Consider the following 228,384-nt stretch of genomic DNA (forward strand, 5'->3'; position numbering starts at 1 on the left):
GTGGAGGAACTCGAGGTCGACGAGCTTCAGCCCCTCTCGCGCGTCGAGCACGAAGTTGTCGGGTTTGGCGTCGACGACGTCGTAGCCGGCCTCGTGCAGCTCACGCAGGACTGCGACCATCTCCCGCACGACGGGCAGCGGCAGCGGCCTGCGGTCGCGGGGTAGACGGTCGTCGTACAGAGGGCTCTCGACCCATGTCGCTCCGCTGTCGAGCAGCGGCGGGATCGCACCGATCCGTCGGGACAGGTCGCGGCGCGCGAACACCTCGCGCTCGAGGAACCGGTCGAAGGCAGGAACGAAGGTCTTCCGGACGACTGGTCCCTGGCGGCCGTCGACGACGTCCACCCGTGCGCGCCTGCCCACGGAGAGGTTGCGGATCAGGCCGGGCGGGGGAGCGAGCGCCGCGGCACGCGCGTGCGCCTCGTCGTGCAGCTCGGGCACGCGCTCGGGGAGCACCACCCGCAGGTACTGCCACGCCTCATGGGTGCTGTCGGCGGAGTGGACGGGGTTGAACCGCTCGTCGGGCGGCACCAGCGACTCGATCCGGCGCCGGAGCGCGTCCTTGAGCTCCCACGTCTCGGCGTTCGTGAGGTGAGGGTAACGATGCTGGAGCCACTCGTACGGGGGTATCGGGGCGTGGTGCACGGCGACCGCGAGGACCGCGGGTTCGCCTCCGCTGACGGGGAACGGGCCCTGTCCCCAGTTGCCCCCTCGTAGCTGACGCGCGGCCCGGCTCGCGGCGTCCCCCGTGAGAGGCTCGACCAGCAGAGCGTCGAACCCGAAGTGGTCGAGCAGCCTGGAGAAGTCGTCGACACCGAGGATGTCGAGCGCCCTCTCCCGGAGCAGGAAGACGGCGAGCTCGGCTCGCTCGGGCAACGTCTCGTCCGGATCGTCCTGGATGAGAGCACGCACCCAGTCGTTGTGCGTGGCGAGACGGCGTAACGTGTCCTCGGGAGGGCGCCAGCCGACGGAGGCGAGATAGGTGTCCAGACCCTCCAGCGTCGGGACGAGATCGACGCCGTTGGCGGCTGCGAGCCGCTCCAGATGCGCGGCATAGTCGTGGTCCGCTGCTCCTGCCGGAGGGTGCTGCCCGGCGCTCGGCAGACCGGATGCGGCCCCCTTGTGGTACACGGCGTGATAGGCCAGCGACCGCAGGTGCTCCACCGACGCCGGGACGCTGAAGCCGCTCTCGTGCACGATCGCTGTGGCGAGGATCTGCTCAGCGAGGTGAGGCGGGTAGTACGCGGCGTCGTTGAAGTCGGAGTACGGCAGACCGGACGCGCTGTAGAGGTCGATCGGTTCGGTGCCTGGTTCCGACTCGACCAGCGCGCGGGTGCGCTCCAGGTCCTCGTCGGCCACGAGGATGTCGAGGTCCTCGCCCTCGTCGACGTGCGGGAGCGTCTCGAACCACCGCAGAACGACGTAACGGATACCGGCGTCGGCCAACCGCTCGGCAAGGCCGGTGGCGCCCCAGGCTGGGGAGTAGTAGATCCGCGGTGCGCGCGGGCGCGGGTTGGTGATCTCGAGCACCTCGAACGAGGTGCCAGCCACAGACATGCGCCCCACCGGACGGGAGCGGCCCGCCAGCCGCCCCGTGAGCCGCACCAGCATCGTCTCGACGCTGTTGCCCGCCGATCCACCCCGTTCGACGGCGATGTACCGAGCCCCGATGTCACCGTGCAGACCCCAGACGGCACGCAGGGCGCTCGAACGCACGACGAGCAGGTCGGTGCTGCACCGTGTGGGGTCGAACGCTGCCGGCAACGGCTGCACTCGCTCGGCAGCCGGCCCGGACGCGCGCACCGAGGACAACCGGGACGGGTCCACCAACGAGAGGTGGTGCGCATAGCCGCGCAGCTCCAGAGCCGATGGCAACGACTGGTCCTGCGCACCCAGCTCGAGCACTCGGCCTGAGACGGGGAGAAGCTGCTCAAGCTGCACCTGCCGATGGTAGCGAGACAGTGCGCGTTCGAGCCGTCCGAACCACGTTGCTACGATCCCGGACATCGACGCTCGCATGGGAGGCGCTGCCTGTGAGGATGACGGTGCCGGCCCTGTCCGTCGTGATCCCGGCGTTCGACGCCGAGGCGACCCTGGGTGAGCAGCTCGACGCCTTCGCCCGCCAGCGAACAACGGTCCCCTTCGAGGTCCTCGTCTGCGACAACGGCTCGCGCGACGGCACGCGAGCGCTGGTCCGTGCTCGAGAGGTGGGGGCCCCGTGGTTGCGGCTGCTGGATGCCTCGGCGCGGCGCGGTCCCGCGGCCGCGCGCAACGTCGGCGCGCGGCACGCGCAGGCGCCGCTGCTGGCGTTCGCCGATGCGGACGACGTCGTGGCGGACGACTGGGTGGAGACCATGCACGCGGCGCTCGAGGTCGACGAGCTCGTCACCGGTTCCTTGGAGGGCGAGCTGCTCAACGCTGCCCACCGCGCGTCGGTGAGCTGGACCAGCGAGGCGGTGTACGCGATGCCGTTCATGCCGCGGCTGCGGGGTGCCAGCACCAACAACCTCGGGGTCCGGCGTGCGGTGTTCGAGAAGGTCGGAGGCTTCCACGAGGACCTGCGGACCAGCGAGGACACCGACCTCTGCTGGCGGATCCAGCTCGCCGGTCACCGCCTCGTGGAGCACCCCGAGATCGTGCTGCACGTGCGCAAGCGAGATGGTGTGCGAGCCGCGTTCTGGCAGGGCTACCACTACGGGGTCGGGGACGAGCTGTTGCGCGCTCGGTATCTGCTCGTCGCTGCAGCGCTCTGCGAGCAGGACGAGAGCCCTCGTGGAGACGCCGCGGCTCCGCCGTCGAGCGCGTCGGACCGGTTGCGGCAGCTGGCCGAGCGGGTGGGCCGGTTCCGAGGTCGGGTCAGGTGGGCCGACCATGCGTTCCGCGCAGGTCATCGGTGGGGGTCGATGCGTGGTCGACGCGCGGCGCGTGAGGTCGTGCCGTTACCTGTGCCGGTCGTGCTCCCTCGACCTGACGGCGCCTGATCACGACCGCCTGCCCTTGGGTCGGCCGTCACGCCGGCCGGGGCGGCGAAGCTCCGCGGCCGTGGGCTGAACGATGCCGTCGAGATCTGCGGTGCGCCACCCCAGGCGCCACCCGATCCGCCAGGCGAGGTTCGCGATCGTCTCGGGTCTGAGCAGTCGTGCGAGCCGCCGTCGCGTCTGCCCCGGATCGGTCGTCGTCGCCGGGGCCGCGGACGGCGGCTCGTCGACCGCGGCCAGCTCGGCCGCGACCCGCGCGTACTTGTGGGCAAGCCGGTGCGCGCCGGCGCCTGCCGTGACGGCGTGACGGAAGACCTGTCGGAGACCGCTGCGTCGCCGGACGTGCAGCACCATACGAGGCTCGTAGTGGAGGCGGTGCCCCAGCAGCTGGGCCCGCAGGCACAGGTCGTCGTCCTCGGCGGTGCGGAGCGTCTCGTCGAACCCACCCACCGCGTCGAAGATCTCGCGACGCATGGCCATGTTGCCCGCACCCGCCGTCACCAGACCCGGCATCCACTCGAGGTGTGTCAGGCCGTCGAGCTGAGGAGACCAGGACACGGTGACGCGGCTACGGGGGTGGAGCCGCTCGATGTCGAACCGGCCGGCGACGAACGCGTGCTCGGTGAGCGCCCGCTCGACGGCGTCGGCCCATCCGTCGCCGACGACGTCGTCGGCGTCCACGAAGGCGATCACGTCACCCCGAGCGGCCTCGACACCGATGTTGCGCGCTGCTGCGGGGCCGCGCCGCGCCCCTGCATCGACCAGGCGGACCTGCGGATGCTGCGCCGCCCATTCCTGGACAAGCCTCCGGGTGCCGTCGCGTGAGCCATTGTCGCACACGAGGATCTCCCAGGGCCGGCCGGCGGCCTGAGCAACGAGGGGTGCGAGCTGGTTCGGAAGGGTCGAGGCCGCATCGTGAGCGGCGATCACGACGCTCAGCCAGGGAGTGTTGACCGTGGTCATGACCGGCTGCGCTCGCGCGCGTACGTCCGTACGCGTGGGTAGGCGCGAAGCATGGCGCCCATGGTCATCGACAGGTAGCCCTCGTCGGCGAGCCGGCCGAGGAGCCGATCCAGCACGCGCGCCTTGTCGAAGGCAGGCAGCTGCTCGCCCGGACCCAAGCGTTCGGGGTCCGCACGGTCGTCGTGCAGCAGGAGCACAGCTCCCGGGTGCACCGAGCGCCATGCTGCCTCGACGACATCCTCCTCCGGCGCGTCCACCCAGTCCCTGGCGTCACCCGACCAGATCGCCAGCTCCAACCCGTCACGCGCCAGGATGCGCGACTGCGCAGGTGTGTGCCGACCGTACGGGGGCCGGTACAGCGCAACCGGTCGACCTGCCACGGCCTCGACCGCCGCCCGAGAGTCCCTGACCCGCCGGAGCGCGACACTCGTCGGCTGCTCCAGCAAAGAGGTGTGGTCGGGCCCGTGCAGGCCGATCTCGTGCCCCTCGTCGACGATCCGACGCACGATGTCGGGGTGGCGGCGAGCCGGCCCCTCGAGCACGAAGAACGTGGCGCCGGCACCGTGCTGCGCCAGAACGTCGAGCAGAGCCGGTGTGTGCTCGGGATGAGGTCCGTCGTCGTAGGTCAGCGCGAGCACCCGATCGCCGGTCCGCACGGCGAACGTCCCGAACGAGTCCCAGACCACGGGCGGCAGAACGGCTCGCGGGACTCCGCGGAGGCGCCAGGGCTCGAGTGGCGGCGCCTCGAGGGCGCGGCGACGCACGATCAGCCCAGTCCTCACGGAGCGTTCCCGTTCGTCGCCCGGCCCGTGGTCGCGTCGGGTCGCTCCCGCATGGCCGCACCACTCGCTCGCGTCTGCTCGGCCATCGACTACCTCGACCCTCCCTGGCGATCGGACCGCGTCGCACGGATGGCCGCAGGCACCCCTGCGAGCAGACCTGCCAGCTCGGCGAGCGAGCGCGTCAGCACGACCGGCGCGAGCAGTCGCTTCGACACGCGGCGAGGCCTGCCGTCGGAGTGGCGCGGACCGAGACGTCGGACGAACACGCGCAGGTACTCGCTCTGGTCGCGCAGGGTCGTCAGGGCGTAGCGACGGACCAAGGGATCGCGCCACCCGAACACTCGCACCAGGAGCATCAGGTGGTTGCGGCGCGCGTAGTACAGGTATCGCCGGTCGAACCGCTTGCCACCGGAGGTGTAGGGCGCGGCGACGTGGCGGACGATCGCGCGCGGCTGGAAGACGAGGCGCCCGCCCGCCTTCCCGAGTCGCAGCGAGATGTCGGACTCCTCGCACAGGCAGGTGCCGGGGTAGTTGCCGCGGATGCCGCCGATCGCGTCGAGTGCGCTGCGGCGGAACGACATGTTCGCCCCGAGGAGGTGGTCGACCTCGATGACGCGGCCGGGATCGGCGGCGAAGTTGCCGGTCAGGCGGCCGTCGGGCAGCAGCCGCCCGATCTCCCCGAGACCCGAGGTCTCTTCCCCCTCGATACCATTGAGCGCTCGTCCGCCGACCGCCACCACCGAGGGGTCCTCGTACGGCGCCAGCAGCTGGTCGAGCCAGTCCGGGTCGACGAAGGCGTCGTCGTCGATGAACGCGATGACGTCGCCGTCGGTCGCCGCGTAACCGAGCTGCCGCGACTCCGGCATCGTGCCAGGACCGAGCTCGTTGCGCACGAGCCGGACGTCGGGGAACTCCTCGGCGACAAGGGTGATCGTGCGGTCGTCGGGGGAGGCGTCGACGACGACGATCTCTCGCGGGGCCGTGGACAGCCGGCCGAGGTGCTCCAGGCAGGTCCGCACGTAGTCGGGCCGGGCGTAGGTGATGATGACGACCGAGGCGGTGAGGCTCATGGGGCTCCGTTCACTCCGGCACCGTGACCATCCGGTACCAGTCCCGGCGCCGCAGCGGGTTGGTGAGCACCGTGCGCCACGGATGGCGCTGTCGACGTGCCCAGCGTTGGTACACGATCGGACGAGAGTAGTCCGCGGCGTGGCCCGACCAGCCGAACTTGCGCCGGATGGTGTCGTGGTCGCGCACCCACGAGTAGTGCAGCACCGCCTCGCGCGGCCGGACGACCTCGTGCACGATCGTCTCGTGGTGGTGGGCCGGGTCGGTGTTCCACGGTCGGAGGTCGACGCGGTAGGTCGGGACATCGGTCTGCCGGGCGTGCACGAGCTGCGTGCCCGCCCTGACCGCGAGCGGGCCGGGGTAGGACGCTGCAGGCCGCCAGAACCGCGTGCTCGCCTCCAGGTATCGCCCGCCCGCGACGCGCGTGTACAACCAGCGGGAGGGGTAGGCGAGCGCCGCGGCGCCCGCCGCGTCGGCATGCCGTAGCGACTGGAAGAACCGGCCGGCGTCGAGCATCACCTCGTCGGTGTCGAGCTGCAGCACCCAGTCCGCTTCCTCGGAGGCGAGGTCGAGCGCCGTCTGGCGCTGGAACGTGTCGTTGTCCAGCGGCTCCTCGTCGAGGCGCGCGAAGTGTCCGGGTGCGTGCACGCACTTGCCGGCGGTGTCGAGGGAGTCGATGATCTCGAGGCACTCGTCGACAGGCAGCGGTGTCCCCGTCCACGAGGTCGACGTCTCGTCGTAGGACAGCACGATGCGCTCGACGTGGTCGTAGTAGGACCGCAAGCTCTGCGCGAGGAAGTTGGGGTCTGCCACCAGGACGTACGCCGTGACGCGCATCAGATGTAGTCCGCGAACTCGCGCTCGTTCTTCTGGAAGACGAGAGTGCCGAGGAAGAACACCAACGGGCCGGCGACCGCGATGGCGACGAGCTGCCACACCGGCGGCATCGCGGTGCCCAGCGTCGACCAGCGGAAGGCCTCCAGGAACCAGGTGACGGGATTGATCTCGAACAGCCAGCGCAGGTTCTGCGGCACGGCTGAGAGCGCGTAGGCGAGGGGGCTCGCGTACATCAGCAGCTGCATGAACCACGGCAGTACGTAACCGACGTCGCGGTACTTGACCAGGTAGGCCGCAGCCGCCAGCCCGAACCCGACACCGAGCAGCATCGTCAGCACGATCCAGACCGGCAGGAGCAGGATCTGCCACCCGGGCGCGATGCCGAAGATGATCATGAGGACGACCAGCAGCGAGAACCCGACGAGGAAGTCGAGCACGATGGAGGCCAGGCTCGAGATCGGCACCAGCAGCCGTGGGAAGAAGACCTTCTGCACGAGCGACTGGTTGCTCACCATCGACGACGACGACCGGCCGAGTGCGCCGTTGAACAGGTTCCACGCGAGCATGCCGGCGAGCGTGAACACGAAGGTCGGCACGCCCTCGGTCGAGAGGTCGGCGATGACGCCGAAGACGATCGTGAAGATGCCCGCGCCCGCCAGGGGCTGCAGAACCACCCAGGCGATCCCGAAGATCGTCTGCCGGTACCGGACGATGATGTCGCGCTGGGCGAGTCGGATGGCGACCTCGCGAGCGCGCCAGATCTCCCGCCACGGCGGCAGGTTGAGGCGGCCGGGCGGCGTGATGACGATGCGGTCGGGGTTGTCCACCTCAGCGCCCCTCGTAGTCGAAGTTCACGAAGACGAGACCCTTCTCGGTGCTGGAGGACTCCGAGAACTCGGGGTACGGCAGGTCGGGAAGCACCTCGAACCTCCAGGCGCCCTCCCAGGCGTCCAGCACGCCGGCCTGGCACACGTAGACGTCGACGGTGTACTGGCCGGGCTTCAGCCACAGGTCGCGGACGACGAGTCGCCCCGACTGCGGCTCGCTCGGGTCGAACCACTTGCCGACGAGCCGCGAGTCGCACTGCGCGATCACGGCGCCCTGGTCGTTGTTGATGTGCGCGGAGACGAAGTAGGTGCCGATGAGCTTCTTCGAGCGTGGCACCGTGAAGTCGATGACGATGTCGTCGCCCGACTTCACGAACTCGTCGCTCATCGACACGGACTCGAGCCTGACCTTGCCGTTGCCCGGCCGGCTCTTCGGGTCGCTCTGCGCGAGCGCGAAGCTCTCGAAGCTGTCGCGGTAGGCCTCGAGCGTGCCGTCGACGGTGCCGGAGTAGACCAGGTGGCCGCGGTCGAGCAGCATCGCCGAGGTGCACAGCGCCTGCACGGTCTGCAGCTGGTGGCTCACGTAGAGCACCGTGCGGCCGCCGGTGGCGGCCTCGCGCATCTTGGCGATCGAGCGGCGCTGGAACTCCGCGTCGCCGACGGCGAGCACCTCGTCGATCGCGAGGATCTCGGTGTCGAGGTGCGCGGCGACCGAGAACGCCAGCCGCACGTACATGCCGGAGGAGTAGCGCTTGACCGGGGTGGCGAGGAACTTCTCGATGCCGGAGAACTCGACGATCTCGTCGTAGCGGCGCAGGATCTCCTTGCGGGTCATCCCCAGGATCGCACCGTTGAGGAAGATGTTCTCCTTGCCCGTGAGCTCCGGGTGGAAGCCCGTGCCGACCTCGAGCAGCGACCCGACGCGGCCGTTGAGCTCGATCCTGCCGCGCGTCGGTGCCGTCACACGGGTGAGCAGCTTCAGCAGCGTGGACTTGCCGGCCCCGTTGCGGCCGACGATGCCGACGGCCTCGCCCCGCGGGATCTCGAACGAGACGTCGTCGAGGGCGTCGAAGAGCGTGTACTTCATCTTGCCGGTCGAGCGCAGCCACTGGATGGCCGCCTGCACCGACGTCGAGGGCCGTTCCCCGAAGGCGCCGAGTCGGTACGTCTTGCCCAACCCCGAGACGACGATTGCGGGGTCCGCCGTGCTGGTCACGGGAGAAAACTACCCGGTACTACCGGCGACGTGAGCCGCGGCTCACGCGCGCCCGCGCGTCAGACCAGACCGAGCGCCGATCGCCACAGCTCCGCGTGCTGCTGCGCGCTGCGGTCCCAGGTGAACGACTGCGCCCGTGCACGCCCTCTCGCGCGCATCGTCGCGACCTCCGAGTCCTCCGACGTGGCGAAGATCAGACCCTCCGCGATCGCGGGCCCGTCGGGCTCGACCAGCAGGCCCCCGTCGCCCACCACCTCCACCAGCGAGCTGGTGCGTGCGGCGACCACCGGGACGCCAACCGCCATCCCCTCCAGGGCCGGCAGCCCGAACCCCTCGTACAGCGAGGGCACGACGACGGCAGCTGCACCGGCGAGCAGGCCGGGCACGACGTCGTCGGCCACCCGACCGAGCAGCCGCGTGCGGGGCAGCGACCCGAACAGAGCGGTGCGGCGCGGGTGGGGCGGGCCGCTGAGCGCGAGGGTGAGGTCGGGCCGGGCCCGCGCGACCAGCGGCCACGCCTCGGCGAGACCCTCGAGGTTCTTGCGTGCCGAGGCGCCTCCGGCGTGCAGCACGTAGGGCTCCTCCAGCCCGAGCCGTGCACGCGCCTCGGGGTCGAGCGGCCGCGCGTCGAAGAACCGCTCGTCGACGCCGTTGTGGATCGCGTGCACGTTCTCGATGCCGAGGTGCTCGGCGACGTCGTCGGCGGAGAACTGGGAGGGAGCGACGACCGCGACCGCCCGCCGGAGGTCGGCGGACGCGAACGGTTCCGGCGTCGACTCGTCGGGGAAGCGCCACGCGACGGTGTCGTGGATGGTGATGATCTCCGGCACCCGGGCCGGTGGCATCCCCAGACCCATCCGGTGCACGACGTCGGCACCCCGGTACATGGCCGCCCCGGCGACGGCGCGCACCGGCCGAGGGGCCGAGCGCAGCACCCAGGTGGGCAGCCGGGCGGTGCCGGGCAGCTCCGAGCGGACCGACCGGACGATCTCGCGCCGCACCTCGACGGCGTCGCCCAGCACACCCGGGGCGCGCCGGATGATCTCTTCCTCGTAGACCTGCTGCCCCATGGGCGCCGCGGTGGCTATGGTCGCGAACGTGATGCGAATGACGGCCTCCGGAGCGGGGTCGACGCCGTGCGGCGGGGCGGCTGAGGATCCGAGCGTAGCGACCCGGGCCTCGCGTGGCTGACGTCGCGCTCGTCGCGAGCTCGTTCGCGCCCCGGGTCGGCGGCGTCGAGGAGCACGTGCGCAACGCCGCCGCGCGGCTGCGGGAGCAAGGCGTGGACGTGGTCGTCTGGACGGTCGACCAGGGCGATGCGGTGCCGGCGGAGGTCGACGGCGTGCCCGTCCGCGTGCTGCCCTGCCCGCTGCCGGCCCGCACGCCCAGGTCGCTGCTGTCCTTCGTGTGGCGCGGACCGTGGGCGGCGCTGCGGTGGGCGGGCGCGCTGCGGCGGGACCGTCCGCGCGTGCTCCATGTGCAGTGCTTCGGTCCGAACGGGGTGTGGGCGCTCGCGGCGAGCCTGCTGACGCGGAGGCGTCTCCTCGTCACGAGCCACGGTGAGACCTTCGGTGACGCCGACGACGCCTTCGGAGGGTCGGCGCTGCTGCGCCGGGGTCTGCGCGCGGCACTGGGCCGAGCGGCCGTCGTCACCGGCTGCGCCGCACGCGTCGTCGACGACCTCGAGCGGCGCTTCGGGTTGGCACCCGGGCGCGGCGTCGTCGTCGCCAACGGTGTCGACCTCGACGAGCAGGCGGGTGACGTGCCTCCCGGGACCCCGGCTCGCTACGTGCTCGCGCTCGGTCGCCTCGTGGAGAACAAGGGGTTCGACCTGCTGGTGCGCGCGTTCGCCGCCGCGCGGCTGCCCGACGACGTCCACCTGGTGGTCGGCGGTGACGGCCCCGAGGACGCCCGCCTGCGGCGGCTGGCGGCCGAGCTCGGGGTCGCGGGACGGACCCACCTGCCGGGGCGGCTCGCACGTGGCCAGGTGGTGGCGCTCGCGAGCGGCGCGGAGGTGCTCGCCGTGCCGAGCCGCGCCGAGGCGTTCGGGATCGTCGTGCTCGAGGGGTGGCGCGCGGGGGTGCCGGTGGTCGCCACCACGCGCGGCGGGCCCGCGGATCTCGTGCGCGACGGCGAGGACGGCTGGCTCGCGGACCCGGAGGACACCGAGGCGTTCGCGGCGGCGCTGCGAGCCGCGGTGCTCGACCGCGACGCGGCGGCCAGGATCGGACGCGCCGGCCGTGCGCGCGTCCAGGAGTTCACGTGGGAGCGGATCGCGGGGGAGTACCTGGACCTCTACCGTTCGATCGGCGTCGCCGGCCCCCGCGTGGCGGGCTCGCGGCCGTGACGGCGTCGGTAGCATGCGCGAGGTGACCCCTCGCCCGTCCCTGGTCAGCGTGGTCGTCGCCACGAACCGGGCCAGGCCCTTCCTCGCCGAGGCGTTGGCCTCGGTGCGGGCACAGACGTACGCCGCCGTCGAGCTCGTCGTCGTCGACGACGGCTCGCCGGAGCCCGCCGACGTCGCCGCAGCGGTGGCATCGTTCCCTGGCGCCGTGCTGGTGCGGCAGCCGCCGTCCGGTGTGGGCGTTGCCCGCAACGTCGGCGCCGCCCGTGCGACCGGCGAGCTCCTCGCCTTCCTGGACGACGACGACCGGTGGCACCCGGAGCGCCTCGCGGCACAGGTCGCCATGCTGCAGGCGAGCGCGGACGCGGTCGCCTGCTACTGCGGCATGCGGACGATCGACACCGACGGTGCGGTGCTGGTCGAGGCGGACCAGGTGGCGATCGCCGACCGGACGGATGTCGCCCGGCGGGTGACGGGGATCATCCTGCCCAACCTTCTCGTCCGGACGGCCGCGTTCCACGCCGTCGGCGGTTTCCACGCGGGTATCAGGCTGGCCGAGGACCTCGACCTCGTGCTGCGGCTGGCGGAGAGGGGTCGGTTCGTCTTCGAGCCGCGAGCACTCGTCGACTACCGGGCGCACGGTCAGAACACGACGGCGCGGCATCGCGAGCTGACACGCAGCATCGACCAGGTGCTTCGGCTGCACGCGTGGTCGGCGCGCGAGCGGGGCGACCACGCGCTCGAGGCGGCGCTGCGCGAGAGCCTGCGCAAGAACGACAGGTTCGCATGGTGGAGCGCCGGCCGTGCGGCCCGCGCCGCGGCACGGGAGCGCCGGCCGGCTGCCGCGCTCGGGGAGATCGGTTGGGCGCTGCGGACGGCCCCGGGCGGGCTGCTCGACGGCGTCGCGCGCCGGTTGCGGACGAGGTCCGACGAGCCAGGAGGTCGGTCATGAGGGTGATGCGGGTCGCGCACCACGCGGTCGTCTCCGCCTGGCGCGAGCGTGAGCGGCGGCTGCGCGACCTCGGTGTCGACGTCCGGCTGCTGTCCGCCCGGCGCTGGGACGAGGGCGGCCGCCCGGTGCCCCTCGACGTCGAGGACGACAGGTTCGTCGCCGGCGCCGCCACGCTCGGTCGCCACCCGAACGTCTTCCTCTACGACCCCCGTCCGCTGTGGCGCGCGCTCGGCCGCGCGCCCGACCTCCTCGACCTGCACGAGGAGCCGGTCGCGCTTGCGACGGCCGAGGTGCTGCTGCTGCGCCGGCTGCGAGGCGTGCGCGCACCGTACGTGCTCTACTCCGCCCAGAACATCGAGAAGCGCTACCCGGTGCCGTTCCGCTGGTTCGAGCGGTGGGCGCTGCGTGGTGCCGCGGCGGCCTACGTGTGCAACAGCGAGGCGGGCGAGATCCTGCGCCGGAAGGGCCTGCGCGGCCCGGCCCGGCTGATCCCGCTCGGGGTCGACACGGCCACCTTCGTGCCGGCGGAGCGCAGCGGGCCGGCCGCCGAGCCGGTGATCGGCTACGTGGGCCGGCTCGAGCCCTACAAGGGTGTGGCGACGTTGCTGCAGGCACTGGTCGGTCGTCCGGCGTGGCGGCTGGAGATCACCGGCGACGGGCCGCAGCGCGACGAGCTCGCGAGCCTCGCGCGCGAGCTGGGCGTCGCCGACCGGGTCTCGTTCCTCGGCTTCGCACAGGGCGACGACCTCGCTGCGCGGTACCGTCGCGTCGACGTCGTCGCGGTGCCGTCGATCCCGTGGCCGGGCTGGCTCGAGCAGTTCTGCCGCGTCGCCGTCGAGGCGATGGCCTCGGGCGTACCGGTGGTGGCCAGCCGGTCCGGCGCGATCCCGGACGTCGTCGGCGACTGCGGTGTGCTCGTCGAGCCACGGGACCCCGACGCGCTGCGCGCGGGTCTCGACGAGGCGCTGACGCCCGAGCGATGGCGCGAGCTCCACGAGCGCGGACCGGAACACGCGCAGCAGTTCACCTGGGAGCGCGTGGCCGAGCAGCACGAGGCCCTCTACCGCGAGGTGCTCCAGCCGCGTCCCAACGAGCGGGGCGCAGACCGGCCGCTGCCGCAGGTCGTGGCGATCGCCTACGGCGACCCGGACCTGCTCGACGGTGCTCTGGGTGCACTCGAGGGCGAGCTCGACATCACGATCGTGGACAACTCCTCGGCGCCCGAGACGCGCGCGATGGCGCAGCGCCACGGTGCGCACTACATCGACCCGGGGCGCAACCTCGGGTTCGGCGCCGGCGTCAACGTGGCGCTCCGCTCGCTCGCCGAGCGCGGGCTGGCCGACCGCGACGTGCTGCTGCTCAACCCCGACGCGCGGATCTCCACCGCCGGCATCCGGACCATGCACGAGCTGCTGCGCTCTGCGGACGACATCGCGGCGGTCGGCGCCACCCAGACGGTGCCCGACACCGGCGAGCAGGCGAGGGTCTGGTGGCCGTTCCCCTCGCCCGCCCGCGCCTGGATCGACGCGCTCGGGCTGGGCCGGTTCGACCGCGCCCAGGGGTTCGCCATCGGGTCGGTGCTGCTGCTGCGCGCCGAGGCCGTGGCGGCGATCGGTGAGCTCGACGAACGGTTCTTCCTCTACGCCGAGGAGGTCGACTGGCAGAAGCGGGCGCGCGACGCCGGCTGGCGGATCGCGGTCGCCCCCGTCGAGGCGACGCACATCGGCGCGGGCACCACGAGCGACAGCACGCGTCGCGAGGCGCTGTTCTTCGCGAGCAACGAGCTGTACCAGCGCAAGCACTTCGGGGCGCTGGGCTGGCAGGTGTTCCGCGCGGGGGTGGTCACCGGCGCACTGGTGCGCGAGGCGGTGGGCCGCGGTGAGCGGCGGGAGGAGGCCCGACGCCGGCGACGCATCTTCCTCGAGGGGCCGGTCGCCTACAGCAGGCGGGTCAGCTGAGCACCCCCTCGCGCCGCTTCTCCTCGACGACCTCCTCGTAGACGTCGAGGGTGCGTCGCGTCACGGCGTCCCACGACGTGTAGGCGCCTGCGTCGCGCCGTGCCCGCTCACCCATCCGCCGCCGGAGGTCGCGGTCGGCCACGAGCGGTGCCAGCGCGGCGGCCACCGAGGCGCCGTCGCGCTCGATGATCGAGCCGTTGCGGCCCTCCTCGACCAGCTCCTCGGCCACCCCGAGCGCCGTCGAGAGCACCGGCATGCCCGCCGCGGCCGCCTCGAGCAGGACGAGTCCGAACGCCTCGTACATCGTCGGGAAGACGAACACATCACCTGCTTGGAACTCCTCGTGGACGGCGGGGGAGTGGCCGGCGAACACCACCCGGTCGGCGACGCCCGCTGCCCGAGCCTGCGCCTGGAACGGGCGCGGGTCGTCACCGCCCACGACGAGCAGGCGCACGGTGCTCGGCAGGCGCGGCAGCGCGTCGACCACGGCGACCAGCCCCTTGCGCCGGAACTCCTTGCCGACGAACAGCAGCACCACGTCGTCGTCGGTGAACCCGTGCCGCCGGCGCACTTGAGCGCGCAGCTCGGCGGCGTCCGCGGGCTGGAACCTGCTGACGTCGACCGCGTTGGGGATGACACGGACACGCTCGGGGTCGACCCCGTAGAAGCGCGTGAGCTCGCGGCCCACGCTCGGTGAGACGGCGATCGCGCGGCGGTACCGCCCGGGACGGTAGTTACGGGTCTCGACCGCCAGCACGGCGTGGTGGAAGGGGTTGGCGAGTGCGCGCACCACCTCGCCGCTGCGCAGCTTCATGTCCCACCACGCCTTGTGGCAGCTGTGCGCGGTGATGACGTCCTGCTCGCGCAGCGCGCAGCCGCCCTGGTTGTGGAGGACGTCGAACCGCTCGTCGCGCAGGCTCCGCGTCGCGGCCGCCGAGTAGGTCACGGGAACGACGAACGACGGCGAGCTCAGCGCGTCGACGCGGTGCCAGCGCAGCGGTGGGCTCGGCTCGGGCTGCACATCGGTCGCGACGAGGGTCAGGTCGACATGCTCCGCGAGCCTGTCGGCGAGCTCGTAGGAGACGCGTTCGATGCCGCCCTCGTGGTTGAAACGGAAGGACGACATCGCGACGCGCACGGGCTCAGCGTAGTGACGCTGGGGCCGTGCGCGTCGCGTCCTCAGTCACGCGCCACCCGCCTGCGGAGGAAGATCAGCGCGGCGCCCGCCACCAGCAGAGCCGCGCCAGCGGTGACCAACCATCCGACACCTGCGCCCGTCACGGCCATGCCGACGCCGGAGGACTCGGTCGTACCAGGCCCCGGCGGGGGCCCGAAGGTCGCCGTCCCCACGTTGGGCGGGTTGGTGAGGCAGGCCGGTGACGAGGGCGGGTAGGCGACAGTGACCGTCGCCTGCGGGTTGACCGAGATCGTCACCTGGACCTCCGGCCGGACCCAGTCCCACTCGTCGCCCTCGACCCACTCGCCGTTCTCGAGGCGCCAGCCCGGCCAGTCGCTCGGGTTCCCCTGGTCGTCGACCGCAGCGCCGGGCCACATCACGCGACCGGACAGCGGTACGCCGGCCTGCACGTGGTTCTGGCTCGGGTCGGTGGGGTGCTCCCACGTGATCGTCGCCGTCTCGCCCGAGCCGTTGATGACGTTCACGGCGTACTCCAGGTAGGGCACGTCGCCGTCGCACAGCGGCTGGAGGACGGACACCTCCAGCGTCGGCTCCTCGGGCGGCCCGTACTGCGCCGCGGCCGGAAGTGCCGGTAGGACCATCGCGCCGACCAGTGCCGCAGCCCCGACCCAGCGCGCCTGTCGTCGCGCGTTCCATTCCATAGCCAGACGTCCCCTCGTTCCGGATCGGCCATCCCCCCGCAGTATGTGTGCGCGCGCGGAGGCCGGCTGGGGTGGTCCGGGTGGGATTCGGGCGGCTGGAGGGGGTCGCAGAGGGTTAGGCGGCGTGAGGACCGGACAGAGGCATCCCTGGTCTCACGTGCGGCGCAGCGCCCGCACTCGGCGCAGACCGGCCCAGAGCGCTCCGGAGGCGACGACCGACAGCGCGATCCACGAGTACCGCCAGGGGCCGCCCGCTCCGCGTCGCGCGTCCGTCGCGCCGACGCCGGGCGACCGGTCCGGGGCATGTGCGTGCGACGGCTCGCCGGCGGTCCCTGACCCCTCGGCGCGATCGTCCGGCCGTAGCTGGGGCGTCGGTGCGGTCGTGGCCGGCGTCGTCGTTGCCGTGCGGCTGGTTGTGGGTGCGGCGCTCGTCGGGGTCCTCGACGGCTCGGGTGCACGCGTCGCCGGCCCGCTCGTGGTCCCGCTCGCTGCAGCGGTGGCGGGGGGATGGGCATGGGAGGTCGCCGGCGAGCTCGCCGGTTCGGAGGATGGCGGAGCCGGCCGAGGTGGGTCGGCGCTCAGCTGGGCGTCGACCTGGGCCGGATCGACCGATCCGTGCGGGATGGCCGGGTAGCCGAGCGGGTTGCAGTCGACCGCCACGTTGATGCACTGGTTGACGAGGTTCGCCGCCGCCGTCGTGTCCCACGCCACGAGGACGTCGCCGTGGAAGGTGTACGCGCTGCCGCTCGACCAGCTGAACGTCCCCGCGTCGCCGTTGACGCCGAAGTACCACGCCTCGAAGGTGATCTGCGGCAGCTTGACGGGGTGACTGCTCGGGCACGCGCCGCGCGCACCTTGCGAGTACGCCATGTGGGACTTGTGGTCCGCCGAGTCCAGGTTCCTGCCGTCCCAGCAGTCGGGGAAGACCAGCTTGGCGATCAGCACCTCGTCGGAGGCGCAGGAGACGAACGTGTGGTCGCCGCCGTGCTGGCGACCGGTGTCCGTCTCGTGGGCGCACGCGTAGGTCACGTGGTTCTGCGGCGTCGTCGCGTGCATGTCGCCGGCGATCATCGCGAGACCCCGCGGCATCGCCTGCGCGACGGGCAACCCGTCGGGCCCGCCGGCGCGCCGGTAGTAGATCGTCAGCTGGTGCGCGCCCGAGTCGGTGTAGACCGGCACGCCGTCCTGGTGCAGCGTCGGGATCCAGTAGGCGGAGAGGTCGACCGCGTCGTAGTGGTTGCCGCACTGAGAGGTCGGCTGCGCGAGCAGCGACGCCGTCGTGGTGCGCTCGTCCACGTTCTTCGCGCCGAAGAACGTGTGCCGGTGCGACCGCCCCGCCTGCCCGGGGAACACGATCGGGTCGTTCGGCGCCATCCCGGTCGGGTAGCACACGACCCGGAACGACGGGTGCGGCGCGGCGGTCGCGCTCTGCGGCGCGGCGAGCGCGCCCGCGAGACCGAGCAGGACGGCGACGCCGAGCAGGCACACCAGCCTGGTGAGGGTCGTGGGGGACATGGTCACGGCGCATCCTCGGGGTCGACGGCGGCGCACGTCCCCGCATGTGCACGCACGGCTTCAGTTCGTGACGGCTGCAGACTAGCGGAGGACTCCTGCCGCGGTCGGTGAGATGGACGTCTCGCCCTGCGGGCGATCAGTCGTCGGCGGAGCAGTCCGGCACGTCGTGCTGCACGAGGCCCGAGGCATGCGTGGTCGGCGTCGCCCACAGCGTCGCCGTTCCCGCGTCGGAGGGCTCTGCTGCGACCAGGTCGAACCGGATGGTCACCGACTCGCTCGGGGCGAGGTCCTGCGTGAAGACGGTGACCTCGCGGCCGTGCGCGTCGTAGCGCTGACCACCGATGACGACGCCGTCGCGCTCGATGTCCACGACCGCGCCGCCGACGGGGCTGTGCAGGGCCACGTTGGTGCGGATCGTGCCGAGCAGGTCCTCCGGCAGGTCGACGCCGGTGACGTAGCTCGGCAGCGACGGCACGAGGTCCGCGGGCACGGTCGACGTCAGCCGCAGCTCGACGGTGTCGGCCCGGCCGGCATCGGTGCACTCCGACGCGACGATCGTCACCTCCGTGTCGAGGTAGTAGCTCATCTTGCTGCGGGTGCCGTCGTTGAGGAACACCCCGCCGGAGCCGGTGGCCGCGTCGAAGTCGCCCCCGAGGCCGTCGGCGAGCAGCTCCTGCTCGTCGGCGTGCGCGGACCACACGAGCAGCCGCCGCTCGTCGCCCGCGCGCATCATCACCTCGAGCAGGCCGGCGCCCTCGGGCGACCGCAGCACGTGGTCGACGACGGCCGAGGCGACCGCGGCGAACACGTCGTCGGCGTCGTCCGGGTCGGGGTACTCGAGGTAGATGCGGTTGAGGAGGATCTCGACGACGTTCCCCGGGTCGAGCGTCCAGCCGATCACGTCCACGGGGCCGACCGCCTCGAGGAGGTACGACAGCGTCACCGGGTCGACCGCGACGACGCCGTCGACCTCCTCGCCCTGCGACTGCCGCCACATCTCGGCGGCGACGGGGCCGGAGACCGGGAACTGCGGGATCATCGTGACGTCCTGCACGAACCGGGCCGGGGCCTCGCCGTACATCGCGAGGTCGTCGGGCCGCAGCTCGGCGACGGGCGCCGGGAACGGCCCGACGTCGGAGCTCGACGCCGTGCGATCGAGGGCCACGGCGCCGTCGTCGGCGGTGACGAGCAGCATCGCGCCGGGGACACCACCGTTGGTGCGCAGCTCCGCGTTGCTCTGCGCGAGCACGAGGTACTGACGTGGCCCGTCGCCGCCCAGCATCGGCGGCAGCAGCACGCTCAGGTCGTGCCCGGTCGTCACGGCCGACCGTAGGTCGGCCAGCTGCTCGGTCGCGTGCCCGAGAGGCCGACGGATCTCGTCGACGAGGCCGGTCGCGTCGAACGCCTGCAACCGGTCGTCGGCATCGACGACCGTGTCGCGCGCAGTCGCGAGCGGGAGGGCGGCGGCACGGATCGGGTCGAGGTCGATGCGGCCGTCGGTCAGTCGCAGCCCGCCGTCGGCGAGGACGCCGCTCGCAGCGCCGAGGTGCGGCAGCACGTCGACGGCGACGTCGTCGACCACCTCCCCGACGAGCGTCAGTGCGGCGGCGTTCGGGCCGATCCCCGGCACCCGTGCCGCCAGCCACCAGAGCGGACCGTCGGTGCTGGCGCGTGCGGTGGCGGTCTCCGACTGCAGGTCGGTGACGAGCCGGTCGTAGGCGTCGAGGTCTCCCGCGATCAGCGCGTCCTGCGCTGCCGGGAGGTCACGGACGACCGCGGCGAAGCTGCTGCGGGCCTCGAGCGCGTCGCGCACGAGCAGCACGGCTGCCACGACCAGGAGGACCGCGACCGTCAGCACGCTCCAGCCGACGATGCGACCGACCCTGCGGCGGCGCGGTCGCTCGCCCTTGGCCGACCCACCGCTCATGCGGGGAAGGTAGCACCGCGCGCCGCGGATGGAGCGCCCGGTCCTGCGCGCGGCTGGCTAGACTGCGGCCGATGAGCCGGCGGTCCGGCTGCCGCCGGGCGGGCGTCCTGCTCGCGGGCAGCGACGAGCGGGGAGCATGACGTGCACGTGGTCCAGCTCGTGTGCTCCGACGGCTTCGCCGGGGTGGAGCGGTACCTCGTCAACCTCGCCACCGGGTTGGCGGCCCAGGGCGTCGACGTCACGGTGATCGGCGGCGCGCCGGGATCGATGAGGGAGGCGCTCGCAGGCGCGCAGGTCGCGTGGCGACCGGGCGGCAGCATGCTGCAGGCGCTGCGCGAGCTACGGTCGCTGCGCGACGTCGACCTCGTCAACTCGCACATGTCCCAGGCGGACCTCGTGACCGCGCTGGGCCGGACGGGTCGCGACTTCCGGCACGTCAGCACCCGGCACTTCGGCGCGCCGCGCGGCAGCTCCCGCCCGGCCGCGGCGGTGTTCGCAGCGGTCGCGCGGCGGGTGGACGCCCAGCTCGCGATCTCGCGCTTCGTCGCCGACAACGTCGACGGCGTGAGCGAGGTCGTGCACTCGGGCGTCGCGACCCGGCCACTCTCCGCCGACCGCGTCGACGAGGTGCTGCTGGTGCAGCGGCTCGAGCCCGAGAAGGACACCGCCACGGGTCTGCGGGCCTGGGCGGTGTCGTCCGCCCGCTCGCGGGGCTGGCGGCTGCGCGTCGTCGGTGACGGCTCGCAGCGGCGCGAGCTCGAGGAGCTGGCCGGTGCTCTCGGCGTCGCCGACTCGGTCGAGTTCCTGGGCTTCCGGACCGACGTCGACGCGCTGCTGGCTCGGGCCGGCGCTCTGCTCGCCCCGACGCCGCGCGAGGGCCTGGGCATCGCGGTGCTCGAGGCGATGGCGCACGGGACCCCCGTCGTCGCCTCGGCGGGCGGAGGTCACCTCGAGACCGTGGGCGCCGTGGCGCCCGAGGTGCTGTTCCCGCCCGGTGATGCCGACGCGGCGGCGCGAGCGCTCGACGCCCTGGTGGCCGATCCAGCTCGCCGCGCCGCGCTCGGGGCCGCGCTCCGCGAGCGGCAGCAGGAGTCGTTCACGCTGGCGAGCCAGGTCTCCGGCACGCGCCGGCTCTACGAACGGGTGCTCGCCCGATGAGCCGCGACCTCGTGGTGCTCTCGCTCGAGCGCTGGGACGACGTGTGGCGGCGCAACCAGTACCTCGTGCACGGGCTGCTCGAGGCCGACCCGCAGCTGCGGGTGCTCTTCGTGGTGCCGAGCCACGACGTCCTCCACGCCGCGCTGCACGGCCGCGGTCTCGGGCGTGGCTCGGGGCTGCAGCAGGTGACCGGGTACCACGGCCGCCTCTGGCAGCTCGAGCCGACCAAGGTGCTGCCGCGGGCGGTGGGTGGGCTCGCCGACGCGCTGCTCGTGCGCTCGGTGCGGCGAGCGCTGCGCCGGCTGCGGATCGATGCTCCCGTGCTCTGGGTGAACGACCCTTCGTGGGCGAGCCTCGTGCGCGCCGAGCCCCACTGGCCGGCGCTCTACGACGTCACCGACGACTGGCTCGCCGCCGAGCGGCCCGAGCGCGAGCTGGAGCGGCTGCGCAGCAACGAGGCCGTGCTGCTCGAGCGCGCCCGCGCCGTCGTGGTCTGCTCCGCGGCGCTCGCGGTGTCCAAGGGTGCCGACCGTGAGGTCGTGCACGTGCCCAACGCCGTCGACGTCGCACGTTACCGGCGGCCGCTCGCACGGCCCGACGACCTGCCGGCGGGCGGTACCGCCGTCTACGTCGGGACGCTCCACCAGGACCGGCTCGACGTCGAGGTGACCGGTCGCACCGCCGAGCGGCTGCGAGCCGACGGTGCCACGCTCGTGCTGGTCGGACCGAACCTGCTGGCCGGCGAGCACACCTCCGCCCTGGAACGGCGCGGCGCCGTGATCCTCGGGGGGCGGTCGTTCGACCGTGTCCCCGCCTACCTGCAGCACGCGACCGCGCTCGTGGTGCCACACCTGGTCACACCGTTCACCGACAGCCTCGACCCGATCAAGCTGTACGAGTACCTGGCGGTCGGCCGGCCGGTGGTCAGCACACCGGTCGCGGGGTTCCGAGAGCTGAGCATCCCTGGCGTCCACGTCGTGCCGCCCACGGACTTCGCCGAGGCGGTGGCACACGCCGTCTCCGAGGACCCGGCCACCGTCGAGCACAGCGGAGTTCCGGACTGGTCCGCGCGCGTCGAGCAGATGGCGTCCGTGCTGGCGCGTCTGCGCTGATCAGCGGCTCGTCCGTGCCCGCTCGGGCCCAGCAGTCTCCGTGCCCGTCGCTGCGCCGACACCCGGCGGATCCGATGGTGCGCGGACGGTTGTCCCTACCACTATGATGCGGAGGTTAACGTCGGGCCGTCAGGTGCCGGCGGGACAGGACCCGGGGGTGGGGATGTGACGATCAGCCCCGTCGCAGACACGGGCGCCGCATCTCACGAGCGGGCGCAGCGCAGCCGCACGCCCGTGGTCGTCCCCGAGCGGGTGCTGGACGCGCTGCGCGCGCGCCGCCCGTTGACCGTCCTGCGTGGCCCGCGAGGGTACGGCAAGACCTCCGCGATACGGCAGTGGCTCAGCGAGGAGCAGGTGCAGCCGCCGCCGATCTACCTCTCCCTCACCGAGACCAGCAACGAGCTGCCCGGGTTCTGGCAGGAGCTGCGCGAGGGCCTCGAGCAGCACGGCGTCGAGGTCGGCGACCGCGGCGACGACCGGTGGTCGGTCGTCAGCACCCTGGTCGAGCACCAGCGTCGGCTGCTCATCATCCTCGACGACTTCCACGAGGCCGGCCTGGGCGACGGCGCCGCGAGCATCGACGACGACCTCGTCGACATCGTGCGCCAGAACGACCTCATCGACCTCGTCATCGGCACCCGGACCTACCGCACCCTGGAGACCACCGGGATGCTCTCGGTCGACGGCGTGGTGCTCGGCCCCGACGACCTGCGCCTCACCGGTCGCCTCGTGCACCGTCTCGCGACGACCCTCGGCGTCGAGATGACCCTCGACCAGGCCGAGGAGATCGCGGTCGACACCGGCGGCTGGCCGTCGGCGATCCGCGCCGGCCTCGTGCGCACCGCCTCGGGCCAGGGCGTGTTCGACGCCTCGCTCGTGGACGACTACATGGTCAACCTGGTCTCCGACCTGCGGTTCCCCTCGGTGCGCGCGTTCGTGCTGCGCACCGCGATCCCCGAGCGCTTCACGCCGGACATGGCTCGCCTGATCGCGCCCTCGCAGGTCGACCCGCTGCGCATCCTCCGCAACCTGCGCTTCTCGGGCCTGCTCTCCGAGCACAACACGGTCGAGGGCAAGATGTACTCGTACGCGCCCACGATGCGCGCCGCGCTGCTGCGGCTGGGTGCGTCGATGGAGCCCGAGATGGTGCGCGAGGTCCACCGCACCCTCATGGAGCTCGCGGCCGCCGCACGCGACCCCGCCCGGGTGCTCATCCACGCCGTCGAGGCGCAGGAGTACGACACCGCGCTGCAGGTCATCGAGCGCGAGTGGGCCACGCTGCTCGCCTCCTCGCCGCTCGTGCTGCTGCAGGTCGCGCGGCGGTTCCCGCCCGAGATCGTCGCCAAGGAGCCGCGCCTGCGGATCGCGCTGCACGACCTGGAGTCCGCGCCGACCGCCACCTCCTCGCCGTTCACGATCGACCCGGGCAGCTTCGCCGCCGAGCTCTCCGAGCACCTGAGCACCCCGGTGGGCGCCAACGCCGAGGAGTCGCTCGCGCTGCTGCACTGGGGCATCACCTGCCTGCTCGTCGGCAACCTCGACGCCGCCAGCTACGCGTTCAACCGCGCCCGCACGCTGGGTCTCGTCGGCGGCGGCCCGGAGGAGACGGTCGAGCTCGCCGCGGTCGGGCTGGCGGTCAGCCACGCCTTGGAGGGCGAGCCCGACCTCACGATGCGCTGGCTGGAGGACCCGAGCGTGCGCAACCGGCTCACCGAGCTGCACGAGGTCGACGGTCGCGACATCGTCGTCGTCGGGGCACAGCTCGCACGAGCGATCGCGCTCACCGACGCCTGCGACCCGGCGGCGACCGACGCCGTGGACGCGATGGGGGAGCCCGGCCACCGCGACGACCTGTGGGCCGCCACGGTGTTCGCCCGCGCGCACCACGCCGTCATCAGCGGCGACGCCGACCGCGTCACGCGCCTCTCGAACGAGGTGCGTGCCGCGATGCGGCACGTCGCGCGCGGCTCGCTCATCGAGGTGGTGCTCGGCAGCACGCTGGTCGAGCTGCTGATCGCCGACGACGCCGTCGACGTCGCGACCCAGGTCGCCAACCGGTTCGCCGACTCCGCGATCTCCTGGGCCGCCGAGGCCAAGTGCGCGCTCGCGTCGCGCCGTTACGACGACGCGCTCGTCCTGGCGAACAAGGCGATCGGCGTCGCGCAGCGCTCGTGGCGCACCACGATCGAGTGCCAGGTGGTGCTCGCGAGCGCCTACCACGCGCTCGGTGACGACGCCGCCGCTCACGAGGCGTTCCGGCACGCGGCCCGGATGGCGCAGGGCACGGGCCAGCGCCGCCCGTTCATGCTCATGCCGCGGTTCCTCTTCGACAGCCTCGCCGCCGACGACCCGAAGGTGCAGGCGCTGTGGCCGCGCCCGGTCGCGGTCGCCCAGCCCGGCCGCTCGGTCGTCGGCGAGGAGGAGCTGCCCACGCTCACCGCGCGCGAGATCCAGATCCTGCGCGCGCTCGAGGTGCACCCCGGCCCGGTCGGCATCGGCAAGGCGCTCGGGCTCTCCGCCAACACCGTCAAGACACACCTGCGAGCGATCTACCGCAAGCTGGGCGTCAGCAACCGCGCCGACGCCCTCGCGGCGATGGGTGGCCTGCGGAGGGGTACGTGAGCCAGCCGCTGACCAGCAGCCGGCAGCCCGGCCGCGTCGTCCCCGTGACGGCCGACATGCGCCCCCGCCGCGGTCTCCCGCGACTGCCCGTCGGGTACGTGCCGCCGCGCGCCGTCGAGCGGCTGATCCGCGGCCCGCTCCCGGCGGTCGTCACGCTGCAGGCACCGCGTGCGTTCGGCAAGACGGCCGCGGTGTCGTGGCTGCTGCGCAACGACGAGGACCAGCGGCACGACCACGTCTGGGTGAGCGTCCCGCAGCGGGGTGTCGACGCCGAGGGGATGTGGGACACCCTCCAGCGGCGGCTGCGCGACATCGGGCTCGACGACCTCGACTGGCCCGCGCTCAACCGCTCCCTCGCGCGGCGGCGCCGCCGGCTCGTGCTCGTGGTCGACAACCTCGACCGCGCCGACATCGGCGTCGACGAGGACCTCGCGACCCTCGCGGGCGAGCACGAGCAGGTCGACGTCGTCGCCATGATGCGCCAGCCGCGGCCGATCCAGCTCTACGCGACGCAGCTCGATGGGGTGAACCTGCACTCGGACGACCTGCGGATCGGCCCGCTCGACACCCAGCGGATGGCGCGCCAGGTCGGGCAGCCGCTCGACGAGGCCGACGCCGCCGAGCTCAACCGGCAGCTGCGGGGCTGGCCGGCGCTCATGCGGATCGTGCTCGGTGAGCGGATCCTGCACGTCAACGGCGAGCTCGTCGTCGACCAGGGCCTCGTCGACCGATTCGTGCGGCTGATGATCAACGAGATCCCGCACCCCGGCACCCGCCGTGCGGTGCAGGTCCTCGCGGTCCCGGAGATCCTCCCGCACGAGCTCGTCCTCGCGCTCGTGGGGCAGGAGAGCTGGGACCGCATGTCGGCGTTCCTCGCCGACCTCGGGCTCTCCCCCCACGAGGTGAGCGGGCGCTCGCCGGGCCCCGACCCGATCCGCGCCGCGGCCGCACGGATGCTGGCCGACGACGACATCGAGGCCTACCGGGACGTGAGCGGGCGCTCGGCGCGCTGGTTCCGCGCCCGCGGCGCGGTCGCGCCCGCGCTCCGGCACGCGCTCGCGGCCGCCGACTGGGAGCTGGTCGCGGCGATCCTGCGCGAGGAGTGGTCGATGCTGCTCGCCGACCACCCCGCGCTGGTGCGGCAGGCGGTCGACAACCTGCCGAAGGAGCTGGCCGACGCCGACGCCCGCCTGGTCGTCGCACGCGACTACATCCTCAACATCGCCACCGACGACCGCGCACGCGAGGCGTTCGTGGCGCAGCTGCTGCTGCCCGACGCCTCCGCACGCTCCCGCAGCCGCCGCCGGCTGTCGTTGCGCCAGGTGCTGCGACTGAGCTCGACCGGTCTGTACGACGTCGCGCAGAACCTCGTCGAGAACCGCGACCTCTCCGCCGCGATCGCGGAGAGCGGCTGGAGCGACGAGGTCGTGCGCACGGTGCCGCGGCTGCTGCAGGAGTGGGCCGTCGCGAGCCTCGTCGACACCCCGGGTCTCACCTCGGTCTACGCCTTCTGCGAGGCCGCCGAGTGGGCCGAGCACCTCGGCGACCAGGCGGTGCTGCTGGACGCCGCGGCCGGGGCCGCGCTCGCGCACGTCGCGATCGGCAACCCGCGCGGGGGCCAGGCGTGGCTGGACAAGCTCGCGTCGCTGCCGGACCCGGAGCCGGGCACGTTCGCCGCGGTGACGGCGGGGCTGACCCGCGGGGTGATGGCGCGCCAGGTCAGCGCCGACGTCGTCGGTCTCGACGAGGACTACGACATCCCGGAGGAGCTCGGCGACCTCCAGGTGCTGCCGGTCGTGCTGCGCGCGGACCGGCTGCTGAAGGAGGACCGCGCGCGGGAGGGCATCCGGCTGCTGGAGACCTACCGCGTGCGACCGCTCGACACCACGGTGCCCAGCCTTGCCGAGCAGTTCCTCATCAGCACCCTCACCGAGGCCTACCTGGCCACCAACCAGGTGGAGCGCGCCCGCAAGATGCTGCTCGAGGTCGACGCCAACGGCGTGCACCACCGCGCCTCGTGGGCGATGGTGTCGTTCCAGTCCGGCGAGTACGAGCAGGTGCTGGCCTCGGAGGTGAGCGACGACCTGGTGCCGCGGCAGACGCTCAAGATCGCGCTGCTGCGCGCGTGCGCGGCGCTGCGGCTGCAGCAGCGTGCCGCAGCCCTCGACGCGTTCCAGACCGCGGTCACGACGGCGGCGCAGACCGGCATGCTGCGCCCCTTCCTGCTGATCCCGCAGGCCGACCTGCGCGAGCTCGCGGGCGACGACGGCGAGGTCGCGGAGATGCTCGCGGGCTTCGACAACCACGGCGGGCTGCTGCCCGAGCCCCAGGACGGCAGCCGGCTCTCGCCGCGCGAGCTGCAGGTGCTCGACGTCGTCTCGACCGGTGCCTCGTTCGCCGCGGTCGCCAGCCGGCTCTACGTCTCGCCCAACACCGTCAAGTCCCAGATGCGCGACATCTACCGCAAGCTCGGGGTGCGCGGCCGGGAGGCCGCCGTCGAGCGTGCCCGCGAGCTCGGCGTGCTGCGTCGTGTGCCGGACCTCAACGGCCCCGGGCGCTGACGGGAGGCACGCGGCGCCGACCTCCCACGGGTGCGCGGGCGAGCAGCGGGAGTAGCCTGGGTCACCGCGGCTGGAAGCAGCCCTGGTGATGCCGTATGATTGCCCGTTGGGTGTGGGCCGGTCTGCACACGCAGACGTCTCGCGTTGCTCGCCCTGCAGATCCTGGCACGTCCACGACGGGCCCGGGAAGCAGGTGGCGGCGCGAGCCCGTCCGGATCGTCGAGGTGGCGACCGCTCGTCATGAGCGGGCTGAGGCACGTCGTCGGCCGGGTGGTCCGCCGCCGCAATCTACTCAGGACAAGCGAGGACATGGCCAAGAAGGACGGCGTCATCGAGATCGAGGGCAGCGTTGTCGAAGCGCTGCCCAACGCGATGTTCCGAGTGGAGCTGAGCAACGGGCACAAGGTGCTGGCGCACATCTCCGGAAAGATGCGCCAGAACTACATCCGGATCCTCCCCGAGGACCGGGTCGTGGTGGAGCTGAGCCCGTACGACCTCACGCGCGGCCGCATCGTCTACCGCTACAAGTAGCACCCCGGGGCCACGGCCCCGGACCCGAACCAGCACATGTAGGCCCCTAGCCGGGGCTCGCCCCCGGACAACGAGGACAGCGTCATGAAGGTCAAGCCCAGCGTCAAGAAGATCTGCGACAAGTGCAAGGTGATCCGTCGCAACGGCAGCGTCCGTGTGATCTGCGACAACCCGCGCCACAAGCAGCGTCAGGGCTGAGCGAGCTCACCCCCGACGGGTCGGCACCGCCGCGGCGCGCGGCACCGACCGGCAGCACCCCCAGCGCCGTGCAGCACCACAACATCGTTCCGTCAGCGTCACCCGCACCCCGTGCGCGGAGGCGCCACCCCCGGTCGGAGGCCGGGGCCCGGTCAACGGACCGGGGCGGCGGAGCGGAGGACCTCCGAACTCACCAGGAGTGAAGTTGGCACGACTCGTCGGCGTCGACCTCCCCCGCGAGAAGCGGCTCGAGGTTGCGCTCACCTACATCTACGGCGTCGGGCGCACACGCGCCAAGGAGACGCTCGCCGCGACCGGCATCTCCGGGGACGTCCGCGTGAAGGACCTCGGTGACAACGAGGTCGTCGCGCTCCGTGACTACCTCGAGGCGAACTACAAGCTCGAGGGCGACCTGCGGCGCGAGGTCGCCGCGGACATCCGTCGCAAGGTCGAGATCGGCTGCTACCAGGGCCTGCGCCACCGTCGTGGCCTCCCGGTCCGCGGTCAGCGCACCAAGACGAACGCGCGTACGCGCAAGGGCCCGAAGCGCACCGTGGCCGGCAAGAAGAAGGCCCGCTGAGCGGCGCCCCCGACGGAGAAAGACAGAGCTGACACATGCCTCCCAAGACTCGCCAGGCCGCGGGCGCTCGCAAGCCCCGCCGCAAGGAGAAGAAGAACGTCGTCCAGGGCAACGCCTACATCAAGTCGACGTTCAACAACACCATCGTCTCGATCACGGACCCGTCCGGCGCCGTCATCTCGTGGGCGTCCTCGGGCCAGGTCGGCTTCAAGGGCTCGCGCAAGTCGACGCCGTTCGCCGCCCAGCTCGCCGCCGAGGCTGCTGCCCGCAAGGCGCAGGAGCACGGCATGAAGAAGGTCGACGTGTTCGTCAAGGGCCCGGGCTCGGGCCGCGAGACCGCGATCCGCTCGCTCACGGCCGCCGGCCTCGAGGTCGGCTCGATCTCCGACGTGACGCCGCAGGCGCACAACGGGTGCCGGCCGCCGAAGCGTCGCCGCGTCTGATCGTCCGGGTCCACGGACCCATCCCTGAGGTACCCCTCGTCCGGACCGATGGGCGAGGGCGTGCAGGCGTCATATAGCGGATGCCCTGCTGAAAGGAAATCACCGTGCTCATCGCACAGCGCCCCACTCTGACCGAGGAGTCGGTCGACGAGTTCCGTTCCCGTTTCGTCATCGAGCCGCTCGAGCCGGGCTTCGGCTACACGCTCGGCAACTCGCTGCGCCGGACCCTGCTGTCCTCGATCCCGGGTGCCGCCGTCACCTCGATCCGGATCGACGGCGTCCTGCACGAGTTCTCGACGATCGCCGGTGTGAAGGAAGACGTCACCGAGATCATCCTCAACATCAAGAACATCGTCGTCTCCTCGGAGAACGACGAGCCGGTCGTGATGTACCTGCGCAAGGCCGGCCCCGGCACCGTGACCGCGGGTGACATCACCCCGCCGGCCGGCGTCGAGATCCACAACCCGGACCTGCACATCGCCACGATCAACGCCAAGGGCAAGCTCGAGATCGAGCTGACCGTCGAGCGTGGCCGCGGCTATGTCTCCGCGACGCAGAACAAGAGCTCGGACGCCGAGATCGGGCGCATCCCGGTCGACTCGATCTACTCGCCGGTGCTCAAGGTCACCTACAAGGTCGAGGCCACCCGTGTCGAGCAGCGCACCGACTTCGACAAGCTGATCGTCGACGTCGAGACCAAGCGCTCGATGACCCCGCGCGACGCGCTCGCCTCCGCGGGCAAGACGCTGGTGGAGCTGTTCGGTCTCGCGCGCGAGCTGAACACCGAGGCCGAGGGCATCGAGATCGGCCCGTCGCCGACCGACGCCGCGCTGGCCGAGGACCTGGCGATGCCGATCGAGCAGCTCGACCTCACGATCCGCTCCTACAACTGCCTCAAGCGCGAGGGCATCCACACCGTGGGCGAGCTCGTCGCACGCAGCGAGGCCGACCTCCTCGACATCCGCAACTTCGGTGCGAAGTCGATCACCGAGGTCAAGGAGAAGCTGGTCGGCCTCGGCCTGTCGCTCAAGGACAGCCCGGCTGACTTCGACCCCGCGCTGGTCGTCGGTGCCTACGACGACGGCGACGACTACGACGACTACAACTGAGCTCAGCCGAGCTGACGAACTGGAGCAAGCATGCCTACCCCCACCAAGGGTCCCCGTCTCGGCGGTGGCCCGGCTCACGAGCGGCTGATCCTCGGGAACCTCGCGCAGTCGCTGTTCGAGCACGGCAGCATCCGCACCACGGAGGCCAAGGCCAAGCGCCTGCGCCCCCTCGCGGAGCGCCTGATCACCAAGGCCAAGCGCGGTGACCTGTCGGCCCGCCGGCAGGTGCTCTCGGTGATCTCGCGCAAGGACGTCGTCCACACGCTGTTCGCCGAGATCGCCCCCGCGATGGCCGAGCGCCCGGGTGGCTACACCCGCATCACCAAGGTCGGTCCCCGCAAGGGCGACAACGCCCCCATGGCCGTCATCGAGCTGGTGCTGGAGAGCTACAGCCCGAAGCAGGCCACGGTGAAGGAGGCGGAGGCCGCCACCAAGCGGGCCGCCAAGGACGACGCCGCGAAGGACGAGGCCGTCGCCGAGGAGTCGACCACCGAGGAGGCCACCGCGGCCGACGACGCCACCGAGGAGGCCCCGGCCTCCTACGAGGGCGCGGTGCGCACCGACGAGGCGTCGACCGACGCCCCGGACGACGAGCACCAGATCAAGGGCAACGAGGACTCGATGAAGTACCACGTGCCCGGCTCGCAGTGGTACGACGCGACGCAGGCCGAGGTCTGGTTCGCGACCGCCGAGGACGCCGAGGCGGCGGGCTTCGAGCCCGCCGGCGGCGCCGACGCGCAGCAGGTCTCCGAGGAGGACTAGTCCTCCCCGGTACGAGGCGCTGACTCACCGACGTCACGACCTCAGCGACGGGCCCGCCCCGGGACGACCTCCCGGTGGCGGGCCCGTCGGCGTCCCGGCCCAGGTTCTCCTAGAGTGCCGACGTGGCCTCGGTGGTGCTCGTGCACGGCATCCGCACGTCCGCCTCGATGTGGCGGACGCACGAGCGCCTGCTGGCCGAGGCGGGCGTGCCGCACCTCGCGGTGGACCTTCCCGGGCACGGCGCCCGGCGCGAGGAGACGTTCACGCTCGAGCGGTGCCGCGCGGTGCTGGACGAGGCGGTGGCGTCGGTGCCGCCGCCGCACGTCGTCGCCGGACTCTCGCTGGGCTCCTATGTCGCCGCCGACTGGGCCGCGACCACGACGGGCCCGGAGGCGCTGCTGCTCGCCTCGTGCGGGACGCGGCCGCGCGGCGTCGGCCTGACGGGCTACCTGGCGCTCGCCTCGCTCATCGGTCGGCTGCCCGACCGCGGGCTCGGGCTGCACACCTGGTCGGCCCGCCGCGTGCTGGGCCCCGAGGTCGCCGCCGACCTGCTCGAGGGCGGTGTCGCGCTCGACGCGATGGTCCCCACGCTGCGGGCGCTGTCCGGGTTCGACCTGCTCGGTGCCCTCGCGCGCGTCGACGCCCCGGTGTGGTTCGTCAACGGGGCGTGGGACCACTTCCGGGTCGAGGAGCGCCGCGTCGTCGAGGCCGCGCGGGCCGCGACCCTCGTCGTCGTGCCGGGCGCGGGGCACCTGGTCGCCCTCGACCGGCCGGAGGCGTTCGTGCGGGTGCTGGTCGACGTCGCCCGTCAGGCCGACGTCACGTGGCGGGCGCGGAGCAGGGCGCGCAGCGGACGCCGATGACCCGTCAGCCGGGCGAGCGCGGCAGCGACCACACCCGCACGCCGCCGACGATCCCGGCGGAGTTCGGCACGACGACGACGTCGTCGCCCAGCTTGCTCAGCACCTGCGGCACGATCCGGCGGGAGTTGCCGCCACCGAGGTAGAGGCGGTCCCAGACGTACATCGGGCGCAGCGCGTCGACGACCCGTCGGACGCGTCGCGACCACATCGCGTCGCCGAGGCGCAGCCGCTCGTGCTCCCCGATGTACTCGTCGTAGGTGAGGCCCCAGCGCACCGGCGCCTGGCTGAGCTCGAGGTGCGGGGCCAGCACGCCGCCGTCGAAGAGGGCGTTGCCCAGCCCGGTGCCGAACGTGAGCATCAGCTCGGTCCCGGTGCCCGCGATCGCGCCGGCGCCGTGCACCTGGGCGTCGTTGAGCACGCGGGCCGGCAGCCGTAGCCGCTCCTCGACCGCGCGGCGCATGTCGAAGCCCGACCAGGCCCGCACCAGCTCGGGCAGCACGCGCGTGCGCGGCCCGGACCGCGTCACGTAGTGCGGGGTCACGACGACGACGCCGTGGCGGATCATCCCGGGCATCCCGACGGTCACCCGACCCGCGCGCGGCAGCTGCTCGGCCAGCTCGGCGATCACCTCGACGAGCTTCTCGGGCGGCAGCGGGTAGGTCGTCGCGGTCCGCACCGGGTGCGCGAGCATCGTCCCGGCGGCGTCGAGCACCGAGGCCTTGATGCCGCCGCCGCCGCAGTCGACGGCGAGCGTCGGCGGTGCCGTCTGCTCGTCCACGCCGCCAGCGTAGGCGCCGCCCCGGCGCGGTGACGCCCGCAGCGCCGGGCGCGCCGCGCCTAGGCTGGATCCCGTGCCCGAGCCCACGTCAGGTCCGCCCGCCGCGAGCGCACCGGCGGGCGAGGCCGCCGCGACCGTGCGGCTGCGCCTCGACCTCGGCTACGACGGCAGCGGCTTCGTCGGCTGGGCGGCCCAGCCCGGGCTGCGGAGCGTGCAGGGCGAGCTCGAACGGGCGCTGGCCACCGTGCTGCGGCTCCCGGCGGTGTCGGTGACGGTGGCGGGGCGCACCGACAGCGGCGTGCACGCGCGCGGCCAGGTCGCGCACGTCGACGTGCCGCGCGCGGCGTACGAGGCGACCCCTGGCCGCAGCGACTGGCCGCCCGCCGAGGCGCTGCGGCGCCGTCTCGACGGGGTGCTGCCCGACGACGTCGCGATCCACGAGGTCCGGGAGGCCCTCGAGGGCTTCGACGCGCGCTTCTCGGCGGTCTGGCGCCGCTACCGCTACACGGTCGTCGACGCCGCGGGTCGCCGCGACCCGCTGCTGCGCGGGTGGCAGCTGTGGCACCCGCGGCCGCTCGACGTCGAGGCGATGGACGCCGCGGCACGCGGTCTGCTCGGCGAGCACGACTTCCTCGCCTACTGCAAGCCGCGCGAGGGTGCGACGACGATCCGGACGCTGCTCGACTTCGGCTGGCGCCGCGTCGACGGCGCACTGGTCGCCGAGGTCCGCGCCGACGCGTTCTGCCACTCGATGGTGCGCTCGCTCGTCGGGGCCTCGCTCGCGGTCGGGGAGGGGCGCTGGGAGGTCACTCGGCCACGCGAGCTGCTCGACGCCGTCCGGCGCGACAGCAGCGTCACCGTCGCCCCGCCGCACGGGCTCGTGCTCGAGGAGGTCGGCTACCCGCCCGACGGCGAGCTGGCCGCGCGCGCGGCCGTGGCCCGGTCGATGCGCCGGCCGGTCAGGTGAGCGCGCGGACCGGCGGCGGCAGAGGCAGCGCTGCGGCTGGGCCGCTCAGACGTCCTCGACGTCGGGCTCGGTGAACACGTCGACCGCGTCGCCGTCGGGCTGCAGGTGCACCGCGGCCTCCTCGGCGCTGGCCGCGCCGCCGGCCACGCCCGCGTCGGTCGCGAACCGGTCGGTGTCGCGACCGGCGTCGTGGACCTCCTCGAGCCGGCCGGCACGGTCGGGCTGACGCTCGCCGGAGGCCTGCTGCTCCTGCTCCCAGACCTCGGGCTCCTCGGCCTCGAGCTGCTGCGCCGTCGGGTCGTCGGGCTCGATGCCGCCCATCTGGCGGATCGGGTCGCGCTCGGGCGGGGAGTAGCCCTCGTCGAGCAGGTCGTCGACACCCCGCTCGACGAGCGTGTCCTCGCGGGGGAGCTGGTCGCTGTCGCCCTCGGAGCCGAGGGCGTTGTCGGTGGAGGTCGCCGGGGTGTTCTCGCTCATGCCCCCAGTGTGGGCACCCCGGGCGCACCGTGTCCAAGCAACGCCGACCCTCCGGCGCAACCCGTGGGCCGGGTGCGCCCGTGGGTGCGCGGGATCGCGCCGTCGGGGTAGTCGGCGTCACTTTGACCCGCTGCCAGGCGGCAGGTACTCTTGGACGTCGTTGTGCGTGCTCACGCGTGCAGGCGCCTCCCACTCGCCCGCCACGCGCGTTCATCGCCCGCGAAGACCACAGCACCTGCTCGTCGGTCCGCGCGCGCCGCAGCTCCGATCTACTCGCCGCAGATCGTGAGAGAGGCGCGAGCGTGCTGAGGAGGAGGACCACACGAGAACGAAGGTTCACACCCGTGCGTACGTACACCCCCAAGGCCGGTGAGGCCGAGCGCAACTGGTACGTCATCGACGCTACCGACGTCGTCCTCGGTCGTCTTGCGAGCCAGGCCGCCACGCTGCTGCGGGGCAAGCACAAGCCCACCTTCGCGCCCCACGTCGACGGCGGCGACTTCGTCATCGTCATCAACGCCGAGAAGGTCGCCCTGACCGGCAGCAAGCGCGAGGACAAGATCGCCTACACCCACTCGGGCTACCCGGGTGGGCTCAAGGCCAAGAGCTACGCCGAGCTGCTCGCGACCCGCCCCGAGCGCGTCGTCGAGAAGGCCGTGCGCGGCATGCTGCCCAAGACCTCGCTCGGTCGGGCCCAGCTCCGCAAGCTCAAGGTCTACACCGGCCCGGAGCACCCGCACGGCGCCCAGAAGCCCGAGACGTTCGAGATCACCCAGGTCGCGCAGTAAGCGCCCCTGACACCAAGGAGTCAAAGCAGTGGCGCAGACCACCATCGACGTGACCGAGGACGAGACCCCGTCCTCGTACACCAGCGAGAGCGCGGCCCCCGAGGGCCGCGGCCAGTCGCTCACCGCCCCCGGTGCGGCCCTCGGCCGCCGCAAGGAGGCCGTGGCGCGAGTCCGGCTCGTCCCGGGCACCGGCGAGTGGAAGATCAACGGGCGCACGCTCGAGGACTACTTCCCGAACAAGCTGCACCAGCAGCTGGTGAGCGCGCCGTTCACCGTGCTGGAGCTCCAGGGCCGTTTCGACGTCATCGCCCGCATCAACGGCGGCGGCGTGTCCGGCCAGGCCGGCGCGCTGCGCCTCGCGATCGCGCGGGCGCTCAACGCCATCGACACCGAGTCGAACCGCGCGACCCTCAAGAAGGCCGGCTTCCTCACGCGTGACGCCCGCGTCATCGAGCGGAAGAAGGCGGGTCTCAAGAAGGCCCGCAAGGCCCCGCAGTACTCCAAGCGCTGATCCTCAGCGCGACCAGCACGTCGCAGCTCGCCGCTCCGGTCGCGATCTGCCGCCAGGCCCCGGCGCTACCATGCGCCGGGGCCTGCGTGCGTCTGGGCACGGCTGGGCTCCCGCACACGAAAGGCGACCATGTCTCGACTCTTCGGTACCGACGGCGTCCGAGGTCTCGCGAACCGCGAGGTCACCGCTGAGCTCGCGCTCTCGCTCGGGGCAGCCGCGGCCCGGGTGCTCGTCCAGCGCGGCGAGTTCGCCGGCCGCCGGCCGCGCGCGATCGTCGGGCGCGACCCCCGCGTGTCGGGGCAGTTCCTCTCGGCCGCGATCATCGCAGGGCTGGCCTCGGCCGGCGTCGACACCGAGGACCTCGGCGTGCTCCCCACGCCGGCGGTCGCGTACCTGACCAACGCCGAGAACGCCGACGTCGCCGTCATGATCTCCGCGTCGCACAACCCGATGCAGGACAACGGCATCAAGTTCTTTGCGCGCGGCGGCGTCAAGCTCGACGACGCCGTCGAGGACGCGATCGAGGCCGCGCTCGGCGAGCAGTGGGAGCGCCCCACCCACGGTGACGTCGGCGCGATCACCCTCAGCCGCGGCGAGGCGGGCGACGCCTACGTGCAGCACCTGCTCGGCACGATCGGGCACGACCTCAGCGGGCTGCGGATCGCGGTCGACTGCGCCAACGGTGCCGCCAGCGAGGTCGGCCCCGCGGCGCTGCGCGCGGCCGGCGCCGACGTCGTCGTCATCAACGCCTCGCCCGACGGCCGCAACATCAACGAGAAGTGCGGGTCCACGCACCCCGAGCAGCTGCAGGCGGTCACCGTCGCCTCCGAGGCGCACATGGGCGTGGCGTTCGACGGCGACGCCGACCGGTGCCTCGCGGTCGACCACACCGGCGCCCTCGTCGATGGCGACCAGATCATGGGCGTGCTCGCGAGCGCGCTCAAGGAGCGGGGTGCGCTCGCGCACGACACGCTCGTGGTGACCGTGATGAGCAACCTCGGGCTGCTGCTCGCGATGCGTGCCGCCGGCATCGAGACCGTGCAGACCGGCGTCGGCGACCGTTACGTCCTCGAGGCGATGCGCGAGGGCGGCTTCAACCTCGGCGGCGAGCAGTCCGGCCACCTCATCCTGTCCGACCACGCCACGACCGGGGACGGCGTGCTCACCGCGCTGCACCTCGCGTCGCGGGTCGCCGCGACCGGGCGCACCCTCGCCGACCTGGCCGCGATCGTCGAGCGTCTGCCGCAGGTGCTGGTCAACGTCCCCGGCGTCGACAAGAGCCGCGCCGGCACCGACGAGCCGCTCGCCGCGGCGATCGCCGCCGCCGAGGCGCGGCTGGGCGAGACCGGGCGGGTGCTGCTGCGTCCCTCGGGCACCGAGCCGCTGGTGCGCGTCATGGTCGAGGCCCAGACCTCCGAGCAGGCCGAGCGGGAGGCGCACGGCCTCGCCGCTGTCGTCGCCGAGCGGCTCGCGCTGTCCTGAGCCAGGCTCGCCCGCCGGGTGCGCCTGCCCTCTCGTCGGCGGGCGACGGTCCGACTCCTACCAGGGGATGACGCCCGCGCTCCGACGACGGGACCTCCGGGGGAGGCGTACGGGGGACAACCCCCGCGAGGATGGGGACGACATCCCGCTGGCGGCTGCGGCTCCGACGCACCTACCGTGGGATGCGTACCGACCGGACACACCGACCGACCCGACGACATGAACCCCATGGGCGTGCGGGTCGGGACGAGGGACCGGACGGCGCGCACGGACAGAGCGGATCGTCGGAAGGCAGCACATGCTCGAGACCCTGGGCCAGGCGGCGGACGCCGTCGCGAGCTGGCTCGCGGGCCTGAGCGACGTCGTGGTGGCGATCGCCGGCACGCCGTGGAGCCTGCTGCTCATGGCGGTCTTCACCGCGATCGACGGGTTCTTCCCGCCGATCCCCAGCGAGAGCATCGTGATCGCGCTCGCCAGCCTGTCGATGTCCGGCGAGGGGCCGCCGCTGTGGGCGATCCTGCCGGTGGCGGCCGTCGGCGCCTTCGTGGGCGACGTCATCGCCTACACGATCGGCACCCGGGTGCCGCTGCGCAGCTTCCGCTGGTTCCGCACCGAGCGAGGCGCGCGCACCCTGGCGTGGGCCGAGCGCACGCTGCACCAGCGCGGCGGCGCGTTCATCCTCGCAGCGCGCTACATCCCGATCGGGCGCGTCGCGGTCAACATGAGCGCCGGCGCCCTCGGCTTCGGCCGCAAGCGGTTCATGGGCTTCGCGGCCATCGCGGCGGTGTCGTGGGCGGTCTACTCCACGCTCCTGGGCATCGGCGCGGGCGCGGTCATCAAGGACCAGCCGATGCTCGCGGTCGTGGTGGGCGTGGTGCTCGGCATCGTGCTCGGCACGGTCATCGACGCGGTCATGCGCAAGGTGCTGGGCACGCCGTCCGCGCTCCCCGCACCTGACGACGGCGAGCGGCTGGAGCCCCGAGGCGACGCCGTCGACCCTGAGCGGCCGGCCGGGGACGAAGAGGAGTGCGCTCCGGTCGGCGACCGAGCCTGAGCCTCCCGGCCACCGCACGACCGTCTCAGACGGGCTCGACGACCTGCAGCGCGAGCCGCTCGAACCGGTAGGGGTCGCGACCGACCCAGCTCGGCACGTCGTAGACCTTCGCGACCGGCGCCTCCGGCGCGTAGGTGGGCCAGCCCGCCTCGCCGGTGCGGACGAACCGGGCGACGTCGCCGGACATCTCGCGCGCGAGCGCCGCGGGCGGGTCCTCGCCCGCGATCCGCTCGACCCGCTCGGCGCCCAGCACGTCCCACGCGAACGGCAGGTCGATGCAGTGCCGCGCGATGCCGTCCTGGGGGTGCCAGCGGAAGTCCCAGAGGGCGGCCGGGGTGCCGGACTGCGCGCGGGCCTCCGCGACCAGCAGCGCCGGCATCCTGAACGCGCGGTCGGTGAGGGCCTGGCCGAGCAGCCAGGCCGCCGACCGGTCGGGGTGCGCGCGGGGGTAGGCGCGCGCCAGCGCGGCGGGCAGCCCGACGGCGCCGAGCACCGGGCGCGGCGTGGCGCGGCCGAGGGGCCGCTCGAGCTCCGCCGTCGCGAGGTTGAACTCCGACGCGGTGGTGCCGAGCAGCACGGGCCGGTCGTCCGGCCGGGCGAGCGCGTCGAGGACGTCGGGGACGACGTCGGTGCCGACGACCGGGCCGAACCTGGTGAGCGGACCGGACCACGTGAGGGCGCGGCGCAGCTCCGAGAGGTTCGACCACAGGCTGCCGGCCTCGAGACGTCGCTCGGCGGCCACCACCTCCTCGCGGGTCAGCGAGCGCCAGCCGTCGAGGTCGTGCGCGACGCCCAGCTGCGACGCCAGCCGGGCGGTCACCCGCTCGGCGTCCGCGGGCGTGATGTCGGGCAGCGGCGCCGAGTGGACGACCGCCGACCGGAACAGCCCACGCGCCGCCGGTGCGGCGAGCAGCGCCAGCACCAGCCCGCCGCCGGCGCTCTGCCCGCCGATCGTGACCCGCGCCGGGTCGCCGCCGACGGCGCCGATCGTCTCGCGCACCCACCGCAGCGCGGCGACGCAGTCGAGCACGGCCCGGTTGTCGGGGGCGCCGGGGATGTGCCCGAAGCCGTCGACGCCGAGCCGGTAGGAGATCGTGACGACCACGACGCCCGAGCGCGCGAGGGTCGCGCCGTCGAACCACGGGCTGTTGGGTGAGCCGCTGACGTAGCCGCCGCCGTGGACCCACACGTACACCGGCAGCGGCTCCGCCGGCGCGGCGGGTGCGGTGATGCTGACGTTGAGGATCTCGTCCCCGGGCGTGGGCGGCTCCGGGATCGAGGAGGTCTCCGACATCGGCGGCAGCAGCGGGGTGGGGCCGGGCTCGACGGCGTCCCGCACACCGGACCAGCCCGGGTGCGGCGCGGGCGCGGCGAACCGCAGGTCACCGGTCGGGGCGGCCGCGTAGGGGACGCCGCGGAAGCGCACCAGGCCGTCGACGACCGTGCCGCGCGCACGACCGGCCGGTGTCACCAGCTCCACGTCGCCGCGCGGCACGTCAGATCCTGCGGAGCCGGACGCGGCTGAGGCGGTGCTCGGCGTCCTTGGTCAGCACGAGCGTCGCGCGGCCGCGGGTGGGCGCGACGTTCTCGACGAGGTTCGGCTCGTTGATCGAGGACCAGATCTCCAGCGCGCGGGTCCTGGCCTCGTCGTCGGTGAGGCTCGCGTACCGGTGGAAGTAGGAGCGCGGGTCGGCGAAGGCCGTGCTGCGCAGGTCGAGGAAGCGCTCGACGTACCAGCGCCGGATGTCGGCGACCTCGGCGTCGATGTAGATCGAGAAGTCGAAGAAGTCGCTGACCGCGAGCGACGCCTCACCGGCGGCGGTGATCCGTGCGGGCGCCAGCACGTTGAGGCCCTCGACGATCAGCACGTCGGGGTTGCGGACCGTGATCCGCCGGTCGGGGACGATGTCGTAGGTGAGGTGGCTGTAGACCGGGGCGCTGACCTCGGGCGCTCCTGCCTTGACGTGCTCGAGGAAGCGCAGCAGCGCACGCCGGTCGTAGGACTCCGGGAAGCCCTTGCGCTCCATGAGGCCGCGACGCTCGAGCTCGGCGTTGGGGTAGAGGAAGCCGTCGGTGGTCACGAGCTCCACGCGGGGCGTCTGCGGCCAGCGGCGCAGCATCTCGCGCAGCAGCCGGGACGCCGTCGACTTGCCGACCGCGACCGAGCCCGCGACACCGATGACGAACGGGGTCGCGTGCGTCCACTCGCCCAGGAAGGTCGAGGTGGCGGTGCGCAGCTGCTGCGACGCCTCGACGTAGAGCGTCAGCAGCCGCGACAGCGGCCGGTAGGAGGTGTCGACCTCGTGCAGGTCGATCGGGTCGCCGAGCCCGCGGAGGTTGTCGATGTCGGCCTCGGTGAGCGGCAGCGGCGTCGACGCCGCCAGTCGGCTCCACTCCTCGCGGTCGAACTCCACGAACGGTGCGTCCTCGCCCGCGTCGGGCAGGTGCGCCACCCCGGTCGCCTCGGTCACGGGACCACACTCTTCCACTGCTGGCGCCCGCCGTGCACATCGACGGCGTGTGGCGGCTCCGGCCGCACGCCGCCGAGCGGGCGTGACACCGGACACCCGCGGGTCCCGTCGGCCCGGCTGCGCGTGCTCGCGCCGTTACCCTGAGGCCCATGTGCGGAATCGTCGGATACGTCGGCCCGGGCGCGCCCAGCGACCGCCCCCTGGAGGTCGTCCTGGAAGGGCTGCGCCGGCTGGAGTACCGCGGCTACGACTCGGCGGGCGTCGCCGTCGTGACGCCGGAGGGGCTGGTCAGCGCGAAGAAGGCGGGCAAGCTGACCAACCTGGTCTCCGAGCTCGACGCCCGGCGGATCCCGCCGGGCACGTCCGCGATCGGGCACACCCGGTGGGCGACGCACGGCGGTCCGACCGACGCCAACGCGCACCCGCACCTGTCGGGCGGCGGCAAGATCGCGCTCATCCACAACGGGATCATCGAGAACTTCCACGCGCTCAAGCGCGAGCTCACCGAGGCGGGCGTGACGTTCCTGTCCGAGACCGACACCGAGGTGGTCGCGCACCTGCTGGCCGGCGCCTACGACGAGCACGGCGACCTCACCGCCGCGATGCGGGCCACCGTGGCGCGCCTCGAGGGCGCGTTCACGCTGCTGGCGGTGCACGCCGACCAGCCCGGCACGGTCGTGGGCGCGCGGCGCAACTCCCCGCTGGTCATCGGGCTCGGCGACGGCGAGAACTTCCTCGGCTCCGACGTCTCGGCGTTCATCGCCTCCACGCGCGAGGCGATGGAGATGGGCCAGGACCAGGTCGTGACCATCACCGCCGACGAGATCGTGGTCACCGACGTCGACGGCAACCCGGTCGAGCCGAAGCGGTTCACGGTCGACTGGGACGCCAACGCCGCCGTCAAGGGCGGCTTCAGCTCCTTCATGGAGAAGGAGATCCACGACCAGCCGCAGGCCGTCGCCGACACGCTGCTCGGGCGCGCCGCCGAGGACGGCAAGCTCGCGCTCGACGAGATGCGTATCCCGGAGTCGGTGCTGCGCAGCGTCGACAAGATCGTCGTCATCGCGTGCGGGACCGCGGCCTACGCCGGTCACGTCGCCAAGTACGCGATCGAGCACTGGTGCCGCATCCCGACCGAGGTCGAGCTCGCGCACGAGTTCCGGTACCGGGACCCGGTGGTCGACGAGCGCACCCTCGTCGTCGCGATCAGCCAGTCCGGCGAGACGATGGACACGATCATGGCGGTGCGGCACGCCCGCGAGCAGGGCGCGAAGGTGCTCGCGATCGTCAACACGCACGGCTCGACGATCCCGCGCGAGTCCGACGCGGTGCTCTACACCCACGCGGGCCCGGAGGTCGCCGTCGCCTCGACCAAGGCGTTCCTCGCGCAGATCACCGCCTGCTACCTGCTCGGCCTCTACCTCGCGCAGCTGCGCGGCAACAAGTTCCCCGACGAGATCCGCGAGGACCTCGCCCAGCTGCGCGCGATGCCCGAGAAGGTGCAGCGCATGGTCGACGCGGGCGAGCAGGTCCGCGAGGTCGCGCGCTCGATGAAGGACGTGCCGACCGTGCTGTTCCTGGGCCGGCACGTCGGCTACCCGGTGGCGATGGAGGGCGCGCTCAAGCTCAAGGAGCTCGCCTACATCCACGCCGAGGGCTTCGCGGCCGGCGAGCTCAAGCACGGCCCGATCGCGCTGGTCGAGGAGGGGCAGCCGGTCTTCGTCATCGTGCCGTCGCCGCGCGGCCGCGACGTGCTGCACGGCAAGGTGATCTCCAACATCCAGGAGATCCGCGCCCGCGGCGCGCGCACCCTGGTGATCGCCGAGGACGGAGACGACGGCGTCGAGCCGTTCGCCGATGTCGTGTTCCGGGTGCCGCAGACCCCGACGCTGCTGGCGCCGCTGGTCACCGTGGTGCCGCTGCAGATCTTCGCCGCCGAGCTCGCCCGCGCGAAGGGGCTCGACGTCGACCAGCCGCGCAACCTCGCGAAGTCCGTCACCGTCGAGTGAGGTAGGGCATGGCTGACGACGGCGAGCGCCTCGCCCCCCGCGGGCTGTCCTCGGCCGTGGTCGGGGTGGGGATCGACGTCGTCGACATCACCCGGTTCATGCTCACGCTCGACCGGGCGCCGCGGCTGCGGGAGCGGCTCTTCACGGCGGCCGAGCGCGACCTGCCGCCGAGCTCGCTCGCGGCGCGCTTCGCCGCGAAGGAGGCGATCGCGAAGGCGCTCGGGTCGCCCGGCGGGATGCGCTGGCACGACTGCACGGTGCACCGCGTCGTCGGTGGCGCGCCGCGCGTGGAGATCGTCGGCACGGTCGCCGAGGTGGCCGAGCGGCTGGGCGTGACCCACTGGCACCTGTCGCTGTCGCACGACGCGGGCATCGCCTCGGCGATCGCCATCGCGAGCCGGGAGGCGTGATGATCCGAGGCTGGTCGGCCGAGTCGATCCGGGCCGCGGAGGCACCGGCGCTCGCAGCGGGGGAGCCGCTGATGCTGCGCGCGGCGGCGGCGGTCGCGGACGCGGTCCGGGAGCGGCTCGTGGGACTGGACGACCCCGCGGTGCTCGTGCTGGTCGGCGGCGGCAACAACGGCGGGGACGGGCTGCACGCTGCCGCGGCGCTCGCCGACGACGCCGACGTCACGGTCGTGCTGACCCGGCCCGACGTCCACGCCGAGGGTCTGGAGGCCGCGCGCGCGGCGGCGGTCGACGTCGTCGAGCTCGCGACCCCGGACGAGGACGGCTGGCGGGTGCTCGCCGAAGTCGCCGACCGGGCGGACGTGTGGGTGGACGCGCTCGCGGGCATCGGCGTGCGGGGTGCGCTGCGCGGGGTCGCCGGCGAGGCGGCCGAGCGGCTGACGGCGCTCGCCGAGCAGGCGCCGCTGCGGCCGGTGGTCGTCGCGGTCGACCTGCCCAGCGGCGTCGACGCCGACACCGGTGCGGTGGCCGGCCCGGTGCTGCCCGCCGACCTGACGGTGACCTTCGGCGGCGCGAAGGCCGGTCTGCTGCTGCCTCCGGGCGACCGGCTCGCGGGCGAGCTGCGGGTGGTGCCGCTCGGGCTGGAGGAGGCGCTCGCGGTGCAGCCGCCGCTGGTGTCCCGGCTGGTCGACGCCGACGTCGCGGACCTGTGGCCGGTGCCCGAGGCGGACGCGCACAAGTACACGCGGGGCGTCGTCGGGGTCGTCGCCGGCTCGGACCGGTACCCGGGAGCCGCGGTGCTCACGACCGGAGCGGCGATCCGCACGGGCTGCGGCATGGTCCGCTACCTCGGCCCCGAGCGCGCCGAGCAGCTGGTGCTGGCCCGCTGGCCGGAGGCGGTTCCCGGACCGGGTCGGGTGCAGTCCTGGGTGGTCGGGCCGGGCGTCGCGAACGACGACGACGCCCGGCGCGGCGAGCTGCGCGAGGCGATCGAGCGGGCGGTGCGCGACGGCGTCGGGCTCGTGGTCGACGCCGGTGCGCTCGACCTGCTGCCGCCGCGCGAGGAGCTGGCCGGTGCGCGCGTGGTGCTGACGCCGCACGCGGGGGAGCTGGCGACCCTGCTGAGCGGTCGCGGCGAGGACGTGGACCGCGCCGCCGTCGAGCACGAGACGCACCGGTGGGCCGCCCGTGCGGCGGAGCTGACCGGCGCTACCGTGCTCGCGAAGGGCCCGACGACCGTCGTCGTCGCGCCCGACGGCGAGACCTTCGCCCAGGCCGACGGCACCGGCTGGCTCGCCACCGCCGGCGCGGGCGACGTGCTCGCGGGCGTGCTCGGCGCCCTGCTCGCCGCGCTGGCCGAGGTGCCGGTCGCGCGCGTGGCCGCCCTCGCGGCCCTCGTCCACGGCCGTGCCGGCCGCCGCGCCGCCGACGGCGCCCCGATCGCCGCCTCCGACGTCGTCGACGCCCTCCCCGCCACCCTCCGCCCCCTCCTCTAGCTAGCTTTCAACCCACTTCTGCCCCCGGGCGTGGTTTCAACCCACTTCTGCCCCCGGGCGTGGTTTCAACCCACTTCTGCCCCCGGGCGTGGTTTCAACCCACTTCTGCCCCCGCGTGGTTCCAACCCACTTCTGCCCCCGGCCGGGTTATCAACCCAGCCCTGTCCACAACCGCGCTGTTGCGTCCCTGTCCACAGCACCCTGGCACACCGTCGGCGGCGAGTCGACGGCTCGTGGCGTAGTGCGGCGATGCACACCTCCGAGCTCGCCAGGATCTTCGCCTCGACCGACGGGGTCTTCACACCCGCCATGGCCGCTCAGCTCGGTTACTCGGCGCGCACGGTCCGGCGTTGGGTCGAGCGCGGAGTCGCGGTGAGGCTCGCAGGCCGTGCCCTGGTGCCGGCGGGCACGACAGTGACCGTGCGGCACCGCGTGCTGGCCGCGCACCTGACATGGCCGGACGCGATCGTCTGCTACGTCACGGCAGCGGTGCTCCACGGTCTTCCGATCGACGACGACGGCGAGACGCACGTTCTCGTGCCTGACACGCGCCACGCGCTGCGCGGCTTCACGGTCCACCGGTGGTCGGTGAGGCCGACGGCCGTCGTGCGGATCGGTGGTGTGCCGGTCACCGACTGGCACACCACGCTCGCCGACAGCCTCGGGCGGCTGCCCGGTGACGACGCGTGGGGACTGCTGGCGTGGATGTGGACGCACGACCAGGTCAGCGAGCGCGACCTCGCGCTCCAGATCGACGACCGCTACCACCTGTACGGGATCGTGCGGCTGCGGCTCATGCTGAAGGCGGTACGTCAACGCGCACTGAGCGTCGGCGAGATGCGGCTGCACGACTTCCTGAACGAGCACGGCTTTGTCGGGTGGAGCGCTGACTTCCGGATCGTCGACCAGGGCCGAGTGATCGCGCGAGCCGACGTGGCGTTCCCGGGGCAGAGGCTCGTGATCGAGTTCGACGGCGCCGTGGCGCACAACAACCGTACCCGGGCGCGCGACAGAGCCCGTGACGACCGGATCGAGGCCTGTGGGTACGACGTCGTCCACGTCACCTGGGCGACGCTCCACGAGCGGCGTCACCTGCTGGCTCGTGCACTCAGGGCGATGCTCGTGCTCCCGCCGAAGTCGCTCGGTCGGGCCGCACTGGCCGACGCAGTCGCCCGCGGCGGCGACATCCGCCGTCTGCTCGGCGAGCTCGGCATGGCGCGTCCCGCAGCGTGAATCGCGCAACCACGACCTCGAGCTAGCAGTGGGTTGAGACCCTCGTCCGGGGGGCAGGAGTGGGTTGAAACTTGTTCTGGGGGCAGAAGTGGGTTGAAACCTGGTCCGGGGGCAGGAGTGGGTTGAGAGCGGATGGGGGAGGGCGCTGGCAGGATGGCGACGTGAGCTACTACCCGGCGCGCGCGGTCGTCGACCTCGCGGCGATCCGCGCGAACGTCGCGCGGCTGCGGGAGTACGCGGCGACCGCGCAGGTGATGGCGGTCGTCAAGGCCGACGCCTACGGGCACGGGCTCGTGCCGGTCGCGCGGGCCGCGCGGGAGGCGGGTGCGGCGTGGCTCGGCGTCGCGCAGCTGTCGGAGGCGCTGGCGCTGCGCGCGGCCGGTGACACCGGGCGCGTGCTCGCCTGGCTCTACGGCCCCGGTGCCCCGCTCGCCGAGTGCGTCGCGGCCGAGATCGACCTGTCGGTGCCGGCGCCGTGGGCGCTCGCCGAGGTGCGGGAGGCGGCAGCGGCCGTGGGGCGGCCGGCGCGGGTCCACCTCAAGATCGACACCGGGATGGGGCGCAGCGGCCAGCTGCTGCCGGCGTGGACCGACATGCTCCACGAGGCGGTCGAGGCGCAGCGCGACGGGCTCGTGCGGGTCGTCGGGGTGTTCTCGCACCTCGCGCGCGCCGACGAGGTCGACCACCCCAGCGTGCGCACCCAGTTCGACGTCTTCGCCGAGGCCGTGCGACGCGCGGAGGAGGCGGGCGCCGACCTCGAGGTGCGGCACCTCGCCAACTCGGCCGCGACGCTCACCGAGCCCGCGGTCCACTACGACCTCGTCCGGCCCGGCCTCGCGACCTACGGGCTGTCGCCGCTGCCGGGGCGCGAGCCCGCCCAGCTCGGGCTGCGGCCGGCGATGCGCGTGGAGTCCCAGCTGGTGGTCGTCAAGGACGTGCCCGCCGGCCAGGGCGTCTCCTACGGCCACACGTACACGACCCGGTCGGACACCCGGCTCGCGGTCGTGCCGCTGGGCTACGGCGACGGTGTGCCCCGCCACGCGAGCAACGCCGCGGAGGTGCAGGTGGGCGGGCACCGGTTCCGCATCGCGGGCCGGGTCTGCATGGACCAGCTGGTGCTCGACGTCGGCGGCACGAGCGCCGCCGAGGGCGACCGGGTGGTGCTGTTCGGTCCCGGCGACGACGGCGAGCCGACCGCGCAGGACTGGGCCGACGCCGTCGGGACCATCAACTACGAGATCGTCACCCGGCTCGGTGCCCGGGTGCCGCGGGAGTACGTCGGATGAGGATCGAGCTGCCGGACGCCGACGCGACCCGAGCGCTGGGGGAGCGGCTCGCTGCGAGCCTGCGCGCCGGCGACCTCGTCGTCCTCGTCGGCGACCTCGGCGCCGGCAAGACCACCCTCACGCAGGGCATCGGTGCCGGTCTCGGCGTCCGCGGCCAGATCGCCTCGCCGACGTTCATCATCGCGCGCGCCCACCCCTCGCTCGGCGACGGGCCCGACCTCGTGCACGTCGACGCCTACCGGATCGGCTCCCTCGTCGAGGTCGACGCGCTCGACCTCGACGCCAGCCTCGAGGACTCCGTGACCGTGGTCGAGTGGGGCGAGGGGCTCGTCGAGCAGCTGAGCGAGAGCTGGCTGGAGGTGCGGCTGGAGCGGCCGCGCGGCAGCGAGGGCGGCGACGACAGCCGCGTCGCGCACGTGATCGGACACGGACCGCGCTGGGAGGGCGTCCAGCCGTGAGGTCCGGCCGGCGCGGGGGTGCCCGCGCGGGCTCCTAGAGTGGTCCCCATGCGCTGGCTGGCGATCGACACCTCGGGCGGTTCCACCGTGGGCGTCGTCGAGGTGCCCGACGGCGCGGCGGCCGTCGAGCTGTCGCGCGCGGTCAGCCCCGACCCCCGCGGGCACGTCGAGGCGCTGGCCCCGATGATCAAGGCGTGCCTGGAGGAGGCGGGGATCGAGGCGCGCCACCTGGAGGGGATCGTCGTCGGCACCGGGCCGGCGCCGTTCACCGGACTGCGGGTGGGGATCTCGACCGCGGCCGCGCTCGGCCGCGCGGTCGGGTGCGAGGTGCGCGGCGTGAGCTCGCTCGACGCGATCGCCTGGCACAGCTCCGCGCAGGTGGTCGTCACGACCGACGCCCGCCGCCGCGAGGTCTACTGGGCCGCCTACGCCGAGGGCCTCGGGCCCGCCGACCCGGGGTGGCGGCTGCACGGGCCCGAGGTCGGACCGCCGTCCGGCGTGCTGGAGTGGGTCGCGGCGCACCGCGGCGACGTCATCGGGCCGGCGCTGGCGGTCCACCCCGAGCTGGCGGAGGCCGAGGTCGCCGACCCCGAGGCGGAGTCGGCCGTGACGCCGGTCGCGCTCGTCGAGGTCGCCGAGGCCTTCCTGCGCGTCGGCGCGCCCACGCCGCTGACGCCGCTGTACCTGCGCCGTCCCGACGTCCACGTCGCGGGCGCCCGCAAGCGCGCGACGTGACCGAGCAGGCGACCGCGGCGGGCGAGCCGCTGCTGCGGCCGCTGCGGCAGGACGACCTCGACCGGGTGCTGCAGCTGGAGCTGGAGCTGTTCGGGTCCGGGGCGTGGACCCACGGCATGTTCGTCGAGGAGCTGCGGGCGCCGCACCGGTGCTACCTGGCGGTCGAGGTCGACGGCGAGCTGGTGGGCTACGCGGGCGCCAACCTCGGCGAGGAGAGCCACGTCATGACGATCGGGGTGGCGCCGCACGCACGGCGGCGCGGGTACGCGAGCCGGCTGCTCAGCGCGCTCATGACGGAGGCCCGCCGCCACGGCGCGACCTCGATGGTGCTCGAGGTGCGCGCCGACGACGACGGGCCTCAGCAGCTGTACCGGAGGTTCGGCTTCGAGCCGATCGGGATCCGGCGCAACTACTACCAGCTGGAGGGCGTGGACGCCCTGGTGATGCGTGCGGAGCTGGCGCCGCTCGGGTGAGCCGTCAGGCGCGGCCGGCGTTCTCGCCGCGCAGCGTGCGGACCACGCCTGCGATCGATTCCCAGACCGTCACGATGACGACGCCGGCCGCGACGATCATCGTCCCGGTGCCGGTCCAGTCCTCCCAGCCCTGCATCTGGACGAAGGCGGGGTTGAGGAGCCGGTCCTGCAGCAGCACCGGGAGCACGACGACCGCGAACGCGACCGAGAGGGCGACGTTGGTCAGCGCGGTGGGCCACGTCCAGCCGGCGCGGTAGACCCAGAACGCGTGCACGGCCTCCAGCACCAGCAGGCCCACGACCAGCCACAGCTCCGGCACCCACAGGGCGGGGTCGAGGATCGGGACCCGGGCGCCGTCGACCAGGAACGGCGAGCCGAGGTGCTGCCAGGCGAGCAGCGCGCCGAAGATCACCAGGCAGACGATCGAGGCGATCAGGTCGGCACGGCCGCGACCGCCGCCGCTCGGCAGCTGCGGCAGCAGGTCCGGCGTCCACGCGTCGGCGGAGTCGGGGGCGACACGCTCGACGACCGCGAACACGAGCGTCACCCAGAACGCCACGTGGATGGCGACGGCGATCGCGTTGCCGAACCCGCCGACGATCACCTGGCCGACCGTCTCACCGGCGGAGACCGCCACGAGGACGTTGATGGCGAGGACGATCGGGGCGGTCACGCTGACCGCGATGACGAGGATCCGCAGCCACATGTAGAAGAACCGCGGACCGATGAGGTGCAGCGGGCGCTGCCGGTACTCGGCGGTGACGCGGAGCGGGTCGCCGAGGTCGGTGAGGGCCTGCCGCTCGGCGCTCTCGCGGTCGAGCCCACCGGCCTCCAGCGCGGAGATCGTGTCCTCGATGCGCTCGCGCAGCTCGAGCTGCAGCTCCTTGCGCTCGTCCTCGGACTGGACGAGCCGGGTGGCGGCGTAGACGTAGCGGTCGGTGAGCGTGCTCATGCGGGTGTCCTTGCGGTCGGTCGGACGGGACGGCGAGGGGGCGGGGGAGGTCATGGCATCTCCGCGGTCAGGTGGCGCAGGCTGGCGTCCAGCCGCCGCCAGTCGGTCATGAGGGCCTCGGCGAGCTCGGCGCCGGCCGGGCTGGTTCGGTAGAACTTCCGCGGCCGGGCCTCGTCGGTGTTCCACTCGCTGACGAGCAGGCCCTGCTTCTCGAGGCGCCGCAGCAGCGGGTAGAGGGTGTTCGCGTCGACGGCGATGCCGTGCCCGGTCAGCTGCTCGAGCAGCGCGTAGCCGTAGCCGGGCTCGCGCAGCACCGCCAGCGCCGCCAGCACGACGGTGCCCCGGCGCAGCTCCTGGAGGTGCGCGGCGAGGAGGCCGTCGTCGGGGGTGGGTTCGGTGGTCATGGCGGACACGATAGTGTGCGTCACACAGTAATGCAAGAGACACATCGATGTGACCCGGCAGCGCCCACGAGATCGAGGTTCTGCGTCGAGATCGAGGCGATGAATCCTCGATCTCGACGCAGAACCTCGATCTCGCGGGGGGTGGGGTGCCGCTGGGTGCCCCTGGGTGCCGGCGGCCGCCGGCCGGGTGGGCGCGGGCCGCGAGGTCTGCAAGCATGGGACCCGACCCCGAGCACTGGAGCCCGAATGCACCGTCATGAGCCGATCGACGTCGAGCGTGTGCGCCGCCACCTGGCGGAGCGCATCGCGCCCGCGGCGACCACCGTCGTGCTGCCGCTGGAGGTGGAGGTCTGGGAACCCGTCGCGGCGTCCGGCGTCGTCGGGCAGGCCGAGCCGGTCCCGGTGGCGGAGGCGCTCGCGGCGACGTACCAGCCGTTCGATCTCGGCGCCTCGTGGGGCCCGCCGTGGGGCACGACCTGGTTCCACCTGACCGGCACGGTGCCCGAGGCGGAGCGCACCGGTGACCTCGAGGCCGTCGTCGAGCTGGGCTGGTCCGACGGCTGGCCGGGCTTCCAGTGCGAGGGCACCGTGTACCGGCGCGACGGCTCGATCGTCAAGGGGATCCACCCGCGCAACACCTGGATCCCGGTCGAGCTGGACGGCGACGGCCGCTTCGAGGTCTACCTCGAGGCCGCCTCCAACCCGGTCCTCAACAGCTTCTCCGCGACCGAGCGCGGCGACGTCCTCACCAGCGACGCCGAGCGGCAGTACAAGCTCTGGCGGGCCGACGTCGTGCGCGTCCACCACGAGGTGCGCGAGCTCGTCGCCGACGTCACGGCGCTCGAGGGTCTCGCGGAGGTGCTGCCCGCGGACTCGCACCGGCGCGCGGAGCTGCGCGTCGCGCTCGACCGCGCCATGGACGCCCTCGACCTGCAGGACGTGCCGGGCACCGCCGTCGCGGCCCGCGAGCGGCTCCGCGAGGTGCTCGCCCGGCCCGCCGAGGGCAGCGCGCACCGCGCCGTCGCGACCGGCCACGCCCACATCGACTCCGCCTGGCTGTGGCCGGTCCGCGAGACCCGCCGCAAGGTCGCGCGGACGATCGCGAACGTGCTGCGCCTCGTCGACGACGGCGAGCCGGTCGTGTTCGCGTTCCCGGCCGCGCAGCACTCGGCCTGGCTCGAGGAGGACCACCCGGACCTGTTCGCGCGGCTGCAGGCCGCCGTCGCCTCCGGGCACGTGGTGCCGGTCGGCGGCATGTGGGTGGAGTCCGACGCCAACCTGCCCGGCGGCGAGGCGATGGTGCGCCAGCTCGTCGAGGGCGCGGCATACTTCGAGCGCGCCTACGGGCACCGGTGCGAGGAGGTCTGGCTGCCGGACTCCTTCGGCTACTCCGCCGGGCTGCCGCAGCTCGCGAGGCTGGCGGGCGCGCGCTGGTTCCTCACCCAGAAGATCTCGTGGAACCAGGTCGACGACTTCCCGCACCACAGCTTCCACTGGGAGGGCATCGACGGCACCCGGATCTTCACGCACTTCCCGCCGGTCGACACCTACAACTCCGACCTCTCGGCGCGCGAGCTCCACCACGCCGCGACCAACTTCCGCGACAAGGGCGTGGCCGGCACCTCGCTCGTGCCCTTCGGGTACGGCGACGGCGGCGGCGGCCCCACGCGCGAGATGCTCGCGCAGGCGCGCCGCACCGCCGACCTCGAGGGCTCGCCGCGCGTGACGGTCGCGCCCCCGCGCGACTACTTCGAGGCCGCCGAGGCCGAGTACGCGGAGCCGCCGGTCTGGGTGGGCGAGCTGTACCTGGAGATGCACCGGGCGACCTACACGACGCAGGCGCGCATCAAGCGGGCCAACCGCGAGAGCGAGCACCTGCTGCGGGAGGCCGAGCTGTGGGCCGCCACCGCCGCGGTCCGCGCCGGGCACCCGTACCCCGCCGAGGAGCTGCAGCAGCTGTGGCGCACCGTGCTGCTCGGGCAGTTCCACGACATCCTGCCGGGCAGCTCGATCTCGTGGGTGTACCGCGACATGCTCGCCGAGCACGCCCGCGTGCAGGAGCGGCTGCGCGCGATCGTCGCCGAGAGCCAGCAGCTGCTGGCGGGCGACGGCGACCAGCCGATCACCTTCAACGCGGGACCGCTCGCGCGGCGCGGCGTGCCGGCGCTGGGCGGTGCGGTCGCCGAGCAGGCGGGCGCCGCCGTCCAGGTCGCCGAGACGGGCGACGGCGTCGTGCTCGAGCACGACGCGCTGCGGGTCGTCGTCGACCGCGACGGCCTGGTGACGAGCATCTGGGACAAGGAGGCCGGGCGCGAGGTCGTGCCGCCGGGGCAGCGCGGCAACCTGCTGCAGCTGCACCAGGACTTCCCGAACCAGTACGACGCCTGGGACGTCGACCCCTTCTACCGCAACAGCGTCGTCGACATCACGGCGGCGGACCGGGTCGAGACGTCGTCGGACGCTACGTCGGCGACCGTCGCGGTGCACCGCACCCTCGAGGGCAAGCCGGTCGTGCAGACGCTCACGCTGCGCGCCGACGCGCCCGGTCTGCACGTCGGGGTCGAGGTCGAGTGGGCCGCGCGCGACCGGTTCCTCAAGCTCGCGTTCCCGGTCGACGTGCACACCGACCACGCCCGCTTCGAGGTGCAGATGGGGCACCTCACCCGGCCGACGCACACCAACACGAGCTGGGACTTCTACCGCTTCGAGGTGTGGGCGCACCGCTGGTTGCACGTCGCCGAGCCGGGGTACGGCGTCGCGCTCGCGAACGAGGCGACCTACGGCTACGACCTCACCCGGCACCCGCGCGAGGGCGGCGGCACGTTCCACCTCGTGCGCGCCTCGCTGCTGCGCGGCCCCGGCTACCCCGACCCGCGCACCGACCACGGCAGCCACCGCTTCGGGTTCGTGCTGCTGCCCGGCGCCGGCGTCGAGGACGCCGTCGCGGCCGGGTACGCGACCAACCTGCCGCTGCGGCAGGTCACGGGTGCCCCGGTCGACCCGCTGGTCACGCTCGACGGCGGCGCGCTCGTCGAGGCCGTCAAGCTCGCGCACGACGGCAGCGGCGACGTCGTCGTCCGGCTCTACGAGCCGTACGGGCGGCGCTCGACGGCGCAGCTCACCGCCTCCTTCGACCTCGCCGGTGCGGTCGAGACCGACCTGCACGAGCGGCCGTTGGGCGAGGACACGGTCGTGGCGCCGTCGGCGGTCACCGGCGTCGAGGGCAGCACGGTCGGGCTGCGGCTGCGGCCGTTCCAGGTCGTGACGCTGCGGCTGACCCGCTGAGGTCGCGCGCCCGCCGGGACCGCACCTGTCGGTCCCGGCGGGCGCTCGCTACCCTGGTGGCGTGCAGGGTCGACGTTTTGCGTGCCCCCGGCCGAGAGGCCGCGGGGCTCTCGTCGTGCGTCCGTGACGCCCGGGCTCCGCAGGCGCGGCCGGGGGAGGTGCTCCTTCCGTCCCGCCCACCTGGAGACCCACGCATGCCGCTCACCGACCGCTCGACCCGCTCGACCCATCCCGTCCCGGCCCACACCTCCGACCACCTGACGCCGGAGCAGCTCGCCCGCGCGCTCGCGGTGCGCGACCTCACCGATCCCGCGCAGGGCCCGCACGCGCTGCAGATGCTCCTCGACGCCGTCGTCGCCGCCCTGCGACGGCGGTGGGGCTGCACCGTCCGCGTGCTGCGCCGGCCACCGCTGGTGGCGGTGCGCGAGAACTACGACCGCCTCGGCTACGACCCGAGCGACGTCACGCGCGCCCGCCGTTACACCCGCTACGTCAGCCCCACGGTCATGCTCCGCAGCCACACCAGCGCCGAGCTGCCGACCGCGCTGGAGGAGTACGCGGGCCGCGACGACGTCGACGAGCTGCTCGTCGTCCCCGGCCTCGTCTACCGGCGCGACGTCGTCGACCGCACGCACGTGGGCGAGCCGCACCAGGTGGACCTGTGGCGCGTGCGCACCGGCGCGGCCACCACCGACGCCGACCTGCGCGAGATGGTCGGCGTGCTCGTCGATGCCGTGCTGCCCGGCGCCCGCTGGACCGTGACCGAGGTCGAGCACCCGTACACGGTCGGCGGGCTGCAGGTCGACGTGCTCCACGACGGCCGGTGGCTCGAGCTCGCCGAGTGCGGCCGCACCCACCCCGACGTGCTGCGGGGCTCGGGCCTGGACCCGCAGCGCTGGTCCGGCCTCGCGCTCGGCATGGGCCTGGAACGGGCGCTGATGCTGCGCAAGGGCATCCCCGACATCCGGTACCTGCGGGCACGGGACCCGCGGGTGGCGGCCCAGATGCTCACGCTCGAGCCGTGGCGGCACGTGTCCCCGCTGCCCGCGACCCGGCGCGACCTGTCGGTCGTCGTCGCCGCCGAGGAGGACGCCGAGACGCTGGGCGACCGGGTGCGCTCGGCGCTCGCCGACGACGCGGACACCGTCGAGTCCGTCGAGGTGCTGGCCCGTACCCCGCACGAGGAGCTGCCGGAGCGCGTGCGGCAGCGGCTCGGCACCGCGCCCGGCCAGGCGAACGTGCTGCTGCGGGTGGTGCTGCGACCGGTCGACCGCACGCTCACCTCGGAGCAGGCCAACGCGATCCGCAACGCGATCTACCGCGCGGTGCACGAGGGGCCGGTCATGGAGCTCGTCTGAGCCCGCCCGGCGCCGGCGGCTACACGCAGTCGCCGGTGCCGGAGACCCCGCGCGCGCACAGCTGTGTGGCGGTGACGCGGGTGACCGTGAAGCCGTCGTCGTCCCGCGCGGCGACGACGAACAGCCGCGCGCCGACGACCGAGTCGTCGGTCGCCGGCACGTCGACGCGCACCTGCAGGTCGTCGTCGATCACGACCGGGCCGAACACGACGACCTCGTCGTCGCCGCTGCCCGGCTGCCACCGCTCGACGACGAGGTCGACGAGGTCGCCCGGCCGGTCCGCCGACGGCGGCGGGTCGAAGTGGTCGGTGACGTCGCGGCTCGCGCCCGGCTCGGCGACGTAGCGGGCGAACACCCACCCGACGTCCTCGCCCGCGCGCACCTGGTACCAGAGCCCGGCGCCGCCGGTGTCCCGGTTGCGGCCTGTCGCCACGAGACGGGTGTCCGGCGTGAGGCGGGCGACGGAGGCGAACTCGATGCCGGGGCCGATGCGCAGGTTGAGGACCTCCTGCGCGGGCACCCCGGTGATGACGAGGCTCGTCCCGACCTCCGGGAAGCCCTCGACCGGCTCGCCGGGCATCTCGGCCTCCGACGGCGGCGTCGGCGACGCGGGCTCCTCGGGCTCGGTCTCGGTCTCGGCCGGCTCGGGCTCGCTCGACCCGCTCGGCCCGTCGAGCCCGGTCGGCCCGGTCGGCTCGGTCGGGCTCGGGGTGGTGGACGCCGTCGTCGTCGGCTCGGGGCTCGGGTCGGTGACGTAGTCGCACGCCGTCAGGGCCGTCAGGGCCGCCGCGGCCAGCAGCGCCACCGCCACGGGCCACCGGCTGCGCTGCATGGCGTCAACCTACGGCGCCACCCGGCCTTGCGAGGCGACCGCCGGCGGCGAGCCGCTCGCGGGCGAGACGGCCCGCGGCGCCGCGACCCCTCGGCCTACCATGGGCGGTCGGAGATCGCCTGTCGGGAGGGATCGCATGACGGAGGAGAGCCTGCGGCGCGCCGTGCTCGTGGAGGCCGAGGAGCTGCGGACGCTGCTCGCCACCGACACGCGTCTGGTGCTGCTCGACGTGCGGTGGTCGCTGGCCGACCCCGACGGCCACCGCGCCTACAGCCTCGGCCACCTGCCCGGTGCGCTGTTCGTCGACCTCGAGCGCGACCTGTCGGCGTCCCCCAGCCCCGAGGCCGGGCGGCACCCGCTGCCCGACATCGAGCAGCTGCAGGCCGCGGCACGCCGCTGGGGCATCGACGACGGCGACCCGGTGGTCGTCTACGACGACTCGGGCGGCACCTCGGCGGCGCGTGCCTGGTGGTTGCTGCGCTGGGGCGGTGTCGCCGACGTGCGGATCCTCGACGGCGGTCTGCAGGCGTGGCTGGCCGCGGGCGGCATCCTCGAGGACGGCGACGTCCAGGTCGCGCCGGGCGACGTCGTGCTGAGCCCGGGGCACATGCCGGTGACCGACGCCGACGGCGTCGCGGACCTCCCCGGTCACGGCGTGCTCCTCGACGCGCGCGCCGAGGAGCGCTACCGCGGCGACGAGGAGCCGATCGACCGCCGAGCGGGCCACGTGCCGGGCGCCGTCAACGTCCCGACCGTGCGCAACCTGCGCGAGGACAGCAGGTTCAAGTCCGAGACCGAGCTCGCGCAGCAGTACGCCGACGCAGGCGTCGACGCGCGCACCGACGTCGCGGTCTACTGCGGCTCGGGCGTGACCGCGGCGCACGAGATCGCCGCGCTGGAGACGATCGGCGTGCACGCCGCGCTCTACCCGGGCTCCTGGTCGCAGTGGTCCGCCGACGACGACCGCCCGGTCGCGACCGGCATCGAGCGCCCGACCTCCTGACCGTCGCCGCGCGGCCGACCCGCCACCGGGCGGCGTAGGGTGCTGGGGTGTCCTCCTCGGAGTCCAGCGCCCCCCTCGTCCTGGGGATCGAGAGCACCTGCGACGAGACCGGTGTCGCCCTGGTCCGCGGGCTCGACCTGCTCGCCGACGTCACCGCGTCCTCGATGGACGACCACGCCCGCTTCGGCGGCATCGTCCCCGAGGTCGCCTCGCGCGCGCACCTGGAGGCGTTCGGGCCCACGCTCGACGCCGCGCTCGCGCAGGCCGAGGTCGAGCTGTCCGACGTCGACGCGGTCGCCGTCGCCGCCGGTCCCGGCCTGAGCGGCTCGCTGGCGGTCGGCGTCGCCGCCGCGAAGGCGCTCGCGCTCGGTCTCGACGTCCCGTTCTACGGCGTCAACCACGTCATCGGCCACGTCGCCGTCGACTCGCTGGTGCACGGGCCGTTCCCCGAGTCCTTCCTCGGGCTGGTCGTCTCCGGCGGGCACTCGTCGCTGCTGCACGTGCGCGACATCGCCACCGACGTCACCGAGCTCGGTCAGACCTTCGACGACGCCGCCGGTGAGGCGTTCGACAAGGTCGGCCGGCTGCTCGGGCTGCCGTACCCGGGCGGCCCGCACGTCGACCGCGCGGCGACCGGCGGCGACCCGGCGGCGTTCGCGTTCCCGCGTGGGCTCTCCCGCGCCAAGGACCTGCAGCGACACCCCTACGACTTCTCGTTCTCCGGGCTCAAGACGGCCGTCGCACGCGTCGTCGAGGGCTTCGAGGACCGCGGCGAGGAGGTCCCGGTGGCCGACGTCGCCGCCTCGTTCTCCGAGGCGGTGGCCGACGTGCTGGTCACCAAGACCCTGCGCGCGTGCGAGATCCACGGCGTCGGCACCGTGGTCGTCGGTGGCGGGTTCTCCGCGAACTCGCGGCTGCGGTCGCTCGCCGCGGAGCGGTTCGAGGCGGCAGGCGTCGAGCTGCGGATCCCGCCGATCCGCTACTGCACCGACAACGGGGCGATGATCGCGGCGCTCGGCTCGGCCGTCGTGGCCGCCGGGGCGACGCCGTCGCCCTACGACATCACGATCGACTCCCAGATGCCGCTCACCCAGGTCGTCATGGGCGAGGTGACGGTGGCGGAGGTCGCGTGAGGCGGCGCACCGGCCTCGCCGCGCTCGGGGTGGCGGCCGTGCTCGCCCTGGTCGGGTGCACGGCGCCCGACGGCGGGGGCGACCCGACCTCCGCACCCGAGCCGACGACGCCGGAGCCCACCTCGGCGAGCCCGTCGCCCACCGAGGAGCCGCGGCTGGCCTGGGGGCCGACCGAGGCCGATCTCGAGGCGGCGATCGCCGACGCCGCCGCGCTGAGCGACGCCGAGGCCGCCGGGCAGGTGCTGATCGCGCGCTACGGCGGCACCGACCCCGCCGCCGCGGGCGAGCTGGTGGAGTCCCTCGGGCTCGCCGGCGTGATCCTGTTCGCGGAGAACGTCGGCTCGCTCGAGCAGGTCCAGGCCACCGGGGCAGCGGTCCAGGAGGCGGTGGCGGTCAGCCGTGACTGGCCCGGCATCGTCTCGGTGGACAACGAGGGCGGGCTCGTGCAGCGGCTCTCCGGCGCCTCGGGCCCCTGGACCACGTTCCCGCCGTTCCAGGCCGCGGGCGCGGCCTCCGACGACCCCCAGGCGGTCTCCGGTGCGTACGAGGCGATGGGGCGCGAGCTGCTCGGCAGCGGCGTGACGATGACCTTCGCGCCCGTCGCCGACGTCACGGTCGGCCCCGCGGACGTGACGATCGGCGACCGGTCGGCCGGCTCCGACCCCGACCGTGTGGCGGGCACGGTCGTCGCCGCGCTCGAGGGGTTCGCCGCGGGCGGCGTGCTCACGAGCCTCAAGCACTTCCCGGGCCACGGCAGCCTCGCCGTCGACTCCCACGAGGGGTTGCCGGTGCTCGACCGCCCGACGGCGGACCTCGAGGAGACCGACCTCGTGCCGTTCGCGGCCGGCGTCGAGGCGGGTGCGCCGACCGTCATGGTCGGCCACATCGCGGTGACCGACTGGGACCCGGGCGTGCCGGCGTCGTTGTCGCCCGCGGCCTACGACTACCTGCGCTCGGAGCTGGGTTTCACGGGCGTGGCGGTGACCGACGGGCTCGACATGGGCGCCCTGACGGCGACGCGCGGGCCCGGCGAGATCGCCGCCGAGGCGATCGCGGCCGGGGCGGACCTGCTGCTGAGCCCCACCGACGTGACCGCGGCGCGCGACGGGATCCTCGACGCGCTCGAGGACGGCTCGCTCGACCGGGACCGGCTCACCGAGGCCGCCGGGCGGGTGATCGCGCTCGCGCGCTGGCAGGCCGAGCTCGCCGAACGGGCGGGCGGCGCCTCGACCGCGGACGTCGGGGCGGCCGGGCCCGCGCTGGAGGCGCTCGCCGCGGCCGCGGTCACGGTCGTGGCGGGGGAGTGCGACGGCGCGCTGGCCGGGCCGCGCATCCACGTGCGCGGCGGCACCGAGGAGACCTGGGACGCGTTCGTCGCCGCCGCCGAGGAGGCAGGCCTCGACGTCGTGCCGCTCGAGCAGCCGGCGGACACCGAGGTCCGGCTGCTGGTGCAGGGGTCCGAGGCGTCCGCGCCCGCGGACGTCGCGATCGCGCTCGACGCGCCCACCCTGCTCGCCGGCTCCCCGGCGCCGGCGCTGCTCGCCGGCTACGGCCGCACGCCGGAGATCATGACCGCGCTCGCCCGGGTGCTCGCGGGCGAGGCGAGCGCGCCGGGTCGGCTCCCGGTCGCCGTCGGCGACCTGCCCGACTCCGCCTGCTGACGGCGCTCACGGGCGGCCGGCGGGTGACGGCCGTCACCCGCCGCTGCGGCCGCCGGTGACGAGCCGCCAGGAGGCGGAGGCGAGCAGGAAGCCGAGCACGGTTGCGATCGAGAGGGCCCACGACCAGCCCGAGACCTCCCACCCGAGGCCGTTCTCCGAGGCCTCGGTGACCACGCGCAGCCCGAGGAAGCCGCCGGTCGCGGTGCCGCCGCCGGTGGCGAGCAGCGTGTCGGCCATGCCGGCCGCGTAGGCCATCAGCGCGAGCAGCGCGACGGCCAGCACCGCGCCGGCGCCGAGCACCCCGAGCGACCACGACGGGCGGCGCCGCGGCTCGGTGTCCAGGTAGGACCGGGCGAGGGCGCGCGGCTTGCCCAGGTCCTCGATCGCCCGCGCCATGCCGACGTCCTGCGCGGCGTCGGCGAGGTTGGTGCGCAGCTCGCGCAGCACCTCGCGCCGCCGCCGCCCGGGCATCGGGTCGAGCCAGAGCTCGACGTCCTGGAGGTAGCGCCAGCGGCGGATCCGGTCTGCGAGCGGGAGCGTCATCGGTCGTCCTCTCGTCGGGTGGCGACCGCGCCCACGACGGCGCCGAGCTCGTCCCACGCGGCCAGCGCGCTCGCGTAGTAGGCCTCGCCCGCGGGCGTCGGTCGGTAGTACTTGCGTGCAGGCCCCGACGGCGACGGCACGAGCCGCGAGGTCAGGCGCCCCTCGCGCTCGAGCCGTGTGAGCGTGGGGTAGACGGTGCCGGGCGCGATGCCGTCCAGGCCCGCGGTCCGCAACCGGGTCACCAGCTCGTAGCCGTAGGACTCGGCCGCCCCCAGCAGGCCGATGACGAGCATCGGCAGCACGCCCTTGAGCAGCTGGGGGTCTCTGGCGTCGGACACACGGGCACGTTATGCCGAGTAGTAGGCGATGTCAACTAGTAGATGACGCCAAGGACAGCGTGAACGACCCCGGCCGCGCACCCGGTCACCGGATCTCCAGCACCGCGGCGTCCACCCGCGGCGGCGGTCGGAACGCGGACCGCGGCACCCGCATCCCCAGCGCGACCCGCCGCCCCCGACGGCGCCGGCCCGGCCGCTCCACCCAGCCGCGCGCGGCGCCGCGCTGCAGCAGCAGGTCGGCGCTCAGCAGGTGGTCGCTGGTCAGCACGGCGCGCACGAGGCCCGACGTCATGGCGAAGGGCGGGTTCGCGACGACGCGGAACGGTCGCGACGGCAGCCGCAGGTCCGTGAGGTCGATCTCGAGCACGCGCACGTCGGCCTCGGCGAAGCGCTCCCGCAGCCGCGCCGCGCGCCCGCGGTGCAGCTCGACCGCGAGCACGCGCGCGCCGCGCTCGACGAGCGGAGCGGTCAGCGCGCCGTCACCGGCACCCAGGTCGAGCACGAGGTCGCCGGGGCGGACGGGCGTGGCGTCCACGACCCGTCGGGCCCAGTCAGGCCGGAGCGGGTGCCAGCCCCAGCCGCGTCGCGACCCGGACCGCTGCCCGGACACGACGCACCATCACGGTGAGGATCGCCATGCGTGCGACGGTAGGCGGGCACCCCGCGCGGACGCACCCGAATATCGACGGCATCCGCGTGCCGCCGGTGCCGGGAGGGCGCGAGGTGCCGACCACCGGCCGCGGCCCCGTAGGCTTGCGGGGCCGAGCGGGCGAGGAGAACGCGCCCGTGGGTGGATCGTGCTCGAAGGAGACCAGTGAACGCCTCGGAACGTCGCGCCGGCTATATCGACGACCTCGGACGGCTGCTGCAGGAGATGACGCCCGTCGAGCGGATCGGCGTGGTCGATCGCGTGCGCGAGCGCATCGACAAGGCCGTCGCCCGGCTGGGCCACGACCCCAGCGACGCCGAGATGGCGGGCATCCTCGCCGGCATCGGCGACGTCGAGGACGTCGCGGCCGAGGCACTCGCCGCGCGCACCGACGCTGGCGCGGTGAGCGCACCCGCCCCCGCGAGCACGTCCGCCCCGGCGAGCACGCCGACCTCGCACGACAGCGCGCCCGCCGCGTCGGCCACCTCCGCGGCGTCCTCGACGTCGCCCTCGCCGTCCTCGCCGTCCTCGACCTCCTCGACGTCCTCGACGCCGGCGACCTCGACCGCCGCGCCCGCCGGCGGCCCGCGCTACGACCTGTCCTCGATCCCGGCGATGGAGTGGCCGGAGGACGCAGCGCCGCGGCCCGGCCTGACCAAGCGCTGGGTGATGGTGGTCGTGCTGCCGCTCATCGGCCTCGGCGCGTTCTTCGCGCTGTTCCTGCTCCCGGTGCTGGCGCTCATCGTGGGCGTCGCGGTGCTGTGGATGTCGCCGCTGTGGACCCGGCAGGAGCGCGTGGTCGGCACCGTCGTGCCCGCGGTCGGTCTCGGCGCGTTCCTGCCGCTGCTGGCCATCGGTTCGGGCGCGGAAGGCTCGCCGATGATGCTGCTGCTCGCGCTCGTGCTGGCGGTGGCCGGCGTGGGCGCGCTGGTGTGGCTCGCGATCCGCGGCTCGCGCGCCGCGCGTCGCGTCGACGAGGAGATGGCCGCGGCCGCCGCGCAGACCGCCTCCCGCCGCTGACGTATCCACCGATCGGTTGATGCCGCGGCCGCCGGCCGCGCGATGTGCCGACGGCGCGGGCTGCCGATGCTGGAGGCATGACAGACGCCCCCAGCGCGCCCGCCGTCCTCGTCGAGGGCCTGCGCAAGACCTACGGCGCCACCGTGGCGGTCGACGACGTCAGCCTCGCCGTCGAGCACGGCGAGGTGCTCGGGATCCTCGGCCCCAACGGCGCAGGCAAGACCACGACCGTCGAGTCGATCGCCGGTCTGCGCACCGGCGACGCCGGTCGCATCCGGGTGCACGGGCTCGACCCCTGGACGCAGCGCGACGCCCTCGTGCGCGTGCTCGGCGTGCAGCTGCAGTCGAGCGCGCTGCAGCCGAAGATCACCGTCCGCGAGGCGCTCGAGCTGTGGACCGCCTTCTACGACGACCCGGTGCCCTGGGGCGACCTCACCGACGCCCTCGGGCTCACCGAGCACCTCGACAGGCGCTTCCTCGACCTCAGCGGCGGGCAGCAGCAGCGGCTCTCCATCGCGCTCGCGCTCGTCGGCAGGCCCCGCGTCGCGATCCTCGACGAGCTCAGCACCGGCCTCGACCCGCGCGCCCGCCGCGACGTGTGGCGACTCGTGCGCGACCTCCGCGACCGCGGCGTCACCGTGCTCCTCGTGACGCACTCGATGGAGGAGGCCCAGGAGCTCTGCGACCGCATCGCGATCATCGACGCCGGGCGCGTGCGCGCCCTCGGCACCCCGGACGAGCTCGTGCGGACCAGCACGGCCGCGACGATCGTCTCGTTCGAGGTGCCGGGGCGCGCCGACCTCGACGTGCTCCGCGGGCTCGACGGCGTCACGACCGTCCGTGTCGACGACCGCCGCGTCGTCGTCGAGGGCGCCGAGGACGTCGTGCTGGCCGTGCTGGCCGCGCTCGACGCCCAGCGGGTCGTCCCGCAGCGCCTGCGCGTCGCGGCCGGGTCCCTGGACACCGCCTACCTCGACCTCACCACGACCCTCACGGAGGAGACGGCATGAGCACCCTCGTCAGCCCTGGCACCGTCGCGGTGCTCCGCACCGAGGCCCGCCTGTTCGGCCGTGAGGTCGGGTCGCTGTTCTGGATCGTCGCGTTCCCGGTGGTGCTGCTGTGCGTCATGGGGTTCATCCCCGGCTACCGCGAGCCCGACCCCGAGCTCGGCGGTCTGCGGGTGGTCGACCTCTATGTGCCGGTCACGGTGCTGCTCTCGATGATCATGGCGGCGATCCTGGCGATGCCGCCCGTGGTGTTCGCCTACCGCGAGGCAGGCGTGCTGCGGCGGCTGCGGACGACGCCCGTGCGGCCGCTCACGCTGCTCGCCGCGCAGGTGGGGCTGCACGGCGCCGCGGTCGCTGCCTCGACCGTGCTGCTCCTGCTGGTCGGCAGCCTGGCCTTCGGCACCCCGGTGCCGGCGTCGCCCGGGTGGTACCTGCTGGCCTACGTGCTGGCCCTGGTCGTCTCGTTCGGGCTCGGCGCGATCGTCACCGCGATCGCACCCAACGCCCGGATCGGCATGGCGGTGGGCATGGTGCTGTTCTTCCCCTCGATGTTCACCGCCGGGGTGTGGTTCCCCGTCCAGGCGATGGGCGGGCTGCTGCAGCGGGTTGTCGAGCTCACCCCGCTCGGCGCGGCGTCGCAGGCGTTGCACCAGGCGATGGCGGGCCAGGCGCCGGACCTGCAGCACCTCGGCGTGATGGCGCTGTGGACGGTCGTCTGCTTCGGCATCGCCTCCCGCACCTTCCGGTGGGAGTGAGAGCCTGGAAGGCTACGGACCCGTGGACCTGACGTCGCGTACCGAGCAGTGGGAGAGGTGGCTGACCTACGTCCCCTTCGCCGCGCTCGCCGTCGCGACCGTGATCGCGCTCGTCAGCGGGCCGGCGACCGGTGCGACGAGCCCGCCGTCACGGCTCGCCGCCCAGCTCGCGCTGGTGGCCGCGTCGGCCGGCTGGCTGTGGTGGTGCTCGCTCCGCCAGCCCGAGCGCCGTGACGACGTCCGGTGGCTGCGGCTGGCCTACGTGGTGCGGACCGCGCTGGCGCTGGCGCTGACGCTGCTGAACCCGCTGTTCTGCATCTACGCCTGGGTCGGCTACAACGACGCCCACGAGACGTTCCGTCGCACGGGGCGGTGGGTCGCGATCGGCGTGACCGCGCTCATCATGGCGATCGGCCAGAGCGGGGGCCTGCCGCTGGAGTGGTCGGGGTGGACCGTGCTCTTCGGTGCGCTGTTCGTCGTCAACCTCGGGCTTGGTGGTGTCTTCAGCCACTACGGCCACTCGATCTGGGAGTCGAACCAGCAGCGCGCGGCGGTCATCGCCGAGCTCGAGGAGGTCAACGCCGACCTCGAGCGCACGATGGCGGAGAACGCGCGGCTGCACTCGACCGTCGTCGCGCAGGCCCGCGAGGCGGGCGTCCAGCAGGAGCGGCAGCGGCTCGCGCAGGAGATCCACGACACGATCGCGCAGTCGCTCGCGGGGGTGCTCGCCCAGCTGCAGGCCGCCGACGGCGAGCGGGACCTCGAGGCGGTACGACGCCGGGTCGCGCGTGCGTCGTCGCTCGCCCGCGAGGCGCTGGGGGAGGCGCGGCGCTCGGTCATGGACCTCGCGCCCGAGCCCCTGAGCGTCGGCACCCTGGCCGACGCCGTGACCGACCTCGTGCGGTCGTGGGGGCAGGAGCGCGGCGTGCGTGCGGACGTGGTGGTCGCGGGCGAGCCGCGGCCGCTGCACCGCGAGGTCGAGGCCACCGTGCTGCGGATCGCCCAGGAGGCGCTGGCGAACGTCGCCAAGCACGCCGGGGCCACCCGGGTCGGGGTCACGCTGACCTACGACGACGACGAGGTCGTGCTCGACGTCCGCGACGACGGCCGCGGCTTCGACGACGCGGCGCCGCGGCCCGCCACCTCGTTCGGGCTGCGCGGGATGCGTCAGCGGGCCGACCGGCTGGCGGGCGAGCTGGCGATCGAGACCGAGCCCGGCGGCGGCACGGCCGTGTCGGTGCGGCTCCCGGCGCTGGAGAGGACCGCCGCGTGATCCGGATCGTCGTCGTCGACGACCACCCCGTCGTGCGCGACGGCGTCGCCGCCACGCTCGCCGCCGCGGACGACCTCGAGGTGGTCGGGCAGGCCGCCAGCGGGCCCGAGGCGGTCGCCCTGGTCGAGCGGCGGCGTCCCGACGTCGTCGTCATGGACCTGCGGATGCCGGGCGGCGACGGCGTCGAGGCGGTGCGCGAGCTGCAGCGACGCGGCGCGACCACCCGGGTGCTGGTGCTCACGACCTACGACACCGACTCCGACACGGTCGCCGCGATCGAGGCCGGCGCGACGGGCTACCTGCTCAAGGACGCACCCGCCGCGACGCTCGTGGCGGCGGTCCGCTCGACGGCGGCGGGCGAGGCCGTGCTGTCGCCCGCCGTGGCGACCCGGCTCGCCTCGCACGTGCGCAGCCCGGCCACCAGTACCGCGCTCACCGCGCGCGAGCGCGAGGTGCTGGCGCTCGTCGCGCAGGGCACGCCCAACCGGGCGATCGCGCGCGAGCTGTTCGTCAGCGAGGCGACCGTCAAGACGCACCTCGTGCACATCTACGCCAAGCTCGGCGTCGCCGACCGGGCCGCGGCGGTCGCGACCGCCTACCGGCAGGGGATCCTCGACTGACGCCGGGACGTCAGGCCGGCGGCAGCGGCCGCCCGGCCCGGAGCTCGGCGACCAGGTGCGCGACCACGTGGTCGAGCCCGCACTCGTGGAGCGCGGCGACCGCGCGCTGGCGCTGGTAGGAGGCGCCGGTCGCGGCGACCTCGAGCACGCTCTCGAGCTCGCTCGCGCAGCCGAGGTCGGCAGCGACCGGTCGGAGCTGCTCGACCAGGCGTGCCAGGGAGTCGGTGACGAGCTCCTCGTGGCCGTCCTCGTCGAGGATGACGATCGCGTCCATGCCGTAGCGCGCCGCGCGCCACTTGTTCTCCGCGAGGAACCACGGCGGGATCGCGGGCAGCCGCTCACCGGCGTCGAGGCGCCGCGAGAACCACTCGACCAGGCACTGCGCGAGCGCGGCCAGCGCTGCGAGCTCGGTGCGGTTCGTGACGCCGTCGAAGACACGCAGCTCGATCGTGCCGAACGTGGGGGAGGGCCGGATGTCCCACCGGATCTCGTCGAACGCGTCGATGACCCCCGTGCGCAGCATGTCGTCGACGTAGCGCTCCAGCCGCGGCCAGTCGGTGATCTCGGTGTAGGGCAGCCCGGCGGTGGGCAGCTGCTGGAACAGCAGGGCGCGGTTGGACGCGTAGGAGGTGTCGCGCCCGGCCCAGTAGGGCGAGGAGCACGACAGCGCGAGCAGGTGCGGGTAGAACGTCAGCAGCGCACCCAGGATCGGCAGCACCTTGTCGCGGTCCTCGACACCGACGTGCACGTGCACGCCGTAGATGAGCATCTGCCGACCCCACCACTGGGTGCGGTCGATCAGCGTCGCGTACCGGGCCTTGTTCGTGACCTTCTGGTTCGACCAGTGCCCGAACGGGTGGGTGCCGGCGCACATCAGCTCCACCCGCAGCGGGTCGGTGACCTCGCGCACGAGCGCGACGCTGCGGTCGAGGTCGGCCATCGCCTCCGGCACCGTGCGGCACACGCCGGTGACGAGCTCGACGGTGTTGAGCAGCAGCTCCTGGCGGATCGTGGGGTGCTGCGAGCCGTCGGCGGGGGCGACCGCGTCGAGCACGGTCTGCGCCACCTGCCGCAGGTCCCCGGTGTCGGTGTCGACGAGCGCGAGCTCCCACTCCACGCCGAGGGTCGAGCGCTCCGAGCGCGCGAAGTCGAGGGTCACGGGGACATCCTCACGCGCGCGGCGCCGCTGCGTCCCCGCCTTGCGTGGTCTCTCGCTCCTCGAACGCCGGCAGGCCGTCGATGCTCACGGCGTTCCTCTCCGCGCGGTAGGCGCGCACGCCGTCGGGCCCGCGCCGCTCCATCGTCGGGATCAGCATGTCGCGCTCGCGCGGCTCGTCCATCAGCGGCAGGCCGTAGCCGCAGGAGTCGGAGACCCGCTCGACGTCGACGACGACGACCGCGCGCGCCGCGATGGTCTCGGGAAAGGGCGGCCGCCAGGTCGCGAACTCGTGGTCGTCCACGCCGACGACGCGACCGCGTCCGTGCAGCCTGCGGATCTTCGGCTGGCGGGAGAACGAGCAGAACATCACCGTGATCCGCCCGTTCTCCCGCAGATGGGCGATCGTCTCCGCGCCGCTCGCGGTGATGTCCAGGTAGGCCACCGTGCGCTCGTCGACGACCGCGAACGTGCCCCCGATGCCCTTGGGGGAGACGTTGACGTGCCCGTCGGGGCTCAGCGGCGCGGTCGCCACGAAGAACACAGGCATCGCCTCGATGAACGCCCGCAGCCGGGGTGTGATCGCGTCGTAGAGCTGCCCCATCGCCCCAGCCTGGGACGCCCGGGCGGTTCAGCCCGCGAGGGGCTCCACGACGAGGACGCTCTGCTTGCCCGCGAGCCGGGTCAGCACGATCGTCGCCTCGGCCGAGCCCTTGAGGTGCAGCTGCTGGCGCAGCTGGTCCGGGACGACGGCGGTGCCGCGCTTCTTGATCGTGAGCCGCCCGACGTCGCGCGTGCGCAGGTAGGCGCGCAGGCGCTTGAGCCCGAAGTCGAAGGAGTCGAGCACCCGGTAGCCGGTGGCGAAGGGGGTGCTGCGCTCCGCCGTCGTGGTCACGTACGCGATCGACGGGTCGACGAGCGTGCCGTCGAGCTCCTCGGCGACGCGGGCGACCAGCCCGGCGCGGATCACCGCGCCGTCCGGCTCGTACAGGTAGCCCTTGAGCGGCCCGCTCGGGGCTCGCGCGGCGGCGGCGTCGGCGTCGCCGGCGACGCTCAGCACGTCGGCGCGGTCGCCGCGCATCACCAGCGCGCTGCGCCCGGAGCCCTCGGGTGCGAGCGGACCGAACCACAGACCGGCCTCCACGACCGCGCCGTCGACGCTGACCCACTGCGCGTGGGTCTCGCTCGGCAGCGCCCGGTACGGGATGCCGGGGCCGACCTTGAGCCCGAGCGCGGGGACGGTCTCGCGCAGCGCGAGCAGCGTGTCGAGGTCGGGGGAGTAGGCCCGCGGGTCGAACACCCGGGTGCCCGCCCGGGTGCGGCGCGCGGGGTCGGCGAAGACGGCGTCGACGCCCTCGGCGACCAGGTCCACCTCGAGCGCGTCGCCGTGCCGGACGGTGGCGTCGAAGGCGCGCAGGTTCACCGCCGCGACCGCCGCGGTCACCTCGTCCTTCTCGACGCCGAGCACGCGCAGCCCGAGCCCGGCCATCGCCATCGCGTCGCTGCCGATGCCGCAGCCGAGGTCGGCGACGAGCCGTGCGCCGGCGGAGGCGTAGCGCTGCGCGTGCCGCGCCGCGACCGGCAGCCGCGTCGCCTGCTCCAGCCCCTCGGGGGTGAACAGCATCTCGTCGGCGAACGCCCCGAACTTGGCGCGCGCGCGGGTGCGCAAGCGGCTCTGCGTCATCACCGCGGCCACGAGGTCGGGGTCGACGCCGCGCTCGCGCAGCCCGGTCGCGAGCTGCAGCGAGGCGTCCTCGTCGTAGGGCGGCATCCGCGACAGCAGGGTCCAGCCCTCGGGGGTCAGCAGCCGCTCGACGGCGCTCATGTCCACGGACGTCGATCCTGCCAGGCCGCGTGCCCGGTGACGTCCAGCGCCGGCCGGCGCAGGGCATGCGTTACGAGTGGGTAACACTGCTGCGGGCCGGCCTCGCGGCGACAGGCTGGGTGTTAGGTTTCGGGCCACACCAAACCGCTCGGGAGCCTCGGGTCCCGACTCACCTCCCGTGGAGGACAACGAATGTCTCGATCCACCACCCTCTGGCGCACCGCGGCTCTGCTCGCGGCGTCGGGGATCGCACTCGCGGCCTGCGGCACCACCGGCGGCGGCGACGACCCCACCGGCAACGGTGACGGCGGGGGCGGCAACGACGCCGGCGGCGACTGCTCGGCGGTCTTCGCCTACGTCGGTCCCCTCACGGGCCCGGCCGCGAACCTCGGCATCAACATCGTCAACGGCTCCACCCTCGCGCTCGAGCAGTTCCTCGAGGCGAACCCCGACTGCGAGGTGACCCTGGAGCGGTTCGACACCCAGGGCGACCCGGCGCAGGCCACCTCGCTGGTGGGCGAGATCGTGGGCAACGACGACATCATCGGCGTCGTCGGCCCGACGTTCTCCGGCGAGACCGCGGCCACCGGCGAGGTGTTCGCGCAGGCCGGCCTGGTGACCGTGTCGCCGTCGGCGACCAACCCGGCGCTGACCACCAACGGCTGGGACACCTTCCACCGCATCATCGGCAACGACGACACCCAGGCGCCCGCGGTGGCGACCTACCTGGAGAACATCGGCGCCGAGGGCGTGTTCGTCATCGACGACGCGTCCGAGTACGGCGCGGGCCTGGGCGGCGGCGTCGTCGACGCGCTCGGCGACCTCGTCGTCGGCACCGAGACCATCCAGGTCGGCGACACCGACTTCGGCCCGGCCGTGACCGCCGTCAACGCCTCCGGTGCGGACGCCGTCTACTTCGCGGGCTACTACGCCGAGGCGGGCGCCCTGGTCAGCCAGCTCCGCTCGGGCGGCTACGACGGTCTGTTCATGTCGGGCGACGGCGCGCTGGACCCCGGCTTCGTCGAGGCCGCGGGCGCGGCCGCCGACGGCGCCGTGCTCACCTGCCCGTGCGCACCGGCGGACGAGGAGTTCACCGCCGCGTACCAGGAGTCGGCCGGCCAGGAGCCCGGCACGTACTCCACGGAGGGCTTCGACGCGCTGAACATCCTCCTGCAGGGTCTGCTCGAGGGGAACACCGACCGGGCCTCGATGCTGGAGTGGGTGAACGGCTACGACGCCGAGGGCATCACCAAGCACATCAAGTTCGACGAGTCCGGCGAGGTCGCCGAGGTCGTCGTGTACGCCTACCCGGTCGCGGACGGCGCGATCCAGCTCGGGGAGCCGATCGAGTAAGGCACCACGCGGGGCCGGGCCCAGCCCGGCCCCGCGTCGTGTCCCCGTCAGTCGGTCGGAGGACGGCGTGGTCCTCCGGTCGCCCCCTCACGTCTGAGGAGCTCCGCCGGTGGCATTCCAGTACGTCCTCGACCAGTTCGTGAGCCTCTTCGTCGGAGGCCTCGTGTTCGGCTCCGTCTACGCGCTCATCGCGCTGGGCTACACGATGGTCTACGGCGTCCTCCAGCTCATCAACTTCGCCCACTCCGAGGTGTTCATGTTCGGCACCTTCGCGACCGTGTGGGCGCTGTGGCTCGTCGGAGCCGACGCGACGACGGCGGGCGTCGCCCTCGTGGCCTCGCTCGCGGTCGCGATGCTCATCGCGATGATCACCTCCGGTGGCGTCGCGCTGCTGCTGGAGCGCGTCGCCTACCGGCCGCTGCTCAACCGCGGCGCGCCACGGCTGATCGCGCTGATCTCGGCGATCGGCGCGTCCTTCGTGCTGTCCGAGCTCATGGGTCTGCGCGGCGCGCTGGCCTCGGCGCTGGGCGTCGACGACGTCCTCGGCCGCTACGTGGCCCGCTCCCGGGAGAACCTCGGGCTCCCGACCGACCGCACCTTCACGGTGCAGTTCGAGGTGCTCGGCTACGGCGTCACGAACAAGGACATCATCATCGTGCTGGCCGCGCTGCTCATGATGATCGCGGCCGACCAGTTCATCCGCCGCACCCGGCTCGGCCGCGGCATCCGCGCGGTGGCGCAGGACCCGGAGTCGGCCTCGCTCATGGGTGTCAACAGCACCCGCGTCATCCAGCTGACGTTCCTCATCGGCGGCCTGCTCGCGGGCGCGGCCGCCACCCTCTACATGCTGCAGGTCGGCCTCACCCGCTACAACGCCGGCTTCCTCCTCGGCGTCAAGGCGTTCACGGCGGCCGTGCTCGGCGGCATCGGCAACCTGCGCGGCGCGCTGGTCGGCGGTCTCGTGCTCGGCGTCGCCGAGAGCCTCGGCTCCGGGCTGTTCGGCAGCGAGTGGCGCCACGTCGTCGCGTTCGTGCTGCTCGTGGTCATCCTGCTGTTCAGACCGACCGGCCTGCTGGGCGAGTCGCTCGGGAAGGCACGCGCATGAGCCAGACGACGTCCGCACCGCCGCGCCGCTCCCGGCGCGACCTGCTCGGCGGCCTGCGCCGGCGGCTGTCGGGGATGCCCCGGTGGGCGCAGTTCCTGCTCATGGTCGCGATCGCGCTGCTGTGCTACGTGCTGCCGCTGCTGGAGCCCCCGATCATCTCGACGCCGGGCACCGACTTCGGCGGCGTGCTGTTCACGGTCTCGGTCTACGTGCTCGTGGCCGTCGGCCTCAACATCGTGGTCGGCTACGCCGGTCTGCTCGACCTCGGCTACGTCGGCTTCTACGCGATCGGGGCCTACACGGTCGGCGTGCTCACCGCCCAGCACGCCACGTGGCCCTGGCTGCTGAGCCTGCCGGTCGCGCTCGTGGTCACGATGGTCTCGGGCGTGCTGCTCGGCTGGCCCACGCTGCGGGTGCGCGGCGACTACCTGGCGATCGTCACGCTCGGGTTCGGTGAGATCGTGCGGCTCACGCTGATCAACAGCGAGTGGCTCGGCGCCGCGCGCGGCATCCGGCCGATCCCGTCGCCGCCGAGCCTGCCGCTGTTCGAGGTGCCGCACCTCGACTGGAGCACCGGCGTGCCGCTCGTCGACTTCTCCGACACGACGACGTTCATCGAGTTCGGGGTCACCGACCCGATCCCGTTCTACTGGCTGGCGCTCACGCTCATCATCCTCGTGCTGCTGGCCGACAAGCGGATCAAGGACTCGCGCGTCGGCCGCGCCTGGGAGGCGACCCGGGAGGACGAGGACGCCGCCGAGCTCATGGGCGTGCCGACGTTCCGGTTCAAGCTGCTCGCGTTCGCGATCGGCGCGTTCGTCGGCGGCATCGCGGGCTCGCTGTTCGCCACCCGGCAGACGTTCATCAACCCCGAGTCGTTCACGCTGCTGATCTCGATCCTGTTCCTCTCGGCGGTCGTCGTCGGCGGCCAGGGCAACCGCTGGGGCGCCGTCATCGGCGCCGTCGTGGTCGCCTACCTGCCGGAGCGGTTCCGCGGGTTCGAGCAGTGGCGGGTGCTCGTGTTCGGGCTCGCGCTCATGCTGCTGGCGATCTACCGGCCGCAGGGTCTGCTGCCGCCGCGCCGCACCGTCCGCGCGCAGCGGATGGAGGCGGAGACCGAGGCGCTGGAGGTCGGCGAGGAGCCGGAGGACGCCGTCATCGCCGCGGGCGGTCCGACGCCCGACGACGCAGCACCGACCGATGAGGGGAGCAGCCGTGGCTGAGACCGTCCAGCAGCCCACGCCGGTGACCACGGGCGACACCCTGCTCTCGCTCGACGACGTCACGCTCAAGTTCGGCGGCGTGACCGCCCTCAACGGGGTCAGCTTCCACATCGACCGCGGCGAGATCCTCGGGCTGATCGGCCCGAACGGCGCGGGCAAGACGACCGCGTTCAACGTCGTCACCGGCATCTACCGCCCCACCTCCGGCGGCGTCACGTTCGACGGCGAGCAGATCACCGGGCTGAAGCGCTACCGGATCGCCAAGCGCGGCATCGCGCGGACCTTCCAGAACATCCGCCTGTTCCGCGCGATGACCGCGCTCGAGAACGTCATGGTCGGGGCCGACGCCCGGCACACGACCGGCCCGATCTCGGCGCTCCTCGGGCTGCCGCGGCACCGGCGCGAGGAGGCCGCGGGCCGCGAGCTCGCGCTCGAGCTGCTCGACTTCGTCGGGGTCGGCGGCCGCGCCGACGAGCTGGCGGGCAACCTCTCCTACGGCGACCAGCGCCGGCTGGAGATCGCGCGCGCGATGGCGACCCAGCCGAAGCTGCTCTGCCTGGACGAGCCCGCCGCGGGCTTCAACCCGTCGGAGAAGCAGGCGCTCATGGAGCTGATCCGCAAGATCCGCGACCGCGGGCTGACGGTGCTGCTCATCGAGCACGACATGCGGCTGGTGATGGGCGTCGTCGACCGGGTGGTCGTGCTCGAGTTCGGGACCAAGATCGCCGACGCCAGCCCGACCGAGGTGCAGAACGACCCGGCGGTGATCGCCGCCTACCTGGGCGTCGCGGAGGACGAGGTGGTGACCGATGAGTGACGTGCTGCTCGAGATCCGCGACCTGTCGGTCAACTACGGCCACATCGAGGCGATCCGCGACATCACCTTCGAGGTGCCCCAGGGCTCGATCGTCACGCTGATCGGCGCCAACGGCGCCGGCAAGTCCACGACGCTCAAGACGATCTCGGGGCTCCGCAAGGTGCGCGCCGGCTCGATCGTCTACGACGGCCAGGACCTGGCGAAGGTCTCGCCCGACAAGCGCGTGCAGATCGGCATCAGCCAGGCGCCCGAGGGCCGGGGCATCTTCCCCGGCATGACCGTGCGCGAGAACCTCGAGATGGGCGCCTACGTGCGCCGCGACCGCAGCGCGTCGGCGCTCGCGCCGGACTTCGAGCGGGTGCTGACGCTGTTCCCACGGCTCGACGAGCGCATCAAGCAGGTCGCCGGCACCCTCTCGGGCGGCGAGCAGCAGATGCTGGCGATCGGTCGGGCGCTGATGGCGCGACCGCGGCTGCTGCTGCTCGACGAGCCGTCGATGGGGCTGGCGCCGATGCTCATCAAGCAGATCTTCACGATCATCGAGGAGATCAACGAGCAGGGGACGACCGTGCTGCTCGTCGAGCAGAACGCGGCGCAGGCGCTCAAGCTGGCCCACTACGCCTATCTGCTCGAGACCGGTGAGATCGTGCGGTCGGGCACCGGGGCCGAGCTGGCGAACGACCCCTCGGTGCGGGCCGCCTACCTCGGCGGCGACATCTAGCCGGTCGCGACGGCCCGGGCCGGCGGCGCGCACCGGTCCCGGGCCGGGCCGTGCGGGTCAGCGGCGCAGCCGCCGCGGGAAGGTGAGGGCGACCAGGAGCCCCGCGACCAGCACGACGCCGACGCACCACACCAGCGCGAGCGGCCCCGCGGTGCCGATCTCGGTGCCGGTGAGCAGCCCGCGGATCGTCTCGATGACCGGCGTGATCGGCTGGTGCTCGGAGAACCCGCGCAGCCACGACGGCATCGTCTCCACCGGCACGAACGCGCTCGAGGCGTAGGGCAGGAACAGCAGCAGGAACCCGTAGCCGTTCGCGCTCTCGGGGCTGCCGGCGACCAGGCCGATGAAGGCGAACAGCGCGGTGATCGCCAGGATGTAGAGACCGACGACGCCCACCGCGCCGACCCACTCCAGCGGCGTGGCGTCCGGGCGGAAGCCGAGCGCCACCCCGACCCCGATGACGAGGCCGGTCGCCACGAGGTTGCGCAGCAGGCTCGCGACCACGTGCCCGACGAGCACGGTGGCGCCCGCGATCGGCATCGTGCGGAACCGGTTGATCGCACCGGTCGTCACGTCCCGGTTGACCGACACCGCCACGCCCGAGGCGCCGAAGCCCGCGCAGGTGAGGATGATGCCGGGCACCACGTAGCTGAGGTAGGCGCCGGTCGGGTCGATCGCGCCGCCGAAGACGTAGGTGAACACGAGCATGAGCAGCACCGGCAGCAGCACGGCCATGAGCAGCGCCTCGCCGTCGCGCAGGTTCTGGCGCAGGCTGCGCTCGACGAACACGCCGGCGGCACGCAGGGCGCCCGCGCCGCGGCGGGCCGGGGGAGCGGTGAGCGTGGTCATGCGGCGACCTCCTTCTCGGTCGAGGTGGTGCGGTGCTGGGTGAGGGCGGTGAAGGCGTCCTCGAGGGTGGGCCTGCGCAGCTGCACGTGCAGGGCCGCGGTGTCGGGCTCGAGCCGGTCGAGGGCCGCGGCGAGCCCGGCGACCGTGCCGTCGGTCGTCAGCGTGCGGACCTCGGTCCCGTCGGCCTCGGTCAGCACGACCTCCTCGCCGCCGACGACGGCGGTCAGCTCGGCGGCCGTGCCCTCGGCGACGATCCGACCGCCTGCGAGCACGCCGATCCGGTCGGCCAGCGCCTCGGCCTCCTCGAGGTACTGGGTGGTGAGCAGGACGGTGGTGCCGGCTGTCGCCAGCTCGCGGACGTCGGCCCACAGCCGCCGCCGGCTCGCGGGGTCGAGGCCGGTCGTCGGCTCGTCGAGGAACAGCACGGCCGGCCGCTGGACGAGGCTCATCGCGAGGTCGACCCGGCGTGCGGTGCCGCCGGAGAGGGTGCGCACCAGCGTGTGCGCGACCGCACCGAGGTCGAAGGCCTCGACCAGCTCGGCCGCCCGGGACCGTGCGCGGGCGGCGTCGAGACCCAGCAGGCGTGCGACCACGACGAGGTTCTCGGTGACGGTGAGCAGCTCGTCCACCGCGGCGAACTGGCCGGTGACGCTGATGAGCCGGCGCACCGTGCGGCGCTGCGACAGCGGGACGCCGCAGATCCGGGCGGTGCCTCCGTCGGGTCGCAGCAGCGTCGTGAGGACGTTGACGAACGTCGTCTTCCCGGCGCCGTTCGGACCCAGCAGCGCGTAGACGCCGCTCGGGACGGTGAGGGACACGCCGTCGAGCACGACGGCGGATGCGTAGCTCTTGCGGATCGAGTCCACCTCGATGGCGGGGGTCATGCCGGCTCCGTTCTGTGTACAGGACTATCTGTTTATGGCACACACTGAGTATGGCATACACAGCGTGCGCTGTATACAGTGATTGGGTGACCGAGGACGGGATGCCGCGGACCGTCGCCGTGGCCTGGGGTGTGGCCGAGTTCCCGCAGCGCGGCCCGAAGCGCGAGCTGAGCCACGAGGGCATCGTCGACGCGGCGATCGAGATCGCCGACGCCGAGGGCCTCGACGCCGTGACGATGCAGCGCGTCGCCGCCTCGTTCGGCTTCACGACGATGGCGCTGTACCGCTACATCGCCAGCAAGGACGAGCTGCACCGGCTGATGCTCGACGCGGCGCTGCGCACCGAGGACGTCGGGGGAGTGCCCGACGACGACTGGCGCGCGGGCCTGCTCGCCTGGGCCGGCCTGCTGGCGGGCTGCTACCGCCGCCACCCGTGGGTGCTCGAGCTGCCGGTCGACTCCGACCTGCTGATCATGCCCAACAACATGCGGGTCGTCGACGCGGGGCTGCGGGCGCTGCGCACGCTCCCGACGTCGCCGGAGGAGAAGCTGGGCGTCATCGTCGGCTGCACGGTGCTCGTGCGCGGCTTCGCGGGCGTGATGGACGAGATCACCGGCTACTCCAGCGCCACGGTCGCGGCGATCCGAGAGGTCGCCACCGCGGCGCGCTTCCCGCACCTGGCCCCGCTCGTCGCCTCCGGCGCCTACTTCGGCGCACCGCAGGAGGCGGCGCCCGACGACGACCTCGGCCCCGACCTGCGCTTCGCGCTCGAGACGTTCCTCGACGGCGTCGCGGCTCGTGCCGCGGCCGGCCCGCCGCCGGTGGCCGTGGACGCCGCGCCGGCCTCGCCGCGCGAGGCCTACGAGCGGGCCGAGGGCGCCTGGCGCGACGCCGTCGCGACCCGCAAGGCGACCGAGCAGCGGGTCAAGGAGCTCCACCGGCGCGAGGCGGAGGCGCAGCGTGCGCGCGACGCCGCCAAGGAGCTGATGAGGGCGGCCGAGAAGCTGGAGCGGCAGCGCGCCCGCGAGCAGGGCGGCTGAGCGCCACCGGGTAGTCGTCCCCCTGCCTGCCGCTCACCCGGGCCGCTACCGTGCTCCGGTGACGTCACCCGAGCCCGCGCCGCAGCCTGCGCGCTACGCTGCCCCGTCGGGGGCGCCCCAGCCCGGCCCTGCGCCCGCCCCGACGCCGGCCCAGCCCGGCTACGGCGCACCCCAGCCCGGGTACGCCGCGCAGCCCGGCTACGGAGCGCAGCCCGCGCAGCCCGGCTACGGAGCGCAGCCCGGGTACGCCGCGCAGCCCGGCTACGGAGCGCAGCCCGCGCAGCCCGGCTACGGAGCGCAGCCCGGGTACACCGCGCAGCCCGGCTACGGTGCCCAGCCCGCCTACGCCGCCCAGCCGCCGCACCCGGTCGCGCCGAGCCCGGCCATGGCGCCGCCGGGCGCGGTCCCGTGGGCGACCCAGCGCAAGCGGCCGATCGTCCTCGAGATCGTGCTCGTGGTCCTCGGCGGCCTGCTCGCCTCGGCGTTCGTCGTCCTGATGGCGCTGGTGACGAGCGGGACCACCGTCGGGGTCGCCGTCGTGCTCGCGCTCGTGCCGCTGGTCACGATCGGCGCGCTCATCATGTGGGTCGACCGGTGGGAGCCCGAGCCGCGGTTCCTGCTCGTCGGGGCGTTCCTGTGGGGCGGCGGTGTCGCCGTCGCGGTCGCGAGCCTGCTCAACTCCGTCGTCGGGCCGGCGCTCGCCGGTGCGCTCGGCACCGGTCTCGACCCGGGCACCGCCTCGGCCGTGCTCGGCGCCCCGATCGTCGAGGAGGCGATGAAGGGCCTCGGGATCCTGCTGATCTTCCTCGTGCGGCGGCGCGAGTTCAACGGACCGCTCGACGGCGCCGTCTACGGCGCGGTGGTGGCGCTCGGCTTCTCGGTCGTCGAGGACGTGCAGTACTTCGCGCTCAACGCCGAGGACATGGGCATGATCTTCGTGATGCGGGCGCTGCTCAGCCCGTTCGGCCACCTCGTCTACTCGGTGCCGATGGGCATCGCGCTCGGCATCGCCTCGCGTCGGCGGTCCAAGGCCGCCTGGCTCTGGCTGTTCCCGCTCGGCTACCTCGCGGCGGTCGCGCTGCACATGGGCTGGAACGGCAGCCTCAGCTTCGCGTCCTCGTTCACCGACCTCGTCGCGATCTTCGTGCTGCTCAACTGGCTCCCGCTCGCGCTGCTCGCGGGCATCGCGATCTGGCTGCGCCAGCGCGAGCAGCACGTCGTGGGGCGCCGGCTGCGCGACTACGTACCGAGCGGCTGGCTCAGCGAGGCCGAGGTGCAGGCGCTGTCGTCGATGCAGGCCTGCCGCGCCGCGCGCCGGTGGGCGGCGGGCGTGGGCGCCAAGCCCGCGATGCGCGCCTACCAGCGCACCGCCGCACGGCTCGCCTACGCGCGCCAGGACCTCTACACCGGTCACGTCGCACGGCGCGCGCGGCAGGACGAGGCGCACCTGCTCGAGGAGCTGGCCCGCGCACGCGCCGAGGTGATGGCGCGCGCCACCCCGCGGCACGGCTACTGAGCACGCTCCTCGCGAAACTCTTAGCACTCGCCTTGACCGAGTGCTAACGCGAGCCTAGATTGTGACCCGAGGCTCCTACCCAGGAGCGTTCGACCGTGCCTCGGCACGGGATGTCGACCCCCGCGACGGCGACGACCCGTGCTGCCCCGGTGCGGTCCCATTGTCCTGAACAGTTGCTACGCGAAAGGGGAGGTCCGCAGTGTCGGTCTCCATCAAGCCGCTCGAGGACCGGATCGTCGTCAAGGCGAGCGACGGCGAGCAGACCACGGCCTCTGGCCTCGTCATCCCGGACACCGCGAAGGAGAAGCCCCAGGAGGGCGAGGTCCTCGCCGTCGGGCCCGGTCGGGTCGACGACAACGGGAACCGGGTGCCGGTCGACGTCGCTGTCGGCGACGTGGTCATCTACAGCAAGTACGGCGGCACCGAGGTGAAGTACGCCGGTGAGGAGTACCTCATCCTCTCCGCGCGCGACGTCCTCGCCGTCGTCGAGAAGTGAGCTGACGCCCCGCGCGTCCGCTCCGCGCAGGCCCCGGTGACCCACGGTCGCCGGGGCCTTCGCACGTCCGGGGCAGCCCGGCGCCGACGCCGCGGCGGCCGCGGGTGAGGGACGTCACGGATCGGCTGCCGGACCGGGGGTCGAGACGCCGTCGAGCACCTGCCTAGACTGGCGGCGTGACGCAGCCGCCGACCGATCCCTTCGGTTTCATCGGACTCACCTACGACGACGTGCTCCTGCTGCCCGGGGAGACCGACGTCGTCCCCAGCGAGGCGGACACCTCGACCCGCCTGACGCGGGAGATCTCCATGCGGATCCCGCTGGTCTCGGCGGCCATGGACACCGTCACCGAGGGCAGGATGGCCATCGCGATGGCCCGCCAGGGCGGTGTCGGGATCCTCCACCGGAACCTGCCGATCGCCGACCAGGCCGCGCAGGTCGACCTGGTCAAGCGGTCGGAGTCCGGCATGGTGACCGACCCGCTGACGATCGGGCCGGACGCCACGCTCGCCGAGCTCGACGCGCTGTGCGCGAAGTTCCGCGTCTCCGGGCTGCCGGTGGTCGACGCCGACGACGTGCTGCTCGGCATCATCACCAACCGCGACCTGCGGTTCGTGCCGCCCGCGACGTTCCAGACGACGACCGTCCGTGAGGCGATGACGCCGATGCCGCTCGTCACCGGTCGGGTGGGGATCTCGCGCGAGGACGCCTCCGCGCTGCTGGCCAAGCACAAGGTCGAGAAGCTGCCGCTCGTCGACGAGGACGGCAGGCTGCGCGGCCTCATCACCGTCAAGGACTTCGTCAAGTCCGAGCAGTACCCGCTCGCGACCAAGGACGGCGAGGGCCGGCTGGTCGTCGGTGCCGCCGTCGGGTTCTTCGGCGACGCGTGGGAGCGTGCGACCGCGCTGGTCGAGGCCGGCGTCGACGTGCTCGTCGTCGACACCGCCAACGGGCACGCCCGGCTCATGCTCGACATGGTGCGCCGGCTCAAGAGCGACCCCGCCACCAGGGGCGTGCAGGTGATCGGCGGCAACATCGCCACCCGCGAGGGTGCGCAGGCGCTCGTCGACGCCGGCTGCGACGCCGTCAAGGTCGGCGTGGGCCCGGGCTCGATCTGCACCACCCGCGTGGTCGCGGGCGTCGGCGTGCCGCAGGTGACGGCGATCTACGAGGCGTCGCTCGCCGCGCGCCCGGCCGGTGTCCCGGTGATCGGCGACGGCGGCCTGCAGTACTCGGGCGACATCGCGAAGGCGATCGTGGCGGGCGCGGAGTCGGTCATGCTCGGCTCGCTGTTCGCCGGCACCGACGAGGCACCGGGCGACCTGATCTTCTCGGGCGGCAAGCAGTACAAGCTCTACCGCGGCATGGCCTCGCTCGGCGCGATGCAGTCGCGCGGCGACCGCCGCTCCTACTCCAAGGACCGCTACTTCCAGGGCGACGTCTCCGACGACGACGTCATCACCGAGGGCATCGAGGGTCGCGTCGCGTACAAGGGGTCGGCCGCGCAGGTCGCGCACCAGCTCGTCGGCGGGCTGCACCAGTCGATGTTCTACGTGGGCGCCCGCACGATCCCCGAGCTGCAGCAGCGCGGCCGGTTCGTGCGGATCACCGCCGCGGGCCTCAAGGAGTCGCACCCGCACGACGTGCAGATGGTCAGCGAGGCCCCGAACTACTCCTTCCGCGGCTGACGCTTCCAACCCACGTCCGCCCCCGGGCAGGGTTTCAACCCACTTCTGCCCCTGGCGTCCCCGGACACCGGCGGGTGCGTGCTCCACGGTGGAACCGGGTGGGGTGCGGGCCGGTAGCCTTGCCGGGTGACCTACGAGATCGAGATCGGCCGCGGCAAGCGGGGGCGCCGCGCGTACTCCTTCGACGACATCGCGGTCGTGCCGTCGCGCCGCACGCGTGACCCCGAGGACGTCTCGGTGACGTGGCAGATCGACGCCTACCACGTGGAGCTGCCGGTCCTCGCGGCACCGATGGACTCGGTCATGAGCCCGGCCACCGCCGTGCGGCTCGGCCAGCTCGGCGGCATCGGAGTGCTCGACCTCGAGGGCCTGTGGACCCGGTACTCCGACCCGGAGCCGCTGCTCGCTGAGATCGCCGAGCTCCCCGAGGACCGCGCGACCGCACGCATGCAGGAGATCTACTCGGCGCCGATCATCCCCGAGCTCATCACCGAGCGGCTCGGCGAGATCCGCAAGGCCGGCGTCACCGTCGCCGGCGCGCTCTCGCCGCAGCGCACGCAGGAGCACTGGCGCACCGTCGTCGGCGCGGGCGTCGACCTGTTCGTCATCCGCGGCACCACGGTCTCGGCCGAGCACGTCTCCTCCAACGCGGAGCCGCTCAACCTCAAGCGGTTCATCTACGAGCTCGACGTGCCGGTCATCGTCGGCGGCGCCTCGACCTACACCGCGGCTCTGCACCTCATGCGCACCGGTGCGGCCGGCGTGCTCGTCGGGTTCGGCGGCGGCGCGGCGCACACCACGCGCACGACGCTCGGCATCCACGCCCCGATGGCCTCCGCCGTCGCCGACGTGGCCGCGGCCCGCCGCGACTACCTCGACGAGTCCGGCGGCCGGTACGTCCACATCATCGCCGACGGCGGGGTCGGGCTCTCGGGCGACCTCGTCAAGGCCGTCGCGTGCGGCGCCGACGCCGTCATGCTGGGCGCCGCGCTCGCGCGCGCTCAGGAGGCGCCGGGCCGCGGCTGGCACTGGGGTCCGGAGGCGCACCACCCGCAGCTGCCGCGCGGCGAGCGGGTGCGCGTCGGCACCGTCGGCACGCTCCAGCAGATCCTGCTCGGCCCGGGCAGCCAGGCCGACGGCACGCTCAACCTCATCGGCGCGCTGCGCCGCGCGATGGCGACCACGGGCTACTCCGACCTCAAGGAGTTCCAGCGCGTCGAGGTCGTCGTCTCGCCGTACCGCCCCCGCTGACGATCGACCTGCTCGGCCGGAGGTTCAGCGGTCGACGGCGTCGAGCAGCACGTACTCCTGCTCGCCGTGCCGGTCGCGCACGAACGCACCGGCCTCACCGAGCTCCAGGCGCAGCGCACGAGCCCGGGCGTCGTCGCCCGCGGCCAGTGCCGCGGCTCGCTCGGTCAGCAGGTCCGTGACCGGCGCACCCGGGTCGTCGCGTCCCTCGACGAACACGCGGAACGCGCTCTCGCGAGGGTGGCCGGTGCCCGACCAGGGGTAGCCCGCGGACGTGAACGCGCGTCCAAGCCGTCGCACGCCGACGCCGGCGACGGCACCGACGGCGAGCGGGCGGCCGCGCGGGTCGGCGAGCACGAGCTCCTCGCCGTCGACGAACACCTGTGCCACCGCGCTGCGCGGCACCCAGCCCGAGCGCTTGTGGAGGCGGGTGCGGACGCCCTCCGGGTCGAGCGTGCACACGAGGGTCTCCTCCTTCCACCGACCGGCGAACCACAGGCCGACGAGGAGGCCCGCGGCGGCGAGCACGGCGACAGCGACACCGGTCGGCAGCGCGGCTGCGACCCGCACGGGGGCGGGCGCGCTGTCGAACGTGCCCTCGAACCACGCCAGCAGCGCGTCGGAGCCGATCCCGAGCCCGGCCCCGAGCGCGAAGCCCGCCGCGCACACCCCGGCGGTTACGGCGGGGTGCAGCCCGATCGTCGTCCCGTCACGTCGGTCGGTCATCGTCCTCCTCGGTCATGTCCGGCGAGCGGAGATAGGCGGCGACGGCGCGACGCAGCGCCGGCCGCAGGTCGTGCTCGGGGTCGGCGCCCAGGTAGAGGCCGTCGACCATCGCGAGGACCAGCCCGGCCGCGGTGGGCGGGTCGAGCGTCGGGTCGAACCGCCCTGTCCGGACGCCCCGCTCGATCGTCTCGGCGAGTGCCCCACGCGTGATCCTGTCCGTCTCGGCGACGACGCGGGCCAGCTCGGGGTCGACGCCGACGCGGCGGACCAGCTCCGCCGCGAGGACCGGTGCGCCGGGTACGAGCACGTCCGCGGCCAGCCCGTCCACGAGGTGCAGGGCGGCGTTCACAGGGTCGTCCAGACGTCGTGCCTCCTCCGCCAGCCCGCGTGCGCGGGGGAGGTCGTCGGCGAACACCTCGCGAAACAGGGTCGCCTTGTCGCCGAAGTGGTAGAAGACCGTGCCCGACGCCACGCCGGCCCGACGGGCCACGTCGGCGGCCCGGGTGGCGTCGTACCCGCGCACGGCGAACTCCAGCGCCGCCGCCTCGAGGATCGCGGCGCGGCGGTCGGCCCGGCGTGCGAGATCGGAGGGTGGCGTCACGTCCCGAGACTAGGGCTGACTGATCGGTCAGTCAAACTTGACCCGCCGCCCCCGTCGACGGCGACGTCACGGGGCGGGGTGTGGTGGGACGCGGGCGCGCCGCGGCCTCCCGTGCGCCCGGGTGGTCGCGGACGCCGGGCGGCGCGGTGTGCCCGCTGCCGCCCGGGGGCGTTCGCGTCAGAGCGCGGCGAGCACGTCCTGGGACGTCACCGGTGTCGAGAACATCGGGTAGTCGAACCGCAGCGCGTTGTCGTGCTCCTCCTGCGAGGTGGCGGCGGTGCAGTCGGTCAGCGTGATGACGCGGAACCCGTTCTCGTAGCCGGTGCGCATCGTCGACTCGACGCAGCAGTTCGTCAGGAACCCGCCGAGGACGATCGTGTCGATCCCCTTGCTGCGCAGGATGAAGTCGAGGTTCGTGCTCGCGAACGTGTCCAGCCCGCGCTTGCCCTCGATGACGATGTCGCCCTCGCTCGGCGCCAGGTCGTCGACGATCTCCGCGCCCCAGGTGCCCTTGACGAAGGCGTTGCCGTCGACCACGCCCTTGAGGATCCCGTAGGGGTGGCGGGTGAGCTCGCCGTAGCCGGGGGCGAACGTGATCGGCGCATGCATGATCGTCACCCCGGCCGCCCGTGCCTTCTCGACGAGCTCGACGGTGTTGTCGAGCATGCGGGTCGACTCCATCACCGGCGCGACGGCGTCGTGCAGCACCCCGCCGGGGGAGGTGAACTCGTTCTGGTACTCGATGAGCACGAGCGCGGTGCGGGCGGGGTCGATGGTCAGCTCTGACATGGGTCCTCCTGTGGTCGGCGTCGCGCGGCGCGACAGCTGCATGATGCCGCCGGAGGTGCCCCGCCGTCCGGCGATCGGCGTCCGCGAACGGCGCGGCTGCGCCGTCGGGGCGCCCGAGGGCGACGTCGCTGTCCGGTGGGCCCCCGACGCGGTCCTCGCGGTGGCCGCCAACGCGTGACGAGGCCAGCATCTCGGAGGGCGGACACTGCGTTTGACGCGCGTTCAACACGTGTCACACTGCCGGTCAACACGGGTTGAACAATGGAGTGAACATGCGCGTGATCCTCGACACCGACATGGGTATGGGTGTCCCCGGGACCGAGATCGACGACGGCTTCGCGCTCGCGCTGCTGCTGTCGGAGAGCGACACGATGACGACCGAGCTCGTCACGTCGGTCAACGGCAACATCGACGTGGAGAGCGGGACGTACCTGAGCCTGGAGCTGCTGCAGCGGCTGGGCCGGCCCGAGATCCCGGTCGTGCGCGGTGCGGCAGCGCCGCTCGTGGAGCCGGAGAAGGTCCGGGGCGCCCCGGAGGCCGTGCGCCGCGAGTTCGGGCACCACACGCCCGCGCCGGGCTACGCCGCCGCCGAGATCGCGCGCCGCGTCGTCGAGTCGCCGGGCGAGATCACGATCATCGCGATCGGCCCCCTGACCAACGTCGCCGCCGCCATCGCGCTCGACGAGCGGGTGGCGAGCAGCGTCAAGGAGATCGTCGTCATGGGCGGCGTCTTCCTCGGCCGGCCGCCGTCGCTGGCGATGCCGGGCGAGTTCAACTGGTGGGTCGACCCGCACGCCGCACGCGCCGTCGTCCGCAGCGGCGCGCCGCTGCGCCTCGTCGGGCTCGACGTCACGCTGCAGGTCCGCCTCACCCGCGAGCACGCGGCCGCGATGGCCGCCGGCACCGGCGCATTCGGCCCGTTCGCGGGCGAGTGCACGATCGCCTGGCTCGACAAGCTCGGGCGCGAGAACCCGGGCGACCCCGAGGCCGGCGAGGCCTGCGCGATGCACGACTCGCTCGCCGTCGCCGCGCTGTCGCGCCCCGACCTGCTGACCTGGGCGCCCGCCCACGTCGACGTCGTCACCGACGAGGTCGGTCGCGGTGTCGCGATCACGGACCTGCTCACCCGCAGCGACGCGCCCGCGCCGAACGCCCAGATCGCCGTCGACGTCGACGTCGAGGGCTTCACGTCCTACTTCCTCGAGCGCATCACCGCGCTCTGAGACCGATCGGGGCCGCAGGAGGCCCAGCGGCACCGCCGCCGCACGCACCACATCGAGAGGAAATCATGAACAGACGACACGTCCTCGCCGCAGCATCGGGCATCGCCGCACTCGCCCTCGTCGGCGCGTGCTCCTCCGGGGGCTCGGGCGACAGCGGCGACTCCGGCGACGCCGACTGGTCGATCCCGGACACCGACCCGACCGCGACGATCCAGGTCCTCGGCCACCAGGACGCCGACGGCATCCAGGAGGTCATCGACGCCTTCAACGAGGACCACCCGACGATCACCGTCGAGTACGAGTCGGTGCCCTTCGACCAGCTCAACTCGGTCCTCGACGCGCGCATCGGCAACCAGGACGGCAACCCGGACGTGTTCTGGGCCGACCAGCCCCGCATCCCGGCGCTCGCCGCGCGCGGCTACATGACCGACATCACCGACCAGTTCGCCGCCGACACCGGCGTGTGGGACCCGGCGCCGCTGGCGTCCGGCCAGTACGACGGGCGCATGTGGGCGGTCCCGATCGCGAACTCCACCCAGCTGCTCTACTACAACGTCGAGCTCGTCGAGGCCGCGGGCGACCCGCTGCCGTCGGCTGCCATCGAGGACCGCATGACCTGGGAGGAGGTCACCGAGCGGGCGGCCAACGCCGTCGAGGCCGGTGCCACCAACGGGCTGCTGTTCGGCCAGGTGAACCGCTACTACCAGCTGCAGCCGCTGCCGATGTCGCTCGGCGGCTCCGCGGGCGGCACGGGCGACGACCTGCTGACGCCGGACGTCACCAGCGAGCCCTGGGTGCAGGCGATGGAGTGGTACGGCGAGCTCTTCGCCGAGGGCCTCTCACCGCTGGGCGTGACGCCGGAGCAGTCCGACGCCGAGTTCCTCACCGGCAACACCGCCTACATGGTGCAGGGGCCGTGGCTGCTGCCGAAGCTCACCGACGCCGAGTTCGAGTGGGGCGTCGCGCCGCACCCGTACTTCGAGGGCGGTGAGGTCGTGACGCCGACCGGCTCCTGGTCGCTCGCGATGAGCGCGTTCTCCGACGAGCGGGAGGCCGCCGCGATCTTCATGCGCTGGATGTCGGTCGAGCACGGCGGCGGCTACGCGGCCAACTACGCCTCGCCCGAGCTGCCCGCCAGCCCCGAGGGCAAGGAGCAGTACTTCCAGCGCGACGTGTTCGACTCCGACGCAGGCCGGCTCGCCGCCGAGATCATCGACTTCGAGACCTCCAACACCGCCGTCCCGCGTCTGCAGACGGTCGGCTTCGTGGAGTTCGAGGAGATCATCGGCCGCGCCTTCTCCGACGTCGCCAACGGTGCCGACCCGGCAGCCGCGCTCGAGTCCGCGTCGTCGGAGCTCGAGACGGCCTGGGCCCAGTACCGCTGACGCCTGACGCCACCGCACTGATGAGTCGTTCGTCGTCCGCCGTCAGCGCGGCTCCCTCCGGGGCGCAGCGGCGCCTGGGTGCCTCACCGGCACCCAGGCGCCAGCTCCGCCGCCGCAAGGAGCTGTTCTGGGCCGTCGTGTTCCTCGCGCCGGCTCTCGTCGCCATCGGGTCGCTCCGGATCGCCCCGACCATCAGTGCGGTGGTGTCCAGCCTGTACTCCGGGTTCCCGGGCGGCGTCCGCCCGCCGGTGTTCAGCGGGTTCGACAACTACCTGGACCTCTGGGGGAACGAGGCCTTCCGCGAGACGGTGCTGCGCACCGTCGTGTTCAACGTGATCATCAACCCGCTGCAGGTCGCCATCGCGCTGCTCGTGGCGGTGCTGATGACGCGCAGGATCGCCGCGCCCGGGCTGTGGCGCACGCTGGTGTTCATCCCGGCTGTCGTCCCGATCGTCGGTTCGAGCATCGTGTGGTCGATCGCGCTGCGGCCCGACGGGCCGGTCAACGCGATCATCACCGCGCTCGGCGGGCGGCCCCAGCCGTTCCTCACCTCGCCCGACCAGGCGCTCGCCTCGATCATGCTGATCGCCTCGTGGATCGGCATCGGCTACTGGATGATCTTCCTGATCTCCGGGCTGCGCGCGATCCCGAGCGAGTACTACGAGGCCGCGAAGCTCGACCGCGCCGGTCCGATCCGCACGTTCTTCCAGATCACGATCCCGCTGCTGAAGCGGCCGCTGCTGTTCGTGCTGGTCGCGGACACCGTCGCCAACTTCGTGCTGTTCGTGCCGATCCAGATGCTCACCAACGGCGGCCCCCAGAACAGCACCACGATGCAGATGTTCAACGCCTACCGCACGACCTACACGTACTCGAGCAAGAACCTCGGGGCGGCGGAGGTCGTCATCCTCACGATCATCATGCTCGTCTTCGTCGCGCTGCAGTTCCGGCTGCTCCGCGACGACGACCGGGCGGCGAAGGGGACGTCATGACGGCGGTGCGTCGGCGCACGCGCTCGGAGCGTCGCTCGATCCTGCTGACCGCGCTCGCGGTCGTGGTCGCGGCCCTGTTCATCCTCCCGGCGCTGTGGCTGCTGTCGGGTTCGCTGCGGCCCAGCAACGAGATCTTCGGGACGCTGTCGCCGGTCACGTGGCGCACCCTGGTGCCCAGCGAGGTCAGCCTCGGCAACTACCTGGCGCTGCTCTCGGGGCCGTTCGGGCGGTCGATCCTCATCTCGTTCGCGGTCTGCTTCCTCACCGTGGCGATCGGGCTGGTGGTCTCGGCGCTGGCCGCCTACGCGCTGTCGGTGCTGCGGTTCCGCGGCCGCGGCGCGGTGTTCGCGTTCGTCGTCATCAGCTTCATGGTGCCGTTCGAGGCGATCGCGATCCCGCTGTCGCAGCTGTTCAGCGGGTGGGGGCTCACCAACACCCTCCTCGGGCTGGTGCTGCCGGGCATCGGCAACGGGCTGGCGATCTTCAACCTGCGCCAGCACTTCCTGTCGATCCCCACCTCCTACCGGGAGGCGGCCACGGTCGACGGCGCGGCCGAGCCGCGCGTGCTGTGGTCGGTCTACCTGCCGCTCGGTGGTGCGGCGCTGGCCAACTCGGCGCTGCTGATCTTCCTCGGCCAGTGGTCGGCCTACCTGTGGCCGCTGCTCGTCGTGTCCGACTCCAGCCTCCAGGTCGCCCCGGTGGCCCTCGCGCGTACCTTCGGGGAGTACACCTTCGACTTCGGCCAGAACTTCGCCGGTGCGATCGTGCTGTCGGTCGTGCCCGCCCTGATGATGTTCGTCCTGCAGCGCTTCTTCGGAGGCCTCGAGATCGCGAGTGGAGAGAAGTGAGCGGGTCGAGCAGCGCGCCCATCGTCGTCGTCGGGTCCGCCAACCAGGACTACCTGGTGCGGGTGCCGGCCGTGCCCACGGCGGGCGAGACGACGCTGGCGCACACGATGCGCCGCAGCCCCGGCGGCAAGGGCGCGAACCAGGCGGTGGCCGCCGCGCGCCTGGGTGCCGAGGTGCGGTTCGTCGGGTGCGTCGGCGACGACGACGACGGCGCGCTGCTGCTGCGCGAGCTACGGGCCGAGGGGGTCACCACCACCGACGTCGAGATCATCGGGCGCGAGCCCACCGGCATCGCGCTGGTGCTCGTCGACGACTCCGGCGAGAACTCGATCGTCGTCGTCCCGGGTGCGAACTTCGCGCTCTCCGAGTCGCGCGTGCGGCGCGTCCTCGGCCGGCAGCCGGAGGGCGCCGTCGTCGTCACGCAGGGGGAGGTGCGCTCGGAGATCGTCGCCGCCACAGCCCAGGGCGCCCACGACGCGGGCGTGCGTCTCGTGCTCAACCTGGCGCCGTACGTCCCGCTGCCCGACGAGGTGCTCGCACCGTGCGACCCGCTGGTCGTCAACGAGTCGGAGGCGGCGGCGCTGACCGGCCGCGAGGTCTCGGCGACGAGCGAGGCCCTGGAGACGGCGCGCGACCTGCTCGGCAGGTGCCGCTCGGTGGTCATCACGCTGGGTGCCCGCGGTGCGGTCTGGGCCGACGAGACCGGGTCGGGCCACGTCGCCGCGCCCGCCGTCGCGGACATCGTCGACACCACCGGCGCCGGCGACGCCTTCACGGGCGCGCTCGCGGTCCGGCTCGCCGCGGGCGCCACGCTGCCCGAGGCCGTGGAGCTGGGCGTGCGCGCGGGCTCGTTCGCGGTGACCGGGTCCGGTGCGCAGACCTCCTACCCCCGTGACACCGATCTCGAGGCCGCGCACCGGCGATGAGCCGCCGACGATGAGCACGGCCCGCGTGGGCCGGTCTTGCTACGGTCGGCACGTGGTGGTCGCCGCCACGGCACGAGCGGCGTTGTCTGGAGGTGCGACGTGGCGGTGACGAGGGCGGACGTGGCGCGCCGCGCCGGCGTCTCGCCCGCGCTCGTCTCCTACGTCATCAACGGCGGCCCGCGGCCGGTCTCCGAGCAGGCACGACGCCGGATCGAGGCGGCGATCGAGGCGCTCGGGTACCGCCCGAACGCGATCGCCTCGGCGCTGCGCGGCGGCATGACCCGCACGATCGGGCTGCTCATCCCCAGCCCCGCGAACCCGTTCTTCGCCGAGATGGCCGAGGGGTTCGTCGTCGAGCTCTCCCGCCGGGGCAACACGCTCTCGATCGGCATCACCGACGACAACCCCGACCGCGAGGCGCTGTACGTGCGGTCGTTCATCGACCGCCGGGTGGACGGCCTCGTCACCGCGTCGTCGCGGGTGGCCCGTACCGTCGAGCGCACCGCGACCGACACGCTGCCGATGGTCGTCGTCGACCGCGTGGAGGAGCGGCTCACCGAGCGGCTGTCGAGCGTGCACATGGACAACCCGCGGATGGCGATGCTCGCCGTCGAGCACCTGCAGGCGCACGGCCACACGCGGATCGGGTGCATCGCCGGGCCGTGGCCGCTCGTGGTCTCCGACGACCGTGTCGCGGGCTGGCGGGCGCAGCAGCAGCAGGTGGGCGCCGATGCCGGCGACGCCTGGGTCGAGCACGCCGAGTTCACCGCGGCCGGCGGCCGCGACGCCGCCTACGCGATGCTCGGTCCGCGGGCGCGCCGGGGCCGGCAGCGCCCGACGGCGCTGCTCGTCACCTCCGACGTGCAGGCGATCGGCGTCCTGACGGCGTGCGCCGAGCTGGGGCTGCGCGTCCCCGACGACGTCGCGATCGTCGCCGTCGACGGCACCGCCGCGGCCCGCTACACGCAGCCGCCGCTCACGACGATCCGGCAGCCGCTGACCGAGATGGTGCGGACCGCCGTCGGGCACCTGCTCGACACGATCGCCGACCCGAGCAGCGAGCCCGCGCACACCGTGCTCGAGGGCAACCTCGTGATCGGGTCCTCGTGCGGGTGCGCGGTGGGCGGCGGTCAGCCCAGCAGCTCGCGGTAGCAGGCGAGGGTCGCCTCGGCGACGTCGGCCCACCGGTGCCGTAGCGCGTGCGCGCGGCCGCCCTCGCCGAGCCGTGCCACGAGGTCGGGGTCGGCGAGCAGACCGGCCACCGCGTCCACCCAGGTGGCGGTCTCCCAGTCGGGCAGCAGCAGCCCGGTGACGTCGTCGACCACCGACTCCTCGAGCCCGCCCGCCCGGGTGGCGACGACCGGGACACCGCTCGCGGCGGCCTCGAGCGCGACGAGCCCGTAGGTCTCCGAGTGCGACGGCACCAGCACCAGCGTGGCCGACCGCATCAGCGCCGCGAGCTGCTCGCGCCCCTGCGGGCCGAGGAACGTCACGTCGCACGCGACGCCGAGGTCGGCCGCGAGCGCGGCCAGCTCGCGCGGGTAGGACTCGTCGCTGGTCGCACCGCCCGCGACCACCAGCCTCGGCCGGGGCTCGCCGTCCCGCTCGACGACGCCCGCGAGGGTCCGGATCGCCAGGTCGATCGCCTTCAGGGGCTCCAGCCGGGCGGCCGCCAGCAGCGTCGGGCGCGCCGAGCCCTCGCCGGGGTGGAACATCTCGCTGTCGACGCCGGGGTGCACGACCCGCACGGCCTCGGGCGCCGCGCCGAGGCGGTCGACGACCGTGCGCGCCTCCGCCGCCGAGACCGCGACCACGAGGTCGGTGCGGCGCGCGAGCAGCGTCTCGCCGTCCAGCCGGGCGGGGGACTCCGGTGGCTCGCCCGCCGTCAACGGCTGGTCCGGCGGGGCGGCGACGCTGTGGAAGGACTGCACGTGCGGGACGCCGCGCTCGCGCGCGACCTCCAGCGCCGCCATCCCGGAGAACCAGTGGTGGGAGTGCAGCAGGTCGACCGGCGGCTCCTCGCGCAGGAGCCTCCCGAACGGCTCGACGAGGTCGTCGTGGGCGGACTTGAGCAGCGTCGTGGCGGGGCCGGCGGGCAGCCGGCGCAGCAGCACGCCGTCGATCGTCTCGGTCGTCGGTGCCGTCGCGCTGGCGAGCCGCGTCCACACCGTCACCTCGTGCCCCGCCGCCGCCATCGCGACGGCGGTGCTGCGCACGACGACGTTCATGCCCCCGACGTCGCCCGAGCCCGGAGGGGCGAAGGGATCGGTGTGCAGGCACACCACGCCGATGCGCAGCGGGCGGGTCATGGTGGCATTCTCCCGCGCCGCGGACGTCGGTGTGGACGCGGGTCGAGGGTCGGGCGAGCGGCGCCCGGCTCAGGCGGTGCCGAACAGCGCCACGAACGCCGCGCCGGCGATCGCGACACCGACCCAGGGGCCGACGACCCCGAGCAGCACGGCGCCGATGCCCTGCGGCCGACCCCGGCCCTGCGCGATCGCGACGCCGCCCTGGATGATCGCCCACAGGCCGAACCCGAACCACAGCAGCAGGCCGTTGGCGAGACCCAGGGACATGAGCATCGCGACGTTCCCGCTGTCCGGGCCGTCGAACGCGGCCGGCGTGAGCAGCGAGGCGATGACGAGCCCGTTGACGAGCGACCCGACGAGAGCCACGATCCCGGCGACGAGCGCGACCCAGCCCAGCGTCGGGGTCGTCGGGCGCGGTGGCGGCGCGTAGCCGCCGTAGGCGCCCGGCGCGGCGTACGCGACAGGCTGCCCGCCGGCGTACGGGCCGGCGGCGTCGTCCACCTGGCCGTAGGCGGTCTGCGGGGCCGGCGGGGGCGCCGGGTCGCCCCACGGTGCGGATGGCGGCTGCGTCACGTGACCATCGTCGCAGACGGCGCCGCCGTCGTCCCGCTCCGGCGGCCGGCAGAGGTCCCCGTCGGTGGGATACTCGCAGACGGCAGAGACGACCCCGACGGAGCGGATGATGACCGACACGAGCGGCGACGCGCAGGACTACCGGATCGAGCACGACACGATGGGGGAGGTCCGCGTCCCCAGGGCGGCGAAGTACCGCGCGCAGACGCAGCGCGCCGTCGAGAACTTCGCGATCTCCGGCGTCGGGCTCTCGCGGCACCACATCGCCGCGCTCGCGCAGATCAAGCGCGCCGCGGCCATCGCCAACGCCGAGCTCGGGGTCATCGACCAGGCCAAGGCCGAGGCGATCGTCGCCGCCGCGGACCGCGTGATCGTCGGCGAGCTGGACGACCACTTCCCGGTCGACGTGTTCCAGACCGGCTCCGGCACGTCGTCGAACATGAACACCAACGAGGTGATCGCGACGCTGGCGACCGAGGCCGGCACCGAGGTGCACCCCAACGACCACGTCAACGCCAGCCAGTCGAGCAACGACGTGTTCCCGGCGTCGATCCACATCGCGGCGACCGAGGCGGTCATCCGCGAGCTGCTGCCCGGCCTGGAGACGCTCGCGGCGTCGCTGGAGGCGAAGCGGGACGAGTTCGCCGACGTCGTCAAGGCCGGCCGCACCCACCTCATGGACGCCACGCCCGTCACCCTGGGCCAGGAGTTCGGCGGCTACGCCCAGCAGGTCCGCAACGGCATCGCGCGCGTGCAGGCGGCGCTGCCGCGCCTCGCGGAGCTGCCGCTGGGCGGCACCGCGGTCGGCACCGGGATCAACACCCCGCCGGGGTTCCCGCAGCGGGTGATCGCGCTGGTCGCGGAGAACACCGGGCTGCCGGTGACCGAGGCGCCGAACCACTTCGAGGCGCAGGGTGCGCAGGACTCGCTGGTCGAGGCCAGCGGCGCGCTGCGCACCGTCGCGGTGTCGCTGGTGAAGATCTGCAACGACCTGCGCTGGATGGGCTCGGGCCCGCGCACGGGCCTCGGCGAGATCGCGCTCCCCGACCTGCAGCCCGGCTCCTCGATCATGCCGGGCAAGGTCAACCCGGTCATGCCCGAGGCCACGCTGATGGTGTGCGCCCAGGTGATCGGCAACGACGCGACGATCGCGTTCGCGGGTGCCTCCGGCTCGTTCGAGCTCAACGTCATGCTGCCGGTGATGGCCCGGAACCTGCTGGAGTCGATCACCCTGATCGCCAACGCCTCCCGCGCGCTCGCGGGCAGGTGCGTCGACGGCATCACCGCCAACGTCGAGCGCGCCCGCCAGCTGGCGGAGTCCTCGCCGTCGATCGTCACCCCGCTCAACCGCGTGATCGGGTACGAGGCGGCCGCGAAGATCGCCAAGCACTCGGTCGCGAAGAACATCACGATCCGCGAGGCGGTGCTCGACCTCGGCTACGTCGAGCGCGGCGAGATCACGACCGAGCAGCTGGACGCGGCGCTCGACGTGATGTCGATGACGCACCCGTAGGGGCGGCGCCTCAGGGCGTCGGCGTCGAGCGCAGCGACGACCCGCGCACGCGCAGCTCGAAGTCGGCCACGAGCAGGCGGGGCGGCTGGTCGTCGCCGCCGATCCGTTCGACCAGCATGCGCACGGCCTCGCGCGCGATCTGGGCCGTGCCCGGTGCGATCGAGGACAGCGCGGGCTCGTGGAACCGCGCGTCCTCGACGTCGTCGAACCCGACGACCGCGACCTCCGACGGCACGGCGATCCTGCGGATGTACAGCTCGTGCAGGGCGCCGAAGGCCAGCGAGTCGTTCATCGCGAAGACGCCGTCGAAGTCCACGCCCGCGTCCAGCAGCTGGGCGATCCCGTCCTCGCCCTTCTGGCGCGACCACGGGTTCTCCTCGACCACGAGGCCCGGGTCGAAGGGGATCCCGGCCTCCTCGAGGCCCTCGGTGTACCCCTGGAGCCGCAGCGTCGGCGAGCCCATGCCCTCGTCGAGCCGTGCGCCGAGCGCCACGATCCGGCGGCACCCCTGCTCGGCGAGGTGGACCGTCGCGGCGCGCGCACCCTCCACGTTCGCCATCGTCACGTGGTCCACGGGCGCGCCGAAGATCCGCTCCCCGAGGAGCACCAGCGGGTAGTCGACGGCGAGCAGGTCGCCCTCGTCCGGCTCGAGACCCAGCGGGAAGAAGAGCAGCCCGTCGGTGATGCGGCGCTGGAGGCTGTCGAGCGACGTCAGCGCGCCCTCGCGGGTCGCGCCCGTGCGCTCGATCAGGACACGCAGGCCGACCTTCTCCGCCTCGGAGACGATGACGTCGGCGAACTCGGCGAAGTACGGGTGCGCCAGCTCCGGGACGGCGAGCCCGATCATCCCCGTCCGCCCCTTGCGCAGGTGGCTGGCGGAGACGTTCAACCGGTAGCCGAGCTCGGCGATCGCGGCCTCGACGCGCTCGCGCGTCTCCGGGCGCAGGTAGCGGTAGCCGTTGAGCACGTTCGAGACGGTCTTGACCGACACACCTGCTCGGTCGGCGACGTCGCGCATGGTGACCGCCACGAGCACATCCTTCCTTACGCGTGGGACCGCGTCGGGCCGGGACCGCGGGATCGCGGTCCCGGCCCTGCCCGCCGGCGCCGGCGGCCGCGGTGCGACTACCTCTCGAAGTCCCGCTCGGCCTGCGCCTGCGCCTCCGCGAGGGCCGTGGCCGAGCGGCGCGACGCAGCGCCGGGGCGGCCGCAGGGTGAACACCGCCTCGAAGGGCACCATGAGGCCGCCGATCGCTGTGGTGTCGTCGCGCTCGCGGCGGTGCTGGGCTTCCACCCGGGCCCGGACGGGATCTGGTACGACCGGCTGTTCTGGGAGTCGCTGACCCACACGCTCCAGTTCACCCTCATGTCGACGCCGCTCATCATCGGGCTCGGGCTGGCGATGGCGCTCGCCGTCAACAACCCGCGGCACCGCGGCGGGAAGATCTACCAGGTCGCCTTCTTCGTCCCCTACGTGCTGCCGATCTCGGTCGCCACGCTCATCTGGACGAACGTGCTCAGCCCGGGTCGCGGCATCCTCGCCGAGATGCTCGTGCGGTTCGGGGTCGAGCCGATCTCGTGGCTGGGCGACCAGCGGTACGCGATGATCGCGATCGTCGTGATGACGGCGTGGTGGACCGTCGGCTTCAACCTCGTGATGTTCTCGGCGGGGCTGCAGGACATCGACCCCACGCTCTACGAGGCGGCGATGCTGGACGGTGCCGGTGCGCGGCAGCGCTTCCTGCACGTGACGCTCCCAGGTCTGCGGCACGTCATGGCCCTGGTCCTGGTCATGCAGGTGATCGCCGGCTTCACCGTCTTCGGCCAGGTCAACATCATGACGAGCGGCGGCCCCGGCAACGCCACCCGCACGCTCGCGCAGCGCGCGGTAGGCGACGAGGGCGGAGACCACGACGACGGCCGCGCGCAGCTGCCACAGGTGGTCGAGCCCCCACTCCATGTCCGTGCCCCACAGCATCCGGACGTAGTTCTCGATCCCGACCCACTCGGGGGCGAGACCCAGCAGGTCCCAGTCGTGGAGGCTCATCCACACGGCCTGGACGAGGGGGTAGAGCAGGAAGAGGGCGTACACCGCGAGGAAGGGGGCGACGAACGACATGCTGATGCCCGGTCCCGCGCGACCGACGGGGCGGGTACGCCGCATTGCGCCCTCCAACAGTTCATCGATGTACTACTGGAATGGCGGGAAAGTATCCCTCCCGGACGGCGGTGTCAATCGTCCGGGGCGGACGGCGCCCGGACCGTCACCGGTCCCCGGCGGGGACATCCGTCGGGCTGATGACCAGCGATGTCGCCCGGGTGGCGCGGTGCGCGTGGTCGCGCCGTCGAGCAGGCGTCGTCGCCACCACCGGCCGCGCCCGTGCGCAGACGCGTGCGGTGGCTCGTGCCCGTGCGCTCGCGACAGCCTGCGAGCCGGCGACGAAGGACCCCGGCCGGGGCGACGCTGGCCCGACCCGGGTCGTCAGGCGCGGGTCAGCAGGTCGCCGAAGCCCAGCTCGGTCAGGTGGCGGTAGGAGAGGGCGACGGCGTCGAACTCGTCGCGCTCGTACGTCGCGTCCTGCTCGACGAAGCAGTGCGCGGCGCCGATCTCGACGGCGGTGCGCACGACGTCGGCCATCGCGAGCGAGCCCTCGCCGACCTCGGCGAACTGCGGGGTGAACAGCGCCTCGCGCACCGGACCGGGGTCACCCGCGCGGAGCTTCTCGTAGGCCTGCGCCGACGGCAGCGCGACCCGGTAGTCCTTGAGGTGCACGAGCGCGACGCGGTCGCCGTAGTGGCGCAGCGTCGTCACCGGGTCTAGCCCGCCGCGGAAGATCCAGTGCACGTCGAGCTCCAGCCGCAGCGAGGGCGCGGTCTCGAGGATGAGGTCGAGCACACGGGTGCCGTCGACGCGCGCGAACTCGATCGCGTGGTTGTGGAAGCACAGCGTGACGCCGCGGTCGGCCAGCACCGGCGCAGCCGCCTCGGCGCGCCGCGCCGCCTCTCGCAGGGTGTCGGCGTTCTCGTACGCCTCCGGCCCGAACATCCCGATCCGCACGAACTCCGCGCCCAGCGTGACGGCCGCCTGCGCCACGCCCTCGGGGTCCTGCGTGAGCGCGTGGCCGTCCGGTGCGGTGAGACCGGCGGTGGTCGCGTCCACCGCGACCCCGTGCTCGGCCGACGCGGCCGCGATCTCGGCGACGTTCTCCGCCGTCATCGGCACCGCGGAGATCTCGATCGAGCGGTAGCCGATCGCGGCCACCCGCCGGAACGTCTCGGTGATGCCGAGCTCCGCGAAGCGGTTGCGCAGCGTGTAGCCCTGGACCCCGATGCTCGTCATGTCCGGCACGCTACGGCCGGTCGGCCGGCGGTGCACGTGCTTGCCTCCGGTTGCAGGGCTTGCCGGACCCGCTGGGCTCAGTGCCTGCTCGCGGGCTCGTCGGCGCCGCCCGCGGCGCGCCGCGCCAGCACGAACAGCAGGTCGGAGAGCCGGTTGAGGTAGCGCCGCACGTCGTCGCTCACGAACGCGCCGCGCTCGGCGGCGCCGACGACGAGCCGCTCCGCCCGCCGGGCGACCGTGCGGGCGAGGTCGAGCGCCGCCTCCGTCGGCGTCGACCCGGGGACGAGGAACACCGGTCGCAGCGGCCGCACCTCCAGCTCGGCGTCGATCAGCCGCTCCAGCCGCGTGACCATGCCGGCGTCGACCCGGGAGGTCCCGGCCTCGAGCCGGTCGCGGCGCTCGGGGTGGGTGGCGAGGTCGGCGCCGACGACGAACAGCTCGCGCTGCAGGTCCAGGATCGTCGTCGCCAGGTCGGCGTCGTCGCAGCCGGCGCGCGCGACGCCGAGCGCGGCGGTCAGCTCGTCGACGGCCCCGTAGGCGTCGACGACCGCGTCCGCCTTGCTCACGCGGCCGCCGTGGAACAGGCCGGTCGTGCCGTCGTCGCCGGTCGTCGTGTAGATCCTGCTGGCCATGCCTCGAGCATGGCAGCCGCGGCGACCCGCAGCCACCCGCGACGAGGCACAATGGGTGCACAACTGCACACGCACCCCGGAGCCAGGGGAAGTCGGTCGAAACCCGACGCTGACCCGCAACCGTGGATCGCGCCGACGCGCGATGAGCCGGATCGCCTGACCGGGGTGGGAGGACACCACCGCCGAGGTCTGCGGCCGGGCCCGACCAGCACCCGCGGGCGACGCCCGCGGGAGCAGGCTGCGCCGTCGACCCGTACCAGGAAGAGGTCGACATGACGACAGCCCGACGCGCGAGCCGCGCTCTCGCCCTGCTGGGCGCAGCCGCGCTGCTGACGACGGCGGTCCCCACCGCTGCGGCACCGGCCGCCGCGACCACCGAGTGCGACGGCGTCTACGTCGTCGTCGACTTCACCGACCTCGGCGGCGACGTCGAGACCGGGTGCGCCGAGGGCGACCCGGAGTCCGGCCGCGACGCGCTGGAGTCGGCGGGTTTCGCCCCCGAGGACTCCACGCCCGGTCTCGTGTGCACGATCGACGGCCTGCCCGACCCGTGCCCCACCGAGTTCACCGGCAGCTACTGGGCGTACTGGCAGATGTCCGACGGCGAGTGGGTCTCCTCCTCGGTCGGCTTCGACGAGGCGGACCCGACGCCCGGCGGTGTCGAGGGCTGGCGCTACAACGACGGCTCCGAGCCGCCCGGTGTCACGGCCGAGGACCTGCCCGGTGCGGTCGCTGCGGGCAGCGGCGAGGGTACCGAGGGCACCGACGACGCCGAGGACGGCGCGACCGATGCCACCGACGACGCGGGCGCGGACGGCACGGCCGACGACGAGGCCGGTGACGACAGCACCGACGAGGCCACCGATGCGACGAGCGCCGACGCCGGCTCGGGCGGCGGCGTGGGCCCGGCGCTGTGGGCGGTCATCGGGGTCGTGGTGGTCGCGCTCGTGCTCGGCGTCGTGATCCGGCGCTCCCGCGCGCGCTCGTGACGACGTGACGACGACCGCCGAGCGCGTCGCGCCGGCCGCGGTGCTCCGGCCGGGGCGCGCGCTGCACCCGCTCGCGTGGTGGGCGTGGGCGCTCGCGCTCGCGGCCGCGCTCAGCCGCGTCACGAACCCGGTCGGGGTGCTGCTGCTCGCCGCCGCGGTCGTCGTCGTGGTGCTCGCCTGCCGTGGCGACGACCGGTGGGGCCGCGCGTTCCGCGGCTACCTCGTGCTCGCCGGCGTCGTCGTGGCGGTCCGGGTCGTGTTCCACGCGCTCGTCGGGCTCGACGGCGGCGGACCGGTCCTGCTCGACCTGCCGGGCGTGGCGCTGCCCACGTGGGCCGGTGGCATCGACCTGCTGGGGCCGGTGCGGCTGACCGGGCTGCTGCACGCGCTGTACGGCGGCCTCGCGCTCGGCACGCTGCTGCTGTGCTTCGGTGCGGCGAACTCCCTCTCCGACCCGGTGCGGGCGCTGCGGGCGCTGCCCGCCGCGCTGCACCCCCTCGGCACCGCCGTGGTCGTCGCGGTCACGGTCGCGCCCCGGCTGGTCACCTCGTTCGCGCGGGTGCGACGCGCGCAGCGGCTGCGCGGCGTCGCGCCCACGGGCCGACGCGGCGTGCAGGCCACCGTGGTGCCGGTGCTGGGCGACGCGCTCGACCACGCGCTCGCGCTCGCGGCGTCGATGGACTCCCGTGGCTACGCCCGCTCCGACCGGCCCAGCCGCGGCGTGGGGGCCGCGCTCACGGTCGCGCTGCTCGCGGCCGTCGTGGGCACCTACGGGTTGCTCGACGCGCAGGCGCCGTCCTGGCTGGGTGCGCCGATGCTCGTCGGGGGCGCGGTCGTGGCGGTGGCGGCCGGCGCCGCGGCAGGCCGCCGGTCGCGGCGGACGCGGTACCGCCCGGACCCGTGGGGGTGGCGCGAGACCGCCGTCGCCGTCTGCGGCGTGCTCGCCGCGGTGCTGGCGCTCACCGACCCGGTGCTGCGTCAGACCGGGCTGCCGGGTCCGCCGCCGCTGTCGTGGCAGGCGCTGGCCGCCGCGGTCGTGGCGGCGGTGCCCGCGCTGCTCCGCGTGAGGTCGGGGGAGCGATGATCGAGCTGAGCGGGGTCACGGCGACCTATCCGGGTGCGTCGGCACCCGTGCTGCGCGACGTCGACCTCACGGTCGAGCGCGGCGAGCTGCTGCTCGTCGTGGGGGCGACGGGCTCCGGCAAGTCGACCCTGCTCGCGACCCTGACGGGCCGGTTCCCGCACACCACCGGCGGTGAGCTGCGCGGTTCCGTCCGGGTCGCCGGGCGGGACACCCGCACGCACCGCCCGCGTGACCTGGCCGACGTCGTCGGCGTCGTCGGCCAGGACCCGGAGGCGACGTTCGTCACCGGCACCGTGGAGGAGGAGCTCGCCTACACGCTCGAGCAGCTCGGCGTGCCCTCGACAGCGATGCGCACCCGGGTGGAGGCGGTGCTCGACCAGCTCGGGCTCGCGCGGCTGCGCGCGACCCCGCTCGACGCGCTCTCGGGCGGCGAGCAGCAGCGCGTCGCGATCGGTGCGGTGCTCACGGCCCACCCGCAGGTGCTCGTCATGGACGAGCCGACGTCCGCGCTCGACCCGGCGGCCGCCGAGGACGTGCTCGCCGCCGTGCACCGGCTCGTGCACGACCTCGGGCTCACGGTCGTGCTCGCCGAGCACCGCATCGAGCGGGTCGCCGGCCTCGCCGACCGGGTCGCACTCGTCGAGGGCGGCACGGTCCGGGTGGGTACCCCGGCCGAGGTGCTGCCCGGGTACCGCGGGGCGCCGCCGGTCGTGCGGCTCGGCGAGCTCGCGGGCTGGTCGCCGGTCCCGGTGACCGTGCGCGAGGCGCGCCGTCAGGCGCCCGACCTGGTGGCGCGGCTCGGTCCGGCGCCCGCGCGGGTGACCCACGCCGGCGAGCAGGTGCTGACCGCGAGCCGGCTGTCGGTGCGGCACGGCGCGGTCGAGGCGGTGCGCTCGGTCGACCTCTCGCTGCGTCGCGGCGAGGTGGTGGCGCTCATGGGGCGCAACGGGGCGGGCAAGTCCTCGCTGATGTGGGCGCTGCAGGGCACCGGGCGTCGCCACGGCGGCCGGGTGCGGCTGCTCCCCGACGGCGTCGACCCCGCCGGGCTCTCACCCGCAGCGGCGCGCGCTCGGCTCGCGCTGCTGCCGCAGCCGGCGAGCGACCTGCTGTACCTGCCCGACGTCGCGGCCGAGTGCCGTGCCGCCGACGACGGCGTCGCGCGTGGCCGTACGCGTGCCGAGCTCGACGCGCTGGTCCCCGGCGTGCCCGACGACGCGCACCCGCGCGACCTCTCCGAGGGGCAGCGGCTCGCGCTCGCGCTCGCCGTGCAGCTCGCTGCGGAGCCGGGGATCGCGCTGCTCGACGAGCCCACGCGAGGGCTCGACGCCGACGCGAAGACCGCCCTCGCCGCACGGCTGCGCGGGATCGCGGAGGAGTCGCGCACGGTCGTCGTCGCCACCCACGACGTCGAGTTCGCCGCCGTGGTCGCCGACCGGGTGCTGCTCATGGCCGACGGCGAGGTCGTCGCCGACGGCGCCGCCCACGAGGTCCTGACGTCGACGCCGCTGCTCGCGCCGCAGGTGGCGACGGTGCTGCCTGGCAGCGGCGCGCTCACGGTCGCCGACGTCGCCGAGCGCCTCGCGGAGGTGGCGCCGTGACCGCGCCGGTGCGCGGGGCGAGCACGCCGCGGACGGACGCGATCCCGCTCGGGGCGCGCTCCGCCGTCGTGCTGGCGCTGGCGAGCGTCGTCGGCGTCCTCGCGTTCTGCTGGCCGCTGCTGGTCGACCCGGGGGCGTCGCTCGACGACGCCACGGTCGCGCCGCTCGTCCTCGGCGTCGTGCTGCTGGGCGTGCTGGCCGCCGTGCTCGTCGCGTTCGGCGAGGGCGGGCTCGACGTGCGCGCGGTCGCGATGCTCGGGCTGCTCGCCGCGGTCGGCGCGGTGCTGCGGCCGATCTCCGCGGGGTCGGCAGGCATCGAGACCGTGTTCGTGCTGCTCGTGCTGGGCGGCCGGGTGTTCGGCGCCGGCTTCGGGTTCGTGCTCGGGGCGACGACCCTGCTCGCCTCGGCGCTGCTGACCGGTGGCGTCGGGCCGTGGCTGCCGTTCCAGATGCTCGCCGCGTCCTGGGTGGGGCTCGGTGCCGGGCTGCTGCCGCCGGTGCGCCGCGGCTGGCGCGAGAGCGCGCTGCTCGGCGGCTACGGGGCGCTGGCAGCCCTGCTGTTCGGGGTGGCGATGAACATGTCGTTCTGGCCCTTCACGCTCGGCGTCGGCAGCGAGCTGTCCTACGTCGCTGGTGCGCCGGTGGCGGTGAACCTCGCGCGGTTCGTCGCGTTCAGCGCCGCGACCTCGCTCGGCTGGGACGTGGGCCGGGCCGTGACGACCGTGCTGGGGATCGTCGTCGTCGGGCCGGTCGTGCTGCCGCTGCTGCGCCGCGCCGCCACCCGCGCCCGGTTCACCACCTCGTAGCCCTTTCAACCCACTTCTGCCCCCTCCCGAGGTTTCAACCCATTTCCGCCCCCCCGAAGTCTTAACCCACTTCCGCCCCTAGGAACGGTTTCAACTGCCCCTCCACGAGGTTGCAGCCACGCCTACCGCGGGCTGGACGCGCGTCCTGCCGTGACGTGGGGCAGAAGTGGGTTGAAAGCCTCAGAGGGGGCAGGAGTGGGTTGAAACCGTCAGTGGGGGCAGGAGTGGGTTGAAACCGTCAGTGGGGGCAGGAGTGGGTTGAAACCGTCAGTGGGGGCGGACGTGGGTTGACACCTCGGGAGGGGGCGGACGTGGGTTGACACCTCGGGAGGGGGCGGAAGTGGGTTGAGAGCTAGACGTTGCGGCGGTACCGGCCGCCGACGTCGAACAGGGTCTGGGTGATCTGGCCGAGGCTCGCGACGCGCACGGTGTCCATGAGGACGTCGAAGACGTTCTCGCCCGCCAGCGCGGCCTGCCGCAGCCGCTCCAGCGCGGCCGGGGCCTCGTCGGCGTGGCGGGCGTGGAACTCCCGCAGCCGCCGCACCTGCCCCTGCTTCTCCTCCTCCGAGGAGCGGCGCAGCTCCACCGGGGCGTCGTGCTCCTCGCCCTGCGGTGCGCGGAAGGTGTTGACGCCGATGATCGGCAGCGAGCCGTCGTGCTTGCGCATCTCGTAGACCATCGACTCGTCCTGGATGCGGCCGCGCTGGTAGCCGGTCTCCATCGCGCCCAGCACGCCGCCCCGCGCCGAGATCTGCTCCAGCTCGGCCAGCACGGCCTCCTCGACCAGGTCGGTGAGCTCGCGCAGCACGAACGAGCCCTGGTTGGGGTTCTCGTTGAGGCTGAGCCCCCACTCGGACCCGATGATCATCTGGATCGCCAGCGCGCGCCGCACCGACTCCTCGGTCGGGGTGGTGATCGCCTCGTCGTAGGCGTTGGTGTGCAGGCTGTTCGCGGAGTCGTACAGCGCGATCAGTGCCTGCAGCGTGGTGCGGATGTCGTTGAAGGCGATCTCCTGCGCGTGCAGGCTCCGGCCCGACGTCTGGATGTGGTACTTCAGCCTCTGCGACCGCTCACCTGCGCCGTAGCGCTCCTTCATCGCGATCGCCCAGATGCGGCGCGCCACCCGGCCCAGCACCGCGTACTCCGGGTCCATCCCGTTGCTGAAGAAGAACGAGAGGTTCGGCGCGAAGTCGTCGATCGCCATGCCACGCGCCAGGTATGCCTCGACGTAGGTGAAGCCGTTCGCGAGCGTGAAGGCGAGCTGGCTGATCGGGTTCGCCCCGGCCTCGGCGATGTGGTAGCCGCTGATCGAGACCGAGTAGAAGTTCCTCACCTCGTGCTCGACGAACCACTCCTGGATGTCCGCCATCACGCCGAGCGAGAAGTCGGTCGAGAAGATGCAGGTGTTCTGCCCCTGGTCCTCCTTGAGGATGTCGGCCTGCACGGTGCCGCGCACCCGCCGCAGCGCGTCGGCGCGCACCTGCGCCGCCTCCTCGGCCGACGGCGGCCTGCCGTGCTCGGCCTCGAAGCGCTCGAGCTGCTGGTCGATCGCGGTGGTGAGGAACATCGCCAGGATCGTCGGCGCCGGTCCGTTGATCGTCATCGACACCGACGTCGACGGCGCGCACAGGTCGAAGCCCGCGTAGAGCGCCTTCATGTCGTCGAGCGTCGCGACCGAGACGCCGGAGTTGCCGACCTTGCCGTAGACGTCGGGCCGCTCCGCGGGGTCGTGCCCGTACAGCGTGACGGAGTCGAACGCCGTCGACAGCCGGGTGGCGGGCTGGCCCTCGGCGAGGAGGTGGAAGCGGCGGTTGGTGCGGGCCGGGTCGCCCTCGCCGGCGAACATGCGGGCGGGATGCTCGTCGGTGCGGCGGCGGGCGAACACGCCCGCGGTGAACGGGAACGACCCGGGCAGGTTCTCGCCGCGCAGCCAGGTGAGCAGGTCGCCGTCGTCGTGCAGCCGCGGCAGTGCTGTCCGCGGCACCCGGGTCCCCGCGAGCGACACGCCCGGCTCGGCCGCGGCCGCCTGCGCCGCGCGCTCGGGCCACGCCTCGAGCAGCTCGCGCGCCCAGGGCTCGACGTCGCGCGAGACGGCGTCCGCCACCTCGGCGAGCGCGTCGGCGGCCGGCTCGGCGTCGTGCGCACGGAGCAGCGCGCGCGCACCCCGCAGGTGCTGCGCGCGGCGGACCGCCTCCGCCTGCTCGGCCGTGCGCCGGTGGTAGGCGCGGACGGTCGCGGCCGTCTCCGCCAGGTGCTGCACGCGCGCCGCCGGGATCAGCGGGGAGACCTGCGTCGACACCCGGGTGCCCGCCTCGCCCAGTCGTGCGCCGCTGGTGTCGAGGCCGTGGCCCTCCAGCTCCTCCCGCAGGAAGGTCCACAGGCCCGTGACGCCGTCGTCGTTGAACCGCGAGGCGACCGTGCCGAAGACCGGCAGCTCCTCGTGCGGCGTGGTCCACGCCTGCCGCGACCGCGCGACCTGCCGGCGCACGTGCCGCAGCGCGTCGGGCGCCCCCGCGCGGTCGTACTTGTTGACGACGACGGCGTGCGCCAGGTCGATCATGTCGATCTTCTCGAGCTGCATCGCCGCGCCGAACTCCGGCGTCATCACGTAGACCGGGACGTCGACGTGGTCGACGACGTCGGCGTCGCCCTGCCCGATGCCCGGTGTCTCCACGACCACGAGCCCGGCGCCCCACGCCTTCGCGGCGGCGATCACGTCGTCGAGCCGCTCCGGCAGCCCCGACCCCGGCGTGCGGGTGGCGAGCGAGCGGAAGAACACCGAGTCGGCGTCGATCGCGTTCATGCGGATCCGGTCGCCGAGCAGCGCGCCGCCGCGGCGGCGCGAGGGGTCGACGGCCAGCACCACGACCCGGACGGCGTCGCCGAGGTCCAGCCGCAGCCGGCGCAGCAGCTCGTCGGTCAGCGAGGACTTGCCGGCGCCGCCGGTGCCCGTGACGCCGAGGACCGGCACCGGTCGTGCGGCGGCCCGGCTGCGCAGCTGCTCGACCAGCGGCTCGGCGAGCGCGTCGACCTCGAGCGCGGTGATCGTGCGGGCGAGCGCGCGCCGGTCGCCCGCGAGCAGCCGCTCGAGCGAGGTGACCGGTTCCGGCGTCGTGGCGGGGTCGACGTCGCCCGCCTGCACGACGACGTTGACCATGCCGGGCAGACCGAGCCGCTGACCGTCCTCCGGGGAGAAGATCTTGGCGACGCCGCGCGACTCCAGCAGCGCGATCTCGTCGGCGACGATGACGCCGCCGCCGCCGCCGAACACCGGCACGTGACCGCAGCCCGCCTCCTCCAGCGACTCCAGCAGGTGCGTGAAGTACTCGACGTGCCCGCCCTGGTAGGAGGAGATCGCCACCGCCTGCGCGTCCTCGTCGGCGACCGCGCGCACCACCTCCGCGACCGAGCGGTCGTGGCCCAGGTGGATCACCTCGCAGCCCTGCTGCTGCAAGATGCGCCGGATGATCGTGATCGCGGCGTCGTGGCCGTCGAACAGGCTCGCGGCGGTGACCACCCGCACCGGGTGGACCGGCTCGTGCAGCGGCGCAGGTCCCTCGGCCGCGCCGGCGTCGACGTCGTCGTCGAGATCGGCGGCGGTCATCGGTCAGCCGAGCCGCAGGATGATGTCGTCGAGCATCCTCGCGCGCATCGCGTCGTAGCCGGTGTCCTGCCCCACGAGCTTGAACCCGTTGCGCTTGAGCACGACCAGCGAGGCCTCGTTGCTGCGGTGCTGACGGGCGAAGATCGGCCGCTCGGTCACGACCTCGGACAGGAACCGGCGCAGCGCGTTGGTGCCGATGCCGCGGCCCCAGTACTCGCGGTCGATCCAGTAGCGCACGTAGGGGCGGCCCTCGTCCTCGTACTTCTCGATGTGCCCCAGCACGCCGTGCTCGGGGTCGTCGGCGAGGGCGATCGTGCGCGTGACGGCGGTGGGGGAGCGGCGCAGCCTCGCCCAGTAGGCGTCGAACGCCTGCGGGTCGCTGCCGTCCTCCACCGACGACGACGCCATCGCCTGCGCCCGCGGGTCCTGCAGGTAGGAGTAGAACGCGTGGAGGTCGGCGTCCTCGACCTCCCGGAGCACGAAGTCCACGGCGGCGTCGCTCATCACACCTCACCCTGTGTCGGGGACGACCGGTCGTGTGCATCGTAGGCCGGGACCGGCCGGGCCGGGCCGGGAACCGGCTCGCCGCGGCCCGCGGCGGTGCCGCGGCCCACCCCCGTGACGCTGCGTGGCGACGGCCCCGGGCTCGGGCCGTCGCCACGCGTTCGCCCAGGTCACGGCGCCGCCCGACGGCGTCGGGCACCGGGTGCGCGACGCCGTCCGGGCGCGTCTCAGACCGACTTCTGCCGTGCGCGGAACGCCCGCGTGGCGACCCACGCCATGACGACGGTGGCGGCCGCCAGCAGCGCCGCGGGACCCCAGATCTCCGACGCCGGGGCGGACCCGTCGAGCGCGGCGCGGCCCAGCCGGACCGCCCAGTCGAACGGGTTGTACCGGGCGACCTCCGCCACCCAGGCCGGCGACAGCCGCGGGTCCATGATCGCCGAGCTGAGGAACATTAGCGGCAGCGTGATCATCTGCGACAGCCCGATGAGCGCCTCCTGCTGCCCGGTGAGCAGCGCGAACGCGTTCGACAGCGCCGAGAAGATCGCCGTCAGCAGGACCACCCCGAGCAGGAGCAGCCCCACGCCGCCCAGGCCGCCGTCGAACCGCGCGCCGCACAGCCAGGCGACGCCGAGCACGACGAGCGCCTGCGCCAGCGCGATCACCGCCTGGCAGGCCATCGAGGCCACCATGAGGGCGCCGCGGGACGTCGGCGACGCCAGGAAGCGGTCCATGACGCCGCGCTCCATGTCCTGCACGAACGTGGTGCCCGCCCACGCGGCCCCGAACATCGCCGTCATCATGACGATGCCCGGCGTGATGAACTCCAGGTAGGTGCCGTCCGAGCCGAAGCCCGGGATCTCGACGACGGAGCGGAACAACGCCCCGAACAGCAGCAGCCACAGCATCGGCTGCACCAGGTTCATCACCATGAACACCGGCACCCGCGAGACCGAGCGCAGGGCGCGCGCGGTCAGCAGGGCGGTGTGCTGGGTCGCGGTCCTCATGCCGCCACCTCCTCGGTCTCCGCGGCCGCGCCCGCCTCGAAGGCGCGCCCGGTGATGCTCAGGTAGACGTCGTCGAGGCTCGGTCGGGCGAGCGTCGCGCTCGCGACCCCGACGTCGGCGGCGTCGAGCGCCGCCAGCAGCGCGGGCAGCACGACCGCCGAGGAGGCGGAGGTGCGAGCCCGCACGGTGCGGCCGTCGGTCGTCACCTCGCGCAGCCCCGTGACGCGCGAGGCGACCTCGCCGGCACGGGCCGTGGCGCCGTCGTCGGCGACCTCCACCACGACGGTGTCGCCGCGCAGGGCGTCCTTGAGGTCCGACGGCGCGCCACCGGCGACCACGCGCCCGTGGTCGACGATCACCAGGTGCGCCGCGAGCCGGTCGGCCTCCTCGAGGTAGTGCGTGGTCAGCACGACGGTCATCCGCTCCTCGTGCGTCATCCGCTCGATCTCCGCCCACATCTCGGCCCGCGCGTGCGGGTCGAGACCGGTGGTCGGCTCGTCGAGGAACAGCACCTCGGGCCGGTGCGCCAGCCCGACGGCGACGTCCAGCTTGCGCGCCATGCCGCCCGAGTAGGTCCGCACGAGGCGGTCGGCGGCGGCGCCGAGGTCGAACCGCTCCAGCAGCTCGTCGGCGCGGGCACGGGCCGCGCGCGCACCCAGGCCCTGCAGCCGGCCCGCGAGCACGAGGTTCTCGCGCCCGGTGTCCATCGGGTCGGTCACCGGCCGCTGCGCGACGTAGCCGATGCGGCGCCGGACCTCGGCGGGCCGGGCGACGACGTCCACGCCCGCGACCCGCGCGGAGCCGGCGTCGGGACGGGTGAGGGTGGTGAGGATCTTCAGCGTCGTCGACTTGCCGGCGCCGTTCGGGCCGAGCAGCCCGAGGACGGCGCCGGACGGGGCGTCGAACGACACGCCGTCGAGCGCGCGGACCGGCGGGCGGCCGCGCACGGCGTAGGTCTTCACGAGGTCCTGGACCTCGATCGCAGATGGTGCGGTCATGGGTTCCTCCGATAGGTCGGAGTCGCCCCGAGGTGCCCACGGGCGGCGCGTAGCATGGCGCTGCCCGGACTGTTGGCTGACAGGGTTCCTCAGGGAACGACTCGGGTTCAGGCGGCCCGGATGTTGGCGCATCCGGGCCGTCGCTCGTGCCAGGGGCACAGGGTCACGCGGTCACGTCGGTGCGCCACCTCCTCCCTCGACGGTGCCGCCGCGGAACGGCGCGGGAAGCGCCTCGCGCACGGCCGCCTCGATCTCCTCGGGGTCGGCGCCGGCCAGCCGGCGGCGGTGCATCTCCTGCCACATCGCCTGGCCGCCGACCTCGTCGCGCTCGAGCCGCTCGACGAGCGTGCGCACCCAGGCGAGCTCGGCGGCCAGCATCGCGACGCGGTAGTCGGACTCGACCGAGAAGACCTCCGGCAGGCCGAGGTCGGTCACCTGCGCGAGCTCGCCGCGCCGCCGCTCCACCTCGGCCTCGAGAGCCGAGATGCGGGCGCGCAGCAGGTCGGTGACCTCCTCGGGGGAGAGCATGCCGATGAGCGACAGGCCGGCCTCGATGTCGGGGTACTCCTTGGTGGGCACCGCGAGGATCTCGCGCAGCCACCGCTCCGCCTCGGCACGGCCGGCATCGGTGATCTCGTAGACCTGGCGCTCGGGGCGGTTGCCCTCGCGCTCGGCGCGCGCCTCGGCGATCAGGCCGTTCTTCTCGAGCGACTTGATGATCGAGTACAGCGACCCGAAGTTGAGCCGGATCGAGTCCTCCTTGCCGCGCTCGCGCAGCGTGGTGGTGATCTCGTACGGGTACATCGGCCGCTCGTACAGGCACGACAGCACGGCCAGCGCCAGCGGGTTGGTCGGGCGTCGTGCCACGTCTCCTCCTGTGCTCGATCTCGATTACTTGATCCAGAGTACTCGGAACGGAGTGCTTGTCAAGAGGCGATCGGCTGTCCTGTCCAGCCCTCTGCGGGCACGACCCTCCTGCGCCGAGTTCGTGCCCTCGTGCCGAGTTCGTGCCGTGCCCGGCACCAACTCGGGAGGACGGCACGAACTCGGGAGGACGGCACGAGCTGGGCAGGGGTGCTCGTGCACGGCGGCGAGCCGCAGCCCTGCGCGCAACGCCCGCCACCGCCCCGCGGTCGACCGTTCCGCCGGGCAGGAACCCTCCTGCGCCGACGTCGTGCGTTCGTGCCGAGGTCGTGCCGTGCCCGGCACGAAGTCGGGAGGACGGCACGAAGTCGGAAGGGTGCGGTGGACCGCACGGGCCCGGCGGCCCGGCGGCCCGCGGGGCTCTCAGCCGCCGATGACCTCGATCGACTGGCGGGCGATCTCGAGCTCCTCGTTCGTGGGGACGACGAGGACGCGCACCCGGCTGCCCGGCGTCGCGATGTCGCGCGCCTCACGGGAGCGAGCCTCGTTGGCGGCGTCGTCGAGCTCGATCCCGAGCACGTCCAGACCGGCGAGCGCGCCGGCGCGGACCTCGGGCGAGTTCTCGCCGATGCCGGCGGTGAACACGATCGCGTCGACGCGGCCGAGCGCGGCCGTGTAGGCGCCGACGTACTTGCGCAGCCGGTAGCAGTAGATCTCGAGCGCGAGCGAGGCGGCCTCGTCACCGGCCTGCGCGGCCTCGACGAGGTCGCGCATGTCCTGCCGCCCGGACAGACCGAGCACGCCGGACCGCTTGTTGAGCAGGTCGTCGATCTCGTCGGTGCTCATGCCCGCGGTGCGGGACAGGTGGAACACGACCGCCGGGTCGATGTCGCCGCTGCGGGTGCCCATGACCAGGCCCTCCAGCGGCGTCAGGCCCATCGAGGTGTCGACCGAGATGCCGCCCCGCACCGCGCACGCCGACGCCCCGTTGCCCAGGTGCATGACGATGACGTTGACGTCCTCGGGCGCCTTCCCGAGCATGCGCGCCGCCTCGCGCGAGACGTAGGCGTGGGAGGTGCCGTGGAAGCCGTAGCGGCGGATGCGGTGCTGCTCGGCCACCTCCCGGTCGATCGCGTAGGTGTGCGCCACCTCGGGCATCGTCAGGTGGAACGCGGTGTCGAACACCGCGACGTGCGGCAGGTCGGGGAACTGCTCGCGCGCCACCCGGATGCCGGCCGCGTTCGCAGGGTTGTGCAGGGGTGCGAGGTCGGAGAGCTCCTCGATGATCGCGAGCGCATCGTCGTCGATCTCGACCGAGTGCCCGAACCGCGCCCCGCCCTGCACCACGCGGTGCCCGACGGCGACCAGCCCGACGGCGTCGAGGTCCGGCCCGTGCTCGGCGAACGCCGCGGTCATGGCGGCCATCGCGGCGCCGTGGTCGGGGACGTCGACGTCGCTGCGGTGCGCCTCGCCGTCGACCGTGTGCGTGATCCGGCCGCCGCCCGCGCCGCCGATGCGCTCGACGAGCCCGACGGCGAGCGCGGTTCCGTCGGCGGCGTCGATCACCTGGTACTTGAGCGAGGAGGAGCCGGAGTTGACGACCAGCACGCGCCCGCTCACGCCGACGCCTCCTGCCCCGCGACGGCCTGCGCCTGGATCGCGGTGATCGCGACCGTGTTGACGATGTCCTGCACGAGCGCTCCCCGGGAGAGGTCGTTGACGGGTCGGCGCAGGCCCTGCAGCACCGGGCCGACGGCGACCGCCCCCGCCGAGCGCTGCACCGCCTTGTAGGTGTTGTTGCCGGTGTTGAGGTCGGGGAAGACCAGCACGGTCGCGCGGCCGGCGACCTCCGAGTCCGGCATCTTGGTCGCCGCGACCGAGGCGTCGACGGCGGCGTCGTACTGGATCGGGCCCTCGACGACGAGCTCGGGTGCGCGCTCGCGCACGAGCTCGGTCGCGGTGCGGACCTTGTCGACGTCGGCGCCCGAGCCGGACTCGCCCGTCGAGTACGACAGCATCGCGACCCGCGGCGAGACCCCGAACTGCGCGGCGGTGGCGGCCGAGGAGATCGCGATGTCGGCGAGCTGCTCCGCCGTCGGGTCGGGGTTGACCGCGCAGTCGCCGTAGACGAGCACCCGGTCCTCGAGGCACATGAAGAACACCGAGGACACGATCGAGACGCCCTCGACGGTCTTGATGATCTCGAAGGCCGGCTTGATCGTGTGCGCGGTCGTGTGCTGGGCGCCGGAGACCATGCCGTCGGCGAGCCCCAGGTGCACCATGAGGGTGCCGAAGTAGGAGACGTCGACGACGATCTCGCGCGCCCGGTCCACCGTCATGCCCTTGTGCGCGCGGAGCTCGGCGTAGGTGGTCGCGAAGCGGTCGCGCAGCTCGGGGTCGGTGGGGGAGACGACGCTCGCGCCGGACAGGTCGAGGCCCAGCTCGCTGCCGCGCGCCCGGATCGCCGCCTCGTCGCCGAGGATCGTGAGGTCGGCGACGTCGCGGGCGAGCAGCGTGCTGGCCGCTCGGAGGATGCGGTCGTCGCCGCCCTCGGGCAGCACGACGTGCTTGCGGTCGGCGCGCGCCCGCTCGATGAGGTCGTACTCGAACATCAGCGGCGTGACGACCTCCGAGCGCGGCAGGTCGACCGCCTTGAGCAGGGCCGCGCCGTCGACGTGGGTGGTGAAGGTGGCGCGCGCGGTGTCGAGCTTGCGCTGCGAGCCGGTCGAGAGCAGCCCGCGGGTCTCGGCGACCCGGCGCGTGGTCTCGAAGGTGCCGAGCGTCGTCGCGACCATCGGCAGCCGCTGCGGCAGCCCCGCGACGAGCCGGGACACCTGCTCCGAGGGCAGGAAGCCGCCGTTGAGGATCATCCCTGCGAGTGAGGGGAAGTTGTCCGAGGCGTGCGCCGCGACCATCGCGAGCACGACCTCGGAGCGGTCGCCCGGCACGATGACGACACCGCCGTCGACCAGCCGGTCGAGGATGTGGTCCATCGTCATGCCGCCGACGATCAGCGCCTCGGCCTCGCGGTCGAGCAGCTCCTCGTCGCCGGCCACGAGGCGGCCCTCGACGGCGGCCATGAGGTCGGCGACCGTCGGGGCCGACAGCAGCGGCACGTCGGGCATCACCCACGTGGGGACCGGCTCGTCGGCGAGCGCCGTGCGGACCTGGTCGATCTTCTCGGGGTCCGCCCGGTTGGCGACGACGGCGACGACCTCGGTGTGGCCGGCGGCGAGCTCGGCCTTGGCGACGTCGACCATCTGCCGCACGTCGTCGGCGTCGCGGTGCAGGGCCGAGACCACCAGCACGACGGCGGAGCCCAGGTTGGCCGCGATCCGCGCGTTGTAAGCGAGCTCGGTGGGCCCGGCGACGTCGGTGTAGTCCGACCCGACGATCACCACGACGTCGCACAGCCCCTCCATCTGCCGGTAGCGGCGGATGATCTCGGCCAGCGCGGCGTCCGGGTCGGCGTGCACGTCGTCGTAGGTGACGCCGATGCACTGCTCGTAGTCGAGGTCGACGCCGTCGTGGCGCAGCAGCAGCTCGAGGACCGAGTCCGGCCCCTCGTCCGCCCGGGCGATCGGGCGGAACACGCCCACCCGCACCTGCGCCGAGAACAGCTCGAGCAGCCCGAGCGCGATCGACGACTTGCCGGTGTGTCCCTCGGGGGAGGTGACGTAGACGCTGCGTGCCATGGCGCGGCTCCTGCTGGTCGGGGGCTGGGCGGGATGCGCTCCCGCGTGCGATTCTGCCCTCTCCACGCACGGCCGGGCGCCCGGCGGGGCGGCTCCAGCCCGGCCGCCCGGCGTCGCGGCGCCGTCACCGCTCGGGGTCGGATCGGCGGCAAGGGACCAACGGCCCGGCAGCGACGTGACCGTCGTCTCGCCCGGCCGCCGACCGGTCCTCGATCCCGCCTACTCGTTGTCCCCGCCGGTGTCGGTGGTGCCCTGCACGCCCGCGGTGTCGACCTGGTCGCCGGCGTCGGGCCACACCCAGTCACGGACCTCGGGGATGTCCTCGCCGTGCTCGCGCGTCCAGCGGCGAGCGGCGAGGCGGGCGTCGGCCATCTGCTGCCGCAGCCCGGCGGCGCGTGCCCCGAGCGAGGGCACCCGGTCGATGACGTCCATGACCAGGTGGTAGCGGTCGAGGTCGTTGAGCATCACCATGTCGAACGGTGTCGTGGTGGTGCCCTCCTCCTTGTACCCGCGCACGTGCAGGTTCGCGTGACCGTGCCGGCGATAGGTGAGCCGGTGGATGAGCCACGGGTAGCCGTGGAACGCGAAGATGATCGGCGAGCCGGTCGTGAAGATCGTGTCGAAGTCGCGGTCGGACAGGCCGTGCGGGTGCTCGCCCTCGTTCTGCAGCCGCATGAGGTCGACGACGTTGACCACCCGCACCTTGAGGTCGGGCAGGTGCCGCCGCAGCAGGTCGGCCGCCGCCAGCGTCTCCAGCGTCGGGATGTCGCCCGCGCACGCGAGCACGACGTCGGGCTCCTCGCCCTCGACCTCGCTGCCGGCCCACTCCCAGATGCCGAGGCCGCGGGTGCAGTGGGCGATGGCGGCGTCGATGTCGAGGAACTGCGGTCCGGGCTGCTTCCCCGCGACGACGACGTTGACGTAGTTGCGGCTGCGCAGGCAGTGGTCGTAGGTCGACAGCAGCGTGTTGGCGTCCGGCGGCAGGTACACCCGCACGACCTCGGGCTTCTTGTTGAGCACGTGGTCGAGGAAGCCGGGGTCCTGGTGGCTGAAGCCGTTGTGGTCCTGCCGCCACACGTGCGAGGACAGCAGGTAGTTGAGGCTCGCGATCGGGCGCCGCCACGGGATCTCGCGCGTGACGTCCAGCCACTTGGCGTGCTGGTTGAACATCGAGTCGATGATGTGGATGAACGCCTCGTAGCAGTTGAACAGGCCGTGCCGCCCGGTGAGCAGGTAGCCCTCCAGCCAGCCCTGGCACTGGTGCTCGCTGAGCACCTCGACCACGCGCCCCTCGGGAGCCAGGTGGTCGTCGTCGTCCTCGGGGAGGATCTGCGCGTTCCACTGCTTGGAGGTCGCCTCGTACACGGCCTGCAAGCGGTTCGACGCCGTCTCGTCGGGCCCGAAGATGCGGAAGTTGTCCGGGTTGCGGCGGATCACCTCCGCCAGCCAGGTCCCGAGCACCTTGGTCGACTCGGCGATCGCGCCCGCGGGCGTGGGGACGTCGACGGCGAACTCGCGGAAGTCCGGCATCCGCAGGTCGCGCAGCAGCAGCCCGCCGTTGGCGTGCGGGTTCGCGCTCATGCGCAGGTCGCCGCGCGGCGCGAGCGCAGCGAGGTCGGGGCGCAGCGCACCGCCGTCGTCGAAGAGCTCCTCGGGGCGGTAGGAGCGCAGCCAGTCCGCGAGCACCTGCAGGTGCTCGGGGGTGTCGCGGGCGTTGGCGAGCGGCACCTGGTGGGAGCGCCACGAGCCCTCGGTGCGGTGGCCGTCGATCTCGTCGGGGCACGTCCACCCCTTGGGGGTGCGGAAGACGATCATCGGCCACAGCGGGCGCTCGCTGCCGCCGTCGGCCGCGGCGGCCTTGATCCGGGCGATGTGGTCGAGCACGTCGTCGAGCAGCTGCGCGAACCGGCGGTGGATGTCGCGCACGGGCTCGTCGTCGAACCCCGCGGTGAACAGGTACGGCGTGTGCCCGTACCCGCGCATGAGCTCGGCCAGCTCCTCCTCGGGGATCCGCGCGAGCAGCGTGGGGTTGGCGATCTTGTACCCGTTGAGGTGCAGGATCGGCAGCACGACGCCGTCGGTCGCGGGGTTGAGCAGCTTGTTGCCGTGCCAGCCGGTGGCGAGCGGGCCGGTCTCGGCCTCGCCGTCGCCGACGACGCACGCGACCAGCAGGTCCGGGTTGTCGAACGCGGCGCCGTAGGCGTGCGACAGCGAGTAGCCGAGCTCGCCGCCCTCGTGGATCGACCCGGGCGTCTCCGGCGCGACGTGGCTGGGGATGCCGCCGGGGAAGGAGAACTGCCGGAACAGCTTCCGCATGCCCTCCTCGTCGCCGGTGATGTCGGGGTAGGTCTCGGTGTAGGTGCCCTCGAGGTAGGCGCTCGCGACCAGCCCGGGGCCGCCGTGGCCGGGTCCGGTGATGTAGATCGTGCTGGTCTCGCGCTCGGCGATCGCGCGGTTGAGGTGGGCGTAGAGGAAGGTCAGCCCGGGCGTGGTGCCCCAGTGGCCGAGCAGCCGCGGCTTGATGTCGTCGCGCGTGAGCTCGCGCCGCAGCAGCGGGTTGTCCAGCAGGTAGATCTGGCCGACCGACAGGTAGTTGGCGGCGCGCCACCACGCGTCGATGCGGTCGAGGGTCTCGTCGTCGAGGTCGCGCGCGGGTCGCGCGGGCCAGGCGGTGGTCTCCTGCGTAGTGGTCATGGACGCCTCCTCGTGTCGTCGTGCCCATCCAAGCCGACACGGGCCGATCTGTCCTCGCGACCTCGGTCCCGATCAGCGTGCGCCGGTCCGTCGCCGGCGCGGCCTCGTCGGTCGGGGCCGCCGTCGGCGGCACCTACCCTGGAGGGGTGCGTGACTGGCTCCGGGCGGCGACCACCCCTCGCATGCTCGGCATCTTCGCCCTGCTGCTGGTGGGGGCGGTCGTCTGCGTGCGGCTCGGGGCCTGGCAGATCGACCGCGCGGTCGGTGCCGCGGAGCGGCAGGCGGCCATCGAGCAGGCCGCGCGCGAGCAGGCGCCGCCGGTCCCGATGGCCGACGTCGTCGCGCCGCAGACGTCCTTCACGCAGGCGATGGTCGGCACCCGTGTCGAGGTGGTCGGGCACTGGGAGCCGGAGCTCGCCTTCTGGGTGCCCGACCGCGACCTCGCAGGCGAGACCGGGTACGTGCTGCTGACGGCGTTCCGCGAGGAGGCGACCGGTGCGCTGCTGCCGGTCGTGCGCGGCTGGGTGCCGGAGAGGTCGGAGGCGTACCTCGAGCTGCCGACGGGGACCGTGACCGTGCTGGGGTTCGTCGACGGCTCCGAGGCCACCGAGTCCGGCAGCCCCGACGGCGACGAGATCGAGGCCGTCAGCAGCGGCGCGCTCGTGAACCTGTGGGGCGGCCCGATCTACGCCGGCAACATCATCCTCGTCTCCGCCGACCCTGCGCTCGGAGCCCCCGGCACCGCGCCCGACGGCGTCGCCCCGATCGAGGCGCTGCCGCCGCCGGAGCTGCCGACCGGTGGGCTCAACCTCCGCAACCTGCTCTACGCCGTCGAGTGGTTCGTCTTCGGCGGCTTCGCGCTGTTCCTGTGGTGGCGCATGGTCCGCGACGAGGTCGTCGTGCAGCGTGCCGAGCGCGCCCCGACCCCGGCCGCACCGACGCCGGCCGCCTGAGCCGACCGCCCTTCTGGCCGAGCTCGCACCGTCCCGCCGACTTCGCACGGTGCGCGGTGCGAGCTCGGCGGGAAGGCGGGAACTCGGGGTCCCTGCGTGCGCGGTGGCGGGCGCTAGCCTGCGGCGGTGACGTGGCGCATCCGGCCCTTCGAGGCGACCGACCGCGACGCCGTCGTGCGGCTGTGGCAGCGCTGCGGGCTGACCCGGCCGTGGAACGACCCGGGGCGCGACATCGACCGCAAGCTCACGGTGCAGCGCGAGCTGTTCGTCGTGGGGGAGGTCGACGGCGTCGTCGTCGCCTCGGTGATGGCGGGCTTCGACGGTCACCGCGGCTGGCTGAACTACCTGGCCGTCGACCCCGACCACCGCGGCCGCGGCCACGGCCGTGCGCTGGTCGAGCACGTCGAGCGTGCCCTGGAGGCCCTCGGCTGCCCCAAGGTCAACCTGCAGGTCCGCACGGGCAACGCCGAGGCGCTCGCTTTCTACGCCGCGCTCGGCTACGGCACCGACGACGTCGTCAGCCTCGGCAAGGGCCTGGCCGCGGACTGAGCGCCTGCTCCTCGCCGAGGTGGGCGAGGGGAGCGGGCGCTACTCCTGCTGCCAGGAGTGCCAGAGGGCGGCGTAGGACCCCTCGGCGGCGACGAGGTCGTCGTGGGGGCCGATCTCGCTGATGCGGCCGTCGGCGACCACGGCGACGCGGTCGGCGTCGTGCGCGGTGTGCAGCCGGTGCGCGATCGCGACCACGGTGCGGCCCGACAGCACGGCGGACAGCGACCGCTCCAGGTGCCGCGCGGCCCGCGGGTCGAGCAGCGAGGTCGCCTCGTCGAGCACGAGCGTGTGCGGGTCGAGCAGCACGAGCCGCGCGAGCGCCACCTGCTGCGCCTGCGCAGGCGTGAGCGTGACGCCGCCCGAGCCGACCTCGGTCGCCAGCCCGTGCTCGAGCGCGGACACCCAGCCCCACGCGTCGACGGCGCGCAGCGCGTCGGCGAGCTCGGCGTCGGTCGCGTCGCTCTTGGCCAGCCGTAGGTTCTGCGCGATCGTGCCCACGAACACGTGGTGCTCCTGGGTGACCAGCGCGACCTGGCCCCGCAGCTCCTCCAGCTCGAGGTCGACGAGCGGCACGTCGCCGACCGTGACCCGGCCGCCGGTGGGCGGGTGGATGCCCGCGAGCATCCGCCCCAGCGTCGACTTGCCCGCGCCCGACGGCCCGACGATCGCGAGCCGCTCGCCCGGCCGCAGGTCGAGGTCGATGCCGTGCAGCACGTCGTGGCCCTCGCGGTAGGCGTAGCGCAGGTCGCGGGCGTGGATGTCGTCCGCGGTCGCCGTGGCACCGGTCGCCTCGCGGTCGGGCGCCACCAGCGACACCCCGAAGATCCGCGACAGCCGCGCCGTGCCCACCTGGATCTCGTCCAGCCAGAAGATCAGCTCGTCGACCGGCCCGATGACCTGGACGGCGTAGAGCACCACGGTGGTCACCGCGCCGACCGTCGCCTGCCCGCTGCCGGCGAGGTAGGCGCCCCACGCCAGCACCGCCACGATCGGGAGGATGAACGCGCCGTCCAGCCCGGGGAACAGCCACGACCGCAGCCACAGCGTGTAGCGCTCGGCCTCGAACGCCTCGCGGACGTCGGCGTCGATGCGCGCCCGGCGCCGGGCGCCGAGACCGAGCGCGTCGACCGTGCGCGCGCCCTCGACCGACTCGGTGAGCGAACCGTTGATCGTGGCGTAGGCGGCCGACTCCCGCAGGTAGCCCGGTGCCGCGCGCTCGAGGTACCAGCGGCACACCACGAGCAGCAGCGGTACCCCGACGAACATGCCGAGCGCCACGAGCCCGTTGGTGAGCACCGCGGCGAGCACCGTCAGCAGGATGCTCGCGACCGACACCAGCACGCGCGGCACGCCGAAGCGCACCGTGAAGTTGATGCGGTCGACGTCGTTGGTCGTGCGTGCCACGAGGTCGCCGGTGCCGGCGCGCTCGACGGTCGACAGCGGCAGCGAGGTGACGGTGTCGACGAGCTCCTCGCGCATCTCGGCGAAGACCTGCTCGCCGAGCACGATCGAGGCGCGCTGCGCGAACCGCACGAGCACGGTCTGCAGCAGCACCGCCACGGCGAGCGTGGCGGCGAGCGTGTTGAGCGCCGACGCCGTCGTGCCCCGTGAGACGTCGTCGATGATCCGACCGAGCAGCCAGGGCCCGGCGAGGCCCGCGACCGCGGCACCGGTGTGCAGCGCGACGACGCCGGCCAGCGCGCCGCGGTGGCGCACGAGCAGCTCGGCGGTGCGGGCGCGCAGCACCGCGCCGTCGGCGATAGGCAGCTTCATCGTGCCCCCTCCTCGGCCATGGCCTCGCGGGCCCCGTCGCCGTCGTCGGCCGCCGCGCGGCTGACCACGCGGCGGTAGCGCGACGCCCACTGCTCGCCCTCGGCGGCCCGGTCCAGCAGGTCGCGGTGCGTGCCGCGCGCGACGACCCTGCCGTCGACGACGAACGCGACGTCGTCGACCTGGTCGAGCACGAGCGGGCTCGCCGAGACGACCGCGGTCGTGCGGCCCGCGCGGGCCGCGCGCAGGTTGGCCGCGATCCGCGCCTCGGTGTGGGCGTCGACGGCGGAGGTCGGCTCGATCAGCAGCAGCACCTCGGCGTCGGTGAGCAGCGCGCGGGCGAGCGCGACGCGCTGCCGCTGCCCGCCGGAGAGCGAGCGGCCCTTCTCGGTGAGCTCGCCCTGCAGCCCGTCGGGCATCGAGTCGAGGACGTCCTGGGCGTCGGCGACGCGGATCGCCTCGAGCAGCTGCTCGGTGGTCGCGTGGCCGCGGACGTCGAGCTCGGCCGCGAGCGTGCCGGTGAACAGCGCGGGCGTGGACTCCGAGAGGACGATCCGCTCCCGGACCGCCGCGAGCGGGAAGGCCGTGAGCGGGACGCCGTCCCACGTGACCTCGGCGGCAGAGGCATCGAAGCGGGCCATCCGGGTGAGGATCGCGGCGCTGCCGTCGGGGTCCGGGCTGACGACGGCCACGAGCTGCCCGGGCCGCAGCTCCAGACCCGAGCGCTCGTCGCGCAGGGGCGCGCCGGGCGCGGGCGGGGTGTCGGTGCCGGTGTCGGCCACGTCGTGCCGGGTGCGCAGCACCCCGATGATCTTGCGGGCCGCGACGACCGCGCGGGTGCCGTTCTGCACCGCCTGCGTGGCGGCGCGCAGCGGCTGGGTGAGGAACGTCGCGTAGCCGTAGAAGGTGACGAGCTGACCGGTCGAGATCTCGCCCCGCAGCGCCAGCTGGGCGCCGAACCAGACGACCCCGGTGAGGAACAGGCCTGGCAGGAGCACCTGCAGCGCGTCGAGCGTCGACTGCGTGCGGGCGACGTCGACGCCGGCCTGCCGCACCCGCTGCGACTGCTCGGCGTAGCGCCGTGAGAACGCCTCCTCGCCGCCGATGCCGCGCAGGATCCGCAGCCCGGCGACCGTGTCGGTGCCGATCGTGGTCAGCCGGCCGGACTCCTCGCGCTGCCTGGCCTGCTTGGCCTGCAGCGGCTTGACCAGCAGCCCGAGGATCGCGGCGACGACGGGCAGCCCCACGAGCACGGCGACGCCGAGCGGCACCGAGCTGCCCATGAGCACGAACCCGACGACGACGTAGGTGACGACACCGCCGAGGAACCGCGCGGAGTGCGCGAACACCTCACCGAGCCGCAGCGCGTCCGACGCCACGGTCGCCACGACCTCGCCGGTCGGCAGCTCCTTGGTGATCGCCGACCCGGTCCGGGTGACGTGGTGCCCGACCATCTGGGAGGCGTTGAGCGAGGCGCGCAGCCAGTTCTGCACGTCGAAGCGGTGCCCGACCGAGCCAGCGACGACCGTGACCGCACCCACGCCGAGCAGCACGAGGCACCAGCGCAGCAGCGGCCAGGTCAGGCCGTGCTCGAGCCCGTCGTCGACGGCGCGGCCGAGCACGTAGGGCAGCGCGGCCTGACAGATCGCGCCCAGGATGCCGAAGACGACACCGGCCGCGAGCACGCCGGCCTGACGCCGCGCCTGCCAGGTGAGGAAGGCGAGCGGCGTCGTCAGCGGGGGAGTGCCCGGATCGGCCTCGGGGAGTGGGCGCACGACGAGCAACGGTAGGCCCGCGCGCACGCGCGAGACGACGTGTTATCGCTCGCCGCGGCCGGTGGTGACGAGCGTCACCCCGCCAGCATCTCCAGCACGGCCCGCTCGAGGGCGCGCCGGCGGCTCTCGGGGGTGCGGTGCCGCTTCCGGGCGGCCTCGCCGATCGTCGTGCCGTTGCTGTACAGGTCGATCACGCGCGGGTCGATGTAGGAGCTGCGCGCCACGGTCGGGGTGTTGCCCAGGTAGTCGGCGACCTGCTGGACGGCGGCGCGCACGGCCCGCTTGCGCGACGCCTCGGACGTGCCGGGCTCGTCGGTGAGCGCGAGCTCGGTCGCCGCCAGCACGGTCCCGTGCCACGTGCGGAAGTCCTTGGCGGTGAGGTCGCCGTCGAAGAGGTCGCGCAGGTAGCCGTTGACGTCGTCGGCGACGAGGTCCAGCCAGCGGCGACGCTGCTGGTAGGCCAGCAGCCGCTCCCCGCTGCGGCGCCGGCGCATCGCCCGCAGCGCCTCGGAGACCTCCGGGTCGGCGATCTCGATCGTGTGCTCGATGCCGGACTTGCCGGTGAAGGAGAACACCAGCACGCCGTTGCGCTGGCGCACGTGCCGGCGTTCCAGCGTCGTCAGGCCGAAGCTGCCCGCCTCGGCGTAGACGTCGTTGCCGATGCGGAAGGCACCGACGTCGAGCAGCCGTGCCGCGACCGCCGTCGAGCGCTCCAGCGGCATGCCCGAGAGCGCGAGGTCGGCCGTGATGCGCCGTCGCGCCTTCTCCATCCGCTCGGCGGCGGCGAGCACCCGGTCGAACTTCATCCGGTCCCGCTTGAGCCGCCACTGCGGGTGGTAGAGGTACTGCCGCCGCCCGGCGTCGTCGGTGCCGACCGCCTGCAGGTGGCCGTGGGGGAACGGGCAGATCCACACGTCGCGCCAGGCCGGCGGGATGACGAGCGCACGGATGCGCTCGACGTCCTCCGGCGGCAGCGGGCGACCGTCGGCGCCGAGGTAGGCGAACCCGCGGCCCTGACGGCGTCGGGTCCAGCCCGGCATGCTCGGCGAGACGGTGCGGAGGCGGACCATGACGCCATCATGAGGCCTCGTCGGCGAGCCAGGGGTCGGACCGGGGGACAATGGCGGCGTGAGCACCGCGCCCGGACCCGAGCAGACCACCCAGCCCGCCGCCCCGACCCTCGACGTGCCCCGCGCGCGGACGGCGTTCGGCCGCTACCGGGTGATGGCGTTCGTCACCGGGTCGTTCCTGCTGCTGCTGTGCGTGGAGATGCTGCTCAAGTACGTGCTGCAGGTGAACGGCGTCGACGCCTCGGGCGAGCCGCGCGGCGTCATCGGGTCGTGGATCGCGATCGTGCACGGCTGGATCTACGTGATCTACGCGGTCACGGTGTTCGACCTCTGGTCGCGCATGCGCTGGTCCTTCGGGCGCATCCTCGCGCTCATCGCGGGGGGCGTCGTGCCGGTGCTGTCGTTCGTCATGGAGCGGCGGGCGCACCGGTGGTTCGAGGACCGCGTCGCGCAGGTCGAGGCCGCGCGGGCCGGCTGAGCGGCCCGGACGAGGCGGGCGTCACGTCGCGCGGCCGCGGGTGAGGCCGGGACCTCTATCCTGACGGGGTGACGTCGCCCGCCGAGCTGCACCGCCCCGTCCTCGTCGTCGACTTCGGCGCCCAGTACGCCCAGCTGATCGCCCGCCGGGTGCGGGAGGCGAAGGTGTACTCCGAGATCGTCCCGCACTCGATGCCGGTCGCGGACATGCTCGCCAAGGAGCCGGCGGCGATCATCCTCTCGGGCGGGCCGTCGTCGGTCTACGCCGAGGGTGCGCCGCGCGTCGACCCCGCGCTGTTCGAGGCCGGGGTGCCGGTGCTGGGCATCTGCTACGGCTTCCAGGCGATGGCCGACGCGCTCGGCGGCACGGTCGCGCAGACCGGCACCCGCGAGTACGGCGGCACCGAGGTCGAGGTCGCCGCGGAGGGTGTGCTGCTCAAGGGCTCGCCGCCGGACCAGACGACCTGGATGTCCCACGGCGACGCGGTGCAGGCCGCGCCCGAGGGGTTCGAGGTGCTCGCAACCTCGCCCGGCTCGCCGGTGGCGGCGTTCGAGGACCGCAACCGACGGCTGTTCGGGATCCAGTGGCACCCCGAGGTCAAGCACTCCGCGCTGGGTCAGGACACGCTGACGAACTTCCTGTACGACGGCGCCGGGCTCACCCCGGACTGGACGCCCGGGAACGTCATCGCCGAGCAGGTCGAGGCGATCCGCGCCCAGGTGGGCGACGCCCGCGTCATCTGCGGCCTCTCCGGCGGCGTCGACTCCTCGGTGGCCGCCGCGCTGGTGCACCGCGCCGTCGGCGACCAGCTGACCTGCGTGTTCGTCGACCACGGGCTGCTGCGCGAGGGCGAGGCGGAGCAGGTCGAGGTCGACTTCGTGGCATCGACCGGCGTCACCCTCAAGGTCGTCGACGCGCGCGAGCGGTTCCTCAGCGCGCTCGCGGGCGTGACCGACCCCGAGACCAAGCGCAAGATCATCGGTCGCGAGTTCATCCGCGTCTTCGAGCAGGCCGCGCGCGAGGTCGTGGCCGAGGCGCACGAGGGCGCGGGCTCCGGCGAGGTGCGGTTCCTCGTGCAGGGCACTCTCTACCCCGACGTGGTGGAGTCCGGCGGCGGCGAGGGCGCGGCGAACATCAAGTCCCACCACAACGTCGGCGGCCTCCCGGACGACCTGCAGTTCGAGCTCGTCGAGCCGCTGCGCACGCTGTTCAAGGACGAGGTGCGGGCGGTCGGGCTCGAGCTCGGCGTGCCCGAGGCGATCGTGTGGCGGCAGCCGTTCCCCGGCCCAGGGCTGGGCATCCGGATCGTCGGCGAGGTGACGGCGGAGCGCCTGGAGACCCTGCGCGCCGCCGACGCGATCGCCCGCCACGAGCTCACGGCCGCCGGCCTGGACCGCGACATCTGGCAGTGCCCCGTGGTGCTGCTCGCGGACGTGCGCTCGGTCGGCGTGCAGGGCGACGGCCGCACCTACGGCCACCCGATCGTGCTGCGGCCGGTCTCCAGCGAGGACGCGATGACCGCCGACTGGACCCGGCTGCCGTACGAGGTGCTTGCCCGGATCTCGACCCGCATCACCAACGAGGTCCCCGACGTCAACCGCGTCGTCCTCGACGTGACGAGCAAGCCGCCGGGCACGATCGAGTGGGAGTGACGGCCACGCCGTCGGTCCCGGGGCGCTGACGTAGGCTTCGGGCCGTGCGGATCGTCCACGTCTCCGACTGCTACGCGCCGCGGGTCGGGGGCATCGAGAGCCAGGTGCAGGACCTGGCGACGCACCAGGCCCGCCGGGGCGACGCCGTCCACGTGCTCACCGCGACCGCGCTCGAGCGCGGCGCGCAGATGCAGGGCCGCAGCCGCTACCGCGCGAGCACGACCGACGCCCCCGGGCTGCGCGTGCACCGGCTCGCCTCCCGCACGACCTTCGGGCTCCCGGTGCACCCGCGCGGCCTGTGGCTGGTGCGGCGCGCCCTCAAGCTGCTCAAGCCCGACGTCGTGCACGTGCACGCCGGGGTCGTCTCGCCGTTCGCGTACGACGGCGCCCGCGCGGCCCGGTCGCTCGGGCTGCCGCTCGCGATCACCTGGCACTGCATGCTCGACGGCGTCGAGAGCCTCGTCGCGGCCGGGGCCCGCGCCACCGGGTGGGACGACGCGCCGTTCGCGCCGAGTGCCGTCAGCACCGTCGCCGCCGAGCGGGTCGCGGACGCGCTGGGCCGCGGCGACGTGTCGGTGCTGCCCAACGGGCTGGACCTCGAGCCCTGGCGTGCCGCGGCCGCGCACCCGGTCGAGCGGTCGCACCCCGGCACGCTGCGCGTGGTCGCGACGCAGCGGCTGGCCCCGCGCAAGCGCACGACGCCGCTGATCTCCGCGGTGGCGCGCGCGAGCGAGCGGCTGGGGCGCAACCCCGACGGCACGCCGCGGGTCGCGTTGACGCTCGTCGGCGGCGGCCCGAGCGAGTCGCAGGTCCGCGCCGACGTCGCCGCGCGCCGGCTCGACGACGTCGTGACGATCGTCGGCAAGGTGCCCCGGGCGGTGCTGCCGACGCTCTACCGCGACCAGGACGTGTTCGTCGCGCCCGCGGTGCTGGAGGCCTTCGGGATCGCCGCGCTCGAGGCGCGTGCCGCCGGGCTGGTCGTCGTGGGCCGGTCCGGCACCGGGCTGAGCGAGTTCGTCGAGGACGGCGTCAACGGGTTCCTCGTGCCGTCCGACGCCGGCATCACCGACGCGCTCGTGCGCCTCGCGTCGGAGCCCGACCTGCTCGCGAGCACCCGCCGCACCAACGCAGGCGTCGCGCCCGCCGTCGCGTGGCCCGACGTGCTGCAGGTGGCCGACGACCTCTACGAGCGCGCGGTGGTCGCTCGCTCCTAGCGCCGCCCCGCGTGTATCAGGACGTCGCCGCGCGGTGTCCTCACCGATGAGACCGACGCTCGCCGGCCTCCGGCGCCGGGCGACTCCGGCACGACTCGAGGAGTGGGTATGGGCGAGGACATGCACGACAGGATCGCCGAGCGGTTCGTGGGCTCCGGCGCGGTGGACTTCGAGGCGGCCGGGAAGTTCCTGGCCGAGATCGGTCCCGAGCTCACGCTGCGCGACACGGGCCTGCACGGGTTCGCGTTCGGGAAGTTCAACATGCTCGCGTGCTTCCTCCGCGCGGACGACCTGGGTCGGGTCTTCAAGAACCTGGGCGACATGGCGGCGCTGAACGACGCCGTCGACGTCCCGCGGTCGTCGGCGTAGGCCGTCGGCACACGGCAGGGCTCGTGACCACGACGCCACGGCCCGGCACGGATCGGGGAGGCGCCGGTCGGCTCGCGCACGCGCCGGGCCGGCCGGTGTCCCCGGACGGCGGGGCCTGGGAGATCCGCGGACCGGTCGGGCGGCTCGTCGGCGCGCTCGAGCTCGCGTGCGTGGTCGTCGACGACTTCGGCGACGACGGCTACGAGGACGGCGAGCGTCCGGTGCTCTCGTTCGGCCCGGAGAAGGTCGTGGCCGAGGCGGCGATGCTCGCCCACGTCGCGCACGGCCTCGCACCGGGGGCGGACGCCGCGGTGCGCGGGCTCGTCGACCGCCTCGCGCCGCGGGCGCGCTCGCGGCGCGCGCTGGCCGACATGGCGCTGCGGCCCGAGATGGTCGTCAAGCGGGCCGTGCCGCACGTGCTGCTGGAGCGGCTCGGCAGCCACGACGGCGCCGTCGACGACCTCGCCGCCCAGCGGTGCGCCGCCGTCCTGCGGCACGCGGTCGACCAGCCGGCCACGGTGCTCGCCGAGCGTCGGTGGCTGTGCTCGCTGTGGCCGCGGCTGCGTGCGGCCGGGCCGCCGCAGCTGCGCGGCTCCACCCTCGAGCGGCCGCTCGACCTGCGCTCGGAGTCGCGCGAGGACGCCTACGGGCTGACCCACATGCTCTTCTACGTCACCGATCTCGGCCGCCGGCCGCCCGACGCCGCGCTGCTGCGCGACCCGCGATCGGTGCTCGCCGACGTCGAGGGGCTCCTCGCCCGCTACCTCGACCACGGCGACTACGACCTCGTCGGCGAGCTGCTGATGGCGTGGCCGCTGCTGCGGGTCCCGTGGAGCCCGGCGGCCGCGTTCGCGTTCCGGCTGCTCGCCGACGTCGAGGACGAGGTCGGGCTGCTGCCGTGCGGCAACGTCGACCCGGAGCGGCTCGCACGCCTCGACGGTGCCGAGCGCACCCGCTACGCGCGGGCGATGTCCTACCACACGGCCCTCGTCATGGGCTTCCTGTGCGCGGCCGCGCTGCGCGCCGACCTGCCGGCGGCGGTTCCGGCCGCCACGGTCCCGCGTGGCTGGCACCGGTTCCGCGCGCTCGTCGACGACGACACCAGCCACTGGCTGCCGGCCTTCGACGCCGCGGCGGAGCCGGACAAGGAGCGGCTCACGCCACTGGTGCGCGACCTCGCGCTCACGCAGGCGATGCGGCACCAGGACCTGGCGCGGGCGGGGGAGGCGCTGGCGCTGTCCGCGGCGCTCGCCCTGCCGCCCAGCGCGTCGACGCGCGCGGTCTCCGACCGCCTGCACGCGCTCGACCACGCGCGCCGGGTCGCGGGACGGCGGGTCCCGACCGCGAACGACGGCGCGAATGATTCGCGACAGGCTGTCGGGAAGCGGTAACGTCTCGGTCATGGAGATCGTTCACGGTGTTCTGCTGGTCCTGCACCTCATCGGCTGGGCGATCGTGCTCGGCGGCGTGGTCGCCTCGATGCGCAGCCGGACGGTGCCGGCCGGTGCCTGGCACGGGATCCTGACCGCGCTCGTCACGGGCGTGCTCATGGTCGGCGTGCTGGAGATGGGCGACGACCACGTCAACAACGTGAAGATCGGCGTCAAGCTCCTCGTCGCGATCGTGGTCGCCGTCCTCGTGTGGCGCGGCCGCAAGCAGGAGGAGGTCACCAACGGCTACCTCGGCGCGATCGCGGGCCTGGTGGCGCTCAACGTCGCGCTCGCGGTGCTCTGGCGCTGACCCGCTGACCCGGACCCGCGGGGACGCGGCGTCGCGCCCCGCGCGGTCGTGCCGCGCGGCACACTGAGCCCGTGACGGCGTTCGAGCTGCTGTGCGCGGCGATCATGCTCGTCGGCCTGGTCGGGGTCGTCGTGCAGGTGCTGCCCGGCACCCTGCTCGTGCTCGCCGGCGTGCTGCTGTGGGCCACCGAGACCCAGACCGGGGTCGCGTGGCTCGTGCTCGCGGTGGCCGTCGTCGCCGTCGCCCTCGCCTGGGTGGGCAAGTACGTGCTCGCCGGCCGCGGTCTCAAGCGGGCCGCCGTGCCCAACCGCACGCTCGTCGTCGGCGGTGCGCTCGGCGTCGTCGGGTTCTTCCTCCTCCCGGTCGTCGGGCTGCCGCTGCTGTTCGTGCTCGGCGTCTACCTCGCCGAGCAGCTGCGGCTGCACGACCGCAGGAAGGCGTGGGCCTCGACCAAGGCCGCGATCCGCGCGACCGGCGTGACGATCCTCGTCGAGCTGGCGGGCGCGATGGTCGCGGTGGGCGCCTGGGTGCTCGCGGTGCTGCTGACCTGATCGCCGGGCGGCCACGCCGACGGCTCAGATCTCCCGCGCCGGGTCCAGCAGCCCCGCGCGGTACCCGGCCGCGACCGCCGAGGCGCGGTCGAGGGCGCCGAGCTTGGCGCACACGTGCTGGAGGTGGGTCTTGACCGTCGCCTCGCCCAGGCGCAGCCGGGTGGCGATCTGCCGGTTGGTCAGCCCGGCGGCGACCAGCCGCAGCACCTCCAGCTCGCGCGGGCTCGGCGCCGCAGGCCCGGCGCCGGGGTCCGGCACCGACCGCCCGAGCAGCCGGCCGCCGTGACGGGCCGTGCGCACGGCGTCGAGCAGCTCGGCACGCCCGGTGTCCTTGACGAGGTAGCCGTCGGCGCCGGCGTCGAGCGCGGTGCGGACGTCGGCGGGCGTCGCGTAGGTGCTGAGCACGAGCACCACGAGATCGGGGTGCTCGGCACGCGCCCGCCGCACCAGGGTCCCGGGCTCGGCGTCGGGCAGGCGCAGGTCGGCGAGCAGCACGTCGCACGGCGTGGCCGCCAGCACGGCGAGCGCCTCGGAGGTCGACGCCGCCTCGCCCACGACCTCGACGTCCGCGGCGACCGCGAGCTGGCCGCGCACGCCGTCGCGCACCACCGGGTGGTCGTCGACGACCACGACCCGGATCACGAGATCGCCCCGGGCTCGGTCGGGGCGAGCATCGTCACCGTCGCGCCGCGGCCCGGGGCGGCGGCGATCTCCAGGCGCCCGCCGACGGCGTCCATCCGCTCGGCCATGATCGCCAGGCCGCTGCCGCCGTGGGCGGCGTCGGGGTCGAAGCCCCGCCCGTCGTCGACGACGTCGACGCACACCGCCTCGCCGAGGAACGACAGCGTCACCGTGACCGTGCAGGCGTCGGCGTGCCGCAGCGCGTTGCGCACCGCCTCGCCCGCGACGCGCAGCAGCGCGTCGGCGGTCGTGTCCGGGAGCGCGCTCACCTCGCCGTCGACGACGAGGCGCAGCCGTGCGTCGGCGGTCGCCGCGTGCTGTCGCACCAGCCGGTCGAGCGCCTCGGCGAGACCGTCGCCAGGGGTGAGGGCTCGCATGCTCGTCACCGACGTCCGTGCCTGCCGGAGCGCGGAACGGGCGAGCGCGAGGCTCCGCTCGACCCGGTCGGTGACCGTGCCGCCCGGCCCTGCCTCGGCGAGCAGGGCCTCGAGCTGGGCGACGACGCCCGCGAGGTCGGCCGCGAGCGTGTCGTGGATCTCGGCGGCGATCCGGGTCCGCTCGCGCGCGACCCCGCGCTGGTGGGCGTTCTCGACGAGCTCCGCCTGCAGGTCGGCGTTGCGGCGCAGCGCACGCTCGAGGTCGGCGTTGGTGCGCGCGAGCTCGGCGAGCGCGGCCCGCCTGCCCGCCGACTCGTCCTCGACCGCGCGGATCGACCAGCCGGCGACGGCGGCGACGACACCACCCGCGAGCGTGACGACGACGTTCTCGACGGCCGGTGTGAGCAGTCCGGGGATCCCGAGCATCGCCGCCGCGGTCAGCGCCACCCCGAGGTAGGCCCAGCCGCCGGGCAGCGCGACGAACGCCAGCGCGAAGCAGACCAGGTAGACGAGCAGGAACGTGAACGACAGCCTGAACAGCGCCGCCGAGGCGGCGACCAGACCGACGAAGTACACGAGCATCGGGACCGTCCGGCTCTCCAGCCAGCCCGGGTGCAGCACCGCCCACCAGGTGTGCCACGCCAGCAGCGCCGCGCACAGCCCGAGCAGCAGCGGCAGCCGCGGCTGCTCGCGCACCGCGACCAGGGTCGCCGACGCCACCACCAGCACGTAGGGCAGCGCCAGCCACATCCGGGTGACGGGCGCCGACGCCTCGTGCGAGGTCATGGTCCGATCGTGGCAGCCTGCGGCCGGGCGAACCAGCGCAGCAGCCGCTCCGCCGGTCCGGATCGTCCGGCGCGCTCCAGCGCGACCGCGAGCACCACGGTCGCCACCCACGTGAGGGCCGCGACCCCGGCGGCGGCCGCGGTGCCGAGCCGGGCGCCCAGCCCGAGCGCCCAGGCCGACAGCAGCGGGGCCAGCACCACGCTCTGGGCGAGGTAGCACGTGAGCGAGCGCGCGCCGGTCGCGCGCAGCGCCCGCCCCGCCCAGGACCGCACGAGGCGGCCGTGCGTGCACAGCCACCCGGCCAGCGCCGCGTAGCCGAGCCCGCACGCCACGCCGCTGAGGACGTGCAGCCCGGAGAACCACGCCTCGCTCCCGGCCGGCAGCGCGACCGCACCACCGGTCGCGAGCGCCATCGGCAGACCGCCCAGCCAGCCCACGGCCACACCGACGACCGCGGCGGCGAGGAGGGGGCGCCGTCGGGACGCGACGTCGCCGAGGAGGTCGCGCCGTCCGGCGACGACGCCGACCAGCAGCGCTGGCACGACGGCGAGGAGGCCGAACGGGGTCATCAGCCACTCGACGCCGCGCCACAGCAGCGCCTCCAGCGGCTCCTCGATCGCCATCGACCAGAACAGCTCGCGCTCGGTGCGCACCCGCGGGTCGGCGTAGACGATGCCCTGCACGACCACGGCCACGGGCAGGGTCGCCGCCGCCACGACGAGCAGCCGTCGGTCGGACCAACGCGCCGACGCACCCGCGAGCAGCACCCCGAGCAGCCCGTACCAGCCGAGGATGTCGCCGGAGAACGCCAGGGCGGCGTGCAGCGCGCCGAGCAGCACCAGGCCGAGCCCTCGGCGCCGCAGGTAGCCGCGCACGCCCGCCTCCGACCAGCCACGCTCCCGCCGCGTCGCCACGATCCGCGCCAGCCCGTACCCGTACAGCGCGGCGAACATCGGGTAGGCGCGGGCGTCGACGGTCGCGGTCAGCAGCCCGGTGACCAGCGGATCCAGCGCACCGTCGGTGACGACGTGGTGCCGCAGCCCGTAGGGGTGGTCGTAGAGGTAGATCATCACGTTGGCGAGCGCGATGGCCAGCAGCATCGCGCCTCTCGCCAGGTCGGGGGCCGGGTCGCGCCGCGCACGCGTGCGGGTGGGCGCCGAGCTGCTCGTCGTGGTCATGCTCGTGACGCTAGGAGCGGCCCGCGAGGTGCGGCATCCCCGGATCGGTGGATGCTCCCGACCCCCGCCGACCCCCTCGTGCCCGTGCGCGCTCGCCCCCTACGGTGGGAGCACCCACACGCAAGGAGGAGCCATGGAGGGCAAGGTCGCGCTGGTGACGGGCGCAGGGTCCGGCATCGGGAAGGCCTCGGCGCTGCTGCTCGCCGAGCGCGGTGCTGCGGTGACGCTCGTGGGCCGCACGGCCGACCAGCTCGAGGAGGTGGCCCAGAGCATCCGCGACGCGGGTGGGACGGCGATCACCGCCGTGGCGGATGTCGCCGAGGAGGGGGCCGTCAACGAGGCCGTGCGCGTGACGGTCGAGCAGCTCGGCGGGCTCGACGTCGTCGTCGCCAACGCGGGCGTCAACGGCACCTGGGCAGGCATCGACGAGCTCACGGTCGACGACTTCCGCTCCACGATCGAGATCAACCTGGTGGGCACGTTCGTGACGATCAAGGCGGCGGTGCCGCACATGCGGCGCGGCGGCTCGGTCGTGGTGACGTCCTCGGTCAACGGGTCGAGGATCTTCTCCAACAGCGGCGCGACGGCGTACTCGGCCTCGAAGGCCGGCCAGATCGCGATCGCGAAGATGCTCGCGGTCGAGCTGGGGCCGCGGGGGATCCGCGTCAACGTCATCTGCCCGGGCGCGATCGACACCGAGATCTCCGACAACACCGACGCCCGCAACGAGGACGTCAAGATCCCGGTCGAGTTCCCGCGCGGCCCGATCCCGCTCACCGGGAAGAAGCCGGGCACCTCGGAGCAGGTCGGCGAGCTGGTGGCGTTCCTCGCCTCCGACGCCGCCAGCCACATCAGCGGCACCGAGGTGTGGATCGACGGCGCGCAGTCGTTGCTGCAGGGCTGAGCGCGGCCGGGGCTAGCGTCGCCGCCAGCGCCTAGGCTGGGCGGCGCGATGACCTCTCTCTTCAGCGACCTCCCGCTCCCTGGTCTCGAGTCCGGCCCGCGGCCCGACGTCGAGTCCCACCTGCCGCGCGTCGTGCCGCCCCGCGAGGGTGGTGACGACGGCACCGACGGTACGGACGGTGCCGATTCCCGCCGCGGCGGCTCGCTGGTCGCCGAGGCGCTGCTGGAGGGTCTCAACCCGCCCCAGAAGCAGGCGGTCACCCACGAGGGCGGGCAGCTGCTGATCATCGCGGGCGCCGGCTCCGGCAAGACCCGGGTGCTCACGCACCGCATCGCCTACCTGCTCGCGACCGGGCGCGCGAAGCCCGGCGAGGTGCTGGCGATCACGTTCACCAACAAGGCCGCGGCCGAGATGCGCGAACGGGTCGAGGAGCTGGTGGGGCCGCGCGCCCGCAGCATGTGGGTCTCGACGTTCCACTCGGCATGCGTGCGGATCCTGCGCCGGGAGGCGAAGACGATCGGGCTGCGCTCGAGCTTCTCGATCTACGACGCCGCGGACTCCCAGCGCCTGATGACGCTGGTGTGCCGCGAGCTCGACCTCGACCCCAAGCGCTACCCGCCCAAGGCGTTCAGCCATCGGGTCTCCGACCTCAAGAACGAGCTGGTCGACGCCGACGCCTACGCAGCGACGGTCGGCAGCAACCCGTTCGAGCAGAACCTCGCGGCGGCCTACAAGCGCTACAGCGAGCGGCTGCGGCAGGCGCACGCGCTCGACTTCGACGACCTCATCATGACGACGGTGCACATGCTCCAGGCGTTCCCGGACGTCGCGGAGCACTACCGGCGCCGGTTCCGGCACGTGCTCGTCGACGAGTACCAGGACACCAACCACGCGCAGTACGTGCTGGTGCGTGAGCTGGTCGGGATGCGACCCGACGGGTCCTGGGCGACCGAGGGCGTCGAGCCCGCGGAGCTGACGGTCGTCGGCGACGCCGACCAGTCGATCTACGCCTTCCGCGGCGCCACGATCCGCAACATCATCGAGTTCGAGACCGACTACCCGGACGCCGCCACGATCCTGCTCGAGCAGAACTACCGCTCGACGCAGACGATCCTGTCCGCCGCGAACGCCGTCATCGCCCGCAACCCCGGCCGCAAGCGCAAGAACCTGTGGACCGACTCCGGCGCCGGGCCGAAGATCGTCGGCTACGTCGCGGACAACGAGCACGAGGAGGCGCGCTTCATCGCCTCCGAGATCGATCGGCTCGCCGACTCCGACGGCGTCAAGCCCGGCGACGTCGCGATCTTCTACCGCACCAACGCCCAGTCGCGCGCGCTCGAGGAGGTGCTCGTGCGGGTCGGGCTGCCGTACAAGGTGGTCGGCGGCACCCGGTTCTACGAGCGGCGCGAGATCAAGGACGCGATCGCCTACCTGCGTGCGATCGCCAACCCCGACGACGCCGTCAACATCCGACGCATCCTCAACGTGCCCAAGCGCGGGCTGGGGGAGCGCAGCGAGGCGATGATCACCGCGCACGCCGAGCGCGAGCGGATCAGCTTCGGTGCCGCCGTCGGGCAGGCCGACGACATCCTCGGGCTGGCGCCGCGTGCGGCGGCGACCGTCAAGGAGTTCGCGGCGATGCTCGACCGGCTGCGCGGCATGGCCGCCGCCGGCGCGACGCCTGCCGAGCTGCTCGACACCGTGCTGGAGGAGTCCGGCTACCTGCGCGAGCTGCGCGCGAGCGAGGACCCGCAGGACGCCAGCCGCGTGGAGAACCTCGCCGAGCTGCACGCGGTCGCGGCCGAGTTCGCCGAGACCGATCCCGAGGGCGACCTGGGCGACTTCCTCGAGCGGGTGGCGCTGGTCGCCGACGCCGACCAGATCCCCGAGGGCGCGGGGGAGTCCGGCGTCATCACGCTGATGACCGTGCACACGGCCAAGGGGTTGGAGTTCCCGGTGGTGTTCGTGACCGGTCTGGAGGACGGCACGTTCCCGCACCAGCGCAGCCTCGCCGACGCCGACGAGCTCGCGGAGGAGCGGCGCCTCGCCTACGTCGCGCTCACCCGGGCGCGCGAGCGGCTCTACGTCTCGCGGGCCGCGGTGCGGACCGCCTTCGGGATGCCGAACGAGCTGCCCGAGTCGCGGTTCCTCGCCGACGTGCCGGAGGAGCTGATCGACTGGAAGCGGCGCGAGTCCTCGATGCAGCGCTACCGCGGCGGCTCGTTCACGGGCGGCTACGGCTCGACGGGCCCGCGCACCTCGCGGCTCGCCGAGCGGCGCGCCCGCAAGGAGGCCGTGCCGCCCTCGCCCGACGCCCCGAAGTTCGGTTCCGCGACGCCGCGCGCCGATGTGCCGAACCTCGAGGTCGGCGACCGCGTCACGCACGACGCCTACGGCATGGGCCGGGTGGTCGCGATCGAGAGCAGCGGCGCCAACGCCGTCGCGAAGATCGACTTCGGCGACTCGGGCACCAAGCGGCTGCTGCTGCGGTACTCCCCGGTCACGAAGCTGTAGCGCCCTCGCGGACCCGACGTCGCTCGGGGGCGGTTCTGCCGTCGAAGCACGAAGCCCTGCCGTCGAGGACGAGGGGTGTGCCACTCGTTCTCGACGGCAGGGCTCGTTCGGGATGGGCGGCCTATCGGCGCGAGGGAGGCGGGGGCGCCCGGAGGCGCCCCCGCCCCGTCTCTCATCGGGCGTAGAACGCCCGGCGGTCGGTCACGCTCGTCTGCGTGCCGGCCGTCGTCGCCCGGATCTCGAGCTCGTTGCGGTTGCCACCCGGACGCACGCCGTCACCGGGCTTGAGCGAGGCGGTCGCGCCCGAGCTCGTCACGGTGAACCGCTTCGTCACGTCGCGCCCGTTGAGCGTCGCCGTGAACGAGCCCGCGGCGATCGCGTCGTCGAAGGCGACCGACACAGACACCGGCACCGAGACCTGCTGGTCCTGCGCCGGGCTGACGATGCTGACGCCGCCGGCGCCCGATCCCGTCGTGAGCGCCGTGGCCGCAGCCGAGACGGCACCCGTGGAGGTCTCGAAGGAGACCGCCACGGTCGCCCCGGCAGCCGCGCCCGGCGCGGTGACCGTGAGCGTCGCGGCACCCGAGCCGACCTGCTGCTGCGACGACCCGAGGATCTCGGTGCCGTCCCAGACGTAGGCGCGAACCGTCCCCGACTGCGGGGCGTCGACCTTGACGGTGATCGTGTCGCCGCTGGCGACCGCGGACCGCAGGGCCAGCGGCTTCGCCGTGGGCGCGAACCCGCCGAGCGGCACCAGGTCGGTCGCCGACTGCAGGATCGACTGCGGCGACTCGACCGATCGGGCTGCGGTGTCGGGGATGATCGGCTCCTTGCGCTGCGAGCCGAGGTCCGGCACACCGGGCACGGTGAGGATGCCCCAGCGCCACGGGTCGGCACGCATGCCCGGGAAGGTCGACCACCCGACGCGCCGCTGCGCGGCCTTGTTCTGGGTGTCGGAGTCGTTGACGACCACGTTGAACCCGACGTGCTGAGGGTCGATGTTGTCCGGCAGCACGTCGAACGGGATCTTCACCTCCATGTCGTAGCCGGTGTAGTCGGCCTCGTTGTCCGCCATCACGACCGCGACCTCCATGCCGGGCGCGGTGATGTGAGCCTCGCCCTGCCAGTTGTCGCGGTCTCGGCCGACGCCGGGCGCACCGGTCATCGAGTCCATCGACGGCATGATCCCGCCGATGAACGTGTAGCCCGTGTGCGGGGCGTCGCCACGCGGGTCGAAGTAGATCTCCACCGAGTCGGTACGACGCTGCCGCTTGTTGTCCTCGACCGGCAGGATCGTGCCGCGGATGTCGTCCTGGACGGAGATGAACAGGTAGAAGTTCTCGTCGTCGTGGGTGATCCACGCGTCGCACGAGATGCTGTCGCTCGTGCCACCCGCGGGGCTCCCGTCCCAGATCGTGCTCGCCGGGATCGGGTCGCCCGGGTACTCCTGGGGGTCACGGACGCCGTCGATCACCGGGGTGGTCGCGGCGCGCTGCACCTCGTAGCTCGGCACCAGGTTCATGACGACCTCGCGGGTCGCCGTGCCGCCGCTGCTCGTGGCCACCACCGAGACGGGCCAGCTGCCGCCGTTGGGACCGCGGTTGGCGGTGGGCAGCGTGGTGTCGGTGTTGGTGACCTCGAAGCTGACGGTCGTCGTCGCGCCCGCGGCGAGCCCGGAGTAGGGCACCGACGCCGGTGACGCCTCGAAGCCGGCCGGGAGCGTGAGCGAGACCGAACCGGACTGCGTCGTGCTCGAGAAGTTCTCCACGACGATGTCCAGCGTGCGGGTGCGGCCCTGCCCGAGCGGGAACAGCTCGGGGAGGAGCACGTCGAGGTGCTTCATGTTCAGCCCCTTGGTCCAGGAGCGGAACGACTGGATCTCCTCCAGCGGCGTGATCGTCGCCTCGACCGCTCCGGCGACCCGCAGCGGCGCGAAGGTCGTGCCGCTGCCGTTGGCCGCGGTCAGCGTCGCCTCGAGGCGCAGCTGGGTGCCGGGGGTGGCGTCGGCGGGCGCGGTGACCTCCAGGGTCACCGTGTGGGAGCGACCCTCCTTGAGCGCGGGCACCTTGGCGCGGCCCGGCACGCGCCAGCCGTCCGGTGCGCTGAGCGTCAGGAAGCCGGCCGGCAGCTTCTTGCCGGCTGCGGTCACGGTGACGGCGACCTCGAGGCGCTGACCCGCCACGACCTCGAACCGCTCGGGGCGCACCTCGATGAGGGTGCCCAGCGGCAGCCCGCCGCTGATCGGCAGCGCGGCGCCGCGCAGGGCCGCCTCGCCACCGCTGGTGGGGTCGACGAGCGGAGACCGCGAGTGGATGACGGTGTACCAGGAGTTGGAGATGCGCTCCGGGTCCGTGGTGGTCGGCGCCCGGTCGGCCCAGCCCTGGGTGACGTAGGCCCAGCGGGCCTGGTCGAGCAGCTGGGACCAGAGCTTGCCGTTCTTCTCGCTGTAGGTGCCGTTCCAGCAGCCGAAGACGACGTCGGAGGCGACCCGCGGGGTGTAGCCGGCGGCCACGCCGCCCGGGCCGGACGCACCCGAGCCGGTCGCACCGGCGCGCAGGATGCGCCGGGGCTGCCAGGGCTCGAAGCCCTCGGCGGCGTGCTCGGGGAAGCGGTTCGGGTCACCGGCCGCGAAGTACGCCTCGACGGCGAACATCGCCGCCTGCTGGTGGTTGCCGTGGTTGCCCTCGGTCGCCGAGGGGTTCATCGTGACGATGACGTCGGGCCGCGTCGCGCGGACCACCCGAACGATGCGGTTCAGGACGGCCTCGCCGCCCCAGATCTGCGCCGACAGCGGGGCGCTCGCGGTGTACCAGAAGTCGGGGGCGTCGAGGTTGAAGACGTTCTCGATGCCCGCGAAGCCGACGGCGATGCGCTCCTCGGCCTCGCGCAGCAGACCCAGCGGCGGGCCCTCCTCGAGGCCGACGGCGTTGCCGCCACCCTCACCGCGCGTGATCGTGATGACGCCGGCCTCCATGCCGTGGAACTCGTTCCACTGACCGAGGGTGCCGAGCGTGCTCGCCTCGTCGTCCGGGTGCGCGCCGATGAACAGCACGTTGAGCTTCTTGGCACCGCCGGGTGCGGCCAGTGCCTGCTCGGCAGGCGTCAGGCCGGACCAGTCGAACGTGCTCATAGCCGCGGCGAGACCCAGCGTCCCGCCCGCCTTGAGGACGGTGCGTCGGGACATCCCGGCGCAGGTGGATGAGGGTGTCTGTCCCATGTGAGGACGGTTTCCTTTCGGTAGGGCGCGCCACTTCGGTGTGACGGACGCCATACTTCATACCGAGAAAAAAGCGGCGACGTCAAGCAATGTCCACCCCTCAAGCGCGGCAAGCGCTCTCCGGCTCTGAGCGTTTCAGCAGGCTGAAGCGATGGGCACTTACTTCGACCACACCGTGGGCACGGGTTGCGCTGGGAGGTTCCTGCAATCTATAAAGAAACCGTGTCACCGATGACGCCCGACCCCACGACACCGCGCGACGCGCCCACCTCGAGCGCTGCCATGCGCGCAGCGCGGCTCGAGAGCGCCGTCGGCGCGCTGCTCAGTCGCGGCGCGATGTCGCGCACCGAGCTCTCGCGCGTGACCGGCTACTCGCCGTCGTCGATGACCGCCACGATCAGAGAGCTGATGGCGGAGGGCTACGTCAGCGAGGTCGGCCAGCTCAAGTCGACCGGTGGCCGCCGCCAGACCCTGCTGCAGTTCGACCGCGGGGCCGTGGTCCTCACGCTCGTGACGATCGGGACGACCCATCTCCACGTCAGCCAGATCGGGATGGACGGCACCGTCCACGTCCACATCCGCCGCGGCCTCGACCACGACGACCCGACCGCGAGCCTCGTGCAGGCGATCGAGACGCTGCACCAGGTGGCGGAGCGCCCGTCCGTCTGCGTGGTCGTGTCGATGCCCGGTGTGGTCTCGGCCGAGGGGGTCGTCACCCTGGCGCCGGCGTTCGGCGCGCCGTTGCCGGTCAGCCTTGCCGACGAGCTGCGCGCGGCGACGGGGCTCCCGGTCATCATCGACAACGACGTCAACCTGCTCGCGCTGGGGGAGACGATCGCTGGTGCGGCGCGCGACGTGCAGGACGTCGCGCTGATCTACGTCGGCGACGGCATCGGTGCCGCGCTCGTGCTCGGCGGCGTCGTGCACCGCGGTGCCTCGCAGTCCGCCGGTGAGATCGGGTTCCTGCCCTGGGAGCGCGTGCGCCCGCTGGCCGACCGCGCCGTCGGCCCGCTGGAGGCGCGGTGGTCGGCCGCTGCGCTCACGGGGCAGGCCGAGGAGATCGGGATCGAGCCCGGCGACCGGAGCGTCCTCGCGGCGCTGGGCGCGAGCCCCGACCCGCGTGCGCGCGAGCTCGTCGACGGCGCGGTCGAGGCCTGGTCCTACGCCGCGGTCGTCACCGCCTGCCTGCTCGACCCGGCCGCGGTGGTGTTCGCCGGCGAGGCGGTGCACCTGCCGGACTGGGCGCGTGCCGACCTCGAGCGTCGCGTCGTCGAGGCCGTCCCCGCCCCCGTGCAGGTGCGGTTCGCCGAGCTCGGCGAGGAGGCGATCGCACACGGCGCGATCGCCCGGCTCGAGGCCCGGCCCCGGCTCGTCCTCGACCTGCGCGAGCAGCCGGAGCCAGAGGAACCCGAGGAACCCGAGCGGTCCGCCGCCGCGGACCCGGCCCCCGTCGGCTGACCTGCCCTCCCCACACGCACCACGCATCGTTGCGGCCCGTCGGTCCCGGCGGTCCTCCTCACCCCCCCCTTGAAAGGAACACGCATGATCTCTCGTCGTTCGTTCTTGACCGCCGGCGTCGTCGCCGGGTCGGTCGCGGCGCTCACCGCCTGCGGCCTCGACTCCGGCTCCGGCGGCTCGTCGTCCGCCCCCAGCGCCTCCGACGGTGGCGAGCAGGGCGGCGGTGCGACCCCCGTGCCGTTCACGATCTACACCGCGCGCGACAAGGAGCTCGCCGAGCAGGTCGTGGCCGACTTCGAGGCCGCGTACCCCGAGTGGGCCGGCATGGCCACGATCCTGACCCTCGGCGCGCAGGAGGCGCTGGAGCGCGTCCGCGCCGAGAAGGCCAACCCGCAGGGTGACATCTGGTGGGGCGGCACCCGTCAGCAGCTCTCGCAGGGCGCGGCGGACGGCGTGCTCGCCCCGGCCCCGCAGGAGGTCATCGACGCGGTGGCACCCCAGTACCGCGACGCCGACGGCCTGTGGATCGGCGAGATGAAGCTCGCCGAGCTGTTCATGGTGAACACCGACATGATGTCGATCGACGAGGCGCCCGCCGACTGGGACGACCTGCTCGCGCCCGAGATGAAGAACCAGATCGCGATCCGCGACGTCGAGGCCTCCGGCACGATGCGCTCGATCTACTGCGCGATGATCGACCACGCCGACGCGAGCTCGCCCGAGCCCGGCTACGAGTGGCTGCTCAAGCTCGACGCCAACACCAAGGTGTACGCGGCGAACCCGACCGACCTCTACCAGCGGATCAGCCGCCAGGAGGCCGCGGTGTCGCTGTGGAACCTGCAGGACATCATGCTGCAGAACACCGGCGACTTCCCGATGCTCGCCCCCAAGGTGCCGGCCTCGGGCGCGCCGATGCTCATCGACGGTCTCGCGAAGATCGCCGGCGGGCCCGGCTCGGACGGTGCCGACCTGTTCATCTCCTTCCTCATGAGCGAGGAGGTGCAGGGCAAGCTCGCCGAGGAGCGCTTCCAGATCCCCACCATCGAGCTGGGCTCCGAGCCGCAGTGGCTGGCCGACCTGGAGCTCACCGAGCTCGAGGTGGACTGGGACCGCATCGCCGAGAACGAGGCCGAGTGGATCGGCTACTGGGCCTCGAACATCAAGGACAAGGGCTGATCCAGCCGTCGGTGCGCGAGGGGTGGGCCGGCACGCGTCGACCCACCCCTCGCCCCCGCGACCCCAGGAGCGTCATGACGTCCGTCGAGCTCAGCCACGTCACCAAGACCTACGGTGCGGCCGCACCCTCGGTCGACGACCTCTCTCTCACCATCGAGGACGGAGAGTTCTTCACGCTGCTGGGTCCCTCCGGCTGCGGGAAGTCGACGACCCTGCGGATGGTGGCCGGGTTCGTCGCACCGACGTCGGGCACGATCCGCTTCGGCGAGCGGGACGTGACCAGCGCGCCGCCGTACAAGCGCGACACCGGCATGGTCTTCCAGAGCTACGCGCTCTTCCCGCACATGGACGTCGCGGAGAACGTCGGGTACGGGCTGCGGATGCGCAAGGTCGCCACCGCCGAGCGACGGACGCGCGTCGACGAGGCGCTCGCCGTCGTCGGCCTGGCGGGCTACGGCGAACGACGCATCGACCAGCTCTCCGGCGGGCAGCAGCAGCGCGTGGCCCTCGCCCGCGCCCTCGTGGTGCAGCCCTCGGTGCTCCTCCTCGACGAGCCGCTGTCCAACCTGGACGCCAAGCTGCGCGACGAGACCCGCAGCCAGATCCGCGAGATCCAGCGCAAGGCCGGCACCACGAGCATCTACGTCACGCACGACCAGGCCGAGGCGATGGCGATGTCGGACCGCATCGCGGTCATGAACGGCGGTGTGCTGCACCAGCTGGGCGAGCCGCGCGAGGTGTACCGGCGGCCGGCGACGGCGTTCGTCGCGCGGTTCATCGGACGCTCCAACGTGCTGCCGGGCGTCGTCGAGGGCCGAGACGGCGGCACCGCGGCGGTCAGGCTGACCGACGGCTCGCTCCTGCACACCCCCGTCGCCGTCGACGGCGGAGCGGGCGACGTCGCGGTCGGCGACGAGATCGCGCTGTCGGTCCGCTCGGAGGCCGTCGAGCTGCTGGGCCCCGCGCCCGCGGCCGCGGACCGGGCGGAGGGCACGATCCACGCGCGCCTCGCCATGGTCGAGTTCACCGGCTCCAGCTGCATGCTGGGGCTCGACCTGCTGGACGGCGCGGACGACGAGGCGGCGGGGCAGGCCGACCGTCGCATCCTCATCACGATCCCGGACACCGACGACCTGCCCCGGACGGGCGATGTCGTCGCGCTGCGCCCCGACCCGGCGCGCATCTGGATGGTGGCGCGATGACCGCGCTGCCCTCGCGGCTGCGACGCCGCTCGGGGCTGACCGCGGCCGACCGCTTCGTCTACGTGCTGGCGCTGCCGCTGGTCGGGATCCTTCTCGTCTACATCGTCTTCCCGATGATCGCGACGTTCGTGACCTCGACGGGGGACGACGGCGCCGCGTACGCCGACTTCACGTCGGGCTCCTCGGGCCGCGCCCTCGTCCTCTCGGTGGGCATCTCGGTCGCGTCGGTGCTGACCGCGGGCCTGGTCGGCGGCGCGCTGGCCGTGCTGCTCACGCGGTTCGAGTTCCCCGGCAGGGCGGCCCTGCGCGTGTTCGCGCTGCTCCCGATGGCGCTGCCGCCGCTCATCGGGGCGATGACGTTCTACTACCTCTACGGGGCGTCCGGCATCGTGCCGAGGCTGGTCCAGGAGACGCTGGGCATCGCCGCCGGCTCGGTGGCCGCCGACGGCGTCTGGGGTGTGCTGCTCGTGCACACCATGACGATGTACCCGTACTTCTACCTCTCGGTCTCCGCCGGGCTGGCGGGCTCCGACGCCTCCCTCGAGGAGGCCGCGATGAACCTCGGCGCGTCGCGCGCGACGATGTGGCGCACCGTGCTGCTGCCGATGCTGACGCCGGCGCTCGTCTCCGGCGCGCTGCTGACCTTCATGGTCTCGATGGCGTCCTTCACGGCGCCGCAGTTCTACAACGTCAACACCCTGACGATGCGGATCGTGGCGTCCAAGACGTCGGGCAGCTACGAGCTCGCGGCCGCGCAGTCGACCGTGCTGTCGCTGGTCTCGATCCTGTTCCTGCTGCTCATGCGCTGGTACCAGAACCGCCGCTCGACGCGCAGCGCCTCCAAGGGGACGCCGCAGGCGCTGAAGGTCGTCCACGGCGCGCTGCCGCGCACTCTCGCGGCGGTCGGCTCGGCGCTGCTGGTCGTCGTGCTCGTCGCGCCGGTCGCGACCATCCTGCTGCTGTCGTTCACCGTCGACGGCACCTGGACGGTCCAGATCCTGCCGCCGGAGTACACGCTCGAGAACTTCACGACCATCTTCACCGACCCGCGCAGCCTGCGCCCGCTGCTGGTGTCCAGCCAGATGTCCGGCCTGGCGATGCTGGCGTCGATCGTCGTCGGCGTCCTCACCGCGTGGGTGGTCGCACGCTGGAAGGGCCGCGGCGCGGGCGTGCTCGACGTCATGATCATGCTGCCGTGGGCGCTGCCCGGCACCGTGGTCGGCATCAACATCGTGACCGCGTTCGCCGCGCCGACGCCGTTCAACCTGGGCCAGGTGTTCATCGGGTCGCTGTGGATCCTGCCGCTGGCGTACTTCATCCGGTTCGTGCCGCTGGTGTTCCGCAACGCGGCGGCGTCGCTCGCGCAGATCGACCCCTCGGTCGAGGAGGCCGCGCAGAACCTCGGTGCCGGCCCGTGGCGCACGTTGCGTACCGTCACGCTGCCGCTCATGACGCGCGGCGTCCTGGCGGGTGCGCTGATGGCGTTCGTGCAGGGCTTCGGCGAGTACGTCGCCTCGGTCGTGGTCTACCCCGCGCGGTTCGCGCCGCTGTCGGTCGAGATCTACAACCGTCAGTACGCGAACGAGCTGGGTTCGGCGTTCGCCTACGGCTCGCTGCAGATGCTCGCCATCCTGGTGGTGCTGATCATCTCCGAGCTGCTCGAGAACCCCCGCTGGCGGCGCCGGAGGTCGTCGGCCTCGCCCCCGGCGGTGACGGCCGTGCCCACGCAGCCCGTCACCGTCTGACGACCCCGGAAGGATCTCCCCCGCCGTGACCTCGAACCCGAGCCAGGGGCGCGTCCCGCTGCGCACCCGCGAGGACCTGTCGATCTACTGGGACAACCACCTGCGGGTGGCGTTCCAGGAGTCGGCGCCGCACGACCTCCCCGCGATGGTCGAGGCCTCGCTCGCGCACGTGCTGATGCTGCGCGAGACCGGGGCCCTGCCCGCGCAGCGCGCCGACCGGCTGCTCGCCGGTCTGCACGTGCTCTGGGGGGAGCTCGGTCCCGAGCCCGGTCGCACTTCGTGGCGTCCGCGCGTGGCGTCCTACCCCTTCGACGGGAGCGTCGAGGACCCGTACTACTACCTCGAGCAGCAGCTCGCGCGAGCCTGCGGCATCGAGACCGCCGAGCTCGACGTGCAGCTCGCCCGGAGCCGCAACGACCTCGACGCCGGTGTGTTCCGGATGATCCTGCGCCGGGGCATCCTCGACGTGGCGGACCTGCTGCTGCAGACCGCCTCCGACGTCGTCGCGCAGGCGCGCGTGCTCGACGGCGCGCTGATCATCGGGCACACCCACCGTCGTCCCGCGCAGCCGACCACGATCGGGCACGTGCTGTCCGGGCTGGCCGAGGCGCTGCTGTCGCAGGCGCAGGACCTCGTCGGCATCTACGACGAGATGAACGTCTCGCCGCTGGGGTCGGCGGCCTTCACGGGCACGGACGTGCCGGTCGACGCGCAGCGGGTCGCGGACCTGCTGGGCTTCCGCTCGACCTTCACGGCCTCCTACGAGGCCGTCGCCGGTGCCGAGCACTTCATGCGGCTGGCGGCCCTGCACGGTCGCGTGACAGCGACCGCGGCCCGCTTCGCCCGTGTGCTGCAGGAGTGGATGAACCTGCGGTGGGTGCGCACGCCCGCCTCCTTCTCGCAGGGCTCCTCGATCATGCCGCAGAAGCAGAACCCGGTCGTGCTCGAGCACATGGTCTCGATGGCGGGCGCCACCAACGCGGACATGATGGCCGTCTACACGACGATCGCGGCCGGCTGGTACGAGGACTCCAACAACGCCACCACCGACGTCCAGAAGCAGCTGTGGGCGTCGACCGACCGCGTGGAGCGGCTGCTGCGCCTGTACGACGGCGTGATCGGTGAGCTCGAGGTCGAGCAGCTGCCCAGCGAGGCCGACATCGTGCGCAGCGGTGCGACCACGACGGCGGTGGCCGAGGCGCTCGCGCGTCACGAGGTCCCGTGGCGTGCGGCGCACGACGTCGTCGGCACGCTGTTTCGGGCGGGCGACCCGCTGACCTGGACGCCGGCGCAGGTCGCCGCGGCGCTCGCCGACGCCGGCCTGGCCGACGAGGCACTCGTCGACGTGGTCATGAGCTCGGGGCGGGAGCCGTCCCGCGTCCTCGACCGCACCCAGCCGGGCAGCCCGGGGCGTGCGGCCGTCCACGCGGCCCTCGACGTCGCCGAGGCTCGTGCCCGTGCGCTGGCCGGCGAGTTCGCGGCCCGCAGGCGCCACATCGACCGTGCGCGCGAGCGGCTGCTGCGGCTCACGGGCGCCGGCTCCCGGCCCACCGCGGCCACGCTGACCGTCGTCGGCAACACCAACCTCGACGTGATCGTGCACGAGGCCACCGAGGTGCCCGAGCCGGGTACCGAGCGCATCGTTCCCGACATCGAGGTGCGGCTGGGCGGGTCGGCGGCGATCGCCGCGGTGCGCGCGGCCCAGCTCGGCGTCCCGACCCGCCTGGTGTCCCGCGTGGGCGACGACCCCGGCACGACCGTGCTGCGCGACCTGCTCGAGCACGAGCTCCTCGAGCCCGACCTCCGGGTGGCCGAGGGGGAGCGGTCCGGCCTGACCGTCGTGGCCGAGGCACGTGGCCGCGACCGCTCGTTCCTGTCCTCCCTCGGTGCGATGGCGGCGCTGCGGCCCGAGGACGTCACCGACGACGCGCTCGACGCGCGCATCGTGCTGTGCAGCGGCTACTTCCTGCTGCCGTCCCTGCAGGGGCCGGGTCTGGCGCTGCTCCTGGACCGTGCGCGCGCCGCGGGCGCCCGCACCGCGCTCGACACCGGTCACCCCGACGGCGGATGGACCGAGGCCGCACGGACCGGCCTGCTCTCCGAGGTGCTCGCGCACGTCGACCTGTTCCTGCCGAACGAGGACGAGCTGCTCGGGCTCACCGGGGCCGGCGACGTGGAGACGGCGGCCGCGCGTCTCGCCGCGACCGGCACCACCGTCGTCGCCAAGCTGGGCGCGGACGGCGCGCTCGTCGCCGACCGCACGGGTGTGCGCCGGTTCGCCACCCGCTCGGTGGAGCCGGTCGACACGACCGGCGCGGGTGACGCCTTCAACGCCGCGTTCCTGCGAGCGCTGCTGCGCGGTTCCGGCCTCGACGACGCCGCACGCTTCGCCGTCGGGCTGGCGACCTCGCTGGTGGCGACCGAGCCCGAGGGGCGCGAGGCGCTGCTGTTCTCGCTGCGCTGAGCGCCGCGCTCGTGCGCGGCGAGCGGCGTCGGCAGGAGAGCAAGATCGGTCGGGCGCGGCGGGGACCCTCCGCTCCATACTCGAGGCGTGACCGAGCCCGGCCGTGACCGCATCCGCGACCTCCTCGACGCCGTCCTCGCCGAGGACGACGGCGGGGCGCGGCTCGAGCGCATGGCGGCGGCCGCGTACAGCTCGCCGTTCCACTTCACCCGGCAGGTGCGGCGGGCGACCGGGGAGCCGCCGGTCGCGCTGCGACGCCGGGTGCTGCTGGAGCGTGCCGCCTGGAAGCTGCAGCGCGGTGCGTCGGTGACCGAGGTCGCGCTCGAGGCCGGGTACGAGTCGGTCGACGGGTTCGCGCGCGCGTACGCCCGCGCCTTCGGCTACGCACCCAGCGCGACGCCGTCGCGCGGCGAGCGGGGGCACTGGCTGCCGGCGCCGAACGGGATCCACTTCCACTCGCCGACCGTGCTCTACGTCGACGCCGGCGAGCCCGCCGAGCACCCTGCGGGCGAGGTCGTGGCGCTGATGGTGCGGCACGACCTGGCCGACATCGACGCGCTGCTCGCCGCCGCCGAGGAGGTGAGCGACGAGGAGCTGCGTCGCGAGCGGGCTCCCGGGCACGAGGTCCTCAGCTGGTCCGGGCCCGAGACCACGCTCCTCGACGTGCTCGTGCACCTCGCGCTCGACAAGCTGCCGTGGCTGGCGAGCATCGAGGGTGCCGACGAGCCCGACCTCGGGCCGCCGCACGACCCCGCGTCGCTGCGCGCGCGGCACGCGGACGTCGCCGCGCGGTGGCTCGCGACCTACCGTGACATCGACCGGCGCGGCGCGTGGGGCGACCGCGTCGTCGACGCGATCTGCGACCCGCCCGAGTCGTTCCTGCTCTCGCAGATCCTCGCGCACACGCTCACGTTCTCGGCGCACCGCCGCCAGCTCGCGCGCTGGATGCTGCGGCAGGCAGGCGTCGACGTCGCCGACCCCAGCCTCGACCCCGACCCGATCACCTGGCACCGACGTGCCGGGGGAGGAGAGCCATGACCCGCTACCGCTACAACACCGCCACGACGCTCGACGGCTTCCTCGCCGACGACGCCGACTCGCTCGCCTGGCTCTTCAAGCAGGACTTCGTCGAGGACGGGCCCGGGAGCATCGACGCCTTCATGGAGGAGATCGGCGCCATCGTCATGGGCGCCACGACGTACGAGTGGATCCTCGAGCACGAGAAGGGCGCGTGGACCTACACGCAGCCGACGTTCGTCTTCACCCACCGCGACCTGGCACCCGTGACCGACACGGTCACGATGATCCAGGGCGAGCCCGCCGCGCACCGCGCCGCGATCGAGGCCGCCGCCGGCGACAAGGACGTGTGGATGATGGGCGGCGGCGACCTGGCCGCCGCGTTCGCCGCCGCCGGGATGCTCGACCAGGTGATCGTGTCGATCGCGCCGGTCACCCTCGGGTCCGGCCGCCCGCTCATGGGCGGTGCGTTCGACCTGCGCCTGACGAGCGCCGACCGCAACGGCGACTTCGTCGTCGCGTCCTTCGACGTCGTGGGGCCGCTGGGCTCGCGATGACCGGGCTCTCGCCACGGCTGCGCGCGGTCGCCGACGCGCTGCCGCTGCGCCCCGGTCTGCGCGTGCTCGAGATCGGCAGCGGCACCGGTGCGCTCGCCCGCGAGCTCGTGCGCCGCGGCTGCGAGGTCGTCGCCGTCGACCGCTCGCCGCGCGCCCACGCGGTCGCGGTCCGCCAGGGTGGCGGCGTCGACCACCGGCTGGTCGCGCTCGAGGACCTCGCGCTCGCCGACGGCGAGGCTCCGTTCGACGTCGTGGTCGCCGTCCGCGTCGGCGTGCTCGACGGCAGGCACCCGGACGAGGCGGCCCTGGTCAGGGTCGGCGCGGTGCTCGCCCCCGACGGGCGCGCCTTCGTCGAGCGGGACGGCGTGCTGGCCGACGTCACGCACCTGGTCCGCCCCGCCGCCTGCTGACGCGGCGCCGTCGCGCGCGGGGTCCGGACGACAGCCGCTTGCGTCACTTTCCCATATGGGTATATGTTGCTCGCATGGCACGAGCAGCGACGACCTCCGACGTCTTCAACGCGGTGGCGGAGGAGCGGCGGCGGGACATCCTGGAGCTGCTGCGGGACGGTGAGCTGCCCGCGACCGCCGTCGCGGAGCGGCTCGGCATGACCCAGCCGGGCACCTCCAAGCACCTCAAGGTGCTGCGCGAGGTCGGCCTCGTGCGCGACCGACGTGCCGGCAAGCAGCGGCTCTACGCGCTGGACGCGCGCGGGCTGCGCGCCATCCACGAGTGGGCCGGCGGCTTCGAGCAGTACTGGTCGGAGAGCTTCGACCGGTTGGAGACCTACGTGCAGCGGCTGCTGCACGACGACGAGGAGGCCCAGTGACGAACGGGACGGACCACACCCTGACGGCGGCACCGGAGGAGGAGCGCACGATCGTCGTCGAGAGGGTGATCGAGGCGCCGCGCGAGCGGGTCTTCGAGGCGTTCACCCAGGTCCGGCACCTGGCGCGGTGGTGGGGCCCGAAGGGCTTCTCGACGACGACGAGCGCGTTCGAGTTCGCGGTCGGCGGCGAGTGGCACTTCGTCATGCACGGCCCCGACGGGACGACCTACCCGGAGTGGATCTCCTGGACCGCGATCGAGCCGCCCAGCCGGATCGCGCTGGTGCACGGCGAACGGCCCGGGGACCCGAACGCGTTCACGTCGACCTTCACGTTCGACGACGACGGCGCCGCCACACGGCTGCGGCTGCGCACCGTGTTCCGGACCAAGGAGCAGCGCGACGAGGCCGTGCTGCGGTTCGGCGCGATCGAGGGTGCCCGGCAGACGCTCGCGCGGCTCGCGGCGGACGTCCTCGGGCTCGCGACGCAGGCGGAGGTGCGCTGATGGCCGGCGGCACGGTGTTCGTCAGCGTCTCGATGTCGCTGGACGGCTACATCGCCCCCAGCTCGCCCGAGGAGCTGATGGGGCGGAAGTGGCGGGCGCTGCACCAGTGGACGTTCCCGCTGCGCTTCACGCGCGAGAACCTCAAGCTGGGCCCTGGGGGAGAGGAGGGGCTCGACGACGACATCGCACGCGCCACCTTCGAGCGCACGGGAGCCAGCGTGATGGGGAAGCGGATGTTCGAGGCCGGCGAGCACGCCTGGCCGGAGGAGGCGCCCTTCCACACGCCGGTCTACGTCGTCACGCACGAGCCGCGGGAGCCCTGGCACCGTCCCGGCGGCACGACCTTCCACTTCGTGACCGAGGGGATCGAGGCCGCGCTGGCGCAGGCGCGCGCCGCCGCGGGAGACCGCGACGTCCGGGTCGCCGGTGGTGGGGAGACGATCGTGCAGCTGCTCGACGCCGGCCTCGTCGACGAGCTCCACGTCGCGCTCTCCCCGGTGCTCATGGGCGAGGGCGTCCCGCTGTTCCGCGGGGTCGACGCCGAGCGCGTGGTGCTGCGGCAGACGAGCGTGCAGCCCTCGACGAGGGTGACGCACCTGCGGTACGCCGTGCACCGGCGCTAGCCGGCCCGGCGCCGGCAGTGCCGCACCGCGGCCGGGTCCCGGCCCGGCGTCGGCGCCCGCAGCGGGCAGGAAGATGCGCGTGTCGGCGCCGACCGGCGCGCGCCCCCGCGCCTAGCCTTGGTGGCAGGAGGTGCACCCGTGGCGGTGGTGACGGAGGCTGGCGCGTCGCGCTCGAGGCCGCGTCCCGCCGTCCGCAGGCGCCCGGCGCCCGGCAAGGACCGCGGGCGCATCCTCGGGCTCGACGGGCTGCGCGCGCTCGCGATCGCGGCCGTTCTCGTCTTCCACCTCCGCCCGCAGACGCTGCCGGGCGGCTACCTCGGCGTCGACGTGTTCTTCGTCGTCTCCGGGTTCCTCATCACCACGCTGCTGGTGCGCGAGCTCGCCGACCGCGGCCGGCTCGACCTCAAGGGCTTCTGGACCCGACGCGCCCGGCGCCTGCTGCCGGCGCTCGTCGTCGTCGTGGTCGTCTCGACCGTGCTGGGCCTGGTGGTCGGCGAGGACCTGCTCGTCGACGTGCGCCGTCAGGTGCTCGGCGCGCTCACGTTCTCCAACAACTGGCTGGAGATCGGCGCCGGTTCCTCGTACTTCACCCAGACCGCACCGCAGCTGTTCGTCAACTTCTGGTCGCTCGCGGTCGAGGAGCAGTTCTACCTGCTGTGGCCGCTGCTGCTCGCTGTGCTGCTGGCGGTCACCCGCACCGCACGGCAGCGGGTGCTCGTCGTGCTCGGCGTCGCCGCGCTGTCCGCCGCGCTGATGGCGCTGCTCGCGGGCGGCGGCGTGACGCGCGTCTACTACGGCACCGACACCCACGCCTTCGGCCTCATGATCGGCGCGGCGCTCGCGCTCAGCCTCGCCGGCGGCGACGCGGACCTGCGCACCCTGCCCGGGTGGGCGCGCGCGCGGGTGCCGGTGGCCGCCGTCGCGGGCGCGGGGCTGCTGGTGCTGCTGCTCACGCTCGACGGCGAGGGCGCCTTCGCCTACCGCGGCGGCATCCTGCTCGCCTCGCTGCTCACCGCGGCGCTGCTCGCGGCGCTGGCCACCGCCCCAGGGCCGCGCGACACCCTGGTCCGCGGCTTCTCGACACGGTGGGTCACCTGGGTCGGCGAGCGCTCCTACGGCATCTACCTGTGGCACTGGCCGGTGCTGCTGGTCGTCACCGCGGTGCTGCCGCCCGCACTGCCCGACTCGCCGACCAGCTGGCTGGGCCGGGCGCTCGCGCTCACCCTGACGCTGCTGGCGGCGGCCGCCTCCTACCGGTTCCTCGAGCAGCCCGTGCGCCGGCACGGGTTCGGGGTGCTGCTCGCCCGGGTGCGGGTGGCGCTGCGCCGGCCGGTCGCCCCGCGCGCCGGTGCCGCGGCCGGGGTGGTGACGCTGCTGGTCGCGGCGTTCGCCGTCGCGCTCGTCGTCGCGCCGGACAAGTCGAGCGTCGAGCTGCAGATGGAGCAGGCGGCCGCCGCCGTCGAGGGCACCGACCCCGACGCGGCCGGGCAGGCGGGCGACGCGCCGTCCGGCCCCGCCGCCGGCCCCTCCGCCGACCCCGCTGCCGACCCCGCGGCGGAGACGGACGGCGACGGCGCCGCGGGCGCCGGCGACGAGGCGGTTGCCGACGACGACGCGCTGCCCAGCGGCGAGGAGATCAGCTCCTTCGGCGACTCGATGCTCTACGTCGCGGCCCCTGGGCTGCGGGAGCGGTTCCCCGGCATCGCGATCGACGCGAAGTCCAACCGGCAGTGGCCCGACGTCGTCGACGCCATCGAGGCGGCGCTCGACCGCGACGAGGTGCGCGACGTCGTCGTCGTCGCGGCGGGCACCAACGCCGGCCTCAAGGACCCCGCCCCGCTGGAGGAGGCGCTCGAGCTGCTCGGGCCGGACCGGCTGGTCGTGCTCGTGAACATCTACCACTCCTCGAGCTGGATCCCGGAGTCGAACGCCACCATGGACGCGGTCGCCGCGCAGCACCCGAACGTCGTCGTCGCGGACTGGTACGGCACGATCACGCAGAACCTCGACCAGCTGCAGCCGGACGGCGTCCACCCCGACATGGACGGCATGCACCTGTTCGCCGACGTCGTCGCGCAGGCGCTCGCGAGCGCACCGCCGGAGGCCCTCGACGCCGCTCGAGGGTGACGGCGACCACATCGGCGTAGGGGGCGCCCGCGCGCATCGGGCCGCTCGGGGCGCGGTAGTGTCGGCGTGACTTTTCGGAGCCGACGACGGAGGCCAGACCGGTGGACCTGTTCGAGTACCAGGCGCGTGACGTCTTCGAGAAGCACGGTGTCCCCGTGCTGCGCGGCATCGTCGCCACCACCCCCGAGGAGGCGGAGGCCGCGGCCCGCGAGCTGCTCCCCGCCGACGGCGGCGTGGTCGTCGTCAAGGCCCAGGTGAAGACCGGTGGCCGCGGCAAGGCGGGCGGCGTCAAGATCGCCCGCTCCGCCGAGGAGGCCCGCGAGCGGGCCACCGAGATCCTCGGCATGGACATCAAGGGCCACACCGTCCACCGCGTGATGATCGCCGAGGGTGCCGCGATCGCCGAGGAGTACTACTTCTCGGTCCTCCTCGACCGCTCCGAGCGCCGCTACCTCGCGATGTGCAGCGTCGAGGGCGGCATGGAGATCGAGCAGCTCGCGGTCGAGCGGCCCGAGGCGCTGGCCCGCGTCGCCGTCGACCCGCTCGTCGGCATCGACGAGGCGAAGGCCCGCGAGATCGTCGAGACCGCCGGCTTCGCCGAGGAGCTGCGCCAGCCGGTCGCCGACGTGATCCGGACGCTCTGGACCGTGTTCACCGCCGAGGACGCCACGCTGGTCGAGGTGAACCCGCTGGTGCGCACCGAGGACGGCTCGATCGTCGCGCTCGACGGCAAGGTGACGCTCGACGACAACGCCTCGGAGGTGCGTCACCCCGAGCACGCCGAGCTCGAGGACGCCCAGGCCACCGACCCGCTCGAGGCCAAGGCCAAGGCGCACGGTCTCAACTACGTCAAGCTCGACGGCGAGGTCGGCATCATCGGCAACGGCGCCGGGCTCGTCATGAGCACGCTCGACGTCGTCGCCTACGCGGGCGAGGCGCACGGCGGCGTCAAGCCGGCGAACTTCCTCGACATCGGCGGCGGCGCGAACGCGCAGGTGATGGCCGACGGCCTCGACGTCATCCTTCACGACCCGCAGGTCAAGAGCGTGTTCGTCAACGTCTTCGGCGGCATCACGGCCTGCGACGAGGTCGCCAAGGGCATCGTCGGCGCGCTGGAGATCCTCGGCGACGAGGCCACCAAGCCGCTGGTCGTGAGGCTCGACGGCAACAACGTCGAGCTCGGACGCAAGATCCTCGCCGACGCGAACCACCCGCTCGTCACCCTCGCCGAGACCATGGACGGCGGTGCCGACAAGGCCGCCGAGCTGGCCAACGCCTGACCGCTGCGCGCACGAGCAGAGAACACGGAGCACCGCAAGCCATGTCGATCTACCTCACCAAGGACAGCAAGATCATCGTCCAGGGCATCACCGGCGGGATGGGTGCCAAGCACACCGCACTGATGCTCGACTCCGGCGCCCAGATCGTCGGCGGCGTCAACGCGCGCAAGGCCGGCACCACGGTCACGCACCCCGACCACGAGGGCAACGACGTCACGCTGCCCGTGTACGCCACGGTCAAGGAGGCGATGGCCGAGACCGGCGCCGACGTGTCGGTGCTGTTCGTGCCCCCGGCGTTCACCAAGGACGCCGCGATCGAGGCGATCGACGCCGAGATGCCGCTCATCGTCGTCATCACCGAGGGCGTCCCGGTGCAGGACACCGCCGAGGTGTTCGCCTACCTGCAGGGCAAGAAGACCCGGATGATCGGCCCGAACTGCCCGGGCATCATCACGCCGGAGGAGTCGCTCGCCGGCATCACGCCGCACACGATCACCGGCAAGGGCCCGATCGGCCTGGTGTCGAAGTCCGGCACGCTGACGTACCAGATGATGTACGAGCTCAAGGACCTGGGCTTCTCCACCGCGATCGGCATCGGTGGCGACCCGATCGTCGGCACCACCCACATCGACGCGCTCGAGGCCTTCGAGCAGGACCCCGAGACCGAGGTCATCGTCATGATCGGTGAGATCGGTGGTGACGCCGAGGAGCGTGCCGCCGCCTACATCGCCGAGTACGTGACGAAGCCGGTCGTCGGCTACGTCGCCGGGTTCACCGCGCCCGAGGGGAAGACGATGGGCCACGCCGGCGCGATCGTCTCCGGCTCCGCGGGGACGGCGCAGGCCAAGAAGGAGGCCCTGGAGGCGGTCGGCGTGCGCGTCGGCAAGACCCCCAGCGAGACCGCCCAGATCGTCCGGGAGATCATGCAGGGCTGACGCCCGCGACCGCCCCACCGGCTCCTGCGACGTCCGGCGTCGCCCGGAGGCCGGTGGCGGTGGGCCGGGATCGCCCGGTGCGCCGTCGACGGGCGTCGCGCGGGTCCTGCCTCACCGTCCACCGGGTCGGGGCCGGCGCCCGCTGGTGGCGCGACGGGGCGGGCACGTCCTCGCTGATGTGGCTCGCGGCCGCTGTGGGCAGACGACCGATCGGCCGTCGCCGCCGGCGGCTCGCCGCCGACCGGCGGTCAGGGGGCGTGGGGAGGTGGCTGTCGCCGCCTCAGGAGGCGAACGGGTAGTGCGAGTCCAGCAGGGCGACGGCGATGTCGTGCGCGGGCTCGTCGAGCTCGAAGTCGTCGAGGGCGCCGAGGCCCTCCAGACGCAGGTGCGCGGCGGTCGTGCCCAGGAGCGCCTGCTCGAGGAGGAACTCCTCGATCGCCGGGCTGGTCAGGGGCAGGGGGGCGATCGGGGCGACGGCAGCACGGTCGTGCGACGTGGCGATCATGGCGGTCATACGGGCTCCCAGGGTCTCGTCCCCGTGCTCGACGCCCTGTCGGGTGGACGCCGAGTTTCGTTGATGGTTGAACCTTGGCGGAGCGGTCCGACCGGATCAAGATCGCGGAGTCCGTTCTGTGACCGTTCCGTGACCTCAGCTCCTCGCGGGGTCCCGCGCACGTGGAGGGCACCGAGCCGGCCGCCCCGTCGGCCCGGTCCGACCGTTCGTGCGTGCGGGCGCGCACTGGTGCCGAGGGCGGGCACTCCGCGTCCGAGCGGCACGTCGGGGACGCGGGCTCGCGGCCGGGTCGCCTGGCGCGCGTCGGCGGCGCGGCCGGGGTGAGCGTGGGTCAGCTGGGATCGGTGGGCACCGCGCGCAGGGCGTGCCGTCCGGAGCGGGGGACGCGGTAGCGCACGGTCGCCGCCGGTGGCGAGTCCGCATAGGCCTGCAACGCCTCGGTGAGGACGGCGGTGACCGACCGTCCCTCCATCTCGGCCTTGGCGCGCACCGCGTGCAGCAGCCGGGGTGGCAGCCGGTACGCCGCCGGCACGAGCGTGGCGTCCTCCGGAGGCAGCTCGTCCACCGCGTCGAGACGAACGAGCCGGCCACGAGCGCGCGCGACCCGCGCGACCCTGCGGGCGACCCCGAGCGCCTCTTCCGGCGTGATCGGCGCACCGCCGGGACGCATCGCCAGGGGCGCGTCCTCTCCGGGCAGCGGCCCGGCCGGTGTGCTCGTCATGCCGCCGTCTCTCGTCAGGGCTGGGGCGCCCGACGACCCGAGACGGACCGGCGGGCGGAGCAGGTGCCGCCCTCGGCGTACCTGTGTGTCTACACAGTACCCGGTGGCACGCGGTCGCCGCACCCTCGGCACGGGTCATTGGCGCCATGATCGATGTGATGACGGTTGTCGCGCGCCGCCATCGATGGTGTGTGATCAGCGAGGAGCTGCGGGTGAGGGTCGTCTGGTCACCTGCGGCGTGGCGTGCAGCGGTTCTCCGGCCGTAGGCCACGCGGACAGCGTCGCGCACGCGCCGGCCGGATCGACGAACCGCGACACGTATGCATCACTGCACGTCTATACAACGTGGTACAGTCCACGGCGTGGCGACAGCCGCGCATGTCGAGACATCGGCGGCGCGGGCGTCGCCACCGCCAGCCGCCGGCGACGTCGCCGCGGCCGACGCCGCCCGCCGCACACCGCCGACAGCCCGGGACCGACCATGGACCTCCTCTCCCACCTCACCCAGCAGGGAGCCCGCACCGACCGCGACGACTGGGCGCACGACGCGGCCTGCACCTCGATCGGGCCCGACATCTGGTTCGACGCCGACGAGGACCGCGACGCCCGCCAGCTCGCGCTCGAGGGCTGCGCTGTCTGCCCCGTCGTCAGGCAGTGCCTCCAGCACGCGCTCTCGATCGGCGCCACCCACGGCGTCTGGGGCATGACGACCGTCGCGCAGCGGCGCGGGATCGCACGCCACCTCGAGGCCGGCGTCGACCTCGTCACCGCGGTCCAGCGCTACCAGGAGCAGGTCGCGGCGGGTCGCCAGCGCACCGCGGACGCCGTCCGCGAGCGGCACGCCCGCGCCCGTCTCGCGGCGGCCAAGAGGGCCGTCGTCGCAGCCTGAGCGGCGCCGTCACCGACGGGCGCCCGCTCGGGCGTGAGGATCTCGCTCGCCGCCGTCGCGGCAGCACGACACACGGAGGTCACGTGGTGACGGACAGCGGCGCGGCCGCGGCGCCGGCGACGATCGGCGGCGACGCGCGGACGGACGGGCTGCCGCGCGTGACCCCGGTGCTCCCGGGCTGGCTGACGATCAGGGAGATCGCGACCCTGGCCGGCGTCGCGGTCGCCACGATCCGGGCCTACCACTACGACCGCTCGGCCCGGACCCCGATGCCCGCGCCGCGGTCCAAGGCCGGCAGCACGCCCCTGTGGGCCGTCGACGACGTCGTCGCGTGGCTCGCCACCCGTGACTTCTCCCGGACCGAGATCCGCGTGGAGGAGGACGGCACGCTCCAGGTGGTCAGCGCGTCGGACTACCTGCAGCGCAAGCGGGCGGGCGCCGTCGGCCGGGCCTACGCGACCCGCCCCGACGAGCCCTGACGAGCGCCGTCGTGCGCAGCGGGAGGCGGGTCAGACCGGCTCGAGGCTCACGAGCCGCCACGTCTCGGCGTCGGAGACCAGCGGGAACGTCGGGTCGGACGGCCGCGGCGGCACCGGTGAGGCGACGAACGAGATCGGCTGCGCGCTGGCACCCGCCCACAGCGACCGGACCGGCAGGTCGGCCTCCAGCAGGATGCCGGTGCCCGGGTTGCGTGCGGCGTACTTGGCGATGTCCCAGCGCGACGTCGTCCAGTAGGACAGCGGGTGGAACACGATGTAGTGCGGCGCCTGCGTGAACACGCCGCGGTCGCCCTCGGCGAGCAGTCGCCGGCCCTCGCGCACCGCCCACTGACCGGCGGAGCCGCTCGCGAACACGATCCGGAACATCCGCACGGTCTCCAGACCTGCGCGCGCGGCCTCGATCTGCACCTGGTCGCGCCAGTGCCACAGGAGGTCCATCGTCAGCAGCTCGAGCGCGGGCACCGCGACGCGCAGCCTGGTCGCGACCGCCTTGGCGGCCTGCACCGAGCTGCTGTCGTCCACGAACACGGTGTAGAAGGCCCGCCGGCGGCGCAGCACGCTCGCGACGCAGTCGTTGAGGAACAGGCCGAGCGGGCCCTGCCGCATCGACCGCTGGTTCCGCCACGTCGCGGCCAGCTGGTCCACGAAGGTGTCGAGGAACGACGTGCGCGTCTGCGGCGGCCGGTCGTACCAGGCGTCGAACCAGGGGAGCGCCTGCCTGACGAGCACAGGGCGCTTCTCCCGCAGCTCGATGAGCTCCTCCTCGGCGTCCGCGGCCCACGACGGGATCTGGCTGCCGGTCGGCAGCCGCCGGGCGACGTGCTCGAGCTGGATCGCGGCCATCTCGTACAGCACCTGCGCCTGGTCCGGACCCGCGAGCGGGTCGGGCATCGTGTGGTCGCTGGCGGTGACGTCCTCGACACCGGCGTAGGCGCGCAGGATCTGCTCGCGGCGGGTCAGCATCTCATCAGCGCCCTCTCCCGGGCGGCGGGGGAACGTCGTGGGCGGATGCGGCTGCACGGGACGCAGCCTGCCACCCCCCGATGGCCAGCCGCGACACCACGCCGCCTCGGTGTGTCGAGGCCGGTGGTGCGGCCGACTATACCGAGCGGATCGCGCCCTGCACAGGCCCGGCGCCTCGATCGGGTGAGACGGATGTCACGACGGGCGTCGTCACCGTGCGGTATGCCACCGAGGCGTGCGCCGACGTGACTTTTCCGCGGCAGATCGGCGGTCAGGACGGGTCGGACCCGCCGGGCCGGTCATGGGTGAGCCTGCTGCGGGTAGACTTGTGTCAAGACGAGGTCTGCGCGCCACCGCGCCGCGGACGACGGCGGGAGGAACTCATGGCCACGAAGACGATGCTGCCCGGCGAGGCGGAGCAGCTGCCGATGCGCTACGGCGGCGAGCCCATCACGCCGGACGAGGCGCTGGGTGTGTCCCGACGCATCGCGCGCGTGCAGATCGCGCAGGGCCGCACCAAGGTGAAGGTCCTCGACGAGCTGCCGCCCGCCGACGCGCCGCTGGTGCCGTGGGCGTGCCGTCTCCCTCCGCGCCTGCTCGCGTTCGTGCGGGCGAAGGCGGACATGGAGGGCGTCACCGTGACCGACGTCGTCACCCAGGCGCTGACCGCCTACGCGAACTCCGCGCCCGGCGCGACCGTGCACTACAAGGCGCCGCGTCGCTCCTCCTGAGCGCGGAGCCGGTGCCGGCGTACGTCCCCGGCCCTAGGAGCCCGAGCCCGCGCCGCGGTCGTCGTCGGACGGCGTGCCGGTGCCCGTGACGGCGGCCCTGAACAGGGCTGCCGTGTCCTCGCCGGCAGCCGCCGCCTCGGCGTTGGCGGCCGAGATCGCGTCGAGCACCTCGGCGCGGTGGATCCGCACCGAGGACGGCGCGTCGATGCCGAGACGCACGTCACCGCCGGGACGGACCTCGAGCACGGTGATCGTGACGTCGTCGCCGACGACGACCTTCTCGCCCACCCTGCGTGTCAGTACCAGCACACACGGACCCTACCAGCGCGTATAGACAAGCCGCTACGGAGCGGCCACGGCGGCGACGCCCGTCCCGTCCATCCAGCCGACCGGTAGACCGAGGTCGCGCACCGACTCCGGGCTGCTCGTGAGCGCCGCCGCCTCCACCGCGAGGGCGTCGACCAGCACGTGCTCGCGCACGCCCTGCACCCACCGCACGGTGTCGGCCGGCTTGAGGCGGGCGTCCACCACGAGCCAGACCTGGTCGGCCGCCAGCACCCGCACGCGGGCCGCGTGCGCGCCGACGTCCTCGCCGAAGTCGCCCAGCCCGTAGGCGACCACGGTCGGGCGGCCGTGCTCCACCCCGCTCGCGCGAGCGGTGGTGGCACGGTTGCGCTCCTCGAGCAGCGGCAGCGCCGGGTCGGGGGAGAGGGTGCCCGCGAGCAGGAGGGCCGCGCCGGCCCCGTCGGCCCTGCCGGCCGCCACGACCATCGAGCGCGCGACCCGGCGCGCGGCGTGCTGCGGCCCGAGGACGAGCACGAGGTCGCCCGCACCGCGGAGCGGGCTCACGGCCGGGTGCGCGGGTGCCGCGGGCTCGGGGAGCGCGCCGGCGCGGCTGGTGATGGCCTCCAGCAGGTCCGCGAACCGCGGCGACTCCGTCGAGACGGGCGCGGGTCCGGGTGCAGGGTCGTCGGCCCCGGCCATCGTGTCCTCGGCGGCGTCGGCCGCACCCAGCAGCGCGGCGAGGCCGACCGGCGTCGGCACGGTGGGCCGCTGCGGCACGCGTCGTTCCGCGGGCGTCGGGACCTCGACGACCAGCTCGTAGTGCTCGCGCGCCAGGAACCCGGCGATGCCGCCGGTGCGCACGCGGTCGCCGGAGACGATGCGGCCGTCGGGGTAGCGCGTCCGTGCGAGCTCCTTGAGCGACTCCAGGTGCTCACCCTCGAGCCGAAAGCGCATGGGCACCGCGGATCACCCCCACCGTCTCGATCCGGACGGCGGCCGAGGTCGCCTCGGTGTAGGACAGCACGGGCAGCCTGCCCGCCTGCGCGCCGATGAGCCGGGTGACCGCGGGGCGCAGCGCCGGGGCGCACACGAGCACGGCGGCGGTGCCCGCGGACTCCAGCGCCTGCACCTGGGTCGTGATCGCGGTGAGCACGGCGTCGATCTGGCCCGGGTCGAGCAGGATCTGGGAGGTGCCCTCGGCGGTGCGCAGCCCCTCGAGCATGGACTGCTCGAGGACCGGGTCGATCGTGACGACGCGCAGCGTGCCGTCGTCGGCGTGGGAGGCGACGACCGCGGGCGCGATCGCCTGGCGGGCGGCCTCGACGAGACCCTCCACCTCGGTGGAGGTCCGGGCACGGACGCCGAGCGCCTCGAGGATCCTGGTGAGGTCGTTGATCGGCACGCGCTCGGCGAGCAGCCCCTGCAGCACCTGCTGCACCTGGGCGAGCGTGAGCACGTTCGGCACGAGCTCGTCGACCGCGGCGGGGGACACCTGCCGGGCGGCGTCGACCAGCACCCGCACGTCCTCGCGCGTCAGCAGCCGGGCGGCGTTGTCGGTGACGATCGCCGACAGGTGCGTGACCAGCACCGAGACCCGGTCGATCACCGTGGCACCCGCCATCTCGGCGGCGTGACGCATCTCGTGGGCCACCCACTTGCCGGGCAGGCCGAACACCGGCTCGACGACCGCGATGCCGGGCAGCGTGTCGAGGTCCTCGCCGAGCGCCAGCACCTTGCCCGCGGGTGCGGTGCCGCGACCGGCCTCGACGCCCGCGATGCGCACCGTGTAGGTGCCGGCCGGCAGGTCGATGCTGTCGCGCGTGCGCACGGGCGGGATGACGATGCCCAGCTCCATGGCGATCTTGCGACGCAGCGCCTTGACGCGGCCGAGGAGGTCGTCCTCGCCGCCGGTGACGAGGTCGACGACGTCGGGCGCGAGCGTGATCTCCAGCGCGTGCACCCGCATCTGCTCGATGAGCGCCTCGGGGTCGTCGGTCGCGACCGGCCCCGCCTGCGCGGCGGCCGCGTCGCGCGCGGCGGCCGCGGCCGCGGCGGCCTCGTCGGCCTTGATCTTCTGCGACGCGAGCAGCAGCAGCCCACCGACGAGGACGAACGGGACCTTCGGCATCCCGGGGATGAGTGCCATCGCGATCGCCGCGCCGCCGGCGATCATCAGCGCGGTCCTGGACTGGGCCAGCTGGGTGCCCGCCGCCGTCCCCATGTCGCTCTCGGCGTTGGAGCGGGTGACGATCAGACCGGTCGCCACCGCCATCAGCAGCGCCGGGATCTGCGACACCAGGCCGTCGCCGATCGTGAGCAGCGCGTAGGTGTCGAGCGCGTCGCCGGCGGACAGGCCGCGCTGCAGCATGCCCGTCGCGAAGCCGCCGACGAGGTTGATGACGATGATGATGACGCCCGCGATCGCGTCGCCCTTGACGAACTTCGACCCGCCGTCCATCGCGCCGTAGAAGTCGGCCTCGGCCGCGACGTCGGCGCGCCGGCGGCGCGCCTCGTCGTCGGTGATCAGACCGGCGTTGAGGTCGGCGTCGATCGCCATCTGCTTGCCGGGCATCGCGTCGAGCGTGAAGCGGGCGCCCACCTCGGCGACCCGTTCGGCGCCCTTGGTGATGACGACGAACTGGATCACCACGAGGATGAGGAAGATGACGGCGCCGATGATCATCGAGCCGCCGACGACGATGTGGCCGAACGTGTCGATCACCTCGCCGGCGTAGCCGTCGCGCAGCACCAGCCGCGTCGAGGCGACGTTGAGCCCGAGCCGCAGCAGCGTCGCCACCAGCAGCAGCGACGGGAACACCGAGAAGTCCAGCGGCTTCTTGGCGAACATCGCCGTCAGCAGGATGACCAGCGCGCCGACGATGTTGACGACGAACAGCACGTCGAGCAGCGCCGCCGGCACGGGCACGACCAGCAGCATGATGATCGCGACCACGCCGACGGGGACGAGCAGCTTCGAGATGTTCCGGTTCACGACGGCTTCCTAGGCGGGCGAGGGGCGGGACGGGGGCGGGGCGGCGGCCGGGACGGTGCGCGGCGTCGGCAGCGTGTGCACGCGGCCTGGGGTGCGGGCGCCGCGTCGCTGCAGCGCCATGACGAACGCGAGCACCTTCGCGACCGCGTCGTAGAGCTCGACCGGGATCTCCTGGCCGATCTCGCACGCGGCGTGCAGGGCGCGGGCCAGCGGCACGTCGGCGACGAGCGGGACGTCGTCGGCGACCGCCTGCTCGCGGATCCGGGAGGCGACGACGCCGGCACCCTTGGCGACCACGCGCGGAGCGGAGCGGCCAGGCTCGTACCGGAGCGCGACCGCGACGTGGGTGGGGTTGACGAGCACGACGTCGGCGTCCTTGATCGCCGCGATCATCCGGTTGCGCGACATCGCGAGCTGCCGGGCGCGGCGCTGCGACTTGATCAGGGGGTCGCCGTCGCTGGTCTTGTGCTCGTCCTTGACCTCCTTCTTCGTCATGCGCGTCTTCTTGCGGTTGCGACGCTGCACGACCAGCACGTCGATCGCGGCGAGGCCGAGGCCGGCGACCACGGCCCAGCGCAGCAGCGACGCGACACCGCCGGCGGCCGCCGACAGCAGGGACGTGACCGGCAGCCCTCCCGAGGACAGCAGCACCGGGGTGAGCGCCTGCACGGCGACGACGAGCACGAGCCCGACGACCGCGGTCTTCAGCGCCGCCTTCGCGCCGTTCCACATCGCCTGGGTGCCGAAGGTGCGCTTGACGCCGCTGACCAGGTCGAGGTTCTTGGCGGAGAGCGTGAGCTTCTTGAGGTGCACCCTGCCCTGCGCCACCGTGCCGAGCACGGCGGCGACGCAGGTGGCGACCAGCACCGGCGCGAGCGTGCCCACGAGCGAGGTCAGCCCGGACTCCAGCGCCGCGAGCGCGAGCAGCGGGTCGGGGTCGGCGACGACCCGCTGCACCGTGACGAGCTGCTGCTGGGCCGCCTCGGTGCCGTGGCGCAGCGTGAGCGGCAGCGCGAGAGCCGCAGCGCCGATGCCCAGCCACGCCGAGAGGTCCTGCGACCGGGAGAGCTGGCCCTCCTCGCGGACCTTCTTCATCCGCCGCTCGGTGGCCTGCTCGGTCCGCTCCTCGGTGCTGCTCTCGGCCATCAGCCACCCACCCCCAGCAGGATCGCGACCGCGTCGTCGACGAGCGAGCCGACGATGCGCGGCAGGGCGAGGAACGCGGTCGCGGCGAACGAGACGGTGAGGAGGATCTTCAGCGGGAAGCCGAGCGAGAACGCGTTGAGCGCCGGCGCGACGCGGTTGAGCAGTCCCAGGCCGACGTCGGCGAGGAACAGCACCACGAGCATCGGACCCGCGATCTGGACGGCGGCGAGGAACATGCTCGTGACGCCGTCGACCATCGCGGCGGCGGGGTCGACGACCGGCAGGGTGCCGGCCAGCGGCAGCACCGCGAAGGTGCGCGCGAGACCGGCGACGATCAGCTGGTAGCCGTCGGAGACGAACAGCAGCACGAGCGCGGTCAGCTGGTACAGCCGTGAGAACTGCGCGCCCGAGACCTGCATGCCGGGGTCGAAGGCCTGAGCGAGCGCGAAGCCGCCGAACAGGTCGATGAGACCGCCGGCGGCCTGCACGGCTGCGAACACGACGGCCACCAGAGCGCCGAGCGCGGCGCCGATGAAGAGCTGGTTGACCAGCGCGAGCACGAAGCCGCCGAGGTCGGGGGAGACGTAGCCGGTCGTCACCACCGGGGCGACCGCGAGGCCGAGCCCGACGGCGAGCATCGCCTTGACGCGCGCGGGGACCGCGCGGTGCGCGAACGGCGGCGCGATCACGAGGAACACCGCGATCCGCACCGACGCGAGCAGCACGGCCTCCACCCAGGCCTGGTCCAGCGACAGCTCCATCGGCTCAGCCGCCGTTCAGCAGGTCCGGCAGGCGCTCGAACAGCAGGTGCGTGAACGCGACCAGCTCCGAGACCATCCAGTGCCCGCTGACGAGCAGCGCCACCGCCACCGCCGCCGCCTTGGGCACGAACGACAGCGTGATCTCCTGGATCTGCGTCATCGACTGGAACAGCGAGATGCCGAACCCCACGACGAGCGCGGTGACGAGGATCGGCAGGCAGAGCTTGGCCGCGAGCACCAGCCCGGAGACGGCCATGTCGAGGACGGCGGTGGTGTCCACGGTCAGGTCGCCTGGTAGGAGGTCACGAGCGCGGTGATGATCAGGCCCCACCCGTCGACGAGCACGAACAGCAGGATCTTGAACGGCAGGCTCACCATGACCGGCGGCAGCATCATCATGCCCATGCTCATCAGCGCCGCGGACGTGACGAGGTCGATGATGAGGAACGGCACGAACACGACGAAGCCGATGACGAAGGCCGCGCGCAGCTCGGAGATCATGAACGCCGGCACCAGGGTGCCCATCGGCGTCAGCGCGGCCTCCGCGGGGTTGTCCATGCCGGCGGCGCGGGTCATCAGCGCGATGTCCTCCTCGCGCGTGTGAGCGAGCAGGAACTCCCGCAGCGGTGCGCTGCCGAGCTCGACCGCGGTGCTGATCGTGATGTCGCCGTCGAGGAACGGCTGCAGCGCGACGTCGTTGATGCTGCCGAGCACCGGGCCCATGACGAAGATCGACAGGAACAGCGCCAGCCCGGCGAGCACCTGGTTGGGCGGCACGGTCGTCAGGCCGAGCGCGTTCCGGGTGAGCGCGAGCACGACGAAGATCTTCGTGAACGAGGTCAGCATGAGCAGCAGCGACGGCGCGACCGCGAGCACCGTGACCGCGAGCAGCGTGACGATCGCGCCGTTCGGGGCGTCGTTCGGGCCGTTGATCGACACCGCGACGCCCGCGCCGCCGGGGTTCGCCGGGGCGGAGGGGTCGACGGGTGCGGTCGGGTCTGTCGGTGCCACCGGGCCGGCCGGGTCCTGCGTGTCGGCGAGCGCCCCGGTCGCGGTCAGCAGCGTGACGAGCGCGACGCCGGCGAGCACCGCGAGCACCAGCAGCGCGAGGCGTCGTGCCCGCGCCGGGGGCGCGGCGGCGACGCTCATGCTGCGTCGCGCCGACCCGTGACGACGCGCAGCGCCGTCCTCCAGGTGTCGACGTCGAGCAGGGAGCCGGCGACGCGGCCGTGCGGGTCCGGGCCGCCGGGCGGCACCGGCGCGAGCGAGGTGGTGGTCGTGCCGGCGGGCTCGCCGCCGGCCGTCTCGGCGTCGGCGGTCGCGAGCGCGGTCGCGAACTCGGCGGCCGGCGCGTCGCTCGTGTGCAGCACGCTCACCTGCTGCTCGGTCACGCCGAGCAGGAACCGCTGCCCGCCGGTGTCGAGCAGCACCACCTGCGCCTTGCCGCCCACGCCCTGTCGAGCGACCACCGTGAGGTCGCCCGGCCGCCGGCGCCCACCACCGCGGGCGACCCGCCGCTGCACGAGCACCATGAGAGCGAGGACCGCGCCGAGCGAGAGGACCACGCGCAGGCCCAGCAGCACGGCGTCCATCAGGCGTCGTCTTCGCTGCCGCCGGCGTCGAGGATGCGCGTGACCCGGATCGCGTAGTCCTGGTCGACGACGACGACCTCGCCGTGGGCGATCAGGCGGCCGTTGAGCAGCAGGTCGGCGGGCGCGCCCGCGGAGCGGTCGAGCTCGATGACGCCGCCGGGCTCGAGGTCGAGCACGTCCCGCACGCTCATGCGGGTGCGGCCGATCTCGACGGTGAGCGTCATCTCGACGTCGGAGATCCGGGAGAGCCGGGGCGCCGCGCTCGTGGCGCTGCGGCGCGGTCCCGTGTCGCGGACCCGGACGGCGAACCAGCCGACGACCTCCTGGCCGGGGCCGAGGAGGTCGTAGATCACCGTGTCGGGTGCGCTCAGCAGGCTGCTCGCGTCCGACGGCGTGACGTCGCCGAGCAGACCCGCGCCCAGGGCGGCGGTCGCGGCCTCCAGCGCGGGGCGCAGCACGTCGCCGGTGGTGACGGCGCCGTCGGTCGGGATCGGCGCCGTCAGCGCGATCGCGACGTCGGCCGAGCAGGCGCCGACGAACGTGGCCACGTGCGCCTCGCCGTCGGGGGCGGGCCGGCCGGCGTCGCGCTCACGCACCTCGACCGCGGGGACCGGCAGCAGCGGGAGGGTGGCCGTCGCGGCCTCGCGGGTGAGCGACGGGGTGACGAGGACGGTGCTCAAGGCTTCTCCTTGGTGGTGACGACGACGCAGGCGAGCCGGGAGCCGGACGCCCCGACCGCGGCGGAGCCGAGGACCTGGTCGTCGACGGCGACCTCGAGCGGCCGGTCGGAGGCGTGGGGGATCGGGACGACGTCGCCGACGCGGAGGTCGAGGATCGTGCGCGGCAGCACGCCGATCGGGGTGAGCCGCACCGCGACCTCGACGGGGACGTCGAGCACGGCTGCGGTGATGCGGTCGGCCGAGTCGGCGTCGGTGGCCAGCGCGCCGTCGGCGCCCAGCAGCGGCAGGACGGCGTCGGCGGGCAGCGCGAGCGACGCAGCGCAGGTGCGCTCGCCGTAGGTGACGGTGAAGGTCGCGACGACCATCTGCTCGCTCGGGCCGGCGGCCTGGGCGAACTGGGCGTTGAACCGCAGCGCCTGGACGACCGGGGGCGCCGGCATGAGCGTCGGGCCCATCGAGTACTGGAGGTCGACGAGGGTGTCGGCCATCAGGCGGCGCACGAGGGTCTGCTCGATGCCGGTCAGCTCGCGCTCAGGCGCCTCGGCGGTCTCGGCGGGCGCGCCGAGCATGTGTCCGACCCAGGCGAGCGCGGCCCCGGTCGGGACCTGCACCACGGCAGCGGCGGGCTGGTCGGGGAGCTCGGCGAGCACCATCGTCGTGAGCGTCGGCAGCGCGGCGGTCCACGCGTCGTAGGTGAGCAGCCGGACGTCGTCGAGCTGCACGGCGGCCCGCACCCGGACCTTGGCCGTCAGCTGGGTGCCCCACTGCCGCGCGAAGGTCTCGAACGCGACCTCGAGCACGCGCGACTGCTCGCGCGCCAGCGCCGTGGGCCGACGGAAGTCGTAGGGCACCGGCTCGCCGGAGACGGGCTCCGTGGGCGCGATGGTGGCTGTCACACCTGCCACTGTCGGCGCGGCAGGTGCGGATGTAAGCGATCGGTGTATAGACGTTTCGGTGCGTCGACGGCAGCGGCGGGTGCGGCGCGCCCGGTCGGCGGCAGCCGCGCTCAGGCGCCCGCCGACAGCACCTCCGGGATCAGCAGCCGGACGGCGTCCGGGGCGTCCGACAGCACGACGATGTCCACACGCCGGTTCATCGCGAGCGACTCCGCGTCCGAGCCCGGGGCCAGCGGCCGCGACGACCCGTAGGCGGTCGCGAGGATGCGGTCGGCCGCCATCCCGCCGGAGTCGATGAGGTACCGCACGACGTGCGTGGCGCGGGTCGCCGAGAGCTCCCAGTTGGTCGGGAACGGCGAGGTCTCGGCGATCGCGTCGGCGTGCCCCTCGACCGAGACGGCGAACCCGGACGCCACGACGGCCGGGGCGATGACGTCGAGCACCTGCTCGGCGCGCGCGGTGAGGTCGGCGTCGACCGGCTCGAAGAACATCTCGGAGGTGACGAGCCCGATGGTGAGACCGCGGTCGTCGAGCGTGACGCGGACGGCGTCGGACAGGCCGTGCTCGGCCAGCGCGCTCTCGATCTGGCTCTGCAGCGCGCGCAGCTCGGCGACCTCGGCGATCGCGAGCTCGATGTCGCCGGCCTCCTCCGCGGGCTCGGCGGGCTCGGCGGCGGCGTCGGCCGTCGTGAGCGGCCCGGCGGGGTCGACCTTGCCCGTCTCGACGGTGCCGAACCCGGTGGAGAGGGCGTTCTTCAGCTCGTTGTACTTGCCTTGGTCGACGCTGGAGATCGCGAACATGACGATGAACAGCGCCATGAGGACCGTGATCATGTCCGAGTAGGACACCAGCCACCGCTCGTCGTGGCCGCCCTCGTCGTGGTGGTCCTGGCCGCGCGAGGCCGGCCGGCGCGGGCTCACGCCGCTTCCTTGGCCGGCTTCGACCTGGGCGCGGGCACCAGCGCGCTGAGCCGCTCGTCGAGCACGCGGGGCTGGCACCCGGACTGCACCGCGAGCGCACCCTCGATCACGAGGTTCATCTGATCGACCTCGAGCGCCGAGAGGCGCTTGAGCCGGTTCGCGAGCGGCAGCCAGACGAAGTTCGCTGTCATGACACCCCACAGGGTGGCGACGAACGCCGCGGCGATCGCAGGGCCCAGGCTGGAGGGGTCGGCCAGGTTCTCGAGGACGTGCACGAGCGAGACCACGGTGCCGACGATGCCGATCGTGGGGGCGTAACCGCCCGCGTCGGAGAAGAACTTCGCCTGCTGCCGGTCCTGCGCCGCCTTGGTGGCGACCTGGTCCTCGAGGGTGGCGCGCAGGTCCTCGGAGTCGACGCCGTCGACGATCGCCTGCAGCGCGTCGCGCAGGAACGGGTCGTCGGTCTCGGCCAGCTCGGTCTCCAGCGACAGCAGGCCCTGGTCGCGCGCCTGCTGGGCGAGCCCGACGAGGGAGTCGATGGTGCGCCGGGGCGGGATCGGCTTGCCCTTGAAGGCGCGCACGAGCCCGAGGGCCGCGCGCTTCGCGTCGGCCATGGTGCCGCCCGCGACGGTGACGAAGATCGTCGAGCCCACGACCAGGAGGATCGGCGCCGGCAGCAGCAGCGCCTCGAGGTGGGTGCCCTCCAGGGTGATCATCCCGAAGAGCGCCCCGAAGGCGAGGAGGATGCCGATGATCGCTGCGGGGTCCACTACGCGTCCTTCTCGACGGGCCGCAGCGCACGCGGCGTCGCGGACGGGCTGGGCGGTCGCGGGACGAGGCCGAGCTGCCGGGAGGCGGGCGGGAGGTCGCGCGCCCGGGCCACGACGGCGGCACGGAAGTCGATGATCCGGTCGATCACCTCGTGCATGGTCTCGGCGACGATGAACGTCGTGCCGTCGACCATGACCAGGGTCGTGTCGGGGTTCGCGTAGATCCGTTCCACGAGATCGGGGTTGATCACGAACGCGCTGGCGTTCAGTCGCGTGAGGTGGATCATGGCGGGGTCCTGTCTGGAGGTGTGTCTCGCCTGCCACTGTCGGCTCGCGGGGGCCTCCCGTAAGCCGGCGCGACGTGCCTGGACGCGCCGACGGCCGGCGTCGTGCCCCTGCGGGACCGACGCCGGCCGTCGCGGGCTCAGCGCTTGAGGTTGACGAGCTCGTCGAGCACCTGGTCCGACGTCGTGATGATGCGGCTGTTCGCCTGGAAGCCGCGCTGGGCGACGATCAGGTTGGTGAACTCCTGCGAGAGATCGACGTTCGACATCTCCAGCGCGCCGCCGACGAGGCTGCCCAGCCCGTTGTCGCCGGGCACCCCCAGCTGCGGGGCGCCGGAGTTGGCGGACACCCGGTAGGTCGAGCCGCCGGCCTTCTCCAGACCGCCCGGGTTGGTGAACGCGGCGAGCGCGATCCGTGCCACGGGCTCCTTGACGCCGTTGGAGAACGACCCGATGAGCGTGCCGTCCGGGGCGAGCGTGAACGACTCGAGCTCGCCGGCGGCGCGGCCGTCGGAGCCGGTCACCTCGAGCGTGCTGAGGTCGGCGTAGCCGGTGACCGCGGTGAGGTCGACCGCGACGCCGCCGACCGTCAGCGTGCCGCCGCCCGTGAGGGCGCCGTCGGTGAACGTCAGCGGCTGCGCCGGGGTGGTGGCGGCGCCGTCGGTGCCGCCGACGGTCCAGCCGGCGGCGGTGCGGGTGAAGGTGAGCGACAGCCGGCGCGCGTTGCCGAGGTCGTCGTACACCTCCACGTCGCGGACCAGCGTGGTGCCCTCCTCGGCGTCGGCGGGGAGGTTGCCGCCGAGCGTGACCGACGTCGTCCGCTCGGCGGCGGCGATCGCGCCGACCGGGAGCGTGATGTCGGCGAGCGGGCCGTTGGGGTTGACGACGCCGTCGACGGCCGCCCAGCCGCGGACGAACGCCCCGTCGGAGGTGACGAGCCGGCCCTGGGCGTCGAAGTCGAACGCGCCGGCGCGGGTGTAGAGCGTCTCGTTGCCGCTGCGCACGACGAAGAACCCGTCGCCGCTGATCATCATGTCGGAGGCGCGGCCGGTGGGCTGCGGCGCGCCCTGGGTGAAGTTCGTCGCGATGCCGGCGACCTGCACGCCCAGGCCGATCTGGGCGGGGTTGGTGCCGCCGGACTGCTGGGCCGGGCCGTTCGCGTTCTCGACGAGCTGCGAGAGCGTGTCCTGGAACCGGACCTGGGCGGCCTTGAAGCCGGTGGTGTTGACGTTGGCGATGTTGTTGCCGGTGACGTCGAGCATCTGCTGGTGGGCGCGGAGCCCGGTGATGCCGGAGGTGAGCGAGCGCAGCATGGTGGTTGTCCTTCGTGTCGGGCTCAGGCGGTGGCGGGGATGACGCCGGAGACGGCGTCGAGGGCGACGAGCTCGGTGCCGACCGTCACGGTCGGCACGGGGCCCGCGTAGGAGACCTTCTCGACGAGCCCGGACTGCTCCTGGCCGTCGGCGTCGGTGTAGGTCACCCGGTGTCCGAGCAGCTCGGCGGCGACCTGCCGCATCTGGAGCGAGAACGACTCCTCGGTCAGCGAGGTCAGCCGTGTCAGCTGCTCCATGCTGGCGAGCTCGGTGGTCTGGGAGATCATCTGGGTGGTGTCCATGGGGGCGGACGGGTCCTGGTTGCGCATCTGGGTGACCAGGAGCTGCAGGAACACCTCGGAGTCGAGGCTCTGCTTGGGCGCGGCGACGGTGCCCGGCCGGGCAGCGGTGCTCGGGCCGGCCGAGACGACGGGGTCGATGGGCACGGGAGTCCTCTCAGAGCAGGATGTCGAGACCGCCGGTGCGGGCGGTCGCGGGGTGCGTGGTGGGGGCTGGTGCCGGCGTGGGCGGCGGGGTGGCGTGGCCGGGGGCGCGCGCGCTCGTGCCGCGGCCGGGCTCCGCGCCGCCACGGGGCTCGGCCTGGCCGCCGGGCAGGTCCTGGGTCGCGACGTCGAGCGTCGCGCCCTGCAGCCCGCCGACGGCGAGGTCGCGGCGCAGGTCGGGCAGGATCGCGCGGAGCGCCTCCCGCCCCAGGTCGGGCGCGAACAGCTCGATCCGTACGCCGTCGGCGCCGATGTGGGCGCGCACGGTGACCGGGCCGAGGTGCTCGGGCGCGACCGACAGCGTCAGCGTGTGATCACCTGCGGGTGCGGACCGCAACGAGGCGAGCCCCGCCCGGAGCTGGTGCGCGAGCGGTGCGGGCGCGACGGGCGGCTCGGTCGCGGCCGGTGCGCCGGTCGTCGTCGGGGCCGTGGCGGGCAGCGGAACGGGTGCCGGCTGTGCGACCACGTCGGGTGCCGCCGCGCGCGTCTCGGCCACCGGCAGCTGCCCGACGGCGACCGGCCGGCGCTCGACCGGCGGCGGGGTGCCGTCGGCCGCGGGTGCGGCGGGGCCCGGGGCAGCGGCCGCCGCCGCGGCAGGGCTTGCCGCGGGGGTCGCGGGGCTCCTGGTCGTGGTCGCGGTGCCGCCGTCGAGGCCGCCGTCGGACAGAGCCACACCCGCGCCGTCCGACGGGTCCGGGTCGACCTGCTCGTGCGTGCCGGTGCGTCCGTCCGCGCCGAGCGCCGGGCCGACCAGGTCGACGGGGACGGGCGTCGCGGCGGCCGTGGGCGGGCCGGTGAGCGTCTCGGCGGTGTCCTGGCTTTCCGGCAGGGCAGCGGTGGCGTCGGGTGCCGGGTCGGACGGCACCGGGCCGTCCGGCAGCGTGCCGACCGCCGGGAGGAGCATCGCCGGCACCGCGGCCGCCGCGTCCTCGGGCGTGCCGGGGACGCCCGGGACGGTGGGAACGGTGGGCAGGGTGGGCTCTGTGGGCTCTGTGGGCTCGGTCGGCGCGGTCAGCGCGCCGAGCAGGGCGGCGAACGACGTCGCCCCGCCCGTACCGCTGCCGGCTCGCTCGGTGCCACGAGCCGGGGCCGGGTGTGCCGGGGGCGTCGTCACGGGGATCGTCATGCGGAGGCTCCCGTCAGCGCGGTCCGCGCGGCGGCGGCCAGGAGGTCGGTGCCGCCGCCGGGCGGCACGACGCGGCGGATGGCGGTGATGTCGGCGTCGGTCTCGAACAGCTCCCGGATCTGGACGTCCTGCCCGGGGCGGGGCGCGTGCAGCACCCGGCCGTCGCCGATGTAGATCATGATGTGGCCGCCGCCCCGGGTGACGATCAGGTCGCCGGGCCGGGCCTCGGCCAGCGAGCCGACGGCGTCGCCGGACCGCATCTGCTCGCGCGCCGTGCGCGGCAGGTCGACGCCGAGCTCGCCGAAGACGTGCTGGACCAGCCCGGAGCAGTCGAAGCCGCCCTCGGCGAGCGACTCGCCACCCCAGACGTACGGCACCCCGAGGTAGGCGCGTGCGGCGGTGACGACGTCGTCGCCGGTGACGCCGCCCGTGGCCGTCGGCAGAGCGGGCAGAGCCGGCACCGACGACAGAGTCGGCACCGTCGGCACGCTCGCGCTCGTCGTGCCGGGGGAGGTGGCGGTGGCCGGTCCCGTTGCCGCCAGCGCGCTCGCGAGCTCGGTCGCGAAGGTGCCTGCGGTCCGGTTCGTCGAGAGCGCGCCGCCGGTCGTGGTCCGCTCGGTCTGCGCGGTCGGTAGGACGACCGGCGGTGCCGGGCGCAGCTGTGCCAGCGTCGCCTCGATCCGCCCGATGCGCTCGGTGATCGCCCCGATGCTCACGGCCGGCCGTCCCGGTCGGCGGCCCACGCACGCGTCGCGGTCTCGTCGAGCCCGACCTGCTCCTGCCGCAGCTCCTCGGCGGCGACCTGCTGGTCGTGGCGCTCCTCGAGCTTCTCGATCGTGGTGGTGGTCGCGCGCGCGGCGCGGTGCTCCTCCTGCGCGGTGGCGAGCGCGGCGGCGGCGACCTCCTGCTCGGTGCGCAGCTCGCCGAGCAGCGCGCTGGCGGAGGCGCGCGCCGCGGCGAGCGCGAGCAGCGTGCTGCGGCCCACCGGTGCCTGGGTGGTGTCGGTGAGGTCGATCATCATCGCGTCCGCGCGGCGCGCGAGCTCGCGCCGCCGTGCGTGGGCGCGCGACAGGGTGGCCGCGGCCTGGTCCTCTTCGAGCCGCCGCAGGCGCAGCAGCCCGGCCAGGGGGAACGAGGTCATCGGGTACCTCCGAGCTGGTGGACGAGGCGGAACAGGTGCTCCCAGGACTCGGCGACGGGCGCCCGCTCGTCCATGCCCTGGGTGAGGAAGGCGGCGATGTCGGGACCGTGGGCGACGGCGGCGTCGACCAGCGGGTTCGCACCCTCCTTGTAGGCGCCGACGTCGAGCAGGTCCTGCGCCGCGCGCTGGGCGGCCATCACACGGCGCAGCTGGGTGGCGGCCTCGCGCTGCTCGGCCGTCGTGACGCGCGACGCGAGGCGCGAGACCGACCCGAGGGCGTCGACCGAGGGGAAGTGGCCCGCGACGGCGAGGCGGCGGTCGAGCACGACGTGGCCGTCGAGGATCGACCGGGTCGCGTCGGCGACCGGCTCGTTGTGGTCGTCGCCGTCGACGAGCACCGTGTACAGACCCGTGACCGAGCCGTGCGCGTCGGTGCCTGCGCGCTCCAGCAGCTGCGCGAGCAGCGAGAACGTCGACGGCGGGTAGCCGCGGGTCGCGGGCGGCTCGCCGACCGAGAGCCCGATCTCGCGCTGCGCCATCGCGACGCGGGTGAGCGAGTCCATCATGAGCACGACGTCGGCGCCGTCCTCCCGGAAGGCCTCGGCCACCCGGGTGGCGGTGAACGCCGCGCGCAGCCGCATCAGCGCCGGTTCGTCGCCGGTGGCGACGACGACGACCGACCGCGCGAGACCCTCCTCGCCGAGGTCGTCCTCGAGGAACTCCCGCACCTCGCGGCCGCGCTCGCCGACGAGCGCGATGACCGAGACCTGCGCCTCGGTGCCGCGCGCGATCATCGACAGCAGCGAGGACTTGCCGACGCCCGACCCGGCGAAGAGTCCCAGCCGCTGGCCGCGGCCGATCGTCGTGAGCGTGTCGAGGACCCGCACCCCGGTCTGCAGCGGCTCGCTGATCCGGTTGCGCTCGAGCGCCGACGGCGCCTGCCGGGCGATCGGGACGTGGCGGTCCGTGACCACCGGCCCCCCGCCGTCGATCGGCCGGCCGAGGCCGTCGAGCACCCGGCCGAGCAGGCCCGGCCCGGTGGGGACGACGACGCCGCGGTGCCGCGCACGTGCGGGTGCGCCGACGCGCAGGCCGGCGGCCGGTCCGAGCGGCATGCACCGCACGGCGTCGCCGGTGGCCGCGACCACCTCGACGTCGACCGCGTGCGTGCCCTCGCCGACGGTGACGAGCTCGCCGACCCCGGCGTCGAGGCCCGTCACCTCCAGACCCAGGCCGACGGCGGCGGTGACGACGCCCACCCGCTCGGGTCGCGCGAGCGAGAGGGCGCGCGCGAACCGGTCGGCGTGCGGGCGGTACGTCGTCGCGGTCATGCGTCGACCGTCCCCAGCAGCGCCGCTCGCGCGCGGCGCAGGGCGGACCCGATCGCGGCGTCGAGCACGCCGTGGTCGAGCTCGGTGACCGCGTCGCCCACCGGCACGCTCGGGTCGCCGACCAGTCGCACGCCCGCGGTCGCGGGGTCGAGGTGACGCAGGTCGGCCGGGTTGAGCCGGACCACCCGCACGGTCTCGGCGTCGACGTCGGCGAGCGCACGCGTGAGCGCAGCGCGGGCGGAGGTCTCGCCGTCGGCGAGCTCGACACCGATCAGCGCCTCGGCGAGGTCCAGGGCGGCGGCGGCGAGCACGTCCTGCGCGTCGCGGACCGTGGCGACCTCGCGGGCGCGCAGCTGCGCGGCAGCGGCGCCGAGGGCGGTGAGCGCCCGCGCACACTCCTGCCGGACCTGCTCGATCGCGCGCGCGTGCTCGGCCTCCAGCTGCTCGCGCCGCTCGGCGACGGTGCGCGCGGCCTCCCGCAGCCCCGCCGCGTACCCGGCGGCGTGGCCACGCCGGGTCGCCTCGGTGACGGCGTCGGACGCCCGACCGGTCGTGATGGCGGGCAGCAGCGGCACCGTGGTCGCCGTCGAGGTGGTGGCGCTAGTCGACATAGCCGTCCTCGCCGTCGCGGTTGACCACGAGCTCGCCGGCGGCCTCCATCTCCCGCATCACCGACACCACCTCGGCCCGGGCGTCGTCGACCTGCGAGGAGCGCAGCCGCACCGGGCGCGCCATCTCCTCGTCGAGCAGCTCGGCGTTGCGCGCGGAGATGTTCTGCCGCACCTTGTCGACCACCGGCTGCGGCGCGCCCTTGAGCGCGACCGCCAGCACGGTGGCGTCGACGCCGCGCAGCACCCGCTGCAGGTCCATGTCGTCGACGTGCACGACGTCCATGAACGTCAGCAGCTGGGAGCGGATCTGCTCGGCGAGCTCGGGGTCGAGCTCGTCGAGGCCGTCGAGCACCGAGGTCTCGGTGCGCTTGTCGCTGTGGTTGATGATGTTGACCAGCGGCGGCAGCCCGCCGACCGCCTCCGACGGGTCCTTGGCCGCGAGCACCGCGCCGGTGCGCTGCCGGATCGCGTCGGCGACCACCGCGACCGCCTCGGGGCTGGGCGACTGCGTCGCGGCGATGCGGCGCGCGATGTCGGGCCGCACCTGCTCCGGCAGCGCCGCGAGCAGTCCCGCGGCACGCTGCGGCCGCAGGTGGGCGAGCACGAGGGCGATCGTCTGCGGGTGCTCGGCCTCGAGGATCTGCACGACGTGGTGGTTCTCGACGCCGTCGAGGAAGTCGAACTGCTGGCCCGCCATCGTGGTCTCGGCCCGCGACATCACGCCGGCGGCGCGCTCGCTGCCCAGCGAGGCCTCGAGCAGACCGAGCGCGATGTCCTTGCCGCCGCGGGTGCGGTAGCGCCCGGTGACGGCGGCGTCGTGCACCTCCGCGATCGCGGCGTCGGCGACGTCCGGCGCTACCCGCTGCATCTGCATGATCGCCGCGGTGATCTCGGCGGCCTCGGTCTCGCTGAACCGGGACAGCAGCGCCGCGGCGTTGTCCTTGTCGAGCTGCATGAGGGTGAGCGCGACCTTCTGCACGCCGGTGAGGCTGCCCGTGCCCTGCACGGTCGCGACCGTCACAGCGGGGTCCTCTCGGCGAGGAGACCGCGGAGGGTCTCGGCCAGCTGGTCGGGGTCGTGCGTCGCGAGCGCGTCCAGCTCCGACCGCTTGCGGTCGAGGTCGGCCGGCTCGGAGTCGAGGAACGGCGGCGGCGGCAGCTCGAGCACGTCCTCGCCGCCCGGCAGCTCGGCGGGCTCGGGCTCGTCCTCGATCGGCTCGATGGTCGCCGGGCCGATGTCGAGCTCCTCGCGTGCCTGCCGCCGGTTGCGGCGGGCGTAGACGACCAGACCGAGCAGCCCGACCAGCAGACCGGCCCCGACGATCAGACCGGTGCGGAGCAGCTCGGCACGCTGGGCGGCCTCCTCGGCGGCCGCGGCGGCGGCCAGCGCCTCCTGCGCGGCCTGTGCCGAGGAGGTGTCGAACGCGACGGCGTTGACCGTGACGACGTCGCCGCGCTCGGCGTCGACGCCCGCGGCGGTCGCCACCAGCGCGGTCAGCTCCTCGAGGTCGAGCCCGGCAGCGGCACCGGAGTCGACGGCGACCGACACCGACTGGCGCACGAGGGCGCCGGCGGGGATGACGGTCGTCTGCGTCGTGGCGTTGAGCGCGTTGTTGAGCACCTCGGACTCGGCCGAGTACTCGCCGTCGCCGCCCTCGCCGTCGGGCACCGCGATGTTGTCGGGCCCGAGCACGCCCGCCGCACCGCCACCCGTACCGCCGCCCGTGTAGGTCTCGGTGGTGGTCGAGGAGGAGTGCGCCGGCGCGCCCTCGGGCGTGGAGTAGGTCTCCTCGACGCGCTCGGCGGACTCCGACGAGACCTGCGCGTTGACGACGACGGTCGAGCTGCCCGCGCCGAGCACCCGGTCGAGCATCGCCTGCACCTGCCCGGCGACGCGCTTCTCGTAGTCGGTGGCCTGCTTGTCGGGCGTGCCGGTCGGGCCCTGCCCGACCGCCGAGAGCACGGTGCCGGCGGCATCGACGACCGCGACGCCCGTCGGCGTCATGCCGTCGATCGCGGCCGAGGTGAGGTGGACGATCGCCTGGACCTGGTCGGTCGAGAGCGTGACGCCGTTCTCGGTCTCGACGAACACCGACGCCGTCGGCTCGGTCCGCTCGGAGACGAAGACCGTCTCCTCGGGGATCGCGAGCCGCACCGACGCCGTCCGCACGCCGGCCATCGCGCCGATGGTCGCGGCGAGCTCGCCCTCGAGCGCGCGCTGGTAGGTGACCTGCTGCTGGAACTCGCTGGTCGTCACGCCCATGTCGTCGAGGAGGGAGTAGCCGTCGGTCGACGACGACGGCAGCCCCGCGGCAGCGGCCTGCAGCCGCTGGTCGTAGACCTCGTCCTGCGGCACCAGCACGGTCGAGCCGCCGTCGGTGAGCTCGTACTGGACGCCGTTGGTGCGCAGCTGGTCGACGATGCTGTTGGCGTCCGCCGCGGACAGCCCGGTGAAGAGCGGGGCCAGCGAGGGCCGCGCCAGCCAGGACGACAGCGCCACCGAGCCCAGCACGAGCACGGCGATGCCGATGAGGGCAAGCGTGCGCTGCGCGAGCGTGAAGCCGCCGACGTAGGTCGACAGGCGGCTCCACCAGGTACCGAGACGTGCCGCCATCAGGCCTGCATCCTCATGATCTCGTTGAACGCGTCGACGCCCTTGTTGCGCATGGTCGCGACGAGCTCGAGGGTGACCTGGGCGCGGGTCGCGGCCAGGGTGGCCTGGTGGATGTCGGTGAGGTCGCCGGTGACGGCGCGGACCGCGAGCGCGTCCGCGGTGCCGTGCAGCGCCTGCAGCTCCTCGAGAGCGCCGGTCAGCGACGCGCCGAAGGCGCCGCTCGTCGGCTGCGTGCGCTCGGGAGCGCTCTTGGGCAGCGGGGCGACGGCGCTCACGCCGCCGACGGGGGAGAGGGGCATCAGCTTCGTCCGATCTGCAGGGCCGCGGTGTAGGTGTCCTTGGCGCGGTCGACGACCGCGGCGCTCGCCTGGTAGCCGCGTTGCGCGAGGATCAGCTGCGCCATCTGCGACCCCAGGTCGATCTCGGGGTAGCGGACGTAGCCGTCCTCGTCGGCGAGCGGGTGGTCGGGCTCGTGGACCAGCCGGCCCTCGGCGTCGCCCCACGCGGCGCCCTGGACGAACACGCCGCCCTCGGCGCCCTCGGTCGCCACCACGTAGCGGGCGCGGAACGCCTCGTCGTCGGTCGCCGCCGCGGTGCTGACGTTGGCGATGTTGTCCGAGATGGCGTCGAGCCACTTGCGGTGCACGGTCAGGCCGGTGCCGGCGACACCGATCGCGTCGAAGGCCATCAGCTCGTCCTCATCGCGGTGCGCAGGGCGCTGAACGGGGCGTCGGCGGCGCGCGCGGCGAACTGGAACCGCAGCACGGTGTCGATGCTCGAGATCGTCTCGGTGTCCAGGTTGACGTTGTTGCCGTCCAGCCGGGTGGGCTCGAGCGAGCGCGCCTCGCTGGCGACGGCTCGGCCGTCACCGGCGGCGACCGAGCGCGCGATGGCGTCCTCGAACGACACCCGCCGCGCGGTGTAGCCGGGCGTATTGACGTTGGCGATGTTGGAGGCGACCGCGCGCTGCCGGGCGGCAAGGCCGTCCAGCGCGCTGGCGATCGCCAGGGAGGTCACCGACTGCAGCACGACAAAGGTCCACTTCACATCGACGTCGAGCCAATCCGTGGCCTGTGCTGGGAGCGATCCGTGCTCGTCAGCCTCTGTCGGCCGCCGCGTCGCCGATGTAAGCAGGAAGCGTCAACCGATGTCTAGACACTTTGTCTGAGCGCGGTGTGCGCTCGGCGTCGGGCGCGCACCCGCTGGGTCGCGGGCTCAGCCCGCGACGTCGAGGTAGACCGGTCCGGCGGTCCCCGAGCCCGGCACGGCGGCGACGGCGTCGAGGTGCCGGCGGGCACGCTCCCTCGCCTCGCCGAGGGCGGCGATCGCCGCCTCGTGCGCTGCGAGCACCCGGCGTGCCCGCGCCGCCAGCGCGCCGGGCAGCGGCCCGAGGTCGGCGGGTGCTCGCCACGCGCCCGCCGGGGCCGCGGGGGAGCCGCCCTCGGCGCGCAGCGCTGCCGCCTCAGCGGCGAGGTCGTCGAGGAGCCGGTGCCACGCCTGGAGGCGCGCGTCGTCGTCGGCCATCAGCCGACCGCGAGCGCGCCGCCGGTCACGGCCGCGGCCGCGGGCGCAGCGGTGGTGCTCTGCGCCGCCTCGTGCCAGGCCTGTCGCAGCGGCTCGAGCAGCTCGACGAGGGAGGCGGTGATCGTCGCGTCCCGGTCGACGTTGGCCTCGACGAGCCGGGTCAGCGCGTAGGAGTAGATCGCGTGCAGGTTGCGCGCGCCCTCCCACGTGTCGAGGTCGAGCGTGGTCATCAGCTCGGTGACGATGCGCTGGGCGTGCACGAGGTGGGAGGAGGCGCCGGTCCAGTCCTCGCGCTGCTGTGCCTGCTGCGCGCGCGCGAGGTCGAGCAGCAGCCGGTCGTAGAGCATCGTCAGCAGCCGCGCCGGCGACGCGGACAGCACCTGGTCGGCCAGGTAGGACGCGCGGGCGTTGCTCAGTGTCGACACGGTGAGTGGTCCTTCCGGTTCAGCGCGTGCTCGTCTGCGCGGCGAGGGCCGCGAGCTGGGAGGTGAGGTAGGACTGCTGCGCCTGGAGCCGCGACAGCGCGACCTCCATGGCGGTGAACTGCCGCTGCAGGGTGTCCCGCTTGGCCGCCAGGCGGCGGTCCCAGTCGGCGATCTGGGTCCCGATGTCCTTGACCTGCTCCTGGTGGCCGCTGATCCGCTTCGAGAGCGTGCCGTCGCGCGGGTCCGAGACCGCCTGGCCGGCAGCGGCGACGCGAGCGGCCACGGCCGCCAGCGTCGCGTCGACCCTGGCCGGGTCCGTCGCGAGCGCCTCCCGGAACCTGGCGGCGTCGAACTCGACGGTGCCGTCGCGCGTGATCTCGATGCCGATCTCCGAGGGCGAGCGTCCGTCAACCGGGTCGGTCGCGGCACCGAGCAGGCGGGCGGCCGTGTCGCGCGCGGCGGAGTCGCCCGCGAAGAGCCCGCCGGTGACGACGGTCGTGCCGTCCGCGGCGGTCGTCGTGCTCAGCCGCGACCGCGCGGCGATCTCGGCGAAGATCGCGGCGAGCGACTCGACCAGGTCGGCGGCGGTCGTCTCGAGAGCCTCGGCGTCGGAGCCGACGGCGACCGTGACCGGCTCGGACGTGACCGCGCCGACGGTGACGTCGACCCCGGCGAGCAGGTCGGCGAAGGTGTTCGTGGCGGAGGTGACCTCCTGCTCGGCGGCCGTGCCCGCCCACAGCGTCACCGCGGCGTCCTGCGCGGCGCGCACGTGCGCGGCACCGGGTGCGGCGAACAGGTCCGGCGCCGTCCCGGCCCCGACCTCGGCCGCGGTGCCGGCGAACACCTCGAAGGCGCCGGCCGCGCCCGACGCGGTGGCGGTCAGCTGCAGCCGGTAGGTCGGCTGCCCGGTGACGGGGTCGGTGCCGGTCGCGACCTTCGAGGCGCGGACGCCGGCGTCGGCGGAGCCGAGCGCGCGGACGACGTCGTCCAGGCTCGTCGTGGCCGCCGTGATCTCGGTGAGCGTGCCGTCGGCGCTCCGCACGGTCAGCACCGGTGGGTCGGTCGGCCACGCGGTCATCGCCGCCGTCACCGAGGACTGGGTCTGTGCGAGCCGGGTGACGACGAGCGAGATCTCACCGGTCGTGGCGCCGGCCTCGGCGGTCGCGGTGACGGCGGTGCTGGTCGAGGTCGCGGTGCGCGGCTGCAGCGCGGCACCGGTGAGCGTGCCCACCTTGGTCGTGAGCGTTGCCACCTTGGTGTTGAGGGACTGCCAGGCCGTGATGAGGCTCTCGGCGGAGGTGCGCTTGGCCACGAGCTGCCGCTGCGTGCCGCCCTCGGCGGCGACGAGGGCGTTGATGAGGGCGGTCGTGTCCAGCCCGCTGACGATGCCGTCGATGCCGAAGCTCATCGGTGGGTCCTCCTGGTCGTGGATACGGGTCGCGCCCAGGGCCGAGCGGGAGACTCCCGGCCCGGCCCCGGGCGCGACCCCGTGACGATGGGGGGGGTGCGGCGAACCGCCGCTCGTCACGGTCAGCGGAGCAGCTGCAGCACTCCCTGCCCGGCCTGGTTGGCCTGCGCGAGCATCGCGGTGCCGGCCTGGGAGAGGACCTGCGAGCGTGTGAACTTCACCATCTCCGAGGCCATGTCGACGTCGCGGATGCGCGACTCCGACGCGGTGAGGTTCTCGATGGAGACGTTGATGTTCTTGACGGCGTACTCGAGGCGGTTCTGCACCGCACCGAGGTCCGAGCGCTGCTCGGAGACCGCCACGAGCGCCGTGTCGATCGCCTCGATGGTGGCGGCCGCGGTGTCGGCGTCGGTCACGTCGAAGTCGGCCGCACCGTCCGCGCCGTCGGTGGAGGCCAGGGCCCCGACCGCCGTCGCGACGTCGCCCAGGTTGACGCTGATGGTGTTGTGGCCACCCGCGGCGGCGTTGCCGTCGGCGCCGACCTGGATGTTCAGCGCGTCGCCGCCCTTGAGCAGGCTGATGCCGTTGAAGTTGGTCGACTCCGCGATCCGCCAGAGCTCGTTGCCGAGCTGGTCGGCCTCCGCCTTGATCGCGGCGCGCGACTCGGCGTTGTTGGTGTCGTTCGCACCCTGGACCGCGAGGTCGCGCATCCGCTGCAGGATCGACTGCACCTCGCCGAGCGCACCCTCCGCCGTCTGGACGACGCTGATGCCGTCCTGGGCGTTGCGGGCGGCGACGGTGTAGCCGTTGACCTGCGACTTCAGGCCCTCGGCGATCGACAGGCCGGCCGCGTCGTCACCGGCGCGGTTGATCCGCAGACCCGAGGAGAGCTTCTCCAGGGACTTGGCCTGCTGGTCCTGGGTGATGGACAGCTGCCGGTAGGTGTTGTTGGCCGGCAGGTTGGTGTTGATGGCGAAACCCATGATTCTTCCTCCGTGAGCGGGTGTCGGTTCGCGGCCCGTCCGTGGGCTGCTCGTCGGTACCTGTCGGCCGGTCCCGTGCGGATGTAAGCGAGCTGGGTCAACCGGCTGCGGAGACCGTGGCCGCGCGGGTCAGGCCGCCCGCCGTCAGCGCGGCGAACTCGGTCATGAACGCGCGACGGCGGGCCGATCCGCCCGGCTGCTCGGTCCCGGCGGCCGGCTCGTCGCCGTAGTGCGCCGTCATCGCGTCGCGCAGCAGCCGAACGGCCTCGCTGCGCTGCTGGGAGACCGCGGAGTGGGAGATGCCGAGCTCGGCAGCGATGTCGTTGACCGAGCGGTCGTGGAAGTAGATCTGCTCGACGACGTAGCGCATCCGCTCCGGGAGCAGGCTGACGCCCGCGCGCACGTAGCCGGCCTGCTCGCGCGTGAGGACGTGGTCCTGCGGCGAGACGCCGTCGTCGGCGAGGGTGTCGACGACGACGTCGTCGAGCGGCTGCACGCTGCGGGCGGCCGCGGCCAGGGTGGCGTCGAGGGTGGCGGTGTCGACGCCCAGCGCAGCGGCCAGCTCCTCGCGGTCGGGGTGCCGGCCGAGGTCGTTGGCGAGCGCCTCCTGCGCCGCGGTGGTCTCCCGGATCCGCGACCGCACGCTGCGGGTGGCCCAGTCGGAGGCGCGCATGTCGTCCGCGATCGCGCCGACGATCCGCTGCCGCGCGTAGGCGCCCAGCGGCACGCCCAGGCTCGGGTCGAACGCGTCGACCGCGGCGATCAGCGCGAGGGTCGCGACCGAGGTGAGGTCCTCGCGGCTCAGGTGGGTCGCCCGGCGCAGGGCATCGGCCACCAGGTAGCCGACCAGCGGGAGGTTGGCCTCCACCAGGGCGTTGCGCTCAGCACGGTTCACTTCTCATCTCCCCCGAGATACGCGTGGCCACGGCGGGCCCGAACCAGACGACTGTCTAGACGCTCGCCTATACCTTACGCACAGATCCGACCTGCCGACAATGCCTGGTGGACCAGACGCGACGGATCGGAGTGGGGATGGGAGCTCAGGAGCTGTCTGCCACCATATGGCACCAGCGCCAGATGCTTGAGCTGCTGCTGTTCAAGCTCACCGAGGAGCAGCTGCTGCTCACCTCGGGGCGGACCGCATGGCTCAGCAAAGCCACCCGCGAGGTCGAAGAGGTTGTCACGCGTCTATACGATGTCGAGCTGCTGCGTGATGTCCAGGCCGCCCAGGTCGCGGCCGAGTGGGGCGCCGAGGAGTCGGCGACGCTGCGCGACCTCATCCCGCACGCACCCGCACCGTGGGACGAGGTCCTCGCCGCGCACCTCGAGGCGCTCACGCAGCTGACCACCGAGATCCGGGCCGTGCGGGACACCAACGCGACGTTCCTGCGCGAGGGGCTGCGGGCCACCCAGGAGACGCTCGCCACCGCCGAGGTCTCGACCGGCACCTACGACGCGCGCGGCACGTCCACGACCACCCACGAGCCCGTCGCCCGGCTCGTCGACAGAGAGCTGTGAGCCGATGAGCAGCTTCGCAGGACTGCAGACCGCCTTCCTCGGGGTGACGGCGCAGCGCCGCGCCCTCGATGTCGTCGGCCAGAACATCGCCAACGTCAACACCCCTGGGTACACGCGCCAGCGGGTGGAGATGAGCCCGGTACCGAGTAGGGGCGGCATCGGGTTGTTCACCCAGCAGCAGGTCGCGCCCGGCCGGGGGGTCAGCGTCGACGCGATCTCCCGGCTGGGCGACGCCCACCTCGACAACCGCGTGCGGTCGACCGCCGCGGCGTCGGGTTTCGCGAGCGTCCGGGCCGCGGCGCTGGCGGCGCTGGAGACCTCGCTGCGGGAACCCGGCGAGACCGGGCTCTCGGCCAGGCTCGACGCGTTCTGGGCGAGCTGGGAGGACCTGGCGAACCGTCCGGGCGACCCGGCCGCCGAGGCGGTCGTGCTCGAGGGCGCCACCGCCGTCGTCTCGGCGATCACCGCCGGCTACCAGGAGGTCGTCGACCAGTGGGCGCGAGGCCGCTCGGCGCTCGACGGCCTGGTGAGCGACCTCAACACCGCGGCCGCGCAGGTCGCCGACCTCAACGCGCGCATCCGCTCGACGGCGGCGGCGGGCGGCTCGGTCAACGAGCTGGTCGACCAGCGTGCGGCGGTCGCGGCCACGCTGGCCGCGCTCGGCGGGGGCGAGGTGCGGCACCGCGACGACGGCACGGTCGACGTGCTGATCGGCGGCAACCCGATCGTGCAGGGCACCTCGGTCAACCGGCTGGTCGTGACCGGGGCCGCGCGCGTGCAGGACGCCGCCGCCGACCCGGTCCAGGTCGAGTGGGCGCACCGGCCCGGGACCCCCGCCGGCGTGGGGGACGGCGAGATCGCCGCGCACGTCTCGCTGCTCGCGCCCGCGCAGCCCGCCGGGACCGGCGGCGTGCTCGCCGAGGCCGCCGCGACCTACGACGCGCTCGCGGCCGACCTGGCCGCCGCGGTCAACGCCGTCCACACGACCGGCACGACGACGTCGGGCGCGCCCGCGGGCGACGTCTTCGGCTTCACGCCGGGGGTGTCCGCCGCTGCGGGGCTGCGCGTCGTCGTCACGGCCGGCGGGCTCGCCACCGCGGCTCCGGGTGCCGGGCCGCTCGACGGCTCGGTCGCGGACGCGATCGCGGCGATCGGGCGTGGCGCCGGGTCGCCCGGCGCGGTGTGGGCCGCCTTCGTCACGACGACCGGCGCCGCGGCTCGCACCGCGAACGACCGGGCGGACCTGGCGGCGCTGTCGGCGCGGACCGCCGTCGACCTGCAGCTCAGCACCGCCGGTGTCGACCTCGACGAGGAGACGATGAACCTGCTCACCTACCAGCGCGCCTACGAGGGCGCCGCGCGCGTGATGACCGTGATGGACGAGATGCTCGACGTCCTCATCAACCGCACCGGCGTCGTGGGGCGGTGAGCGCCGTGATCGGTCGCGTGACGAGCGGGATGACGGCCCGCGCCGCCCAGCACCACCTGCAGGCGAACCTGCAGCGGATGAGCACGCTCATGGAGCGAGCGTCGGGCCAGCGAGCGATCCTGCGCCCCTCCGACGACCCGGTCGGGACGGGCGACTCGCTGCGGCTGCGGTCCGAGCAGCGAGCCGCCGAGCAGCACGCCCGCAACACCCAGGACGGGCTGGGCTGGCTCACGGTCGCGGACTCGGCGATCCGGACCTCGGTGGACCTGCTCGTGCGGGCCCGCGACCTCGCGCTGCAGGGCGCGACCGGGACCGCGTCGCAGCAGGCACGGGACGCCCTCGCCGAGGAGATCGACGGCATCCGCGACGCGCTCCTCACCGAGGCCAACGCCTCCTACAACGGCCGCTCGGTGTTCGCGGGCACGTCCGACGCCGGGGTCGCCTTCAGCGAGGACGGCACCTTCCAGGGGGTGCCGGGGAGCAGCGTCGTGCGCCGCATCGGGCCGGACGAGCAGCTCCGGGTCGACGTCGACGGCGCCGCGGTGTTCGGCTCCGGCGCCGGCTCGGTGTTCGCGGTCCTCGAGACGCTGGCGGCCGACCTGCGCGCCGGTGCCGACGTGTCCGGCTCGATCACCGCGATCAGCGAGCGCCGCGAGGAGGTCCTCGGCCACCTGTCCCAGGTCGGGGTGCGGTACAACCGGCTGGAGGCGGCGAAGGTGGCGACCGAGCAGCGGCTGGGCCGGATCGAGGCGGGGATCGTCGAGGTCGAGGACGTCGACCTCGCGCGGATGATCATCGACCTCAAGTCCCAGGAGGTCGCCTACCAGTCCGCGCTGGGTGTCACTGCTCGCGTCCTGCAGAACTCTCTGATGGACTTCATCCGATGAGTCGCGTGACGTTCGTCGAGCCGATGCCCGGGCTGCCCGGGCTGGTCGACTACGAGCTGACCCCGGTCGACGGCGCCCCCGGCCTGCTGACCCTGACCACCGACCCGCCCGGGGTGCGGCTGTTCGTCGTCGACGCCGAGGTCCACGTGCCCGGCTACGCGCCGACGGTCGCGACCGAGGACGTCGCGAGGCTCGGTCTCGAGGACCCTGCGGACGCCCGGGTGCTCGTCGTCGCGCAGCCGGCGGGCGAGGACGGCGTGACCGTCAACCTCATGGCACCGGTCGTGGTGCACCGCGAGACCGGTGCAGCCGCGCAGCTGATCGTCACGCAGGAGGACTGGCCGCTGCGGCACGCGGTCGGGGACCCGCTGCCCGCGGCTTAGATGACCCACGCGCCGAGCGGCAGCACGTCGTTGACGTCGCACAGCTCGACGTCGGTGCCCGCGAGGAACGACCGGATCGGCTGGTCGAGGCTGCCGTAGGTGTCGTCGAAGCGGTCCCGCAGCGCCTCGGCGGAGCGCGAGAGCCCCCACCGCATCGTCAGGTCGGTGGTCTGCAGGAACGTGAGCAGCGCGGGGTCGGACGCCCACAGCTGCTTCGTCCGCGAGGCCGGTGCGGCCATGACGAGGTGCACGAGCCCGGCGGCGGCGGCACGCTGGCGCACGGTGTTGGTGGGGGTGTGCCGGCCGAGCACGAACACCGCGTGCCGGTGCGTGGTGTGCAGGTCGACGCCGCGCCGGGTGCGGCCGGTGAGGTTCGGCGGGTCGAGGATCCGCTCGTCCTGCGCCAGCAACCGGTGCAGCAGCTGCACGACGGCGGTCCCGTGGTTGAGGGTCTGCAGCCGCTCCGCGCGCCGGTGCACCAGCGTGGTCCAGCCGAGCACGGCCTCGCCGACACCCGGGGGCACCAGCTCGGCGAGCACCTCGCCGGTCGCCCCCCGCAGCCGGTCCTGCAGCTCACGGATCGGCTGCGCGGAGTTCGCGACGAGCAGGTGCTCGGCGATCCGGCGCCACGCGGCGTAGATGTCGACGTCGTCGTCGCTCTCGGGCACCGGCGGCACCGGGAAGCCCGACGGCGGGGTGGTGACCTGCTCGTTCGTGCGCCGGACGCGGTGCTCGGACACCTCGAAGCCGAGCCGCTGGAAGACGCGACGCGCGGTGTCGCTGGTGAACTCGGCACGGTAGATGCCGGTGCACAGCTCGAGCGCCTGCTTGACCGGCCATTGCCGACCCCCGACGGCGACCCAGTGCGAGCGGATCGGCTCCGGGCGGCGGCCGGAGAGGACGGCGCGCACCTCCTCGGCGTCGAGGTGGTGGGAGCGTCCCTGGATCGTGAAGCGCATCGGTCGGGGCTGGCTGGCTCTCGTCGTCGGCTCGTGCACCGATCGTTCCACGGATCGCCGGCGCCGGTGCGCAGGACGGCGAGGGTGTCCTCGCTCGCCGCAGCGTGGCCGGGCTAGGGTGCACGTGGCTCGGACTCGCCCGGGGCAGGAGGAACATGCACGTCACGTTCTCGCTCGCCGTGCAGGACAGCGACGTCGTCGGCTGGAACCTCGTGTGCACGGCCGAGGGGCGTCTCAACGAGCGCCCGCTCGGCTACCAGGAGTCCAACCTGCTGGCCGTCACGCACCGCGCCGCGTGCGAGGACGACATCTGCCAGGCGCAGGGGCCCGACCGCGAGGTCGCCTACGCCCACCCCGACCTCGGCGTCCGCCTCGAGGTCGACGGCCCGGACGCCGTCGCCCTGCTCGGGGCCCTCGGCCCCGCGGGCGAGCAGCGGCCCGGGAGCATGGACGCCACCGCCCTGAGCGGGGCCGTGCTGCTCGCTCTCGCGGCGCACGAGGGCGACGGGACTCCCTCGCCCGAGGGCGCGGACGAGGGCGAGCCGGACCTGCGCGCGCGGCTGGTCGCGCTGCTCGATGTCGCCGGGGCGGCGACCCGGCAGGGGCGCGACGTCGTCTGGGCCTGACCGAGCCGGGTCGGGTGCGACCCGGAGTGTCGGCCCGCGGATCGGGCGCGCAGCGCCGACGATGGGAGCGATGACCACCACGCTGCCCCCGTCGATCCCGCCTCGCCTCGTCGAGCACGAGGACCCGGAGCGGCGCGCGTCCCGCAGCGGCGGTCTGCTGCCCGCGCAGACGCTGCGCGGGGCGGTCGCCGGCGCCGAGGCCGCGATCGGGTCCTGGCTGGTCGTCGTGGTGCTGGCGCTCGCGGGCTACGTGGCCACCGCAGCCGCACCCGAGCTCGGCACGGCCGGATGGGTCGACGCCGCCGCCGTCGGGTCGGCGATCTGGCTGCTCGGTCACGGCGGCGAGGTGCACGCCGGCGAGGTGGCGGTCACGGTCGTCCCGCTCGGGGTGACGCTGCTGGGCGTCGGCGGCGTCGCGACGTCGCTGCGCCGCGCGCACCCCGTCTCGCTGTGGCCCGTGCTCGCGGCCGTGGTCGTCTACACCGCGTTCGCGGGCGGCTTCACGGCCGCCGCCGCGACGCCCGGGGCGTGGCGCGGTGTCCTCGGCGCACCGCTGGTCGCGGGGCTCGGTGCGCTCGTGGCGCTGCGCGGACGGGTGCCGTCCGCGGTCTCCCGCCACCTGACGCGGGTGCCCGCGTCGGTACGTGACGGGCTCGGGGCGGGGCTGCGCGCCGCCGCGCTGCTGCTCGCGCTCGGACTCGCGGTCGTCGTGCTCGCGGTCGTCCTCGGGTACGAGCGCGTCCTCGACGTGCACCGCTCGCTCGTGCCCGACGGCGTCTCGAGCGTCGTCATCGTCGCCGCCCAGGTCGTGCTGCTGCCGACCCTGGTCGTGTGGGGCGCCGCCTACCTCACCGGGCCCGGCTTCGTCGTCGGCTCGGGGACGTCGTTCTCGCCGCACGGCATCGAGGCCGGCCCGCTGCCGGTCGTGCCGGTGCTCGGTGCGCTGCCGGAGCCCGGCAGCCCGGCCGGGTCGGCCGGCGTCGTGCTGCTGCTCGGCGTGGGTGTCGGCGCGCTCGCGGGATGGTGGCTGCGCCGTCGCGGCGAGCGGTCGCTGCCGCAGGCGGGTGTCGCGGTCGCGGTCGCCGCGGTCACCGCCGCGGTGCTCCTGGCCGTGCCTGCCGCGCTCTCCTCGGGCTCCGTCGGCCCGGGCCGGATGGCCGAGATCGGCCCCGACGCGCTCGCGGTCGGCGCCGCCGTCGCGTGGCAGACCCTGCTCGGGTCCGCGCTCGCCGTGCTGCTCCCGCACCCGACGACGCGGCGCGCGCTCGCTCGCGGGCGCGACGCCGCGGTCCGCTGGTGGCGCGAGGTCAGCCCCCGGGGCTGATCGCCTCCCGGTACTCCCGGTCGCAGCGCTCCTGCGCGGCGATCGTGATCGCGCGCTCGCTGCACCGCTGGTAGGCCGTCTGCTCGTCCCAGAACAGCGTGACCCGGGTGGTCGCCGACATGGTGGTCATCATCGTCAGCAGCAGCCCCGCGACGAGCATCGGCGTCAACATCCCCCGCCACTGCAGCCGCCGCACGCGCAGCAGGGCACGGAACCCGTACCAGAGCGACAGCAGCCCTACGAACGGTGCGGCGACCTGCCAGGGGATCGGCAGCGAGCCGGCCAGCAGCGTGCCCATCATCAGCGCCCCGAAGAGCATGACCGAGGTCGTGACGCCGCGGACCTCCTCGGGCGTGGGCTGGCGCGGCTCCGGCCGCGGTCGCGGCGGCTGGCTCGGGCGCCGGCCGGCAGGCGGCTGCGGCCGGGGCGGACGCGGCTTGCTCGGGTCCGGCGGTGCGTAGGGGTTGCTCACGGGGGACGGGCTCCTGGTGGGCTGGACGTCGATTCTCCCACGCGGCGACTACGCTGACGGACCGTGCCCAGCCGAGCCCGCGTCGTCGTCCTCGTCTCCGGCGGTGGGAGCAACCTCGCCGCCCTCCTCGCCGCCGCCGCCGACCCGGGCTACGGGGTCGAGGTCGTCGGCGTCGGCGCCGACCGCCCCTGCGGGGGCGTCGAGATCGCCGCGGCGGCGGGTGTGCCGACCTTCGTCGAGCGTCTCAAGGACCACCCCAGCCGCGAGGACTGGGACGCGGCGCTGACCGCGCAGGTCGCGGCGCTGCAGCCCGACCTGGTCATCAGCGCCGGCTTCCTCAAGCTCGTCGGCGACGCGTTCCTGGCGGCGTTCGGAGGCCGCTACCTCAACACGCACAACACGCTGCTGCCCGCCTTCCCGGGCATCCACGGGCCGCGCGACGCGCTGGAGTACGGCGTCAAGATCACCGGTGCGACCCTGTTCGTCGTCGACGCCGGTGTCGACACCGGCGCCATCGTCGCCCAGGTGCCCGTGCCCGTGCTCGACGACGACGACGTCGAGACCCTCACCGAGCGCATCAAGGTCGCCGAGCGCGAGCAGCTGGTCGAGTGGGTCGGCCGGCTCGCCCGCGAGGGCTTCCGTGTCGAGGGCCGACGGGTGGTCCTCGGCTCCGGCAGCTAGACTGACCACCGTCCGGCCGTGACTGGCGTCGAGGTGGAGCACCACCTGGGAGCGGCCGGAGGTTCTGCCTGACGCGCACCGATCGCCTGGGTGCGCCGGTGCCCCCGCAACCGCACAGGAGAACCCTCATGACCGGTACCGCCCACGACGTCGTCCCGATCCGCCGCGCCCTCGTCTCGGTCTACGACAAGACCGGGCTGGAGGAGCTCGCGAGCGCGCTGCACGCCGCCGGGGTGTCGATCGTCTCGACCGGCTCGACGGCGTCCCGCATCGCCGCGGCGGGCGTCCCCGTCACGCCGGTCGAGGAGCTCACCGGCTTCCCCGAGTGCCTGGACGGCCGCGTCAAGACGCTGCACCCGCGCGTGCACGCCGGCATCCTGGCCGACCGGCGGCTGCCCGAGCACGTGCAGCAGCTCGCCGACCTCGAGGTCGAGCCGTTCGACCTGGTCGTCGTCAACCTGTACCCCTTCAGCCAGACGGTCGCCTCGGGCGCGAGCCAGGACGAGTGCGTCGAGCAGATCGACATCGGTGGGCCGTCGATGGTGCGCGCCGCCGCCAAGAACCACCCGAGCGTCGCGGTGGTCGTGGACCCGGCGCGCTACGGCGACGTGGTCGCGGCCGTCGGCCGCGGCGGCTTCACGCTCGCCGAGCGCACCGCGCTCGCGGCCGAGGCATTCCGGCACACCGCGAGCTACGACGTCGCGGTCGCGAGCTGGCTCGGCGGCGTCGTCGAGCCCGACGAGGCGCTGCCGACCTGGACCGGTGCGACCGCGGTGCGCTCCGCCGTCCTGCGCTACGGCGAGAACCCGCACCAGCAGGCAGCGCTGTACGCGGACGCGACCGGCGAGGGCGGGCTGGCCGCGGCGCGGCAGCTGCACGGCAAGGAGATGAGCTACAACAACTACGTCGACGCCGACGCCGCCTGGCGCGCCGCGCACGACCACGGCGAGCAGCCCACGGTGGCGATCATCAAGCACGCCAACCCGTGCGGGATCGCGGTCGGGGAGACGGTCGCGCAGGCGCACGCCCGTGCGCACGCGTGCGACCCGGTGTCGGCCTTCGGCGGCGTCATCGCCACCAACACCACGGTCGACGCCGCGATGGCCGCGCAGGTGAAGGACGTGTTCACCGAGGTGGTCGTCGCGCCGGCGTTCGCGCCCGAGGCCGTCGAGATCCTCACGCAGAAGAAGAACATCCGGCTGCTGGAGGTGAGCACCCCGCCGGCCGCCGCGCTCGAGCAGCGCCGCATCAGCGGCGGGCTGCTCGTGCAGCAGGTCGACCGCATCGACGCGCCGGGCGACGACCCGGCCGCCTGGACGCTCGCGGCGGGCGAGCCCGCCGACGAGGCGACGCTCGCCGACCTCGCCTTCGCCTGGCGGGCGGTCCGGGCCGTGAAGTCCAACGCGATCCTGCTCGCCCGCGACGGCGCCGCCGTCGGCATCGGCATGGGTCAGGTCAACCGCGTCGACTCCTGCCGGCTCGCCGTCGAGCGCGCCAACGGCCACGGCGAGGAGCGCGCCCGCGGCGCAGTTGCGGCCTCCGACGCGTTCTTCCCGTTCGCCGACGGCCCGCAGATCCTCGTCGACGCCGGCGTCCGCGCGATCGTGCAGCCGGGCGGCTCGGTGCGCGACGCCGAGGTCGTCGAGGCGGCCACGGCCGCCGGCATCACGCTCTACCTCACCGGCGCCCGCCACTTCTTCCACTGAGCTTCAACCCACTTCCGCCCCCTGGGGTGGTTTCAACCCACTTCTGCCCCCTGAGGCTGTTTCAACGCACTTTCGCCCCCTGAAGTGGTTTCAACCCACTTCCGCCCCCTCGTGGCATCCCGGGGGCAGGAGTGGGTTGAAGCCCGTTGTGGGGGCAGAAGTGGGTTGAAACCTGTGGTGGGGGCAGAAGTGGGTTGAAACCTGTGGTGGGGGCAGGAGTGGGTTGGAACCTGGTGTGGGGGCAGGAGTGGGTTGACAGTCAGGGGAGGACGGCGGAGCGCAGGGGGGCGGTGGGGTCGGCCGCGCGGGTGGTGTCCAGGCGCGGGAGGGACTCGCCGCGCAGCAGCTTGCGCACCATCGACACCTCGCGCGGCCAGTCGGCGACGACGGCGCCCACGAGCACGTCGCCGACCAGCTGCAGCTCGCTCCAGCCGCCGTCGCGCGGGGCGCGGAGCAGCCGTGCCGCGCCCGGCTCGTCGTCGGCCACCAGCCGGCCCACGACCTCGAGGTGGTGACCGAGCTGGTCGGAGAACACCTCCGGTGCCGGCTCGACGGCGGGCAGCGGCAGCCCGAGCAGGTCGGCCGCCAGCAGGGCCGGGTCGCGCAGGGCCGAGAACCAGTGCCCGCCCGGCACCGCGCCGAAGTGCACGGTGTCGCGCGTCGCGACGTCGCCGACCGCCCACACGCCGGGCACGGCGGTGCGCCCGCCGCGGCTCGTGGCGACGTGGCCGGTGGGCAGCAGCGGCACAGCGTCGCCCAGCCAGCCGGTCCGTGGACGCACCCCGACGGCCGCGAGCACGACGTCGCCCGCCACGGTGCTGCCGTCGTCCAGCACGACCGTGCCGTCCTCGACCGAGGTGACCACGACGTCGGTGCGCAGCTCCACGCCGGCCTCGGCGTACCACGCGCGGGTCCGCCTGCCCGCGTCACCCAGCTGACGCCACAGCGGCCAGGACCCGGCCTCGAGCACGGTCACCCGGCAGCCCGCGGCCGCGGCCACGCCCGCCACCTCGGCGCCGATCCAGCCGGCGCCGACGACCACGAGATGGCGCCCCGGGCGGAGCCGCTCGCGCAGCCGCTCGGCGTCGGCGAGGTCGTGCAGCGCCGACGCGGCCGGCCACGGCCGCACCGGCGCCGACCCGGTCGCGACGACGACCGCGTCGGCGAGCACGTCGCCCGCGTCGGTCTCCACCACCCAGTCGGCCTCGCGCCGCAGCCCGGTCGCCGACCGGCCGAGGTGGACGGCGTCGGCGAGCGCCGCCGGGTCGTGGCCGAGGTCCTCGGCGAGGTCGAGCGGCTCGAGCCTGCTCAGCAGCTCCTTCGACAGCGGCGGCCGGTCGTACGGCGGTACGGTCTCCGCGCCGATCCACACCAGCTCGCCGCCGTAGCCCTGGTCACGCAGCTCGGCGAGCGTGCGCAGGCCCGCGAGGCCTCCTCCGACGACGACCACCCGTGCCGGGTGCTGACCTGCCGAGCTCACGCCGCCAACGTAGCGCGCCTGCCACCGCGTACTCTCGGAGCGTGCCCAGCATGGACAAGGTCGCTGCCTCCCAGCAGCAGACCCCGGCCGCCGAGAACGACGCGCTGCCCCGCCGGTCCCACCTGGTGATGTGGCTGGCGATGCTCGCGCTGGTCGTCGTGCTCGTCGTCGCGCTCGTGGTGGGGGCGCGGGCGGCCGTGCTGGTGCTGTCGGCGACGCTGCTGGTGCTGGCGGTCGTCCGGGCCGTCGCCCCGGCTCCGGGTCCCTACGGGATCTCGACGCGCTCACGCGCCTTCGACGTCACGCTGCTCGCGGCTGCGGCGGTGTTCATGGCGGCGGTGACGCTCAGCCTGCCGTCCAACGTCCTCAGCTGAGCCCGGGTCGCGTCAGCGGCGCTCGAGCAGCAGCGTCGGCACCGTGAGCAGGCCCGAGGAGACCCCCTCGAGCGCGCGGTCGAGCTCCTGCATGACGAAGCGGCGGCCGTAGCGTGCCTCGGTGCGCTCCACCAGCGCCGCGATCTCGGTGTCGTGCGCGAGCGCGTTCGCGGCCGTGTTGTGCACCGTGACGTCGACGACGTTCTCGCCCTCCCGGACGGCGTCGCTCACGTCGACCCGGTACGGCGGCGCGATCACGGCGCCGCAGTCGACGCCGTTGACCCGCACCTGCGCCACCTCGCCGACCGGGGCCCGGACCGCCGCACGGAACGACGGCCCGACCATGCCGCGCTGCGGGCTGGGCCCGTCGGCGAGCGAGGTCGCCGGCCCCAGGTCGAGCACCGCCCGTCGCGTCGCGGGCAGCGTGACGGCGACCGTGTAGGTCGCGCCGCCGGAGAAGCCGCTGCGGCCGGGCTCGTCCTCCCACCGGTGCGGCAGCGTCACGGGCGCCGCGGGCGCGTCGGGGAACGCGACCTGCCAGCCCGCCTCGAGCGGGAGCGCCTCGGCGGGCTCGGGCGCGACCGGCGTCGTGTCGACGTCTCGCCCGGAGACCAGCACGGTCGCCTGGTACGCCTCGAGCTCGACGTCGGCCGGTCCCGTGCCCGTGTGCGTCACCTCGCCCGTCGCGGGGTCCCAGCGCTGCCAGGGTCCCTCGGTGCGCGCGGTGACCCGGGACGGGACCGCGGCTGTGTTGGCGAGGAACCGGACGTCCAGGCCGCCGACGCGCCGGTGCACCGAGCCGATCTCGGCGTCGGTGGCGAACGGCGCCTCGACGGCCTCGCGCAGCGCGGCGGGAAGCTGCGCCGTCGTCACGGCGCGCGACCCGGCCGGCGCGACCGCGGCGTCGATCGTGAGCACGGTGGAGCCTGCGCGGGCTGCGTCCTCCAGCCAGGCGCGGGTGGCTGGCGGCAGCGTGCGCGCGCCCGGCACCAGCACGACGGCGGGCGGTGCAGGAGCGACGTGCTCGACGACGTCGTCGTCGAGGAGCCGGTAGTCCAGGCCTGCGCGCCGGACCGGGCCGAGCACGTCGGCACCGATCGCGAGGTTGGCCTCCCGCCAGCAGTCGAGCGAGCCACCGATGCCGGCGGCGGCATCGGCGAGGAGGTCCTGGGTGGGGACGTGGACGGCGACGTCCGCCACGCCCTCGCCCTGCCGCAGCAGCCAGCTCAGCCGGGTCAGCCGCCGCACCAGCTCCGGCATCGTCGGCCACCAGGGGTTGCGGTCGTCGAGGCAGCCGGCGGCGTAGAAGAACCAGCCGAGGCCCGGGGCGTCCTGCGGTGAGTACGGCCAGCCGTGGCCGATCAGCAGCGTCACGCCGTTGAGCAGGTGCTCGTGCGCCTCGGCGAGCAGGTCGAGCGGGGTGGCGCGGAACGACGGCGACCGCACCCAGGTCCACGCCTCCGCCGAGACGACGTCGCGCCCGTAGTGGTGCGCGGCCGACGACGCCCACCGGGTCGCCGTCAGCTCGGTCCAGCCCCAGCCCTCGCCCTCGAAGGAGTCGGCGTGACGGTAGCTCGACAGCGTCGCGGGCGGTGTGCCGTAGCCCTGCAGCCGGAACCGCACGCCCCGCTCGGCCGCCCAGGCGCGCACGACCGCGACGAACCGCTCCTCGTACAGCTCGACGAGCGTGCGGTGGTAGTCGGCGCGGAACCGGTGCGCCTCCCCGCCGCCGCGCTGCAGCAGCAGCGGCAGCTCCGGCAGCAGCGGGTAGCCGCGGCGTCGCTCGAACTCCTCGGGCAGGTCGGGCGTCCAGTCGGCGTGGTAGACCTCGAGGCTGTCGCAGAACACCGAGTCGATCAGCTCCGCCGGCACCGCGTCCAGGATCGGGTCGGCGACCGCGGCGAGGTGGGCGCGGGTCGCGTCGGCGCTGTAGTGGTCGAGCACCGGGCCCTCGGCGCCCGCCGCGGCCCTCTTGACCTGCTGGCCGGTCGGGCGAGACCAGGCGAGCAGCACGTGGCGGGTGCCGGCGCCGTCCGGGACGTCGACGCGCCAGCCGTCGGCGGCGGCTGTCACGGTCAGCGGCACCGCGTCGGCGACCGGCTCCTGCGCCGAGCCCGGGGCCAGGTGCGCGGCGACGAGGACGTCGCCCGGGAACCCGGCCGCGACCCGCAGCGCGTGCGGCCCCTGCCCGATCTCGCGGCGGTCCCAGCGCAGCCCGCGCGCGGCGTGCGCGGGCGTCACGTGCGGGCCGCCGTAGGACCAGCCGCTGCCGAGCGTGACGTCGAAGCGCAGCCCGAGGTCGCGGGCGCGCTCCGCCGTCCAGCGCAGGTCGGCGAGGAGGTCGGGGGAGCCGAACGTCGTCGTCGCCTGCTCCAGCGGGTAGACGAACGCGACCTCGACGCCGCCGAGCCCCGCCTCGGCCATCGCGGTCAGCTCGCGGTCCAGCTCGCCGCGCTCGACCGCGGGGCCGAACCACCACCAGCGCATCATCGGGGCGGCGTCGCGGTGGTCGGCGAGCAGCGCGGAGCGCAGGTCCTCGGCGGTGACGGTGTCGCTCACCCCGTCGATCCTTCCCGACGGCGCCCCGACGACCGAGGGCTTGTCATCGCTTGCTGCCGCCGTCGATCGTGTCAGTGGATCGGGCGCAGGGTCAGCATCCAGGACCGGTAGTGCTCGGTCACGCTGCCTCCGAGCACCTCGACGGCGTCCGCGACCTCCTCGACCTCTGCGGGGGTCCAGTCGGAGAACGTCGCGAACAGCGCCCGCACCCGCCGGGCGTCGAGGTCGACCGACCAGCGGACCTCGTCGACCGAGACCGTCGTCAGCAGACCGCTCGCCGTGAGGTCCGTCTCGGTGCGCGCGAGGTCCTGCAGACCGTGCCGGGCCCGCGGGGCGGCACGGCGCGCCACCACCTCCGCGACCCGCTCGCGGAACGGCGTCACCGGTACGTCCTCGTCGCCGAAGACGTTCCGGAGCACGAGCAGCAGCCCGTCGGGTGCGAGCGCGCGGTGCAGCCGCGGCACCAGCACGGTGGTGTCCATCCAGTGGATCGACGTCGCCGCGACCGCCACGTCCACGCCTCCTGCGGGCAGCGGCGCCGCCTCGGCCGTGGTCTGGAGCACCTCGACCTCCGGGTGTCGTCGGCGCAGCTCGGCGGCCAGGTGCGGCCCGGGCTCGACGGCCGTGACCGTCAGCCCGGCGGCCAGCAGCACGCGCGTCGCCTGCCCGCTGCCCGCCCCCAGGTCGAGCCCCCGTAGCCCCGGTCGCAGCGCGCCGAGCTCGGCCGCCCGGGCCCACAGCGCCGCCGGGTACGGCGGCCGGGCGTCGTCGTAGCCCGACGCCAGGCGGTCGAAGTGCATCGGGTCGGCCACGGGTGAAGACTAGGTGCCGGACGGCGCGACCCGGCCCGTCCGGCACGGGAGGAGCCGACCATCCGCAGCATCGTCTGGGACCTCGGTGGCACGCTGATCGACACCTACCCCGACGTCGACCGCGCGCTCGCGCTCGCGGCGTTCGGGGACGCCTCGCCCGGGCGGCTCGCCGAGGTCGCCGCGCTGACGCGCGTCTCCAGCGACCACGCGATCACCCAGCTGTCGGCGCGCACCGGGGTGGGCGCCGAGGAGCTGCGGCGCGCCTACGACGGCGTCAAGGAGCGTTGGGAGCACACGCCTGCGCCGGTGATGCCGGGCGCCCGCGAGGTGATGGCCGCGGTGTCGGCGCGCGGCGGGCTCAACCTCGTGGCGACCCACCGCGACCGCGCGAGCGCCGAGCTGCTGGTCGCGCGAACCGGGCTCGCGGTCGACGACATGGTGTGCGCTCCCGACGGGCACGCGCGCAAGCCCTCGCCGGAGATGATCGAGGTGCTGATGGGGCGCCACCGGCTCGACCCCGGCGACGTGCTCGCGGTCGGCGACCGCCCGGTCGACGTCGAGGCAGGGGAGGCGGCCGGTGCCACCGGCGTCCTGCTGGTCACGCCGGGCATCCCGCTGGACGCCGGGGACGCCCGGCGCGTCGGTCACCTCGGCGAGCTGCTGCCGCTGGTGGCCGACGACGCCTGAGACGCCGCCGCTCAGGCCTGCGGACGCCCGTCTCCGTCGGCCGCGGCCTCACCGGGACCGTCGCCGGTGCCCGGGTCCTCGACGAGCTCGGTCGCCTCGGCCGGCGCGTCCGGCGTCACGGGCGCCGTGGCCGGCGCGTCGGGGCGCGCATCGGCGCCCGGCACGGCCTCGACGTCGGTGTGGTCGTCGCGCTCGTACTCGGGCGCAGCGGCGGTGCGGTGGTCCTCGTTGCCGTCGGCACGGCCGGCGTCGGCGTCCATCTCGTCATCGTAGGTCGCGTCGTCGGCCCGCAGCCGCTCGTCGGCGGGGTCGAGCCGATCGGTCTCCTCGGTCTCCTCGAGCTCGTCGGTCTCGTCGAGGTCCCCGTCCTCGTCGGTCTCGTCGAGCTCCTCGTCCTCGTCGAGGTCGTCGTCCCAGTCCTCGTAGGCGACGGCGTTGCGCTCGACGATCATCGTGACCAGCCCGGCGATCACCGTGCCCGCGAGCGGCGCGAGCCAGAACAGCCACAGCTGCGACATCGCCCAGCCCTCGGCGAAGAACGCGGTCGCGGTCGCCCGCGCCGGGTTGACGGCCGCGTTGCTGACCGGGGCGGCCACCAGGATCGCGACCGTGAGCGCGCCGCCGATCGCCAGCGGGGCCGAGGGGTGCGGGCGCCGCGTGACCGCGAGCACGACCGCGACGAGGACGCCGGTGACGACGAGCTCGACCAGCAGGACCTGCGCGGTCGAGAACGTCACCTGACCGCCGGAGAGCGTGGCGATCGGGGAGTGGGAGCCGAAGCCGTTGGCGGTGGTGGAGATGAACGCCCGCGCGTCCGTGGCGCCGGTCGCCGCGGGCAGCTCGGCGGGCACGACGGCGCGCAGCAGGCCGCCGGCCGCGACGCCACCGAGCGTCTGGGCCACGACGTAGGGGGCGAGATCGGCCCAGCTCAGCCGGCCCGCGATCGCGGCGCCGAGGCTGACGGCCGGGTTGAGGTGGGCGCCGGAGACGGCGCCGAACGAGGCGACCATCGCGGCGAGCGCGAGCCCGCCGGCCAGCGCGACGTGCAGCGCCGTCGAACCCTGGGTGCCGAGGGCGCCGAAGGCGGCCACCACGACGATCGCCGTGACGAGCACGAACGTCCCGAACAGCTCGGCGGCGACCCGGGGGAGCAGCGACCGCTCGGCGAGCGGCACCTCCGGCTCGGGAGTCACGGTCGCGACGGTGGCGACGGGCTCGGTCGCGTGCTCGTGATCGTGCTCGAGGGCTGGCGTGGTCATCAAGGATCCTTCGTTCGGGGACGACGGCCGCGGGGCATCCTCGCATCCCCACCTGGGAACGGGCTCGGTCGCACCTGTGCGCCCGCCGGGTGGTCGCCCGGCCGGGAGCCGGGACGACGACGCCCGCCCACCCGGAGGGGTGAGCGGGCGTCGCGCCGCGGGTCGCTCAGGCGAGCGTCGCGAGGATCCGGTTGAGCGTGCCCGAGGGCCGCATGACGGCGTCGACCTTCGCCGGGTCGGGGCGGTAGTAGCCGCCGATGTCGGCCGGCGAGCCCTGCACGGCGAGCAGCTCGTCGACGATCGTCTGCTCGTTCGCGGTGAGCTCCTCGGCGACCGGCGCGAACACCGAGGCCAGCTCGGCGTCGTCGGTCTGGCGCGCCAGCTCCTGCGCCCAGTAGAGCGCGAGGTAGAAGTGGCTGCCCCGGTTGTCGATGCCACCCACGCGGCGCGTCGGCGACTTGTTCTCCTCGAGCAGCGTGCCGGTGGCGCGGTCGAGCGTGTCGGCCAGCACCTGCGCGCGCGGGTTGTCGGTCGTCTGCGCGAGGTGCTCGAGGCTGACCGCGAGCGCGAGGAACTCACCGAGGCTGTCCCAGCGCAGGTAGTTCTCGCGGACCAGCTGCTGCACGTGCTTGGGCGCCGAGCCGCCGGCCCCGGTCTCGAACAGGCCGCCGCCGTTCATGAGCGGCACGATCGAGAGCATCTTGGCGCTGGTGCCCAGCTCCAGGATCGGGAACAGGTCGGTCAGGTAGTCGCGCAGCACGTTGCCGGTGACCGAGATCGTGTCCTCGCCGCGGCGGATCCGCTCGAGCGAGAACCGGATGGCGTCGACGGGGGCCATGATCTCGATCTGCAGGCCCTCCAGCTGCTCAGGGTCGTGCTGCGACAGCTCCTCGCGGACCTTGGCGATGAGCTGGGCGTCGTGCGCGCGGTCGGCGTCGAGCCAGAACACGGCGGGCGCGCCGGTCGCGCGAGCTCGCGTGACGGCGAGCTTGACCCAGTCGCGGATCGGGGCGTCCTTGGTCTGGCAGGCGCGCCAGATGTCGCCGGCCCGGACCTCGTGCTCGAGCAGCACCGTGCCGCTGGAGTCGACGACGCGCACGACGCCGTCGGCGGCGATCTCGAACGTCTTGTCGTGGCTGCCGTACTCCTCGGCCTTCTGCGCCATCAGGCCGACGTTGGGCACCGAGCCCATCGTGGCCGGGTCGTAGGCGCCGTTGGCGCGGCAGTCGTCGATGACGACCTGGTAGATGCCCGCGTAGGAGGAGTCGGGCAGCACGGCGAGCGTGTCGGCCTCCTGGCCGTCCGGGCCCCACATGTGACCCGAGGTGCGGATCATCGCCGGCATCGAGGCGTCGACGATGACGTCGGAGGGCACGTGCAGGTTGGTGATGCCGCGGTCGGAGTCGACCATCGCGAGCTCGGGGCCCTCGGCGATGCCCTGCGCGATCGCGGCGGCGATCTCCTCGCCCTGCGGGTGGTTCTCCAGCCCGGCGAGGATCGCGCCGAGGCCGTCGTTGGGGGACAGGCCCGCCTCGGCGAGGGCCTCGCCGTAGGTCTCGAAGACCTGCGGCAGGAAGGCGCGCACGACATGGCCGAAGATGATCGGGTCGCTGACCTTCATCATCGTGGCCTTGAGGTGCACCGAGAACAGCACGCCCTCGGCCTTGGCGCGCTGCACCTGCTCGGCGAGGAACGCGCGGAGCGCGGCGACGTCCATGACGGTGGCGTCGACGACCTCGCCCGCGAGCACCGGCAGCGCGTCCTTGAGCACCGTGGTGGTGCCGTCGGCGGCGGTGTGCTCGATGCGCAGCGTGTCGTCGGCGCCGAGGACGACCGACTTCTCGTTGTGGCGGAAGTCGTGCGCGTCCATCGTGGCGACGTTGGTCTTGGAGTCCGGCGACCACTCACCCATCGAGTGCGGGTGCTTGCGGGCGTAGGCCTTGACCGAGGCGGGGGCGCGGCGGTCGGAGTTGCCCTCGCGCAGCACCGGGTTGACGGCGGAGCCCTTGACCTTGTCGTAGGCCTCGCGGACGGCCCTGTCCTCGTCGGTGACGACCTCGTCCGGGTAGTCGGGCAGCGCGTAGCCGAGCGCCTGCAGCTCCGCGATCGCTGCCTTGAGCTGGGGGATCGACGCCGAGATGTTCGGCAGCTTGATGATGTTCGCCTCGGGCGTCTTCGCGAGCTCGCCGAGCTCGGCGAGCGCGTCCGGGATCCGCTGCTCCGGCGTCAGCGCGTCCGGGAACGCCGCGAGGATGCGGCCGGCCAGCGAGATGTCGCGGGTCTCGACGCGCACGCCCGCCTGCGCGGTGAAGGTCTTCACGATCGGCAGCAGCGACGCCGTCGCCAGTGCCGGCGCCTCGTCCGTGTACGTGTAGATGATCGTCTGCTCGGGCACCGGGTCTCCGTTCGGCATGGGGAATGTCTCGATATCAAGATAAAGGACGTGGCTGGTCAGCCTCCCATCCTGCCGCCTCCCGGCCCGCCCTGTCCCCGCGGCTCCGAGGTATTCGGGTCACACCCGCGGCCCCCGTGCCTGCGGTGCCGCGCCCAGCGGCTCGGCGGGGTGGCGGGTGGTGGCAGGATGGACGCCGGTAACACCACGCCATCGACGGCTCCTGCCGCGCGCACCGGGCCGAGAATCGGGACATCGAACGCATGAGCACCACCCCCGTCACCGTGACCGTCACCGGAGCAGCCGGCCAGATCGGCTACGCGCTGCTGTTCCGCATCGCCTCCGGCCAGCTGCTCGGCCCCGACGTGCCCGTCCGCCTGCGGCTGCTGGAGATCCCGCAGGCGGTCAAGGCGGCCGAGGGCACCGCGATGGAGCTCGACGACTGCGCGTTCCCGCTGCTCGCCGGCATCGACATCGCCGACAACCCGACGGACGGCTTCCGCGACGCCAACATCGCGCTGCTCGTCGGCGCGCGGCCGCGCGGCGCGGGCATGGAGCGCGCCGACCTGCTCGAGGCCAACGGCGGCATCTTCAAGCCGCAGGGCGAGGCGATCAACGCCGTCGCCGCCGACGACATCCGGGTGCTGGTGGTCGGCAACCCCGCCAACACCAACGCGCTCATCGCCCAGCAGCACGCGCCCGACGTGCCGGCCGAGCGGTTCACCGCCATGACCCGCCTCGACCACAACCGCGCGCTCAGCCAGCTCGCCGCGAAGACCGGCACCCCGGTGAGCGAGATCAAGCGGCTCACGATCTGGGGCAACCACTCGGCCAGCCAGTACCCCGACATCTTCCACGCCACGGTCGCGGGCAAGCCCGCCGTCGAGGTCGTCGACGACCAGGAGTGGCTGGAGAACACCTTCATCCCGACCGTCGCCAAGCGCGGCGCCGCGATCATCGAGGCGCGCGGTGCGTCGTCGGCCGCCTCGGCCGCGAACGCGGCGATCGACCACGTCCACGACTGGGTCAACGGCACCCCGGAGGGCGACTGGACCTCGGTGGCGCTGCCGTCGGACGGCTCCTACGGCGTGCCGGAGGGCCTGATCTCCTCGTTCCCGGCCCGCTCGGTCGACGGGCGCTGGGAGATCGTCCAGGGCCTGGAGATCGACGAGTTCTCGCGCAGCCGCATCGACGCCTCGGTCGCCGAGCTCGGCGAGGAGCGCGACGCCGTCCGCCAGCTCGGCCTCATCTGACCTCGACGGCGGTCGCCCGACCGCCGAGCGCGCAGCCGGTCCCGCCTCGTGCGGGGCCGGCTGTCGTGCGTCGTGGCTAGTACGGCAGCGGCGTGAGGTCCGCCAGCTGCTCGCGGACCTTGGCGCGGAGCACCTTGCCGAGCATCGAGCGCGGCAGCTCGTCGACGACGTAGACCTCGCGCGGCACCTTGTAGCCGGCCAGGCGCTCCTTGCACCACGCGTGCAGCTCGGCGTGACCGATCGTGGCGCCCTCGTCGAGCAGCACCGCCGCGGTGACCCGCTCGCCCCCGCTGCCGTCCGGCATGCCCACGACGGCGGCGTCGGCGATGTCGGGGTGCGTCACCAGCACCTGCTCGACCTCGGTGGGGGAGACGTTGAAGCCACCGGTGATGATCAGCTCCTTGACGCGGTCGACGATCCTCGTGAAGCCGTCGGCGTCGACCGTCACGACGTCGCCGGTGCGCAGCCAGCCGTCCGGCGTCAGGGTCTTGCGGGTCTCCTCCTCGTTGTGCCAGTACCCGCGGAACACCTGCGGTCCCTTGACCAGCAGCTCGCCGGGCTCGCCCTGCGGCACCTCACGGTCCGGGTCGTCGGGGTCGACGACCTTCATGAGCGTGCTCGGGAACGGCACCCCGATCGTCCCCGGGCGCCGCGACGGCGCGAACGGGTTGCCGAGGCACACCGGCGAGGCCTCCGTCATGCCGTAGCCCTCGACGAGCAGGCCGCCGGAGACCGACTCCCACAGCTCGACGGTCGACGTCGGCAGCGCCATCGCGCCGGAGATGCAGAACCGCGCCGAGCGCAGGCTGATGCCGCGCTCCTTCGCCCGCCGGGCGGTCGCCTCGTAGATCGGCGGCACCGCGCAGTAGACCGTGGGCGGGTGCTTCCGGGCGGCGTCGAGCACCATGTCGACGTCGAAGGAGGGGAACAGCACGATCCGGCCCTGCTTGAGCACGCCGAACGTCATGAACAGCGTCATGCCGAACGCGTGGAACATCGGCAGCACCGCGTAGAACACCTCGCGACGCACCTCGGCGCCGTGCATCCACGCCTCGCCCTGGCGGGCGTTGGCGTAGAGGTTGGCGTGCGTGAGCATCGCGCCCTTGGGGCGGCCGGTGGTGCCGGAGGTGTACTGGATGACGGCGAGGTCGTCGACGGCGGGGCGCGGGTGGGCCGGGTCGATCGGCGGCGACTGCAGCAGCTCCTCCCAGGCCATCGTGCCCGGCGCGGGCTGGGTGAGCTTGCTGCGCAGCGCCCGCAGCCGCGGCAGCGGCAGCCGCAGCGCGAGCTGCTTGGCCCGCGGGAACGCCGTGAGGAGGTTGACCGAGACGATGCGGTCGAGCTCGATGTCCGACGGCTGCTCGCGCAGCTTCGCGACCGCCGCGTCCCAGGCGATGACCACGCGCGCGCCGTGGTCCTCGAACATGTGCCGCAGCTCGCGTGCGGTGTACAGCGGGTTGTGCTCGACGACGACCGCGCCGAGCCGCAGCACGGCGTAGAACGCCACGATGTGCTGCGGGCAGTTCGGCAGCACGAGCGCCACCCGGTCGCCAGCGCGGACGCCGAGCTCGCGCAGGCCGGCGGCCGCGCGCGCGATCTGGTCGCCGAGCTCGGCGTAGCTGGTCTCGCGCCCGAAGAACTCGGTGGCGACAGCGGAGCCGGCCTCGGCCACCGAGCGCTCGTACAGCTCGACGAGCGACTCGGTGGGCAGCTCGATCCGCGCCGGGACGCCCGGCTGGTAGTGACGAGTCCAGGGCGGCGGTGCGTCGGTCACGACCGCATCATCCCAGGACGCGATGGGCAGCGCTGCCCGTCGCCGCGCGGACGCCGGCCGTCGCCTCAGCGTTACGGTGGCCGAGTGACTCAGCGATTCAACCCGCCCCCGGGGTGGGACGTCCCGCCCGGCTTCGCCCCGACCGCCGACTGGCAGCCCGACCCGTCGTGGCCGCCGGCGCCGCAGGGCTGGCAGTTCTGGGTCGACGACGCGGCCGCGCAGCCCGTCCCGCCGCCGGGCGCCGGCCCCTACGGGTCCGCGCAGACGCCGTACGGCGCCGCCGCCGACGCGCCCCCGGGCGCGTACGGGTCGACGGCGCCCGGGTCCGCGCAGGCGGCGATCGCCGAGGCCCGGTACGCCGGCGCCCGCAGGTCGACGTTCGTCGGGGCGGGCATCTTCGTCCTCGGCGTCGTCATCAACGTCTGGAGCCTCGGCAGCGGCGGCCGCGGCACGCTGTGGTGGGGCATCCTGCTCGTCGGTCTCCTCGTCTTCGTGCGCGGTCTCATCGACATGAACCGTGCGAAGAAGGAGATGGCCGTCACTCAGGGGCCGTTCGGCTTCGGCGCGCCCGCGCCCGGTGCGGTCGACGGCTCCGCCGGCTACGGCACGCCGGCTCCGGGCTACGGCGCCGCGCCCAGCGGCCCGTCGGTGAGCGGTCAGCCCTACGGCACCCCTCCCGGCCCGGTGCCGCCCGGCCCGGCCGCCGGCGGCCCCACGGCCGGCGACGCCCCGCGCGGCGTCACCCCGCCCGGGCAGAACCCGCCCGGCCTCTGACACCACGCCGTCCCGACGCCCGGTCACCCACGAGGTGGCCGGGCGTCGTGCCGTCCGGGCTGGACCAGGTGCGATGGATCAGGCGCGACCCCGGTGGCGGACGCCGTCGACGCGCAGGCTCAGCGGAACACCACGGTGCGGTGGCCGTCGAGCAGCACCCGGTGCTCGGCGTGCCAGCGCACGGCGCGCGCGAGCACCTGCCGCTCGACGTCCTGGCCGATCGCGACCAGCTCGTCGACGCCGTCGGCGTGGCTGACGCGCTGCACGTCCTGCTCGATGATCGGGCCCTCGTCCAGCGACGCCGTCGCGTAGTGCGCCGTCGCGCCGATGAGCTTCACGCCGCGGTCGTGCGCCTGCGCGTAGGGTCGCGCGCCCTTGAACGACGGCAGGAACGAGTGGTGGATGTTGATGACCCGGCCCGCCAGCCGCGTGCAGGCGTCGTCGGACAGGATCTGCATGTACCGGGCGAGCACCACCAGCTCGACGTCCAGCTCGTCGACGAGCTCGAGCAGCCGTGCCTCCGCGGCCGGCTTCGTCTCGCGCGTCACCGGCACGTGGTGGAACGGGACGCCGTAGAACTGGGCGATCGGCTCGAGGTCGGTGTGGTTGGAGACGATCGCGACGACGTCGATCGGCAGCCGGCCCGAGCGCTGCCGGAACAGCAGGTCGGTGAGGCAGTGCGCGGTCTTCGACACCATGACGATCGTGCGCACCGGGCGACCGACCTCGTCGAGCCGCCACGTCATCTCGAACTCCGCGGCCACCGGCTCGATCGCGGCCTCCAGATCGGCGCGCGACGCCGCCGTCTCGACCTGCACCCGCATGAAGAACAGCCCGGTGCCGGGGTCGCCGAACTGCTGCGACTCGGTGATGTTGCCGCCCAGTCCCGCGAGCGCACCGCTGACGCCGTGCACGATGCCCGGCCGGTCCGGGCAGGACAGGGTGAGCACCCAGTGCGTGGGCGCGTGCGTGTCGGTCTCGGGGGACGGGGTCGCTGTCACACGGGCGAGGGTAGCGATCCCGAGCACCGGTCTGACGCGCCGGGGGTTCCGCTCGCACCGGCGGCGGCGGTCGGGATGGAAGGATGGAGGCATGGCCGACCCAGAGGTGAGGATCGACGTCGTCGAGGACGCCGACGCCGGCGAGCTGCTCACGGTGCGCCGCGCGGCGTTCGTCACCGAGGCGCAGCTCTACGACGACCCGCACATCCCCGCGCTCACGCAGACCCTCGACGAGCTCCGCGAGGACCTGGCGCGGGCCGACGTCGTCACGCTCGGCGCGTGGATCGGCACCCGCATGGTCGGCTCGGTCCGCGTCGGGCTCGAGGAGGACCGCGCGCTGCTCGGCCGGCTCGCCGTCGTCCCGGACCTGCAGGGGCAGGGCATCGGCACCCAGCTGCTGATGGCGGTGCTCACCTACCTGCCCGAGGACACCAAGGAGGTCTGGGTCTTCACCGGCCAGGACTCCAAGCAGAACCTCAGCCTCTACGCCAAGCACGGCTTCGAGCACCAGTACGACCAGAACGCCGGCGACCTCACCTACGCCTACCTGCGCAAGATCCTCGGCGAGGCCGAGATGGCCGAGGCCGAGGGCGCCGAGGGCGCCGAGGGCGCCGAGGGCGACGAGCAGGCCGCCGACGGCGAGCCGCACCCCACCCAGCAGGGCTGATCCGGCCGCGCCCCGCCGTCGGGCGTGGCGGGTGCCCCACGGGGAGCGGTAGGCTCGACGACGTCGCGACTGGCGAAGGTGGGGCACCACCGGGGAGCGACGGGAGAAGCCAGACCTGAGGTCGCCCGCCTGGGCCGAGGGTCGCACCGGAACCCGCACCCAGCCTCACGGAGGAACGCCATGAGTGAGTCCGTCGCCAACGCCCCGCTCGCCGAGCTCGACCCGGAGATCGCCGCCGTCCTCGAGGGCGAGCTGACCCGACAGCGCGACACGCTGGAGATGATCGCCAGCGAGAACTTCGTGCCGCGCGCCGTCCTGCAGGCGCAGGGCAGCGTGCTCACCAACAAGTACGCCGAGGGCTACCCCGGCAAGCGCTACTACGGCGGCTGCGAGCAGGTCGACATCGCCGAGAACCTCGCGATCGCGCGCGCCAAGTCGCTGTTCGGCGCCGACTACGCCAACGTCCAGCCGCACTCCGGCGCCACCGCCAACGCGGCCGTGCTGCACGCGATGGCCAAGCCCGGCGACCGCATCCTCGGGCTGTCGCTGGCCCACGGCGGCCACCTCACGCACGGCATGAAGATCAACTTCTCCGGCAAGCTCTATGAGGTCCACGCCTACGGCGTCGACGAGCAGAGCCACCGGATCGAGTACGACGCGCTGCGCGCCGCCGCGATCGCCGCGCAGCCGCGGGTGATCATCGCCGGCTGGTCGGCCTACCCGCGGCAGCTCGACTTCGAGGCGTTCCGCTCGATCGCCGACGAGGTCGGCGCGCTGCTGTGGACCGACATGGCGCACTTCGCCGGTCTGGTCGCCGCCGGCCTGCACCCCAACCCGGTGCCGCACTCCGACGTCGTCTCCACCACCGTGCACAAGACGCTCGGTGGCCCGCGCTCGGGCCTGCTGCTCTCGCGCGACGCCGAGACCTGGGGCAAGAAGCTCGACTCCGCGGTGTTCCCCGGCCAGCAGGGCGGCCCGCTCATGCACGTGGTCGCCGCCAAGGCGGTCGCGCTCAAGGTCGCCGCGGGCGAGGAGTTCAAGGACCGGCAGGAGCGCACGCTGCGCGGCGCCCGCATCATCGCCGAGCGGCTCACCGACCCTGCGGTGCGCGAGGCGGGAGTCTCGGTGCTCACCGGCGGCACCGACGTGCACCTGGTGCTGGTGGACCTGCGCCACTCCCAGCTCGACGGCCAGCAGGCCGAGGACCTCCTCCACGACGCCGGCATCACCGTCAACCGCAACGCGGTGCCGTTCGACCCGCGCCCGCCGCGGGTCACCTCCGGTCTGCGGATCGGCACCCCGGCGCTCGCGACCCGCGGCTTCGGCGACGCCGAGTTCGCCGAGGTCGCCGACATCATCGCCGGCGTGCTGCGCGACGGCACCGGCGCCGACCTCGACGCCGCCCGCGCCCGCGTCAAGGCGCTCACCGAGGCGTTCCCGCTCTACCCGGGGCTGCAGCAGTGACGGCCCGCATGCTGCCGGGCAAGCCCGTCGCCGAGGAGGTGCTGTCCGGCCTCGGGCCGCGGATCGAGGCCCTGACGGCGGCCGGGCACCAGCCAGGTCTCGGCACGATCCTCGTCGGCGACGACTCCGCCAGCGCGGGCTACATCCGCATGAAGCAGGAGAAGGCGGCCGAGCTCGGGCTGACCTCGCCGCACATCCACCTGCCCCAGGACGCGACCCAGGCCGACGTCGTCGCCGCGATCCGCGAGATGAACGACGCCGACGACGTCGACGGGGTGCTGATCCAGCACCCGACGCCGCCCCAGATCGACTTCGACGCCGCGCTGCTCGAGCTCGACCCGGACAAGGACGTCGACGGCCTGCACCCGGTCAACATGGGCCGGCTGGCGCTCGGCATGCCCGGGCCGGTGCCGTGCACCCCGGCCGGTATCGAGGCGCTGCTCGCGCACTACGAGATCCCGGTCGCCGGGCGCGAGGTGTGCATCCTCGGCCGCGGCACCACGCTCGGCCGTCCGCTCGCGCTGCTGCTGTCGCAGAAGCGCCCGACGGCGAACGCGGCCGTCACCGTCGTGCACACCGGGGTGCCGAACTGGGACGACTACACCCGCCGGGCGGAGATCGTCATCGCGGCCGCGGGCGTCCCCGGCATCCTGCAGCCGGAGCACCTGACGCCCGGCGTCACCGTGGTCGGCGGGGGAGTGCGCTACGAGGGCCGGCGGCTGCTGCCCGACGTGGACGAGCGGTGCGAGGAGGTCGCGGGAGCGATCACGCCGCGCGTCGGCGGCGTCGGCCCCACGACGATCGCGATGCTGTTCAAGAACGCCGTCGACGCCGCGGAGCGCCGGGCCGGTCTCTGACCACCGGGTCGGGGCACTCGGGGACCTCGTCGCGGTCCTCGAGCGCCCCGACCCGGTGTGGATCGGGCGTCAGCCGGATCAGCGCGTGCACCTAGTCGGTGATGCTCCTGATCGTCTCCTCGGCGGCGAAGACGAGCTCCTCGGCCTGGGCCTCCGGGATCTTGGTGCCGCTGAAGGCGTTGACCTGGTTGATGAACGCGCCCAGCACGTTGCTGGCCGCGCCCGTGCTGCCGGTCGCGATCAAGCGCTCGGCAGTGCTCAGCTTGACGGTCAGAGCCTTCTTGTTGCCCGTGTTGAGGTCGAGATCAGCGACGAGGTCGTACAGATCGTCGATGCGGTTCCGGTACTCGACGGTCACCGTGGCGACTGCCTTCTCGACGACCCCGTCGATGGTGCCCTCCACCGTGAAGACGCCGGGGCCGGCGACGCCGTAGGCGGCGGGGTCGATGGCATCCCAGACCACGGAACGCTCCTCGGAGACGACACCGGTGGCGTTGTGGTTCACGTCCACCGTGACGGTCTCGGGGAGCTCCGGAGCCACGCCGGCAACCGTGTCCACCGCGACCTCCTCGATGCCCCTGATCCTGCTGATGCCGAAGAACCAGTCGAAGACCGTTCCGCGTGTGTCGTGGACGTACTCGTTGTACGCCACCAGCCACGAGGAGTGACCGTCGAACGTCCACCCGTTGTACGGGTACTCGTAGAGGGTGACCTCAGGCAGGATCGTCAGCTCGTAGTCGGTCAGGTACTCGCCCCAGGTGTTGAACCGGTCGAGGACGCCGTCGTAGGCGAAGTCCTGCTCGTCGACCCATTCCCAGAGCGGCATGTGATCGACGGCGTCGACGAGCTCTGCGGTCTGCGGGCCCGTGCCTGCGCCGTAGAAGGCGGCGGCGACGTACTCCGGGTAGGCGGACACGAAGGCCCACGTGGAGGACGACCCCATGGAGAAGCCGGTCATGTAGATGCGGTTCGGGTCGACCTTGCCCTCGGCGATCCAGCGGTCGATGACGCCCTTGACGGCGGCGATGTCGGTCTGGAAACCAGGGGTGCGGGGCACCAGGACGTGCGTGGGGAACTCGGCCTGGTTCTCGGGCTCGGCCCACACGGTGCCACCGTTGCTGAACCTGGCGGGGTTGTAGTTGTCCCCACCCTGTCCGCCACCGTGGAAGTAGACGACGAGGGGCAACGGCTCGTCGACCTCGTCGTTGAGGAAGTAGGCGTACTCCATCCCCTCGGGGCTCGTGGCGTACTGGTACTGGTCCAGCACCGGGCTCACGACGCCGGTCTGCTCGAACGCGGTGGGTGTGATCGTCGAGCCGTCGACGGTGGTGATCGGGTCGCCCTTGTAGGTCACGGTGTACTGAGCCTCGAGATAGAAGCCGCTGTCACCGGTGGTGCCGCCGTCGCCCCATCCGACGTGTGCGAAGTCCAGCACGATGTACCGTCCCTCGTCGGCGGGGAAACCCCAGTCCTCGACCTCGCTGAGGTACACGTCGGTGACCTCTCGGGGGCCGTCGTAGGCGACGACGTCCGGGTCGACCATCCTGGTGGACACCACGTGCACGTCGAAGTCCTCCGCGGACAACGACGCGTCGTTCACCACTGCTCCTGCATCGATGATGACCGCGGCGACGCGCTCCTCGAATGCGAAGTTCTCGTTCCTCAGAATGAAGGGAAGGGTGGTGCCCTCCTCTGCTGCAGCCGAGATGGCAGACAGGTTGATCGCCAGCAGTGCGCCGACGACGGAGAGCACTCCGAGTCTCTTCTTGAACATGCCAAGCTCCTCCTGATGGGTAAGGGTCAGCGTGGATCTCGTCGAACTCGTCACCAAGAGATGTCGATGAGCCCCCTTCCTCGTCGCAGGGGTCGCGCATGCTGACGCCAGCACCCGGGGTGATGAAGGGACGCTGACGACGGCATCCGGAGTGGCCGGCTCTGGAAGCCCCCTCGCTTCGGCCACTGCGCCACACGCTAACGCAACGGCTGTCTCGTCGCAGGGAGTCTGGGCGGAAAAGTTCTGGAGCGCAACAAATCAGTGCCCACCCCGTCGGGGCGGGCTGCACAGCCCGCCCCACCCTCCACTTTCACCGCACTATGGAACAGACCCCGGTGTCACCGCACTGTCGACCACCCCGCAGTCTCGCCGCACCGTGGATCGAGCGATGTCGTCGCCGTCGGCCCTGGCCCTGCCGCGTGCGTCGAGCGGATCGGCGAGGTGGCGAGGCGTGCTGCCGGATGAGTCCGGGCTGGCAGAAGCCGCGGCGACACGGGACCGCGGCACGACGTGCGGTGAAGACGGCAGCGGCAAGGAGTGCGGTGAAACCGTGGGGTGTTGCAAAGTGCGGTGAAACCGTGGGGTGTTGCAAAGTGCGGTGAAACCGGGGGCGGGGGTCAGGGAGCGGTGCGGGTGCCGGCCTCGGTGGCCACGCGCTGGAGCGTGGCGACGTAGTCCGCCCACCACCGCCGCTCGACGTCGGGGAGGTTGGACAGGCCGTCGCGCAGACCGGTGGCGCCGTCGAGCGTCTCGCGGACGATGTCGGCGTGGCCCGCGTGGCGGGCGAGCTCGACGCCGACGTGCACCAGCACCTGCCCGAGCGTCACCTCCTCCCTCCCGCGCCACCACGGCACCCGGCCGGGGGCGTCGAGGTCGAGCGCGTCGATCGTCGCGTCGGCGTGCTCCCAGACCCGGTGGGCCAGCGCGGTGATCGAGCCGATCGACTCCTCCGGCGTCGCCCACATGTCGGCGTTCGGCTCGGCGTCGTCCTCGGTCCAGGGCAGCGGCTCCGGGAACGGCCGCCCGAAGACGAACCCGAAGTAGCCGGCCTCCACGCCCGCGGCGTGCTTGAGCAGGCCGAGCAGATTCGTGCCGGTCGGGGTCACCGGCCACCGCGCGTCCCGCTCGCCGAGGCCGTCCAGCTTCCACAGCAGCGCCTCCCGCTGGCGGCGCAGGTAGCCGTGCAGGTGCTGCTTCACCACGGCCGCCCCGTCGTCGTCGCGGACCCAGAGCTCTCCGGCGTCGGTCGCATCGTTCGATCGTGACACGAACCACACGACCGATCCATCCCGCTGTCACGACACGGCGTCGGGACATGGAGGACACTTGAGCGGTGACGACCTCCGAGACAGACCCCCAGCACCGCGCCGGTGAGCCCCGGCGCCGCGGCCTCCTCCGAGGCGTCCTCGTCGGGCTCGCGCTGCTGGTCTGGCTCGCCTTCGGTGCCTTCGGCGGCATGGCGCAGGGCACGCTCTCGCAGGTCCAGGAGAACGACGCCGCCGCGTTCCTGCCCGAGAGCGCGGAGTCGACGCGCGCCGCCGAGCTGGCCCGCGAGTTCACCGAGTCCGAGACGCTGCCCGCGCTGGTCGTCGTCACCTCCGACGACGGCGGCGCGCTCACCGAGGAGCAGATCGGCGCCGGTCAGGCCTTCGCCGAGGAGATCGGTGCGCTCGAGCTGCCCGACGGCAGCGAGCTGGGCTCGGTCCTCGAGGGCTCGGTCGTCGCGGTGCCGTCCGAGGACGGCGAGGCGCTCCTGATCCCCGTCCCGATCGACGCCGCGCAGGCCGACGTGCTGCTCGGCGACGACGAGGAGCGGGTGACGGTCGCCGTCGTCGAGGCGATCCGCGACCAGGCGCCGGACACGCTCACCGACGCCGGGCTCACCGCCTGGGTGACCGGGCCCGCCGGCTTCGTCGCCGACCTGGTCTCCGCGTTCGGCGGCATCGACGGCATCCTGCTCGCCGTCGCGCTCGTCGTCGTGCTGGTCATCCTCGTCATCGTCTACCGCTCGCCGCTGCTGCCGTTCGCCGTCATCCTCACCTCGGTGTTCGCGCTGTGCCTGGCGGCGCTCGTCGTCAAGCCGCTCGCCGGCAACGGCGTGCTGCAGCTCAACGGCCAGAGCCAGGGCATCCTGTCGATCCTCGTCATCGGCGCCGCCACCGACTACGCGCTGCTGCTGGTCGCCCGCTACCGCGAGGAGCTCACCCGGCACCGTCACCCCGCGGGCGCGATGCGGGTGGCGTGGCGTGCGTCGCTCGAGCCGATCGCCGCCAGCGCCGGCACGGTCATCGCCGGCCTGCTGTGCCTCATGCTCTCCGACCTCGGCTCCAACGCGAGCCTCGGACCGGTCGCCGCCATCGGCATCGTCGCCAGCTTCCTCGCCGCGCTGACGTTGCTGCCGGCGATCCTGCTGGTCGCCGGCCGCCGCAGCCGCGGCATCTTCTGGCCGCGGGTGCCTCGCTTCGTCGAGGCCGGCCACGAGGCCGACGACGCCAGCCTCGGCCTGTGGGAGCGCGTCGCGAACGGCGTCACCCGCCACCCGCGCCGCGTCTGGGTCGTCACCGCGCTCGGGCTGGTCGCGCTCGCGGCCTTCGTGCCGACGCTGCGCGCCGAGGGCACAGGCGAGGCCGACGTGTTCCGCGGCGAGGTCGAGGCCGTCGTGGGCGAGGAGGTGCTGTCGGAGCACTTCGACGTCGGCCAGGTCGAGCCGATCCAGGTCGTCGTCGCCGAGGGCTCCGCCGACGCGATCGTCGACGCCGCCGAGGGGGTCGACGGCGTGGCCTCGGCCGCCGTCTACACCGGTGAGTCGGCAGGGGGTCCGCCGAGCGACGAGCCGCAGGAGCCGGTCGTCGTCGACGGCCACGTGCTCGTGCAGGTCGTCACCGAGGTGAGCGCCGAGAGCCAGGAGGCGACCGGGATCGCGCAGGACGTGCGCGACGCGGTCCACGACGTCGACGCCGACGCCCTCGTCGGCGGTGCCGCGGCCGAGCGGCTCGACACCCAGCTGACCGCACGGCAGGACCTCGTGACGATCATCCCGGTCGTGCTGCTGGTCATCTTCGTCATGCTGGTGCTGCTGCTGCGGGCGGTGCTGGCCCCGCTGCTGCTGCTGGTCGCCAACGTGCTCTCCTTCGGCGCCACCATGGGTCTGGCCGCGCTCGTGTTCAACCACGTGCTCGACCTGCCGGGCGCCGACGCGACCGTGCCGCTGTACGGCTTCGTGTTCCTCGTCGCGCTGGGCATCGACTACTCGATCTTCCTCATGACCCGGGTCCGGGAGGAGTCGGTGCGGCACGGCACCCGCGAGGGCGTGCGCGTCGGTCTCGCGGTCACCGGCGGCGTCATCACCTCCGCCGGGCTGGTGCTCGCGGCGACGTTCAGCGCCCTGGTCGTGATCCCCCTGCTGTTCCTGCTGCAGATCGCGTTCATCGTGGCGGCGGGCGTGCTGATCGACACCTTCGTCGTCCGCACGCTGCTGGTGCCGGGCCTCGTGCACGACATCGGCCGGCCGGTCTGGTGGCCCTGGGCCCGCCGGGTCCCGAAGGACGACGAGGTCTCGCCCGCCGGCGAGGTCGAGCAGCCCGCTCCGACGGCCTAGGCTCCTCGCATGCTCGACCGCCGTACGCGTGTCATCGACGCCGCGATCGCCATCGTCGGCGAGAGCGGCACCCGTGAGCTCACGCACCGCTCCATCGACCGCCGCCTCGGCATCCCCGAGGGCAGCACGTCGAACTACTTCCGCACCCGCGGGGCGCTGCTCGACGCCGTCGTGGACCGGCTCGCCGAGCTCGACCGGGCCACGCTCACAGACATCCACGGCGGCTTCGAGAACCTCGACGACGCCGCCCTCGCGCGCGGGATCGCCGAGTACGCGGTGCGGTTGTGCCGCAGCGGCCGGATCACCCGCACCCGCGCCCGCCTGGTGCTGACGCTCACCTACCCGGAGCGCCTCGGGGGCGTGCTGCAGGACTGGGTGCGGCTCGGCGTCGAGAACCTGGGCGAGCACGGCAGCCGGGACCCCGAGGAGGTCACCAAGGCGTTGCTGGCCTACACCGACGGCACCATGCTGCAGGCCATCGTCAGCTCCGGCGGCAAGGGCACCGAGCTCGACCGCGAGCGGATCGCCGCCACCGTCCTGCTGCTGCTGCGCGGGTGACGCGGCTGGTCGTCGCCACCGTCAACGTCAACGGGGTGCGCGCGGCGGTGCGCCGCGGCATGGGTGACTGGCTCGCCGAGGCGAGCCCCGACGTCGTGCTCCTGCAGGAGGTACGCGCCGAGACCGACGTGCTCGAGCAGCGGCTCGGCGAGGGCTGGCACGTCGTGCACCACGAGGCGCCCGCGAAGGGACGTGCGGGCGTCGCGGTCGCGGCGCGGGTGCCGATCACCGCAGTGCGCATGGGCCTCGACGGCGTCGCACCCGAGAGCGCGGGCCGGTGGGTCGAGGCGGACCTCGAGACCCCGGTCGGGCCGGTGACCGCGATCTCGGTGTACGTGCACACCGCGACCGCCGGCACGCCGTCGATGGACCTCAAGCTCGCCTTCCTGGAGCGGATGGGGGAGCGGCTCGCCGAGCTGACCGGCACCGCCGCCCTGCTCGGTGGCGACCTCAACGTCGCGCACGACCACCGCGACATCAAGAACTGGAAGGGCAACCGCGGCAAGTCCGGGTTCCTGCCGGAGGAGCAGGCCCACCTCACCCGCTGGCGCGACCTCGGCTGGGTCGACGCCGGGCGCACGCACGCGGGCGACGTCGACGGCCCGTACACGTGGTGGTCGTGGCGCGGCCGGGCCTACGACAACGACGCCGGGTGGCGCATCGACTACCTGTGGTGCACGCCGGCGCTCGCCGGGCTGGTGCACGACGTCGTCGTCGACCGGGCGCCGAGCTACGACACCCGGTTCTCCGACCACGCGCCGCTGCGCATGGTCCTCGAGCGCCCGGGCTGACCGGGCTCGCGTCAGGCGACGCGTCCGGCGCGGTCGGCAGCGGTGGCCACGAGGAACGCCGGGGCGCCCAGACCGGCGTCGGCGAACGCGCGCTCGACGGCGTCGATCACCTGCGGGGCCGAGCCCGCCGGGACGAGCGCGATCGCGGAGCCGCCGAAGCCGCCGCCGGTCATGCGCGCACCGAGCGCGCCGGCGTCGCGGGCTGCGGCGACGGCGACGTCGAGCTCGGTGCAGCTGACCTCGTAGTCGTCGCGCAGCGACGTGTGCGAGGCGTCCATGACCGGGCCGACGTCGCTCACCCGGCCGTCGCGCAGCAGCGCGACGAACGCGCGCACGCGTGCGATCTCGGTGACGACGTGACGGACCCGGGCGCGCGAGACGTCGTCGTCGAGGTCGGCGAGCGCGGCGTCGAGGCGCTCGGGCTCGATCTCGCGCAGCGTCGCCACGCCCAGCCGGGCCGCCGCCGCCTCGCAGGTGGCACGGCGCTGGGCGTACTGCCCGTCGACCAGGGCGTGCGGGGCGCGGGTGTCGACGACGAGCAGCTCGAGCCCGGCGGCGGCGAGGTCGAACGGCTCGTGCTCGACGGCACCGTCGCGGCAGTCGAGCAGCAGCGCGTGACCGGCGCGGGCGCGCAACGACGCCGCCTGGTCCATGCCACCGGTGCTCGCGCCCGCGATCTCGTTCTCGGCCCGCACGCACGCCTCGGCGATCGCTGCGCGACCCTCGTCGGTGTCCGCCGCCGGTCCGTGCCAGTGGTCGGCCAGCTCGGCGAGCGCCACCGCCACGCTGCCCTCGAGCGCGGCCGAGGAGCTCAGGCCCGAGCCGTAGGGCACGCAGGACTCGATCGCGGCGTCGAACCCGGTGACCGGCTGACCGTGCTCGCCCAGCGCCCACGCCACGCCCGCCACGTACGACGCCCAGCCCTGCACCGTGCCGGGACCGACGTCGTCGAGCGATCCCTCCCACGGGATCGACTCGCGGCCGGAGATCAGCCGCACACGGCGGTCCCCACGGCGGCGGACCGCCGCGAACGTGCGGTGCGGCAGCGCGATCGGCAGCGCGAGGCCGCCGTTGTAGTCGGTGTGCTCGCCGATGAGGTTGACGCGCCCCGGGGCGGCCCACACGCCGTCGGGCTGCTCGCCGAAGGCCGCCACGAAGGCGGCCGTGGCGCGCGCGACACCCTGCTGGTCCGACCACGCCTCCTGGACGGGGGTGGACGAGGACGTGGTGCTGTCGTCGGTCACGGGCTGCTCCTGACGCGGCGTGGGCGGACGGCTGTCGGGTGCCATTCTCCCGGCTGCCGCGGGAGGTGCGCGCCCGCGTCCACGGGTCGGGTCGGTGCCGGGGCGTCGGCCGCGGGCGCCGAGACCGGGCAGACTAGGGGGATGCACCTCGTCGTGACCAGCCAGGACTCGGCTCGATGAGGGTTCCACCGAGGGTCGGGGACCAGATCCGGGTCGGCGTCGCGATCCCGATCCCGCCGCCCTACGCCGAGTCGTTGACACGCGCCCGCATCGAGGCGGGCGACCCCGAGGCGCTCGCGATCGCGCCGCACGTCACCCTGCTGGGCCCGACGGCGATCGAGCCGGGCGCCCTCGACGCGGTCCGCGAGCACCTGCGCCAGGTGGCGGCCGACCACCCGCCGTTCGTCATCGAGCTCGCGGGCACCGACTCCTTCCGGCCGGTCTCGCCCGTCGTGTTCGTCGCCGTCACCGAGGGCGGCGACGCCTGCGAGCGGCTCCACCACGCCGTCAACGCCGGCGCCCTCGCCCAGCAGGTGCGGTTCCCGTACCACCCGCACGTGACGATCGCCCACGACCTCGACGACGACCGGCTCGACGCCGCCAGCGCCTCACGAGCCGACTTCCAGGCCCGCTTCCCGGTGGCCAGGTTCGTCCTCTACGAATACGGTGAGGACGGTATCTGGCGCGACGTCGAGGTGTTCCGACTGGTCGCCGACCGCTGAGGGGGGAGCCGCCGATGGCCGAGGGCACGGACGCCGACGGCACCGACGGCAACGACGGCACCGACGGCACCGCACCACAGGGCCGGCTGGCACGGCTGCTGGCGTGGTGGAAGCAGACCAGGGTCGCCCGCGCGCTCGGGCGGTACGGCGCCGCCAACGGGGCGTTGCTGACCGGTGGCATCGCGTACTCGGCGCTGTTCTCGATCTTCGCCGCGCTCGTCGTCGGCCTCTCGATCTTCATGGCGGTGCTCGGCAGCGACGAGCAGCTGCGGCAGGCGGTCCTCGACGCGCTCGACTCCGCGCTGCCCGGCATCGTCGACACCGGTGACGGCGGTCTCGTCTCGCTCGACAGCCTCCAGTTCTCGCCGGGCGCCTCGATCGTGACGGCGGTCGTCGGCTTCCTCGTGCTGCTCAACGCCGCGACGTCGGTGATGGCGGCCCTGCGCACCGGGATCCGGGCGATGTTCGGCATCGTGGCACCGGGCGAGAACATCCTCGTCGCGAAGCTGCGCGACCTCGCGGGCTTCCTGGCGCTGGCCCTCGCCGTCGTGCTGACGGCAGCGCTCGGCATCGCGGTCGGGGCCGCGGGCTCGGCGGTGGCCGGGCTCGTGGGGCTGGCCGACGCGCCGGTGACGCAGGTGCTGCTGCGGGTGCTGGGGCACCTGGTCGCGCTCGCCGTCGACCTCGCGGTCGTCGTCGTGCTGGTGCGCGGCCTCGGCGGCGCGCGGCCGCCGCGGCGCGACCTGCTGATCGGGTCGCTGGTCGTCGCGGTCGGCGCCGGCGTGATCCGGTTCCTCGGCACCACGATCGTGGGCTCGGTCTCCGACAACCCGCTGCTCGCGCCGTTCGCCGCGATCGTCACCCTGCTGCTCTGGGTCAACCTCGTCGTGCGGGTGCTGCTGATGGCGTGCGCCTGGACGGCGAACCCGCCGGCGGTGCCCGAGATCGGGCCGGACGACGTCACGCACGTTGACGAGACCCCCAACTTCGTGACGGAGTCCGATCCGGGCACGCTCGCGTGGGAGCACGACCCGCAGACCGGGCGGCTGCAGCCCGAGCGGCCCGAGCCCGAGCCGGAGCGCCCGCCCTACTGGGGCGGTCTGATCGGCTGGGTGCGTCGCAAGTGGCGCGGGTTCCGCGACGCCTGATCGCCGTCGGCGCGTGCACGTCCGACGCCTGCTGTGGACGGCGCGAGCGAGCAAGGCCTGCGGCGCGTCACGATGAGGTGTGGCGCTCGATCCCTCGCTCCCGTTCGCACGGGCGCACGCGGTGGCGGCCGGGGTGAGCCGGCGCAGGCTCGAGGGACCGACCTACCAGCGGCTGTTCCAGGGCGTCTACGTGGGTGCCGATGTCACGGTGACACCGGCGGTGCGTGTCCGTGGCGCGCTGCTGGCGGTGGAAGGAGCGGCAGCGTACGGCGTGACCGCGGCCGAGCTGAGAGGTCTGCCGGTCCCCGCGGACGAGGACACCCACCTGCTCGTCCCGCCCGACGCGCCGCGCTGCCGCCGGGCGGGCATCGTGGTGCACCGTGGGGTGCGACGGCTCAGCTCGCACCTCGGGCTGCCGCTGACGACGACGGCGGAGACGTTCGTCGACGTCGCTGCTGAGCACCCGCTCGTGGACGCCGTGGTGCTGGGCGACGCGATCGTGCGGGAGGGGTACGCCTCGCCGGCCCAGCTGGTCAGGGCGTCCGCTGGCACGTCCCGTCGCGGCGCACCCCGCGCCCGGCGCGCCGCCGCGCTCGTGCGGCCGCGGGTCGCGTCACCGCCCGAGACGCGGCTGCGCCTGCTCGTGGTCCTCGGTGGTCTGCCGGAGCCTGCGACCGGCTACGAGGTCCGCGTCGCGGGCCGGACCCGCTACCTCGACCTCGCGTACCCGGACTGGCGGGTCGCCGTCGAGTACGACGGCCGCCACCACGTCGAGCGTGACCTGCAGTGGAGCGACGACGTCGAGCGCCGCGAGGACCTCGACCACGAGTCGTGGCGGGTCGTCACCGTGACCGGTCTGCAGATGTGGCAGCCCGAGCGCGTCCTCGGCCGCATCCGGCGCGCCCTGCACACCGCGGGTGCCCCGCTCCCGCCCGCCAGCCAGCAGTGGCGGCGGCACTTTCCGCACGCCTAGGCGGCGCAGCGGGGGAGCGCACGGCGGCGTCGGGTGAGGGTGGCGGGACTGGCGCGCAGAAGTGACCACCTGGGCCACGAATGTCACGCCGCAGCCTCGGTTCCCGTACCGAAGTGACCGCAGAGCCACGAATGCACGTGGTGCGCCGCGGGGCGGGCGAGCCGCGCCGAGCCGAGCGGGGTTGGGTGCGGGTGCCGGCGTGGCAGGGCACGGGTCGGGTCAGACGCCGGGACGACGGGAGCGGCAAGACGTGCGGTGACAGTGCGGTGAGGGTGCGCCGGGCGTGCAGAAGTGACCACCTGGGCCACGGATGCCCTGCCGCAGCCTCGATTCCCGTACCGAAGTGACCGCGACGCCACGAATGCACAGCGCGCCGAGCTGGGTGGGCCCGCGGGGCGGGCGCGCTGCACCGAGCCAAGGCGGAGTGGGTGCAGGCACAGGCGGGGAAAGGGCACGGGTCGCGTGAGATGCCGAGCCGGGGTGGGTGCAGGCGCAGGCGGGGAAAGGGGACGGGTGGCGTGAGATGCCAGGACGAGGGAGCGGCACGAAGTGCTGTGAAAGGAGGGCGGTATGCAGAAGTGACCACCTGGGCCACGAATGTCACGCCGCAGCCTCGGTTCCCGTACCGAAGTGACCGCAGCGCCACGAATGCGCGCCGCGCCTTACCGTGCCTGTGGGGCGGGCGAGCCGGGTCGAGCCGAGCCGGGGTGGGCGCAGGCGCAGGCGGGGCAGGGGCACGGGTGGCGTGAGATGCCGGGGCGAGGGGGCGGCTAGAAGTGCGGTGAGGTGTCGGGGTGCGTCGGTGTGCAGAAGTGACCAGCTGGGCCACGAATGTCACGCCGCAGCCTCGGTTCCCGTACCGAAGTGACCGCAGCGCCACAAATGCACGCCGCGCCGCGCAGGGTCGGGGCGGGATGAGCCGCCCCTCGGGACGTGTACGACGTCACCTCAGGAGCCGGACCGCACCCCTGACCGCGCGGAAGGCAACCACCTCGAGACGCGACGCTGCAGCTCGAGCCGTCCCGACCCCGCCATCCCAAGCCCACGTCGCAGAAGCACCGCAGAACCGGGTGCCGCGACGCGCGGAGCCGCCCGAGCCCGTCGCGGACGCACCGCGGTACCAAGCGCCGCGACGCCCAGACCCGACCGAGCGGTCGCGCCGCAGCACCAGGTGCCGCTCCGCGCAGACGTGCGCACGCTCGCTCCCAGGGACACGCGCCCCTAGTCTTCCGTCAGCCCAGCAGAGTCCTCACACGCGGTGCCACAGGGCGTGGCGCATGTCGTGGTTGAGGGTGGCGATGACGTCCTGCGGGATCTCCTTGGGGCAGACCGCGGTGCACTCGCCGATGTTCGTGCAGCCGCCGAAGCCCTCGAGGTCGTGCTGGTGCACCATCGACAGCACGCGGCTGTGGCGCTCCGCCTGGCCCTGGGGGAGCTCGGCGAGGTGGGTGATCTTCGCGCCGAGGAACAGCGAGGCCGAGCCGTTGGGGCAGGCCGCGACGCAGGCGCCGCAGCTGATGCAGGTGGCGGCGTCGAACGCGCGGTCGGCGTTCTCCTTCGGTACCGGGGTGGCGTGCGCGTCCGGGGCGGCGCCGGTGTTGACCGACACGTAGCCACCGGCGGCGATGATGCGGTCGAACGCGGAGCGGTCGACGCACAGGTCGCGCAGCACCGGGAAGCCGCTGGCGCGCCAGGGCTCGATCGTGATCTCGTCGCCGTCGGAGAACGACCGCATGTGCAGCTGGCAGGTCGTCGTGACCTCAGGGCCGTGCGCGACGCCGTTGATCATGAGGCCGCACATGCCGCAGATGCCCTCGCGGCAGTCGCTGTCGAACGCGACCGGCTCCTCGCCCTGCGCGGTCAGCCGCTCGTTGAGCACGTCGAGCATCTCGAGGAACGACATGTCAGGGGAGACGTCCTCGATCGGGTACGTCTTCATCTCGCCCTGCGCGTCGCCGCTCGCCTGGCGCCAGATCTTGAGGGTCAGGTTCACTTGTAGCTCCGCTGCTTCATCTCGACGAACTCGTAGACGAGGTCCTCCTTGTGCAGGACCGGCGCGCTGGGGTCGCCACCCCACTCCCACGCCCCGACATAGGCGAAGTTGGCGTCGTCACGCAACGCCTCGCCGTCGGGGGTCTGGGACTCGGCGCGGAAGTGCCCGCCGCAGGACTCCCGGCGGTGCAGCGCGTCGATGCACATCAGCTCACCGAGCTCCAGGAAGTCGGCTACCCGGCCGGCCTTCTCGAGCGACTGGTTGAGCGAGTCGCCGGTACCCAGCACACGCACGTCGCGCCAGAACTCCTCGCGCAGCGCGCGGATCCGCTCGATCGCGGTGCGCAGGCCCTCGGCCGTACGCTCCATGCCGCAGTACTCCCACATGATGTGGCCGAGCTCGCGGTGGAAGCTGTCGACCGTGCGGGAGCCGTTGATCGACAGCAGCCGCTGCACACGGTCCTCGACGTCGGCACGCGCCTCGACGACCTCGGGGGCGTCGGGCGCGACCGCCGGGAACGGCCCGTCCGCGAGGTAGTCGCGGATCGTGTTCGGCAGCACGAAGTACCCGTCGGCCAGACCCTGCATGAGCGCCGAGGCACCCAGCCGGTTGGCGCCGTGGTCGGAGAAGTTCGCCTCGCCGATCACGAACAGGCCGGGGATCGTGGACTGCAGGTCGTAGTCGACCCACAGCCCGCCCATCGTGTAGTGCACCGCGGGGTAGATCCGCATCGGCACCTGGTACGGGTCCTCGCCGGTGATCCGGGAGTACATGTCGAAGAGGTTGCCGTACTTGGCCTCGACGGCGGAGCGCCCCAGGCGCTGGATCGCCTCGGCGAAGTCCAGGTAGACGCCGCGACGCTTGTCGCCGACCATCGGCCCGACACCGCGTCCCTCGTCGCACATGTTCTTCGCCTGCCGGGAGGCGATGTCGCGCGGCACGAGGTTGCCGAAGCTGGGGTAGATCCGCTCGAGGTAGTAGTCGCGGTCCTCCTCGGGGATGTCCCGGGGGTCCTTGTCGCAGTCCTCGGCGCGCTTCGGCACCCAGATGCGGCCGTCGTTGCGCAGCGACTCGCTCATCAGCGTGAGCTTCGACTGGTGCTCGCCCGAGACCGGGATGCAGGTCGGGTGGATCTGCGTGTAGCAGGGGTTCGCGAAGAACGCGCCCTTGCGGTGCGCCCGCCAGCTCGCGGTGACGTTCGACCCCATCGCGTTGGTCGACAGGAAGAACACGTTGCCGTAACCGCCCGAGGCGAGCACGACGGCGTCGGCCAGGTGGGTCTCGATCGCACCGGAGACCATGTCGCGGGTGACGATGCCGCGGGCCTTGCCGTCGACGACGATCAGCTCGAGCATCTCGTGGCGCGCGTAGGGCGTCACGGTCCCCGCGGCGACTTGGCGCTCCATCGCCTGGTAGGCGCCGATGAGCAGCTGCTGGCCCGTCTGGCCGCGCGCGTAGAAGGTGCGCGAGACCTGCACGCCGCCGAAGGAGCGGTTGTCGAGCAGGCCGCCGTACTCGCGCGCGAAGGGCACGCCCTGCGCGACGCACTGGTCGATGATGTTCGCGCTCACCTCGGCGAGCCGGTACACGTTCGACTCGCGCGAGCGGTAGTCGCCGCCCTTGACGGTGTCGTAGAAGAGACGGTGGATCGAGTCGCCGTCGCCCTTGTAGTTCTTGGCGGCGTTGATGCCGCCCTGCGCCGCGATCGAGTGCGCCCGGCGCGGGGAGTCCTGGTAGAAGAACGCCTGCACCCGGTAGCCGGCCTCGCCGAGCGTCGCCGCGGCCGAGGCGCCTGCGAGCCCGGTGCCGACGACGATGATGCTGAGCTTGCGGCGGTTCGCGGGGTTCACCAGGCGGGCGTCGAAGATGCGCTGCGTCCAGCGCTGGTCGATCGGTCCGCGCGGCGCCTTGGCGTCGCTGATCGGGTCGCCGAGCGTGTAGTAGCCGGCGGCGTCGTCCTGCACGGGCGCCTCCTTCTCCTCGACGGCGGTCCCGGCGGGTGCGGAAGATGCGGATGACACGGCAGTCACGTCCCTCACTGGATGATGCCGACCAGCACGCTCAGCGGCACGAGCGAGAAGCCGCCGGCGATGACGATCGCGAGCGTCAGCCCGAAGCCCTGGGCGATGCGGTAGCGCTTCTTGGTGCTGGTCAGACCGAGCGTCTGCAGCGCGCTGAACGCCCCGTGCCGCAGGTGCATGCCGAGGGCGACCATCGCGACCAGGTAGATCAGCGTGACCCACCACAGCTCGAAGCCCTCGACGAGCCGCAGGTACGGGCTGTCGCCACCGGTCCCCGCCGGGTCGATCGTGTGGGTGGTCAGGTGCAGCAGATGGAAGACCACGAACGCCAGCAGCGCGACCCCGCCCCACCGCATCGTGCGTGACGACAGCGTCGCCCGCACGGCCTTCTTGACGACGTAGCGCTGGTCGCGTGCCTTGTTGGCCCGCGACCACAGCGCGAACGCGGCGCCGGCGTGGCCGACGAGCGAGGCCACCAGCACGACCCGCATCACCCACAGGAAACCGCCGTAGGGCAGCATCGGGGTGAGCAGCTCGCGCAGGTGGTGCGCGTAGGTGTCGAAGGTCTCCTGGCCGCCGAAGGCCATGAGGTTGCCGTACATGTGCACGAGCACGTAGAGGACGAACACCACACCGGTGACCGCCATCAACAGCTTCAGTGCGATCGTGGACGCTCGGCCGGTGCGGCGCCCGGATGCCGTCGTGGTCACCTGCACACCGTATCGCCATCCGAGGGGTCTCTTGACCATCCCGACCTGCCGCGATATAGGCGCGCTCGGCCTGCCGAAAACCCCCACGGGCGGCCACTAGGCTCGGCACGTGGCCGAGGGTCTGAAGTTCTGCGCGATCGTCCCTGCGGGGGGTGCGGGCACCCGGCTGTGGCCGCTCTCGCGCGCCGGGAACCCGAAGTTCCTGCTCGACCTGACCGGAACCGGTCGGACGCTGCTGCAGGCGACCTGGGACCGGCTCGACCCGCTGGTCGACGGGCTGGTCGTCGTCACGGGGGAGCGCCACGCCGAGGCAGTGGGCGCGCAGCTGCCGGGTCTCGCCGCCGAGGACCTCATGGTCGAGCCGAGCCCGCGCGACTCGATGGCCGCGATCGGGCTCGCGGCCGCGGTGCTCGCGCACCGGTACCCCGACGCCGACCTCGTCGTCGGCTCGTTCGCGGCCGACCACGTCATCACCGAGCGGGCGGCGTTCGCGGACGCGGTCCGCACCGCCGTCGAGGCGGCCCGGCGCGACCTCGTCGTCACGATCGGCATCGAGGCCGACCACCCGTCGACCGCGTTCGGCTACGTCGAGACCGGCGACCCGGTCGACGACGTGCCCGGCGCCTTCGCGGTGCGCGCCTTCACCGAGAAGCCCGACGCCGAGACGGCGGCCGCCTACCTCGCGACCGGCCGGTTCCGCTGGAACGCCGGCATGTACGTCGCGCGGGCGGGTGTGCTGCTGCGGCACCTGCAGCGCTACCAGCCCGTCATGCACGAGGGTCTCCAGCGGATCGCCGCGGCCTGGGACACCCCCGAGCGCGCCGCCGTGCTCGCCGAGGTGTGGCCCGGCCTGACCCGTATCGCGATCGACCACGCGATCAGCGAGCCGCTGGCCGCCGAGGGCGGCATCGCCGTCGTGCCGGCGGTGCTCGGCTGGAGCGACGTCGGGGACTGGCGCTCGCTCGCCGAGCTCACCCCGACCGGCCCCGACGGCGTCACCCGCGTCCTCGGCGACGCCGGCCTCGTCCGGGCGCCCGCGGGCGAGGGCGCGCTGGTGGTGCCGGCCTCGGGCCGCACGGTCGTCGTGCTCGGGGTCCCGGACGCCGTCGTCGTCGACACCCCGGACGCGCTGCTGGTGAGCACCCGCGCGCACGCGCAGGACGTCAAGCGCGTGGTGGACGCGCTCGCCGCCGAGGAGCGCACCGACCTGCTGTGAGCCACCGGCCGGCGTCCGACGCTCGGCCGCTCCCGGACGCGCGCGAGCCGGGCCACGTGGCCGCGACTACCCTTGGCGCGTGCCAGCCAACCCCGTGACGACCGAGGACCTCACCGCGCAGATCGTCGAGCGCACCCGCGCACTCGAGCCCGAGCTCGTCGAGATCCGGCGCGACATCCACCGGCACCCGGAGGGCGCGCGGACCGAGCACCGGACCACCGCGCTGGTCGCCGACCGCCTGCGCGCGGCAGGGCTGGAGCCGCAGCTGCTGGCGGGCACGGGGCTGTACTGCGACGTGCTCCCGAAGGGCGTCGACGCCACCGAGGCACGCCGGCTGCGCCGGGTCGTGCTGCGCGCCGACCTCGACGCGCTGCCCCTCGCCGAGACGTCCGGGCTGCCGTTCGCCTCCACCAACGGCTGGGCGCACGCGTGCGGCCACGACGTGCACACGACGACCGTGCTCGGCGCGGGGCTCGTGCTCGCCGAGCTCGCCGAGGCCGGGCAGCTCACCGCAGCGGTGCGGCTGCTGTTCCAGCCCGCCGAGGAGGTGCAGCCGGGCGGCGCGGGCGACGTCATCGCCGCGGGCGTCCTCGAGGGCGTCGACGAGGTCTACGCGCTGCACTGCGACCCCAAGCTCGACGTCGGGCACATCGGCTCCCGGATCGGGCCGATCACCTCGGCCTCGGACACGGTGACCGTCACGATCACCAGCGACGGCGGGCACACCTCGCGCCCGCACCTCACCGGTGACGTCATCTACGCGCTCGGGCAGGTGATCACGCAGGCGCCGGCGGTGCTCGGCCGGCGCATCGACCCACGCGCGGGCGCCAACCTCACGTGGGGCTCGGTGCAGTCGGGCACGGCGCCGAACGCGATCCCCTCGCGAGGCGTCGTCACCGGCACGCTGCGCTGCCTCGACGAGGGCGCCTGGCAGCAGGCCGAGGAGATCCTCGAGGAGGTCATCGCTCAGATCGCCGCGCCCTACCGGGTGGGCATCGACGTCGACGTCACCCGCGGGGTGCCGCCGGTCGTCAACGACGAGCCGTGCGTGCGCCGGATCGACGACGCGGCCCGCCGGCTGATCGGGTCGCACGCGGTGCTGCTCACCGAGCAGTCGCTGGGCGGCGAGGACTTCGGCTGGTACCTGCTGCGCACGCCAGGCGCCATGGTGCGGCTCGGCACCCGCACCCCGGGCGGCCGCAGCTACGACCTGCACCAGGGCGACATCGTCGTCGACGAGGCGGCGATCGGGTTCGGCGTCCGCGTGCTCGCCGGCGTCGCCGCCCTGCCCGAGGACGTCTGACCCCTCCGGCACCGAGGTCGCGTCGGTCGCCGCGGTCGCCGTCGGACCGGGGGTCGGCGCGCCCCGCCGCGCCCGCGAACCCGCGCGAGGGCTACATACCAGTTGGGTAACAAACAAGCCCCCGTCTCACGATGCAACACACCGGAAACACGGCGCGGGGTTATCGTCGGCAGCCGAGTCGCCGGTGAGGGGCCGGCCGACGGCAACCCGCCGCACCCCTGGTGGGTGCTCACCATGAGTAGGAGACCCACGTGAAGAAGTCCATCTACGGCTTCGCGACCCTCGCGGTCGCGGCGCTCGCCCTCACCGCGTGCGGGCAGGCCCCCGAGGAGGAGCCCGAGCCCACCGGTGCCGAGACCACCACGACCGACGACGGCGGCGAGGCGACCAGCGACGTCGTCGCGTGCCTGGTCTCCGACGCGGGCGGGTTCGACGACCAGTCGTTCAACCAGGCCGGTTACGAGGGCCTCCAGCGCGCCGACGCCGAGCTGGGCATCACCATCAACTCGATCGAGTCGGCCACCGACGCCGACTTCGGCCCGAACATCGACGCGATGATCCAGGAGGGCTGCACCTACGTCATCGGCGCCGGCTTCCTGCTCGAGAACGCGATCCAGGCGGCGGCCGAGGCCAACCCCGACATCAACTTCGGTCTCGTCGACTCCGGCTTCTCGGACGACGACTTCAACCCGATCGAGCTCGACAACGCCAAGCCGCTGCTGTTCAACACGGCCGAGGCCGCGTTCCTCGGCGGCTACGTGGCCGCGGCGATGTCGGAGACCGGCACGATCGCGACCTATGGCGGCATGGCCATCCCGTCGGTCCAGGTGTTCATGGACGGCTACTACGACGGCGTCGCCCAGTACAACGAGGACACCGGCTCCGACGTGACCCTGCTCGGCTGGGACAAGGAGGCCCAGCAGGGCGACTTCACCGGCGACTTCGACAACCAGTCGAACGGCCAGAACCTCACCCAGACGTTCCTCTCGCAGGGCGCCGACATCATCCTCCCGGTCGCCGGCCCCGTCGGCCTGGGCACCGGTGCCGCGCTCGAGGCCAACGGCTCCGGCGCGATGGTCTGGGTCGACAGCGACGGCTATCTCACGACCGACTACGGCTCGCTCATCATCACCTCGGTGATGAAGGAGATCGGCGCCGCGGTGTTCGACTCCATCGAGGAGCAGGTCAACGGCTCCTTCTCGAACGAGCCCTACATCGGCACCCTCGAGAACGGCGGCGTCGGCCTGTCGGAGTTCCACGACTTCGAGGGCGAGGTGCCCCAGGAGGTCGTCGACCGCGTCGAGGAGCTCAAGCAGCAGATCATCTCCGGCGAGCTCGTCATCGAGTCCCCGAACTCTCCGTGACGACCGCGTGAGCACAACGACTCCGGGGTGGCCGTGCAACGGTCGCCCCGGAGTCGTCTCGGGGTAGTGTCCGTGGTCACCACCGACGTGGGTGGGGAGAGGGAGCAGCCGTGAAGCTGGAGCTGCGGGGGATCACCAAGACGTTCGGGTCGTTCGTCGCCAACGACGCGATCGACCTCGTCGTCGAGCCGGGCGAGATCCACGCCATCCTGGGCGAGAACGGTGCCGGCAAGAGCACGCTGATGAACGTGCTGTACGGGCTGTACGAGCCCGACGGCGGTGAGATCGTCATCGACGGTGAGCCCGTCGCGTTCTCCGGCCCGGGCGACGCGATGGCCGCCGGCATCGGCATGGTGCACCAGCACTTCATGCTCGTGCCCGTCTTCACCGTCGCCGAGAACATCGTGCTCGGACAGGAGCGCGTCCGCGGCGCGGGGCTGCTCGATCTCGAGGCCGCCCGCCGGCTGGTCCGCGAGACCGCGGAGTCGCTCGGCTTCAGCATCGACCCCGACGCGCGCATCGAGGACCTCTCGGTCGGCGAGCAGCAGCGCGTCGAGATCGTCAAGGCGCTGTCGCGCCAGGCCGAGGTGCTGATCCTCGACGAGCCGACGGCGGTGCTCACCCCGCAGGAGACCGACGAGCTGATCCAGATCATGGGCCGGCTCAAGGCCTCCGGCACCTCGATCATCTTCATCACGCACAAGCTGCGCGAGGTGCGTGCGATCGCCGACGCGATCACGATCATCCGGCTCGGGAAGGTCGTGGGCAGCGCCGACCCGACCGCCACCGAGACCGAGCTCGCCTCGCTCATGGTCGGCCGCTCGGTCAACCTCGGCGTGGACAAGGCGCCCGCGACTCCGGGGGAGCCCGCGCTGACGGTGCAGAACCTCGTCGTGCACGACGCCAACGGCGTCGAGGTCGTCAAGGACGTCAGCCTCGAGGTCGCGCGCGGCGAGATCGTCGCGCTCGCCGGCGTGCAGGGCAACGGCCAGACCGAGCTGACCGAGGCGATCCTCGGCACGGGCCCGACGAGCGCCGGGCGCATCGAGCTCGACGGCCGTGACATCAGCAGGCTCGGGGTGCGCGAGCGTCTCGACGCCGGCATGGGCTTCGTCCCCGAGGACCGCACCACCTCCGGGATCGTCGCCGACTTCAGCATCACCGAGAACCTCGTGCTCGACCTCGTGGGCGAGGCCCCGTACTCCTCCTTCGGCGCGCTCAACGTGCGCTACCTGCGCGAGAACGCCGAGGACCGCGTCAAGGAGTTCGACGTCCGCACGACCTCGATCGAGCGGCCGGTCGGCACCCTCTCGGGCGGCAACCAGCAGAAGGTCGTGCTCGCGCGCGAGATGTCCCGACCGTTGTCGCTGCTGGTGGCCTCGCAGCCCACCCGCGGCCTCGACGTCGGCTCGATCGAGTTCGTGCACAAGCGGATCGTGGCCGAGCGCGACAACGGCGCCGGCGTGCTCATCGTCTCGACCGAGCTCGACGAGGTGCTCGCGCTCGCCGACCGCATCGCCGTCATGTGCAACGGGCGGCTCGTCGGCGTCGTCGACGGCGGCGAGGACCGCGACGTGCTCGGTCTCATGATGGCCGGGGTGCCGGCCGAGGAGGCCCGCAAGGAGGCCGCGCGTCACCACACCGTGCTCGGCGAGGCCGACCTCGAGGCGGACCCTGAGTCCTCGGTCGAGCCGGTGCCGCAGCCGATCACCGACGACCAGGTGGAGGAGAACCGATGACGCAGGACGACCGGCGCGAGGGCTCGCGCGGCCCGGACCCCGCCGTCGAGGACGCGACGCCGGCGGCCCCCGCCGAGACCGGTCCCGACGTGCCGCACGCCCCGCCGTCGGAGCCGCGCCCCACCACCTCGGTGACGCGCCGCGTGCTCGAGGACATCACGAGCTCCTCGTGGCTGATCACGGTCGGCGCCGTCGTGCTCGCGATGGTGGTCGGCTCGGTGCTCATCCTCATGGGCGACACCGAGGTGCAGGCCACCCTCGGCTACCTCTTCCAGCGCCCGAGCGACTTCTTCCGCGAGTCGTGGCGGGCCATCTCCGAGGCCTACCTCGCGCTCTTCCAGGGCGCGGTGTA

Annotated in this window: 212 protein-coding genes, 1 pseudogene and 2 riboswitches (2 of these 215 only partly in view); of the genes and pseudogenes, 115 read left to right on the forward strand and 98 right to left on the reverse strand. The window is 73.6% G+C overall.

What is annotated here, in order from left to right:
• Window positions 1–1,557, reverse strand: partial view of a hypothetical protein gene (locus GPA02_RS02150; RefSeq protein ID WP_156198212.1) — the 5' portion only. 354 nt of this gene lie to the left of the window's left edge; 1,557 of the gene's 1,911 nt are visible here — the first part of the coding sequence; its start codon is at window positions 1,555–1,557; the stop codon falls past the left edge of the window.
• Between the two features lie 482 nt (window positions 1,558–2,039).
• Between GPA02_RS02150 and GPA02_RS02155 the strand changes: the two genes are divergently transcribed.
• Window positions 2,040–2,981 (forward strand): glycosyltransferase family 2 protein, encoded by a 942-nt coding sequence (locus GPA02_RS02155; RefSeq protein ID WP_162457674.1) that lies wholly within the window; start codon window positions 2,040–2,042, stop codon window positions 2,979–2,981.
• On the opposite strand, the gene GPA02_RS02160 is transcribed toward GPA02_RS02155, so the two are convergent.
• The 7 genes from GPA02_RS02160 to GPA02_RS02185 form a co-directional block, all read right to left on the reverse strand.
• Entirely contained in the window at window positions 2,982–3,941 is a 960-nt protein-coding gene (locus tag GPA02_RS02160; protein ID WP_162457675.1) for a glycosyltransferase family 2 protein, read from the reverse strand. It lies immediately after the preceding gene.
• On the reverse strand, window positions 3,938–4,627 hold the full coding sequence (locus GPA02_RS18765; RefSeq protein ID WP_162457676.1) for a polysaccharide deacetylase family protein: 690 nt from the start codon (window positions 4,625–4,627) through the stop codon (window positions 3,938–3,940). The genes GPA02_RS02160 and GPA02_RS18765 overlap by 4 nt, the downstream gene beginning before the upstream one ends.
• Before the next feature lie 185 nt (window positions 4,628–4,812).
• Entirely contained in the window at window positions 4,813–5,793 is a 981-nt protein-coding gene (locus GPA02_RS02170) for a glycosyltransferase family 2 protein (RefSeq protein ID WP_162457677.1), read from the reverse strand.
• 10 nt (window positions 5,794–5,803) lie between these two features.
• A complete protein-coding gene (locus GPA02_RS18770; protein ID WP_162457678.1) occupies window positions 5,804–6,628 on the reverse strand; it encodes a glycosyltransferase family protein in 825 nt (274 codons plus the stop codon).
• Window positions 6,628–7,455 carry an ABC transporter permease gene (locus GPA02_RS02175; RefSeq protein WP_156198216.1) on the reverse strand — a complete coding sequence of 276 codons (828 nt, stop codon included), beginning with the start codon at window positions 7,453–7,455 and terminating at the stop codon, window positions 6,628–6,630. Before GPA02_RS02175 ends, GPA02_RS18770 begins: the two co-directional genes overlap by 1 nt.
• Before the next feature lies 1 nt (window position 7,456).
• The gene (locus GPA02_RS02180; protein ID WP_156198217.1) at window positions 7,457–8,671 is read right to left on the reverse strand and encodes an ABC transporter ATP-binding protein; all 1,215 of its coding nucleotides are present in this window, start codon (window positions 8,669–8,671) and stop codon (window positions 7,457–7,459) included.
• A gap of 59 nt (window positions 8,672–8,730) precedes the next feature.
• On the reverse strand, window positions 8,731–9,741 hold the full coding sequence (locus GPA02_RS02185; RefSeq protein ID WP_156198218.1) for a glycosyltransferase family 4 protein: 1,011 nt from the start codon (window positions 9,739–9,741) through the stop codon (window positions 8,731–8,733).
• A 113-nt stretch (window positions 9,742–9,854) separates the two neighbouring features.
• Here GPA02_RS02185 and GPA02_RS02190 point away from each other — a divergent pair, with 113 nt between their 5' ends.
• The 3 genes from GPA02_RS02190 to GPA02_RS02200 are packed head-to-tail and all read left to right on the forward strand — an operon-like array spanning window position 9,855 to window position 13,925.
• Window positions 9,855–11,018, forward strand: coding sequence for a glycosyltransferase family 4 protein (locus GPA02_RS02190; protein WP_156198219.1), 1,164 nt, complete (start codon window positions 9,855–9,857; stop codon window positions 11,016–11,018).
• A gap of 22 nt (window positions 11,019–11,040) precedes the next feature.
• A complete protein-coding gene (locus GPA02_RS02195) occupies window positions 11,041–11,967 on the forward strand; it encodes a glycosyltransferase family 2 protein (RefSeq protein WP_162457679.1) in 927 nt (308 codons plus the stop codon).
• The gene (locus tag GPA02_RS02200; protein WP_156198221.1) at window positions 11,964–13,925 is read left to right on the forward strand and encodes a glycosyltransferase; all 1,962 of its coding nucleotides are present in this window, start codon (window positions 11,964–11,966) and stop codon (window positions 13,923–13,925) included. Before GPA02_RS02195 ends, GPA02_RS02200 begins: the two co-directional genes overlap by 4 nt.
• Here GPA02_RS02200 and GPA02_RS02205 read toward each other — a convergent pair.
• The 4 genes from GPA02_RS02205 to GPA02_RS02220 form a co-directional block, all read right to left on the reverse strand.
• Entirely contained in the window at window positions 13,918–15,063 is a 1,146-nt protein-coding gene (locus GPA02_RS02205) for a glycosyltransferase family 4 protein (RefSeq protein ID WP_156198222.1), read from the reverse strand. The genes GPA02_RS02200 and GPA02_RS02205 overlap by 8 nt on opposite strands.
• Window positions 15,064–15,104: 41 nt before the next feature.
• The gene (locus GPA02_RS02210) at window positions 15,105–15,764 is read right to left on the reverse strand and encodes an LPXTG cell wall anchor domain-containing protein (protein WP_156198223.1); all 660 of its coding nucleotides are present in this window, start codon (window positions 15,762–15,764) and stop codon (window positions 15,105–15,107) included.
• Window positions 15,765–15,917: 153 nt separating this feature from the next.
• The gene (locus GPA02_RS02215; protein WP_240133847.1) at window positions 15,918–17,279 is read right to left on the reverse strand and encodes a DUF1996 domain-containing protein; all 1,362 of its coding nucleotides are present in this window, start codon (window positions 17,277–17,279) and stop codon (window positions 15,918–15,920) included.
• A 136-nt stretch (window positions 17,280–17,415) separates the two neighbouring features.
• Window positions 17,416–19,206, reverse strand: coding sequence for a DUF4012 domain-containing protein (locus GPA02_RS02220; RefSeq protein ID WP_156198225.1), 1,791 nt, complete (start codon window positions 19,204–19,206; stop codon window positions 17,416–17,418).
• A 141-nt stretch (window positions 19,207–19,347) separates the two neighbouring features.
• Here GPA02_RS02220 and GPA02_RS02225 point away from each other — a divergent pair, with 141 nt between their 5' ends.
• From GPA02_RS02225 to GPA02_RS02275, 11 genes are all read left to right on the forward strand, one after another.
• A complete protein-coding gene (locus GPA02_RS02225; RefSeq protein ID WP_156198226.1) occupies window positions 19,348–20,364 on the forward strand; it encodes a glycosyltransferase family 4 protein in 1,017 nt (338 codons plus the stop codon).
• Window positions 20,361–21,476: a glycosyltransferase gene (locus tag GPA02_RS02230; protein WP_156198227.1), complete on the forward strand. Its 1,116-nt coding sequence runs from the start codon at window positions 20,361–20,363 to the stop codon at window positions 21,474–21,476. Before GPA02_RS02225 ends, GPA02_RS02230 begins: the two co-directional genes overlap by 4 nt.
• 165 nt (window positions 21,477–21,641) lie before the next feature.
• Window positions 21,642–24,098 carry a helix-turn-helix transcriptional regulator gene (locus tag GPA02_RS02235; protein WP_156198228.1) on the forward strand — a complete coding sequence of 819 codons (2,457 nt, stop codon included), beginning with the start codon at window positions 21,642–21,644 and terminating at the stop codon, window positions 24,096–24,098.
• On the forward strand, window positions 24,095–26,659 hold the full coding sequence (locus GPA02_RS02240) for a LuxR C-terminal-related transcriptional regulator (RefSeq protein WP_156198229.1): 2,565 nt from the start codon (window positions 24,095–24,097) through the stop codon (window positions 26,657–26,659). The genes GPA02_RS02235 and GPA02_RS02240 overlap by 4 nt, the downstream gene beginning before the upstream one ends.
• Window positions 26,660–26,968: 309 nt before the next feature.
• Window positions 26,969–27,190 (forward strand): translation initiation factor IF-1, encoded by a 222-nt coding sequence (gene infA / locus GPA02_RS02245; protein ID WP_110851913.1) that lies wholly within the window; start codon window positions 26,969–26,971, stop codon window positions 27,188–27,190.
• Between the two features lie 84 nt (window positions 27,191–27,274).
• Window positions 27,275–27,388, forward strand: coding sequence for a 50S ribosomal protein L36 (gene rpmJ / locus GPA02_RS02250; protein WP_133110088.1), 114 nt, complete (start codon window positions 27,275–27,277; stop codon window positions 27,386–27,388).
• Between the two features lie 205 nt (window positions 27,389–27,593).
• Window positions 27,594–27,968: a 30S ribosomal protein S13 gene (gene rpsM / locus GPA02_RS02255; RefSeq protein ID WP_156198230.1), complete on the forward strand. Its 375-nt coding sequence runs from the start codon at window positions 27,594–27,596 to the stop codon at window positions 27,966–27,968.
• 35 nt (window positions 27,969–28,003) lie between these two features.
• Window positions 28,004–28,411, forward strand: coding sequence for a 30S ribosomal protein S11 (rpsK, locus tag GPA02_RS02260; RefSeq protein WP_156198231.1), 408 nt, complete (start codon window positions 28,004–28,006; stop codon window positions 28,409–28,411).
• Between the two features lie 104 nt (window positions 28,412–28,515).
• Entirely contained in the window at window positions 28,516–29,520 is a 1,005-nt protein-coding gene (locus GPA02_RS02265) for a DNA-directed RNA polymerase subunit alpha (RefSeq protein WP_156198232.1), read from the forward strand.
• Between the two features lie 30 nt (window positions 29,521–29,550).
• Entirely contained in the window at window positions 29,551–30,282 is a 732-nt protein-coding gene (gene rplQ, locus GPA02_RS02270) for a 50S ribosomal protein L17, sunset domain variant (protein WP_156198233.1), read from the forward strand.
• A gap of 122 nt (window positions 30,283–30,404) precedes the next feature.
• A complete protein-coding gene (locus tag GPA02_RS02275) occupies window positions 30,405–31,145 on the forward strand; it encodes an alpha/beta fold hydrolase (RefSeq protein ID WP_240133826.1) in 741 nt (246 codons plus the stop codon).
• A 4-nt stretch (window positions 31,146–31,149) separates the two neighbouring features.
• Here GPA02_RS02275 and GPA02_RS02280 read toward each other — a convergent pair whose 3' ends face one another.
• Window positions 31,150–31,923: an ROK family protein gene (locus GPA02_RS02280; RefSeq protein WP_156198234.1), complete on the reverse strand. Its 774-nt coding sequence runs from the start codon at window positions 31,921–31,923 to the stop codon at window positions 31,150–31,152.
• Between the two features lie 73 nt (window positions 31,924–31,996).
• Here GPA02_RS02280 and truA point away from each other — a divergent pair, with 73 nt between their 5' ends.
• Entirely contained in the window at window positions 31,997–32,890 is an 894-nt protein-coding gene (truA, locus tag GPA02_RS02285; RefSeq protein WP_156198235.1) for a tRNA pseudouridine(38-40) synthase TruA, read from the forward strand.
• Window positions 32,891–32,935: 45 nt separating this feature from the next.
• Here the strand turns inward: truA and GPA02_RS02290 are convergent, their stop codons facing one another.
• Entirely contained in the window at window positions 32,936–33,367 is a 432-nt protein-coding gene (locus GPA02_RS02290; protein WP_156198236.1) for a DUF5709 domain-containing protein, read from the reverse strand.
• A gap of 344 nt (window positions 33,368–33,711) precedes the next feature.
• Here GPA02_RS02290 and rplM point away from each other — a divergent pair, with 344 nt between their 5' ends.
• The 4 genes from rplM to GPA02_RS02310 all read left to right on the forward strand — a co-directional run bounded on the left by rplM (window position 33,712) and on the right by GPA02_RS02310 (window position 37,202).
• Window positions 33,712–34,155 (forward strand): 50S ribosomal protein L13, encoded by a 444-nt coding sequence (rplM, locus tag GPA02_RS02295; protein WP_156198237.1) that lies wholly within the window; start codon window positions 33,712–33,714, stop codon window positions 34,153–34,155.
• Window positions 34,156–34,183: 28 nt separating this feature from the next.
• Window positions 34,184–34,666 carry a 30S ribosomal protein S9 gene (gene rpsI, locus GPA02_RS02300; protein WP_156198238.1) on the forward strand — a complete coding sequence of 161 codons (483 nt, stop codon included), beginning with the start codon at window positions 34,184–34,186 and terminating at the stop codon, window positions 34,664–34,666.
• Between the two features lie 129 nt (window positions 34,667–34,795).
• The gene (gene glmM, locus GPA02_RS02305; RefSeq protein WP_156198239.1) at window positions 34,796–36,148 is read left to right on the forward strand and encodes a phosphoglucosamine mutase; all 1,353 of its coding nucleotides are present in this window, start codon (window positions 34,796–34,798) and stop codon (window positions 36,146–36,148) included.
• A gap of 298 nt (window positions 36,149–36,446) precedes the next feature.
• A complete protein-coding gene (locus tag GPA02_RS02310) occupies window positions 36,447–37,202 on the forward strand; it encodes a DedA family protein (RefSeq protein WP_240133827.1) in 756 nt (251 codons plus the stop codon).
• A gap of 25 nt (window positions 37,203–37,227) precedes the next feature.
• Here GPA02_RS02310 and GPA02_RS02315 read toward each other — a convergent pair whose 3' ends face one another.
• The gene (locus GPA02_RS02315; protein WP_156198240.1) at window positions 37,228–38,697 is read right to left on the reverse strand and encodes a carboxylesterase family protein; all 1,470 of its coding nucleotides are present in this window, start codon (window positions 38,695–38,697) and stop codon (window positions 37,228–37,230) included.
• 1 nt (window position 38,698) lies between these two features.
• Window positions 38,699–39,673, reverse strand: coding sequence for a type I pantothenate kinase (gene coaA, locus GPA02_RS02320; protein WP_240133828.1), 975 nt, complete (start codon window positions 39,671–39,673; stop codon window positions 38,699–38,701).
• Between the two features lie 149 nt (window positions 39,674–39,822).
• Between coaA and glmS the strand changes: the two genes are divergently transcribed.
• The 8 genes from glmS (at window position 39,823) to rimI (ending at window position 47,770) form a co-directional block, all read left to right on the forward strand.
• Window positions 39,823–41,682, forward strand: coding sequence for a glutamine--fructose-6-phosphate transaminase (isomerizing) (gene glmS, locus GPA02_RS02325; protein ID WP_156198241.1), 1,860 nt, complete (start codon window positions 39,823–39,825; stop codon window positions 41,680–41,682).
• A gap of 8 nt (window positions 41,683–41,690) precedes the next feature.
• Window positions 41,691–42,092: a holo-ACP synthase gene (locus GPA02_RS02330; RefSeq protein ID WP_156198242.1), complete on the forward strand. Its 402-nt coding sequence runs from the start codon at window positions 41,691–41,693 to the stop codon at window positions 42,090–42,092.
• Window positions 42,092–43,585 (forward strand): NAD(P)H-hydrate epimerase, encoded by a 1,494-nt coding sequence (locus GPA02_RS02335; protein ID WP_156198419.1) that lies wholly within the window; start codon window positions 42,092–42,094, stop codon window positions 43,583–43,585. Before GPA02_RS02330 ends, GPA02_RS02335 begins: the two co-directional genes overlap by 1 nt.
• 249 nt (window positions 43,586–43,834) lie before the next feature.
• Window positions 43,835–44,818: a type IV toxin-antitoxin system AbiEi family antitoxin domain-containing protein gene (locus GPA02_RS02340; RefSeq protein ID WP_156198243.1), complete on the forward strand. Its 984-nt coding sequence runs from the start codon at window positions 43,835–43,837 to the stop codon at window positions 44,816–44,818.
• Window positions 44,819–44,979: 161 nt separating this feature from the next.
• A complete protein-coding gene (gene alr, locus GPA02_RS02345; RefSeq protein WP_156198244.1) occupies window positions 44,980–46,104 on the forward strand; it encodes an alanine racemase in 1,125 nt (374 codons plus the stop codon).
• The gene (gene tsaE / locus GPA02_RS02350; RefSeq protein ID WP_156198245.1) at window positions 46,101–46,562 is read left to right on the forward strand and encodes a tRNA (adenosine(37)-N6)-threonylcarbamoyltransferase complex ATPase subunit type 1 TsaE; all 462 of its coding nucleotides are present in this window, start codon (window positions 46,101–46,103) and stop codon (window positions 46,560–46,562) included. The genes alr and tsaE overlap by 4 nt, the downstream gene beginning before the upstream one ends.
• A gap of 48 nt (window positions 46,563–46,610) precedes the next feature.
• Window positions 46,611–47,297 carry a tRNA (adenosine(37)-N6)-threonylcarbamoyltransferase complex dimerization subunit type 1 TsaB gene (gene tsaB, locus GPA02_RS02355; protein ID WP_156198246.1) on the forward strand — a complete coding sequence of 229 codons (687 nt, stop codon included), beginning with the start codon at window positions 46,611–46,613 and terminating at the stop codon, window positions 47,295–47,297.
• Window positions 47,294–47,770, forward strand: a complete 477-nt coding sequence (gene rimI, locus GPA02_RS02360; RefSeq protein ID WP_156198247.1) for a ribosomal protein S18-alanine N-acetyltransferase — start codon at window positions 47,294–47,296, stop codon at window positions 47,768–47,770. Before tsaB ends, rimI begins: the two co-directional genes overlap by 4 nt.
• A 4-nt stretch (window positions 47,771–47,774) precedes the next feature.
• Here the strand turns inward: rimI and GPA02_RS02365 are convergent, their stop codons facing one another.
• Together GPA02_RS02365 and GPA02_RS02370 are read right to left on the reverse strand one after the other, a co-directional pair.
• A complete protein-coding gene (locus GPA02_RS02365) occupies window positions 47,775–48,722 on the reverse strand; it encodes a permease prefix domain 1-containing protein (RefSeq protein WP_156198248.1) in 948 nt (315 codons plus the stop codon).
• Window positions 48,723–48,772: 50 nt separating this feature from the next.
• Entirely contained in the window at window positions 48,773–49,126 is a 354-nt protein-coding gene (locus tag GPA02_RS02370) for a PadR family transcriptional regulator (RefSeq protein WP_156198249.1), read from the reverse strand.
• A gap of 246 nt (window positions 49,127–49,372) precedes the next feature.
• Here GPA02_RS02370 and GPA02_RS02375 point away from each other — a divergent pair, with 246 nt between their 5' ends.
• Entirely contained in the window at window positions 49,373–52,411 is a 3,039-nt protein-coding gene (locus tag GPA02_RS02375) for an alpha-mannosidase (protein WP_156198250.1), read from the forward strand.
• A 194-nt stretch (window positions 52,412–52,605) separates the two neighbouring features.
• A complete protein-coding gene (srmL, locus tag GPA02_RS02380; RefSeq protein ID WP_156198251.1) occupies window positions 52,606–53,769 on the forward strand; it encodes a PheS-related mystery ligase SrmL in 1,164 nt (387 codons plus the stop codon).
• Between the two features lie 19 nt (window positions 53,770–53,788).
• On the opposite strand, the gene GPA02_RS02385 is transcribed toward srmL, so the two are convergent.
• Window positions 53,789–54,601 (reverse strand): SH3 domain-containing protein, encoded by an 813-nt coding sequence (locus GPA02_RS02385; RefSeq protein WP_156198252.1) that lies wholly within the window; start codon window positions 54,599–54,601, stop codon window positions 53,789–53,791.
• A gap of 136 nt (window positions 54,602–54,737) precedes the next feature.
• Between GPA02_RS02385 and GPA02_RS02390 the strand changes: the two genes are divergently transcribed.
• Genes GPA02_RS02390 through GPA02_RS02400 form a run of 3 tightly spaced genes read left to right on the forward strand, consistent with a single transcriptional unit; the run spans window position 54,738 to window position 58,398 of the window.
• On the forward strand, window positions 54,738–55,604 hold the full coding sequence (locus GPA02_RS02390) for a sulfurtransferase (protein ID WP_156198253.1): 867 nt from the start codon (window positions 54,738–54,740) through the stop codon (window positions 55,602–55,604).
• 47 nt (window positions 55,605–55,651) lie between these two features.
• The gene (tsaD, locus tag GPA02_RS02395; RefSeq protein WP_156198254.1) at window positions 55,652–56,737 is read left to right on the forward strand and encodes a tRNA (adenosine(37)-N6)-threonylcarbamoyltransferase complex transferase subunit TsaD; all 1,086 of its coding nucleotides are present in this window, start codon (window positions 55,652–55,654) and stop codon (window positions 56,735–56,737) included.
• Window positions 56,734–58,398, forward strand: a complete 1,665-nt coding sequence (locus GPA02_RS02400; RefSeq protein WP_156198255.1) for a glycoside hydrolase family 3 N-terminal domain-containing protein — start codon at window positions 56,734–56,736, stop codon at window positions 58,396–58,398. Before tsaD ends, GPA02_RS02400 begins: the two co-directional genes overlap by 4 nt.
• A 33-nt stretch (window positions 58,399–58,431) precedes the next feature.
• On the opposite strand, the gene GPA02_RS02405 is transcribed toward GPA02_RS02400, so the two are convergent.
• The 3 genes from GPA02_RS02405 to GPA02_RS02415 form a co-directional block, all read right to left on the reverse strand.
• A complete protein-coding gene (locus GPA02_RS02405) occupies window positions 58,432–58,941 on the reverse strand; it encodes an HAAS signaling domain-containing protein (RefSeq protein ID WP_156198256.1) in 510 nt (169 codons plus the stop codon).
• Window positions 58,938–59,279 (reverse strand): PadR family transcriptional regulator, encoded by a 342-nt coding sequence (locus GPA02_RS02410; RefSeq protein WP_156198257.1) that lies wholly within the window; start codon window positions 59,277–59,279, stop codon window positions 58,938–58,940. The genes GPA02_RS02405 and GPA02_RS02410 overlap by 4 nt, the downstream gene beginning before the upstream one ends.
• 85 nt (window positions 59,280–59,364) lie before the next feature.
• Window positions 59,365–59,889 carry an rRNA adenine N-6-methyltransferase family protein gene (locus tag GPA02_RS02415; protein WP_156198258.1) on the reverse strand — a complete coding sequence of 175 codons (525 nt, stop codon included), beginning with the start codon at window positions 59,887–59,889 and terminating at the stop codon, window positions 59,365–59,367.
• Window positions 59,890–60,093: 204 nt separating this feature from the next.
• Between GPA02_RS02415 and GPA02_RS02420 the strand changes: the two genes are divergently transcribed.
• The 5 genes from GPA02_RS02420 to GPA02_RS18975 all read left to right on the forward strand — a co-directional run bounded on the left by GPA02_RS02420 (window position 60,094) and on the right by GPA02_RS18975 (window position 64,603).
• Complete coding sequence (locus GPA02_RS02420; RefSeq protein ID WP_156198259.1) at window positions 60,094–60,948, forward strand: hypothetical protein; 855 nt, start codon at window positions 60,094–60,096, stop codon at window positions 60,946–60,948.
• Window positions 60,949–61,025: 77 nt separating this feature from the next.
• The gene (locus tag GPA02_RS02425) at window positions 61,026–61,958 is read left to right on the forward strand and encodes an ABC transporter ATP-binding protein (protein ID WP_156198260.1); all 933 of its coding nucleotides are present in this window, start codon (window positions 61,026–61,028) and stop codon (window positions 61,956–61,958) included.
• Window positions 61,955–62,710: an ABC transporter permease gene (locus GPA02_RS02430; RefSeq protein WP_156198261.1), complete on the forward strand. Its 756-nt coding sequence runs from the start codon at window positions 61,955–61,957 to the stop codon at window positions 62,708–62,710. The genes GPA02_RS02425 and GPA02_RS02430 overlap by 4 nt, the downstream gene beginning before the upstream one ends.
• A 22-nt stretch (window positions 62,711–62,732) precedes the next feature.
• Entirely contained in the window at window positions 62,733–63,983 is a 1,251-nt protein-coding gene (locus GPA02_RS18970) for a sensor histidine kinase (RefSeq protein ID WP_156198262.1), read from the forward strand.
• Entirely contained in the window at window positions 63,980–64,603 is a 624-nt protein-coding gene (locus tag GPA02_RS18975; protein WP_156198263.1) for a response regulator, read from the forward strand. Before GPA02_RS18970 ends, GPA02_RS18975 begins: the two co-directional genes overlap by 4 nt.
• 10 nt (window positions 64,604–64,613) lie before the next feature.
• Here the strand turns inward: GPA02_RS18975 and GPA02_RS02445 are convergent, their stop codons facing one another.
• Genes GPA02_RS02445 through GPA02_RS02455 form a run of 3 tightly spaced genes read right to left on the reverse strand, consistent with a single transcriptional unit; the run spans window position 64,614 to window position 67,584 of the window.
• Window positions 64,614–65,762, reverse strand: a complete 1,149-nt coding sequence (locus GPA02_RS02445) for a glutamate--cysteine ligase (protein ID WP_156198264.1) — start codon at window positions 65,760–65,762, stop codon at window positions 64,614–64,616.
• A 10-nt stretch (window positions 65,763–65,772) separates the two neighbouring features.
• The gene (locus GPA02_RS02450) at window positions 65,773–66,363 is read right to left on the reverse strand and encodes a pyridoxamine 5'-phosphate oxidase family protein (RefSeq protein WP_156198265.1); all 591 of its coding nucleotides are present in this window, start codon (window positions 66,361–66,363) and stop codon (window positions 65,773–65,775) included.
• A 27-nt stretch (window positions 66,364–66,390) separates the two neighbouring features.
• Window positions 66,391–67,584 carry a class I SAM-dependent methyltransferase gene (locus GPA02_RS02455; RefSeq protein WP_162457680.1) on the reverse strand — a complete coding sequence of 398 codons (1,194 nt, stop codon included), beginning with the start codon at window positions 67,582–67,584 and terminating at the stop codon, window positions 66,391–66,393.
• A 192-nt stretch (window positions 67,585–67,776) separates the two neighbouring features.
• Between GPA02_RS02455 and GPA02_RS02460 the strand changes: the two genes are divergently transcribed.
• The 5 genes and pseudogenes from GPA02_RS02460 (at window position 67,777) to GPA02_RS02480 (ending at window position 72,803) form a co-directional block, all read left to right on the forward strand.
• Entirely contained in the window at window positions 67,777–68,937 is a 1,161-nt protein-coding gene (locus GPA02_RS02460; protein WP_193567828.1) for a branched-chain amino acid ABC transporter substrate-binding protein, read from the forward strand.
• Between the two features lie 109 nt (window positions 68,938–69,046).
• Window positions 69,047–70,042 (forward strand): branched-chain amino acid ABC transporter permease, encoded by a 996-nt coding sequence (locus tag GPA02_RS02465; protein ID WP_156198267.1) that lies wholly within the window; start codon window positions 69,047–69,049, stop codon window positions 70,040–70,042.
• Window positions 70,039–71,181, forward strand: a pseudogene (locus GPA02_RS02470) (branched-chain amino acid ABC transporter permease); the annotation flags it as partial. The gene GPA02_RS02465 and the pseudogene GPA02_RS02470, both read left to right, overlap by 4 nt.
• A 61-nt stretch (window positions 71,182–71,242) precedes the next feature.
• Complete coding sequence (locus tag GPA02_RS02475; protein ID WP_156198269.1) at window positions 71,243–72,082, forward strand: ABC transporter ATP-binding protein; 840 nt, start codon at window positions 71,243–71,245, stop codon at window positions 72,080–72,082.
• Window positions 72,075–72,803: an ABC transporter ATP-binding protein gene (locus GPA02_RS02480; RefSeq protein ID WP_204986477.1), complete on the forward strand. Its 729-nt coding sequence runs from the start codon at window positions 72,075–72,077 to the stop codon at window positions 72,801–72,803. Before GPA02_RS02475 ends, GPA02_RS02480 begins: the two co-directional genes overlap by 8 nt.
• A gap of 57 nt (window positions 72,804–72,860) precedes the next feature.
• Here the strand turns inward: GPA02_RS02480 and GPA02_RS02485 are convergent, their stop codons facing one another.
• The gene (locus GPA02_RS02485) at window positions 72,861–73,652 is read right to left on the reverse strand and encodes an ABC transporter permease (RefSeq protein WP_156198270.1); all 792 of its coding nucleotides are present in this window, start codon (window positions 73,650–73,652) and stop codon (window positions 72,861–72,863) included.
• Window positions 73,649–74,536 carry an ABC transporter ATP-binding protein gene (locus GPA02_RS02490; protein ID WP_156198271.1) on the reverse strand — a complete coding sequence of 296 codons (888 nt, stop codon included), beginning with the start codon at window positions 74,534–74,536 and terminating at the stop codon, window positions 73,649–73,651. The genes GPA02_RS02485 and GPA02_RS02490 overlap by 4 nt, the downstream gene beginning before the upstream one ends.
• 86 nt (window positions 74,537–74,622) lie before the next feature.
• Here GPA02_RS02490 and GPA02_RS02495 point away from each other — a divergent pair, with 86 nt between their 5' ends.
• From GPA02_RS02495 to GPA02_RS02515, 5 genes are all read left to right on the forward strand, one after another.
• Window positions 74,623–75,576 carry a TetR/AcrR family transcriptional regulator gene (locus GPA02_RS02495; RefSeq protein WP_162457681.1) on the forward strand — a complete coding sequence of 318 codons (954 nt, stop codon included), beginning with the start codon at window positions 74,623–74,625 and terminating at the stop codon, window positions 75,574–75,576.
• A gap of 58 nt (window positions 75,577–75,634) precedes the next feature.
• On the forward strand, window positions 75,635–77,092 hold the full coding sequence (locus GPA02_RS02500; protein WP_156198273.1) for a PrsW family intramembrane metalloprotease: 1,458 nt from the start codon (window positions 75,635–75,637) through the stop codon (window positions 77,090–77,092).
• Window positions 77,093–77,291: 199 nt separating this feature from the next.
• The gene (groES, locus tag GPA02_RS02505; protein ID WP_156198274.1) at window positions 77,292–77,588 is read left to right on the forward strand and encodes a co-chaperone GroES; all 297 of its coding nucleotides are present in this window, start codon (window positions 77,292–77,294) and stop codon (window positions 77,586–77,588) included.
• A gap of 176 nt (window positions 77,589–77,764) precedes the next feature.
• Window positions 77,765–79,276: an IMP dehydrogenase gene (gene guaB / locus GPA02_RS02510; RefSeq protein WP_156198275.1), complete on the forward strand. Its 1,512-nt coding sequence runs from the start codon at window positions 77,765–77,767 to the stop codon at window positions 79,274–79,276.
• 126 nt (window positions 79,277–79,402) lie between these two features.
• Window positions 79,403–80,527: a GuaB3 family IMP dehydrogenase-related protein gene (locus GPA02_RS02515; protein WP_156198276.1), complete on the forward strand. Its 1,125-nt coding sequence runs from the start codon at window positions 79,403–79,405 to the stop codon at window positions 80,525–80,527.
• A gap of 24 nt (window positions 80,528–80,551) precedes the next feature.
• On the opposite strand, the gene GPA02_RS02520 is transcribed toward GPA02_RS02515, so the two are convergent.
• The 3 genes from GPA02_RS02520 to GPA02_RS02530 all read right to left on the reverse strand — a co-directional run bounded on the left by GPA02_RS02520 (window position 80,552) and on the right by GPA02_RS02530 (window position 82,640).
• Window positions 80,552–81,250 (reverse strand): YqeB family protein, encoded by a 699-nt coding sequence (locus GPA02_RS02520; RefSeq protein WP_156198277.1) that lies wholly within the window; start codon window positions 81,248–81,250, stop codon window positions 80,552–80,554.
• The gene (locus tag GPA02_RS02525) at window positions 81,234–81,851 is read right to left on the reverse strand and encodes a TetR/AcrR family transcriptional regulator (RefSeq protein ID WP_156198278.1); all 618 of its coding nucleotides are present in this window, start codon (window positions 81,849–81,851) and stop codon (window positions 81,234–81,236) included. Before GPA02_RS02525 ends, GPA02_RS02520 begins: the two co-directional genes overlap by 17 nt.
• 177 nt (window positions 81,852–82,028) lie before the next feature.
• The gene (locus tag GPA02_RS02530; protein WP_156198279.1) at window positions 82,029–82,640 is read right to left on the reverse strand and encodes a cysteine hydrolase family protein; all 612 of its coding nucleotides are present in this window, start codon (window positions 82,638–82,640) and stop codon (window positions 82,029–82,031) included.
• Between GPA02_RS02530 and GPA02_RS02535 the strand changes: the two genes are divergently transcribed.
• The 7 genes from GPA02_RS02535 to GPA02_RS02565 all read left to right on the forward strand — a co-directional run bounded on the left by GPA02_RS02535 (window position 82,639) and on the right by GPA02_RS02565 (window position 89,166).
• Entirely contained in the window at window positions 82,639–82,818 is a 180-nt protein-coding gene (locus tag GPA02_RS02535) for a hypothetical protein (protein ID WP_156198280.1), read from the forward strand. The two genes, GPA02_RS02530 and GPA02_RS02535, sit on opposite strands and share 2 nt — an antisense overlap.
• 94 nt (window positions 82,819–82,912) lie before the next feature.
• A complete protein-coding gene (locus tag GPA02_RS02540) occupies window positions 82,913–83,863 on the forward strand; it encodes a nucleoside hydrolase (RefSeq protein WP_156198281.1) in 951 nt (316 codons plus the stop codon).
• A gap of 65 nt (window positions 83,864–83,928) precedes the next feature.
• Complete coding sequence (locus GPA02_RS02545; RefSeq protein ID WP_156198282.1) at window positions 83,929–85,248, forward strand: ABC transporter substrate-binding protein; 1,320 nt, start codon at window positions 83,929–83,931, stop codon at window positions 85,246–85,248.
• 20 nt (window positions 85,249–85,268) lie between these two features.
• Window positions 85,269–86,240, forward strand: a complete 972-nt coding sequence (locus tag GPA02_RS02550) for a carbohydrate ABC transporter permease (protein ID WP_156198283.1) — start codon at window positions 85,269–85,271, stop codon at window positions 86,238–86,240.
• The gene (locus GPA02_RS02555) at window positions 86,237–87,088 is read left to right on the forward strand and encodes a carbohydrate ABC transporter permease (RefSeq protein ID WP_156198284.1); all 852 of its coding nucleotides are present in this window, start codon (window positions 86,237–86,239) and stop codon (window positions 87,086–87,088) included. Before GPA02_RS02550 ends, GPA02_RS02555 begins: the two co-directional genes overlap by 4 nt.
• Complete coding sequence (locus GPA02_RS02560) at window positions 87,085–88,014, forward strand: ribokinase (protein ID WP_193567829.1); 930 nt, start codon at window positions 87,085–87,087, stop codon at window positions 88,012–88,014. Before GPA02_RS02555 ends, GPA02_RS02560 begins: the two co-directional genes overlap by 4 nt.
• A gap of 99 nt (window positions 88,015–88,113) precedes the next feature.
• Complete coding sequence (locus tag GPA02_RS02565; RefSeq protein ID WP_162457682.1) at window positions 88,114–89,166, forward strand: LacI family DNA-binding transcriptional regulator; 1,053 nt, start codon at window positions 88,114–88,116, stop codon at window positions 89,164–89,166.
• On the opposite strand, the gene GPA02_RS02570 is transcribed toward GPA02_RS02565, so the two are convergent.
• On the reverse strand, window positions 89,145–90,323 hold the full coding sequence (locus GPA02_RS02570) for a glycosyltransferase (RefSeq protein WP_156198286.1): 1,179 nt from the start codon (window positions 90,321–90,323) through the stop codon (window positions 89,145–89,147). The two genes, GPA02_RS02565 and GPA02_RS02570, sit on opposite strands and share 22 nt — an antisense overlap.
• 69 nt (window positions 90,324–90,392) lie before the next feature.
• Window positions 90,393–90,896, reverse strand: a complete 504-nt coding sequence (locus GPA02_RS02575; protein ID WP_156198287.1) for a hypothetical protein — start codon at window positions 90,894–90,896, stop codon at window positions 90,393–90,395.
• Between the two features lie 109 nt (window positions 90,897–91,005).
• On the opposite strand from GPA02_RS02575, the gene GPA02_RS02580 reads away from it, so the two are divergent.
• The gene (locus tag GPA02_RS02580; protein WP_156198288.1) at window positions 91,006–92,409 is read left to right on the forward strand and encodes a class II fumarate hydratase; all 1,404 of its coding nucleotides are present in this window, start codon (window positions 91,006–91,008) and stop codon (window positions 92,407–92,409) included.
• Between the two features lie 10 nt (window positions 92,410–92,419).
• On the opposite strand, the gene GPA02_RS02585 is transcribed toward GPA02_RS02580, so the two are convergent.
• Complete coding sequence (locus GPA02_RS02585) at window positions 92,420–93,439, reverse strand: LacI family DNA-binding transcriptional regulator (RefSeq protein ID WP_240133831.1); 1,020 nt, start codon at window positions 93,437–93,439, stop codon at window positions 92,420–92,422.
• A 144-nt stretch (window positions 93,440–93,583) separates the two neighbouring features.
• On the opposite strand from GPA02_RS02585, the gene GPA02_RS02590 reads away from it, so the two are divergent.
• A complete protein-coding gene (locus tag GPA02_RS02590) occupies window positions 93,584–94,708 on the forward strand; it encodes a carbohydrate ABC transporter permease (protein WP_204986478.1) in 1,125 nt (374 codons plus the stop codon).
• Between the two features lie 183 nt (window positions 94,709–94,891).
• Here the strand turns inward: GPA02_RS02590 and GPA02_RS02595 are convergent, their stop codons facing one another.
• Both GPA02_RS02595 and GPA02_RS02600 read right to left on the reverse strand, forming a co-directional pair.
• Window positions 94,892–95,749, reverse strand: a complete 858-nt coding sequence (locus tag GPA02_RS02595; protein WP_156198289.1) for a sugar phosphate isomerase/epimerase family protein — start codon at window positions 95,747–95,749, stop codon at window positions 94,892–94,894.
• 77 nt (window positions 95,750–95,826) lie between these two features.
• Complete coding sequence (locus GPA02_RS02600) at window positions 95,827–96,381, reverse strand: cob(I)yrinic acid a,c-diamide adenosyltransferase (RefSeq protein WP_156198290.1); 555 nt, start codon at window positions 96,379–96,381, stop codon at window positions 95,827–95,829.
• A gap of 272 nt (window positions 96,382–96,653) precedes the next feature.
• Between GPA02_RS02600 and GPA02_RS02605 the strand changes: the two genes are divergently transcribed.
• The 4 genes from GPA02_RS02605 to GPA02_RS02620 are packed head-to-tail and all read left to right on the forward strand — an operon-like array spanning window position 96,654 to window position 100,858.
• Window positions 96,654–97,370, forward strand: a complete 717-nt coding sequence (locus GPA02_RS02605) for a hypothetical protein (RefSeq protein ID WP_156198291.1) — start codon at window positions 96,654–96,656, stop codon at window positions 97,368–97,370.
• Window positions 97,371–97,374: 4 nt separating this feature from the next.
• Window positions 97,375–98,454: a CbiQ family ECF transporter T component gene (locus GPA02_RS02610; protein WP_156198292.1), complete on the forward strand. Its 1,080-nt coding sequence runs from the start codon at window positions 97,375–97,377 to the stop codon at window positions 98,452–98,454.
• Entirely contained in the window at window positions 98,451–100,052 is a 1,602-nt protein-coding gene (locus GPA02_RS02615) for an ABC transporter ATP-binding protein (protein WP_156198293.1), read from the forward strand. The genes GPA02_RS02610 and GPA02_RS02615 overlap by 4 nt, the downstream gene beginning before the upstream one ends.
• The gene (locus GPA02_RS02620; protein ID WP_240133832.1) at window positions 100,049–100,858 is read left to right on the forward strand and encodes an ECF transporter S component; all 810 of its coding nucleotides are present in this window, start codon (window positions 100,049–100,051) and stop codon (window positions 100,856–100,858) included. The genes GPA02_RS02615 and GPA02_RS02620 overlap by 4 nt, the downstream gene beginning before the upstream one ends.
• A gap of 352 nt (window positions 100,859–101,210) precedes the next feature.
• On the opposite strand, the gene icmF is transcribed toward GPA02_RS02620, so the two are convergent.
• From icmF to GPA02_RS02660, 8 genes are all read right to left on the reverse strand, one after another.
• Complete coding sequence (gene icmF, locus GPA02_RS02625; RefSeq protein WP_156198294.1) at window positions 101,211–104,462, reverse strand: fused isobutyryl-CoA mutase/GTPase IcmF; 3,252 nt, start codon at window positions 104,460–104,462, stop codon at window positions 101,211–101,213.
• Between the two features lie 3 nt (window positions 104,463–104,465).
• On the reverse strand, window positions 104,466–104,966 hold the full coding sequence (locus tag GPA02_RS02630; RefSeq protein ID WP_156198295.1) for a GNAT family N-acetyltransferase: 501 nt from the start codon (window positions 104,964–104,966) through the stop codon (window positions 104,466–104,468).
• Between the two features lie 227 nt (window positions 104,967–105,193).
• On the reverse strand, window positions 105,194–105,973 hold the full coding sequence (locus GPA02_RS02635) for an ABC transporter permease (protein WP_156198296.1): 780 nt from the start codon (window positions 105,971–105,973) through the stop codon (window positions 105,194–105,196).
• Window positions 105,970–106,971, reverse strand: coding sequence for an ATP-binding cassette domain-containing protein (locus tag GPA02_RS02640; protein WP_156198297.1), 1,002 nt, complete (start codon window positions 106,969–106,971; stop codon window positions 105,970–105,972). The genes GPA02_RS02635 and GPA02_RS02640 overlap by 4 nt, the downstream gene beginning before the upstream one ends.
• 171 nt (window positions 106,972–107,142) lie before the next feature.
• On the reverse strand, window positions 107,143–107,838 hold the full coding sequence (locus GPA02_RS02645; RefSeq protein ID WP_156198298.1) for a PadR family transcriptional regulator: 696 nt from the start codon (window positions 107,836–107,838) through the stop codon (window positions 107,143–107,145).
• Window positions 107,839–108,258: 420 nt separating this feature from the next.
• Entirely contained in the window at window positions 108,259–109,455 is a 1,197-nt protein-coding gene (locus tag GPA02_RS02650) for an acetate/propionate family kinase (protein WP_156198299.1), read from the reverse strand.
• Window positions 109,452–111,530 (reverse strand): phosphate acetyltransferase, encoded by a 2,079-nt coding sequence (gene pta, locus GPA02_RS02655; RefSeq protein ID WP_156198300.1) that lies wholly within the window; start codon window positions 111,528–111,530, stop codon window positions 109,452–109,454. Before pta ends, GPA02_RS02650 begins: the two co-directional genes overlap by 4 nt.
• 219 nt (window positions 111,531–111,749) lie before the next feature.
• Window positions 111,750–114,224: a phosphoketolase family protein gene (locus GPA02_RS02660; protein WP_156198301.1), complete on the reverse strand. Its 2,475-nt coding sequence runs from the start codon at window positions 114,222–114,224 to the stop codon at window positions 111,750–111,752.
• A 146-nt stretch (window positions 114,225–114,370) separates the two neighbouring features.
• On the opposite strand from GPA02_RS02660, the gene GPA02_RS02665 reads away from it, so the two are divergent.
• The gene (locus tag GPA02_RS02665) at window positions 114,371–115,177 is read left to right on the forward strand and encodes an SURF1 family protein (protein ID WP_156198302.1); all 807 of its coding nucleotides are present in this window, start codon (window positions 114,371–114,373) and stop codon (window positions 115,175–115,177) included.
• 126 nt (window positions 115,178–115,303) lie between these two features.
• Window positions 115,304–115,726 carry a GNAT family acetyltransferase gene (locus GPA02_RS02670; protein ID WP_156198303.1) on the forward strand — a complete coding sequence of 141 codons (423 nt, stop codon included), beginning with the start codon at window positions 115,304–115,306 and terminating at the stop codon, window positions 115,724–115,726.
• 39 nt (window positions 115,727–115,765) lie between these two features.
• Here the strand turns inward: GPA02_RS02670 and GPA02_RS02675 are convergent, their stop codons facing one another.
• From GPA02_RS02675 to GPA02_RS02685, 3 genes are all read right to left on the reverse strand, one after another.
• Entirely contained in the window at window positions 115,766–117,499 is a 1,734-nt protein-coding gene (locus GPA02_RS02675) for an ABC transporter ATP-binding protein (protein ID WP_156198304.1), read from the reverse strand.
• A complete protein-coding gene (locus GPA02_RS02680) occupies window positions 117,496–119,271 on the reverse strand; it encodes an ABC transporter ATP-binding protein (protein ID WP_156198305.1) in 1,776 nt (591 codons plus the stop codon). Before GPA02_RS02680 ends, GPA02_RS02675 begins: the two co-directional genes overlap by 4 nt.
• A gap of 74 nt (window positions 119,272–119,345) precedes the next feature.
• Window positions 119,346–120,341 carry a DNA topoisomerase IB gene (locus GPA02_RS02685; RefSeq protein WP_156198306.1) on the reverse strand — a complete coding sequence of 332 codons (996 nt, stop codon included), beginning with the start codon at window positions 120,339–120,341 and terminating at the stop codon, window positions 119,346–119,348.
• Window positions 120,342–120,399: 58 nt separating this feature from the next.
• Here GPA02_RS02685 and GPA02_RS02690 point away from each other — a divergent pair, with 58 nt between their 5' ends.
• The 7 genes from GPA02_RS02690 to GPA02_RS02720 all read left to right on the forward strand — a co-directional run bounded on the left by GPA02_RS02690 (window position 120,400) and on the right by GPA02_RS02720 (window position 126,345).
• Window positions 120,400–120,819, forward strand: a complete 420-nt coding sequence (locus GPA02_RS02690) for a DUF3817 domain-containing protein (protein WP_240133833.1) — start codon at window positions 120,400–120,402, stop codon at window positions 120,817–120,819.
• Window positions 120,820–120,887: 68 nt separating this feature from the next.
• Window positions 120,888–122,471, forward strand: coding sequence for a glutamine-hydrolyzing GMP synthase (guaA, locus tag GPA02_RS02695; RefSeq protein ID WP_156198307.1), 1,584 nt, complete (start codon window positions 120,888–120,890; stop codon window positions 122,469–122,471).
• A 44-nt stretch (window positions 122,472–122,515) separates the two neighbouring features.
• On the forward strand, window positions 122,516–123,685 hold the full coding sequence (locus GPA02_RS02700; protein ID WP_156198308.1) for a glycosyltransferase family 4 protein: 1,170 nt from the start codon (window positions 122,516–122,518) through the stop codon (window positions 123,683–123,685).
• Between the two features lie 108 nt (window positions 123,686–123,793).
• A complete protein-coding gene (locus GPA02_RS02705) occupies window positions 123,794–124,054 on the forward strand; it encodes a hypothetical protein (RefSeq protein WP_156198309.1) in 261 nt (86 codons plus the stop codon).
• 23 nt (window positions 124,055–124,077) lie between these two features.
• Window positions 124,078–125,445, forward strand: a complete 1,368-nt coding sequence (locus tag GPA02_RS02710; RefSeq protein WP_156198310.1) for a DUF6895 family protein — start codon at window positions 124,078–124,080, stop codon at window positions 125,443–125,445.
• A gap of 10 nt (window positions 125,446–125,455) precedes the next feature.
• Entirely contained in the window at window positions 125,456–125,794 is a 339-nt protein-coding gene (locus GPA02_RS02715) for a hypothetical protein (RefSeq protein ID WP_156198311.1), read from the forward strand.
• Between the two features lie 71 nt (window positions 125,795–125,865).
• Complete coding sequence (locus tag GPA02_RS02720; RefSeq protein WP_240133834.1) at window positions 125,866–126,345, forward strand: DUF456 domain-containing protein; 480 nt, start codon at window positions 125,866–125,868, stop codon at window positions 126,343–126,345.
• Between the two features lie 24 nt (window positions 126,346–126,369).
• Here GPA02_RS02720 and GPA02_RS02725 read toward each other — a convergent pair whose 3' ends face one another.
• The 3 genes from GPA02_RS02725 to GPA02_RS02735 are packed head-to-tail and all read right to left on the reverse strand — an operon-like array spanning window position 126,370 to window position 129,367.
• Window positions 126,370–126,987: a response regulator gene (locus GPA02_RS02725; RefSeq protein ID WP_156198312.1), complete on the reverse strand. Its 618-nt coding sequence runs from the start codon at window positions 126,985–126,987 to the stop codon at window positions 126,370–126,372.
• Window positions 126,984–128,189, reverse strand: coding sequence for a sensor histidine kinase (locus tag GPA02_RS02730; RefSeq protein WP_156198313.1), 1,206 nt, complete (start codon window positions 128,187–128,189; stop codon window positions 126,984–126,986). Before GPA02_RS02730 ends, GPA02_RS02725 begins: the two co-directional genes overlap by 4 nt.
• A complete protein-coding gene (locus GPA02_RS02735; protein ID WP_156198314.1) occupies window positions 128,186–129,367 on the reverse strand; it encodes a DUF418 domain-containing protein in 1,182 nt (393 codons plus the stop codon). Before GPA02_RS02735 ends, GPA02_RS02730 begins: the two co-directional genes overlap by 4 nt.
• 133 nt (window positions 129,368–129,500) lie before the next feature.
• Between GPA02_RS02735 and GPA02_RS02740 the strand changes: the two genes are divergently transcribed.
• Together GPA02_RS02740 and pcrA are read left to right on the forward strand one after the other, a co-directional pair.
• On the forward strand, window positions 129,501–130,271 hold the full coding sequence (locus GPA02_RS02740) for an SDR family oxidoreductase (RefSeq protein ID WP_156198315.1): 771 nt from the start codon (window positions 129,501–129,503) through the stop codon (window positions 130,269–130,271).
• 48 nt (window positions 130,272–130,319) lie between these two features.
• Entirely contained in the window at window positions 130,320–132,785 is a 2,466-nt protein-coding gene (gene pcrA / locus GPA02_RS02745; protein WP_156198316.1) for a DNA helicase PcrA, read from the forward strand.
• 172 nt (window positions 132,786–132,957) lie between these two features.
• On the opposite strand, the gene GPA02_RS02750 is transcribed toward pcrA, so the two are convergent.
• On the reverse strand, window positions 132,958–136,002 hold the full coding sequence (locus tag GPA02_RS02750; protein WP_162457683.1) for a PIG-L family deacetylase: 3,045 nt from the start codon (window positions 136,000–136,002) through the stop codon (window positions 132,958–132,960).
• A gap of 231 nt (window positions 136,003–136,233) precedes the next feature.
• On the opposite strand from GPA02_RS02750, the gene GPA02_RS02755 reads away from it, so the two are divergent.
• From GPA02_RS02755 to sucD, 14 genes are all read left to right on the forward strand, one after another.
• The gene (locus GPA02_RS02755; protein ID WP_162457684.1) at window positions 136,234–137,460 is read left to right on the forward strand and encodes an ROK family transcriptional regulator; all 1,227 of its coding nucleotides are present in this window, start codon (window positions 136,234–136,236) and stop codon (window positions 137,458–137,460) included.
• Window positions 137,461–137,544: 84 nt separating this feature from the next.
• Window positions 137,545–138,636: an ABC transporter substrate-binding protein gene (locus GPA02_RS02760; protein ID WP_156198319.1), complete on the forward strand. Its 1,092-nt coding sequence runs from the start codon at window positions 137,545–137,547 to the stop codon at window positions 138,634–138,636.
• Window positions 138,637–138,710: 74 nt separating this feature from the next.
• Window positions 138,711–139,838, forward strand: a complete 1,128-nt coding sequence (locus tag GPA02_RS02765; protein WP_156198320.1) for an ABC transporter ATP-binding protein — start codon at window positions 138,711–138,713, stop codon at window positions 139,836–139,838.
• Window positions 139,835–141,583, forward strand: coding sequence for an ABC transporter permease (locus GPA02_RS02770; RefSeq protein ID WP_156198321.1), 1,749 nt, complete (start codon window positions 139,835–139,837; stop codon window positions 141,581–141,583). Before GPA02_RS02765 ends, GPA02_RS02770 begins: the two co-directional genes overlap by 4 nt.
• Before the next feature lie 25 nt (window positions 141,584–141,608).
• Complete coding sequence (locus tag GPA02_RS18775; RefSeq protein WP_162457685.1) at window positions 141,609–144,047, forward strand: PfkB family carbohydrate kinase; 2,439 nt, start codon at window positions 141,609–141,611, stop codon at window positions 144,045–144,047.
• An 87-nt stretch (window positions 144,048–144,134) separates the two neighbouring features.
• Complete coding sequence (locus GPA02_RS02780; RefSeq protein ID WP_204986479.1) at window positions 144,135–145,085, forward strand: helix-turn-helix domain-containing protein; 951 nt, start codon at window positions 144,135–144,137, stop codon at window positions 145,083–145,085.
• Complete coding sequence (locus GPA02_RS02785) at window positions 145,082–145,621, forward strand: dihydrofolate reductase family protein (RefSeq protein WP_156198322.1); 540 nt, start codon at window positions 145,082–145,084, stop codon at window positions 145,619–145,621. Before GPA02_RS02780 ends, GPA02_RS02785 begins: the two co-directional genes overlap by 4 nt.
• On the forward strand, window positions 145,618–146,031 hold the full coding sequence (locus GPA02_RS02790) for an SAM-dependent methyltransferase (protein WP_156198323.1): 414 nt from the start codon (window positions 145,618–145,620) through the stop codon (window positions 146,029–146,031). Before GPA02_RS02785 ends, GPA02_RS02790 begins: the two co-directional genes overlap by 4 nt.
• A gap of 74 nt (window positions 146,032–146,105) precedes the next feature.
• Window positions 146,106–146,450, forward strand: a complete 345-nt coding sequence (locus GPA02_RS02795; protein WP_156198324.1) for an ArsR/SmtB family transcription factor — start codon at window positions 146,106–146,108, stop codon at window positions 146,448–146,450.
• Window positions 146,447–146,953 (forward strand): SRPBCC family protein, encoded by a 507-nt coding sequence (locus tag GPA02_RS02800; RefSeq protein WP_156198325.1) that lies wholly within the window; start codon window positions 146,447–146,449, stop codon window positions 146,951–146,953. Before GPA02_RS02795 ends, GPA02_RS02800 begins: the two co-directional genes overlap by 4 nt.
• Window positions 146,953–147,576, forward strand: coding sequence for a dihydrofolate reductase family protein (locus GPA02_RS02805; protein ID WP_156198326.1), 624 nt, complete (start codon window positions 146,953–146,955; stop codon window positions 147,574–147,576). Before GPA02_RS02800 ends, GPA02_RS02805 begins: the two co-directional genes overlap by 1 nt.
• A 138-nt stretch (window positions 147,577–147,714) precedes the next feature.
• Window positions 147,715–149,703 carry an acyltransferase family protein gene (locus tag GPA02_RS02810; RefSeq protein ID WP_240133835.1) on the forward strand — a complete coding sequence of 663 codons (1,989 nt, stop codon included), beginning with the start codon at window positions 147,715–147,717 and terminating at the stop codon, window positions 149,701–149,703.
• Window positions 149,704–149,804: 101 nt separating this feature from the next.
• Window positions 149,805–150,983: an ADP-forming succinate--CoA ligase subunit beta gene (gene sucC, locus GPA02_RS02815; protein ID WP_156198327.1), complete on the forward strand. Its 1,179-nt coding sequence runs from the start codon at window positions 149,805–149,807 to the stop codon at window positions 150,981–150,983.
• 41 nt (window positions 150,984–151,024) lie between these two features.
• Complete coding sequence (gene sucD / locus GPA02_RS02820; RefSeq protein WP_156198328.1) at window positions 151,025–151,918, forward strand: succinate--CoA ligase subunit alpha; 894 nt, start codon at window positions 151,025–151,027, stop codon at window positions 151,916–151,918.
• 280 nt (window positions 151,919–152,198) lie between these two features.
• Here the strand turns inward: sucD and GPA02_RS02825 are convergent, their stop codons facing one another.
• On the reverse strand, window positions 152,199–152,432 hold the full coding sequence (locus GPA02_RS02825; RefSeq protein WP_156198329.1) for a hypothetical protein: 234 nt from the start codon (window positions 152,430–152,432) through the stop codon (window positions 152,199–152,201).
• Between the two features lie 331 nt (window positions 152,433–152,763).
• Window positions 152,764–153,153: a hypothetical protein gene (locus GPA02_RS02830; RefSeq protein ID WP_156198330.1), complete on the reverse strand. Its 390-nt coding sequence runs from the start codon at window positions 153,151–153,153 to the stop codon at window positions 152,764–152,766.
• A gap of 481 nt (window positions 153,154–153,634) precedes the next feature.
• Here GPA02_RS02830 and GPA02_RS18780 point away from each other — a divergent pair, with 481 nt between their 5' ends.
• Window positions 153,635–154,042 carry a WhiB family transcriptional regulator gene (locus GPA02_RS18780; protein WP_162457686.1) on the forward strand — a complete coding sequence of 136 codons (408 nt, stop codon included), beginning with the start codon at window positions 153,635–153,637 and terminating at the stop codon, window positions 154,040–154,042.
• A gap of 83 nt (window positions 154,043–154,125) precedes the next feature.
• Window positions 154,126–154,521 (forward strand): hypothetical protein, encoded by a 396-nt coding sequence (locus tag GPA02_RS02840; RefSeq protein WP_156198332.1) that lies wholly within the window; start codon window positions 154,126–154,128, stop codon window positions 154,519–154,521.
• Window positions 154,522–154,551: 30 nt separating this feature from the next.
• Here GPA02_RS02840 and GPA02_RS02845 read toward each other — a convergent pair whose 3' ends face one another.
• Window positions 154,552–155,505, reverse strand: a complete 954-nt coding sequence (locus tag GPA02_RS02845) for a hypothetical protein (protein ID WP_156198333.1) — start codon at window positions 155,503–155,505, stop codon at window positions 154,552–154,554.
• A 383-nt stretch (window positions 155,506–155,888) separates the two neighbouring features.
• Between GPA02_RS02845 and GPA02_RS02850 the strand changes: the two genes are divergently transcribed.
• Window positions 155,889–156,236: a hypothetical protein gene (locus tag GPA02_RS02850; RefSeq protein ID WP_156198334.1), complete on the forward strand. Its 348-nt coding sequence runs from the start codon at window positions 155,889–155,891 to the stop codon at window positions 156,234–156,236.
• Window positions 156,237–156,269: 33 nt separating this feature from the next.
• Here GPA02_RS02850 and csrA read toward each other — a convergent pair whose 3' ends face one another.
• From csrA to GPA02_RS03000, 30 genes are all read right to left on the reverse strand, one after another.
• Window positions 156,270–156,545: a carbon storage regulator CsrA gene (gene csrA / locus GPA02_RS19410; RefSeq protein ID WP_156198335.1), complete on the reverse strand. Its 276-nt coding sequence runs from the start codon at window positions 156,543–156,545 to the stop codon at window positions 156,270–156,272.
• 33 nt (window positions 156,546–156,578) lie between these two features.
• On the reverse strand, window positions 156,579–157,481 hold the full coding sequence (locus GPA02_RS02860) for a hypothetical protein (RefSeq protein ID WP_156198336.1): 903 nt from the start codon (window positions 157,479–157,481) through the stop codon (window positions 156,579–156,581).
• Window positions 157,453–159,459, reverse strand: coding sequence for a flagellar biosynthesis protein FlhA (locus GPA02_RS02865; RefSeq protein WP_240133848.1), 2,007 nt, complete (start codon window positions 159,457–159,459; stop codon window positions 157,453–157,455). The genes GPA02_RS02860 and GPA02_RS02865 overlap by 29 nt, the downstream gene beginning before the upstream one ends.
• 63 nt (window positions 159,460–159,522) lie before the next feature.
• The gene (locus tag GPA02_RS02870) at window positions 159,523–160,659 is read right to left on the reverse strand and encodes an EscU/YscU/HrcU family type III secretion system export apparatus switch protein (RefSeq protein ID WP_156198338.1); all 1,137 of its coding nucleotides are present in this window, start codon (window positions 160,657–160,659) and stop codon (window positions 159,523–159,525) included.
• Window positions 160,659–161,420, reverse strand: a complete 762-nt coding sequence (locus tag GPA02_RS02875) for a flagellar biosynthetic protein FliR (RefSeq protein ID WP_156198339.1) — start codon at window positions 161,418–161,420, stop codon at window positions 160,659–160,661. Before GPA02_RS02875 ends, GPA02_RS02870 begins: the two co-directional genes overlap by 1 nt.
• Window positions 161,421–161,424: 4 nt before the next feature.
• Complete coding sequence (gene fliQ, locus GPA02_RS02880) at window positions 161,425–161,700, reverse strand: flagellar biosynthesis protein FliQ (RefSeq protein ID WP_156198340.1); 276 nt, start codon at window positions 161,698–161,700, stop codon at window positions 161,425–161,427.
• A 2-nt stretch (window positions 161,701–161,702) separates the two neighbouring features.
• Window positions 161,703–162,569 carry a flagellar type III secretion system pore protein FliP gene (gene fliP / locus GPA02_RS02885; RefSeq protein ID WP_156198341.1) on the reverse strand — a complete coding sequence of 289 codons (867 nt, stop codon included), beginning with the start codon at window positions 162,567–162,569 and terminating at the stop codon, window positions 161,703–161,705.
• A complete protein-coding gene (locus tag GPA02_RS02890) occupies window positions 162,566–163,012 on the reverse strand; it encodes a FliO/MopB family protein (RefSeq protein WP_156198342.1) in 447 nt (148 codons plus the stop codon). Before GPA02_RS02890 ends, fliP begins: the two co-directional genes overlap by 4 nt.
• Entirely contained in the window at window positions 163,012–163,692 is a 681-nt protein-coding gene (fliN, locus tag GPA02_RS02895; protein ID WP_156198343.1) for a flagellar motor switch protein FliN, read from the reverse strand. Before fliN ends, GPA02_RS02890 begins: the two co-directional genes overlap by 1 nt.
• The gene (locus GPA02_RS02900; RefSeq protein ID WP_156198344.1) at window positions 163,689–164,588 is read right to left on the reverse strand and encodes a flagellar motor switch protein FliM; all 900 of its coding nucleotides are present in this window, start codon (window positions 164,586–164,588) and stop codon (window positions 163,689–163,691) included. Before GPA02_RS02900 ends, fliN begins: the two co-directional genes overlap by 4 nt.
• Before the next feature lie 110 nt (window positions 164,589–164,698).
• Entirely contained in the window at window positions 164,699–165,508 is an 810-nt protein-coding gene (locus GPA02_RS02905; protein WP_162457687.1) for a flagellar motor protein MotB, read from the reverse strand.
• Entirely contained in the window at window positions 165,505–166,278 is a 774-nt protein-coding gene (locus GPA02_RS02910; RefSeq protein ID WP_156198346.1) for a motility protein A, read from the reverse strand. The genes GPA02_RS02905 and GPA02_RS02910 overlap by 4 nt, the downstream gene beginning before the upstream one ends.
• Entirely contained in the window at window positions 166,278–166,565 is a 288-nt protein-coding gene (locus GPA02_RS02915) for a flagellar FlbD family protein (protein ID WP_156198347.1), read from the reverse strand. Before GPA02_RS02915 ends, GPA02_RS02910 begins: the two co-directional genes overlap by 1 nt.
• Before the next feature lie 137 nt (window positions 166,566–166,702).
• A complete protein-coding gene (locus GPA02_RS02920) occupies window positions 166,703–167,875 on the reverse strand; it encodes a flagellar hook protein FlgE (RefSeq protein ID WP_156198348.1) in 1,173 nt (390 codons plus the stop codon).
• A gap of 23 nt (window positions 167,876–167,898) precedes the next feature.
• The gene (locus tag GPA02_RS02925) at window positions 167,899–168,321 is read right to left on the reverse strand and encodes a flagellar hook assembly protein FlgD (RefSeq protein WP_156198349.1); all 423 of its coding nucleotides are present in this window, start codon (window positions 168,319–168,321) and stop codon (window positions 167,899–167,901) included.
• A 10-nt stretch (window positions 168,322–168,331) separates the two neighbouring features.
• On the reverse strand, window positions 168,332–169,504 hold the full coding sequence (locus GPA02_RS02930) for a flagellar hook-length control protein FliK (RefSeq protein ID WP_156198350.1): 1,173 nt from the start codon (window positions 169,502–169,504) through the stop codon (window positions 168,332–168,334).
• On the reverse strand, window positions 169,501–170,220 hold the full coding sequence (locus GPA02_RS19415) for a C40 family peptidase (RefSeq protein WP_275689709.1): 720 nt from the start codon (window positions 170,218–170,220) through the stop codon (window positions 169,501–169,503). Before GPA02_RS19415 ends, GPA02_RS02930 begins: the two co-directional genes overlap by 4 nt.
• On the reverse strand, window positions 170,217–170,645 hold the full coding sequence (locus GPA02_RS02940; RefSeq protein WP_156198352.1) for a flagellar FliJ family protein: 429 nt from the start codon (window positions 170,643–170,645) through the stop codon (window positions 170,217–170,219). The genes GPA02_RS19415 and GPA02_RS02940 overlap by 4 nt, the downstream gene beginning before the upstream one ends.
• Window positions 170,642–171,976 (reverse strand): FliI/YscN family ATPase, encoded by a 1,335-nt coding sequence (locus tag GPA02_RS02945; protein WP_156198353.1) that lies wholly within the window; start codon window positions 171,974–171,976, stop codon window positions 170,642–170,644. The genes GPA02_RS02940 and GPA02_RS02945 overlap by 4 nt, the downstream gene beginning before the upstream one ends.
• Window positions 171,973–172,587 carry a FliH/SctL family protein gene (locus GPA02_RS02950; protein ID WP_156198354.1) on the reverse strand — a complete coding sequence of 205 codons (615 nt, stop codon included), beginning with the start codon at window positions 172,585–172,587 and terminating at the stop codon, window positions 171,973–171,975. Before GPA02_RS02950 ends, GPA02_RS02945 begins: the two co-directional genes overlap by 4 nt.
• Window positions 172,577–173,608, reverse strand: a complete 1,032-nt coding sequence (fliG, locus tag GPA02_RS02955; RefSeq protein ID WP_240133836.1) for a flagellar motor switch protein FliG — start codon at window positions 173,606–173,608, stop codon at window positions 172,577–172,579. The genes GPA02_RS02950 and fliG overlap by 11 nt, the downstream gene beginning before the upstream one ends.
• Window positions 173,605–175,200 carry a flagellar basal-body MS-ring/collar protein FliF gene (gene fliF / locus GPA02_RS02960; protein ID WP_156198355.1) on the reverse strand — a complete coding sequence of 532 codons (1,596 nt, stop codon included), beginning with the start codon at window positions 175,198–175,200 and terminating at the stop codon, window positions 173,605–173,607. The genes fliG and fliF overlap by 4 nt, the downstream gene beginning before the upstream one ends.
• On the reverse strand, window positions 175,200–175,499 hold the full coding sequence (fliE, locus tag GPA02_RS02965; RefSeq protein WP_156198356.1) for a flagellar hook-basal body complex protein FliE: 300 nt from the start codon (window positions 175,497–175,499) through the stop codon (window positions 175,200–175,202). Before fliE ends, fliF begins: the two co-directional genes overlap by 1 nt.
• Window positions 175,499–175,888: a flagellar basal body rod protein FlgC gene (locus GPA02_RS02970; protein ID WP_156198357.1), complete on the reverse strand. Its 390-nt coding sequence runs from the start codon at window positions 175,886–175,888 to the stop codon at window positions 175,499–175,501. Before GPA02_RS02970 ends, fliE begins: the two co-directional genes overlap by 1 nt.
• Entirely contained in the window at window positions 175,888–176,229 is a 342-nt protein-coding gene (locus GPA02_RS02975) for a flagellar basal body rod protein FlgB (RefSeq protein ID WP_156198431.1), read from the reverse strand. The genes GPA02_RS02970 and GPA02_RS02975 overlap by 1 nt, the downstream gene beginning before the upstream one ends.
• 186 nt (window positions 176,230–176,415) lie before the next feature.
• Complete coding sequence (locus GPA02_RS02980; protein WP_156198358.1) at window positions 176,416–176,724, reverse strand: hypothetical protein; 309 nt, start codon at window positions 176,722–176,724, stop codon at window positions 176,416–176,418.
• A complete protein-coding gene (gene fliS, locus GPA02_RS02985) occupies window positions 176,724–177,149 on the reverse strand; it encodes a flagellar export chaperone FliS (protein ID WP_156198359.1) in 426 nt (141 codons plus the stop codon). Before fliS ends, GPA02_RS02980 begins: the two co-directional genes overlap by 1 nt.
• A gap of 19 nt (window positions 177,150–177,168) precedes the next feature.
• Window positions 177,169–178,557 carry a flagellar filament capping protein FliD gene (gene fliD, locus GPA02_RS02990; RefSeq protein ID WP_156198360.1) on the reverse strand — a complete coding sequence of 463 codons (1,389 nt, stop codon included), beginning with the start codon at window positions 178,555–178,557 and terminating at the stop codon, window positions 177,169–177,171.
• A 122-nt stretch (window positions 178,558–178,679) separates the two neighbouring features.
• The gene (locus tag GPA02_RS02995) at window positions 178,680–179,540 is read right to left on the reverse strand and encodes a flagellin N-terminal helical domain-containing protein (RefSeq protein ID WP_156198361.1); all 861 of its coding nucleotides are present in this window, start codon (window positions 179,538–179,540) and stop codon (window positions 178,680–178,682) included.
• 97 nt (window positions 179,541–179,637) lie between these two features.
• Complete coding sequence (locus GPA02_RS03000) at window positions 179,638–180,435, reverse strand: sigma-70 family RNA polymerase sigma factor (protein ID WP_156198362.1); 798 nt, start codon at window positions 180,433–180,435, stop codon at window positions 179,638–179,640.
• A 137-nt stretch (window positions 180,436–180,572) separates the two neighbouring features.
• Here GPA02_RS03000 and GPA02_RS03005 point away from each other — a divergent pair, with 137 nt between their 5' ends.
• Genes GPA02_RS03005 through GPA02_RS03020 form a run of 4 tightly spaced genes read left to right on the forward strand, consistent with a single transcriptional unit; the run spans window position 180,573 to window position 183,757 of the window.
• On the forward strand, window positions 180,573–181,058 hold the full coding sequence (locus GPA02_RS03005; protein WP_156198363.1) for a flagellar protein FlgN: 486 nt from the start codon (window positions 180,573–180,575) through the stop codon (window positions 181,056–181,058).
• 4 nt (window positions 181,059–181,062) lie between these two features.
• Window positions 181,063–182,487 carry a flagellar hook-associated protein FlgK gene (flgK, locus tag GPA02_RS03010; RefSeq protein ID WP_156198364.1) on the forward strand — a complete coding sequence of 475 codons (1,425 nt, stop codon included), beginning with the start codon at window positions 181,063–181,065 and terminating at the stop codon, window positions 182,485–182,487.
• Complete coding sequence (locus GPA02_RS03015; RefSeq protein WP_156198365.1) at window positions 182,484–183,374, forward strand: flagellin N-terminal helical domain-containing protein; 891 nt, start codon at window positions 182,484–182,486, stop codon at window positions 183,372–183,374. Before flgK ends, GPA02_RS03015 begins: the two co-directional genes overlap by 4 nt.
• The gene (locus GPA02_RS03020; protein WP_156198366.1) at window positions 183,371–183,757 is read left to right on the forward strand and encodes a flagellar assembly protein FliW; all 387 of its coding nucleotides are present in this window, start codon (window positions 183,371–183,373) and stop codon (window positions 183,755–183,757) included. The genes GPA02_RS03015 and GPA02_RS03020 overlap by 4 nt, the downstream gene beginning before the upstream one ends.
• On the opposite strand, the gene GPA02_RS03025 is transcribed toward GPA02_RS03020, so the two are convergent.
• Window positions 183,754–184,716, reverse strand: coding sequence for a hypothetical protein (locus GPA02_RS03025; protein WP_156198367.1), 963 nt, complete (start codon window positions 184,714–184,716; stop codon window positions 183,754–183,756). The genes GPA02_RS03020 and GPA02_RS03025 overlap by 4 nt on opposite strands.
• Window positions 184,717–184,871: 155 nt before the next feature.
• On the opposite strand from GPA02_RS03025, the gene GPA02_RS03030 reads away from it, so the two are divergent.
• Both GPA02_RS03030 and GPA02_RS03035 read left to right on the forward strand, forming a co-directional pair.
• Entirely contained in the window at window positions 184,872–185,342 is a 471-nt protein-coding gene (locus tag GPA02_RS03030; RefSeq protein WP_156198369.1) for a hypothetical protein, read from the forward strand.
• Window positions 185,343–185,412: 70 nt separating this feature from the next.
• Window positions 185,413–186,666 (forward strand): cell division protein PerM, encoded by a 1,254-nt coding sequence (locus tag GPA02_RS03035; RefSeq protein ID WP_156198370.1) that lies wholly within the window; start codon window positions 185,413–185,415, stop codon window positions 186,664–186,666.
• Here GPA02_RS03035 and GPA02_RS18980 read toward each other — a convergent pair.
• Window positions 186,650–187,138 (reverse strand): hypothetical protein, encoded by a 489-nt coding sequence (locus GPA02_RS18980; RefSeq protein ID WP_193567830.1) that lies wholly within the window; start codon window positions 187,136–187,138, stop codon window positions 186,650–186,652. The genes GPA02_RS03035 and GPA02_RS18980 overlap by 17 nt on opposite strands.
• Window positions 187,139–187,201: 63 nt before the next feature.
• Between GPA02_RS18980 and purN the strand changes: the two genes are divergently transcribed.
• Window positions 187,202–187,819 (forward strand): phosphoribosylglycinamide formyltransferase, encoded by a 618-nt coding sequence (gene purN / locus GPA02_RS03045; protein WP_156198371.1) that lies wholly within the window; start codon window positions 187,202–187,204, stop codon window positions 187,817–187,819.
• An 8-nt stretch (window positions 187,820–187,827) separates the two neighbouring features.
• A riboswitch (ZMP/ZTP riboswitch) is annotated at window positions 187,828–187,918 on the forward strand.
• A gap of 29 nt (window positions 187,919–187,947) precedes the next feature.
• Complete coding sequence (gene purH / locus GPA02_RS03050) at window positions 187,948–189,525, forward strand: bifunctional phosphoribosylaminoimidazolecarboxamide formyltransferase/IMP cyclohydrolase (RefSeq protein WP_156198372.1); 1,578 nt, start codon at window positions 187,948–187,950, stop codon at window positions 189,523–189,525.
• 259 nt (window positions 189,526–189,784) lie between these two features.
• On the opposite strand, the gene GPA02_RS03055 is transcribed toward purH, so the two are convergent.
• Window positions 189,785–191,005, reverse strand: a complete 1,221-nt coding sequence (locus tag GPA02_RS03055; RefSeq protein ID WP_240133838.1) for an NAD(P)/FAD-dependent oxidoreductase — start codon at window positions 191,003–191,005, stop codon at window positions 189,785–189,787.
• Window positions 191,006–191,055: 50 nt separating this feature from the next.
• On the opposite strand from GPA02_RS03055, the gene GPA02_RS03060 reads away from it, so the two are divergent.
• Complete coding sequence (locus GPA02_RS03060; RefSeq protein ID WP_240133849.1) at window positions 191,056–191,379, forward strand: DUF3017 domain-containing protein; 324 nt, start codon at window positions 191,056–191,058, stop codon at window positions 191,377–191,379.
• Window positions 191,380–191,391: 12 nt separating this feature from the next.
• On the opposite strand, the gene GPA02_RS03065 is transcribed toward GPA02_RS03060, so the two are convergent.
• Both GPA02_RS03065 and GPA02_RS03070 read right to left on the reverse strand, forming a co-directional pair.
• Window positions 191,392–193,938 (reverse strand): glycosyl hydrolase, encoded by a 2,547-nt coding sequence (locus GPA02_RS03065; protein WP_156198374.1) that lies wholly within the window; start codon window positions 193,936–193,938, stop codon window positions 191,392–191,394.
• A 71-nt stretch (window positions 193,939–194,009) separates the two neighbouring features.
• Window positions 194,010–194,750, reverse strand: a complete 741-nt coding sequence (locus tag GPA02_RS03070) for a class I SAM-dependent methyltransferase (protein WP_156198375.1) — start codon at window positions 194,748–194,750, stop codon at window positions 194,010–194,012.
• A 69-nt stretch (window positions 194,751–194,819) separates the two neighbouring features.
• On the opposite strand from GPA02_RS03070, the gene GPA02_RS03075 reads away from it, so the two are divergent.
• Window positions 194,820–195,437 (forward strand): HAD-IA family hydrolase, encoded by a 618-nt coding sequence (locus GPA02_RS03075; protein WP_275689710.1) that lies wholly within the window; start codon window positions 194,820–194,822, stop codon window positions 195,435–195,437.
• A gap of 11 nt (window positions 195,438–195,448) precedes the next feature.
• Here GPA02_RS03075 and GPA02_RS03080 read toward each other — a convergent pair whose 3' ends face one another.
• Both GPA02_RS03080 and GPA02_RS03085 read right to left on the reverse strand, forming a co-directional pair.
• Entirely contained in the window at window positions 195,449–196,696 is a 1,248-nt protein-coding gene (locus GPA02_RS03080; protein WP_156198377.1) for an aquaporin, read from the reverse strand.
• A 166-nt stretch (window positions 196,697–196,862) separates the two neighbouring features.
• Window positions 196,863–199,091 (reverse strand): NADP-dependent isocitrate dehydrogenase, encoded by a 2,229-nt coding sequence (locus tag GPA02_RS03085; RefSeq protein WP_156198433.1) that lies wholly within the window; start codon window positions 199,089–199,091, stop codon window positions 196,863–196,865.
• A 260-nt stretch (window positions 199,092–199,351) separates the two neighbouring features.
• On the opposite strand from GPA02_RS03085, the gene GPA02_RS03090 reads away from it, so the two are divergent.
• Complete coding sequence (locus GPA02_RS03090) at window positions 199,352–200,341, forward strand: malate dehydrogenase (protein WP_156198378.1); 990 nt, start codon at window positions 199,352–199,354, stop codon at window positions 200,339–200,341.
• Between the two features lie 76 nt (window positions 200,342–200,417).
• Here the strand turns inward: GPA02_RS03090 and GPA02_RS03095 are convergent, their stop codons facing one another.
• On the reverse strand, window positions 200,418–202,115 hold the full coding sequence (locus GPA02_RS03095; protein ID WP_240133839.1) for a long-chain-fatty-acid--CoA ligase: 1,698 nt from the start codon (window positions 202,113–202,115) through the stop codon (window positions 200,418–200,420).
• Window positions 202,116–202,199: 84 nt separating this feature from the next.
• On the opposite strand from GPA02_RS03095, the gene GPA02_RS18785 reads away from it, so the two are divergent.
• Window positions 202,200–202,889 (forward strand): hypothetical protein, encoded by a 690-nt coding sequence (locus tag GPA02_RS18785; RefSeq protein ID WP_162457672.1) that lies wholly within the window; start codon window positions 202,200–202,202, stop codon window positions 202,887–202,889.
• A 119-nt stretch (window positions 202,890–203,008) separates the two neighbouring features.
• Here GPA02_RS18785 and purU read toward each other — a convergent pair whose 3' ends face one another.
• Complete coding sequence (gene purU, locus GPA02_RS03100; protein ID WP_240133840.1) at window positions 203,009–203,890, reverse strand: formyltetrahydrofolate deformylase; 882 nt, start codon at window positions 203,888–203,890, stop codon at window positions 203,009–203,011.
• Window positions 203,891–203,981: 91 nt separating this feature from the next.
• On the opposite strand from purU, the gene GPA02_RS03105 reads away from it, so the two are divergent.
• The 3 genes from GPA02_RS03105 to GPA02_RS03115 all read left to right on the forward strand — a co-directional run bounded on the left by GPA02_RS03105 (window position 203,982) and on the right by GPA02_RS03115 (window position 206,878).
• Entirely contained in the window at window positions 203,982–204,557 is a 576-nt protein-coding gene (locus tag GPA02_RS03105) for a GNAT family N-acetyltransferase (RefSeq protein ID WP_240133841.1), read from the forward strand.
• Window positions 204,558–204,612: 55 nt separating this feature from the next.
• Window positions 204,613–204,699: riboswitch (ZMP/ZTP riboswitch) on the forward strand.
• Between the two features lie 38 nt (window positions 204,700–204,737).
• Window positions 204,738–206,021 carry a serine hydroxymethyltransferase gene (gene glyA / locus GPA02_RS03110; protein WP_156198380.1) on the forward strand — a complete coding sequence of 428 codons (1,284 nt, stop codon included), beginning with the start codon at window positions 204,738–204,740 and terminating at the stop codon, window positions 206,019–206,021.
• Window positions 206,018–206,878, forward strand: a complete 861-nt coding sequence (locus GPA02_RS03115; protein WP_204986480.1) for a bifunctional 5,10-methylenetetrahydrofolate dehydrogenase/5,10-methenyltetrahydrofolate cyclohydrolase — start codon at window positions 206,018–206,020, stop codon at window positions 206,876–206,878. Before glyA ends, GPA02_RS03115 begins: the two co-directional genes overlap by 4 nt.
• Window positions 206,879–206,969: 91 nt before the next feature.
• Here the strand turns inward: GPA02_RS03115 and GPA02_RS03120 are convergent, their stop codons facing one another.
• Window positions 206,970–208,706, reverse strand: coding sequence for an Ig-like domain-containing protein (locus tag GPA02_RS03120; protein ID WP_204986481.1), 1,737 nt, complete (start codon window positions 208,704–208,706; stop codon window positions 206,970–206,972).
• 563 nt (window positions 208,707–209,269) lie between these two features.
• Complete coding sequence (locus GPA02_RS03125) at window positions 209,270–209,920, reverse strand: DinB family protein (RefSeq protein WP_420809346.1); 651 nt, start codon at window positions 209,918–209,920, stop codon at window positions 209,270–209,272.
• A 65-nt stretch (window positions 209,921–209,985) separates the two neighbouring features.
• Here GPA02_RS03125 and GPA02_RS03130 point away from each other — a divergent pair, with 65 nt between their 5' ends.
• The 3 genes from GPA02_RS03130 to GPA02_RS03140 are packed head-to-tail and all read left to right on the forward strand — an operon-like array spanning window position 209,986 to window position 213,599.
• Window positions 209,986–212,250 (forward strand): MMPL family transporter, encoded by a 2,265-nt coding sequence (locus GPA02_RS03130; protein WP_420809347.1) that lies wholly within the window; start codon window positions 209,986–209,988, stop codon window positions 212,248–212,250.
• A 9-nt stretch (window positions 212,251–212,259) separates the two neighbouring features.
• A complete protein-coding gene (locus tag GPA02_RS03135; protein ID WP_156198383.1) occupies window positions 212,260–212,808 on the forward strand; it encodes a TetR/AcrR family transcriptional regulator in 549 nt (182 codons plus the stop codon).
• Window positions 212,805–213,599: an exodeoxyribonuclease III gene (locus tag GPA02_RS03140; RefSeq protein WP_156198384.1), complete on the forward strand. Its 795-nt coding sequence runs from the start codon at window positions 212,805–212,807 to the stop codon at window positions 213,597–213,599. Before GPA02_RS03135 ends, GPA02_RS03140 begins: the two co-directional genes overlap by 4 nt.
• A gap of 11 nt (window positions 213,600–213,610) precedes the next feature.
• Here the strand turns inward: GPA02_RS03140 and galK are convergent, their stop codons facing one another.
• Window positions 213,611–214,843 carry a galactokinase gene (galK, locus tag GPA02_RS03145; protein ID WP_240133842.1) on the reverse strand — a complete coding sequence of 411 codons (1,233 nt, stop codon included), beginning with the start codon at window positions 214,841–214,843 and terminating at the stop codon, window positions 213,611–213,613.
• A 176-nt stretch (window positions 214,844–215,019) separates the two neighbouring features.
• Between galK and GPA02_RS03150 the strand changes: the two genes are divergently transcribed.
• The 3 genes from GPA02_RS03150 (at window position 215,020) to GPA02_RS03160 (ending at window position 217,686) form a co-directional block, all read left to right on the forward strand.
• Window positions 215,020–215,565 carry a 2'-5' RNA ligase family protein gene (locus tag GPA02_RS03150; protein ID WP_156198386.1) on the forward strand — a complete coding sequence of 182 codons (546 nt, stop codon included), beginning with the start codon at window positions 215,020–215,022 and terminating at the stop codon, window positions 215,563–215,565.
• 14 nt (window positions 215,566–215,579) lie between these two features.
• A complete protein-coding gene (locus GPA02_RS03155; RefSeq protein ID WP_156198387.1) occupies window positions 215,580–216,713 on the forward strand; it encodes a YihY/virulence factor BrkB family protein in 1,134 nt (377 codons plus the stop codon).
• Between the two features lie 133 nt (window positions 216,714–216,846).
• On the forward strand, window positions 216,847–217,686 hold the full coding sequence (locus GPA02_RS03160; protein ID WP_162457688.1) for a hypothetical protein: 840 nt from the start codon (window positions 216,847–216,849) through the stop codon (window positions 217,684–217,686).
• 1,249 nt (window positions 217,687–218,935) lie between these two features.
• Here the strand turns inward: GPA02_RS03160 and GPA02_RS03165 are convergent.
• From GPA02_RS03165 to GPA02_RS03175, 3 genes are all read right to left on the reverse strand, one after another.
• A complete protein-coding gene (locus tag GPA02_RS03165) occupies window positions 218,936–219,679 on the reverse strand; it encodes a succinate dehydrogenase/fumarate reductase iron-sulfur subunit (protein ID WP_156198389.1) in 744 nt (247 codons plus the stop codon).
• Window positions 219,676–221,643, reverse strand: coding sequence for a fumarate reductase/succinate dehydrogenase flavoprotein subunit (locus tag GPA02_RS03170; RefSeq protein ID WP_240133851.1), 1,968 nt, complete (start codon window positions 221,641–221,643; stop codon window positions 219,676–219,678). Before GPA02_RS03170 ends, GPA02_RS03165 begins: the two co-directional genes overlap by 4 nt.
• Window positions 221,644–221,714: 71 nt before the next feature.
• Entirely contained in the window at window positions 221,715–222,410 is a 696-nt protein-coding gene (locus GPA02_RS03175; RefSeq protein WP_338027440.1) for a succinate dehydrogenase cytochrome b subunit, read from the reverse strand.
• Window positions 222,411–222,519: 109 nt separating this feature from the next.
• Here GPA02_RS03175 and GPA02_RS03180 point away from each other — a divergent pair, with 109 nt between their 5' ends.
• From GPA02_RS03180 to GPA02_RS03200, 5 genes are all read left to right on the forward strand, one after another.
• The gene (locus GPA02_RS03180) at window positions 222,520–223,626 is read left to right on the forward strand and encodes a mannose-1-phosphate guanylyltransferase (RefSeq protein ID WP_240133843.1); all 1,107 of its coding nucleotides are present in this window, start codon (window positions 222,520–222,522) and stop codon (window positions 223,624–223,626) included.
• Between the two features lie 79 nt (window positions 223,627–223,705).
• On the forward strand, window positions 223,706–224,929 hold the full coding sequence (locus GPA02_RS03185; RefSeq protein ID WP_420809348.1) for an amidohydrolase: 1,224 nt from the start codon (window positions 223,706–223,708) through the stop codon (window positions 224,927–224,929).
• A gap of 251 nt (window positions 224,930–225,180) precedes the next feature.
• Window positions 225,181–226,293 carry a BMP family lipoprotein gene (locus GPA02_RS03190; protein ID WP_156198391.1) on the forward strand — a complete coding sequence of 371 codons (1,113 nt, stop codon included), beginning with the start codon at window positions 225,181–225,183 and terminating at the stop codon, window positions 226,291–226,293.
• A 110-nt stretch (window positions 226,294–226,403) separates the two neighbouring features.
• Complete coding sequence (locus GPA02_RS03195) at window positions 226,404–228,032, forward strand: ABC transporter ATP-binding protein (RefSeq protein WP_156198392.1); 1,629 nt, start codon at window positions 226,404–226,406, stop codon at window positions 228,030–228,032.
• Window positions 228,029–228,384, forward strand: the beginning of a protein-coding gene (locus GPA02_RS03200) for an ABC transporter permease (RefSeq protein WP_156198393.1). The gene runs 952 nt beyond the window's last position; 356 of the gene's 1,308 nt are visible here — the first part of the coding sequence; its start codon is at window positions 228,029–228,031; its stop codon lies off the right edge, out of view. The genes GPA02_RS03195 and GPA02_RS03200 overlap by 4 nt, the downstream gene beginning before the upstream one ends.

It is taken from the genome of Actinotalea caeni (assembly GCF_009733795.1).
Taxonomy (GTDB): Bacteria; Actinomycetota; Actinomycetes; order Actinomycetales; family Beutenbergiaceae; genus Pseudactinotalea; species Pseudactinotalea caeni.

Excerpts from the sequence above, each read along its gene's own strand:
- GPA02_RS02155 (WP_162457674.1), top strand. The coding sequence starts at position 2,040 with ATGACGGTGCCGGCCCTGTCCGTCGTGATCCCGGCGTTCGACGCCGAG.
- GPA02_RS02160 (WP_162457675.1), bottom strand. The coding sequence starts at position 3,941 with ATGACCACGGTCAACACTCCCTGGCTGAGCGTCGTGATCGCCGCTCAC.
- GPA02_RS02170 (WP_162457677.1), bottom strand. The coding sequence starts at position 5,793 with ATGAGCCTCACCGCCTCGGTCGTCATCATCACCTACGCCCGGCCCGAC.
- GPA02_RS18770 (WP_162457678.1), bottom strand. The coding sequence starts at position 6,628 with ATGCGCGTCACGGCGTACGTCCTGGTGGCAGACCCCAACTTCCTCGCG.
- GPA02_RS02185 (WP_156198218.1), bottom strand. The coding sequence starts at position 9,741 with ATGGGGCAGCAGGTCTACGAGGAAGAGATCATCCGGCGCGCCCCGGGT.
- GPA02_RS02200 (WP_156198221.1), top strand. The coding sequence starts at position 11,964 with ATGAGGGTGATGCGGGTCGCGCACCACGCGGTCGTCTCCGCCTGGCGC.
- GPA02_RS02210 (WP_156198223.1), bottom strand. The coding sequence starts at position 15,764 with ATGGAATGGAACGCGCGACGACAGGCGCGCTGGGTCGGGGCTGCGGCA.
- GPA02_RS02215 (WP_240133847.1), bottom strand. The coding sequence starts at position 17,279 with ATGTCCCCCACGACCCTCACCAGGCTGGTGTGCCTGCTCGGCGTCGCC.
- GPA02_RS02220 (WP_156198225.1), bottom strand. The coding sequence starts at position 19,206 with ATGAGCGGTGGGTCGGCCAAGGGCGAGCGACCGCGCCGCCGCAGGGTC.
- GPA02_RS02230 (WP_156198227.1), top strand. The coding sequence starts at position 20,361 with ATGAGCCGCGACCTCGTGGTGCTCTCGCTCGAGCGCTGGGACGACGTG.
- infA (WP_110851913.1), top strand. The coding sequence starts at position 26,969 with ATGGCCAAGAAGGACGGCGTCATCGAGATCGAGGGCAGCGTTGTCGAA.
- rpmJ (WP_133110088.1), top strand. The coding sequence starts at position 27,275 with ATGAAGGTCAAGCCCAGCGTCAAGAAGATCTGCGACAAGTGCAAGGTG.
- rpsK (WP_156198231.1), top strand. The coding sequence starts at position 28,004 with ATGCCTCCCAAGACTCGCCAGGCCGCGGGCGCTCGCAAGCCCCGCCGC.
- rplQ (WP_156198233.1), top strand. The coding sequence starts at position 29,551 with ATGCCTACCCCCACCAAGGGTCCCCGTCTCGGCGGTGGCCCGGCTCAC.
- GPA02_RS02290 (WP_156198236.1), bottom strand. The coding sequence starts at position 33,367 with ATGAGCGAGAACACCCCGGCGACCTCCACCGACAACGCCCTCGGCTCC.
- glmM (WP_156198239.1), top strand. The coding sequence starts at position 34,796 with ATGTCTCGACTCTTCGGTACCGACGGCGTCCGAGGTCTCGCGAACCGC.
- GPA02_RS02310 (WP_240133827.1), top strand. The coding sequence starts at position 36,447 with ATGCTCGAGACCCTGGGCCAGGCGGCGGACGCCGTCGCGAGCTGGCTC.
- glmS (WP_156198241.1), top strand. The coding sequence starts at position 39,823 with ATGTGCGGAATCGTCGGATACGTCGGCCCGGGCGCGCCCAGCGACCGC.
- GPA02_RS02330 (WP_156198242.1), top strand. The coding sequence starts at position 41,691 with ATGGCTGACGACGGCGAGCGCCTCGCCCCCCGCGGGCTGTCCTCGGCC.
- GPA02_RS02335 (WP_156198419.1), top strand. The coding sequence starts at position 42,092 with ATGATCCGAGGCTGGTCGGCCGAGTCGATCCGGGCCGCGGAGGCACCG.
- GPA02_RS02340 (WP_156198243.1), top strand. The coding sequence starts at position 43,835 with ATGCACACCTCCGAGCTCGCCAGGATCTTCGCCTCGACCGACGGGGTC.
- tsaE (WP_156198245.1), top strand. The coding sequence starts at position 46,101 with ATGAGGATCGAGCTGCCGGACGCCGACGCGACCCGAGCGCTGGGGGAG.
- tsaB (WP_156198246.1), top strand. The coding sequence starts at position 46,611 with ATGCGCTGGCTGGCGATCGACACCTCGGGCGGTTCCACCGTGGGCGTC.
- GPA02_RS02365 (WP_156198248.1), bottom strand. The coding sequence starts at position 48,722 with ATGAGCACGCTCACCGACCGCTACGTCTACGCCGCCACCCGGCTCGTC.
- GPA02_RS02370 (WP_156198249.1), bottom strand. The coding sequence starts at position 49,126 with ATGACCACCGAACCCACCCCCGACGACGGCCTCCTCGCCGCGCACCTC.
- GPA02_RS02375 (WP_156198250.1), top strand. The coding sequence starts at position 49,373 with ATGCACCGTCATGAGCCGATCGACGTCGAGCGTGTGCGCCGCCACCTG.
- srmL (WP_156198251.1), top strand. The coding sequence starts at position 52,606 with ATGCCGCTCACCGACCGCTCGACCCGCTCGACCCATCCCGTCCCGGCC.
- GPA02_RS02385 (WP_156198252.1), bottom strand. The coding sequence starts at position 54,601 with ATGCAGCGCAGCCGGTGGCCCGTGGCGGTGGCGCTGCTGGCCGCGGCG.
- GPA02_RS02390 (WP_156198253.1), top strand. The coding sequence starts at position 54,738 with ATGACGGAGGAGAGCCTGCGGCGCGCCGTGCTCGTGGAGGCCGAGGAG.
- GPA02_RS02405 (WP_156198256.1), bottom strand. The coding sequence starts at position 58,941 with ATGACGCTCCCGCTCGCAGACCGGATCCGCCGCTGGCGCTACCTCCAG.
- GPA02_RS02425 (WP_156198260.1), top strand. The coding sequence starts at position 61,026 with ATGACAGACGCCCCCAGCGCGCCCGCCGTCCTCGTCGAGGGCCTGCGC.
- GPA02_RS02430 (WP_156198261.1), top strand. The coding sequence starts at position 61,955 with ATGAGCACCCTCGTCAGCCCTGGCACCGTCGCGGTGCTCCGCACCGAG.
- GPA02_RS02450 (WP_156198265.1), bottom strand. The coding sequence starts at position 66,363 with ATGGGGCAGCTCTACGACGCGATCACACCCCGGCTGCGGGCGTTCATC.
- GPA02_RS02455 (WP_162457680.1), bottom strand. The coding sequence starts at position 67,584 with ATGAGCGCCGTCGAGCGGCTGCTGACCCCCGAGGGCTGGACCCTGCTG.
- GPA02_RS02460 (WP_193567828.1), top strand. The coding sequence starts at position 67,777 with ATGTCTCGATCCACCACCCTCTGGCGCACCGCGGCTCTGCTCGCGGCG.
- GPA02_RS02475 (WP_156198269.1), top strand. The coding sequence starts at position 71,243 with ATGAGGGGAGCAGCCGTGGCTGAGACCGTCCAGCAGCCCACGCCGGTG.
- GPA02_RS02480 (WP_204986477.1), top strand. The coding sequence starts at position 72,075 with ATGAGTGACGTGCTGCTCGAGATCCGCGACCTGTCGGTCAACTACGGC.
- GPA02_RS02485 (WP_156198270.1), bottom strand. The coding sequence starts at position 73,652 with ATGACCACGCTCACCGCTCCCCCGGCCCGCCGCGGCGCGGGCGCCCTG.
- GPA02_RS02490 (WP_156198271.1), bottom strand. The coding sequence starts at position 74,536 with ATGACCCCCGCCATCGAGGTGGACTCGATCCGCAAGAGCTACGCATCC.
- GPA02_RS02520 (WP_156198277.1), bottom strand. The coding sequence starts at position 81,250 with ATGACCGACCGACGTGACGGGACGACGATCGGGCTGCACCCCGCCGTA.
- GPA02_RS02535 (WP_156198280.1), top strand. The coding sequence starts at position 82,639 with ATGGGTCCTCCTGTGGTCGGCGTCGCGCGGCGCGACAGCTGCATGATG.
- GPA02_RS02530 (WP_156198279.1), bottom strand. The coding sequence starts at position 82,640 with ATGTCAGAGCTGACCATCGACCCCGCCCGCACCGCGCTCGTGCTCATC.
- GPA02_RS02540 (WP_156198281.1), top strand. The coding sequence starts at position 82,913 with ATGCGCGTGATCCTCGACACCGACATGGGTATGGGTGTCCCCGGGACC.
- GPA02_RS02545 (WP_156198282.1), top strand. The coding sequence starts at position 83,929 with ATGAACAGACGACACGTCCTCGCCGCAGCATCGGGCATCGCCGCACTC.
- GPA02_RS02550 (WP_156198283.1), top strand. The coding sequence starts at position 85,269 with ATGAGTCGTTCGTCGTCCGCCGTCAGCGCGGCTCCCTCCGGGGCGCAG.
- GPA02_RS02555 (WP_156198284.1), top strand. The coding sequence starts at position 86,237 with ATGACGGCGGTGCGTCGGCGCACGCGCTCGGAGCGTCGCTCGATCCTG.
- GPA02_RS02570 (WP_156198286.1), bottom strand. The coding sequence starts at position 90,323 with ATGACCCGCCCGCTGCGCATCGGCGTGGTGTGCCTGCACACCGATCCC.
- GPA02_RS02580 (WP_156198288.1), top strand. The coding sequence starts at position 91,006 with ATGACCGACACGAGCGGCGACGCGCAGGACTACCGGATCGAGCACGAC.
- GPA02_RS02595 (WP_156198289.1), bottom strand. The coding sequence starts at position 95,749 with ATGACGAGCATCGGGGTCCAGGGCTACACGCTGCGCAACCGCTTCGCG.
- GPA02_RS02600 (WP_156198290.1), bottom strand. The coding sequence starts at position 96,381 with ATGGCCAGCAGGATCTACACGACGACCGGCGACGACGGCACGACCGGC.
- GPA02_RS02605 (WP_156198291.1), top strand. The coding sequence starts at position 96,654 with ATGACGACAGCCCGACGCGCGAGCCGCGCTCTCGCCCTGCTGGGCGCA.
- GPA02_RS02615 (WP_156198293.1), top strand. The coding sequence starts at position 98,451 with ATGATCGAGCTGAGCGGGGTCACGGCGACCTATCCGGGTGCGTCGGCA.
- icmF (WP_156198294.1), bottom strand. The coding sequence starts at position 104,462 with ATGACCGCCGCCGATCTCGACGACGACGTCGACGCCGGCGCGGCCGAG.
- GPA02_RS02630 (WP_156198295.1), bottom strand. The coding sequence starts at position 104,966 with ATGAGCGACGCCGCCGTGGACTTCGTGCTCCGGGAGGTCGAGGACGCC.
- GPA02_RS02635 (WP_156198296.1), bottom strand. The coding sequence starts at position 105,973 with ATGAGGACCGCGACCCAGCACACCGCCCTGCTGACCGCGCGCGCCCTG.
- GPA02_RS02640 (WP_156198297.1), bottom strand. The coding sequence starts at position 106,971 with ATGACCGCACCATCTGCGATCGAGGTCCAGGACCTCGTGAAGACCTAC.
- pta (WP_156198300.1), bottom strand. The coding sequence starts at position 111,530 with ATGGCACGCAGCGTCTACGTCACCTCCCCCGAGGGACACACCGGCAAG.
- GPA02_RS02660 (WP_156198301.1), bottom strand. The coding sequence starts at position 114,224 with ATGACCACTACGCAGGAGACCACCGCCTGGCCCGCGCGACCCGCGCGC.
- GPA02_RS02675 (WP_156198304.1), bottom strand. The coding sequence starts at position 117,499 with ATGAAGCTGCCTATCGCCGACGGCGCGGTGCTGCGCGCCCGCACCGCC.
- GPA02_RS02685 (WP_156198306.1), bottom strand. The coding sequence starts at position 120,341 with ATGGTCCGCCTCCGCACCGTCTCGCCGAGCATGCCGGGCTGGACCCGA.
- GPA02_RS02705 (WP_156198309.1), top strand. The coding sequence starts at position 123,794 with ATGGGCGAGGACATGCACGACAGGATCGCCGAGCGGTTCGTGGGCTCC.
- GPA02_RS02715 (WP_156198311.1), top strand. The coding sequence starts at position 125,456 with ATGGAGATCGTTCACGGTGTTCTGCTGGTCCTGCACCTCATCGGCTGG.
- GPA02_RS02730 (WP_156198313.1), bottom strand. The coding sequence starts at position 128,189 with ATGACCTCGCACGAGGCGTCGGCGCCCGTCACCCGGATGTGGCTGGCG.
- GPA02_RS02735 (WP_156198314.1), bottom strand. The coding sequence starts at position 129,367 with ATGACCACGACGAGCAGCTCGGCGCCCACCCGCACGCGTGCGCGGCGC.
- GPA02_RS02740 (WP_156198315.1), top strand. The coding sequence starts at position 129,501 with ATGGAGGGCAAGGTCGCGCTGGTGACGGGCGCAGGGTCCGGCATCGGG.
- pcrA (WP_156198316.1), top strand. The coding sequence starts at position 130,320 with ATGACCTCTCTCTTCAGCGACCTCCCGCTCCCTGGTCTCGAGTCCGGC.
- GPA02_RS02750 (WP_162457683.1), bottom strand. The coding sequence starts at position 136,002 with ATGGGACAGACACCCTCATCCACCTGCGCCGGGATGTCCCGACGCACC.
- GPA02_RS02755 (WP_162457684.1), top strand. The coding sequence starts at position 136,234 with ATGACGCCCGACCCCACGACACCGCGCGACGCGCCCACCTCGAGCGCT.
- GPA02_RS02760 (WP_156198319.1), top strand. The coding sequence starts at position 137,545 with ATGATCTCTCGTCGTTCGTTCTTGACCGCCGGCGTCGTCGCCGGGTCG.
- GPA02_RS02765 (WP_156198320.1), top strand. The coding sequence starts at position 138,711 with ATGACGTCCGTCGAGCTCAGCCACGTCACCAAGACCTACGGTGCGGCC.
- GPA02_RS02770 (WP_156198321.1), top strand. The coding sequence starts at position 139,835 with ATGACCGCGCTGCCCTCGCGGCTGCGACGCCGCTCGGGGCTGACCGCG.
- GPA02_RS02785 (WP_156198322.1), top strand. The coding sequence starts at position 145,082 with ATGACCCGCTACCGCTACAACACCGCCACGACGCTCGACGGCTTCCTC.
- GPA02_RS02790 (WP_156198323.1), top strand. The coding sequence starts at position 145,618 with ATGACCGGGCTCTCGCCACGGCTGCGCGCGGTCGCCGACGCGCTGCCG.
- GPA02_RS02795 (WP_156198324.1), top strand. The coding sequence starts at position 146,106 with ATGGCACGAGCAGCGACGACCTCCGACGTCTTCAACGCGGTGGCGGAG.
- GPA02_RS02805 (WP_156198326.1), top strand. The coding sequence starts at position 146,953 with ATGGCCGGCGGCACGGTGTTCGTCAGCGTCTCGATGTCGCTGGACGGC.
- sucD (WP_156198328.1), top strand. The coding sequence starts at position 151,025 with ATGTCGATCTACCTCACCAAGGACAGCAAGATCATCGTCCAGGGCATC.
- GPA02_RS02825 (WP_156198329.1), bottom strand. The coding sequence starts at position 152,432 with ATGACCGCCATGATCGCCACGTCGCACGACCGTGCTGCCGTCGCCCCG.
- GPA02_RS02830 (WP_156198330.1), bottom strand. The coding sequence starts at position 153,153 with ATGACGAGCACACCGGCCGGGCCGCTGCCCGGAGAGGACGCGCCCCTG.
- GPA02_RS18780 (WP_162457686.1), top strand. The coding sequence starts at position 153,635 with ATGGACCTCCTCTCCCACCTCACCCAGCAGGGAGCCCGCACCGACCGC.
- GPA02_RS02845 (WP_156198333.1), bottom strand. The coding sequence starts at position 155,505 with ATGCTGACCCGCCGCGAGCAGATCCTGCGCGCCTACGCCGGTGTCGAG.
- GPA02_RS02850 (WP_156198334.1), top strand. The coding sequence starts at position 155,889 with ATGGCCACGAAGACGATGCTGCCCGGCGAGGCGGAGCAGCTGCCGATG.
- GPA02_RS02865 (WP_240133848.1), bottom strand. The coding sequence starts at position 159,459 with ATGCTGCTGGTCGTGCCCGTGCCGGCGGCGCTGCTCGACGTGCTGTTC.
- GPA02_RS02870 (WP_156198338.1), bottom strand. The coding sequence starts at position 160,659 with ATGGCCGAGAGCAGCACCGAGGAGCGGACCGAGCAGGCCACCGAGCGG.
- GPA02_RS02875 (WP_156198339.1), bottom strand. The coding sequence starts at position 161,420 with ATGGAGCTGTCGCTGGACCAGGCCTGGGTGGAGGCCGTGCTGCTCGCG.
- fliP (WP_156198341.1), bottom strand. The coding sequence starts at position 162,569 with ATGAGCGTCGCCGCCGCGCCCCCGGCGCGGGCACGACGCCTCGCGCTG.
- GPA02_RS02890 (WP_156198342.1), bottom strand. The coding sequence starts at position 163,012 with ATGGACGCCGTGCTGCTGGGCCTGCGCGTGGTCCTCTCGCTCGGCGCG.
- GPA02_RS02915 (WP_156198347.1), bottom strand. The coding sequence starts at position 166,565 with ATGATCCACCTCACGCGACTGAACGCCAGCGCGTTCGTGATCAACCCC.
- GPA02_RS02920 (WP_156198348.1), bottom strand. The coding sequence starts at position 167,875 with ATGCTGCGCTCGCTCACCTCCGGCATCACCGGGCTCCGCGCCCACCAG.
- GPA02_RS02930 (WP_156198350.1), bottom strand. The coding sequence starts at position 169,504 with ATGACGATCCCCGTGACGACGCCCCCGGCACACCCGGCCCCGGCTCGT.
- GPA02_RS02940 (WP_156198352.1), bottom strand. The coding sequence starts at position 170,645 with ATGACCTCGTTCCCCCTGGCCGGGCTGCTGCGCCTGCGGCGGCTCGAA.
- GPA02_RS02945 (WP_156198353.1), bottom strand. The coding sequence starts at position 171,976 with ATGACCGCGACGACGTACCGCCCGCACGCCGACCGGTTCGCGCGCGCC.
- GPA02_RS02950 (WP_156198354.1), bottom strand. The coding sequence starts at position 172,587 with ATGTCGACTAGCGCCACCACCTCGACGGCGACCACGGTGCCGCTGCTG.
- fliF (WP_156198355.1), bottom strand. The coding sequence starts at position 175,200 with ATGGCGGCACGTCTCGGTACCTGGTGGAGCCGCCTGTCGACCTACGTC.
- fliE (WP_156198356.1), bottom strand. The coding sequence starts at position 175,499 with ATGCCCCTCTCCCCCGTCGGCGGCGTGAGCGCCGTCGCCCCGCTGCCC.
- GPA02_RS02970 (WP_156198357.1), bottom strand. The coding sequence starts at position 175,888 with ATGGCCTTCGACGCGATCGGTGTCGCCGGCACCGGCCTGACCGTGCAC.
- GPA02_RS02980 (WP_156198358.1), bottom strand. The coding sequence starts at position 176,724 with ATGGCCGACGACGACGCGCGCCTCCAGGCGTGGCACCGGCTCCTCGAC.
- fliD (WP_156198360.1), bottom strand. The coding sequence starts at position 178,557 with ATGAGCTTCGGCATCGACGGCATCGTCAGCGGGCTGGACACGACCGCC.
- GPA02_RS02995 (WP_156198361.1), bottom strand. The coding sequence starts at position 179,540 with ATGGGTTTCGCCATCAACACCAACCTGCCGGCCAACAACACCTACCGG.
- GPA02_RS03005 (WP_156198363.1), top strand. The coding sequence starts at position 180,573 with ATGGGAGCTCAGGAGCTGTCTGCCACCATATGGCACCAGCGCCAGATG.
- flgK (WP_156198364.1), top strand. The coding sequence starts at position 181,063 with ATGAGCAGCTTCGCAGGACTGCAGACCGCCTTCCTCGGGGTGACGGCG.
- GPA02_RS03020 (WP_156198366.1), top strand. The coding sequence starts at position 183,371 with ATGAGTCGCGTGACGTTCGTCGAGCCGATGCCCGGGCTGCCCGGGCTG.
- GPA02_RS03025 (WP_156198367.1), bottom strand. The coding sequence starts at position 184,716 with ATGCGCTTCACGATCCAGGGACGCTCCCACCACCTCGACGCCGAGGAG.
- GPA02_RS03030 (WP_156198369.1), top strand. The coding sequence starts at position 184,872 with ATGCACGTCACGTTCTCGCTCGCCGTGCAGGACAGCGACGTCGTCGGC.
- GPA02_RS03035 (WP_156198370.1), top strand. The coding sequence starts at position 185,413 with ATGACCACCACGCTGCCCCCGTCGATCCCGCCTCGCCTCGTCGAGCAC.
- purH (WP_156198372.1), top strand. The coding sequence starts at position 187,948 with ATGACCGGTACCGCCCACGACGTCGTCCCGATCCGCCGCGCCCTCGTC.
- GPA02_RS03060 (WP_240133849.1), top strand. The coding sequence starts at position 191,056 with ATGGACAAGGTCGCTGCCTCCCAGCAGCAGACCCCGGCCGCCGAGAAC.
- GPA02_RS03080 (WP_156198377.1), bottom strand. The coding sequence starts at position 196,696 with ATGACCACGCCAGCCCTCGAGCACGATCACGAGCACGCGACCGAGCCC.
- GPA02_RS03090 (WP_156198378.1), top strand. The coding sequence starts at position 199,352 with ATGAGCACCACCCCCGTCACCGTGACCGTCACCGGAGCAGCCGGCCAG.
- GPA02_RS03105 (WP_240133841.1), top strand. The coding sequence starts at position 203,982 with ATGGCCGACCCAGAGGTGAGGATCGACGTCGTCGAGGACGCCGACGCC.
- glyA (WP_156198380.1), top strand. The coding sequence starts at position 204,738 with ATGAGTGAGTCCGTCGCCAACGCCCCGCTCGCCGAGCTCGACCCGGAG.
- GPA02_RS03135 (WP_156198383.1), top strand. The coding sequence starts at position 212,260 with ATGCTCGACCGCCGTACGCGTGTCATCGACGCCGCGATCGCCATCGTC.
- GPA02_RS03150 (WP_156198386.1), top strand. The coding sequence starts at position 215,020 with ATGAGGGTTCCACCGAGGGTCGGGGACCAGATCCGGGTCGGCGTCGCG.
- GPA02_RS03155 (WP_156198387.1), top strand. The coding sequence starts at position 215,580 with ATGGCCGAGGGCACGGACGCCGACGGCACCGACGGCAACGACGGCACC.